The organism is Ruegeria sp. AB9 (assembly GCF_056542585.1).
This window is the reverse complement of the sequence record NZ_JBQGAA010000002.1, coordinates 1-223,284: the sequence shown is the minus strand read 5'-3', so window position 1 is coordinate 223,284 and position 223,284 is coordinate 1. Positions and strand designations below refer to the sequence as shown.

The following is a 223,284-nucleotide window of genomic DNA, read 5'->3' as shown; positions in this document are numbered from 1 at the left end:
GCAAGGATGAAAAGCCTCTTGGGCGAGCTTGATCAATCAACAGAGCTATTGAAGCGGGCATTTGACAAGTCTTCGAGAGGCACGGGAATTGGCAAGCAACTGGCCGGTAGACTCATCGAAAATGGGGACTACCCAGCGGCGTACAAAATTCTTGAAGTTGCTGCTGAACGAGATCCAACGGAGCGATCTGTCAATTTGATGTTGGCCGGCATACGCTTTTTAGAGTCAAAAGATATCTACGACACGAATGGTGTTGCGTTTCTTTCTGCATCTTACGTGAATGGTGACCGCGAACACTATTCTCGCTTAGTAGCTGCGGCTCACAAGTTTATCACAAAGAGCTTTGGTGAAGCCTACGATTTATTCGATGACATTGAGAAACGGGCACCGGGAGACTTCTACCCAAACCTGCGACGACTAGAGAAATTGTGGTTGGGACCTCATCTTTGCGGCTGGAAAGGACGAGTTATTAAAAATTTCGGAGGATACTTGTTTCTCAGCGTTCAGGACTGCCCGAAAGACATCTACGCCCCAGTATCACTTTCGCAGGATGACGAGTGGGACAGGTTGCAAGTAGGTAGTCAGGTAACGTTCAAAATTGATTTTACTCGAAAGGGGCCTATCGCGAGGGACCTAACGAGCAGTATTGGTTAAATGAATGAGGAAGCCGGGATACGTTTGCCGCTTGCTTTCAATAGCGCCGGGGGATAACCAAGTTACAGTTGCGGGTATGGTGAAAAGGTATCACACGAGCTTCCCAAGCTCTTGTTACGGGTTCGATTCCCGTTACCCGCTCCAAAAAATGTAGGTATCGCGGATCACCTGCAAAATACCTACAAACGGCACATAAGACACCGACTAACTACTTGAAATAATGCGGAGATAGTGGTGCAGCGTATAAGCTTCCCAAGCTGAACGCGCGGGTTCGATTCCCGCTACCCGCTCCAGATCCAGATCCAGTCTGCAAGATACTGTAATTTCTTCAAAAATTGAATGCGCTGCAGCTTCGCCGTCACTTTCACAGATCAGGGTGCTATTTGGATGGCGCGTCTTTCGATGGTCTTTCTCAAAAACAACTTTTTCGAACAGATGATATATCCGGTGTTACCTGTTGAATCCAAGCAGAGACTCTCTTTCGACGATATGGGTTGGTAGCTCGACGGACTTTCCCGGTAAACTGGACACGATCATCTCTATCAAAGCCTGCGCAGCCTTGCGCCCCATTTCACGATGAGGAACATGGACAGTGGTCAGGGCAGGGGCGACGATGCGCGCGAGCTCGATATCATCAAATCCGGTGATGGATACGTCCTCTGGGACCCGAAGCCCCATCTTTTGGGCTTGCCGCACCGCGCCGACTGCCAGAACGTCGTTACCGCACAAAACCGCGGTTGGCGGGGCCTCACTCGACATGAGGTGTTTGAATGCTTCGGCGCCGTTTTCGATCTCATAGGATGTTTCGCACACGGCCAGATCGTCTGGCGGCAGGCCATGTTGGGACATAGCGTCTTTTATTCCCTGAATCCTCAAGCGCGCACGATCGTTGCCTTTGCTGATACCAGAAATCGTTGCCAGACGCGTGTGGCCCAAATCGATGATCTTGCGTGCCAAAGCCTCCATGGCTTTTCTGTTGTCAAACCCAATGGACGGTATGGATTTGTCCGGCAGAAAGGACCACGCAACCAGGGCCGGCACTTTCTGCGTAACGAGATAGTCATAGATTTGAACGTCTCGGTCATGCCCGATCAGCAACAGCCCGTCGGCACCCCGGGCAACCAGTGTTCGGATCTGCTCTTCCTCCGCCTCCGGCTGGTAGGCTGAGCTGGAAACCAGCAAGGTGTAACCCTGTTTGTGAATTTCTTCCTGAAAGGCCTGCAAACCCCTTGCAAAGATCGCATTCTCCATTGTGGGGATAATAGCGCCGATTGTGAATGATCGCTTTGCGGCCATCACACGTGCTGCAAAATTCGGTGTGTATCCCAACGAATCCACAGCGGACAAAACACGCTTTCTGGTCGCCTCAACAACCTGTTGAGGGGTGTTCAGGCACCGTGACACAGTGGCTGTGGAAACACCTGCAGCTTTGGCAACGTCGTCCAGTGTCGGAGCGGACCGATGATTTGGCATTCTCGAACTCTCAATTTCAATTCCACTAAGTTAATCGCATTTTTCGAATGATGGAAGCAGTTATGTAAGCGCTTGCATTTGTGATGTAAGCGCTTACAAAGGTGTTCGAGCCGATTCTGAAGGGAGTCCCGGAAATGTATCTCGCTGCATCAGTCGTCGTTTTTGCGATTTATTTCGCGAATGTCGCTTTGGGTGCTTTGGCGAACAGCGCGTTTCTTGGTGACGTAGGAGAGATGTTGGTTCTGTTCGCGGCGTCGATTTTGTTCGTTGTCGCAATTCTGAAAAAGGAAGCTGACCGGGACGCGAAAGACGGCAGCTGAATTTTTGCTTGGGAGGGCAATTCATGAATACCGACAAGACCGAGCTGGCATCGGCCGAGCGCCGCAATTTTCTGAAGCTGAGCGCAAGCGGTGCGTTCACGGCTGCATTGGTAGCCGGGGCGGGGGGCGTTTTGTGGTCTTCTCAGGCCGCCGCGCAGACCGCAAAAGAAGAGAACGAGCGCGAGAAGGCCGCTGACCACGTGATGACAGTGGCTACAGCCTATGTATTGGGCGCGTCACGTAGTTATCCCATCATGCAGTTGGACCTGAAGGAAAACATTCAGAACGCCACAAATGGCAAGGTCTACGTCAAACTGGCCCCAGGCGGTCAGCTTGGTGCAGGGGGGGCGCTTGTGCAGAAGGTGCAGGGCGGCACCATTCAGGCCGCACAGCATTCGCTGTCGAACTTTGCGCCTTTCGCGTCGACCGTTGACCTTATCAACATGCCGTACCTGTGTGGTTCGAACCAGCGCTTCACCAACCTAGTCCATTCGGACACGTGGAAAAGCGAAGTCCACCCCAAGGTCGAGGCCGCAGGCTTCAAAGCCCTGTTCTATGTGAATATCGATCCGCGCGTCGTCGCGGTGCGCCAGGGTGGAAACGCCGTCATCACTCCGGGCGACATGAGCGGGATCAAGTTCCGTGTTCCGGGTTCAAAAATGCTGCAGCAGTACTATCGCATGGTCGGCGCCAATCCGACACCTGTGGCGTGGGGTGAGACGCCTTCGGCGATCAAACAGGGTGTTGCTGATGCACTCGACCCGTCTGTTGGGGCGCTGTATGTCTTTGGATTCAAGGACATCCTCAGCCACGTGACCTTCACGCAGGCCGTTCCGGACAGTCAGGTCTATTCCTGTAACCTGGAGTGGTTCAACTCGATGCCCTCTGACGTTCAGGACGGTATTATGTGGGGTTCGGAGATGACCAGCCATCAGAACCTGTCCAAGGTTCCGTCGGCCCGTGCCTATGCCATGGCCGAGTTGAACAAGGCCGGAGTGCAGTTCCACTCGCTCAGCGATGATCAACTGGCGGAATGGCAGGATGCAGGCGGGTATCAGAACGCCGATTGGGATCCGTTCAAGACAGAACTCGCCGGATCGATGGACAATTTCGAGAAGCTGGTCGAAGCCGCTGGCACTCAGGGCAAATACTACGTCCACGATGCCTGAGGCCCAACATGTGGACGCCAGACAGGCGTCCACGACCTTTTCTGACAGTCAACCCGACAACAACCTGCCACGGCAGGTGCGGGTCTGGCTGTTCTCTCGCCGGAGGATCAGATGACCGTTCTTCAGAACATTGACCGAAACGCAGAGCGCTGGTTGCTGCTGGTGTTTTACGTGATGCTGGTGATCACCATGGCTATCGAGGTGCTGCGGCGTGAGATTTTTGCCTATTCCTCGATCTGGGGCGAGGAAATCGTTCGATATTCGTTCATCTACCTTGCCTGGATAGGTGCAGCTGCTGCGGTAAAGGAACGGGCCCATATTCGGATCGATGTGATCATGCACTACCTCGGGCCGAAACCCAAAGCAGTACTCTACATCTTTGGTGATCTCGTGATGTTCGTCGTGGCGATCATTGCGCTCTACTGGTCGTATGAGGCTGTTCACGTCTCTGCCAAATTCGGTTCGGTCACGGACGGGCTTCGGGTGTCTAAAGTCTGGTTCCTCATGGCTGTGCCCACCGGATTTGCCCTGATGATCTGGCGGCTGATCCAATCCTTTATGCGTGACCTGAAATCGCTTCGTGACGGTACCCCCGTCTTCGAAGGCGACAAGCTGTTTGACTGAGGAGAACTGCAATGCTCTGGAACTCCCTCAATCAAACCGTTGAACTGGGCTGGGATTTTTATCTGCCGGTGATCCTGTTCGTAAGTCTGATCGCCCTGGCCGTGCCGGTTTGGGCCGCCATTGGAACGGCCGCGATCGTGATGCTGATCATGTCCGGCGACCTGCCGCTGAGCCTGGTCGGAGAAAGTCTGTTTACGGGTATCGACGCATTTGCGCTGACGGCTGTTCCTTTGTTCATTCTGACCGGGGACGTTCTGGTGCGGACTGGTTTGTCGCGGAAATTTCTGGACGTCGCCGAGGCGCTGACCTGTTTCGCCAAAGGCGGGTTCGGCTCGGCTACGGTTCTGGTCTGCGGTATGTTTGCCGCGATTTCAGGTTCAGATGCAGCCGGGGCTGCTGCGGTTGGACGGATGACCATCAACCGGCTGGTGGAAAGCGGGTATCCGCGCCCCTATGCCTGTGCTCTGGTTGCGGCTGGTGCTTGTACTGGTATCCTGATCCCACCCTCGATTGCATACATCATCATTGGCCTCGTGCTGGGTATTTCCGCCTCGACCCTGTTTCTGGCAGCGTTGATCCCCGGTTTGGCCATTCTGGTGTCGATCCTAATCACCAACATCATCATGAACCGCCTCTACGCCTATGAAGGCGGCGGCATGATGACCATAGGTGAATGGCTGGCCAATCTGGGTAAAGCGCTGAAATCCGGCTGGTACGCCTTTATCGTGCCGGGTATCATCTTCTATGGCATCTTCTCGGGACGCCTGACCCCGACCGAGGCCGGTGCCACAGCCGTTGTCGTCACCATTATTATGGGCTTCATCCTGCGCACGCTGACGCTGGCGGATTTCCCATCGATGTTGGTCAGCTCCGCCAAGGTTAACGGGGTCATCCTGCCGATTATCGCCTTTTCGGCCCCGCTGGCCGAAGCTTTGGCGATCATGGGCGTTCCGCAGGGGTTCGTGGCTTCGATAACGTCGCTGACCGATGATCCGTATCTGCTGATCCTGCTGATGATCGGCATCCTGATCGCAGCGGGCTGCGTTATGGAGACGACACCGAACATTGTGATCCTGGCGCCGATCCTGAAACCGCTGGCCGACAATATCGGCATGAACGAAATTCAGTTCTGCATCATGATGATCACTGCTCTGGGCGTGGGCTTCATCACGCCGCCGCTGGGCCTGAACCTGTTCGTCGTATCTGGCATTACCGGTGAATCCATTCTGAAGATTGCCGCCCGGGCCGTTCCTTTCGTATTGACTATGCTGATCGTGGTGATCCTGATCGCTTACGTTCCTGCTGTGTCGACCACATTGCTTCCTGAAATCTACCAATAGGACCTGTTGAACATGCCGCGTGACTATCTAAAAAAGGCAACCCTGACGGCGCAATCTCATGCGACCGAGGTACATGATACGGTCAAAACCATCCTTGCCGACATCGAAGCAGGTGGCGATGCCAAAGCGCTGGAATATGCCGTCAAATTCGACAAGTTCGACGGTAACGTCCTGATGACTCAGGACGAGATCGATGCCGCTATTGCGTTGGTGCCGGAAAAGCTGAAGGCCGATATCCGGTTCGCCCATGACAATGTGCGCCGTTTTGCCGAGACGCAGAAGGCGACTGTATCGGACGTGCAGATGGAGATCGTTCCGGGATTTGTTGCGGGGCAAAAGGCAATCCCGGTGGACGCGGCAGGATGCTACGTACCCGGCGGGCGTTACAGCCATATTGCCAGCGCGATTATGACAGTGACCACCGCGAAAGTTGCCGGATGCCGGCATATTACGGCATGTTCGCCGCCACGCCCTGGCGAAGGGGTCGCGCCCGCCATCGTCTATGCTGCGCACATTTGCGGTGCCGACAGTATTCTGGCCATGGGCGGAGTGCAGGGTGTTGCCGCCATGACCTACGGGCTGTTCGGTCTGCCGCGGGCCAATATTCTTGTGGGTCCGGGCAACCAGTTCGTGGCCGAGGCCAAGCGCATTCTTTACGGCAAAGTTGGTATCGACATGATCGCGGGTCCGACCGACAGCCTGATCCTTGCCGACAGTTCTGCAGACGCCCACGTGGTGGCAACAGATTTGGTCAGTCAGGCAGAACATGGATACAACTCGCCCGTCTGGCTGGTGACGGACGACCGCGACCTTGCGCAGAAGGTTATGGAGTTGGTTCCGGTTTTGATCAACGATCTGCCAGAGCTGAACCGGGAAAACGCCTCGGCCGCGTGGCGCGACTATGCCGAAGTCATTGTCTGTTCTGACCGCGAAGAGATGGCTGCTTGTTCCGACGAATATGCGCCAGAGCATTTGACAGTTCAGGCTGAAGATCTGGATTGGTGGCTGGATCGGTTGACCTGCTATGGCTCACTGTTCCTGGGTGAGGAAACCACCGTGTCTTACGGAGATAAGGCTACTGGGACAAACCACGTTCTGCCGACGTCGGGGGCGGCCAGTTATACTGGCGGTTTGAGCGTTCATAAATACATGAAGATCGTCACATGGCAGCGGGCTACACGTGAAGGTTCTAAATCGATCGCTGAGGCAACGGCGCGGATTTCCCGACTGGAAGGGATGGAAGGTCACGCCCGGGCGGCAGACGTGCGTCTGGCCAAGTATTTCCCGGACGAGCAGTTCGATCTGACCGCCGATGGATGACCCGCGCGGATTACTTGACCTGACAGGCCGGGTCGCTTGCATCACAGGTGCCAGCTCGGGGCTCGGGCGGCAGGTGGCGCGGACACTTGCCGCGGCGGGTGCAAGCGTTGTCGGTGTGGCACGGCGCAGCGATGCGTTGGCGCAGATGCAGGCCGAGATCGGCAATCGCTCAGAAGCGGTGGTTGCCGATGTTGCGGATCGCGACGGGATTGATGGGCTTGTACAGACCATCAATTCAAAATTTGGTGCTCCGGACATTCTGGTGCACGCGGCCGGAGTCAATACGCGCGAAGCTGCTGATGTCGTTACACCCGAGGGGTGGGATGCTACACTTGCCCTGAACCTCAGCGCGCCTTTTTTCCTCAGTCAGGCCATGGTGCCTGCGATGAAAGAGAAAGGCTGGGGACGTATCGTCAATTTCGCTTCGCTGCAGATGACCCGCGCTTTTCCGGGTGGAATTGCTTATGGCGCGACCAAGGCAGGTGTCGGTCAACTGACCCGCGCGATGGCCGAAGCATGGTCGCCTTTTGGCATTACGGCCAATGCGATCGGACCGGGGTTCTTTCCCACTGAATTGACACAGGCCGTGTTCGACGATCCTGACCGCGCAGAACGGAACGCCGCGCAAACCTGTATCGGACGCAATGGGCGTATGCAGGATATCGACGGACCGATCCTGTTTCTGTGCACACAGGCGTCAGATTACGTCACGGGACAGGTTCTTATGGTTGACGGAGGGTTCACAGCCAAATGAAGGCGCTGGTTTACCAAGGTGTGGAACAGTTGGTATTCGGTGATGTGCCGGATGCCCAACCGAGGGTGTCGGAACACCTGATCCGGGTCGAGGCGGTCGGAATCTGTGGATCAGACATGCACGCCTATCTGGGTCACGATGCGCGTCGTCCTGCACCACTGATTCTCGGGCACGAGGCAGCTGGTGTCATTGTCGACGGGGTGCGTGCCGGTGACCGTGTGACGATCAACCCGCTGGTCAGTTGCGGCCAATGTGCGGCCTGCCTGGCAGGCCGTGAAAACCTGTGCCCGGATCGCCAGATCATCTCAATGCCGCCGCGGGAGGGGGCGTTCGCGCAATACGTCTCAATGCCTGCCAGAAACCTTGTCGAAGTGCCAGAAAACGTGCCGTTTGCTAAGGCTGCGCTGGCGGAACCTCTGGCGGTTAGCTGGCATGCGGTTCGATTGGGGATCCAGGCCTTGCATCCTGCGATGGACCGTCGCGCGTTGGTGATTGGCGGAGGGGCCATTGGCCTGGCGGCAGCCTTGGCTTTGCGCGCACTGGGCGTTGATGACGTTACAATCGCGGAACCAAATGAGTTGCGCCGAACTTACCTGGCGAAAATCGAAAACTTTGCGCTTGTGGATGCGCCCAAAGGGTCTTTCCCGCTGGTCATTGATGCCGTCGGATATGCCGCGACGCGGTCAGTCGCCTCGGCCATGGCTGAACCAGGTGGCGTGATCGCGCATGTCGGATTGGGTGAAGATACCGGAGGTCTGGACGTGCGTCGCATGACCTTGCAGGAAATAACGTTCATCGGAACTTATACCTACACCGCACAGGATTTCCGCGAGACAGCCGAAGCGATCTTTGACGGGCGTCTCGGAGAGCTGAATTGGGTCGAAGAACGAACGCTGGCCAGCGGAGTTCAGGCGTTTCGCGATATCCGCGCTGGTTCTGTCGCCGCGCCTAAGATTATCCTGACACCCTGGGGATAGACCCGAAAGAAGTGGAGGCTTCCATGTACAAAAAAGTCCTTGTCCCGATGGCATTGGATCACGGCATATCGCAGCACACGCTGGAAGTCGCACGTGCCTTGTCGGAAAACGGCACCGAAATCACAGCGTTGCATGTCTACGAGATGCCTCAGGGATCGGTCAGTGCTTATCTGGACAAGTCCACGGTTGCGGAAGCTTTCGAGCGCGCGCGACGGACATTGCTTCAAAAGGTCGAAGGGCTGGACGGTGTGAAACCCGAAATCGTCAAAGGTCACACTGCACGAACCATCATTGATTATGCCGCCTCCAACGATGTGGACTGCATCGTAATCGGCTCGCACAAACCCGACCTGAGCGACTACTTCCTTGGATCGACCGCCTCGCGCGTCGTCCGCCATGCCCCTTGTGCCGTGCACGTGCACCGAAGGGCGTGATTTCGTGAAACGCGCCTCTAGCGCCCCAAACAGGACCAACAGCTGGATCATGAACATAGACAAAAAGATCACTGACGATCTGGTGGCCAACGATATTTCGTTTGTCACCACCGTTCCTTGCAAGCAATTGGCAGGTGTCATCGACGAGATCGACAAGCGTGACGAGATTTTCCATATCCCTTCGAACAAGGAAGACGAAGGAATGGGCCTGTGCGCCGGGGCATGGATGGGCGGCAAGCGACCCGCAATCATCATGCAGAACACGGCCATTGGCGTGACAATCAACACGCTGGCCACTTTGATCCAGTTCTACCGGATGCCTTTGCCCATGCTAATTTCGTATCGCGGAGAGCTGCGTGAACCGGTAGCCTGTCAGGTTGAAATGGCCGTGCATACCAAAGCGCTGTTGGCGCAGATGAACATCCCGACCTACCACTTCCACCACCAGTCGGATGTGGAAGAACTGGATGCGATCCTGAAATACACTTTCATGTGCAACAAGCCGGTCGCCATTCTGACCGACGCCAACTTCTGGGGAGGCTACGGCGACCAATGATCCGTTCTGAAATTCTCAAGGAAATCGCTCCGATCCTGCGGGATCAACTGGTTGTCTGCAATATCGGCATTCCCAGCCAGGAGTTGCATGCCATCGACGATCAGCCGACCAATTTTTACATGCTGGGTACAATGGGATTGGCCTCATCCATAGGGTTGGGTCTGGCGCTGTCGCAGCCCAAACCGGTGATCGTGATTGATGGGGACGGGTCTATCCTGACCAATCTGGGCACGTTGCCAACCATCGCCAATAACGTTGCAGACAACTACATCCTGCTGATCATCGACAATGGCTCTTATGGATCGACCGGGGATCAGCCGACCTATGCCGGGCAAAAAACTTCTTTGGCCAAAATGGCCGAGGCCGCCGGGTGCGATCGCGTTATTGAATGTCAGGCCGAAGACACGGGCCGCGAGCTTCAAGAGGCGCTGGATGCCAAACAGATGACCATCATCGTCGCCAAGTGTGAAAGCGGCAATGCCAAGATGCCGGTCATCACCATGGACCCGGTGGTAATCCGCGACCGATTCATGAAGGCCGTGCAGGCCTGATGCCATCCAGCGCTATTCACAGTGCTGAGGACGCCCGCCGCCTGGCGCGGCGGCGTCTGCCTTGGATGGTGTTCGATTACATAGACGGGTCTGCCGGGGCCGAAGTCGGTGCCAGCCGCAATCGGTCCGCTTTGGATGCGTTGACTTTGCGCCCGCGTATCTTGCGAGACGTTAGCGAAAGGTCACTCAGCTGTACCTTGTTCGACCGACCCGCCAAACGCCCATTTGGTATCGCCCCGATGGGTATGTGCAATTTGTCGGCCCCCGGCGCGGATTTGATGCTCGCCCGCCTTGCGGCGCGGTATGAGGTGCCGCTGGGTGTTTCAACTGTTGCATCGACCGCTATGGAGGAACTCGTCGAAGCAGCGCAGGGTAACGCCTGGTTTCAGCTCTATTTCAGCGGCGATGGCAGCGGCACGTTCAAGCTGGTCGATCGTGCAAAGGCTGCTGGATATCAAACGCTTGTGCTGACAGTAGATGTGCCCGAGGTCGGTCGCCGCCCGCGCGAACTGCGCCACGGGTTCAAGATGCCCTTCAAAATGGGACCGAAGCAGGTTCTGGATTTTGCTCTGCATCCCGGTTGGTCGCTTTCGACGCTGTTTCAAGGTAAGCCGGAAATGGCCAACTTTCTGACGGACGGTTACGAATTTGACCGCACCGAAAGTCGGGGGAAGGCCACATGGGACACACTGACCCAATTGCGCGATCAATGGCCGGGACATCTGGTGGTAAAGGGTGTCTTGGATGCAGAGGACGCACAACGGCTCAAGTCAGCGGGTGTCGATGCCATTCAGATATCAAGCCACGGCGCACGCCAGTTGGACAGCGCGCCTGCGCCGATCACCGTTTTGCTGGATATTCGCAAGGCGGTAGGTCCGGATTTCCCACTGTTTTACGACAGTGGGTTACGTTCGGGTGAGGATGTCCTAAAGGCCTTGGCAAACGGTGCGGATTTCGCCTTTTTCGGACGCATTCTGCAATTCGCAATTGCTGCTGAAGGGGAAGAGGGGCTGGAACAGTTATGGTCAGTACTCAGCGATGAAATGAGCATCGCCATGGCCCAGCTGGGAGTCACCTCGCTGGACGAACTGCAGAACACTAATTGACGTATTTCGTGCGAACGACCCGAGGTGTTTCCACGAGTCGTTCTGCCACCGGTTTAACCGCGACGTCTGCGGCGACGTCCGCTGCCCGCTTCGGCCTCGCCGCCGCCCGTATTGAAGCTCGGGTTGGGCAGTGTGACCACTTGCGCCAGCTCCGGGAACGGATCGGTTTTGTGCGGGATCGCGTTGGCGGCCACGAAATGATCCTGGAATTTCGGCTCAATGGCGGTTTCGATCTTGGTGATCTCGCGCACGACGCGTTCGATCTCGGCTCGCGATCCGATATTGCAGAGTGCAATCCGCGCACCGGTGCCTGCTGCGTTGCCTGCGCTTGAGACCTTCTCCAGCGGCGCATCGGGGATCATCCCCAGCACCATGGCGTGCTTGGTCGAGATATGTGCACCAAACGCACCGGCCAGAACCACGCGATCCACCTTTTCGACGTCCATTTCATCCATCAGCAGGCGCGCACCGGCGTACAAAGCGGATTTCGCAAGTTGGATGGCGCGGATATCGCCCTGGGTGACGGTGATGCGCGGGCCACCTTCGGCGCTGGCATCGTGGATCAGGTAGGCATTGGTGCGGCCTTCGGGCACACAGCGTGCGGTTCCGGTTTGCGCGGCAGACCCGATCAGACCGCCTTCGTCCAGCAGGCCAGCGATGCGCATCTCAGCCACAGCCTCGATAATGCCCGAACCGCAGATGCCGGTGATACCGGTGGTCGCGATGTCCAGATCAAAGCCGTCTTCGTCGGACCACTTCTCGGATCCGATGACACGGAAGCGAGGTTCCTTTGTGATAGGATCGATTTCGATCCGCTCGATTGCGCCGGGTGCTGCGCGTTGGCCGGAACTGATCTGAGCTCCTTCGAAAGCAGGTCCGGTGGGTGAGGAACAGGCCAGAACGCGGCTGGTATTGCCCAACAGGATTTCGGCGTTGGTGCCAACATCGACGATCAGGACCAGATCTTCGGACTTGCCGGGCTCTTCCGAAAGGGCAACCGCCGCACAGTCGGCCCCCACATGGCCTGCGATACATGGCAAAATATAGACCTGCGCGCGTGGATTCATGGTGGTCAGGTCCATCTCACGCGCGGGTAGGGACATGCTTTCTGACGTTGCCAGCGCGAACGGTGCCTGACCCAGTTCGACCGGGTCCAGACCCAGCAACAGGTGGTGCATGACCGGATTGCAGACAAACACGATTTCCACGATCAGCGCGGCGTCAATACCGGCCTCATCAGCGATTGTGGTGGTCAGATCGTTGATTGCTTCGCGCACCGCCTTTGTCATTTCCTGATCGCCGCCGGGGTTCATCATGGAATATGAGACGCGGCTCATCAGGTCTTCACCAAACCGGATCTGAGGGTTCATCAGGCCCGAAGATGCCTTGACCTCGCCGGTTTCCAGATCGGTCAGGTGCGCAGCAATGGTGGTCGAGCCGAGATCGATGGCCAGACCGTACAGCCCGCTTTCATGCAGGCCGGGCCAAACTTCGACAATGCGCGCTACGCTGTCTTTGTGGCCCTTATGTACAGCCACTGTAACTTCCCATTTCCCTTTGCGCAGAACGGGTTGCAACTTAGACAACAGCGACAGGTCTGCTGTTACTGCTTCGATTTTCCACTGTTCGCGCAACGCGCGCTCCAGCCGCTCTAGATCGCCGGTGGGCGAGTGCATGTCTGGCTCTTCCACAACAACGAAATATAGACGCGTCGCCGGATCCATGGTGATGGCGCGCGCGGCGGCTGCCTTGCGCACGACCTGCCGGTGCACCTGGCTTTCCGGCGGTACGTCGATCACGACATCCCCCTGAACCGAAGCCTGGCAGCCCAGACGACGACCCGGTTTCAGGCCACGTTTTTCGTCATAGCGCTGCTCGACCGCGTTCCATTCGCTCAGCGCGTCCTCGGACACCGTGACGCCGTGCTTGGGAAACTCGCCATAGCTGGGAGTGATCTGGCACTTGGAACAGATGCCGCGACCCCCACAGACCGAATCCAAATCCACCCCCAACTGACGGGCTGCCGTCAGAATAGGGGTGCCGACGGGGAAATGCCCACGTTTGCCGGACGGGGTAAAGACGACAAGAGGGTCGGTGGTCATCAGTGACATACCTTTTTTGTATTCGCGCGTATTCCGGGCAAGATATGGGTTTAAGCGTAAAGGGAAAGGGCTAACAGCGGCACGATTTGCATGGCGAACGTCGTTTTCTTCGGCTGCATCGGTAACGAGAGCCACAGAGTTGCCCCCAAGGGCTTTTCCTTTGGTTCAATCCATGCAATAGGGTCACCGCCAAACGGGCTTTTGCATGGGGTATTCAGATGCAGATTCGTGAGGCACTCACCTTTGACGACGTTCTCCTGGTTCCGGGCGCATCTTCTGTGCTGCCGGCAACGGCGGATACGACCACGCGTGTAACACGCGAGATCACCATGAACATCCCGCTGCTGAGTTCGGCCATGGACACCGTGACCGAGGCGCGCATGGCCATTGCCATGGCACAGGCGGGGGGGATCGGTGTCATTCACAAGAACCTGTCCGTCGAAGAACAGTCGAGAGAAGTCCGCCGGGTCAAACGGTTCGAATCCGGTATCGTGTACAACCCTGTAACACTTCGTGCCGATCAAACACTGGCGGATGCTCAGGCATTGGTCGAACGTTACAACTTCACCGGTTTCCCGGTTGTCGAAGCAGATGGCCGCGTGGTTGGCATTGTCACCAACCGGGATATGCGCTTTGCCACGTCCGATGATACGCCGATCAAAGCGATGATGACCTCGGACAATCTGGCGATGCTGAAAGAGCCCGCTGATCTGGAAGAAGCCAAAAGCCTGATGCGGGCCCGCCGGATCGAAAAACTGCTGGTTGTGGATGGTGAAGGTAAGCTGACCGGTCTGCTGACGCTGAAGGATACAGAACAGGCCGTATTGAACCCGACGGCCTGCAAGGACCGTCTTGGCCGTTTGCGGGTGGCCGCAGCAACTTCTGTCGGTGATGCCGGGTTCGAACGGTCCGAGCAACTGGTGGATTCGGGCGTCGACATCATTGTCGTTGATACCGCGCACGGTCATTCTCAGGGCGTGTTGGACGCTGTGAAGCGGGTCAAAACCCTGTCGAACGAGGTGCAGATCATTGCTGGGAACGTGGCAACCGGTGAGGCGACCAAAGCGTTGATTGATGCTGGTGCCGACGCGATCAAGGTGGGCATTGGTCCGGGTTCGATTTGTACCACGCGGATGGTAGCGGGCGTTGGGGTACCTCAGTTGACCGCGATCAGCGATTGTGCGGCAGCGGCGGGTGACGTGCCGGTAATCGCTGATGGTGGCATCAAGTTCTCGGGCGATTTTGCCAAGGCGATCGCAGCCGGAGCCTCTTGTGCCATGGTTGGGTCGATGATCGCAGGCACCGATGAAAGCCCAGGCGAGGTGATCCTGTATCAGGGCCGTTCGTTCAAATCCTACCGTGGAATGGGCAGCCTGGGCGCTATGGCGCGCGGATCAGCCGACCGCTATTTCCAGAAAGATGCAGCGAATGACAAACTGGTGCCGGAAGGCATTGAAGGGCAGGTGCCCTACAAAGGTTCGGCCAGTGCCGTGATCCACCAGCTTGTTGGCGGCTTGCGCGCCGCAATGGGTTATACCGGTTGCGCGACTGTCGAAGAGATGCGCAAGAACTGCAACTTTGTGAAGATCACGGGTGCAGGTCTGAAAGAGAGCCACGTGCATGACGTACAGATCACCCGTGAAAGCCCGAACTACCGGGTAATGTAAGTCATTGAATGCGTGATGCGGCACCTGAACACGGGTGCCGCATCGCTTTTGGGTCATCCTGTTCAGGCCCGTTTTTTGCCGAGGTATTCTAAGATGACCCCCGCTGCCCGTGTTCAGGCCTCGATTGAAATTTTGGATGATATTCTGGCCGGGTCGCCAGTTGAGAAAGCGCTGACCGGATGGGCGCGGCGCAGCCGTTTTGCGGGGTCCAAGGACCGGGCTGCCATTCGTGACCACGTGTTTGACGCGCTGCGTTGCAAACGATCGTATGCTGCACGGGGTGGTTCGGCGACCGGACGCGGTTTGATGATCGGAGCAACGCGAGCAAACGGTGCAGATCTGGCAGATTTGTTCACAGGCAACCGGCACGCCCCGATGCCTGTGCAAGAAACGGAAGCCGCGCAGGACTTCGCGTCAGACGCCGAAAGATACGATATTCCGGAATGGCTGTGGCCCCGGTTTGTTTCATCGATGAATGACGAAACGGTGTCTTCTGCGAAGGCGCTGCAAAATCGCGCGCCCGTCCATTTACGGGTCAACTTACTGAAAACGGACGTAAGCCAGGCCATCGATGCTCTGCAAACCGATGGTGTATCCGCGCGGCCAACAAGGGTGTGCGAGACGGCGCTGGAGGTGACTGAGGGGGCTCGACGTATTTCGCAAAGCCAGGCGTATGCTCAGGGTCTTGTCGAGCTTCAGGATGCGGCAAGTCAGGCGGTCGTGGCAGCCGTGGTTTTGCAGCCGGGGATGCGTGTTCTGGACTATTGCGCGGGTGGTGGGGGCAAGGCTCTGGCGCTTGCAGCATGCGACGGCGTTGAGGTTTTCGCGCACGATGTGAACAAGAACCGAATGAAAGACATCCCGGCCCGTGCGGACAGAGCTGGGGCAAAGATTACCTTGCTGGCCAGTGATGATCTGTCGCGCCATGCACCGTTTGATGTTGTATTGGCGGACGCGCCGTGTTCCGGCAGCGGGTCATGGCGGCGCGCGCCAGCCGGGAAATGGGCGCTGACCGAAGACCGTTTGCAAGAGCTTACAACCCTTCAGAGTGGTATCCTGACGGATGTCGCACCTTTGGTGCAAACGGCGGGCACATTGGTTTACGCGACCTGTTCGGTTTTGACGGATGAAAACGCTTCCGTCATCGACAACTTTTTGACTGGCCACACCGAATGGAAAGAGATCTTTCGAAATACGTGGCACGTAACACACGAGTCTGACGGGTTCTTTACGTCACACTTGACGCGTTAAGCTTACGGCAAATAACAACCTTAGGTAGATGGTCGCTTTTCCGAATACGTTAAGCGGGTATTAACCAATTATATCGTTATTGCCGATATCTTTACACCTGAGCCGTTTATGTCTGACACAGTTGACCTCATTCGAGACCCTTCACTTTCCAACATGCCATCAACATTTCGGCTTGGGTCGCTGGTATGTTTGGCCGTTCTGATCAGCCTGGCGCCGACAATAGGAATCTTGCCGCCGGATTGGGCTGTGGGTTTGACGGTGACGGGCATATCCTTGCTGATGGTCGTTTTGTGTTTCGTGATCAAGGGACAATTGGACACCAGATCAGCGCAGCAAACCACTGCCCTCATGGCCGCGTTTGCAGAACAGGACGAATCTCCTTTCCTGATCGCTAATGCGTATGGCGACATTCTGGCGTCCAACACACCGGCGCGAACACTGTTCGGGGCGGAAAAGGGCGGTTGCCTTGCTTGCTGCCTTGGTTCGACCTTCTCGACCCCTCAGGCGGTATTGTTGAGGTTGCAATCTCAGGCCCGGTCGTTCGGACGGGCTCGGGAAGACTATCCAAGCAGGGGAAAAACGAATTGCATATCCGTTTTTCAATTGGCCCCGGATATATTTTGTTGGCGGTTTCGTCAGGAGGAACAGGGAAACTGGCAGTCGCTCAGGTTGCCGGTTCTAACCATGGGATGTGCGAAAGATGCCGTGCAGGTAAACCCGGCGGCGGAAAGGTTGTTTGGATCGCGACCCGGACGGGTTTGTGACATTTTCAGTGAAAGTGATCCGCAGATCGGAGCCGCCAATATAGTCAAGTCGCGTGATGGATTGATTTCGGTCGCTGTGGCTGAGTTGTCCCGTTCCAGCAAAGAGCGAAGCTTTGGTTTGGTGCCGCTCACCCGAACGCCTGCGCCTGGGACCAGTACCTCTTTTGCGGATCTTCCTGTTCCGGTTCTTACCCTTTCTCCCAGTGGAACCATTCTGAATACCAACAGGCTGGCGAACAAGCTGCTGGGAAATGAAGACCTTGAAGGCAACAATATCACGGATATCATGCGGGGCCTGGGGCACCCCATTCTGGATTGGCTTGCGCGCACAACCTCGGAAGAGGACGCGCAACGATCTGAGTTTCTACAGCTCACCAGAAAAGACAAAGAGATCTTTGTTCAGGTTACGTTGAGCCGTGTAGTTGTCGATGGCAAGGTTTGTCTGATCGCGGTCCTGAATGATGCAACCGAGTTGAAAACGCTGGAAGCTCAATTCGTTCAAGGGCAGAAAATGCAAGCCGTGGGCCAGCTGGCAGGTGGCGTCGCGCATGATTTCAACAACCTGTTGACAGCCATTTCCGGGCATTGCGATCTACTGTTGTTGCGTCACGATCAGAATGATCCGGACTATGGGGATCTGGTGCAGATAAATCAGAATGCCAATCGGGCCGCTGCACTGGTCAGTCAGCTTCTGGCGTTCTCGCGGAAACAGACCCTCAGGCCTGAAGTTCTGGATTTGCGGGACACGATTTCGGACCTCATTCATTTGTTGAACCGATTGGTTGGCGAAAAAGTTCAACTGACCCTCAGCCACGATCCTGTGTTAAAGCCGGTACGGGCAGACAAACGACAGTTGGAACAGGTGCTGATGAATCTTGTTGTCAATGCGCGGGACGCCATGCCTGAAGGGGGCGAGATTCGTATCGAGACCGAGGTATTGAACCTGTCGCAGTCGCTCACACGTGACAGGGCAACCGTACCGCCAGGGGAATATGTTACGGTCAGGGTCGTGGACGGCGGCGTAGGGATACCTTCTGACAAGCTGCAAAAGGTTTTCGAACCGTTCTACACGACAAAGCGAACAGGCGAAGGCACAGGACTTGGGCTTTCCACGGCCTACGGCATCGTCAAGCAGACGGGCGGTTTCATCTTTGTAGACAGCGCAGTGGGTCGAGGCACCGAATTCACGGTATTTCTGCCGGTCTGCGCCGCGGTCGCTGAGACTGAACTGGAAAAACCGGCGAAGCCCGAAGCACAAACCGCCCGGCAAGGAGAGGGCGTGGTACTTCTGGTCGAAGATGAAGCCCCGGTCCGCGCCTTCGCGACCCGGGCCTTGCGGCTTAAGGGCTATACGGTGTTGGAGGCAGATTCGGCAGAAGAAGCGCTGCGGCTGCTTGAGGATTCGTCGTTGAATGTCGATGTATTTGTAACTGATGTGGTCATGCCCGGTATGGATGGGCCGACATGGGTGCGCAAAGCTCTGGAATCGCGCCCCGACGCGCGTGTGGTTTTCGTGTCGGGTTATACAGAAGGCGCATTTGGGAATTCGGAACCCGAAATCACCAACTCAACCTTCCTGCCGAAACCGTTTTCACTCAACCAGTTGACCGAGGCAGTTTTTCAGCAGCTGAATTGAATGTCTCATAAGGCAGCGCCATGGACCGCGAATTCTTCGGAATGCCTGTTTCGAAATCTTTGCAGTGTGTCCGGCGATAATGTCAGGTCACCCGGCGGTGATATGTTCTCATGCGGCAGGTCGATTTGTACATTCAGGCGCGCTTGCAGGAAGTCCAGAATCTTGTCCTGGTGTTCATACTTAAAGATGTGAGTGGCGCCGCGGCCATTGCTGCGGGTACGGAAAAACTGGCTCTGGCTGCCGACATCGGCACATTCAGGACGCGGGTTTTTCATATACGCCTGCACGAATGCGTCAAAACTCATGTTTCGGGTTGAATGGGGGTGACCGGTCAGATCTGCGCGGCCGCGAAATCGATACCAGCTCCCCAACCAATCAATGGGTTCACGCACAACGGCCATGATCTCCATCTCGGTATCGTACATCTTCAGAAACATGTTCTGAAAAAATCTGTCATACCTGCGCACCGGCGCGTGTTTCAGTTCGGGCGGGTGTGTGACGACAATATCTGCCCGATCCCGCAACGCTGTGTGATAAGCCGTACTGCCGGTTTTCGGAACGGCAAGGAAAGCAAGGCGTTCCTCATAGAAAACAAGCATTTAATTGCTCCAATTGTCATCCGGCAATGCGAGTAGATTGTCGTAAACGACTCTTTAACACAATTGCAGGAGATTAAACCTTGTAAGTTTTTATTGAAATGTTCTCTTTTTGGTCCCATAAGGAACAAGAGGCGAACAAAGCAGCGATTGCCGCCCGATCAAGGGTGTGACAAAAGGGAAGGCGACAGGACAATGGCGGATCTTCTGACAATGAGCGACAAGAAAAACGCAGACAAGCAAAAGGCGCTCGATAGTGCGCTGGCCCAGATCGAACGGCAGTTTGGTAAAGGCTCGATCATGAAGCTGGGCGAAGGTGCCAAGCAGGATATCGAAGCAAGCTCGACCGGCTCGCTGGGTTTGGACATCGCGTTGGGAATTGGCGGTCTGCCGATGGGCCGGATTGTTGAGATTTATGGCCCCGAGAGCTCGGGTAAGACGACGCTGACGCTGCATTGTATCGCTGAACAGCAGAAGCGCGGCGGTGTCTGTGCCTTTGTTGATGCCGAACACGCGCTGGACCCACAATATGCCCGCAAGCTGGGCGTTGATCTGGATGAACTTCTGATCTCGCAGCCCGATACCGGTGAGCAGGCGCTGGAGATTACCGATACGCTTGTGCGTTCTGGTGCGGTCAACATGGTCGTGGTCGATTCGGTTGCGGCGCTGACGCCGAAGTCCGAACTGGAAGGCGATATGGGGGACAGCAGTGTTGGCGTACAGGCCCGCCTGATGAGTCAGGCGATGCGGAAACTGACGGGCTCGATCAGCCGCTCGAACTGTATGGTTATTTTCATCAACCAGATCAGGATGAAAATCGGCGTGATGTTCGGCAGCCCCGAAACCACCACCGGCGGCAACGCACTGAAATTCTACAGCTCTGTTCGTCTGGATATCCGTCGCATCGGCGCGATCAAGGACCGGGACGAAGTTGTCGGCAACCAGACGCGCGTCAAGGTCGTCAAGAACAAGGTCGCACCGCCCTTCAAGCAGGTGGAATTCGACATCATGTATGGCGAAGGCATCAGCAAGATGGGCGAGCTGCTGGACCTGGGTGTCAAAGCCGGTGTGGTCGAGAAGTCAGGGTCATGGTTCAGTTACGGCGATGAGAGGATCGGGCAGGGGCGTGAGAACGCGAAACAGTACCTGCGTGACAACAGCCGTATAGCCTTGGACATCGAAGACAAGATTCGAGCGGCTCACGGGCTGGATTTTGACATGCCACCGGGGGCCGCCGAGGATGATGACATCCTCGAAGCCTAATGGCCGTTGACGGGGACTTTGGAAGCTTCCCGATCTGCGGTTGCGAGTTGAGAAGACTATGAAAGAGGCGGTCCTTCGGGCCGCCTTGTTTCGTTCCGGTGTGCCTCCACTGTGGACACTCCTTTGACGGGGAGATAAACCTGCGGAGACCAAGATTTATGCGCGCCGAGAGAGCCCTATGCCAACCCTGAACGACATCCGATCGACCTTTCTGAACTACTTTGAAAAACAGGGGCATGAGGTTGTGGCGTCAAGCCCGCTGGTGCCGCGCAACGATCCGACGCTGATGTTCGTAAACTCGGGCATGGTGCAGTTCAAGAACCTGTTCACCGGTTTGGAAACCCGTGACTACCAACGCGCAACGACAGCGCAGAAATGTGTGCGCGCCGGCGGCAAGCACAACGATCTGGACAATGTGGGCTATACCGCGCGTCACCACACTTTCTTTGAGATGTTGGGGAACTTCTCGTTTGGCGATTACTTCAAATCTGAAGCGATCCCCTTTGCCTGGAACCTGATCACCAAGGAATTCGGCATCGACAAAAGCCGACTGCTGACCACCGTTTATCACACCGATGACGAAGCGTTCGAGATCTGGAAAAAGGTCGGTGTGCCGGAAGACCGGATCATCCGTATCGCAACGAGTGACAATTTCTGGCAAATGGGGCCGACCGGGCCTTGTGGCCCATGCACTGAGATTTTTTATGACCATGGCGATCACATCTGGGGTGGCCCTCCGGGTTCGCCCGAAGAGGACGGCGACCGCTTCATTGAAATCTGGAACGTCGTTTTCATGCAGAACGAGCAGTTCGAAGACGGCTCAATGGTCGAGCTCGACATGCAGTCCATCGACACCGGCATGGGGCTGGAACGTATCGGTGCGCTGTTGCAAGGCAGCCATGACAACTATGACACCGACCTGTTCAAGACACTGATCGAGGCATCTGCGGATGCAACCGGCGTCGATCCTTATGGGGATCAGAACGTGCATCATCGCGTGATCGCGGATCACCTGCGCTCGACCTCGTTCCTGATTGCGGATGGCGTGATGCCCAGCAATGACGGGCGCGGCTATGTTCTGCGTCGTATCATGCGACGCGCCATGCGCCACGCGCACTTGTTGGGCGCTAAAGATCCGGTCATGCACCGTCTCGTCCCGTCACTCGTTCAGCAGATGGGGGGGCACTATTCCGAGCTGACACAAGCGCAGCCATTGATTGAAGAGACCTTGCTGCTGGAGGAAACCCGCTTCAAGCAGACGCTGGATCGGGGGTTGAAGCTGCTTGATGATGAGCTCTCGGGCCTTTCCGAGGGTGCGGCTCTTTCTGGTGATGCGGCCTTCAAACTCTACGACACCTATGGCTTCCCGCTGGATCTGACGCAGGATGCGCTGCGTGAGAAGGGTCGGACGGTTGATACAGACAGTTTTGACGCTGCAATGGCGGAACAGAAGGCCAAGGCGCGTGCTGCCTGGGCGGGATCGGGTGAAGCTGCTGATCAGGCGGTCTGGTTCGATGTTCTGGATACCGCCGGGGCGACCGACTTCCTGGGTTATGATACCGAGAAAGCCGAGGCTCAGGTTGCCGCGCTGGTTGTTGACGGCACTTTGGTTGACAAGATCGATGCAGGTGACAGCGGCTGGGTCGTGGTGAATCAGACTCCGTTCTATGGCGAAGCTGGCGGCCAGGTGGGGGACACTGGTGAATTGCGACGCCTTGAGGATCGCGATCACAAAAGCCGGGTGGATGACACCAGGAAATTCGCTGATGGTAAGGTTTATGCCCACAAGGTCACGGTCGTAAGCGGTTCTGTGTCAACGGGCGACGCTGTCGAACTGGAAGTTGATCATGCGCGCCGTACTTCTATCCGCGCCAATCATTCGGCGACGCACCTTCTGCATGAGGCACTGCGGGAAGCACTAGGCGACCACGTGGCGCAGCGCGGCTCGCTGAATGCGGCGGATCGTTTGCGGTTCGATTTCAGCCATTCCAAAGCGCTGAGTCTGGAGGAAATCCAGAAGGTTGAGCGCGAGGTGAACGACTTCATCCGCCAGAATTCGACCGTCGAGACACGGATCATGACACCTGATGACGCGCGCGAATTGGGCGCGCAGGCCCTGTTCGGCGAGAAATATGGTGACGAAGTGCGTGTTGTGTCGATGGGCAAAGCACCCACTGGCAAGGGTCATGATGGCGAAACGTGGTCGATTGAACTCTGTGGCGGCACCCATGTGCGCCAAACGGGCGACATAGGCACGTTTGTCGTGCTGGGTGACAGCGCAAGCAGCGCAGGCGTACGCCGTATCGAAGCGCTGACCGGGGATGAAGCTTTCCGTTACCTGTCTGCGCAGGATCATCGCCTTGCGCAGGTGGCAACGGAACTGAAGGCGCAGCCGGACGATGTGGTGTCACGCGTGAAAAGCCTGTTGGAAGAACGCAAGTCTCTGCAGAACGAAGTGGCTCAGCTGCGGCGTGATCTGGCGATGGCGGGCGGGGCCGGACAGGGCGGCGGTGCCGAGGCGCGTGATGTGAACGGGGTCAAGTTCCTGGCGCAGGCCCTGAACGGTGTGTCCGGCAAGGATCTTCCGGCACTGATCGACGAACATAAAGCGCGCCTTGGGTCGGGTGCAGTGCTTTTGATCGCTGATACCGGCGGCAAGGCGGCAGTTGCTGCCGGTGTAACTGAAGACCTGACAGGAGCGGTTTCGGCGGTGGATCTGGTCAAGGCCGCTGTGGTGGAATTGGGCGGCAAAGGCGGCGGTGGCCGCCCGGACATGGCTCAGGGCGGCGGCAAGGATGCGTCGAATGCAGATGCGGCGATCAAGGCTGCAGAACAGGTTTTGGGAGGATAATATGGCGGCACTCTGGATTGCACATGTCACGGTGACTGATACCGAGGCGTACGGAAAGTACGCCGAACTGGCCGGGCCGGCCATTGCCAAGCACGGGGGCGCGTTCATTGCCCGCGCCGCGCGCTATGTCCAACTGGAAGGCAAGGAACGTCCGCGCAATGTCGTTGCCCGGTTCCCGTCGCTGGAAGCGGCGGTCGAGTGCTACAATTCGGATGATTACCAGCAAGCACTGAGTCATGCGCGCGATGCAAGTGAACGCGAATTGGTCGTGGTTGAAATCACAGAGTGATCTTCTGGATTCACAGTTTGAAGCCTGGATTGCCTGAGAATGCAGCGCTGAATAGGCGATCTTTGGCTTATCCCGCAACCGATCAATAAAACTCAGCCCTTAAACGAGGGCTGAGTGAAATATTTCAATATTCCAATAGCGTACCTGACGGGTGTGCTGCAATTTTGAGAACTTCGCGGCCCAATTGTGGCCGCGTCACCAAAATTCTTGCGCGAAAAGGTCAGATTGACGAACGAATTTCCGCCCTTTTTCCCCTGCAGTTTTTTAGATGATAGCCTAGGAGGGGTGTTCGCAGATGTTTCCGGAAACGGAATGCGACCCTTCTTGATGTGCGATCGTGCGAAAAACACCGGATTGGGGTACAGGCATGACATACTTTAAAAATCTGGCCAAACGGCTTGGCGTCAGACTTCTGCCAATTTCAGCGCGTGTCTTGAGCGTCAGTGTTTTGGGCATCTGCACGATCGCTGTAACCCCGTCCGCGTATGCATCCGAGGGTGGGTTTATCCCAAGTGTCACGTCTTCGCCGCCGCCGTCCGGGGCCATCAACTTGTGCACTCAATACAATTGGGCCTGTGCAGGAAAACGACCCGTATCCATGTCCAGCCAGCAGGAACTGAAGGTTGTTGAACAGGTGAATCGGAGCGTGAATAACTCAACCCGCGAAGTTTCCGATCAGTCTCAGTACAAAACGCGCGAGCGGTGGGCGCTGCCAACTGCAATAGGTGGCGATTGCGAGGACTTCGCGCTGTTGAAGAAAAGAGATTTGATCCACGCAGGGGTGGACCCAAGCAAACTCCTGATCGCTACTGTTCTGGACAGGCGGCAAGTACCTCATGCAGTTCTGGTGTACCGCTCTGCCAACGGTGATTTGGTTTTGGACAACCTTACAAACCGCATAAAACCATGGACAGCAACTCGGTATCTTTTTCTTCGTATGCAAGACCCGAGCCGACCTAGTCGTTGGGTTGGTGTCTATGGGCATAGCTGAAAAAACTGCGGTGTGTTTTGGTTCGGAAAGCTGAATACCGGCGCAACAGGATGCTGCACCGGTATTTTTAATTGAGTATCAAAACGTTTCGCCGCCGCTTTCGCCTTCGCCGCCGCTTTCGCCTTCGCCGCCGCTTTCGCCTTCGCCGCCGCTTTCGCCTTCGCCGCCGCTTTCGCCTTCGCCGCCGCTTTCACCTTCGCCGCCGCTTTCGCCTCCACCGCCGCCTTCGCCTCCACCGCCGCCTAAACCGCCGAAGCCATCATTGTCTGATTCATTTGCCGGACCGTCACCAGCGCGAGTGTCTGACGATCCGACAGACGCTGTCGGAAGGTCTGTCAGCAAATCTGCGAGCGGAGAACATTCTGCACCCAACCTTGCAACGATCTCATCAAAATCTGCGCGGCGCTGAATATAACGCAACATCCCTGTTGTAACCGTATCGCAGTCACACAAGAGTGACGGCGACCCAGCGGACTGACGCGCTGTCTTTACGGTACATGCGCCACCGGCAAAGGCTTCGGTGACAGGTGAAATAATAAAAGCCGTGGCTGCGAAAAAAACTGGTAACTTTAGGGAACGAAAAACCATCATTAACTCCTCGGAACTCGGTACCTTTCACATGCATCCCTATGCACTATGACAATAGTTGTGTGAGTGAACGACGTCACACTTCAGGCACATCTACACCTTTCCTTCGACTTAATCGCAATATCTGGGTTGGGAGAGTGGTGTGGGATTAACTCAGCTTATGATAGAAAACCCTATGTTTTCAACAAAAAGGCCGGGCTTATTGCCCGGCCTTCTGAAACTCGTTTTTTGATCCAATGGAGGCAAAAATGCCAATGTTTCGCCATTGTTTCTAATTGATCCAGAAACCGGCGCAGGTTGTTCAGGCCGATTTTGCCATCCGCTTACGTTCATGGGGGTCAAGAAAACGCTTACGCAAGCGCACTGCATTCGGGGTGACTTCGACCAGTTCATCATCGTCAATATAGGCGATTGCCTCTTCCAACGAGAACTGAATGTGGGGCGTCAGGCGAACGGCATCGTCCGATCCACTGGCGCGCACGTTGGTCAGTTTCTTGCCCTTCAGCGGGTTCACTTCCAGATCATTGTCGCGAGAATGCTCGCCGATCACCATGCCTTGATAAACATCCGTTTGAGGGCCGACGAACATCCGGCCACGCTCTTCCAGGTTCCAGAGAGCGTAGGCGACGGCCTGACCTTTTTCCATCGAAATCAGAACACCCGCCCGACGGCCAGGGATCTGACCTTTGTGCGGTGCCCAGTCGTGGAACACGCGGTTCAATACACCAGTGCCTCGGGTGTCGGTCAGGAACTCACCGTGATAGCCGATCAGTCCGCGCGACGGCACATGCGCGATGATGCGTGTCTTACCTGCGCCTGCGGGTCGCATCTCGACCAACTCTCCTTTACGGGCACCCGTGATCTTTTCGATGACCGAGCCGGAATACTCGTCGTCTACGTCGATGGTGACTTCCTCGATGGGTTCCAGACGTTGGCCGTTTTCTTCGCGGAACAGAACCTGCGGACGCGAGATGCTGAGTTCAAAGCCTTCACGGCGCATGTTTTCGATCAGTACGCCCATCTGCAATTCTCCGCGGCCCGCGACTTCGAAAGCCTCGCCACCGGGGGTGTCAGTGATACGGATCGCGACATTCGATTCAGCTTCTTTCATCAGGCGATCACGGATGACGCGGGACTGAACTTTTTTGCCGTCACGCCCGGCCAGTGGTGAATCGTTGATGCCGAATGTCACCGTGATGGTCGGCGGATCGATGGGTTGAGCGGGCAGGGCTTCTTCGACTTGCGGCGCAACAAGCGAATCCGCCACGGTGGCTTTGCTCATCCCGGCAATGGTGACGATGTCACCTGCTTCTGCCACGTCGATGGGCTGCTGCGCCAGTCCGCGGAACGCCAGAATTTTCGACGCGCGGAAGTTTTCGATCACCGAACCGTCGCGGCTGAGCGCCTTGAGGTTGTCACCTGCTTTTAATGTACCGCTTTCCACACGGCCGGTCAGTATGCGGCCAATGAAGGGATCGCTGCCCAATGTGGTGGCCAGCATCCGAAACGGTTCGTCCTTTTTCCCGACCTGTTTCGGGGCAGGAACGTGATCGACGATCAGGTCAAACAGCGCACTCAGATCTTTACGTGGGCCATCCAGCTCCATGTCCGCCCAGCCCGAACGGCCCGAGGCATACATCGCTGGAAAATCCAGCTGCTCGTCATCGGCTCCGAGGTTGGCAAACAGATCGAAACATTCGTCCAGTGCGCGATCAGGCTCGGCATCCGGCTTGTCGACCTTGTTCAGCACCACAATCGGGCGCAAGCCCAGTGCCAGCGCCTTGGAGGTCACGAACTTGGTCTGCGGCATCGGGCCTTCGGCGGCGTCCACCAGAAGGACCACGCCATCGACCATGCTGAGGATACGCTCGACCTCACCACCAAAATCGGCGTGGCCGGGCGTGTCGACGATGTTGATACGCGTGTCCTTCCATTCGACAGACGTCGCCTTGGCCAGAATGGTGATACCGCGTTCGCGTTCCAGATCGTTGCTGTCCATGGCGCGTTCCGCCACAGCCTGGTTTTCCCGGAACGCACCGGATTGTTTGAGCAGCTCATCCACCAGGGTCGTCTTGCCGTGGTCCACGTGAGCGATGATTGCGATATTGCGCAGGTCCATGAGAGGTCAGCCTTTGAACGGGAAGTTGCCGCGCGCATAGCGCGGCGCGACAAAATATACCAGCCCTAACCGCAGATCAGTGACCAGCAGTCTTGGAAAACAGGTGAATGATCAGGATCCCTGCCAATATCATGGTCAGCCCAAGTACTGCCGGCCAATCCAGTCTTTGACCGAAAACGATGAAGCCGATCACCGCGATCAGAAAGATGCCCAGACCGGACCAGATCGCGTAGACAATGCCGACAGGCATGAATTTAAGTGTCAGAGCCATGAGGTAAAAAGCGAGACCATACCCCACGACAACAAGAACGGATGGCCAGAACCGCGTGAATTGCTGGCTGGCTTGCAACGCTGTGGTGCCGATGGTTTCCGCAACTACAGCCAGCATCAGATACAGATACGCTTGGGGCATTTGAAACCTCGAAACAGGGAAGATACCTCGCCTTGAGCATGAAATTGAAGGTTTGAGCAAGTTAAATTAACGTCTCAACATGCGATAAAGCCATCTAAGGTCAGGTATACCTTACTATTTTGAAATTCGAATTAGTGTAATGTTCTCAATATATTTTATGTTTTGTTAATGAGTATTGAGTGATGACGACATTTGCGAAATCCGTCATATTTGCTTCGGGTCTGATAGTGGTGATTGGGTGGCTTGCTGACGGGGGGTCCGTCGAAGTTGAAGCAGCCAACATGGTTAAACAGTTTGACGGTGGTAGTGTTTTTTAAGCGCCACGTAGAGCTAAGCAGGGAAAAAGGAGCCTTCAGGCTCCTTTTTTCTTTCCAGTTTATTGGTTGAAAACCTCGCCGCTCTGGAAATGCGCGGCCAGTTGCGGTTGCAGCCAATTCCAAAGCCGAGGGGCCCCGGCAGCGATTGCAGGCCGGACACGCGTTTCAAGCTGGGCATGTGTGACTTTATAATCGACCCATGAACCGCCACCGGTTTCCAGATTGGCGATGGGCGTCTGAAAACGGTCGACAGCTTTGGCAAACTTAGCGTCCGGAGTTTCTGCCGCTTCAAATTCCTGCCACAAAACGGTGAAGGCGTCGCATTGCGTGTCGGGCAACAGGCCAAACAACCGCTTGGCCGCCTCTTGTTCCTTGGCTGCTTGTGCTTCGTGATCGACCTGCCCATGAATCGGATTGTCGCCCGCGTCGATTTCGACAATGTCGTGCAGCAACAGCATCTGAAGGGTTCGATCAACGCTGATATCTGTTTGCGCGTATTCAGACAGGATCCAGGCGTAGAGCATGATGTGCCACGAGTGCTCCGCCGAATTCTCGAAACGATCACCCGCCATCAATCGCGAGGCGCGGACAATGGACTTCAACTGATCAGCTTCAGTCAGGAACGCCAGTCGGATCGTGAACGCGTTGGCGTGCGTGTCTGCGCCATCCAGCAGGTTGGCAGCATGCTCGTAGGCCAACGGAAACGCCTGGGCCAGATAGGACGCACGACCACCTTCGAGATTGGAACGCACGATGTCTACGTGATCCGGATTGGGGTTTGAGGCACACAGAACCTGAAACAGCGGCTGACAACGATCCAGTATCTTGGCAAACCGGGCGTCCGGGGTCCTATCTTCCTCAAACTCACGCCAGAGCGCGTGGAGCGCATCAGCCTGATCCTTTGGTAAAAGCCCAAACAACTCCAAAGCTGCGGCTTGCTCAGCTTGCGCGACCGATGTCCAATCGGTCTCAAGGTGAATTGGGTGGTCGCCTACAACGATCTCAACCAGATCATGCAGCAACAGCATACGGATGACCCGATCAATCGATACATCCGGACCGGCCAGTGGCGCCATGACCAAAGCCCACAACGCCAGATGCCAGCTGTGTTCCGCAGAGTTTTCAGGCCTTGACTGGTCAAGTAGGACATTTGCCCGCTCGACCATTTTCAGACTATCAGCCCGTTTTAGAAATGCGATCTGTGCCGACAATCGGTCGGTCATTGCTTTTCGATGGCCTTCAGCTTGGCGCGATGCGCAGAGAGGCGTTTGATCACAAATTGTCTTGCTTTCCGTTCCGCCAAACGAACGCGAATCTCGGTCAGAAATGCTTCTTCCAGCGATTGTGACGCAGCCCCGAGAACTTCGCCGACCTCAACAAAGAACCTGTCTTCGCCCGTCTCGTCCATAACCTTCATCGTATCTTCGGCCAGTTTGGCCGCAAGAGATGTGATGGTGTCGGACATCAGCGAGTATTCTCGGTCAGGCGGCGTTTCACATAGTCACTGACATCGGTGATCAGCGTGTCCATGTGGCGATCCTGGAAGAAGTGATCAGCGCCCTCAACCTCGTTATGGGTAATAGTGATCCCTTTTTGCTCGTGCAACTTGTTCACCAGTGAAGTTGTGTCCGCCGGAGGTGCCACACGGTCAGCCGATCCATTGATGATCAGGCCCGAAGACGGGCAGGGGGCAAGGAACGAAAAGTCATACATGTTCGCGGGTGGTGACACACTGATGAACCCGGTGATCTCGGGGCGGCGCATCAGCAGTTGCATACCAATCCACGCACCGAACGAGAACCCTGCAACCCAGCAGTGTTTCGAGTTGTTGTTCATGGATTGCAGGTAATCCAGTGCCGAGGCCGCATCGCTCAGCTCTCCCACGCCCTGATCATATTCGCCCTGACTGCGGCCGACGCCGCGGAAGTTAAAGCGCAACACGGTGAAGCCCATGTTGTAAAAGGCATAGTGCAGGTTATAGACCACCTTGTTGTTCATGGTCCCGCCGAATTGAGGATGCGGGTGAAGCACGATGGCGATCGGTGCGTCTTTTTCCTTTTGCGGGTGGTAACGGCCTTCCAGGCGGCCTTCGGGTCCGGGAAAAATCACCTCGGGCATGTGTGCTTTGGTCCTGTCTTTTTCGTACTGGTGCCCGGATATACTTGACGATAATCGTCGGACACCTTAGAACGGTTCTAATTATATCACATAACGCTTTAGCGCTGTCAGTCGGAGATACGCACTGGCGGCGGCGGCGTCAATGATTTCGCGCAAATCCTGCTGAGAGGGGATATAGAATGAAGCTGTCGACCAAGGGGCGTTACGCAATGGTCGCTCTGGCGGATATTGCGCTCCAGCCGACAGAACGGCTGGTGACGCTCGGTGAAATCTCCGAGAGGCAAGACATCTCGTTGCCGTATCTCGAGCAACTCTTTGTCAAGCTACGCCGCGCGGACTTGGTGGCTTCTGTTCGCGGACCCGGTGGAGGGTACCGCCTTGCGCGGGCCGCGTCCGAAATTCGCGTGGTCGAGATTCTGGCGGCCGTAGACGAAACCGTTGATGCCCTGCAAAAAGGGGCAGGAGCATCCGGTGCTTCGTCCGGCAGTCGCGCGCAATCGCTGACCAACCGGCTTTGGGAAAGCCTCAGTGCGCATGTTTATGTGTTCCTGCATCAAACCCGGTTGTCGGACGTGATCAAGAACGACCTCGCGCCGTGCCCGGCAGTTCCGAGCTTGTTTTCTGTAGTAGATGAATGACCCGACAGGCGAGGTAACAAAGTGAAATCCGTCTGCAAAAAGATGTATCCATGAAACGTGTTTATCTGGATCATAATGCGACAACGCCGCTGCGGCCCGAAGCGCGGGAAGCGATGATTGCCGCGATGGATGTCTGTGGAAACCCGTCTTCGGTTCATGCCGAAGGGCGTGCTGCCAAGGCTTTGATTGAACGCGCGCGGGCTCAGGTCGCATCGGCTTTTGGGGCGGATGGCGCGGATATCGTCTTTACATCCGGTTCAACCGAAGGTGCCGCGCTGACATTGGCGGGTCGTCCGTTGCACGGGGCGGCAATTGAGCATGACGCGGTAAGGGCTTGGACCAAAGAAGATCTTTCAGTTTCTGAAACCGGTGAAGTGCAGTTGGCGGCACCAGAGGAAATGACGCTGCAACTGGCGAACTCAGAGACCGGGATTGTTCAGACGCTACCGCCCGGGCTGGCCGTGACAGACGCAACCCAGGCTTTTGGCAAGCTGCCCATCGCGTTTAACTGGATGAACGCGCAGACGGCATTGGTGTCTGCGCATAAGCTGGGCGGCCCAAAGGGTGTTGGCGCCGTTGTGATGAAGCGTGGGACCGATCTTGCAGCGCAAATCAAGGGGGGCGGTCAGGAAATGGGCCGCAGATCCGGGACCGAAAATGTTATTGGAATCGCGGGCTTTGGAGCCGCGGCTGAAGCGGCCGCACGGGACCTGACCAATGGGGTTTGGGAGCAGATCGAAGAATTTAGAAATATTCTAGAAAACGCTCTTGAGGCCGCTGTAAAATCACCTATTTTTGTCGGGAAAGGGCGGCAACGCCTGCCGAACACCCTGTGTTTTGCTGCGCCCGGGTGGAAGGGTGAAACCCAGGTCATGCAGATGGACCTGTCGGGATTTGCGGTTAGTGCGGGCTCTGCCTGTTCCAGTGGCAAGGTTCGTGCCAGCGCGGTGCTCACCGCAATGGGATTTGACGAGGTGACAGCCAGCAGCGCAATCCGCGTATCGCTGGGACCTCGGACAACGGAAGAAGATGTGCTGCGTTTCGCCGAAACGTGGCTTGAGAAAGAGAAAAAGCATCGCGCGCGGGCCGCGTGATCTGACGGAGGGTAAGTTATGGCCGCTTTGGACCAGACCCAGGTGAAAGAGGGTGTCGATCAGGAAACCGTGGATGCGGTGCGCGAGGTCGGCACATATAAATACGGTTGGGATACCGATATCGAAATGGAATACGCGCCCAAGGGCGTGAATCCTGACATCGTCCGTCTGATTTCGGAAAAAAATGAAGAACCCGAGTGGATGACCGAATGGCGTCTTGCCGCGTTTGAACGCTGGACCAAGATGGAAGAACCGAACTGGGCCATGGTCACCTATCCCAAAATCGATTTTCAGAACCAGTATTACTATGCCCGTCCGAAATCGATGGAAGAGAAACCCAAGTCGCTGGATGAGGTCGATCCCAAGCTGTTGGCCACATACGAAAAGCTGGGTATCCCACTGAAAGAACAGATGATACTTGCGGGCGTAGAAGGCGCTGAAGATGCTCCTGCAGAGGGTCGCAAGGTTGCGGTCGACGCGGTATTCGACTCCGTATCGGTGGGCACGACTTTTCAGGCCGAACTGAAAAAGGCCGGAGTGATCTTCTGTTCAATCTCGGAAGCGATCAAAGAGCATCCTGAACTGGTCAAGAAGTATCTGGGCACTGTGGTTCCGGTGTCGGACAACTTCTATGCAACGCTGAACTCGGCCGTGTTCTCGGATGGGTCCTTTGTCTATATCCCGCCGGGCGTCCGCTGCCCAATGGAATTGAGTACCTATTTCCGTATCAACGCGGAAAACACAGGTCAGTTTGAACGCACATTGATCATTGCCGACAAAGGCTCCTACGTTTCCTATCTGGAAGGCTGCACCGCACCTCAGCGCGACACCGCGCAGCTGCATGCCGCTGTGGTCGAGATCATTCTCGAAGAAGACGCCGAGGTTAAATACTCGACCGTTCAGAACTGGTTCCCTGGGGATGAGAACGGCAAGGGCGGCATCTACAACTTCGTGACCAAGCGCGCCGATTGCCGCGGCGACCGGTCCAAGGTGATGTGGACGCAGGTGGAAACCGGCTCGGCCGTGACGTGGAAATACCCGTCCTGCATCCTGCGCGGCAATGAAAGCCAGGGTGAGTTCTATTCGATCGCGATTGCCAACAACTATCAGCAGGCTGATACCGGCACGAAGATGGTTCATCTGGGCAAAAACACCAAATCGCGCATCGTGTCCAAGGGCATCAGTGCGGGCAAGGCGCAGAACACCTATCGTGGTCTCGTCTCGATGCATCCAAAAGCCAAGGACAGCCGGAACTATACCCAGTGTGACAGCTTGCTGATTGGCGACAAATGCGGGGCACATACGGTTCCGTATATCGAGGTCAAGAACAACTCATCTCGTGTTGAGCATGAGGCGACGACGTCAAAAGTGGATGACGATCAGCTGTTCTACTGCCGTCAGCGCGGCATGGACGAGGAAGAGGCCGTCGCTTTGGTGGTTAACGGCTTCTGCAAGGACGTTTTGCAGGCGTTGCCGATGGAATTCGCCATGGAAGCGCAGCAACTGGTGGCAATCTCGCTGGAAGGCTCGGTCGGTTAATGACGCAATTACCCAGAACCCGTGTTCGTAAGGACGACGTGCTGACCTGGCTTGGGTATGCTTTGCCGGTTCTGGGCGGTCTGTTGGGTGTGGCTTACGTCAACATCAACCACATGGAATTCATCAACCCGGTTTGGGCGGTTGGCGGAGGGGCGATCATTGGTTGGATCGTCGCGCGGCTCATCCGCAAGTTTCTGGGTTAGGAAAGTTTCGGGGCCAGCGCGCCCCTTGCGATACGCAAAAGGATAAAAAATGCTGGAAATCAAGAACCTGCACGTGCAGCTCGAAGAAGAAGACAAGCAGATCCTCAAAGGTGTGGACCTGACGGTGGAAGCTGGCAAGGTGCACGCGATCATGGGGCCGAATGGCTCGGGCAAATCGACACTCAGCTATGTGCTGTCGGGACGCGATGGATATGAAGTCACCGAAGGCTCGGCCACGCTGGACGGTGAAGACCTGCTGGAGATGGAGCCGGAAGAACGCGCCGCGGCCGGTGTTTTCCTGGCGTTCCAGTATCCGGTTGAAATTCCGGGCGTTGGCAACATGACTTTCCTGCGTACCGCCGTGAATGCCCAGCGCAAGGCGCGCGGTGAGGAAGAGCTGTCCGCCGCAGATTTCCTGAAGGAAGTGCGCGCCAAAGCCAAGACGTTGAAGATTGACGCGGATATGCTCAAGCGTCCGGTCAACGTCGGCTTCTCGGGTGGTGAGAAAAAGCGCAATGAAATCCTGCAGATGGCGATGCTGGAACCGAAAATGTGCATCATGGACGAAACAGACTCGGGTCTGGACGTGGACGCGATGAAACTCGTGGCCGAAGGTGTGAATGCCTTGCGCGACGAAGGTCGCGGGTTCCTGGTCATCACGCACTATCAGCGCTTGCTGGATCACATCAAACCCGATGTTGTGCACATCATGGCCGAAGGCCGCATCGTCAAAACCGGCGGCCCGGATCTGGCGCTTGAGGTCGAAAACAACGGTTATGCCGACATTCTTGCCGAGGTGAACTGATGGCCTTGCCCGAAGTCAAACAATCCGCAACCGAGGCCCGGCTGTCTGCCCTGACCATGCCTGATGCGGGATGCACCCGCGCCGCGCGCGAGGATGCGCTGGCCCGTGTTCTGGAAACTGGCCTGCCTGGGCGTCGCGACGAGTACTGGAAATACACTCAACCGGATACGCTGGTCTCACCAGATGCGATCCCAGCTGCGGTTTTTGCAGATGACGAACCGTTGATGTTCAACGCGCTCGACCGTCTCAAAATTGTCTTTGTGGATGGTGTCTTCAGCGCCGAAGAGTCGGACGACCTGTCTTTGGAAGGCGTGACCATCGACCGGCTTGAGGACATCTGCTGCAAGGACATTCATTGGGCAAAAGACCTGTATGGTGTGCTGGAAACGCGCGGTCAGTCACCGGTGCAGCGCCCTCTAGCAGCGTTGAATACGGCCTTTGCTTCGGATGGCGTAGCCATTCATGTTACTGGTAAACCGACCAAACCGATCAACCTGATCTATCGTCATGCATCGCCGACCTCTGATGCGATCCTGCACCATGTTGTTCGTGTGGAAAGCGGTGCCGAGGCGACCATTCTGGAAACCGGCCCGGCAGCGTCACGCTTCAACAAGTGCATGGAGATCGACATTGCCGACAAGGGAATGCTGCATCACGTGCGTGCGCAGGGCAGGGATCATGAGCGTCGTGCTGCGACTCACATGTTTACCCGTCTGGGTACGGAATCGGTTTATAAATCCTTCACTTTGACCGTGAATGGTGTTCTGACCCGAAATGAGCAGGTCGTCGAACTGACTGGCGATGACGCCGTTGCGCATGTCGCAGGAGCCTGTGTTGGTGATGGCGACTTCCACCATGACGACACGGTATTCATCACCCATGACGCGGTGAATTGCGAAAGCCGTCAGGTTTTCAAGAAAGTGCTGCGCAACGGTGCCACCGGGGTGTTTCAGGGCAAGATCCTTGTGAAGGAAGGTGCCCAGAAAACCGATGGTTATCAGATCAGCCAATCGCTGCTTCTGGACGATGACAGCCAATTCCTCGCAAAGCCCGAACTTGAGATCTATGCCGACGATGTGGCCTGTTCGCATGGTTCGACCTCGGGTGCGATCGATGAAACCGCGCTGTTCTACCTGCGGTCCCGTGGGGTCCCGACAAAAGATGCGACCAATATGCTGACATTGGCCTTTCTGGCAGAAGCGGTGGACGAGGTAGAGGACAGCGCTCTGGCGGAAGAGATCGTAAGCCGTCTGGAAGGGTGGCTGGCGCGTCGTAGCTGATGGCCGTCTCGTCAGACATACTGGCTACATACCGGGGGCCGGGACGCGTGGTGCGCCGGCTTCTGGATATGGGTCAGCGGGAAGACAGGGCGCTGGTCTTCGTTATGGCATTTTGCGTCGTGGCTTTTGTTGCACAGATGCCCAGCCTTGCCCGCACAGCGCATCTGGAAGGCGTTGAGCTGAACATGCTTCTGGGCGGCGCTCTGCTGGGGTCGGTGTTCATACTGCCCCTGTTTTTCTACACACTTGCGTTGATCTCGTACTGGGCGGCGCGGTTGGTAGGCGGTCAGGGCACAGCCTATGGCGCACGTCTGGCACTGTTTTGGGCGTTGTTATCCTCGGCCCCTCTGGTTTTGTTGAACGGCCTGGTTGCCGGGTTTATCGGACCTGGGCCAACTTTGACTTTTGTTGGTATCCTCTGGGTTGCTGTTTTTGTCTGGTTCTGGTTATCCGGTCTGAGACAAGTACAAAGGTCCACTGCATGACTATCAATTCCCTTGGCGCACTGGCGGTTCTGACCATCAGAAGCCCCGCCGAAGCTGCACGCCAGTTGTTGACCCTGAAACCCGGTCGGGAAGGGTTGTGGTTGGCATTTGCGCTGGCGGTGGTTTTGAATTGCCTTGTGCAATTGGGAATCGACTTATCAGTCCCTGTGCCGCAAGGCCAATCCGCGCCGGCACCTGAAGGCATCCCCGTAGTTCTGCTGCGGTCTGCCGGGGCAATGATGCTGAGCATCATCGCGTTCTACATTGTGGGAAAGGCGATAGGTGGCAAAGCAAGCTTTGACGACCTGATGGTCCTGACAGTGTGGTTGCAGTTCTTGCAAATTGCCGCCTTGGTCATGACGCTTTTTTTGAGTCTGACACTGCCCTTTCTGATGATGATGATGCTGTTGGTAACAGCAATCCTGAGCCTCTACATCACGCTTCATTTCCTGAATGAAGCGCATCAGTTCGGATCACTTTGGAAGTCCTTTGCCGTAATTCTGCTGTCGGCCCTGATTGCGGTTCCTTTCGTTCTGTATTTAACACCAGCCGCGCCTGTCTAGGAAAACCATCCCATGTATGATGTGCAGAAAATCCGTTCTGAGTTTCCGATCCTGTCACGTGAGGTGAACGGAAAACCATTGACGTATCTGGACAACGGGGCGTCAGCTCAGAAGCCTCAGGTCGTGATCGACGCGGTGACCCGTGCCTATGCCGAGGAGTACTCGAACGTTCATCGCGGCCTGCATTATCTGTCGAATCTGTCGACCGAGAAATACGAGGCCGTCCGTGGCACCATTGCCCGGTTTCTGGGGGCATCGAACGAGGATGAGATCGTCCTGAATTCGGGTACGACCGAGGGGATTAATCTGGTTGCTTATGGCTGGGCCATGCCACGGCTCGAAGCCGGGGATGAGATTGTCCTGAGCGTGATGGAGCATCACGCCAACATCGTGCCCTGGCATTTCCTGCGCGAACGGCAGGGTGTCGTTCTGAAATGGGTCGATGTTGGCGCGGACGGAGGGTTGGACCCTCAGGCCGTGATTGATGCGATTGGGCCAAAAACCAAACTGGTCGCGGTGACGCAGTGCTCCAATGTGTTGGGAACCGTCGTGGACGTGAAAGCCGTTACTGATGGTGCCCACGCAAAAGGCGTTCCCGTTCTGGTCGACGGTAGTCAGGGTGCGGTTCATATGCCGGTGAATGTCGAAGAGATCGGTTGTGATTTCTATGCGATCACAGGCCATAAGTTATATGGCCCGTCGGGGTCAGGTGCGATTTACATCAAATCCGAACGTATGGCCGAAATGCGCCCCTTTATTGGTGGCGGTGACATGATCAAAGAGGTCAGTAAGGACCAGGTCATCTACAATGACCCGCCAATGAAATTCGAGGCTGGCACCCCGGGCATTGTGCAGACCATCGGTCTGGGCGTGGCGCTGGAATACATGATGGATCTGGGGATGGAGAACATTGCCGCCCACGAATCCGGTCTGCGCGACTATGCCATGCAACGCCTGAACGGTCTTAACTGGCTACAGGTTCAGGGCACACGGCCAGATAAGGCTGCCATCTTCAGCTTTACGTTGGACGGGGCAGGCCATGCCCATGATGTGTCCACCATTCTGGACAAAAAAGGGGTGGCTGTCCGTGCCGGTCATCACTGCGCCGGGCCACTAATGGATCACCTGGGTGTCACGGCAACCTGTCGCGCCAGCTTTGGTCTCTATAACACCACGGATGAGGTCGATACGCTGATCGAAGCGCTTGAATTGGCGCATGATCTGTTCGCCTGACTTTGAGCCGAAAGAGGGTGCAACAATCACGATTTTCAGTTGCACCCGGATTGGATCAAGGTTAGCTAACGGCCAAGGCACCTGTAGCTCAGCTGGATAGAGCGCTGCCCTCCGAAGGCAGAGGCCAGAGGTTCGAATCCTCTCAGGTGCGCCAACCCCTTACACATTGTTAACCTCATTTAGCGGAATCAAGTTCTCTTTTTTCCTATAGAGAGAGTGTGTCTGACGCTCACATTGAGACGCAAATTTCTCTGAAACTATTTTTGGTGTACACTTTCTTGATTGGGTTGGGTCTCGTCACCTGAAACGGAGGAAAGAACGTGCAAGTCATTTCTTCAAATAAGAAGTTCATACTAGTAGTCGTGATTGTAGCACTTTTGGGCAGTATTATTACGGGGTTTTCACTCTTTAACGTTTTGGGTTGGCTCTTGGTCGCGGTAATTCTCGCATTAATCCTTGGTAAGCTGACAGGTGATGAAGAACCGGACAGCGATGATAATGTAGAAGGCGAAAGTGGGTCCAGCTCGAATGTTTTCTCTGATGTCGATGATGAAATGACTCGTGAGACCAGTAGTTCCACTGCGGAACCCACACACAGTAGCGATACCGGTGGCGGAGACGTCGGCGGTGGAGGCGGCGATGCCGGGATGTAGCTGGTAGACCCAGTTAAGCCGTTATCAGATACGTCGAGATCGCTAGGTCAGCGTCTTAACCACGCCAGGTGCGAACGACACCGCAATCCATGTGCACGAAATTGGAGCCGTAGTACTGGCCAACACCGCCAGCACGGCAAGACATCGCTGCCTTGGCCATCTGTGAGACCGAACGGGAAGCCAGACGCAAATCTGCTGCTTGCCCCTGCATATGCAGCGATTTCCGGGCGACGCGTCGCGACCGGGCGCGTAGCATCGCGTTGGTTTGCGGAGAGCGATAACCCGACAGCAACATATAAGGTTCGTTGGCATCCAGCAGGTTGTGTGACGCCGCCATGATATCAATCGTGCGTAAATCGATGGATTTTACCTGATCTGTACGCCAATCGCGCATGAAGTGGTTCACTTCTTTGACAGCGTCCTTGATATACTTACCATCGACCCAATAAATCATATCCAACCGTTCGCCAGTGCGACCGGAATACATACGGATGCGACGAATATCGCCGCCTCCGCGCAAAAAGCCTGCTGCATTGGAGTAGGTGGGTGCTGCAACGACTGCCGTTGCCGCAAACGCACCCAATAGGGCACGCCGGGTCAAGCCCGAGGAACTGCTCTTGGTCATTTTGGTTCGTCCCGTACTGTTCCTGCCTGCACACGATGTTACGCGCGCTGTCTTAATTTTTTCCCATCCCAGATGCGGATTTTATGGCACAATCGGAATCAGCGGCCAAGAAGTGTTTCACAATCACCTTTTCAAGGGGGAATTTTCGGCAGTTTTTTGCGCAAATGTCACGACACTTCACAGAAATTTTGCAGTTGTGAGATTCGGGCTACGAAGACGATGCAAACGCGCATCAGGCGTCAACAGAAGCGATTTGGTAAGGAATTTGTGAATAGACAAGCCTTCGTGGTCAAATCCATAGTGGTTCGGCGCGCAAATCACCTATCCAAGCTGTTGATTATCAAGGCCATCCAATGTTTTCTGTTTTCCGGACCAGTACCAGTATCCTTCTTACCGCCTGTTTTGCGGCCACAGCCGGTATGGCGAATACCACCTCAGAGCCAGCGCCCAGCACGGCGTTTCAGATGGCCATCGCAGAACATACCCCGCGGGCATCGCAGATCGCCGAGTTTTACCGGACAAACGGATTTTCGCCGATTTGGGTGGGCGAATCTGCTGAGCATACGCAGCGCCGGGCCGCACTGATCAATGCGTTGTCTGGCGCGCACCTGCATGGATTGCCGCAGGCCGACGCAACAGTTTCATCCTTGCTTCAGAAAATGGAAGATGCGCGCTCGACACGCGACCTTGGTGCCGTTGAGGCAGAACTGAGCCGGGCTTTCGTGAAATTTGCCGACGCATTGTATACAGGTGCAATTCGGCCAGGCAGTGTCGACGATGGGCTTGTTCGGTCGGTGGATCGTCGCAGCGCAGCCGAACATCTGCAGGGATTAAACGCGCAAGGCGCCGCATATATTGCGCAATTAGCTCCTCAGACGCGTCAGTATCGGGCTTTGATGAAGCAGAAACTGACACTTCAGTCCTTGGTGGATCAGGGCGGCTGGGGGGCGACTGTGCCCGTGAGCAAACTGGAATTCGGCGATACCGGACCCAACGTCGTGAAATTGCGCAATCGGCTGGTGGTTATGGGGTATATGAAGCCCTCGGCCAGCGCATCTTTTGACGATGCGCTGCTGGAAGGGGTGCGGGCCTTTCAAACCGCGCACGGATTGGAACCCGATGGTGTGGCAGGCAAAGGTACGATTACTGAATTGAACCGCCCGGCCTCGGACCGGCTCAAGGCCGTCTATGTCGCGCTGGAACGGGAACGCTGGTTGCCTCGCGAACGCGGCGAGCGGCATATTCTAGTCAATCAGGCCGACTTCTCAGCCAAAATCGTGGATGACGGGCAAGTCACTTTTGAAACTCGTGCGGTGATCGGAAAAAACTCACATGATCGGCGCAGCCCGGAATTTTCGGATGTGATGGAGCATATGGTGATCAATCCCAGCTGGTATGTTCCACGCTCGATTGTCACCAAGGAGTATTTGCCGAAACTGAAGGCGAACCCCAATGCAGTTGGCCATATTCAGATCACCGACAGCAGGGGGCGGCAGGTCAATCGCGGGGCGGTGGATTTCAATCAGTTCACAGCGCGAAGCTTTCCTTTTGCGATGCGCCAGCCGCCCAGCAAAAGCAATGCATTGGGGTTGGTAAAGTTCATGTTCCCCAATAAGTATAACATCTATCTACATGATACACCTCAGAAAAGCCTGTTCGCGCGTGAAGTGCGAGCGTTCTCGCATGGCTGTATCCGATTGGCTCAGCCCTTCGAGTTTGCCTATGCCTTGCTGGCGAAACAGGAAGAGGATCCCAAGGCATTCTTTCACCGCGTTCTGAAGACGGGGAAAGAAACCAAGGTCAATCTGGAGCAAAAAGTTCCGGTCCACTTGATTTATCGGACAGCCTATGTCGGTCCGAAAGGCGAAGTTCAGTATCGCCGCGATGTGTACGACCGGGATCGCAAGATTTGGGAGGCCCTGCAAAAGGCGGGGGTGGCTCTGCCGGACGTTCAGGGGTAAGCACAGGGCAAATCCTGCTAAAAGGAAGCCCGACATGCAGTTTACCATTCAACAAATCGCCGACTCTCTGGGGGCAGAATGCCAGGGTGATGGTGGCCTGACGATCGTGCGGGCGGCCGAGCCCGGGGATGCTGGGCCTACCGATCTGGCAATGGCCATGTCTCCAAATTACGCCGAGGCGATTTCGAATGGTGAGGCGCGTGCTGCTGTCCTTTGGGAAGGTGCGGATTGGCAGGCCATGGGCTTGCGAGCGGCTATTTTCGTGAAACGTCCACGTATGGCGATGGCCGGGATCACCGCTATGTTGGATCGCGGCCAGGGGGTTGCGCCGGGCATTCACCCGTCGGCCATGATCGATCCAACGGCTGAAATCGGTTCAGATGTGGCGATTGGGCCGCTAACCGTCGTCGGTGCACGTGCGCGGATTGGTGCGGGTTCAGTCATCGGGGCGCATTGTGTAGTGGGAATAGACGCCGTTCTGGGTGAACAGGCGCTATTGCGCGAAATGGTCAGCATTGGTGCTCGTGCGCAAATCGGGGATCGGTTTGTCGCGCAACCCGGTGCAAGGATTGGCGGTGACGGATTCAGTTTTGTGACGCCAGAAGTTTCCGGTGCTGAAAATGCCCGTAAGACAATGGGCGATCAGGGCGACGCCAAGGCACAAAGCTGGCTGCGCATTCACTCTTTGGGCGCGGTCGAGATCGGCGACGACGTGGAGGTTGGTTCCAATTGTACCGTAGATAATGGAACCATCCGCAACACACGGATCGGTAACGGCTCCAAGCTGGATAATCTGGTCCATGTCGGGCACAACACCCGCGTCGGTCAGAATTGTTTGTTGTGCGGTCAGACAGGCGTGTCCGGCTCGGTTGAGATAGGCAACAACGTTGTTCTGGGGGGGCAGACCGGAGTGGCCGACAATATTTTTTTAGGGGACGGCGTCATTTCGGGCGGAGGCACGAAGATTCTGTCAAATGTTCCCGCGGGGCGCGTTATTATGGGATATCCAGCCATCAAAATGGAGACCCATACTGATGTCTACAAGGCGCAGCGGCGGCTGCCGCGTATGGCTCGCGACGTTGAGGCACTCAAAAAGGCTGTTTTCAAACAGACTCCAAGCGATTAAATCATCCTCAAACTGATAACCAGGGGATCGACATGAGCATCAGCGACCGCGTCATCGCAATCATTGCAGAGCAGGCCGTGCTGGAGCCATCGGATGTGACGCCCGAAAGCACGCTGGAAGATCTGGGCATTGACAGCCTTGGTCTGGTCGAGAGCATTTTCGCCATCGAGGAAGAGTTCGACATCTCGATTCCATTCAATGCCAACGAACCCGAGGCCAACGATTTCGATATCTCCAATGTCGCTGCGATCATTGCCGGGATCGAAAAGCTCGTGTCGGAAAAGGTCTGACAAACGCTCATGAAACGTGTTGTCATTACCGGCGCAGGTACGATCAATTCTCTGGGCCATTCGGTGCCTGACACGCTGGAAGCCATGCGCGAAGGCCGCTGCGGCATTTCGGATCTGGAGTTTCGGGACGTTGACCGGTTGGCCATCAAGATCGGCGGACAGGTTCGGGGCTTTGAGGCCGAAGGGCGGTTCAACCGACAGCAGATGTCGCTGTATGACCGGTTCACTCAATTCACTCTGACTGCAGCCAAAGAGGCTATTGATCAGTCAGGCATCGAGTTTCACGGAGAGCTTGCAGCGAAATCGGGTGTTGTCTTGGGGACTGCCGGTGGTGGCGTATCGACCTGGGACGACAATTACCGGTCGGTCTATGAGGACGGCAAGAACAGGGTACACCCGTTTGTTGTTCCCAAACTCATGAACAACGCCGCAGCCAGCCATGTTTCCATGGAACACAACCTCAAAGGCCCCAGCTTCACCGTGTCGACCGCCTGTGCATCGTCGAACCACGCTATGGCGCAGGCCTTTCAAATGGTTCGTAGCGGTATAGCTCCGGTCATGGTCACAGGCGGGTCCGAATCCATGTTGTGTTTCGGTGGTGTCAAAGCCTGGGAAGGCTTGCGCGTGATGTCCAAGGATGCGTGCCGACCGTTCAGTGCCAACCGCAACGGAATGGTTCAGGGAGAAGGGGCCGGAATCTTTGTATTCGAAGAATACGAACACGCCCGCGCCCGAGGCGCTGCGATAATGTGCGAAGTGGTAGGGTTTGCGATGTCGTCAGACGCGGCCGATATCGTGATGCCAAGCAAACAGGGGGCTTCGCGGGCCATGTCAGGTGCATTGGCCGATGCCAGACTGAATGCAAGCGATGTTTGCTACATCAACGCGCATGGCACGGGGACGGCTGCGAATGACAAAACCGAATGTGCCGCGGTGGCGGATGTATTTGGGCCCCATGCTGACGATCTGATGATATCATCAACCAAATCCATGCATGGCCACCTGATTGGTGGTACCGGCGCGGTGGAGTTGTTGGCATGTATCATGGCGCTACGGGACGGTGTCATTGCACCAACCATCGGATACGAAGAACCTGATCCGGAATGTGCGTTGGATGTGGTGCCGAACGAGGCCCGGGAAGCCAAAGTTGACGTCGCCCTCAGCAATGCGTTCGCCTTTGGCGGTCTGAATGCCGTTCTTGCCTTGAAACGGATTTAACCCGTGATGCGCCGCCGCAAGCAATGCGGCGGCATTTTCTGAAACGCGACTTTAGTTCACGTTGACGGTCAGGGATTCATAGCCTGACGTAAAACCGGACAACGACATTTCCATTTCCAGCACCTGATCCGGGAAGCGGGCCGGTACCAGCGAGAAGGTTGCCTTGGTGCCAGCTTTCATTGCATCGATATCACCCTGGCTCAGACCAAGTTGCGCAACGCAGCCGACCGGCACGCAATGATGATAGTTGTACAGCTTGCGCGGTGCACCATCGATGGACAGGGCGAGCTGAGCTTGCAGCAGTGTTTCCAGCGGAACAATCACATTGGCCCATGCGACGGCAGCGCCGCCTGCGGGCAGTTTGCCAATCGATACTTCAGCGATCGGCTCGCCCTGGGCTCCATTCAGAACCTGAACGATGGCGCAGGGATCTTCACCCTCCTGCGCTTTGATGCAGGATACGTCCCAGTCATCGAACTCTTCCTTGACGAACTGTTCTCCAGGCCGCGGGCCTTCCTGACCCAGGTCGAGCCCGGCACCGGGTTCGGAAGTCGATGTGTCTTGCGCATATGCTGCGCCACAAAGCAGAATTGCGGCCATAGTATTTAGCGAGAGGATTTTCTTGATCATGAATGCCTCGGTTTGATGATTGAGCTTTTTGCTTCGTTTAACATTCTTCTGAACTGGTGTCAGGCACTAACGGAACAGCTTGTCTGAACGTGAACGGATTCCTGCCGGAACAACAAAACGAGCTATCGTGTAACAGAAAAAGAGAGCTGTTTTAGCCAGCTCTCTTTCCCAAAAGGTTCTCCCCGTCGGACTGGCCGACTTATTTATGCGCAAACCCTACGAAAGGGGCGCAGACGGGTCAACAGCTATCCTCAAATTTTAATCTGCCCATCAGAACTTTAAAACCTTTCTTGGACTGACAAAAAAGCCGTGCCCGAAGGCACGGCCAGTCGACAGGGAGGAAGTCTGCCCCACGCGAAGGAAACCACCGCAGGGCAAATTGACTATCGCAGTCAAAGGTTAACTTTGTATGCTGGTCACGGATCGGTGAAATATAAGGCAATGTTAATGGGCAAGAATATCTTTATGGGCGGCGGTGGCGAGGGCTATGGCCAGCCGCAGGAACTGGCGCTGAAATACGCCAACCGCCATGGGCTGATTGCCGGTGCGACCGGGACCGGTAAAACCGTAACGTTGCAAATCCTGGCGGAAGGGTTCTCTCAGGCCGGAGTTCCGGTTTTTTTATCTGATGTTAAAGGTGATTTGTCGGGGCTGGCTTTACCCGGAAGCGATGCGCACAAACTGCATCAGGCGTTTATGGACCGTGCTGGTCGCATCGGGTTTGACGATTTCGCCTATTCTGCCTGCCCGGTCACATTCTGGGATTTATTTGGTGAACAGGGCCACCCGGTGCGCACGACGGTCACCGAAATGGGGCCTTTGCTGCTGTCCCGGTTGATGGAATTGAGCGAAGCACAGGAAGGCATTCTGAACATCGCGTTCCGCGTGGCCGATGAAGAGGGGATGCCGCTGCTGGATCTCAAAGATCTTCAGGCGCTGTTGGTCTGGATCGGAGAAAACCGGGCGCAGCTTTCATTGAGATACGGCAATGTATCGACATCTTCGATCGGCGCAATCCAACGGCGGTTGCTGGTGCTTGAAAACCAAGGCGGAACAAAGCTGTTTGGCGAGCCCGCGCTGGATCTGGCCGATCTGATGCGCACCGATGAAAACGGGCAGGGGATGGTGAATATCCTGGCTTCGGACAAACTGATGGCCTCACCACGGCTATATGCGACCTTCCTGCTATGGTTGCTGAGCGAATTGTTTGAGGAACTTCCCGAAGTCGGTGACCCTGAAAAACCCAAGCTGGTGTTCTTTTTTGACGAGGCGCATCTTCTGTTTGATGGTGCCCCAAAAGTGCTGGTGGACAAGGTTGAACAGGTTGCCCGCCTGATCCGCTCAAAGGGCGTGGGGGTCTATTTCATCACTCAGAACCCTGCCGATATACCCGAGGATATTCTGGGCCAGTTGGGCAATCGCGTTCAGCATGCTTTGCGGGCGTTCACGGCGCGTGACCGTAAGAACCTGCGTCTGGCGGCGGAAACCTACCGCGAGAATCCGGCCTTTGACACCGAAGCAGCGATTCGTGAGGTCGGCGTTGGTGAGGCTGTCACGTCGATGCTGCAGAAAAAAGGTGTCCCCGGGATTGTCGAACGCACGCTGATTCGTCCACCGGGGTCTCAGCTTGGGCCGATTTCGGATGCTGAACGTCGGGCTATTCTCGACGCGTCACCGATGGCCGGAAAATATGACAAAGGAATAGATCGAAAGTCCGCCTTTGAAATCCTTCAGGCCCGCGCGGAGGCTGCGGCTAAGGCGGCCGAACAGGCCGAAGCCGAAGAGGTGCTTGAGGCGCAGTCACCAGTTGAGCGGGAGTATTCATCGGCCCGAAGATACTCGGGCAGCCGGGTGGGCAGATCCTCTTCCCGGGTGCAACGCCGGAAAGACACGTTCGCTACGGCAATGACCGACGCCGTTATCAAGGAACTGAAAGGTACGACCGGACGCCGGATTGTGCGCGGCATTCTGGGCGGTTTGTTCCGCAACAGATGACGGAACGGCGCCCATCACGGGCGCCGTAAAGTTCACTTCAGGCGGCGCTGGCCTTCCTGACGGCAATAGGCGTCCGCTTCGGGAACAGACATTTTTGTGGCCGGGAAATCAATTGCACGATCCCAGGTCACCCGATCCTGGCGGTACAACTGACAGGTCACGACACCTTTGGGCGTCTGGACCTTGACAGGAGTCGTCTCCAGTTCTTCCGGAGAGGGGATACAGGCGGCTGTTACAACGGCAACAACCGGAAACAGAACAAGTGTTTTGAGGCGTGGTGCTTTCATTTCTTACTCTTTTCAACACGTGTGAATGATCGTTACAGATCGGCGTAGTCGGGTGTGAGTGCCAGCGACATACCGCAACAGGAAAACACTGCGATGGGGCCGTTTATTCAAAAAGCCTTTATGAATCAAGAAACCGTGCCGGTTGAAAGGCACGGTTTCGCTTATTGAAGGCGATCGTGATCTATTTCTCGGGGATCAGTCCCCTTGGACTGAATCTGAGAACAATCAACAGGATCAGGCCCATCGTAAACAGGCGCATATGTGCGGCGCTGTCCAACAGATGGGATTTTAGCGCACTTCCATCCGGCAAACCGGCGGTAATGACATTCATCAACCACAGGCCAATCGGTTCCACCTGAACCCACAGGAACCAGATCAGGAATGCGCCCAAAACGGCCCCGAAATTGTTACCCGAACCACCCACGATCACCATCACCCAGACCAAAAAGGTAAAGCGCAGCGGTTGGTAAGCGCTTGGTGTCAGCTGGCCGTCCAGTGTGGTCATCATGGCGCCCGCGATACCGCAGATAGCCGAGCCCAGCACAAAGATCTGAAGATGGCGACGGGTGACGTCCTTGCCCATGGCTTCAGCCGCCATTTCGTTGTCCCGGATGGCACGCATCATACGGCCCCATGGGCTTTTCAACGCCATCTGAGCCATCCAGAGCAGTACCAGAAGCACGATCAAGAACAGCAGCGAATAGCCTAGTTTGACCGAAAGTGTCGAGGCAGTGACCGGATCCAGCCCAAACCATTCGGCCCGGGTCAGAAAAGCAGGATCATTCTGTAAATCTACTTCATAGCCCACAACAGGGGACGGGCGCGGGATGCCGTAGACATTCTTGACCCCCCGGGCCAGCCAGTCTTCGTTCTTCATGACCGCGATGATGATTTCGGCAATACCCAGTGTGGCAATCGCCAGATAATCAGACCGCAGCCCCAGCGCCGTTTTTCCGATCAGCCACGCCGCGCCCGCCGCCAGCAGACCCCCTGCGGGCCAGGCCAGCAGAACAGGCAGGTTCAGGCCGCCAATGTTGCCAGCAATTGCCGGGTCGATGGCCTCGACCGCAGCAATGCTGGGATCGAATACAGCGCGATAGACGAAAAAGCCCACGACCAGAACAGCGATGATCGCCAGAGTTCGCACACGACCTTTTGGCATCTTCGTGGCCACCAGACCCGCTGCAACTACTGTCGCAGCTCCCAGCAGCAGAGACAGTACGATACCAAAGCCGCCAGCAGACCATGCACCTGGGGTGGGTGGCGTCGAGACCAGCACCACGGCCAGACCGCCCAGCGCAACAAAGCCCATGACACCCACATTAAACAGGCCAGCAAAGCCCCATTGCAGGTTTACTCCGATCGCCATGATGGCGGAAATTAGACCCATGTTCAGGATCAGGATCGCAGTGTTCCAGCTTTGTGTGAAACCAGTTAACAGAATCAGGCAGCCAATAACCACGAAAAGCAGCGTGTTTTTGACAGAGTCGGTCATACTGCTTTCCCCTTGAACAGACCCGTGGGCTTAAACAGAAGCACAATCAGCAGGATGACGAAACTGACGGCAAATTTGTAATCGGTGGACAGAAGTTGCACCAATCCTGACGGTGCGAGGCTTTCGGGCGCTAAATACGTCAGGACTTTCTTCCAGGCATAGGTGATCGTCACTTCGGAAAACGCGATGATGAACCCGCCCGCAATAGCGCCAAGAGGGTTCCCCAAACCACCCACGATGGCCGAGGCAAAGATCGGCAGCAGAAGCTGGAAATAGACGAAAGGCTTGAAGCTCTTGTCCAAGCCGTAAAGGACACCAGCGGTTGTCGCCAGGGCTGCCACGATAATCCATGTGATCATCACCACGCGTTCCGGGTTGATGCCCGATAACAGCGCCAGATCCTCGTTATCCGAATAGGCACGCATCGATTTGCCCGTACGCGTTTTGTTAAGGAACCAAAATAGCAGAACCACGGCACCAACGGCCACGATCACGGTAATACCCTGCGACGTCTTGATTGCCAGACCTTCACGCAGTCCGGTCATCTCCTTGAAATCGCGTGCTGAGACAATGAACCGTGCGCCGTCTGAGAACCTTTGATCGTCTGGTCCGATGATAAACCGCACAAGGCCGTTCATCATGAACATCACGCCCATTGAAACGATCACCAGTATGACCGGTTTCGCCTTTTGTTCGCGGTAGAATTTGTAGACCAGCCGGTCGGTGACCAGCACCAAAACGATACAGCCAAGGATGGCAAAGGGCAGGGCGAGCAGGGCGGTTGGCAATGGTCCAAAACTGATGCCGGCGGCCTGCAGGCCCCAGGTGACCAGAACTGCGATCATCGCGCCAAAAGCCATGGTGTCGCCATGGGCAAAGTTCGAAAATCGCAGGATGCCGTAGATCAGGGTCACGCCAAGCGCTCCCAACGCCAGCTGACTGCCATAAGCGACTGCTGGCACGATGACAAAGTTGGCCAGAGCAACCAACGCGTTCAGTAAATCCATGAATTCTTCTCACTGTCCGGGTGCGGCCTTATGGCATGCGCGCGGTTGGGACTTCAACATAACGACGCGGATTTCAGTGAGATGTTTGGGCCTTTTTTGCACGTTTTTGTTCAGGCTGAACTGCTGGCAGCGAATGCCTCGTAAGATCCTGCACCTTTACGCGCGACGGTCGCATGAACGACGGGGCAGGTGAGAGTAACCGCCTGCTTTCGGTCTCCACGGGTTTGTGAGACATACCCGGATCGCCAACTTCCTGCCGCGTGCTGCGGTCTAAGGATGTTGGCGACACCTCAGGCAGTTAGGAAATCAAGCCTGTACTTCTTGGCACATGCCGCGATCTTCGTCGGCAAGGGGTCCTTTGACGGACAGGTCGTACGACATGTCATCGAAATGCACGACAACAGTCATGACATCCTGATCTTTGATGTGCATGAAGGTTGTGCTGCCAACGCCTTTGAACACAACGGCGTCGCCTTTGATTTTCGGGGTTTCAATGCTCCCCTTGTCACCGGTCGGAGCACGGGTCAGGCGAACTTCACTGCCATCTCGGTCTGAAATACAAACAAAGTGACGTTCTTCAGCCATAGCCTGAGTTGCTGCAAACAGGCCAAACGACAGAGCGATCCATGTCTTCATTTTTTGAGGGTCCTTGATTGGTTATTATTGCGCCTTCCATGTGCGGAACCGTTTGGTCTGAGGAACCGTTTTGGGCGACGATCACGGACCGCCTAAAGTCTCATTATGTCGCAAATTTAGCCCTGCCTTGTTTTTTGGCATGACATGACAGGCTGTGTTGGCTGCGCTCCGGGTCTCCAAAAAACTTGATAAAACAGGTATTTATCAATCACGCTGTCAGATCCGGACACCTGGCTCCATTTTCCTGACATATTGCAAACAAAATGCGGCCCTGAGCCAAGTGAATCAGGTACGTCATATTGGTAATCAGATGAGCAAATCCGTGGGTCGAAGTTACCAGTTGCCCGGAGGTCTCAACTTGTGTCCACACAGTTTCACCGAGGCTCACGTTCCGGTGAAGTTCCTGACTTACCCCTTTGAAACAAATTGCCTTTTCTTAGGTTGGGTTCGTCGTCTGGCTGCGAGTGTCTTCAAAAATGATCGCAGCTGATGGCAATTCGTCAGACCGATCCCGTGGGAGAAATCACTCATTTCGAAGCGGGCCCGGAACACAAAGGAAGGAAGACCATGAAATTTGTCGCTCTTATCACTGCAGGTTTGCTGTTGCCTACACTCTCTCAGGCCGCAACCGAAGACCCTTTGAACGGTGCGGATTTTGTCGTCAATTGCGAGTCGGACAAGAGCGGCGGATCAGTGACGCTGGCGCGATCCGGCGCAACCGACAAAGGGTTTATCGTGGCCGACAAAATCAAAGGTGAAGCTCAGATCATTCCCGGCCTGAACTCATTGACTTTCCTGCATATCATGGATCAGGACGTGGTGACCTTTGTGGTGAATTTCGACAATCTGCACTATGACATGTCGATTAAAGGCCCACACGCGGCGAATGATTCCGGGTATTGCAGCAACCCGGCGGGGTGAGGGTTGGAAAGGCGGTTGTAAACGACTGCATCCGCCTTCGACGTCCATCTGATAGAAGGTTAGGAAGGCTAGTCACTTGGTCAGTAGTACGGGCGAGTGCTGGTAATTTATTGGGGTCGCGTACTTGCATTATCTAAGCGTTCCGAGGGATCAAGTTTTGGCGGGACAAACGCGGGGAAAAGGACGAAGCTGCGCAATGCCTTAAAGACCTTGAGGACGTCCCTTAGTCTTACATCTCGCAGCGGCCGAGACCGGTTAGGCTAATACCTTTGCCGGTATATACATGTGTTGTGTATGCGACGATACCGTCGGCAAATACACTGAACGTGTATGACGCAGAGAGATCTTCGTTCCAGCCAAACCCGGTCATTAGGTCGTCGGAAACCTGTACAATGTCGAATAGAGGCAATCCGCCGTCACCGAGATCGACACGAAGCTGATCGCCCGGAAGTTTCTCGAATTCGAAATCAATCCCTTCGCCAGTTTTTGTCGTTTGACAGGGATGGGCGTTCGCACAGGTAAATACGAGAGTGCATTGTGTAACTTCGTTGGCAAATAACTGGGTTGATGCCAAAGTTAGAATTGTTGAGGCGACAAATATCCTCACCCTCACCCCCCCAAGAAGCTCTTACGCACCTCTGGATCGGCCAACAATTCCTTACCGGTACCGGTATAAGCATTCCGCCCCTGAACCAGAACATAGCCTTTGTCTGCGATTTCTAGTGCTTGACGGGCATTCTGTTCGACCATCAGGATCGGCAGTCCGGTGCGTGAAACCTCGATGATCCGGTCAAACAGCTCATCCATGACGATGGGCGAAACACCTGCGGTGGGTTCGTCCAGCATCAGCACCTTGGGTTGGGTCATCAGCGCGCGACCCACGGCGACCTGCTGGCGCTGGCCGCCTGACAGCTCTCCTGCGGCCTGATGGCGTTTGTCGCGGAGGATGGGGAAGAGATCATAGACCTGCTCCATCGTCTGGCTGATGTCGTCGCGGCGGATGAAGGCACCCATTTCCAGGTTTTCTTCCACCGTCATCGACGTAAAGATATTCTGCGTTTGCGGCACAAACCCCATGCCCCTGATCACCCGGTCCTGTGGCGTAAGGCTGGTGATGTCTTCGCCATCCAGCCGCACCGAACCTGACCGAACGTTCAGCATACCAAACACGGCTTTCATCGCGGTCGATTTACCCGCGCCATTGGGGCCTACGATGACGGCAATTTCGCCCTTGTCCACGGCAATGGTGCAGTCATGCAGAATATCCGGCCCTTTGCCGTAGCCCCCGGTCATGGTGTCACCGATCAGAAAGGGGCTGCCTTCAACCGGATGGGTCTCACCGCTTTTGCGATGGGCAGGCGTCATCGTACCGATACCCTGAGTGTTGGTGATCGAGGCGTCCTTGTTGCCCTTGTCATCCTGATAGGGGTTGTCGCTCATGCCCCGGCCTCCAGCTTGTCCTTGTTCTTCAGGCCGGTGCCCAGATAGGCCTCGATCACGTGCTCGTTGGCTTTGATCTGGTCCAGAGTTCCTTCGGCCAGAACCTTACCCTCTGCCATACAGATGACCGGGTCACAGATTTTGCCGATGAAATCCATGTCGTGTTCGATGACGACGAATGTATAGCCGCGTTCCTTGTTCAGGCGCAGAATCGTGTCGGCGATGGTCATCAACAGCGTGCGGTTCACACCCGCGCCAACCTCGTCCAGGAACACGATCTTGGCATCGACCATCATGGTGCGGCCAAGTTCCAGCAATTTCTTTTGACCGCCGGACACCTGACCAGCCTTGTGGTCGGCCAGATGCTCAATGGTCAGGAATTCAAGCACTTCGTCGGCTTTTGCCTTTAGCGCCCGTTCTTCATCTGCGATGCGTTTGCGGCCAAACCACGTATTCCACAGTGTTTCACCTGTTTGGGCACCAGGCACCATCATCAGATTCTCGCGGCAGGACATGGACGAGAACTCGTGCGCGATCTGGAATGTGCGCAGAAGACCCTTGTGAAACAGCTCATGCGGGGGCAGGCCGGTAATATCCTCGCCGTCCATCACAACCTTGCCTCTGGTCGGCGGCAGAACACCTGCGATCACATTGAACAGAGTGGTTTTTCCAGCTCCGTTCGGCCCGATCAAGCCGGTGATCGACCCTTTCTGGATTTCCAGCGATGCCCCGTCCACCGCGTGAAACCCGCCGAAATGCTTGTGCACGTTTTCGACGACGATCATCTTTTCCCCTTGTCGCCGTTTTCGGCGCTGTTGTTTCTGCCCCGTTTTGTCGGGGTGCGGTCTTTTTTCATTGAAACAGCCCGGACACAAGGCCCGGGCTGCTTATTCGCGTGACTTTTAGAGTGGGATCAACGGTAGTTGACGGTCTTCATTTCTCCGTCGACCACCTCGATCTCGCGATAGGAACCAGCCGATTCACCAGGGCCGATAAGCTCAACACTCGAAGCGCCGACATAGTCGATGTCCTGTCCGGCAGCGATCAGTTCCAGACCCTTGGCCAGTTCACCCGGATAGATTTTCTCGCCGGGCGCGTTGGCCACATCGAAAATCTTGGCGCCGTAGTCGGCCGGGTTGGTGGAACCTGCCGCCTGCATTGCCAACATAAACAGCGCTGCCGCGTCATATGACTCAGGAACAAAAATGGACGATCCGTCAAAGCCTTCGGCCTCAGCCAATGCAAAGAACTTGTCGGCGGCTTCGCTTGTCGAACCGGGGGCCTGGCCGAACGAGCCGTTCAGATCAGGACCTACATTCTCTGGCAGCGAATCGCCGATCATGCCGCCGGGCAAACCAAACGTATCGAATGCACCGCTGTCCAGCGACGCCTGAATAATGCCCAGACCACCTTGGTCGAGGTATCCTGCCACGACCAGAATGTCGCCACCGGCCGAGGCCAGAGCGCCGACTTCGGCAGAATAATCAGCCTTTCCATCCTCGTGTGCGGCAACAATTGTGACCTCACCGCCGACGGCTTCGAAAGAGCTTTTGATGGCTTCGGAAATACCCTTGCCGTAGTCATTGTTCGTGTAGGTCAACGCGATGGAATTGACGCCGCGATCCTTCAGGATCTGGGCCATGATTTCACCTTCGCGCGCGTCGGAAGGCGACGTGCGGAAAAACAGGTTGTTGTCTTCCATCGTCGAAAGACCGGGCGACGTAGCCGAGGGTGAGATCATGACCATCCCATTTGGCACGGCAACATTTTGCAGGATTGCGCCGGTCACGCCAGAGCAGTCGCCGCCGATAAGCCCGTTGATTCCTTCCGCAATAATGCGCTCGGCACCCGATGTTGCCAGTGCGTTGTCAGCGCATCCCGTGTCCGCGCGGACGGCGGTGACGGATGAGCCATCCAGCAACTTGCCGGATTCGGTTACCTCTTTCATCGCCAGCTCTGCGCCGGATGCCATTGCCGGGGACAGAGTTTCAATCGGTCCGGTAAAACCGAACATAATGCCAAGCTTTACATCCTCGGCCATGGCGGTGCCGGCCAGCAACGCGGTTGCTGCAGTTGCAGTAAGCAGCTTTTTCATATGGTTACTCCCTATCGTGAAGGTGTTCATTCTGGCCACGAACCTAGGCAAGCTGCCCGGAAAAGAAAAGTCCTAACGCAAACGTGTTTTTGCCGATTGGAAATCTATCTGTTTTGTTAAGGTTTACCTGTGATTGTCACGGAAAGGGGGCCAACATGCTCAGAGCTGCCGCGATTCTGTTCGTCACCCTTTGGACTGGAAGCGTCTGGGCGCAAACAGTGTCGACCTCGGCCGGGAATATTGAACTCACAGAAATGGTCGGCGGGCTGGATACACCGTGGGCAGTGGGCATCCTGCCGGACGGAAGTTTCCTTGTCACTGAACGCGACGGAGACCTCCTGTATGTGCAGGACGGTCAGGCGAAAACCGTATCGGGTGTTCCCAAAGTCGCAGCTTCGGGGCAGGGTGGGTTGCTGGACGTCACCATCCCGCGCGATTTCAATCAAAGCCGTGAGATTTTTCTGACTTTTTCAAAACCACAACGTGGTGGGGCAGGTACAGCTGTCGCTGTCGCGCGCCTATCCGAGAACGGCAAGCGCCTGACTAATCTACTCGTGATTTTCGAGGCATCCCCCGGCGGATCAGGCGGACGGCATTTCGGCAGCCGAGTGGTCGAGGCACAGGATGGGACACTGTTTGTAACCATTGGGGATCGGGGTCAGCCGGATAATGCGCAGGACAGGTCCAACCACATGGGTTCGGTTATCCGGATCAACCGCGATGGGACGGTCCCTGCGGATAACCCATTTGTCGGGCGGTCTAACATACGGCCAGAGATCTGGTCCTATGGCCACAGAAACCCGCAGGGGGCCGGGCTGGATGCACGAGGGCGACTGTGGATTTCGGAACATGGTGCAAAAGGCGGGGACGAGGTCAACCAACCCCGCGCGGGTCGGAACTTTGGGTGGCCGGTCATTTCTTACGGTACGCACTATTCTGGCAATAAGATTGGGGAAGGCACGTCGAAAGACGGAATGGAACAACCCGTTCTTTATTGGGATCCGTCCATAGCACCTTCGGGTCTGCTGGTTTACTCCGGCAAGATGTGGCCGAAATGGAAGGGTGACATTTTCGTAGGGTCGCTAAAATTCGACTATATCGCACGTTTGGCCGGAACGCCGCTGCGCGAAGTTGAACAGATAAAAGCTTCCGAGACCGAGCGTGTCCGAGATGTCGTCGAAGCACCGGACGGATCGATCTGGTTTATCTCGGTCGGTCGGGGGGCGGTTTACAGGATGTCTGCTCCGAATTGATCGACGTGGGCAGCCAGAAGACAGTACAATTCCGTTTGCACGTTTCGATCTTCGCAGTCACTCTGTCCAACAGTTTTTGCGGATTAGGGTTTATGAATGAGTGATTTCGGAATTGAACTGTGCACAAGCATGCCGCCGAAGGCTGAGCTGAATGTGATTTTAGAGAAGTATTATGCCCTTATCACTCAAAGAATGCAGGGTATGGGGTTCGAGTTGGATCCTGCGGCGCCGAAAAGCGCGCTAGAGGAATTCTGGGCCAACCTAAATGACTACATACCTCCGTACGGATGCCTGATCCTCGCAAAAAACCGCGATGGCAAAATCGTGGGGTGTGGAATGATGAAGCGCTTTGATCACCAAACCGGCGAGTTGAAACGTGTATTTGTAACTGAAGACGCACGTGGCACCGGGACAGGACGCGCATTGATCCAAGCGCGGGAACAAGCCGCCCGAGACATGGGGCTGAAGCGGCTTGTCGCGGATACGCTAACACCAAATGTAGAAATGCGGTCTTTGTACCCAAAACTTGGGTTTGTGGAATTGGACACTCCGATCAAGACGACAACCTATGAGGAGCAGCCCATGCTCCGGCCGTACCTGCACTATTTCGAGAAAGAGTTCTGAGTACAGACCTTAAACAGACAGCCTTCCGCTTTGTGCGCCACGTTCGCGATAAGGTGTGGTGTTGTAGTGCGCGCGGTAGCATTTCGAGAAATGGCTGGGCGAGGCAAAACCACAGGCAAGCGCCACGTTGATTACGCTCATATCCGTCTGCATCAAAAGGTTCCGGGCTTTGTGCAGTCGCAGTTCCATGTAATAGCGCTTGGGTGAACGGCTGAGATACCGGCGGAACAGGCGCTCCAGCTGACGGGTCGACATGCCGACGTCCTTGGCCAGAATCGAGGGTGAGATCGGCTCTTCGATGTTCTTTTCCATCATCAGGATGACCTGACTCAACTTCGGATGCCGCACGCCAATCCGGGTCGGCGTGGACAGGCGTTGCGTATCCTGGTCGGTTCGGATCGAAGAATAGATCATCTGATCCGCCACTGCGTTGGCCAGATCCTCGCCATAGTCATCTGCAATCAGCTTGAGCATCAGGTCGATCGAGGAGGTGCCGCCGGCGGTTGTCATACGGCTGCCATCGATCTGAAAGACGGCTTTCGTCAGCTCAACTTCCTCAAATTCCTCGATAAAGCTGTCAGAGTTTTCCCAGTGAATCGTTGCCTTTTTGTTATCCAGCAACCCGGCCTTTGCCAGAGTATAAGCCGCTGTACAAAGACCTCCAATCCGTAAGCCGCGCCGCGCCTCGCGCCGCAGCCAGTTCAGCACGCGTTTGCTGGTGGCCGCCTGAACATCCACGCCACCGCAGATCAGAACGACGTCGTCGCGCTGCAGCTCTACCAGATCATTGTCCAGCCTGAATTCGGTCCCGGCTGAGCAGGTTACCGTTTCCCCGCCTTCACCCATAAGCCTCCATGTATAAAGCTGTCTGTTCGCCATGCGGTTGGCAATGCGCAGACTGTCAAGCGCCGAAGCAAAGGACAGAAGCGAGAATTTGTCCAAGAGGACAAAAACGAAATTCCGGGGTGGGGCCGCAGTGTCTTCCACCGTGACAACTTGGCGTTGCTCTTGCATGGCGAGATGTCCTTACTTCGCTGCCGGATCATAGCTCATCCAACGGCTGATTTGACAGCTACCATGATCAAAGCTTGTTTACGCAGTCAAGAGGCGCAAAAGGGATATGGTCACTCTTCTTTGCATTTTGTATAGAGACCTCCTGAAAACTTCAGCGGAGATCAAAGCTATGACCGAGTGGCAAAAATCGAACTGGCGCAACAAGCCCCGGGTTCAGATGCCAGAGTATACCGACGCGGCCGCGCTGGCCAAAGTCGAGGCTCAGCTTTCGCAGTATCCCCCGCTGGTCTTTGCCGGTGAGGCGCGGCGTCTCAAACAACATCTGGGTGCCGCCGGTCGCGGCGAGGCCTTCCTGCTGCAAGGCGGGGATTGCGCTGAAAGCTTTGAACAATTCAGCGCGGATGCGATCCGTGACACCTTTAAGGTGATGCTGCAGATGGCAATGGTTCTGACCTATGGTGCGAAAGTGCCAGTTGTCAAAGTCGGCCGCATGGCCGGTCAGTTCGCCAAACCGCGCAGTGCACCAACCGAGGTGGTGGATGGCGTGGAACTGCCCAGCTACCGCGGCGATATCATCAACGAACTGGCCTTCACACCCGAAGCCCGGATTCCGAATCCTCAGAAGATGTTGCAGGCCTACACGCAGGCGGCGGCCACTCTGAACCTGCTGCGCGCATTTTCGACAGGTGGTTTTGCGGATATGAGCCGTGTTCATGCTTGGACACTGGGTTTTGCGGATGAACAGGACGTTCAGAAGTATTCCGAGATTGCAGATCGTATTCAGGACACCATCGACTTCATGGAAGCGGCGGGAATCACGGCGGATACCACGCACGAGTTCTCGACCGTTGAGTTCTACACCAGCCACGAAGGGCTGTTGCTTGAATATGAAGAGGCGTTGACGCGTCTGGATTCGACCTCGGGCAACTGGCTGGCTGGTTCTGGTCACATGATCTGGATCGGTGACCGTACGCGTCAGCCCGATGGGGCGCACGTGGAGTTCTGCCGCGGAGTTCAAAACCCGATTGGTTTGAAATGTGGTCCGACAACGACTGCCGAAGACCTCAAGGTTCTGATGTCCAAGCTCAACCCGGACAACGAAGAGGGGCGTCTGACCCTGATCGCTCGTTTCGGCGCGGGCAAAGCAGGTGAGCATCTGCCGCGTCTGGTCAAAGCCGTGAAGGAAGAAGGGGCTAATGTCACCTGGGTCTGCGACCCAATGCACGGGAACACGATCAAATCGGCCACAGGGTACAAAACCCGCCCGTTTGATTCTGTTCTGCGCGAGGTGCGTGACTTCTTCGGCGTCCATCAGGCCGAGGGCACCATTCCTGGCGGTGTGCATTTCGAGATGACCGGTCTGGATGTAACGGAATGCACCGGTGGTGTACGCGCAGTTACCGAAGAAGACCTGTCAGATCGTTACCACACTGCCTGTGATCCGCGTTTGAACGCGTCGCAATCGCTGGAATTGGCTTTCCTGGTGGCGGAAGAACTGACCAATTTGCGTCGCAACGGTTCCAAACGCGCCGCGAGTTAAGCAGCGCTTTAGATAAATGAAAAACAGCGGGCCAAGGTCCGCTGTATTTCGTCTGGGATAATGGGTCAGTTTCAATCGTCGCGCGACACGACCAGATGCAGGTGCCCGATCGAACGTTTGAAGCCGCTTTGTTCCTCTGCAAAACCTTCGGCAGGCTGGCGCGCAGAGGGAGCGGGCGACTGAACCTCAGAAACCGGTTTGATCCGCGTATCCGAGATTGAAAACCGGCGGGGCGTTTTGCCGATTGCACCATCAGCGATCATGACTCCCAACACCCGGCTGACATCCCCCAGATCGCTTTTCAGCGGCAGAAGGATCATCCGGGCCTGCATCCGCCTGCGGCCCAATTCACCACCCGAAATCAATCCCAGTTCTGCGACAGCGGGGGCTGCAAATACCTGTTCCAATATATCCTTGGTTTGCGCTCTGGTATCCGGCTGAAAGAAAGCTGTAAGAGGCATACCCCGAACTTCCATACCCGCAAGTGCGTTCAGATGGCTGCCTGCCAGACGAAATCGGGCCAGGCCGGGCGCAATACGTTCAAGGATGAAAGTGTATTCAAGAACGTTCTCAAGACCGCGCGGGTCGATTTGAGAGCGCATTGGTACGCTGTCACCGCTTAGCAATGCGGTCCAATACGCCTCGGCCTGGCGGATCGGCGAAAGGCTGCGCCCACTGTCAAAGCGATCCATTGCGACGATCTTTCCAAATTCTGACCCGGAACCTGTCCCGAAAAAGGTTTTCATTTTCATCACCCTAACGTCAATTGGCCGCCTTTTTCATAAAATGCGACACAATGGAAGCACTTGCGGCCCGCAAGCCATTGCTAGGGGCAGTTTGACTCGGGTTAATTCAATTTTGGAGTAATTCTTTAATGAATGGTTAACTTCCGCCAAACAATTGCGTCTTCAGCAAACTCTTGCTCTGCACCTGCCAATGGCATTAGGTGCGGCACATGCTTGAAACAGCAGTGGCACAGGAAAGGGCAGTGATGATCAGATCCATGACCGGGTTTGCCTCGGGGAAGGGAACACACGGCCCGCACAGCTGGTCGTGGGAGCTGCGCAGCGTAAACGGCAAGGGGCTGGACATGCGGCTGCGCGTGCCCGACTGGCTGACGGGCCTCGAAGTCGCGCTGCGGGCAGCTTTGTCCAAATCCCTGAGCCGTGGAAACGTGACCCTGTCGATGCGCCTGAACCGCGAGGACGCGACCCCGGAACTGGCCCTTAACGAAACCGCGATGGCTGCCGCGTTGACCGCTCTTGAGCAAACACAGGCGCTGGCCGCTGTCCGTGGCATCACTCTTGCGCCGTCGCGGGCATCAGACCTTCTGGCCCTCAAAGGGATGATGGACGCAGGAGCCGAGGCTGACGATCCAGCCCCGCTGGTTGCGCATCTGACGTTCGAATTCGATGAACTCTTGGCGGCCTTCATAGATATGCGCCGGACCGAGGGCGAAGCTTTGGCTACGGTTCTGAACACGCAACTGGATCAGGTCGCGGTCCTGACGATGAAAGCCGCGGAGATCGCGGAACAACGCAAAGACAAAGTCGCTGAAGCATTGCGTGAGAATTTGGCACGTGTTCTTGAAAATGCACAGGGCGCAGACCCTGATCGCGTTGCCCAGGAACTGGCCCTGATCGCGGTCAAGGCCGACATTACCGAAGAAATCGACCGCCTGACCGCTCATGTCGGCGCCGCACGTGAACTGCTGGCGCAGGATGGGGCCGTAGGCCGTAAGCTGGATTTCCTGATGCAGGAGTTCAACCGCGAAGCCAACACACTGTGCTCCAAGGCCCAAAGCTCGGAGCTGACGTCAGTGGGGCTGGAACTGAAGGCCTTGATCGATCAGATGCGCGAGCAAGTGCAAAACGTAGAATAAGAATGGGAACGACTGACATGGCGGACCGCCGAGGCCTACTTATCATCCTGTCTTCTCCGTCCGGAGCGGGCAAATCAACTCTGGCCAAACGGCTGATGGCCTGGGACACGGAACTGGAATTCTCGATCTCGGCGACAACCCGTGCCCCGCGCCCAGGGGAAGAGCATGGGCGCGAATACTTCTTCTTGTCCGAGGACGAATTCAAACAGCAGGTCGCTGATGGCCAGATGCTGGAACATGCCCATGTGTTCGGCAATTTCTATGGCTCACCCGCTGAGCCTGTTCGCAACTCGATCAACACTGGCAAGGATGTGCTGTTCGACGTCGACTGGCAGGGCGAAGTTCAGATCAGAAACTCGGATCTGGGCAAACACGCGTTGTCGATCTTTATTCTGCCCCCGTCCATCCCCGAGCTACGCCGTCGTCTGGAAGCTCGCGGACAGGACAGTGATGACGTTATCGCCAGACGGATGCTCAAAAGCTGGGATGAGATCAGCCACTGGGGCTACTACGACTATGTCCTGATCAACGACGATCTTGGGGCAACCGAGGAAAAGCTGAAGACGATCGTCAGTGCTGAACGGATGCGCCGCATTCAGCAACCCACGCTGCAACAACATGTACGCAAGCTGCAGAATGAGTTCGAGGGACTGTCATGAGCATTTACACTTTGGGCGAGCACGCACCGCAAATTCACGAGGACACATGGGTCGCGGCGGATGCCAATGTGATCGGCCAGGTTGTACTGGAGCAGGGGGCTTCGGTGTGGTTTGGCTGTACGATACGCGCGGATCACGAAGAAATCCGCGTCGGCGAAGGCAGTAACGTTCAGGAAAACTGCGTGATGCATATCGATGCCGGGTTTCCTTTGACGATTGGTCGGAACTGCACCATCGGGCACAAAGTCATGCTGCATGGCTGCACTATTGGTGAAAACACTCTGATTGGAATGGGTGCAATCGTTCTGAACGGTGCCAAGATCGGTCGGAATTGTCTGATCGGGGCAGGGGCTTTGATCACAGAGGGCAAGGAAATCCCCGATAACTCCCTTGTCATGGGATCACCGGGTAAGGTTGTGCGCCAGTTGGACGAGGCAGCGGCGCAGCGGATCACTCTGAGCGCGCTGCATTATCAGGAAAACATGCGCAAGTTTCGTAAAACCTTAAAATCTGTTCCGTAAAGCGAGCGGGTTGATTGGGTTTTGAAGCATGACCGCAGACATTCTTGAAGAACTTGTCCTGGCGATTCCTATGCCAACGCTGATGGTGGATCAGACGGAACGGATCATCGCTGCCAACACAGATGCAAAGACTCTTCTGGGCCAGAACATTGTTGGACGCCATTTTGCGACCATCCTGCGACAGCCGCAGGTTCTGGATGCGATTGAACAAAGCTTGATGAGCAAAAGCGCAAAAAAAACACGTCATCTGTCCAATGACGGCGCGCAGGACACAACGTTCGAAGTAGAATGCAGATATATGAACGGTGTCGGCGCCGTGTCCGGAGGGGCCGTTATGGCCACGTTTCAGGATATCACCCATTTGGAACAAGCCAGCCAGATGCGACGGGATTTCGTGGCCAATGTCAGCCATGAATTGCGCACGCCGCTGACGGCATTAATGGGTTTTATTGAAACCTTGCGCGGCCCGGCACGTGATGATCCTGCCGCCCGAGATCGGTTTCTTCAGATCATGACAGATGAAGCCAACCGGATGAACCGTCTGGTCGGAGATCTGTTGTCGTTGAACCGGGTCGAAAGCGAAGAACGCGTTCGACCCAAGGAGCGGCTGGAGCTTACCGGTCTGCTGCAATCGACAATGAACTCTCTGCGCCCCCTCGCAGAAGACGCTGGCGTGGTTCTGTCGCTGGACGTGAAGGACGGCCCGCTTTCAATCACTGGTGACGGCGATCAATTGCGGCAGGTTTTTACAAATCTCATCGAGAACGGGATCAAGTATGGTGCCAGCGGCGGCTGTGTCGTTGTACGCGTCGTATCCTCGGACAGGGATACAGCAATGCGAGGACCGTCTGTCAGAATCCAGTTCATAGACAAAGGACCTGGCATAGATGTTGTTCACTTGCCCCGGCTGACAGAGCGATTCTATCGTGCGGACAGTCACAGGTCGCGCCAATTGGGTGGAACAGGATTGGGTCTTGCGATCGTCAAGCATATCGTCAATCGCCACCGAGGAAGACTGCGTGTCGAAAGCGAGCTGGGAAAAGGTTCTGTTTTTACGGTCATTTTACCACGGTAGACGTTAAAGCACGCAAATCTGTTCTCGTCCCAACTTTCTTGGCCGTTGGGATTGCGGCGGCTACATCGCGAAAAAATCTTACGTTGTCATAAAAGCGTTACACGCTTGTCACAAAAGGCTTACGCACGCCCCATAGGGGTGCCCACAGGATCATCATGGGGGTGATCAAGCATACTTTTTCAGGGAGACTGAAATGTCCTTTGTAAAACTGTCGGCATCTGCGCTGGCTATCGCCGCCGTCTCGGCGACCACTGCTGCAGCTCGTGACAACGTTCAGGTTGCCGGTTCGTCGACCGTTCTGCCTTATGCCTCGATCGTAGCCGAACTGTTCGGTGAAAATACAGACTTCCCAACCCCGGTTGTTGAATCGGGCGGTTCGTCAGCTGGTCTGAAGCGTTTCTGCGAAGGCGTTGGCGAAAACACTATCGACGTTGCGAACGCGTCGCGCGCGATCCGTGAAAAAGAAATCAAAGCCTGTGCCGAAAACGGCGTGACCGACATCATGGAAGTCCGCATCGGCTATGACGGCATCGTTTTTGCAAGCCAGCAAACCGGTCCTGCCTTCACCGCGTTCGAACCTTCCGACATCTTCAACGCTCTGGGTGCGAAAGTTCTGAAAGACGGCGAAGTTGTTGATAACCCTTACAACACCTGGGCCGAGTTCAACTCGGAACTGCCTGATGTTGAAATTGCTGGCTTCATCCCGGGAACCAAGCACGGCACCCGTGAAGTGTTCGAAGAAAAAGTTCTGCTGATCGGTTGTGAAGAAACCGGCGCCATGGAAGCCATGATCGCCGGAGGCATGAGCGAAGACGACGCAGAAGACGCATGTCTGGCTGTTCGGACCGATGGCAAGTCGGTCGACATTGACGGTGATTATACCGAGACCCTGGCGCGTATCGATACCAACCCTAACGGCATCGGCATTTTCGGTCTGGCGTTCTATGAGAACAACACTGACAAGCTGAAAGTGGCCACCATGTCGGATGTCGCACCATCGACTGAAACCATCTCGACCGGCGAATATCCGGTTTCGCGCCCGCTGTTCTTCTACGTGAAGAAAGCACATATCGGCGTGATCCCGGGCCTGAAGGAATACGCTCAGTTCTTCACTCATGACGAAATCGCAGGCGCTTCGGGACCGCTAGCCAACTATGGCCTGGTTGCCGATCCCGAGTTGGCAAAAACTCAGGACGCCATCGCCAACGAAGTCACCATGGGTTCGGGCAGCTAAGCCTGACACTGGTCAAATGCATATGGGGGCGACGGATCAGTCGCCCCTTCATTGTCTCTTTTCCTATCCGCAATCGAGAGCAAACGGGGGTTTCATGCCGATATTCTGGCTCATTCTGATCGTTTCGGCGGTCGCAGCAGTCGGCTATGTACTTGGACGTGCACGCGCCCTGAAAAGCGCAGGTGGTGACAGTCGGAACCTGCATTCGCTGCCATCATTTTATGGTGCGAACGTTACGCTGAAGACACTTGTCCCTGCCTTTGGTCTCTTGATTGTCTGGCTGTTGGCTCAGCCCTTCTTTGTCAATTCGCATGTGTCCGGCAAGATACCGGAAACTGTGATCAACGAAGGCTCTTCCCGCAGTCTGGTCATGGCCGAAATACGCCGCACGGCCGCCGGGCTGGACAACGCGGTTGCCCAAGGCAACCTGACCGAGAACGTTGCCAGTGATGCGCAAGCAGACGTCACCGAGATAACCCAGCATTTGAAAGACGCAGGGCAGGTGGTGACGTCCGACATAACTCAGCCGGTTCTTCAAGCGGCTCAGAGTTATCGGGCCATGAGTTCGACCGGGTATGCGATCATGTCCGTCGCCGTTATGGCGGTCGCCCTGATCGGAGCCGCAATAGGCTGGTTTCAAACCAACGCCGATTACCGCGCACGCAACGTTGTTGAACAGGGGGTCCGAATTCTTCTTCTGGCTGCCGCGTCGATTGCCATCCTGACAACGGTAGGCATTGTGCTGTCTCTGGTGTTCAACACCTGGGAATTCTTCAAGCTTTATCCGGCATCAGACTTCTTCTTTGGCATGACATGGGCGCCCAGCTTCTCGGGTCGCGGTGGTTTGTCCGAACTAGGCATCATACCGCTGTTGTGGGGTACGCTTTACATTTCGATCGTAGCGCTGCTGGTAGCCGTGCCGATCGGTTTGTTTGCGGCGATCTATCTAAGCGAATACGCCTCACCCCGTTTGCGGTCCGTTGCCAAACCGTTGCTTGAGGTATTGGCCGGGATTCCAACCATTGTTTACGGTCTCTTCGCGCTGTTGACCGTTGGCCCGCTGTTGTTGGACGTTTTTGGTGACAGTGGCCTGGGATGGATGAAAGCAGGTACCGCCGTGATGACTGCGGGTCTGGTGATGGGGATCATGCTGATCCCGTTTGTGTCCTCACTTTCCGATGACATTATCAACGCTGTCCCGCAGGCGATGCGTGACGGCTCCTATGGCCTTGGCGCCACGCAGTCAGAAACCATCCGTCAGGTTGTTCTGCCCGCCGCGTTGCCCGGCATCGTGGGTGCGATCCTGCTGGCCGCATCACGTGCCATCGGTGAAACCATGATCGTGGTTCTCGGGGCAGGGGCCGCGGCCCGCCTCAGCCTGAACCCGTTCGAAGCCATGACAACCGTGACCGCCAAGATTGTTAGTCAGTTGACCGGCGATGCCGACTTTGCCTCGCCCGAGGCTCTGGTCGCCTTCGCGCTTGGTATGACACTTTTCATTCTCACCTTGGGGCTCAACGTGTTTGCCCTCTACATCGTGCGTAAGTACCGGGAGCAGTACGAATGACCGACGCAAGTATGCATAGCCCCAAAACCGGTCGTCACGCGGTTTCACTCACGGCTACGGATGAACGCACGAAAAAGCGTGCCAGAGCCGAGAAACGTTTCCGCGCTTATGGTATCGCAGCAATTGTAACCGGGCTGTTCTTTCTGGTCGTATTGTTCACTTCGATCCTGTCGCAGGGTATACCTGCCTTCCAACGCGCAGTCGTCAGCGTCGATTTCACACTGACAGAACCGCAGCGGGACGAGGCCGAAGGGGCGCTGTTCAAGACCAAGGTTTACTCCAACTTGTTTATCGCTCAGTTGAATACGGAACTGGACGAACGCGGAATCAATGTTGATTTTGATGAGGCCGCGATAGAGCGTCTTCTGGGTAAAGTTGGCGGGACAATCCGGACCTTCTACGCCGAAAACCCTGAAAAGCTGGGCGACCCGATCAAATTCGATCTTGCCGCGTCGAGCCGGGTGGACGGGTATTTCAAAGGGCGCGTGTCCCGTGACACCATGCAAGACAGCCGGTTTCTGCAGAAAAGCGATCTGGATCTGGTCGATGCACTGGAAGACGCCGGCATCATCAAACAGGCGTTTAACTGGCCATTCATCACCGGTGCCGACGCAGGCGTGGATAACCCGGGCGGTGCGGGCATCGGAGCCTCGGTTGTGGGCTCGTTCTTCATGATGCTGGTGGTGCTGTGTCTGTCGTTGCCAATTGGCGTGGCTGCCTCGATCTACCTTGAAGAGTTCGCACCTCAGAACAAGTTTACCGATCTGATTGAGGTGAACATCTCGAACCTAGCGGCGGTTCCGTCGATCGTCTTCGGCATTCTGGGGCTGGCCGTGTTCATCCAGTTCATGCATCTGCCACAATCGGCACCGCTGGTCGGTGGTCTGGTTCTGACCCTGATGACGCTTCCGACAATCATCATCTCGACCCGAGCCTCGCTGAAGGCGGTTCCACCGTCGATCCGCGACGCGGCGTTGGGGGTAGGGGCCTCGAAAATGCAGGCCGTGTTCCACCACGTGCTGCCGTTGGCCGCGCCCGGCATCCTGACCGGGACCATCATCGGTCTCGCCCAGGCTTTGGGTGAAACTGCCCCGCTGCTGTTGATCGGCATGGTTGGCTTTGTTGCACGGGGATACCCCGAAGGATTCATCGCGGGTTTTACCGAGCCAAACTCGGCCATGCCTGCGCAGATCTACACATGGGCCGCACGCGCTGATGTGGGCTTCTACGAGAAAGCGTGGGGTGGGATCATCATCCTTTTGATGTTCCTGCTGACCATGAATATCATCGCAATCATCTTGCGCCGCCGCTTTGAACGCCGCTGGTAACTGGGGGCAACAATGAACGACATGACACGAGTGGAGAGAGCTGTGGACTCCAAAGACATCAAAATCAACGCCAAGAAGGTTCAGGTCTTCTATGGTGATACCCATGCCATCAAAGATGTGGATGTCGAGATCGAAGATAAAACAGTAACGGCCTTTATCGGCCCGTCGGGCTGCGGTAAGTCTACCTTTCTCCGCTGCCTGAACCGGATGAACGACACCATCGATATTTGCCGAGTGAAAGGCGATATCCTGCTGGACGGCGAAGACATCTATGACAAACGCGTAGACCCCGTGCAGCTGCGCGCCAAGGTAGGCATGGTGTTCCAGAAACCCAACCCGTTCCCCAAGTCGATCTATGACAATGTGGCCTACGGCCCGCGCATTCACGGCCTTGCCAAGAACAAGGCGGAACTGGATGAAATCGTTGAAAAATCCCTACGCCGTGGTGCGATCTGGGATGAGGTCAAAGATCGTCTGGATGCACCGGGAACAGGCCTGTCCGGCGGTCAGCAGCAACGCCTGTGCATCGCCCGTGCCGTTGCGACGGAACCTGAGGTTCTTCTTATGGACGAGCCGTGCTCGGCCCTTGACCCGATTGCGACCGCACAGGTCGAAGAACTGATCGACGAATTGCGTTCGCGGTATTCGGTGGTGATCGTCACCCACTCGATGCAGCAGGCGGCGCGTGTCAGCCAGAAGACGGCCTTTTTCCACTTGGGCAATCTGGTTGAATTCGGCGAAACCGGACAGATTTTTACGAATCCGGTCGATCCGCGCACGGAAAGCTACATTACCGGCCGCATCGGCTAAGCACAGGTATCTGAAAATGAGCGAACAACATATTGCATCTGCTTTCGACCGCGACCTCGAAGCGATCCAGGCGCATATCATGAAGATGGGCGGTCTGGTCGAAGCCGCCATCATGAGCGCGGCGCGCTCGCTTGAAAGCCGAGATGAGGAACTGGCGCAAGAGGTGCGCAAGGGCGACAAAGCCATCGATGCGCTTGAAGAGCTGATTAACGAAGAAACGGCCAGATTGATCGCTCTGCGCGCGCCAACGGCCGGTGATCTGCGTCTGATCCTGTCGGTTTTGAAAGTATCCGGTAATCTTGAGCGCATTGGCGATTACGCGAAGAATATCGCGAAACGAACCACAGTTCTGGTCAATGCGAGCGAGATCACTGGAAGCGCCGCAGCCCTGCGCCGTATGGCGCGTGAGGTCGAGCGTATGCTGCGTGATGCGCTTGATGCCTATATTCAGCGTGACGCAGAACTGGCCACTGACGTCATCAACCGCGATGAGGAGGTCGATCAGATGTACAACGGCCTGTTCCGCGAATTTCTGACTTTCATGGCCGAGGATCCGCGCAATATTTCGGCCTGCATGCATCTGCATTTCATCGCCAAGAACATTGAACGTATGGGCGATCATGTAACCTCGATTGCTGAACAGGTTGTGTATCTGGTCACCGGAGACCGCCCGACTGAAGCTCGGCCCAAGGCCGACAATACATCGCAAACCGTGTAGGAGACGAGTGAGATGTCCGCAGATCAACCTACGGTGCTGGTGGTCGAGGATGAACTGGCCCAGCGCGAAGTTCTTGCCTATAACCTTGAAGCTGAAGGTTTTCGGGTTTCCAAGGCCGCCAGCGGTGATGAGGCGATGCTGTTGGTGGACGAAGATTGTCCGGACATCATTGTCCTGGACTGGATGATGCCCAATCTGAGCGGCATCGAGGTCTGCCGTCGCCTGAAAAGCCGCCCGGATACACGATCAATCCCGATTATCATGCTGTCGGCCCGATCCGAGGAGGTGGACAAGGTTCGCGGTCTAGAAACCGGGGCGGATGATTACGTGGTCAAACCATATTCAGTGGTCGAATTGATGGCTCGTGTTCGCACACAGCTTCGCCGTGTTCGTCCTGCGACCGTAGGTTTGCGCCTTGAGTTCGATGACATCATTCTGGATTCCGAAACCCACAAGGTCAGCCGCGACAGCAAGCCATTGAAACTTGGTCCGACCGAATTCAGGCTCCTCAGCACCTTTATGGAAAAACCGGGCAGGGTCTGGAGCCGCGAGCAATTGTTGGACCGAGTATGGGGGCGCGACATTTACGTCGATACCCGAACCGTCGATGTTCACATCGGACGGCTGCGCAAAGCTTTGACGCAATATGGTGGTAATGACCCGGTGCGAACAGTCCGTGGCGCTGGATACGCGTTAGGTTAACTGCATCACTAGAGCACACGCTGAGTTAACTCTTGGATATCCAACAAGAGGTGAACGTTGGCGTGTCTTTTTTGTTTGCATATCCCGTATTCGCATAATTGGTATTATGGTAAGTAAGTGACGATCACAAGTAAAGCTGATGCTTACACCATTTTGTTAGCGCTTATTCTGGACTCTGCGCATCAAGCCTTCCTGTGCGACCGAAGCGACCAACGTTCCATCCTCAGAATAGATAGACCCACGATTGAAGTTACGTCCCCGTCCGGCCCATGGTGAATCCATTACATAGAGATGCCAATTTTGAAATTTTACAGGTGCATGAAACCACAGCGCATGATCCAGGCTGGCTCCGCTGAACTCTCCGGTAAACCAGCTTAGCCCGTGTGGTCGTAAACCGGATGACATAAGGTTCATATCAGACGCATAAGCCAACAGAAGATGTTGCGTTTTTGTGTCAGCTGATGCGGCGGCCGCCATCCGAAACCAAGTTTGATTACGGTCGTCAGAAACTTCGGGGTTGAACGGATCCAGATGATCCATTTCCCGAACTTCGATCGGGCGTTCACGCAGCAATTCACCGCGAAACCCTTCAGGCACGCGATCAATATGCGCTTTTCGAAGTTCGGAGCGCGATGGATACGTCTCGGGCGATTTCACGGTTGGCATCGGGTGCTGGTGGTCCCAACCTTCATCCTCAACATGAAATGATGCCGACATATTCAGGATCTGTTTGCCATTCTGAATAGCAACGACACGGCGGGTTGTGAACGAACCTCCATCTCGCGCTCTATCGACTTGATAAATAACGGGTTTATCAGGATCTCCGGGTCGAATGAAGTAAGCGTGCAGGGAATGGCAAAGCCGGTCTTCTACGGTCCTGTACGCCGCGGCCAAGGCCTGAGCAATAACCTGCCCTCCGAATATCCGCGTTGGTGTTTCGCCGCCGGAGCCTGTGCCACGAAAAAGATCGACCTCAAGCCGTTCGATATCCAGAAGATTCAGTAAGATGCGTTCCGCTTCGGTCATTTTCTGCTCACAGCAATATTTTTCAGGACCCGGGTATCAGCCTCGTTGAAATCATTCAATCATGGCGGCGTGCACAAGAGCTTTGAGTTCTGCTCGGGACGGATAAGAACTGGACGGTGACAGCTGTGTGAAAAACACAGCTGTCAGATCATTCTTCCAGTCGATCCAGAAGTAAGTCGAAGCCATGCCACCCCAACTGAAGTCACCGACCGACCCAGGCACCCGCACCCGACCCGGATTCAAAACGATGGAACCGGCAAGACCAAATCCCATGCCTTCCATCGGTTGTTCGGCAAAGCTTTTTGGACCCATCGACGCGATATCACCTGGCAAGTGATTTCGCATCATGAAGTCCACTGTTTTAGGGCCAAGCAATTGATGCCCGTTTCCGACCCCGCGATTACGCAGCATGTCGACGAATTTGGCATAGTCATCGATTGTGGAAACCAACCCACCGCCACCTGAAAAGGTTGTTGCGTTCTCGAATGGCGAGCTTTCGTAGGTATCGATCAACCGTAGCGTATCGCTTCCTTGGTCAGCCGAGTTCAACGCCATCGCGTCACCGGCCAGCGGCGTGTAAAGGGACGCAAACCGGTCCCCTGCCCCAGCTGGCACCGAAAATCCGGTGTCGTGCATACCCAAAGGCGTCAGTATTTCCTGCTGCAAGAACTGATCCAAAGTCTGTCCCGAGACGACCTCAATGACGCGTCCAATCACGTCGATGCCGACGGAATACTCCCACCGTGTTCCGGGTTGGAAAGCCAAAGGCAATTCTGCCAGTTCACGTACACAATCTTCCAGAAGCCCTTGATCAGGTTTGAAAATAAGCTGCTTTTCATCCATCATTTCCGGTAGAATTCCGGGGTTGAACGGATAACTGAGACCACTGGTGTGGGTCAGTAACTGATGTAGAGTTGGCGTTGCCGCATTCTCGGTTTGATCCAGCTTTATTGCGCCGGATATCAAGGCCTGCATCTGCTTGAACTCAGGCAGAAAATCGGACAGAGGCGCGTCGAGGTGAAAAAGCCCGCGTTCGGCTAGTATCATCAAGGCAACTGACGTGACGGGTTTGGTCATCGAATAAATGCGCGCCAGCGTGTCGCGTTGGAACGGCAGACCTTTTTCAAGGTTTCGCAGACCGCTGGTGTGGAAAAAGACCTCATCCCCATTGTGCTTCAGCAAAAAGGACGATCCTGCATACTTTCGTTGCTCAATATAGCGGTCCATCCAGATGCGAAGCCGGCTCAGCCGCGTTTGATCGAACATGTCTTGTTTTCGAAGCATTGGGTGAATTCCATTAGGTTTTGACTGAGATAGTGTGTGCTTGAGGCCTGAAATAACAGCAAAAACTGGACTGCATGGATGGTTTCATACACAGAGTTGAGAGGCACGCATTGTCTCTAAATGTTAGAGTGAAACCAATACAGATTCTCTTGTAAATTGTTGAGTAGGACCACGCGAGACCGATCTGGAGGAATATCATGATGCAAAGCATAGATTTCGTTTACGATTTTTGTAGTCCAAACGCGTTTCTGGCCCATAAAATGCTGCCCGATCTGGCTGCGCGGCATAATGTTAATTTTAATTATGTACCCGTCCTTCTGCCCGTGGTGTTCAAGGCGACGCATAATCAAAGCCCGTTTCAGGCCTTCTCCGAGAACCGCCAAAAAACCTCCTATCTTACCCATGACCTGCATCGGTTCGCGCGACGTCGCGGGCTGAATTTTCATATGAGTCCGCATTTTCCGATAAATACAAAATTTGCAATGCGCGGCGGGCGTTTTGCTAGCGGAAGATCGTGGGAGACCAAATACATAAACGCAGTCTTTGATGCGATCTGGGTGCATGGGCAAAAGGCGGATGAAATGGCTGTTCTCATCGACATCCTGCAGGAAAATGAACTGCCGGTTCGTAAACTGCGCGAGGCTATGACGAGCCCCGAAATCAAACAGGACTTGAAGGATCAAACCAAAGCGTTTGTGCGTCGGGGCGTTTTCGGTGTGCCCAGCCTGTTTGCCGGTACGGAAATGTTCTTTGGCAAGAACAGCTTGCCGAACCTGGAGATTGAACTGTCGCGAAACAAGGAATGAAATTAAACTAATACGTTGTGATAGGGAAAGAATGAAAATCGAAATAGCCTCTGTCCACCCATGGCTATGGGTTTTTGGGTTTGCGGGCGAAAATCCTGGGACGAGTTAGAAAGACTATTCAACGCCCTGCCCTTTAAAGGGCATCCGCAAAGATATTGCCAGATGTTACTACGTTGATACCACCCGAGACCGGGATCACCGCGCCGGTTACATAGCTGCCGCCGCGCCCACATAGGAACAGCACACACCCCGCGATGTCGTCCTCACACCCGACGCGCCCAAGAGGTACTGATTTGCCTACCTTATCTCGCGTGTCTTCGTCCGCCGTTGCAAAGGCCGTCATCCGCGATACAAATGGTCCCGGAGCAAGCGCGTTGACCGTCACATGATAAGGCGACAATTCCTTGGCCATGATTTTGGTCAGATGCAGAACCGCAGCCTTTGATGCCGAATAGCTATAGGCCCCATCCCCCATGGGCACCTCTCCCATCACGGACCCTACGTTTACGACCCTCGCCGGATCATCTGCAGTACCGGATTCCATCAACATGGGCAGAAGCCGCTGGGTCAGTTCGAATACACCGGCCACGTTGACCGACATTACCTTGTCCCATGCGCCATACGGAAATTGCCCCAGGGGCGCCCCCCAAGTCGTACCGGAGTTATTCATAAGGATATCAAGGTTTTCCGTGCATTCATGAATGTCCGAAACCAGTTTGGCGATACCTGCCTCACTGCCGATGTCTCCGGCAAAACCTTCGGCACTGCCCGGCGCGTCCAGCGCATTCAGCTCTGCGGCCGCAGCAGAACATGCGCCCCCGTTCCGAGAGGCAATCAAGACACGTGCGCCGGCCCGGACCAATGCCTCAGCTGCCATGCGTCCAATACCTGTTGCGCCGCCGGTGACCAATGCAGTTTTGCCGGGTAACGAAAAAAGGGAATCCGGGGTCATTGCCGTGCTCCTCAGTTAAATCTGGTTGCGTCCACATTCTGATCCGGACCGAAGTCCTCTGGTCGTGCCGGTAGCCAGCCGTTCGCTGCGCCGACAAGAAATCGGGTTGTACCAAAAGCTGTTCACGACAATTTACAGTCGCATCAGAGACGGTATTCAAGCATTACCCGGCGTCGAATTGCGCGGCCCAGAATTTCTGGACATACCCTCATTGGCTGACGTGAAGCCGGTCATAGGGCAACTGGTAATCAGTTTCCGCACTGAATCCAAACCGAGAAAAAGCCCAGCTAACATTTGAACGCACCCACGATGCGCTCGCGCAAATTGTGCAACGCACTGTTCGCCGGAAACTCGGTGTTGGCCTGAAGGACGTTTGAGCTTTGTTTTTTCGCCATCACGAGGTCTGTTTTCTGTGCAACTGACTGTATTCAATCCCGCAATGTCAGGTAGACAACCCGGCCTTTTCGCGTCTATGAACCAACTATGGGGATTGTGAAAACATGCATAACGTTTTGGTATTGAATGGCCCAAACCTCAATCTGCTTGGCACACGGCAGCCCGAGGTTTACGGCAGCACAACACTGCATATGATTGAAGACCGTTGCGTTGAGCACGGTGCATCCATAGGGCTGGATGTAACGCATTTGCAGTCCAATCATGAAGGTGTGTTGCTTGACGCGATTCACGCGGCCCGCGGTGTACAAAACGGTTTGATACTGAACGCAGGGGCGTTCACGCACACATCGATTGCACTTATGGATGCCATTGCGTCGGTAGAACTGCCGGTTGTCGAAGTGCATCTTTCCAACATTCATGCCCGAGAAACCTTTCGGCACAGGTCCTACATAGCCCCTGTCGCCCTTGGTCAGATCTGTGGCTTCGGTGCCCAAAGCTATATTCTCGCGCTGGACGCGCTCGCGGCTCATCTGAAAGCGGGCGGCTCGGCATGAAACTCAAGGAATATCTGCGGTTTGTCAGCTATGCAAAGACTTTGGAAGACCTGTGGGACGCCCATTGTCGCCAAATGGCAGAGTATGGGTTTACGCGCCTGATCTATGGGTACACGCAGTTCCGAACTGCGACGTCGCTGGGCGATCCCGAAGATTTTGTCATTCTGACGAACCACAACCGGGCCTATGTAGATGGCTTCCTAAAGGATGGGCTGTATTTTCACGCTCCTATGCTGAAATGGGCGTTGGACAATGAAGGTGCCGCCAGCTGGAAAATGCTGCAGGACATGAACTCGGGCGGAACGATGACCGCCAAGGAACGCGAAGTTTTTGAGTTCAATAAATCCATGGGTGTGGTCACGGGCTATACCGTCAGCTTCAACTCAGTGTCCATGCGCTCTAAAGGAGCGATTTCTCTGGCGGCCGCTGATGGATTAAGCCAGGAAGATGTGGATGCAGTCTGGAAGGAACACGGCGACGACATTCTTCTTATGAACAATGTCGCACACCTTAAAATCCTCACACTGCCTTTTCTTCCGCCGAACCGGGCACTGACCAAACGACAGCGCGAAGCTTTGCAGTGGGTTGGCGATGGGAAAACCACGCAGGATATTGCGCTGTTGATGGGACTGACATCAGCGACGGTAGAAAAACACCTGCGACTCGCGCGTGAGGCTCTTTCGGTTGAAACAACGGCGCAGGCGGTTCTCAAGGCTTCACTGCACAATCAGATGTTCATAATGGAAGCGTAACCGCAATATTTTGACGCTATCTCGCGTCAGTTTACCCTAGGTAAGGAAATCACTACTTTTCAAATCTAACCTAAAAGTTGCAAAGTGAGAGTGTTCCGTGAGTGGTGGCTTTAGCCAGGGAACATTCGATTGGATCTTTGCAATAACAAAGCTCTCCGATCACTCTGACAAGGGGGCGCCTATTTGTCCGCGTACCGGTGTCGGAAATTTGGGGGGCCTCGACCATCCCCATCATGCGGGGCCCTCCAATCCTTCTCTACACAGTTGAACTGCTCGATTTGCCGATGGCAAAAGAAAAAGGGTCACGCGATGCATAACCCTTTGAACTCGTTTGGAAAGGCTCCTGTCGGAGCCTTCCTATGTCTTTTTTAGCCCTGAGCGGCCTTGGCAACTTCTGCTGCGAAGTCTTCTTTTTCAACAACGATGCCTTCGCCAACTTCCAGACGGACAAAGCCGGTGATGGTTGCGCCTGCTTCCTTGGCCGCTGCTTCGACAGTCAGGTCAGGGTTCACAACAAACGACTGGTTCAGCAGAGTCGATTCGGCGACGAATTTCTTCATGCGACCAACGATCATCTTTTCGATCACCTGTTCCGGCTTGCCGGATTCGCGGGCGATGTCCATCTGAACCTGCTTTTCTTTCTCGACAACCGCGGGGTCCATGTCGGCTTCGGACAGAGCGGCCGGGTTCACAGCTGCGATGTGCATCGCCACCTGCTTACCAATGGCTTCATCGCCGCCCGACAGAGCAACCAGAACGCCGATTTTGCCCATGCCGTTGGTGGCTGCGTTGTGGACGTAAGACACAACGGTGTCGCCCGACAGTTTGGCCATGCGGCGCACCGACATGTTCTCGCCGATAGTGGCAATCTTGTCAGTCAGAGTGTCGGCAACGTTCTTGCCGCCCAGATCAGCTGCCAGCAGTGCTTCGACGTTGTCTACGCCTTCAGCCGCGTAAGCGATCTTGCCAACCATTTCCTGGAATTCCGCGTTTTTCGCAACGAAGTCGGTTTCCGAGTTCACTTCAACAGCAACACCGTTGCCACCGTTGACGTGGACTGCAACCAGACCTTCTGCTGCGGTACGGCCCGATTTCTTGGCCGCTTTGGCCAGACCCTTGGTACGCAGCCAGTCAACGGCTTCGTCCATATTGCCGCCGGTTTCGGTCAGCGCTTTTTTCGCGTCCATCATGCCTGCGCCGGTCGAGTCGCGCAGTTCTTTAACCATTGCTGCTGTGATTGCCATCTTTTGGCTCTCCTCAATTCAAACGGAATTGGGGCAGGTCTACCCTGCCCCATATGTCATTTACGTGACGGGCAGCTTACGCTTCGGCTTTAACTTCCGGCGCGGCTTCTTCAGCTGCGGGTGCTTCTTCCGCAACGACTTCTTCAACCGGAGCTTCTTCGAATGCGCCCAGGTCAACACCGGCTGCACCCATCTGAGCGGTCATGCCGTCCAGTGCGGCACGAGCGGCCAGGTCGCAGTACAAAGAGATCGCGCGGGCTGCGTCGTCGTTGCCGGGAATGATGTAGTCAACGCCGTCGGGCGAGCAGTTGGTGTCGACAACGGCCACAACCGGAATACCCAGTTTGTTGGCTTCGGCGATAGCCAGTGCTTCTTTTTTGACGTCGATAACGAACAGCAGATCAGGAACGCCGCCCATCTCGCGGATACCGCCCAGCGATGCCTGCAGTTTGCCCTGGTCACGTTCCATGCCCAGACGCTCTTTCTTGGTCAGGCCTTCGGCACCCGATTCCATTGCTTCGTCGATCTGGTTCAGGCGGTTGATCGACTGGGAAACGGTTTTCCAGTTGGTCAGGGTGCCGCCCAGCCAGCGGTGGTTCATGTAGTACTGAGCCGACTTTTCAGCAGCTTCTGCGATCGGGCCAGCGGCTTGACGCTTGGTACCAACGAACAGAACGCGGCCACCTTTAGCGACGGTGTCACGAACGGCCTGCAGAGCCTGGTCCAGCATCGGAACGGTCTGGGTCAGGTCCATGATGTGGATGCCATTGCGCGAGCCGTAGATGAACGGGCCCATGCGGGGATTCCAACGCTGTGTCTGGTGACCAAAGTGCACGCCAGCTTCCAGCAGCTGACGCATGGAGAACTCGGGAAGAGCCATGCTGTGTTTTCCTTTTCCGGTTTACGCCTCGGCGGGGGTGAAAGAAGCGGATGCTCCAACCGGCGGGCCAGATAGGGATGTCTCCCCTACAAAGCCCAAACCCCACCTGCGGGTTTGAATGGCGCGCGTATACGGCAGGATTAGATGTTGTGCAAGGGCCAATGCCCTTATTTTTCAAGCCGCGCCAATGCATGAGCGTGGCGCACCGCTTCCTCGCAATGGGCTGCCAGTACCTTGCGGTTGGCAAAGTCACTGACCCGGGCCGGTGAATGATAGATCAGTTCGACGGTTCCTTGTCTGCGCGCGCCCAATGTCTTGATCAGGTGCGGCGCGAAATCCATCTCGCCCCACCAGCCATAAAAGCGGTCGGGCTGACCTTTTGGCGCATGAAACACCACCGAGACCGGCTGAACATACATAAAATCACGCAGTTCATCCGTGAAGAATGCGGCAAAGAGCGTTGTTTTGAATGGCAAAACACGCAATCCGTCGGTCGAAGTGCCTTCCGGGAAAAACAACAGCTTATGCCCGGCTTTCAGACGTTCTTCGAAGATTTCTGTCTGCTCGCGTGCCTTTTTGCGATCCCGCTCGATGAATACGGTTCCAGTTGCCCGTGCCAGCCATCCAATGCCCGGCCATTTCGCAACTTCGGCCTTGGACACGAAATAGACCCGCTTGCGGGAGTTCAGGGCAAAGATATCGAGCCAGGACGTATGGTTGGCGACAACCGCGCCGCGCTCCCGCATCAACTCTCCCGAGCTGCAAAAGCCAATTCCCAGGATTCGAAAGGCATTGCGGCATACGAACTGACTGATAAACGGTGTCACGGGGCGGCGAACGCCACAAAGCGGCAATTCGATCAATCGAACAGTTAAAAGAACAATCAACCCGCCAAACACCAGAACTGCCAATGGCAGGCCGCGTAGGATCACAAGCGCCCAGCCGATGAACCCCAGCTCTATCGGATCAGGCGCATCCTCACTATTCCAAAGCGGATCGTTCACCGGATCAAGCTCCGCCATAGATACGTTTCTGCCGCTCGTTCATACGGGTCGTGTCCAGGATCAGGCACACATCGGTGGTATTGAAGGCGTGATCCAGGAACGCCCCCTCGCCCACGAAACCGCCGAGCCTCAGATAGGCCTTGATCAGTGCCGGCACCTGCACCATGGCGCTGCGACGGTCCAGATCGTCTGGAGCGACGAGATCCATGCTCTGAAACACGCTGGGTTGAGCCCGTACTCGCAGTTCCGGTGGCGCCAGATGGTTGTGATGCAGCATGGACAATGGTTGAGCCAGTTCCTGCACATCTGTGCCGTGGAAACTGGCGACACCGAACAGAACTTCGATCTCACGTTCGGCCACATATTTGGCGAGTCCGTTCCACAGATGATACATCGCTGTCCCGCCCCGGTAGTCCGGATGCAGGCACGACCGACCTAGCTCCAACAGCTTGCGGCCACTTTGCTTGAGAACAGTCAGATCGTATTCGTCTTCGGAGTAAAACTGCCCCAATGTTGCAGCACGATCACCTGGTAACAGCCTGTAAACGCCCACAACTTTGCCGGACGCATCATCATAGGCCAGCATGTGATCGAAATATGGGTCAAACTGGTCTCGTTCCAGCTCGGCCGCATGGTCGACCAGTTCACCCCCGCCGCCGAGTTCGCGCACGAAAACGTCGTAGCGCAACCTTTGAGCCGCGTGCAGTTCGTCTTCGGTTTCAGCCAGTTTGATCGTGAATGAGGGGCCAGCGTCCGGCATGTCAGGCTTATCGGTCCTATGTTGTCAACGCGGCTGATACCTCAGTTCTTCATGAGAAGGCAACAAGCGGACATCTGGCCATTTCTGTTAACTCTTCTTAAACCAGTTTCACGGATCAAAGACCGGCATCAGGGCGATGCGCGTTCCGTCGATTACCACTTTCCCCTGCTCGCGAAAGTTCACGGTGATCTTGCCTGCGATGTTGGACTGGACCTGTCCGACACCCCATTCGGGATAATCCGGGTGGCGGACAAACATGCCCGGTGCAAGAATGGCATTCATGTCTGTCATGCGAGGCTCCGGGTCTTGCGGCAGATACAGAAGGAGGTACGCATGGGCGCTTCAGACGTCAACCTGGCAGAGTTGATCGGTTCCCGGATCTGTCATGACCTGATCAGCCCGATCGGGGCGATTACCAACGGGCTGGAACTGTTGGACATGGTTGGCGCCGTTCAGGGCCCCGAGATGGAGCTGATCTCGGGGAGCGTCGGCAGCGCAGGCGCGCGTATTCGGTTTTTCCGTGTGGCGTTTGGTTCAGCCGGTGAGCAACCGCTGGGACGGGCCGAAGTGACGGAATTACTCACCGACATCCAACGCGCGGGTCGCGTGCGGGTTAACTGGAACCTGACCGAACCTGTACCACGCAATCAGGTCAAGATGGCCTTTCTGGCGCTCATGTGCTGCGAAAGCGCCATGCCGTTGGGCGGAGTTGTCGAGATAGCAAGCCAGAGTGATGCATGGGCCGTTACCGGCTCAGCGGACAAGCTGAACATAGACGGCGATCTGTGGAAACACGTTGCCACCGGTCGGTTCCCCGGAAAGATAACGCCCGCACAGGTTCAATTTGCGTTACTGCCCGAAACTGCGAATGCAATGGGGCGGCGGGTTGCGGTCGAAACTTCGGCAACCCGCGTTTCGCTACGGTTCTAGGCCCGTGTCGTTCCGTTGCCGCGCACCAGGTATTTGAAACTGGTCAATTGGGCCGCTCCAACCGGGCCGCGCGCGTGCATCTTACCCGTAGCAATGCCGATCTCGGCCCCCATACCGAACTCACCGCCGTCCGCGAATTGGGTTGATGCGTTATGCATCAGAATCGCGCTATCGAGACGCTCAAAGAAACGGTCGGCGGCGGTTTCATCTTCTGTCATGATGCAATCGGTGTGGTTGGACCCGTATTGCCGGATATGCGCTATGGCCGCGTCGATATCGGCGACAGGTTTGGCCGCGATCACACTGTCGAGAAATTCTTTCCCCCAATCTTCCGCAGTAGCGTCAATCGTGCCGTCGCCACCAAGGACTCCTTCTGCATGAACTTCTACGCCTGCTCCCACGAGCGCCGCTATCACATCGCATCCCCACGTTTCAGCGATGTCCTGATGTATCAGCAAGCACTCAGCTGCGCCGCAGATCCCGGTACGGCGCGTCTTGGCGTTCAGCACGACATCCAGCGTTTTCTGCGGATCGGCGGCTTTGTCGATATAAATGTGTACGATGCCTTCAAGATGAGCAAAGACCGGCACACGGGCCTCGCGTTGCACAAGACCCACCAAACCCTTGCCGCCACGCGGAACGATCACGTCGACGTAGTCGGTTAACGTCAGCAACTCCTGTACGGCTGCGCGGTCACGCGTGGGGACCAATTGAATGGCATCTTCGGGCAGCTTCGCTGCCTTCAGCCCTTCAACCAGACAAGCGTGGATTGCGGTCGAGGAGTGAAAACTCTCGGATCCGCCACGAAGGATGACAGCATTGCCGGATTTCAGACACAGAGCGCCCGCGTCAGCCGTTACATTGGGTCGGCTTTCATAGATCACGCCGATCACACCCAGCGGAGTACGTACACGCTGAATCCTCAGCCCAGTGGGTCGTTCCCATTCCGACAGGATCTCACCCACAGGATCGGCCTGATCAGCCACAGTACGCAGACCATCGACCATACCCTGAATACGGGCCTCATCCAGCATCAGGCGATCCATCATCGCCGGGCTCAATCCTTTTTCGCGGCCAAACTCCAGATCTTTCTGGTTGGCTTCGATGATCTGCGCACGATTGGCCCAAACCGCATCGGCTGCCGCGATCAGGGCGGCATGCTTGCGTTCGGCGCTTGCAAAAGCAAGTTCGCGGGATGCTTCCTTGGCACGTTTCCCAAGATCGGCCATCAGAGCGGGAATGCTGTCGAAATCTTTCATATCGCGTGCCTTTCAGGTCGTCTTTTTCAGTGGTTACAGGGCCAAATCATCACGGTGGATCAAGGCTGCGCGGCCGGGATAGCCCAGCGTCGCCTCGATCTCAGAAGACTTACGCCCCTTGATCGCGTCAGCCTCCTGAGCGGTGTAACGGCTGATCCCCTGTGCCAGCCGACGAGCTTTGGGATCAAGGATCGCAACGGGATCGCCGCGCCCGAAATCGCCGGTCACTTCGACAATACCTGCAGGCAGCAGGCTTTTACCATTGGCCAGCGCGTTGGCAGCCCCTTCATCAACGGTTATCTCACCGCGAGGCTTCATTGCAGAAATCCAACGCTTGCGTGCTGCGTGCGGGTCCAATGTTGCTGTAAACCACGTTGAGTTCGCACCATTCTCCAACGTTTTCAGCGGGTTCAAAACCGACCCTTCAGTGATTGCCATCGCACATCCGCCTGCGGTAGCCATCTGGGCCGCCAGAAGCTTAGTCTTCATTCCACCCTTTGACAGACCAGAGCCTGCATCGCCCGCCATAGCTTCGATTTCGGGCGTGATCCTATCGATGGTTTCGAACCGTGTAGCCGATGTATCTTCGTTTGGGTTGCCGGAATAGAACCCGTCCACATCTGACAGTAGGATCAGTTGGTCGGCCCCAACCGTCACGGCAATCTGAGCCGCCAGCCGGTCATTGTCACCATATCGGATCTCGTCCGTTGCCACTGTATCGTTTTCGTTGACTATTGGCACAACACCAAGGCTAAGCAAAGTTTCCAACGTCGCGCGCGAATTCAGATAACGCCGACGGTCTTCACTATCTTCCAAGGTCACAAGAACCTGAGCCGTAGTGATTTCATGAGGCGTTAAAGCTTCCTCATACGCCCGTGCCAAACGAATTTGTCCTACGGCAGCCGCAGCCTGCGACTTCTCCAAAGGCAAAGCCGCCGCCGGCAGGCCCAGAACACCGCGCCCTAACGCAATCGACCCAGAAGAGACCAGAATAACATCCGTCCCCTGCCCTTTGAGCCAGGCCACATCCTGTGCCAGCGAGTGCAGCCAGTCGGACCGAAGCAAACCGGTTTCCCGATCGACCAGCAGAGCCGAGCCGATTTTGACGACCAGGCGGCGTGCTGACGTCAGGGTTGCCAAGGCTGTGCCTCCTCGGCGGGTTTCTGGCGGACGCGATTGTCGTCGATCTGACCGCGCAACGCCCGCAGAACTTCGGTCACACCCTGATGCGCAACACCCGACATGGTCATGACAGGGCCGCCAACGGCCTCTTCCAATTCGGCCTTGGCCAGGTCGCGTTCCTCATCATCCAGTGCATCGACCTTGTTCAGAACGGTGATCCGAGGCTTTTCGGCCAGTTCGCCGCCATAGGCTTCAAGCTCGTGAATGATCGTACGATAGTCTTCAGCCACAGAGGCCGAGGTGCCATCGACCAGATGCAGAAGAACGGCACAGCGTTCGACATGGCCGAGGAAACGATCACCAATGCCGCGCCCTTCATGCGCACCTTCAATCAGGCCGGGGATGTCGGCCACGACAAATTCGACGTTGTCTACGCCGACTACACCCAGATTTGGGTGCAATGTGGTGAAAGGGTAATCTGCGATCTTGGGGCGCGCGTTAGATGTGGCCGCCAGGAACGTTGACTTGCCGGCGTTTGGCATGCCCAGCAATCCCACATCGGCGATCAGCTTTAGCCGCAGCCAGATGGTGCGATCAATTCCCGCCTGCCCGGGATTTGCTCGGCGCGGAGCCTGATTGGTGGCGGATTTGAAATGCAGGTTGCCAAACCCGCCATTGCCGCCCTTGGCCAACAAAACCCGTTGTCCAACCTCGGTCAGGTCGCAGATGACGGTTTCTTCGTCTTCGTCCAGAATCTCAGTGCCGACAGGCACGCGCAGGACAATGTCATTACCATCCTTGCCGGTACGTTGCTGGCCCCTGCCCGGCTGGCCGTTCTTGGCAAAGAAATGCTGCTGATAACGAAAGTCGATCAGGGTGTTCAGCCCGTCCACGACCTCGGCCCAGACAGACCCGCCCTTACCGCCGTCCCCGCCATCAGGGCCGCCGTATTCGATGTATTTTTCGCGTCGGAAGCTGACGCAGCCGCTACCGCCGGCCCCGGACCGGATGTAGACCTTTGCAAGATCGAGAAATTTCATGTGTGTCCCCTACTGCAAAGGCCCCATCGGCCACAAGTCAGAGTTTTTTGCTGTACGTCCAGGTGGGCACATTCGCATCACGTGCCACCGAATAGCTTTCTGCATCACCCAGATACTGGAACCCGCAATGCGTCAGAACCCGCGCCGAGGCCGGATTGTCCTGAAATACGCTGGCGAACATGGTCGCGTTTTCCAGCGGGTTGGCATTGACCAGGGCCTCGACAGCCATAGAGGCAATGCCCGTATTCCAATAGATCGGCGCAACCCAATAGCCGACTTCGGACTGATTACGATCCAGCCGTTTCAGCGTGATCAGACCAATCAATTCCGGCCCGCCATCTTTGATGGCGTCCATAACCCAGACATCCTCGTCCCGGTCTTCAGCCATTGAACGGGTCACAAAGGCCTCGGTCGATCCGGGGGCCAACGGATGCGCGATACTGGTCGTCATGCGCGCCACACGCTCATCACCGGCATAATGCTCGATCAGCCCCATATCCGACCGACGCAACGGGCGCAGATCGAACCGCTCGGTTTCGATGACCGGCTGATTTATTATTGTTTCAAGCTTCATTGGTGTGTTCCTCCTCCGAACAACACGAAAAGTACGGACGCGACTGTAAGGCCCGCCAACGTCCACATCAGATATTTTTCAACTGGCCGTCCTTCAACCGCATGGGCAATTCTATCGCCCGCAAAAGTCCAGATTGGATGAAGAACCACCTGACAAAACAACAAACAGAGAGCGATCGTAATCGTCGCTTCAAAACTGGGTGTTCCCGCCGCCACAAACCCGGTGAACCCGGCGATGATCATGGCCCAGGCTTTTGGGTTGAGCGGATGAACAATCAAACCGGCCAGAAAGCCAGGGGCTTTCCCGTCAGCCTGTTGCCGCGACAGCCGCGTGTTGGCAATTTTCCACGCCAACCACATGATATAGGCCGCCGATGCGTATTTCAGCACCGAAAACACCACAGGTGCCTGATCGGCGAGATGCAGCAAACCAAAGCCAACAGGCCAAATGATCAGCTGCTTCCCAAGAATAACGCCCCCGACAAAAGGTAACGCCGCCCGAAAGCCATAGCGCGCACCCGTTCCCAGCAGGACCATGTTGGCCGGTCCCGGCGTGCCGACCTGGCTGGCGGCAAAAATCAGGAAGCTGGTGGTTGCGACTGTCATCGGTTTATTCGATCACGACTGCGTTAAAACGAAAAAGGGACCGGCACTTTGTGCCGGTCCCCCATGAATTTTTCTTAAAACTTCTGGGTTTCGGCTTACTCTGCGGCCTCCGCCACTGGCAGGACCGAAATGAAGGTGCGGTTTTTAAGTCCCTTGTGGAACTTCACGGCGCCGTCGGTGGTTGCAAAGATGGTGTGATCTTTGCCCATACCTACGCCTTCGCCCGGCCAGAACTTGGTGCCGCGCTGACGCACGATGATGTTTCCTGCGATGGCGGCCTGGCCACCGTACAGTTTTACGCCAAGGCGACGACCAGCTGAGTCGCGACCGTTACGGGAGGAACCGCCAGCTTTTTTATGTGCCATTCTCTCTCTCCTTAGCCTTTCGCCAGTTCTTTGGCCTGCTCAACCCATTCGGGTTTCACTTTGACGGTGTCGATAGCAGCAATCTGCTCGTCCGACAAGGCGGCCAGAGCGGCAAAGCTCTCGATACCGGCCTCGGCCAGCTTTTTGGCAGCGGCAGGGCCGACACCGTTCAGCTGGGTCAGATCGTCAGCGGCAGCAGCGGCGGGTGCCTCCGCCTTGGCTTCAGCTTTCTTGGCGGGCTTCGCAGCAGGTGCCGCTTCGCCAGCCGGAGCCGAACCAGTTGCAGCTTTGATGCCCGACTTGTCAGCGCCCGACGCAAGAATGTCGGTGATCTTGACCAGAGTCAGTTTCTGACGGTGGCCAACGGTACGCTTCGAGCTGTGCTTACGACGGCGCTTGACGAACTTGATGACTTTGTCACCTTTGACCTGTTCGATCACTTCGGCCTGAACGCCTGCGCCTTCGACGAACGGTGCGCCAACAACCGGAGCGTCACCGCCCAGCATCAGAACATCGTTAAATTGAACTTTTTCACCTGCGTCGGCAGCCAGTTTTTCAACGCGGAGCACGTCGCCCGCCTGAACTTTGTACTGCTTGCCGCCAGTCTTGAGGACCGCAAACATGCGTCTTTCCTTTTCATATCCGCGTTCTGTGGTCCCCGATTGGGCGTTTTTGGCCTAAGCCACCTCGAACAGCGCGCCCTTTTCGGGCTGTGTGAATGACCTTTGGAAACTCCTAAGGGTCAAATAATAACGATACCCGGCGCGGAAGACCGGCCGGGATGCGCGCTTATCCATAGATTGCCGGGAAAAGTCAACACCAAAGCGATGTCAAAGATCAGACGCTCTGAGCGTCTGAGCAACCGCCCGCCCCAACCGGAACGAGATATCATTGAACATGCGGTCAAAACCAACGAACAACGCCTCATTCAGTGCGCGACCCGTCTCGGTTCTGGAAAACGCGATGTTCTCGCGCATCTGAGCCTCATCCAAGGGGCGATAGGCCATCAGTAGAAACGAATAAAGCCACGCTTCGGTTTCCGCTGTGCGGCTTTCTTTCTGAGACAGAAGCTCGGCCAGCAATTCCTGATCGTCGCTTTGTGCGTCAACGTCGAGACCCCGAAAGAAGTTGTAATCTGAACTCAGGGCGCCCTGAACGTTCTTTTCAATCAGGTCGTTGGCCTGAATATACTCATCGACCAACTCGAAACGTGTCGAGTTACGTTCCACGGAGTCGTACGCTTCAAGGGCCATGTCTTCTATGGCTTGGTCCGACATCGCCTGCCGGGCCGAGTTTTCCAGCGCCACGATCGTCTGCCCAAGATCGCTTTCGAAAAACAAGATCGCCTGGTCAAGCTGCACATGAGTCAGACCCGCCTCAAATGCATCCGTCAGATGTGTTTGCATCCAAAGCGGGTCGTAAATGTCCTTGACCTGCGCTTCAAAAAACGCGCCACCGGTATTGTCCAATAACGTATCGTCCAGCTCTTCGCGATGCCCCTGCCCTTCTTGCACAAGGATTTCCATCACCTGCGGCAAGTGCATGGCTTGCGCCAGCCGGTCGACCCTTTGATCGGCCTGCAAGGGCAATCCCCACAGAACAAGCGAAATCGCCAGAAAAACGCGCCGCATCAAATATCCTGTGCAGGATGCAACTCTGCCATTCGGGCGGCAAGAACTTCGAACCGCATCGCCATGATTTCGTACTGAATTGCGTTCAGCAATTCATACACTTCCTGCATCAAAGGTTGTTCCAGCGCTTCGACATAGGAATCGACGTCTGCATCGGAAAAATCCTGATAGGTATACGCCGCGCCTGCAAGGCTGGACAGTTGGAGCGACTGGCGCATCCCGGCTTCGTTCCGCTTCATCAAAGCACGCAACTCATCCGCATCCAGCTGCAACTCGATGACACCCGATGCACTGGCTGCCAGAAGGAAACGCAGCTGAATCTCTTGCAGGGCCCGTACTGCCGTTCCGGTAGAGTCGATGGCATTATTCATGCGTTTGAAGCTTTCGACCCGTTGCGATCCGCCCTTGATCAGGTCCGAAACGATCCTTTGGCCTTCCAATTGCTTGGCTTCATCGTCCTCATGCATATGCGAGGCGTTTTCAGCCTCTACCAGACGCTGACCCAGATCCGACGCATAGAAATCAACCGCATGCGTCAGGGCCTCCTCGCTCAGAGTTTTTTCGAGGATGGAAACTGCAGTCTCGTGCATGGCCTCAACCTCGAAAACCTCATCTGCCAGACGGGTCCAGTCCGAGCCGAATCCCTCGGGATCGAGTCCCAACATCTGTGGGGCTGACCGCGAGCTCAGCGCGATGCTTTCAAGGGCTACGTCAAACCCTGTTGTGGTCAGAAAAGCCTCAATCCGATCCCGGTTGGCGGCGGAAAGTTCCAACGGGATCAGAACAAGCGCAAAAAGCGGGGCCAGAAACCAAAAGGCAAAGCGGCGTGCATGCTGTGTCATACTTATCAGACTAGGAGTTTTACGTCTGCAGGCAACGGAAAATCCTGGCTTTCGCAAATTCCAGAATTTTCTGCTTGCACCCCTGCCCGTTCCTCACTAAATCCCCCCCTCACAGACCCCCGCGGAGAGGTGCCGGAGTGGTCGAACGGGGCGGTCTCGAAAACCGTTGTGGGTGCAAGCCCACCCAGGGTTCGAATCCCTGTCTCTCCGCCACTAACTATCAGAAAATTTGCGTAATTTAGGTTGGTGGACCCCGTGCGTGGGACATCGGGTGTATGACACCTGCATATTAAACACGCCAAACTTACAATATGCTCAAATAGTCCGGTATTCGACATGATCGCTGTTTCTGTAGCGACCAGAAGGTGCTCTTGTCTGTTATATTAAGAGAGCGACCCGCACACAGAGACTTTGCAATGATTCAAAACGACGATGGAGTACATGCGCTGATTACCTTGCATGGCGTGTCCCCGGCATTCCGAAATCTGTGCGGCAGAATACTCGAAAAATAATAGGCATCTCCCGGACCCAGCACCCGGGATTGCCCGTCAACCGTGACTTCCAGCCGCCCTTCTATCACAACGGCACATTCCTCGCCTTCGTGAGACAGCTCCGCTCGTCCCGAGTCGGCACCTACTTCATACTCCTCAATTAACATCTGCAGCTTCCTGTCTCGGCGCTCACCTGCAACCAACAAATAAGAAACCCCGGGCGACCCAAGATCGCGCATGCTGCCGTGGGGAAAATAGAAGCTGTCTTCGTTTTTGAGTTCAAAACTGAAAAAGAAACCAAGATTGATATCAACGCCCGCGAGGATTTTCTTGAGCAAAGCTACGGAGGGCTGGGTCGATCCGCTTTCGATTTGAGAAATAGTCCCGCTACCAACTCCGGCGCGCTTTGCCATCTCGCGCTGACTCAGCCCTTTCGAAGTTCGAATCAATCGCAATCGTCTTGCCGTTTCCAGATCAGATGTCGAAGAGTCACCCATCGTGATTTCCTGCTTTTGATCGAAAGCACTTTAGGAGGGCCGGGTCTGTTTTTCAATGACTTACAGAAACCCATAAAGCCGGGTGTGCGGAAGGCCTGAACTCTGCAAGGATTTGGCACCAAATGAAAATCTGCTTCACGAGGATTAGACGTGCTCGATCAACCCAACACAATGTCATCGTTTTGGATGCCGTTTTCGGCCAATCGCGATTTCCTTCGCGAGCCCCGCATGATCCAATCTGCTGAGGGGATGTATTACACCAGTTCCGATGGTCGCAAGATCATGGATGGTACCGCCGGGCTGTGGTGCGTCAACGCGGGCCACCGCGATCCACTGATCGTTGAAGCAGTGCAGAAACAGGTGCACGAGCTGGACTATGCTCCGAACTTTCAGTTCTCCCACCCTCAGGCGTTTGAGTTGTCGGCAAAGCTTACTGCGATGATGCCTGAGGGATTGAACCACGCCTTCTTTACCAACTCGGGGTCCGAATCCGTTGATACGGCTCTCAAGATTGCACTGCATTACCACCGGATGCGCGGTGATGGGGCACGGACACGCCTGATCGGGCGCGAGCGTGGGTATCATGGTACGGGCTTCGGCGGTATTTCGGTAGGCGGCATCGTGAAGAACCGCATGCATTTCGGCACGCTTCTCACCGGTGTCGATCACCTTCGCCACACCCATGATTTGGACAGAAACGCGTTCTCACGCGGCTGCCCGCAACACGGTGCTGAACTGGCGGATGATCTGGAGCGGTTGGTTGCCCTGCATGACGCTTCCACCATTGCGGCGGTGATCGTCGAGCCGATGGCCGGATCCACCGGGGTGCTTCTGCCGCCAAAAGGGTACTTGAAGCGGCTACGCGAAATCTGTGACCGCCATGGCATTTTGCTGATCTTCGATGAGGTCATTACCGCGTTCGGCCGGTTGGGCACGGCAACGGCCTCGGATTATTTCGAGGTCAAACCCGACATCATCACCACCGCCAAAGGTCTGACCAACGGCGTTATCCCGATGGGTGCGGTCATTGTATCCGATAAAATCTATGACTCGGCCATGGAAAACGCCGACGCGCCGATCGAGCTGTTCCACGGCTATACGTATTCAGCCAATCCGGTGTCCTGTGCCGCGGCGCTGGCGGCCTTGGAAAGCTACAAGCAAAATGATCTGTTCCGCCGCGCGGCACTGTTGTCGCAACCCTGGGAAGATCAGTTACACAGCCTCAAAGGTCTGCCGAATGTAATTGACATTCGAAACCTGGGCCTTGTCGGCGCAATCGAGCTTGCACCACGCGACGGAGAACCGGGCGCAAGAGGCTATGATGCAATGAAACGGGCATGGGACGCCGGAATAATGATCCGGGTCACAGGTGACATCATCGCCCTGTCGCCACCGTTGATCATCTCGGAACCTGAAATAACGAAACTGTGTCGAACACTTGGAGAGGTATTGGCTGACCTGCCATAACCCCTGACCGCGAACCCCAAAAAGGACTGACATCATGAAAGATGCTTCCCCGATCGCTTTGATCGGCCACTACATTAATGGCCAAATCACTGTAACGTCCGGCGAAAAAACTCAACCGGTCTTCAACCCGGCAACCGGTGCTCAAACCGGTGAGGTGTCGCTGGCGACTGTACAGACAGTTGACGATGCGGTTGCCGCTGCCAAAGCGGCGTTTCCCAAGTGGTCGAATACGCCACCAATCCGCCGCGCCCGCCTGATGAACAATTTCCTGGCATTGGTGCGCGAGCACAAGGACGAATTGGCCCGCGCCATCACGGTTGAGCATGGCAAGGTGTTCACCGACGCCCAAGGCGAAGTTGAGCGCGGTATTGACATCATCGAGTTTGCCTGCGGCATTCCGCAACTCCTCAAGGGCGATTATACAGAGCAAGTCTCTACGGGTATGGACAATTGGACAACGCGCCAGGCTTTGGGCGTTGTGGCTGGGATTACTCCCTTCAACTTCCCGGTCATGGTTCCGATGTGGATGTTCCCGATCGCCATCGCCGCAGGCAATACCTTTATCCTGAAGCCGTCGCCGACCGACCCGTCAGCCTCCCTGTTGTACGCGGACCTGATGCAAAAAGCCGGTTTCCCCGATGGCGTGTTCAACGTGGTTCAGGGCGACAAGGTTGCCGTGGATGCGTTGCTGGAAAATGACGACGTAAAAGCCGTGTCTTTCGTCGGTTCGACGCCGATCGCCAACTACATCTACGAGGTCGGTGCGCGTCACGGCAAGCGCGTTCAGGCCCTTGGCGGTGCAAAGAACCACATGCTGGTTATGCCGGACGCCGATATGGGCAAGGCAGCCGACGCACTGATCGGCGCAGCCTATGGATCGGCTGGTGAACGCTGCATGGCGATCTCGGTTGCCCTGCTGGTTGGTGATGCCGCCGACAAGCTGATGCCTGTCCTGAAAGAGCGCGCCGAATCCTTGAAGGTCAAGAATGGCCTTGAGCTGGACGCCGAGATGGGCCCGATCGTGACGGCCGCTGCACGGGACCGGATCACGGGCTACATCGACTCTGGTGTCGAAGAAGGGGCCGAGCTTCTGGTGGATGGCCGCGATTACATCGTCGAGGATCACGAGGAAGGTTACTTCCTCGGCGGCACTCTGTTCGACAATGTCACGCCCGATATGAAGATCTACAAAGAAGAGATCTTTGGTCCGGTCTTGTCTTGTGTTCGCGTCTCAAGCTTCGCTGAAGGTCTGCAACTGATCAACGACCACGAGTTCGGCAACGGCGTGTCGCTGTTCACTCGTGACGGAAACGTTGCTCGTGAGTTCGGCAAGCAGGTTCAGGTCGGCATGGTCGGCGTCAACGTTCCGATCCCGGTCCCGATGGCATGGCATGGCTTTGGCGGCTGGAAGAAGAGCCTGTTCGGCGACATGCACGCCTATGGCGAAGAAGGTGTTCGTTTTTACACCAAGCAGAAATCCATCATGCAGCGCTGGCCCGAAAGTATCTCGGAAGGTGCTGAGTTCGTCATGCCAACAGCGAAGTGATCATCTGACCCAAGGAGTGAAGAACATGTTCATTGGTGTTCCCAAGGAAATCAAGAACCACGAATACCGCGTTGGCCTGACACCGGAAAGCGTCGCGGAACTGGTCTCGCACGGTCACAATGTCGTTGTGGAAACCAATGCCGGTGTTGGCATTGGGGCGGACGACGATGCGTATCGTGCCGCTGGCGCCGAGATTGCAGAAACCGCTGCCGACATCTTTGCCAACGCGGAAATGATCGTGAAAGTAAAGGAACCTCAGGCCGTTGAACGCGCTATGCTGCGCGAAGGTCAGATCCTATACACCTATCTGCACCTGGCTCCCGATCCGGAGCAGACCAGGGATCTCGTCAGCTCTGGCGCGGTTTGCATCGCCTATGAAACCGTGACCGACGACAATGGCGGCTTGCCATTGCTGAAACCGATGAGCCAGGTTGCTGGTCGCATGTCGATTCAGGCCGGTGCCAGCGCATTGGAAAAAGCCAAGGGTGGTCTGGGTGTGCTGTTGGGCGGTGTGCCCGGTGTGAAGCCCGGCAAGGTCGTCGTCATCGGCGGCGGCGTGGTCGGGTTCAACGCGGCACAAATGGCTGTCGGTCTGCATGCGGACGTAACTATACTGGACCGCAACCCCGCGGTTCTTGAGAAGCTGGAGAACCATTTCGAGGCGTCGGCCAAGGTTGTCTATTCGACCAAAGCCGCCCTGGAAGAAGAAGTGACCAACGCCGATCTGGTTGTTGGCGCGGTTCTGATCCCGGGTGCTGCTGCACCCAAGCTGGTCACACGCGAACTGATTTCAAAAATGAAACCCGGTGCGGTCGTCGTGGACGTGGCGATCGATCAGGGCGGCTGCTTTGAAACGTCCAAAGCCACCACTCACGCAGAGCCCACGTATGTTGTCGATGATGTGGTTCATTACTGTGTCGCCAACATGCCGGGCGCAGTCGCCCGAACTTCGACCTACGCACTGAACAACGTCACGCTGCCCCACGCTCTGGCCATTGCCAATCACGGCTGGAAGCAGGCGCTGGCGGACAATCGTCACCTGATGAATGGCCTGAACGTGGCCCATGGCAAGGTGACATACAAGGCTGTGGCCGACGACCTCGGATACGAGTTCGTTGCCCCGGAACTTTGCTGACATCAGCAAATCAACGCCCGCTCCAGCATGCCGCTGGGCGGGCGTTACTCGTCAACAAGGAGGAGATACCCGATGAGTTTCAATAAGTTCACAAAAGGGATGGCGTTTGGCGCATTGAGCGTTTTGATGTCGACCGCTGCTATTGCGGAAGACATGACACTGCGCTTTGCCGGCGTATTCCCGATCGATCATCAGGGCACAAAAATGATGCAGCAGGTTGCAGATGATGTCGCAGCTGCAGACGTCGGCCTGAAGGTCGAAGTGTTCCCGGCGAACCAGCTTGGGTCCGGTGAGGCGCTGTTCGAAGACGTCGCACGCGGCAATATCGATCTGGCCTCGGCCTTTATCTATGCCGACACTGATCCGCGTCTTGAGTTTCTGTCCATGCCGTTCCTGCTGGGCGGTTGGGATGACATGGAAAGCACTCTGCTCAACATGGATTCCGAGTTTAACACCATCCTGCAAGAGATCACCGATGAATACGGTGTCCGCGTGATGGCGCAGAACCCTGAAGGCTTCATCGGGATTGTTGCCTCGCAGGAGCCCGACAATTGGAACACCTTTGACAACAAAGGCATGAACATTCGTGTTTGGTCGTCCAGCGTTGTGAAATCAATGGTAGAAGAGCTGGGTTACCAGGCGACGACAATGGCTTGGGGCGACATTTTCCCGGCACTTCAGGCTGGTATCGTTGACGGCGCGATCTGCTGCACCAAGACGGCCACCTATTCCATCTTCGCCAAGTCGGACGTTGGCACGCACTTTGTCGAATACAATTCGATTTCGGAACTGACAACATTCTACGCGTCGCAACGAACACTCGACAAGTTGAATGACGAACAGCGTGAAGCGCTGCAGACTGCCATGTCCAAAGCCTCTCAAGACTTCTTTGCTTACAACCGCGAGAATGACGAAGTCTTCGGTCAGAAACTGCTGGATAAGGGTTACACCATCCTGCGTCTGAGCGATGAAGAACAAGCTGCAATGGCCGCTCATGTTCAAGAAACGGTCTGGCCCGCGATGGCACAAAATGTCGGTCAGGACATCATCGACCGCCTGCTGGCAGCTAAAGAACAGCAATAATCTTAACGACAGGGCCAGCTAATAAGCTGGCCCTTTTGGTCTTTAGCTCAACAAAGGGAGGGAGAAAGATGTCTAGCACTGAAGCTGAACGTCCGTTGGTCGTTGAAATCGCGGAAAAGAAAAGTTCGCAAAAGATTACTGACGAGTTGCCGGTCGTAATTGGGTATCCCCTGAAAGCAGTGGCTTTTGTCATGAGGCAGATCGTCATGTTCGCCGGTTTCCTGATGGCATTCACGTTTGGGGCCGTCGTTGTCATCCGGTATGGATTTGGTGGCGATCTTTTCGCCTATGAAGAATGGCTTCTTGGCATCAGCATCATAGGCTTTTTTGCAGGTGCTGTTCTGGCCTCTGCGCGTAACCTGCACATCAACGCGGACATTCTTGGCATTGTGATCCAAAACCCCCGGTTGATCTGGTGGCGCGGCTTTGTCGTCCTGACCGTCGAGATCCTGGTGATCCTGTTTCTCATGTATGCCTGTTACGTTTCGCTACTTGATGACTTCTCATTCCCGCGACTGCGCGCAACGCCAGTGCTGCGCATTCCATTTGTCACCTGGCGAATTGCAATCATGATTGCCTTTGGCTTCATGGCGACGTTCACGGCGGCATATTTGTACGTGCATATCCGCAAGGGGCTCGGTCTGCCCCTGAGATCAGAAATGCAAAAAGGAGAAGCCCAATGATCATCGGAGGAAGTCTCTTTATTGTCTGCTTTATGCTGCTGCTGGGCGTTAGCGTATATGTGGCATTCGGATCGGTTTTGATCTTCATCGCCATTGTCGGAGATCAATCCATCACCGGCTATTTGCCGACCGGCTCTACAGGGATTCGCTCGCTGGTGCTTCTGGCGATTCCGCTGTTCATGATCGCTGGTGGCATCATGGAAAAAGGCAAAATTGCCGCACCGCTCGTCTCGCTGGCTGAAATGTTTATAGGTCATGTTAAAGGCGGACTGAGCGCTGCGGGCGTCTTGGCCTGCGGTGTATTTGGTTCCATTTCCGGAAGCGCGAACGCGACGCTGACCTGTATTGGCGGCATCATGATGCCTCATCTGAAAAAAGCGAACTATCCGGGCGGGCAGTCGGCTGCACTGATCGTTGCAGCAAGTCCATTGGGCCTGCTGATCCCGCCCAGTTCGTCACACATTCTATATGGCTGGGTTGCACAGCAACACGTGTTGAAATGCTTCCTGTCGACAGTCATTCCAGCGATCATTCTGATCACTTTGTTGATCATTACCAACCAGTTCATGCTGCGGAAATATGACAATATCGACCTGACAGAGCGCCCAAAGCCGTTTCTTCCGACGTTTGGCCGTCAGGCACGCTTGGCAGGTCCGGCTCTGATGATGCCGCTGATCATTCTGGGTGGTATCTACGGCGGGGTCATGACCCCAACCGAAGCAGCCGGTATCGCCGTTGTCTACTCGATCCCGATCGCGATTTACTTCTACCGTGGGCTGACCTGGAAAACGCTGGCCCAGACAATCCAGAACTCTGGCGTTACCATTGGTGTGGTCATGGTCATGATCTTCATGGTTCTGATCGTGTCGGACAACCTGATCTCGCAGGGCGCACCTCAGCTGGCCAAGGATTTGGTCTATTCCGTGTCGGACAATCCGGTTGTGATCCTTCTGATGATCAACGTCGTGATGATCCTGATCGGAATGCTGATGGACGATATTTCAGGTCTGCTACTGGCGACGCCGATCCTGCTGCCCATTGCCCAGAGCACTGGCATGGATCCGATCCATTTTGCGGCTGTGATTGGTGTGAATCTGGGTATGGCCAATATTACTCCTCCTACAGCACCCCTGCTCTATCTTGGCGCTCAGGTTTGTGACGAACCGGTGTCGCGTATGCTCTGGCCAACGTTGGTATTCATTGTATTCGCCTGGTTGCCGACACTGATGCTTACAACTTTTGTACCAGAGTTGGCTTTGTTCTTGCCGGACCTTTTGCTGGGTAGGTAACAAAGGAAAAGTGCAAAAGTACCAGGCGAAACACCAAAGAGCGCACCCCTATCTGTCGACCGGGGTGCGTGAGAGCTCTTTCAAAGACGAACTTTGAGAGACAAATTTACAGCAAAAAACGGACACCTGCAGTCAGAGGTTGGAAATGTACAATAATATCTTAGTGGCTCTATCTCTTGAGCACGGCATCAGTGAACACGCGCTTGCAGCGGCACGAGCCCTTGTATCGGAAGGTGGAAAAATCACTGCTGCGCATATTCATGAACCACCAAACAGACAAATTATGTACTATATGGATGAAGGGATTGCCGAAAAATCTCTCGAAAAAGCAAAGGCGCGCTTATCCGAACGATTGCAAGATGAACCCGAGGTGTCTTCTGTTCTGATCGAGAGCCAATCAGCTGGCCGGGCAATCACCGAATACGCCAATAAACATGGTATCGACTGTATCGTTCTCGCTTCGCACAAACCCGGAATGAAGGAGTTCTTTCTGGGATCAACTGCAGCTCTCGTCGTTCGCCACGCTCAATGTTCAGTGCATGTTCTTCGTCTTCAAAGCTGACTTTTACACTAAGTCGGTACGAATTCGATCATGAGCCCGGTCTTCAGACGCTGCGGTTATGCGATACCACTCCGACTGCGCGCACAGGCAGTCACGGACTGGATCGCCACCGTCGGCGCGAAGACTACCCACGTCAAACCAGAGCTACTGGAGCCAAACTCTTTGAAAAACGGAAGGAAACGATTTCGATAGCCGACAAGGGAGCTAGCTTATCCGGGGTTCGATTCCCTGTCTCTACTCCTCAATCACATGTTGAACTGTGGGCCAGCCAGAGATTTGCCATGGTTTGATCCAGTCGCTGCCTGTTCGCGGCGGATCGCTGCCAAGACCGGGTGTGAAACCTTTGTGCAGGCGTGTTCTTGCCGCGTTGCAAAGGCGCAATGAGCGTAGCCCGGCTTATACTCTATTCTGCTGAGAATTCTTGGGAATTCCCCTTTGTGCATGAGTTATTTTTAGCGCATCCCGGCGACACAATTTCCAAAGGAGACAAACATGTCGCGTACTCTCATTCTTGCTATCGTCATCGCCGCCATTGGTGCCGGCGGATATTATTACCTGAATCAACCCGAGCCCACACCGGCTGAACGTTTGGAATCCGCGGCAGAAGAAGCAGCTGATGCAGTGACCGACGCGGCTTCATCTGCTCAGGAAACGGCCTCTGAGGCGGTTGACGCAGCAACAGAGCAAGCCGCCGAAGCTGCATCATCATTGGCAGATCAAGCAACAGAAGCGGCCTCCTCAGTAGCAGATCAGGCAAGCGAAGCGGCTTCATCCGTTGCGGATCAGGCCACTGACGCGGCGCAACAGGCAGGCGATCAGGTGGCCGCGCTGGCCGGTCAGGGTCAGGAATTGCTGACTTCGTGGATTCAGGAAGGCAAGCTGGACCCCACCAATTTCGACTATGAAGGAATTATGACATCCCTTCAGGAAAGCACTCTTGCGACCGATCTGAAAGATCAGGCGATCAAGATTGTGAATGACATCAAGGACTCGCCCGAAACTATTGTTCAGAAAATTCAGGAACTGACCAACCTGTTGACCCAACAGTAAAAAAGGCATGAGGCCGACCCTCGGGTCGGCCTCAGCCCGAAAGCGTACTTGCGTTTCCCTGACGTTATAACCTAGTCGAATTGACCTCTTACGCGGCTTTTGATTGGCTGAGACAGACAAACAGCCAGCACCTTGTCCGATTGACGTGAAGCTTTCTCGATCCGGTGCATGCTTTGCCTTTACCATATCGAGGATGATCGTATGACCGACCTGCCCCAGACCATGTTTGCAGCTATCCTGAAACACGACGGATATTCCGGCACGTCCAGCGGCCCGATCATTGCAGATGCGGCCGACTGGTTGGATGAAGCAGAGGTCCCCACACCGCAACCCGGCCCCGGTCAGGTGCTGATCCGCTTGCGTGCAGCTTCGGTCAATCCATCAGATCTGCATTTCATCAAGGGTGAGTACGGACAGCCAAGGGTCAAGGGTTCACCCGCTGGATTCGAAGGTTGCGGAGACGTCGTAGCCGTCGGCAAAGGCGCTGAGGCGTTGCAAGGGCAACGCGTTGCATTTGTGGCAGCTGGATCAGGGGCCTGGGCAGAATATGTCGTCACGCAGATGCAGATGTGTATCCCTCTGCGCCTTGATATCTCGGACGACGATGGGGCCGCGCAGATCGTAAATCCGCTGACGGCGATGGCTATGGTGGATATGGCCAAGGCCGATGGCGAAGCCTTCGTTGTGTCTGCTGCGACCAGCCAGTTGGGCAAACTCATGTGCAGCCTCGGACGCGATCTGGGATTGAAACCGATCGCTTTGGTGCGCCGGGCCGAGACTGTAGAGGTGTTGAAAGACCTTGGCGCTGCTGAAGTGCTTGTGACGACAGACGAAGACGTGGTCGCCAAATTTGCTGATCTGAGCACACGCCTGAAACCGCGCGTATTTCTGGATGCGGTGACGGATCAATTGTCTGAACGATTGTTCTGTGCCATGCCCAACCGGGCGCGCTGGATCAGTTATGGAAAGCTGTCAACCGAAGCGCCTACGCTGACTCAGACGGGTCAGTTGATCTTCATGGGCAAACGGATCGAAGGCTTTTGGCTGACGCAGTGGATGATGTCGACCCCGCCCGCCGACCAGATGCGTGTCGTGGCCGAGGTTCAGGCCCGGTTTGCAGACGGGCGCTGGAAAACGGATGTTTCTGAACACCTTACGCTCAGAAATCTTGTACCAAACCTGGCTGATGCGCTGAAAAAGAGTGACGGAAAGGTGATTATCACGCCATAGTAGAACATACCTGCGTTACCGGAGAATACGCGCGGGGGGAACGCGACACCGGCAAACCGGTGGAGGGAGGACAGTTTGGATAACGCGCAGCTGCTGATCAGCGGACTGGCAAACGGGTGTGTCTATGGCCTGATCGCGCTTGGCTTTGTTCTGATTTACAAGGCGACCGAAGCTGTGAATTTCGCTCAAGGTGATTTCATGATGCTTGGGGCCTTTGTGACCATCGGCCTGACGAATACCGAATATATGGGCCTGCCGTTCTGGCTCGCCCTACCCATCTCATTGGGGATCATGGGGGCCTTGGGCTTTCTTCTGGATCGCCTGATCATCCGACGCCTTTTTGGGGAAAGCCAGACCGCCGTTGTCATCCTGACCATCGCCTTGGGGTTTGTAATCCGCTTTGTGGCCGGGTTGATCTGGGGGCACGAACCGCAAACGCTGCAAAACCCGCTTGCGGGTAAAGAGGTGCGCTTCGGCGGCCTTGTGCTGGGGATGGAGGACGTTGCCGTGATCATCGTCACCATCCTGCTGACATGGGGCCTTTATGTGTTTTTCAACCGAACCAAACTTGGCCTTGCGATGCAGGGGGCCTCGCAAAACCAGTTGGCGGCTTATTACATGGGTGTGCCGGTCAAGCGTGTCCAGGGCTTCATCTGGGCACTGGCCGGGGTCGTCGCAGGGATTGCCGGAATTCTGTTCGCAGCCAAGGGCGCAGTGGACCCGACCACAGGATTGCTGGGTATCAAGGCCTTTGCCGCCGCTGTCATCGGCGGGTTCGGTAGCCTGCCCGGCGCTTTGGCCGGGGGTCTTATCGTTGGGGTGATCGAGCCTTTCGCCAGCCGATACATCGCGGCAGGTTATAGTCAGGTCGCGCCCTATGCACTGTTGCTTGCCGTGCTGATCTTCCGACCCAACGGGCTGTTCAGTCAAGTGCGGGTGAAAAAGGTCTGAGCCATGCGGATCGTCTTCAAAACCAACTACATGCAGGACATCCGCCCTTGGAAAGACCGATATCAGCTCGTCCTGTATCTGATCCTTTTGATTGTCGCAGCCGCGGCTCCCTGGTGGCTGGATGAGTTCTATCTGGGCGAGCTGACCAACGTTCTCATCTGGGCGATCGCCGGGCTGGGTCTGATGATCCTGACCGGGCATACGGGGCAAGTCAGTCTCGGCCATGCCGCCTTTCTGGCCTTTGGCTGTTATGCCAATGTCGCCCTGATCGAGGCGGGTGTGCCGTTTCTGATCGCTTTCCCTCTGTCTGGCATACTGACCGGGATCGCCGGTTTGACGGTTGCGATCCCGGCCCTGAGGCTGCATGGAATCTATCTGGCCATATTCACGATGGCGCTGTCCATCCTGATGGATGACATCATCGTTCTCTCCGAACCCATCACCGGAGGCGTCGCGGGCAAATATATCGGTGGCGTCGAAATCTTCGGGCATCTGATTGACCGCTGGGGTACGTCCGATCAGTTCTTCTGGCTGGTTCTGACCGTCGCCGTTCTGGTCACATTGGGCTATATCAACCTGCTACGTGCGCCTCTGGGGCGCAGCTTTATCGCTGTGCGTGACTCCGAGGTTTCGGCGCAGGCGATGGGGATTGATATCGCCCGGACAAAGATGATTTCTTTCGCACTGTCCTGCGCTGTGACGGGCTTGGCCGGGGCGCTGATGGGGCTGTTTTCCGGAGCGTTCAACAATGAAACCTTTAGCGTTCTAATCTCGATCCAGTTGCTGATGATGATCGTCATCGGCGGGCTGGGTTCCATCCACGGAGCGTTCCTGGGCGCTATCGTGATCGGGTTTCTGCCCCAGTTTTTGTCGATTTCAAAGGAATATGTCGGAGCCCTTTTCGGCGGCAATACGGTTGCCATACCGGGGTTGGAGTTCGGCATCTTCGGCATGATTCTGATTGCCTTCATCCTGTTTGAACCCATGGGCATATATGGCCGCTGGCTGAAAATCCGCACCTGGTTCGAATTATTCCCGTTCTACCGCAGGGATATGTTCAAACGGCAGAAATCCTATCTCAAGACGGAGCGTCTGAGGTGAGCTTGCTGGAGTTTGAAAACGTGACCCTCAAGTTCGGCGGCCTGACGGCGGTGGATGACCTGTCGTTTGAAGTTCAGGAAGGCGAGGTTTTCGCCATTGTCGGTCCCAATGGCGCGGGCAAATCCACGGTTTTCAATTTGATCTCGCGGTTCTACGACCCTCATACCGGATCGATAAGATTTGATGGCCATGATCTGCTTCAGGTCAAACCATCCGGCGTTGCAGCTTATGGTGTGGCCCGCACGTTTCAGAACATCGAACTGTTCGAACACGCGACTGTCCTGCAAAACCTGTTGGTCGGACGGCACCGCCATCGCAGGACAAACCTGATATCAGAACTTCTGTTCACCCCTTCTGCCAAGCGTCAGGAATTGGAGAACCGCGAAAAAGTCGAACAGATCATCGACTTTCTCGATCTGCAGGCCCATCGCGACAAGATGATCTCGGGGCTGCCTTATGGTGTGCGCAAAGTGGTTGAAGTTGCACGGGCACTGGCCACAGATCCCAAATTACTGTTGCTGGATGAACCGGCCTCGGGCCTCTCGGTTGAAGAGACAACCGACATGCGTTGGTGGATCGGTGACATCCGGCGGCAGATGGGCATCACCGTTTTGATGGTAGAGCATGATATGGGGCTTGTCTCGGGCGTTTCTGACCGGGTTCTGGCCATGGCGGATGGTGCAAAACTGGCGCTTGGCACCCCGGTCGAGGTGCAATCGCATCCTGCAGTGATCGAAGCCTACCTGGGAAAAGCCTCATGAGCGCGCCGATCCTGAAAGTCAGCAATGTCGAGAGCTTTTACGGCCCTATCATGGCCATTCGCGGTGTGTCGCTGGAGGTTCACGAGGGGAAGATCGTCTCAATCCTTGGCGCAAATGGTGCGGGTAAGACGACGTTGATGAAAACCGTCTCGGGCGTGATGGACCCGGAAAAGGGTACGATCACCTTCGATGGCGACGACATTCAGGGGGCTGAGCCACATACAGTCGTCCAGCGCGGAATTGTGCATGTTCCCGAAGGGCGCGAGGTCTTTCCTTTGCTGACCGTTGATGAAAACCTCAGCCTCGGTGCCTATACACGGAAAGACAAAGAGCAGATCGAGCAGGATCGCAATATGGTCTTCAGCTATTTCCCTGTTCTGAAAGACCGCCGTGCGCAAGAGGCCGGGACCCTTTCAGGGGGACAGCAACAGATGCTGGCGATCGGGCGTGGGCTGATGGCCCGCCCTCGTATCATGCTGCTGGATGAACCGTCGTTAGGCCTGTCGCCGCTTTTGGTGCAAGAGATCTTTGGAATTCTCAAACGCCTGAATGAAGAACAACATATGACGATGGTGCTGGTCGAACAAAACGCCAATGCCGCGTTGGAGCTGTCGCATCATGGGTACGTGATGGAGGTCGGCCGAATTGTTATGGATGGCGCCGCGGAAGTGCTTTTGCAATCCGAAGACATCCAGAACTTCTACCTTGGCGTGCAGGAAGAAGGCTCGCGCGAGAACCGGCGCTGGAAACGTAAAAAGACGTGGAGGTAAGCCGGATGGACGCTACGCCCCTGCCCCCACAAATCAAGATCAACGGTGTTGAACTGAATGCAACACCCGGGCAGCGCCCACTGCGGGTGGATGGATGCACCACCATCAGCGCGTTATTTCAAGCTCGTTGTACAGAACTTGGCGAACGCACGGCTCATCGGGAAAAGGATCTTGGCATCTGGAAATCCTATTCTTGGGCCGACTATTGGCGACACGCAAAGTGGATCGGGCTCGCCCTACGAAAGTTAGGCTTGGAACGTGGTGACGTGGTTTCGATCCTCTCCGAAGACCGCAAGGAGTGGATGTGGTTCGATATGGGTATTCAATGCGTCGGCGGCATCGCCTCGGGCGTTTACACCACGGACTCCGCCAATCAGCTAGAATACCTGATCAATGACAGCGGCAGCAAATTCCTGATCGTCGAGGATGAAGAGCATCTGGACAAGTTTCTGGAGGTCGAAAATGAAGTCCCCGATCTGATCAAGGTGATCATTTTGGAGGACGAAGGTCTGCAGGACCTGAACCACCCACGCTGCATGATGATCGACGAGCTTTATGCTCTGGGCCAGCAGGTCGAGGATGAGGATCCCGGACGTTTCGAAGCGGAAATAGCACTGGCCAAACCACAGGACACAGCTTTGCTGGTTTACACTTCTGGCACAACAGGTCGGCCCAAAGGCGCGATGTTAAGCCATGAGAATATCCTGGCCGGCATCGAGGCCGGTGCGTGGGCATTGCCAACGCAGTCCAGTGACGAACAGCTGTGTTTCCTGCCGCTCTGCCATATTCTGGAGCGCGATGTGTCGGTTTATTTTCCTCTGGCTGCGCGCTGCACTGTGAATTTCGCCGAAAGCCCCGAAACTGTCTTTGAGAACCTGCAAGAGGTCTCGCCCTCGACCTTCACGGCTGTGCCGAGAGTCTGGGAAAAGATCTATGCCTATGTGCAAATCCTGACGCAGGACGCGACACCTTTGGGGCGGAAGGCATTTGGCCTGGCATTGAAAACCGGCGCGCGCCGGGCCGAATACGTAAGTGCCGCTAAACGCGTCCCTGCTGGAATAGCGGCCCAATTCTGGTTCTGGGACAAGCTGGTTTTGAAAAACCTGCGCCGAATGCTGGGCATGGACAAACTGCGCCGGGGCGGAACGGGCGCCGCCCCTATCTCGACCGACCTGTTGAAATGGTACTGGGCCATCGGTGTGCCGATCGTGGAAGGCTTTGGGATGACCGAAACGTCTGGCCTTGCAACGCTCAACACTGTTGAGAGCAATAAAATCGGAACGATCGGAAAGGTCGTCCAGGGGTGCGATATCCGCATCTCGGATGAGGGTGAAATCCAGCTGAAAGGCATGAATATCTTTCAGGGCTATTGGCGCGACAACACAAAGACGGCGGAAAGTTTCACTGCCGATGGCTGGCTGCGAACCGGTGATATGGGACATATCGACAAAGACGGATTTGTCACCATCACCGGAAGGATGAAAGACATCATCATCACCGCTGGCGGTAAGAACATCACCCCAGCCGAGATCGAGAGCCGGTTGAAATTCAGCCATTACATCTCGGATGCTGTCATCATCGGTGACAAGCGTAAATACCTTACGGCACTGATCATGATCGATCAGGAAAACGTCGAGAAATTCGCGCAGGACAGAAAGATTCCGTTTTCGAACTTTGCTTCACTTTGCGCCGCGTCCGAAGTCAGGAACCTGATCGGTTCCGAAATCAATACCGTCAACGCGGAATTCGCGAGGGTTGAACAGATCAAGGACTTCCGCCTGATCAACGTTCTGTTGACGGCCGAGGACGACGAACTCACCGCGACGATGAAGCTGAAACGCGGCCTGGTCGAAAAGAAACACGGACATCTGATTGAAGACATGTACACTTAGCCAAAGAATTTTCGGGAGGAGAGAGATGAAGAAGTCACTCATGCGGCTGGCCGCGGCAACGGCGCTGACCGCTTCGGCGAGCATCGGTTGGGCGCAGACACAGGGCGTCACGGATGATGAGATTGTCATTGGTTCCGTCAATGACCTGAGCGGCATCTTTGCCGCAGTGGGCGTTCCGGCAACCAAGGGCGCGAACGTGGTTTTCGACCGGGTGAACGAAGCCGGTGGCGTGCACGGGCGCAAAATTCGCTATGTGGTTGAAGACAACGGATACCAGATGCCGCGAGCAATGCAGGGCTATAACAAGTTGCTGAACCGCGACAAGGTATTCGCCATGCTGCAATCCCTTGGCACGCCGATGAACATGGCAGGGTTTAAACTGTTGGATCCCAAAGGTATTCCCAACGTTGCGCCTTTGACCGCTGCGCGTCAGATGCTGCAGGAGCCGCTGCGGAACAAGTTCACGTCCTTCTCGACCTACTACGATCAGGCGCGCGTCGGTGTGAACTATCTGGCCGGTGAGTTTGGATCAAAAACGGTTTGCACCATGTATCTGCCAACAGATTTTGGTGAGGAAATACTTGAAGGCAGCAAGGCCGGAGCTGAAGAGGCCGGGATTGGCTTCGGATCTGAGACAACTCACAAGCCGGATGAAACTGATTTCGTCGGATCGCTCAGTAAACTCAAGGAAGAAGGGTGTGATATCGTCACCATGGCGCTTGGGGTGCGGCAGGCAATTACGGTTGTTGGCACTGCCAAGAAGATGGGCCTGACAGATATGAAATTCCTTGGCACCTCAGCCAGTTTCCTGACCGTCGTGGCGCAGGTTCCCGGCGGGGTGACCGATGGGTTCTATGCGGCGGCCTCATGGCAGGACCTTTGGGCGCGGGCGGATCAGCCTGCCCCGGCGGCGTTTATCGAGGAATACAGAGCGGCCACGGGAGAAGATCCGGTCGGGTTTGCCATGCTGGGCTATTCCTCTGCCGAAATGATGGTCAAAGCACTGGAGGCGGCAGGCCCTGACCTGACACATGACAGCTTTATCGAAGCGATGGAGTCTCTGGATTATCAGGATGACCTGGTCGGCAATCACATTACTTACGGCCCGGACGATCATCAGGGGGCGGATACTGTTTTCGTCAATGTCGTTGAAAACAGGGCGTGGAAACTTGTTTACGAAGAATAAGTTCACCAGCAAAACAAAGCAAAAGGGCCCGCAATTGCGGGCCCTTTCCGTTTGGGTATTCCCAGCGAATTAACGCTTCGAAAACTGGAACGAACGGCGGGCTTTACGCTTACCGAATTTCTTACGTTCCACAACGCGGCTGTCGCGGGTCAGGAAGCCGGCGGCTTTCAGAGCGCCACGCAGGTTGGGATCGTACAGTTGCAGCGCTTTCGAGATGCCGTGCTTGACCGCACCGGCCTGACCGGTCAGGCCACCGCCTTTGACGGTTGCAACTACGTCGAACTCACCTTCGACACCGGCAACCTGGAATGGCTGGCGCAGGATCAGCTGCAGAACGGGACGCGCGAAATACTTGTCCTGGTCTTTGCCGTTCACGGTGACCTTGCCGGAACCCGGCTTGATCCAAACGCGGGCAACAGCGTCTTTACGCTTGCCAGTGGCGTAAGAGCGGCCCAGCTCGTCACGTACGGGTTCACGCACGATGACTTCTTCGGCCACGGTTTCAACGCCTGCGACGGCGCTCAGCTCTTCGAGAGTATTGATCTGATCAGCCATCGGTCATTAGCTCCGGGTGTTTTTCTTGTTCATGGACTTAACGTCCAGAACTTCGGGGGCCTGGGCTTCGTGCGGGTGCTCGGCACCGGCATAAACACGCAGGTTGGTCATCTGCTGGCGCGCCAGACGGTTGCCCGGCAGCATGCGCTTGACCGCCTGGGTCACGACGCGCTCGGGGTGTGCACCCTCGAGGATCTGCTGCTTGGTGCGCGACTTGATGCCGCCCGGGTGGCCAGTGTGCCAGTAGAAGTTCTCTTCGCGCTTCTTGCCGGTCATCTGGATTTTGTCAGCGTTGATCACGATGACATTGTCGCCCATGTCCATGTTCGGGGTGAACGACGCTTTGTGCTTGCCACGCAGGCGCATGGCGACGATCGAGGCAAGACGGCCCAGAACAACGCCCTCGGCGTCGATCAGGATCCATTTCTTGTCGATGTCTGCAGGTGTTGCAGAAAAGGTTTTCATGGCAGGATAGTCCTGTTTGATGTGAAAGACCGCCCCAGCGGAGCGGCCCGAATTCGATGGATGCGTATCTAGACACCCACGATTGCCACGTCAAGCGACCTAATACTAAATAAGAGCAGCAAAAACAATGGGTTGTAAAATAGGTATTATTTTACCCCAATCATTCAATACGGAAATCGCTCCAAATTCAGCACTCTGGTACATTGTTTTGAAATTGATCGTGTCCAACCCCGGAGAGTCGCATGCAGGATTTGATGCAAACAATTGAAAACTACGGTGCCGCTTGGCAGGAAAAATCCGCAGAAAAACGGCGGGATCTGTTACGACGGTGTTTTGCGGAAAACGGGCGGTATGTAGATCCAACAGCGGATGTTTCGGGGCGAGAGCATTTAAACACCCACATCGGAGAGATTCTTGAAAGCTCGAACGGGCGTGTTGATATTACCAGCAGCCCGGTCTCGCACCACGATGTCGTTCATTTTACGTGGCATATGGTGGCACCTGACGGAGCGGTCATGGTGGCCGGGCATGATTTCGTTCGTTTAGGTGAAGATGGTAGAATTGTTCATCTGGCCGGTTTTTTTGGAGACCCGGCCCCGCTGGCCTGAGTGCTAGACGCTGATCTGCTCTGGCGGATTGTCCAGCAAAGCGCGCAACCTCAGCATTGCGTCTTCGAAACGTTCCAATGACACATGGCCATTCATGGCGATGCGGACGGCGTTGGGCGCCCGCCCGTCTCGCAATGCAAACTCATCCGCCGATCTGATTTGAATACCTTCCCGTTCCGCCGCACGGCTAAACGCGGCGGAACGCCAGCCTGACGGCAGGTTCAGCCAGACAAAGGGCACATCCGGAGCCCAGTTCAGATCAAACCCACCCAGTGCATTGACGGCGATCCGAACATAGTCCCCCATCCGTTTACGCACATCCTGGGCAATCTGGCGGGTCCGTGGATCCGACAGCAGCAACCGTGTGAGCTCGGCCAACGGTTGGGCAAGACCAAAGTAACCGTATTCCGCCGATCGACGCAGATCGACGCTGCGGTCTTTTGGTGCGATGGCAAAACCGACACGCAATGCCGGCGTGAGGATTTTTGAAATAGACGACACGTGCCAACCCCGTTCCGGAGCAAGGGCGCGATAACTGGGTTCACGCGCCTCCCCCATGCGATAGCAATCGTCTTCTATGATTTGCAGATCGAAGCGACGGGCGACGTCCACAACCTCTTTCCGACGTTCCAGTGGCGTGTGAACTCCGGTGGGATTTTGAACCTCTGGCGAAACGCATATGGCTTGAGCATCGGTATGACGCAAAACATGTTCCATGGACGCTGGATCAATGCCCCATTTGTCCATTTTGATGCCAATGACTTCGGCGCGCATCAGTTCCCCGGCACGACGAAACCCGGCGTAAGAGAGGTCTTCGACCAACACAATCGGTTTCGGTCCGCGCAGGATGGTCTGAAACACAAGGCACAACCCGTTTTGCCCGCCATGGGTCAAGACGATGTCATCATGGGTCAGCGGGCCCAATGGCAAATCTGACAACCAGTCCACAACTGATTGTCTCATGGGTTTGTAAGCGTCCCGCGTGGGGTAATTCAGAAAAAGACCCGGATCAGCTTGCGACACCTTTTGCAGGCATTCCCGGATAAGCGCGACCTGCCCGGCATCCGGCAAGCGCGGGCTGAACAGGCTGACATTGGCGTTGTACTTGTCGTCTCTTAAATAAAGCTGTCTGGCCCAAACATCGTCCAGAATCGGTGATTTTGGCGGAGCTACAAATGTACCACGCCCAACTTCTGCTTGGAGCAGTCCTTCATCGGTCAGGATGGTATAGGCACGCGCAACTGTACCAGGTGTAATTTGTAACCGATACGCAAGTTCCCGGACCGGAGGAAGCTTAGCGCCGACCTCCAGTGACTTGTTATCAATGGCTTTTCGTATTGCATCAGCAACCAGTGTGTATTTCGGACCCTTGGATTTGGGCAGAACGTCTGGCCAAATTGTATCCATTACAATTCTTCCTTTGCGTTTGACACAATCTTGAATGTATCAAGCATATGTACCAGCTAACACTGTTTTGTGTCAATACAATGTGAAAGGATTTCTGAGATGACACGCACAATGCACACCCCCGCCCTTCTGCTGCTGAACGACAGCCCACGGCTGCCTCTGCTCGCTGCTCTGGCCGTGCGGTTTGCGGCGGCAGTCACTCAATGGGAACGCCGTCGCCGCAGCCGCATCAATCTGGGCTATCTGGATGACCGTTTGCTGCAGGATGTCGGGCTAACCCGACACGAGGCAGGCAGGGAAGTAAAACGCTATTTCTGGCGCCCTTAACTGATCCCCAGTCCCAATTATTGGGACCTCTTCCTGGGCCGGGGTCTGTCCCCGGCCTTTTTTACCCGAATTTCGCAGCAGCAGACCCTGCCGGCGGCAAGGAATATGTCATTGTTGCCCGCGCGACAGGAACATCCCCTCCGTCCGAGAATAAAAGCACATCCCCGACCGCGAGCGTTTTGCCCAGCTTCAACAAGCGGCAGGTCGCAATCATGTCTGTGCCGCCTTCCGGTTTGCGCAGGAAATCCAGGGAACTGTTGGTCGTAACGGCCAAGGATTGACGGCCCTTACGTGCCAAAATCATCGCGTACACACAGACATCAGCCAGCCCGAACATAGAAGGCCCCGACACTGTACCTCCGGGGCGCAGGTGCTGGTCTTGAACCACAAGGCGCATAGTGATCGTATTCTCAGTCAAATCCTCGACTACGAAATCCTTGTGCACCTGGGGGAACACCTCTTTGAGGTATTGTGACAGTTCGTCCCGGTTCATTGCCAATGCCATACTTCCCCTCCTGATCATACCGACCTAGAGTTGGCCCAACTTGGGATCGGAGGGCAAGATGGCAATTCTGGAACGTAACGACACTGGCGCTGTTGCACGACTGACAATGAACGCCCCGGACCGGCTGAACGCGTTAAGTGACGAGATGCTGGCAGCACTGCAGTCGCAGTTTGACGCGCTTTGTGAGGACAATACGATCCGGGCGGTGGTCCTGTCTGGGGCCGGAAAGGCGTTTTGCGCCGGGCATGATCTGAAGCAAATGACTGCCGGACGTCAGTCTGAAGATGGCGGCAAGGCATACTTCCAAGATCTTTTTTCCCGCTGCGCCCGTATGATGATGTCCATCCAGTCCCTCCCCCAACCGGTCATTGCACAAGTCCGTGGCATTGCCACAGCCGCCGGGTGTCAATTGGTTGCGACCTGCGACATGGCCGTTGCTGCGGAAGGCACTCGGTTTGGCGTCAACGGGGTCAACATCGGTCTGTTTTGTTCCACGCCCATGGTGGCGCTCAGCCGAAATATCCCCAGAAAGCAAGCATTTGAGATGCTGACCACCGGTGAATTCATATCAGCTGAACGCGCCGCCGAATTGGGGCTGGTAAATCGCGTCGTTCCCGAGATGCTGCTGGAGCATGAAACCAACGGGCTGGCGGAACTGGTCGCATCCAAGCTTGGCGTGGCTGTAAAGATCGGTAAGGAAGCGTTCTATCAACAGCTGCAAATGCCTTTGGATCAGGCCTATGCCTATACCGGGGACGCAATGGCACAGAATATGTTGTACCGGGATACGGAAGAAGGCATTTCCGCCTTCATTGAAAAACGCCCCCCGAATTGGACCCAATGACGCAATTGTTTTGCACATTTTTTGCCACTGTTTTCATTTTTGCACTTTTCAAAAGGGCAACTCTGTGGCAAAGCTGGGACGAGGCTGAGGCCTCAACACACTTTTGGGTCGCCGTGGGCGGAAGGTCCCTCCAGCTGGTCTCTCTCACCAGCGCTGACATTCCCGCAGCGGCGACCCCAAGACCCTTCCACTAAAGCAGTAGCGTGAAACACAGCAGTTGCGCACGTGTGCGCTGTGTCCTATGTGGCTGCGCATGACACAAGTTTTGCATATCGTTGGCGGTGGTATGGCCGGGTCCGAAGCTGCCTGGCAAGCCGCTGAAATGGGCGTCGACGTGGTGATTCACGAAATGCGTCCCACCGTGGCAACCTTTGCGCATCAAACCGGCAACCTGGCTGAAATGGTGTGTTCGAACTCGTTCCGATCCGATGACGATGAGCAAAACGCAGTGGGCTTGCTGCATTGGGAAATGCGGGCCGCCAATGGGTTGATCATGACCACTGCCGATGCGCATCGCCTGCCGGCCGGTGGTGCGCTAGCCGTAGACCGCGATCCCTTTGCCGAAGATGTCACCGCAAAACTCCGTGCGCATCCCCGCGTAACTGTAACCGACGAAGAAGTGACCACCCTTCCCGATGATGGACAGTGGATCTTTGCCACCGGTCCATTGACTTCACCTGCACTGGGAGAAGCAATCCGATCCGAGACGGGTTCAGACGCACTGGCCTTTTTCGATGCAATCGCGCCCATCGTCTACGCCGAGAGCATCGACATGAGCAAGGCGTGGATGCAGTCTCGGTATGACAAAGGTGAGACCGAGGAAGAACGCACGGCATATCTGAACTGCCCGATGGACCGCGATCAATACGAAGCGTTCATCGACGCGCTTTTGGCTGCGGACAAGACCGAGTTCCACGAAGGTGAGACCGCAGGCTATTTTGATGGCTGTCTTCCTATTGAGGTCATGGCGGAACGGGGGCGCGAGACTCTGCGTTTCGGTCCAATGAAACCAGTTGGGCTGACCAACCCCCATGCGCCTGACGTTAAGCCTTATGCCGTGGTTCAGCTTCGGCGCGATAACGCATTGGGCACATTGTTCAATATCGTGGGGTTCCAGACCAAGATGAAGTACGGCGCCCAAACTGACGTGTTCCGTATGATCCCCGGCCTGGAGAACGCCAGCTTTGCCCGTCTGGGCGGCATTCACCGCAACACATTCATTAACTCACCCACTCTGCTTGATGCGCAGATGCGGTTGAAATCCAAGCCCAACATACGATTTGCAGGGCAGATCACGGGCGTCGAAGGCTATGTTGAAAGTGCCGCGATGGGGTTGCTGGCCGGTCGTCTGGCGGCTGCTGAACTACTGGGGCGCGAATTGCCGGAAATACCGCAGGACAGCGCAATGGGCGCTCTTATCCATCACATTACCGGCGGGGCCGAGGCCAAGACTTTTCAGCCGATGAATGTGAACTTCGGCCTGTTCCGCCCTGTAGACGGCTTAAAGGGCGGACGGCGGGGTCGGAAAGACCGCTACAAGGCTTATACCGACCGTGCCAAGGCAGAATGGAACACATGGTTAGAGCATTGCTGACTGGACGTGAGATATATCCTCGGCCTAGCATATTGGGATGAGCGACAAGTTTCTGAACAGCACCTACACCCTCGACACACCCCAAGACACTGAATCGCACTATCAGAACTGGGCCGCATCCTACGACGAAGAGGTCGCGGAACATGGATATGTCACGCCCGGTCGGGTGGCGGCAGCTTTGTGGCAAATCCATCCTCAACCCCAAACGCCGATACTGGATTACGGATGCGGAACCGGACTTTCCGGGCTGGCCCTGCGCGCAGCGGGATTTGAGATCATCGATGGCATGGATCCAACCCCCAAAATGCTGGAAGAGGCAGAGGCCAAGGGTGTTTATCGAACCCTGATCGGATTTGACATTACCCAGCCGGCCCCGCTCAAGCGTGGCGCGTATTCGGTGATCACGGCAATCGGTGTCATCGGTCAGGGCGCGGCGCCGCCCGAGACATTCGACGTATTGATGCACGCCTTGCCCAAGGGTGGGCTTCTGGCGTTTTCCTTGAATGATCACGCGTTGGCAGATCACAAATTTACCTGCCGCCTGACGGATTGGGTCGACATGGGGGCGGCACGTTTGCTATTTCGCGAACACGGGCCGCACCTGCCCGGCATCAACCTTAACTCTGACGTGTATGTAATAGAAAAAGCGTGACTTTTAAAACGCGCTTCGCGCCATCCCCAACCGGTCCACTTCACATCGGGCATGCATATTCAGCAATAATCGCCAGCGACATGGCCCGTTTCGAAGATGGTCAGTTCTTACTTCGGATCGAAGATATCGATCAGTCCCGCTCGCGTCAGGTATGGGAGGATCAGATCTATGATGATCTCAATTGGTTGGGATTGGTTTGGCCGGAACCGGTGATGCGTCAATCGGACCGTATGAGTGTTTATGAACAGGTGTTGGATCGGTTGTGGATCCGGGGCTTGTTATACCCCTGCACCTGTAATCGCAAAGACATCGCTGCCGCCGCAAGCGCGCCTCAAGAAGGCGCGCCATTGCTTGGGCCAGATGGAATAATCTATCCCGGAACATGTCGTAAATCATTTGACTCCAATGATTTAATTCAACAACCTCGCCCACGAAACGAGGCGTTGAGATTGGACATTGCCAAGGCGTGCCAGGCCATCCGCGATCCGGCCAGATTTCAATTCTCTGAACTTGGTTCAGGTCCCGGCGGCGAAACAGGCACTATCACTTTCACACCAACCGAGATGGAAGCAACAATCGGCGATGTTGTTCTGGCCCGCCGCGACATGGGTACGTCCTACCATTTGTCCGTTGTACTAGACGACGCAGCGCAAGGGATCACTCGGGTGATCCGTGGTCGGGATCTTTTCGAAGCCACCTGCATTCATGTTCTGCTTCAGGCGCTGTTGGACCTGCCTACGCCCGAGTACCTCCACCACGATCTGATCCGTGATGACACGGGCAAACGACTGGCTAAACGCGACGACGCACGTGCGATCTCAAAATATCGGGCCGAAGGCGCCAGCCCGACAGACATTCGGCGGATGGTTGGGCTTTGACTTTGTGCCCTTAGCCGATCGGGGCCATCAGTTCGGTCTCGTCCCCGTCCCGTACCGCCGTATAAAAACACGTCCGGCGGTTGGTGTGACAGGCCGCACCGGTTTGACGCACCAGTACCAACAGGCAATCGCGGTCACAATCGATCCGAAAATCCACCAGTTCCTGCACGTGACCCGAAGTCTCGCCCTTGATCCAGAAGGACTGACGCGAGCGCGACCAATAGGTCACCCTGCCCGTTTCCAGTGTCTTTTCAATGGCCTGGACATTCATCCAGGCCATCATCAGAACCTCGCCTGATGTATCATCCTGCGCGATCGCCGGAATCAACCCAGCGTCGTTATACTTCAAAGTCAATGGGTCAAACGCGGCGGGATCAGACATGACAAAAACCTTTTGCATCCGGTGGGCTGGCCACTATGTATGAGGAACACACGACGAGGGAAAGCCATGAGCGGCGAGAACGACCTGATTAAGCTGTATTCCGGGCGCATTCTGGCGCTGGCGGCAGACATTCCGCACCTGGACCGGCTGGAAGATCCCGATGCAACTGTCAAGAAACGTTCGCCGCTGTGCGGCTCGACCGTAACGGTTGATGTGAAGGTTCAGGACGGCCGGGTCATTGCCTTTGGGCAGGACGTGAAAGCCTGTGCGCTGGGTCAGGCGTCCGCTTCGGTGGTAGGAGACGCCATCATTGGCGCCACGCGTGCGCAGGTCGAAGCCGCGCGCGATCAACTGGCTGCCATGTTGAAAAAGGATGGCCCAGCCCCTGATGCACCGTTCGACGGCCTCGAAGTCCTCATACCCGCGCGGGACTATAAAAACCGGCACGCTTCAATCCTGCTGGCGCTGGATGCCACCGCCGAAGCCATGGCACAGGCGGAACAGGCGCATTGTGCCTGATCTTGGCAATTTGACATAAACCCGTTTACCCTCTGCTCAGATTTTTGGAGGGATGGGTTTGAATAATCTTCTTGAGCACTTTGTGACTCTTTGGGTCGTCATTGACCCGATTGGCACTATTCCTGTTTTCATAGCCGTCACTGCGGGACTTGAGGCCGCCGCCCGTCGCAAAACAGCTTTGTTGGCTTCGATAATAAGCGCTGGTGTCCTTTTGTTCTTCCTCGTGTTTGGGCAATTGCTGATCGAGGCGCTGGATATCGGTCTGAATTCATTTCAGGTCGCAGGCGGCATCATCCTGTTTCTGTTTGCGCTGACGATGATCTTTGGCGAAAGCAAACAGGATATCGAACAACGTCAGGCCGAAGAGGATCAGGAAGACAAGTATCATAAGCAGAACCCCGCGATATTTCCTCTCGCCGTACCTTCTTTGGCGTCACCCGGCGCGATGCTGGCGGTCGTGATCCTGACGGATAACCATCGATACAGTGCAGCAGATCAGGGGATCACCGCCTTGGTCATGCTGTCGGTGCTGATGGTTGCCTTTGTTCTTATGCTGCTGGCGGAACCGATCATTCGTCTGATTGGGCACTCGGGGGCGGCGATCATCAGCCGTATCATGGGGATGATCCTGGCCTCGGTCGCAGTCAATTCTGTTCTGTCTGCGATGCTTGAGATTTTCAAAACCGGACAGTTGTAAAAAAACCGCCGCACCTTCCGGGCGAAAGGGCGGCGGCAGGTATTGCGTGTCTCGCGTGGGGTCCGGATTACCGCACAGGGCCGAGGCGTGGCCCTTCAAGGGGTTTGGGACAGGTAGGTCACCCTTGACTGAAATGGGGATGACAGCGCGGTATTTTCGGCACGAGATCGCAGGCAGAAAGGCTTAGAATCCAACCGGAAGGTGAAGGGCGACCATCAGCATCACGACCAGAGACATCACACCCACCGCATCCTGCAGGATGGTCGATTGCGAACGGCTGAATACGGTCTTGATCTGGGTCAGCATAGGGTCACCTCCGGGCAGAGTTTTAATCCTTTGTTGACCTTTTGTTCTCATATTTACCCGAGTCGGTAAAGAACTTTTTGAGAACATTTGTGAACTTTTTGGAACTGCCCGTCTAACCCACTGAAATCAAACGGATCGCCTGATCCTGTTTCATCAACCACAAAAGAACGCGCACTGCGCGACCCCGGTCTGAGATCAGCTTGGGGTCCGCATTCAATAACGTCCGGGCATCAGACTGGGCCACAGCCATCAATCCTGCCTGACGCTCCAGATCGGCAATATGGAACTTTGGCAGGCCAGACTGCGCGGTTCCGATCAGATCCCCCGCCCCCCGCATTTCAAGGTCGGTTTCGGAGATGCGGAAGCCATCCTCCGTTTCGCGCAGAACCTCCAACCGCTTACGGCCCCCTTCGCTGAGCGGCGATTGGTACATCAGCAAACACGTCGATTCCGCGTCACCGCGCCCCACACGACCGCGCAATTGATGCAATTGCGCCAACCCAAAAATCTCGGCCCGTTCAATGACCATGATCGTAGCGTTGGGCACATTTACCCCAACTTCAATGACAGTCGTGGCGACCAGAACCTTGGTGTCACCGTTCTGAAATGCGGACATGGCCGCGTCTTTGTCGGCGGGCGGCATCTGTCCATGAACAAGCCCGACGACACCTTCGCCCAAAATGGCACGCAAGCGTTTGAAACGTTCTTCAGCAGCCGTCAGATCCGAGACCTCGGATTCGTCAACCAGAGGGCAGACCCAATAGCACTGCCGTCCCTCTCCAATCGCGCGACGCAGATGCGACACGACCTCATCCATGCGCTGCGTGCTGACAATTGCTGTCTTGATCGGTTTGCGCCCCGGCGGCTTTTCGTCCAGCACTGAAACATCCATATCGCCATATTGCGCCAGCGCCAGACTGCGTGGAATCGGTGTGGCGGTCATCACCAACACATCCGCACCCTGCCCTTTTTCCGACAGCTCCATCCGTTGCCGAACACCAAACCGGTGCTGTTCGTCGACGATGGCTAATCGCAACGCCTTAAATTCAACATCACTTTGAAACACCGCATGGGTGCCGACCAGAATATGAATATTACCCTGTTTCAGAGCCTCAAGCTTGGCGCGGCGTTCTGCACCCTTGTCGCGCCCAGTGAGCAGTTCCAGAACAACCCCGGCCTCTTCCGCTAACGGACGCAGCCCCTCAAGATGTTGGCGCGCGAGTATCTCAGTCGGGGCCATCATCACACCCTGCCCGCCGGCCTCAACCGCGACCAGCAATGCCATGAAGGCCACCAAGGTTTTACCCGCCCCCACATCGCCCTGCAGCAGCCGATTCATGCGGGATTCGGACGCCATATCGGCCGAGATTTCCTCGATTGCTCGGCTTTGAGCTCCGGTCGGGCGGTAAGGAAGGCTGGCTAGCACTTTCGATTGCAGCGCTCCTGTTCCAACGCTGACGACACCACGAGATTTCCGTTCCCGCTGCCGTGCCAGTGCCAGCGTCACCTGATGTGCGAAAAGCTCGTCATAAGCCAAACGCTGTCGCGCAGGCGAAAACGGCGCGACGTCATCTGCGCCTTGAGGATTGTGACCGGCACGGATGGCCGTGGCCCAATCCGGCCAGTTTTGCTGCACCACCTGCGCGGGGTCGATCCATTCCTCAAGCTGCGGTGCCCGGGTCAATGCGCTGCGGCTGGCCTTGAATGCCGTTTTCTGGGTCAACCCTTGTGTCAGATGGTAGACAGGTTCGAATTCCGGGATCTCACTGGCCTGTTCGACCGGTAGCATATGATCCGGATGCACCATCTGAGCCATACCGTCGAACAGTTCCAGCTTGCCCGAAACCACCCGGCGTGATCCCTGAGGCAACATTTTCTTCAGGTAGTCCCCGCGCGCATGAAAGAAAACCAGCTGGAAATCGGTCTGATTGTCTTCGACATGCACGCGGTAGGCCCCACCTTTGTTGCGCGGCGGCCTGTGTGCGCCAACAGTCACTTCAACGGTCAATGTGGCGGGCAGATCAGCGCCTTGAATCGTGTCGCGCCTACGCCGATCAACCACTGCGTATGGCAAACTAAACAATACGTCACGTGGACTTTCCACGCCAGTTTGCGCCATGACCTGCGCAGTTTTTGGGCCAACACCGTCCAGTGTCTCCAGACCCGCAAAAAGAGGGAAGAGCTGCTCGGGCCTCCCGCTCATGCGCCTTCGATCAGCTGCAGCCAGCCATCCTCATCCAGAGTTTCGATGCCCAGCTCTGCCGCCTTTTTTGCTTTCGATCCGGCTCCGGGGCCAGCGACCAGAATATCGGTTTTCTTGCTGACTGAGCCCGACACTTTCGCGCCCAACGCCTCTGCCCGTGCCTTGGCCTCGGCGCGGGTCATCTTTTCCAAGGTCCCGGTAAACACGACCGTCTTGCCCGCCACGGGGCTGTCTGATGCGGGCGCATCTGGCGCGATGATTGTCAATTCGTTTCGCAATGTGTCGAAGGCGCGTCTCTCTTCAACATTCGAAAACGCGTCTGACAGAGAAAGGCCAAGCGTTGCGCCGATCCCGTCGATTCCGATCAGTTCAGCCCAGGCTGCATTGGCATCGACCGCAACAAGAGCCGCGGAGATGGCCGCATCCCGAACTTCCTTGACACGTGCTCGGCGGCCTTCGGTCAGCGCGGCCGCCCGTTCGGCATCTTCCGCTTCATCCGCTTGCCGCTGAGCCAAAGCTGCGGGGCGTGCAGTGTCCAGTGCCTGCGCCATGGCATCCCAATCGCGGTAATACAGCGCGAGATCACGCGCACCGACCTCCCCCACATGTCGAATGCCCAAGGCAAACAACAGGCGCGCAAACGGAATGGTTCGCTTTTCGTCTATTGCGGCAAACAGGTTTCCGGCCGAGGTCTCCCCCCACCCATCCCGGTTCTTCAATCGCGCCAGATTTCCTTTGTCACGCTGTTCCAATGTGAAGATATCCGCAGGAGTATTAATCGGCAGGACCGGATCATCATAGAACATCTCGATCTGCTTTGCGCCCAGACCTTCTATGTCAAACGCCTTGCGAGAGACGAAATGTTTCAATTTTTCGACAGCCTGCGCCGGACAAATCAACCCGCCGGTGCAACGACGCACAGCGTCCCCTTCTTCGCGGATTGCTTCACTCTGGCATTCCGGACATTGGGTTGGAAAGACATAAGGCCCGGCATCAGCCGAGCGTTTTGCCAGATCGACATCCGCAACTTTCGGGATCACGTCACCTGCGCGATAAACCTGAACCCAGTCGCCGACACGAATGTCTTTGCCTTCGCGGATCGTGCCGCCTTTGGCATCGCGCCCGGCGATATAATCTTCGTTATGCAATGTGGCATTGGACACCACAACGCCGCCCACTGTCACCGGGTGCAAACGCGCTACGGGGCTGAGTGCGCCGGTGCGACCGACCTGAATGTCGATCGCCTCTAACCTCGTCCAGGCCAACTCTGCTGGAAATTTATGTGCAATCGCCCATCGCGGTGTTGTTGACCGGAACCCCAAACGCGCCTGAAGCGACAGATCATTCACCTTATAGACAACCCCATCGATGTCATATCCCAAGGTGGAACGTTGGGCTTCAATTTCCCGGTAATGCTCCAGCAAATCTCGGGTCGTTTCGCACAGACGGGTCAGAGAATTGGTTGAAAACCCAAGCGAATTCAGCCGCTTAATCGCCGCCATCTGCGAGTCGGCCAATGGGTTTGAAACCTCTCCCCAGGCGTAAGCGAAAAAGCGCAACGGGCGGGAGCGCGTGATTTCTGAATCCAATTGCCGCAAGGATCCAGCCGCGGCGTTGCGCGGGTTGGCAAAGGCCTTGCCACCTCGCTCGGCTTGCCGCGCATTCAATGCCTCGAAATCGGCGTGAGACATGTAAACCTCACCCCTGACCTCCAAGATGTCGGGCGCGTTCTTCAGCTGTTGCGGAATATCGGACACCGTGCGGGCATTGGCCGTTACATTCTCACCGACTTCACCATCTCCACGCGTCGCAGCCTGAACAAGGTGGCCGTTTTCATACCGCAAAGACAGGGACAGGCCGTCAATCTTGGGTTCGGCTGTAAAGGCAAGCTTTTCTCCGGCGTCAAGGCCCAGATATTTCCGGATCGATCTGTCGAAATCTACCACGTCCTCATCGTCGAAGGCATTGCCTAACGACATCATGCGCACGGCGTGCGTGATTTTCGTAAAACCGTCAGCAGGCTTCGCACCCACTTGATCCGACGGGCTGTCCATTCGTTTCAGATGTGGGAAGCGGGCTTCTATTTCAGCATTGCGGCGTTTGAGAGAATCATAGTCCGCATCCGACATGTCCGGCGCGTCTGCCGCGTGATACAGCTCATTTGCTTTCGACAACTCTTCGGCCAGACGCGCCAGCTCGGCACGCGCCTCATTTTCTGTCAGCTCTGATATAGAAATGGAGTTGCTCATGGCCTCGCCCTGTCACGCGTTCTTGGACCTCAGTGATAGGGCGAGGCCATGGCCAGGTCCAGACGTGCTGAGCCGTGAGTGCAAAGTGCCGCCCTGGACCACCGGCGGCACGGGAGGTTCAAATCAGAGCCCGACAGCCATCCGTGTTTCGTCCAGAGTGTTGCTTTGCGGGTCGCGCAGCACATAGCCGCGCCCCCAGACGGTTTCGATATAATTCTCACCGCCTGTCGCGTTGCTAAGCTTTTTGCGCAGTTTGCAGATGAACACGTCTATGATCTTCAGTTCGGGTTCGTCCATGCCGCCGTAAAGGTGATTCAGGAACATCTCTTTTGTGAGGGTCGTACCCTTACGCAAGCTGAGTAATTCCAGCATCTGATATTCCTTGCCGGTCAGATGCACCGTCTTGCCATCCACTTCCACGGTTTTCGCATCCAGATTCACCGCCACGCGCCCGGTGTGAATGATAGATTGTGAATGCCCTTTGGAACGGCGGATAATGGCGTGAATACGCGCCACCAATTCTTCGCGGTGGAAGGGCTTGGTCAGATAATCATCCGCACCGAATCCGAAGCCCTTGATCTTGCTGTCCGTATCATCGGCACCAGACAGGATAAGGATTGGCGTTTCCACCCTGGCGATCCGCAACTGGCGCAGCACCTCATGACCGTTCATGTCCGGCAGGTTCAGATCCAGCAAGATAAGATCGTAATCATAGAGTTTCGCCAGATCGATTCCTTCTTCGCCAAGATCCGTTGCATAGACGTTCAGGTTCGCATGCGTCAGCATCAGTTCGATGCTTTTGGACGTGGTCGGATCATCCTCGACAAGAAGTATGCGCATTTTTCACTGCTCCAATTCGGGTCAATAATTCCAATTAAAATTAAACCTGACCAAGATTGGTTAATCTGACGTTACCGTTGAATTATTTATTCACACTCTCCCTTAGGTTGTCGATACTTTTTTAGCGCCGTCGCTTTTAATGCCTCGACACCGTGTTCCGCGACCAGAGACACCCACCCGTTGAACTCTTCGTCGCTGATGCCGTATTTCTTTTTTGCATCGGACAGACTGATCAATCCGTAAAGCACTCCACGCACGACCAGAATCTTGCGTGAAACCACCCATCGCCGCGTGTTCGCGGGTGGCAAATCGGCGTGCGTCAAAATTGATCCATCCGGCAGTGCGACAGACCTTGGCCCTTCAACTTTGTGCAAATACATCGCTTTACCCTTCTTGCTGCACCAAAGCTGACACCAGCCTACTTAAGGTCGCGTGAAACCGCCCCTTGAGAGTGTGTAGAATTTTCCTATATTCTGCCGGTCTTTCTTAACCCGCACTGGAATCGTCATGGCCTTCGATACCGAGACACCGCTGAACTCGCTTGGCTTTGCCAAACCGCCCTCGGAAACGCGGGTCGTCGTGGCGATGTCGGGTGGCGTCGACAGTTCCGTTGTCGCGGCTTATCTGGCTGATCAGGGTTATGACGTGGTGGGGGTAACCCTGCAGCTTTACGATCATGGCGCGGCGCTGGCCAAGAAAGGTGCCTGTTGTGCCGGGATCGACATTCATGACGCGCGTCGCGTGGCTGAAGAGCGTGGTTTTCCACACTACGTTCTGGACTACGAGAACATCTTCAAGGACGCCGTGATTGACGAATTCGCGGATAGCTATCTGGCGGGCGCAACGCCCGTCCCCTGCATTCGGTGCAATGAGCGTGTGAAATTCAAGGACCTTCTGGAAACCGCCAAGGATCTTGAGGCAGACTGTATGGCCACCGGCCATTACATACAGCGTAAGATGGGTTCCAACGGCCCGGAGTTGCACAGCGCTGAGGACGTCAATCGCGATCAGTCCTATTTCCTGTTTTCGACCACTCCCGAGCAACTGGAGTTCCTGCGCTTTCCACTGGGCCATCTGCCGTCGAAAGATGCAACCCGTGAAATGGCGGCGCAATACGGTTTGGCGGTTGCGGACAAACCTGACAGTCAGGACATCTGTTTCGTTCCAGATGGCAACTACGCGAGCGTGATTGAAAAACTGCGCCCCGGAGCGGCCGAACCGGGCGAGATCGTGCACGCCGATGGTCGTGTCCTGGCCCAGCACGAAGGCGTTATCCATTACACGATAGGTCAGCGTCGGGGTCTGGGCATTGGCGGCCTGAGCGAGCCTCTTTACGTCGTGAAACTGGATGTTGATAAGAAGCAGGTCGTTGTCGGCCCAAAAGAGATGCTTGCAACACGCGTCGTTCCGGTGCGTGAGATCAACTGGCTGGGCGATGAACCGTTTACCTCGCGCGACGAATGGCATCTGTCAGTCAAAGTCCGTTCGACCCGCCCCCCGCGTGAGGCAATCGTTCGGCCGCTGTCGGATACCACTGCCGAGGTTGAGCTGCTGACACCCGAGGAAGGCATCTCTCCGGGTCAGGCCTGCGTGTTCTACGCGGGTGAAGGCAGCCGCATTTTTGGTGGCGGCTGGATCTGGCGTGGATATTAAGCCGAAACCGGCTCAACCTCGGATTCAATCTGAATCTGCAACGCATCGTTGAACCGGTTGAACGCACCGCACAAGGCGATGCGCCAGGTCAGTTCGACGATCTGAGCATCTGTGAACCACTCCCGCAGGTCCGCCACTTCGGCGTCACGCATGCGGCCCGACCGGGTCGTCACGGCTTCGGCATAGCGCACGACAGCCTTGTCACAGGCGTCCAGTTCCGGGTGACCTTCGACATCTGGCAGGCGCGCGGCTCCTTCCGCGCTCAGGCCGGCCACCGTCAGCAGCGGTGTGTGATGCGAGACGCAATAGTCACAGGCATTCAGTTTCGATACGGTCACCATGGCCAACTCCAGCGCACGGCGCGGCAGGTTCCCCTGTTCTCGCAGGGTTGTCAGCATTCCCGTGACATGATCCAGAACCGGCGGGCAATAAGCTGCCACGCGGGCCCAGTTGTCAAACGGACCATAGGCACCCAATGCCGCATGGGATGCGCGCGCGTCGACTGTCATTTCCTGATCCGACAAAGGAGGAATACGGGTCATGATGAAAGCTCCTTTTTTGGTTCAAGATACCTCGAACCCGTATCGCTGCAACAGCTGTGTAGAGATCACATATGCGAGACACAGTGCTTCCACTGCCTGTCAAATGATATCGGTGGGTGAGTTGAAGAGAATATAGAGCCCGACGCAGACCATGATGTATGGGGCAATCCGATCCAACCGGGCGACGCGCGGGCCAAGGCTTTTGGCACGTGGCGCACCCCATGCTGCGACCGCAACCAGACCGGCGGCCGCAATGACAGCGCCAACCAACGCTGCAACCCGATAAGACGGAGCCGAATCCGCAAGCAGAGGCGTCATAACGGCGAAGCTATCGATCGAGAGGCTCAGGAAAAGAGTCACAACAGAGGTCACGGCGCCTTTTGCCTCTGCGTCTTCGGATTCCGTCTTGCGAAATTGCTGCCAGATACCGCGCAAGCCAAACACCAGTGGGACAATTCCAAGATAGCCGATCCAAAACGGAAGACCACTTTGATTCAGGCCCACTGCCACGGTCATGGCTAAGGACAGAACGATTGCCTGAGCGACCGCAAAGCCCAGGATAGCGCGACGCTGCTCCATCACCAGGATCAAGCCCAACAAGACGGCCAGATTGTCAAGATTGGTCGAGACCATCGCGATCCCGGAAGAAACTGCAAACAGCGCGTGATCAAGCATTGCCTGACTGCATTCTGTTCAACACGGCCCGAGCCGCGCGCAAGCCAGGTGCTTCGCCACCCCGCCCTAACCGGTCCATGGTCAGGGTCATGGCTTGCTGCTGTGCGTCAGGTGCGTGGGCCACACTTCGTAAGGCACCGGCGATCTTTTGAGGCTGACAATCATCTAGCAGGCATTCCGGCACGGCGCGTGTTTCCGAGACCAGATTGACCAGTGTAACGGTGTCCAGCTTGACCATCCGTTCCGCCATTATCTGTGTCAGCCAGTTGAGTTTGTACGCAATGACCATTGGCGTGTTTTGCGCCGCAAGTTCCAGCGAAACCGTGCCCGAAGCCGCCAGCGCAAGATCTGCCGCTCCGAAGGCTGCGCGTTTATCGGCTGCGGCCTGCTCTGCCCCCATTTTGCGAGGGTCCAGCACCACGGGGTCGCCGGGCCATTTCGGCACCAAGTCATTTATCAGATCGGTTGTCGCACCTACGGTCGGGATCACCACGCGGTAGTTCGGGTGGTCATCGATAAACAACTGCAATGCGCCTTTGAATGAGGCCGCGAGACGTTCAATCTCACCACGCCGCGACCCGGGCAAAGCCAACAGGATCGGAGCGTCCCCCAGATCGAAGCGGTTCCGAAGGGCTGCGATCTCATCCGGCGAGGCAATCGGTTCGCCGACCACAGGATGACCGACAAAGTCGCACTCCATCCCTGCCCGCTCCATATATGGCGGCTCAAAGGGAAGAAGCGCCAGCACATGGTCGATGACCTTTGCCATCTTGTCGGCACGCCCCGGTCGCCAGGCCCAGACGCTGGGGGCGACATAATGCACGGTTCGGATCTTGCTGCCAGCCTTTACGATCTTGGCCACACGTAAGCTGAAATCAGGGCTGTCTATAGTGATCAGCACATCCGGTTTCGTATCCAGAACTGCCTGCGCGGTCTCAGATATCCGCCGTTTGAGATGGAAAAACTTTGGCAGAACTTCAACGAGCCCCATGACCGAAAGCTCCGACATGGGAAACCGGCTGACCAGACCCTGTGCCTCCATCAGCGGGCCGCCAATCCCGTCGAATTCAACATCGGGTATGAGGGTTTTCAACCCCTCCATCAGCGCGCTGCCCAACCGGTCGCCCGAAGGTTCACCGGCGACCAGAAAGACACGCATCAGACCGCCCGCTCGCGGATGTAAAGGAACAATCCCAGACGATTGCACTCTGCGATGACACGCTCTTTTTCCAGAACAAGAACACCGCCTTTTTCAAGAACGATCCCGGACAAGCCTGCCGCGACCGCATCGGTTACGGTTTCGGGCCCTATGGCGGGCAAATCAGCGCGTCTGTCCTGATCGGGTTTGGGGCCTTTGAACAGAATGCCTCCGCCTGCGTCAGGGCGTTGGGTCAGGGATTGCAACATCCACGCAGTGCCAAAAATCCCCTCGATGGCCAGCGCCTGCCTTTTGGACACGGCGCAAGCCTGTCCCGTATCTGCAGCCCCCATTGCCCGAAGAATACCTGCGGCGCGATCGGCGTCGGCCATGTCGGCCTCGGACGGTTGCGCTTCGGTCAGACAGCCCACAGGCGGTAACAAACCGGGTGCGATCTCATGCGCGGCCCGCACGTGTAGACCAGCATCCTCAAGAATACCGATCACGGCGCGTAAAGCACCGTCGTCTCCGGACATTATGGCCTTTTGGATTATCGGAACCAACGGCAATGTCGCTGCATCAATGCGGGATGGGTCGATGGGCGGACGTTGAACGGCACCCGCCAGACAAATCTCAGTCACGCCCCGCGTCTTGAGATCGGCGATGAAACTGCCCAATTGTTCCAGCGGAAACACGACATCCGCGGTCAGATTGTCGGGCAGAAACCCCTCCATTGCACAGACCAGAGGTCGGCCCGTCAACTGGGCGACCACTTCTGTCGGCAAAGCCCCGGTGCCCGCAATCAACGCAAGCATGATCCTATTTCCTCGGGGTCAGGAAGGATCGATCACTGTGGCCAGTGACAAAATCAACGATGCGCTGAACATAGTCGCTTTCGTTACCCTCACCAATCCGGCTGGCGCGATCCATAAAGGTACCGTCGCCGTCAGAGAGTTCCTTGAACGCAGCTCTCAGCGCCGAAATATCTTCTCGCGATACACCTTTGCGCTTGAGACCCACAAGGTTCAGGCCGTCCAGCTCACCCCTCGACGCTTGTACGAGGCCATAGGGAATAACATCCTTGGGTACCATCGTCAGCGCGCCAATGATCGCACCGCGCCCGACGCGCACCCACTGGTGCAGCCCCGAGATGCCGCCGACAATCACATCGTCTTCGACAATACAGTGACCTGCCGCACCTGCATGGTTGACCATGATCACGCGGTTGCCGATCTGAACGTCATGGGCCACGTGAACACCAGCCATCAGCAGGCAATCGTCGCCGATCCGCGTGACGCCTCCGCCGCCGTCGGTTCCGGTATTGATCGTCACATGTTCCCGAATGCGGTTGCGCTTGCCGATCTCGAGACGGGTGTTTTCGCCGCCGAATTTCAGATCCTGCGGGATTTCACCAATCACTGAAAAATTGAAGATTACGGAATCTTCGTCAATCGACGTGTCACCCGTCACAACCACATGCGACTTCAACTCGACCCGATCAGCCAGCTTCACCTGTGCGCCGACAAAGCAGAATGGACCGATGATGCAGTCCTCTCCGATCTGTGCGCCGTCTTCGACAATTGCACTGGGATGGACACCGCTCATGTTGTTTTTTCCATATCCCAGTCGACATAGGCCGAGAATTCCGCCTCGGCGGCCACTTCGCCTTCAACAGTGGCGCGGCCGCTGAATTTGAACAGCTTACCACCTTTTTTCCCGCGTACGGTTTCAACGTGCATTTCCAACACATCACCCGGCACAACCTTGCGGCGGAATTTGCACTTGTCGATGCTCATGAAGTAAATCAGCAGCTCGGTGTCGATGACATCCATCCCAACGCCCAGCATCACGCCGGCGGTCTGTGCCATTGCCTCAACAATCGTGACGCCCGGCATGATCGGTGTTCCTGGGAAATGCCCCTGAAAATGCGGCTCGTTCATGGTGACATTCTTGATACCGCGCGCCGACTGATAGCCCGAGATATCCACCACCTTGTCGACCAGCAAAAACGGATATCGGTGCGGCAGGATCCTCTGGATCAGCTGAATGTCGGCGCTTTTGGTTTCAGAGCTCATGATGCGGATATCCCGTTTTGGATGTTTCTTTTTTTGCGTGGTTAGCAATACAGCACCCCAAGAGCAAGCGAACCTATTCGCCCTGGCCCTCTTGCAACCCGCTTCCGTCACCAATCGCCGCGTTTATGCGGATGATTGCGGCCTCGGTGATGTCAGATGTGCTGACAACCACATTGGATCGTTCGATCATCACGCTGGCACCGAACTCTCGCAACAGATCGACAAGCACCGGGCGCACGATCTCGAAAAAGGTTTGTTGCGCTTCTTCGCTGCGCCGCGCCAGAACATCCAGCTTTGCCCTTTGCCCCTCACGATGGGACTGAACCTTGAGATCAAACGCCTCGGCCAGAGGGCGAAACTCGTCGGCCGGCAGAGTGGCACGCTGTTCCGTGAGTTCCTTTTCCTCGCGGCTCAGTTCCGCCACGATCCGTTCATTTTCTTCGGCCAGTAAAGCACTTTCCTTTTCGATCTCGCGCAAAACACGCTGTCCGAACGCCGACTTGGTAAACAGCTCTTCACTGGACAGGGTGACCACACTGGCTTGTGGCACACCAAGCTGCTGAGCACTCACCAAAGGGGCTGAGACGGTCGCCAAAAACGCACACAGGGCCCAAAGCGGGCCCCGTGTTCTGATAAGTAATCCGTTCAGCATCGCGGATCAGAACCGAGCCTGGATGGTCAGGTCAAAGTTCTGTTCCTTGTCGAAGTCTTCTTTTTTCAAGGCTTTCGAGAAATTGAACTGCAAAGGTCCGAACGGTGTTTCCCACAGAACCGACACACCAACAACGTGGCGAACGGATCCATCGGCACCAACGATGTTCGCACCGGCCGTGTTCACATCGTTGATGTTGTAGAGGTTGCCAACATCGTAGAACAGTCCGCCCCGCAGCCCCAGTTCTTCGGGCAATCCCAACGGGAAGTCGGTTTCGAACCGGGCAACCCAGTAGTAGTTTCCGCCGATGGCATCATCCTGGCCGTTGGACAAATCACGCGGGCCAAGACCAGCAGGTTCAAAACCGCGGAAAGTGTTGGGACCCAACACAAACCGGTCAATAGCCCGGCTGAAATCATTGCCTGTCCAGTTCAGGGCACCCAATTCCAGGGTTGCGCGCAAGACAACCTCTTCGTTCCAGACCCGGGTTTGCGCGATACCACGCGCTGTGGTCTTGAAGTACTTGTTGTCACCACCCAGACCCGCAGCATCGACACCAACTTCAAACAATACGCCGGAATTCGGGTCCAGACCGCCGCGACGGCTGTCATAGATGTAGGACAGACCCAATGAGCTGGTCGACCGTTCACCTTGTGCGATTTCAGAAGCAATCACAGCACCGTTGGCCTCGTTGTTCTGCTGGGTCATCTCGCTGCGATCCCAGTTATAGCGGACCCGAAGAGACGACAGTTCACCGACCGCGTAGGTCAGTTGCGGCGTAAAGAACAACCTGCTGGTGTCGTAACTTGCGAACCCGGAATTGGTAGCCGCCAAACCCAAACCAAGGTCAAAGCGCAGCTTGCGGCCCAGAAGATAGGGTTCGGTGAAATTAATTGTGTACTGTTCCGAATCCTGCGCGGTAGAGATCGCCACACCGAGGTTCTGACCACGACCCAGGAAGTTGGCTTCGTTCAAACCAATAGCAATTCCGAAACCGTCCGTGACCGAGTAGCTGCCGCCTAGGCTCAGCGAGCCGGTCGGCTGTTCTTCGACGTCCACATCCAGAATGACCTGGCTGGGCGACGACCCTTCGCGTGGTTCAACTTCTGCGACGGCGAAGAATCCCAGGGCATTGATCCGTTCCGCAGCCTGGCGGATTTCACGTGGGTTGAATGGGTCACCTTCGACAGTGTCAAACTGACGGCGGATCACGCGGTCCAGAGTGGTTGTATTGCCTTCGATATCGATCCGCTCAACAAAGATGCGCGGGCCTTTTGTCAGGACAAATTCGACATCCAAAGTCAGATCACGGTCGTTGCGCGTGACGCGCGGTTCGACCCGCAGGAAATCCACGCCTTGCTTCAGACCCAGACGTTCCTGCCGGGCAATCGAGTTTTCAACCAGCGTTGGCGTATAGGTCACGCCGGGTTTGATCTTCAGCGCGTCCTGATAAGGCGCAGCATCCACGCCCGGGATTTCGCTGACTGTCGTGATCTTCCCGAACGAGAATTTCTGACCTTCCGTTACATTCATCACCAGGAAAAACGCATCCCGTTCGCGGGTAAACTCGACGTTGGCGCTGTTCACGCGGAAGTCGACATAGCCTCGCGACAGGTAGAAATCGCGAATGACCTGTTTATCGAACTCGATGCGGTCGCCGATAAACGTGTCGTTTCGGAAAAATGTCCGCAGGAATGTCGCCTGCTTGGTTTCCAGAACCCGGCGCAAACGACGATCCGAATATGCGCGGTTACCGACAAAGCTGACACGTTCCACTTCAATGGTTGTGCCTTCAGCCACTTCAAAAACCAGATCGACCCGGTTGTCGCTGCGGCGAATGATCCGCGGGATCACAGTCGCGGCAACACGGCCCTGAGCCGAATACACTTCAGCGATCATATCAGCGTCAGCCTCGGCCACCTGCGGGGTAAAGACGCGGCGCGGCTGAGATTCGATAACGTCCAGTAGAACGTCGTCTTTGACACGGGCGTTGCCCTCGATGCTGATCTGGTTGATCGTCGGGTATTCCTGAACTTCGATGACCAGCGTAGAGCCGCGTGGCGTCAGTTCGACTGTTTCAAATACACCACTGTCAAGCAAACGCTGATAGGCATCGTTGAGCTGACCTGCCGTTACAGTCTGGCCCGGTTCGATTCCTGTCCGAGCGATGATTGTACCGGTTTCGATCCGGCGATTGCCCTCAACGTCAAACGAATTGATCGTAAAGTTCTGCGCCTGTGCCGCATGCGGAAAAGTCATTAAGCTCGCTGCAACAAAAAGGAAAAAAACCGTTAGCGCCTGCCACAAAATATTGTTTGTCGGCATTTGCTCCCCGCAGGATGTGCCCGCCCCTCGCCTGTCAGTCATTTTGTGCTCTACCCAGAATTTTTAGACTTTAATGCTGAGTAGCGGGATTGAATGAGCTTGTCAAAAGGCGAAATCAAAGCAATCAGGCAGACTGCTTTGCTATTCTTGGATGTCGATTTCAGTTAGAATCACATAGTCGCCAAATAGGCGGCGCCTGCCATCGCCAATGCCGTGACCGCAAAGCTCAGCAGAACATCCCAATTCAACACGAACAGGAAGCTAAAGCTCTGGTACGATTTTTTCAGCGTAGTGGTCATGACTATTCCCTCGGACGCAACAAAGAGTAACGCCAGATTGAGGCAATATTGCGGCTCAAATTAGCGTTACGCGCCACAATCAACAGAACAGGTCGTTACTCACTGAGAACAGCATAAGGGTCAGGATAAGGGTGATCCCTACCCCCATAAGCACTCGCAGGGCTCCGTCGCTGGGTGGTTTTCCGGCGATGGCTTCATAGGCATAGAACACAAGATGCCCGCCATCCAGTGCCGGGATCGGAAACAGGTTCAACAATCCGACCGCTGTCGACAGCACCGCGATGAAGAAGATGAAGTTCTGCGCCCCCTGGCTGGCCATTGCACCCGAGGTTTCGGCAATTCCGATCGGCCCCGAGATGTTGCAGGTACTGATCGCACCCGTCACCATGTGCCACATGCCTGACAGGGAGCCTTCGATGATGCGACCCGTCTGTCTGACACCACCCGTCAGTGAATCCAGAATACCAGCCGGTTCGGTTGCCGGTTCCAGCATCATACCCCCGATGATTCCAATCCGCCAATGCGTGACAAACCCCCCTTCCGGCTGCGGTTCATCCGTGCGCCGTGGTGCCAATGCGAATTCCAGTTCAGTTCCGTCCCGCCAGACTTCCAGCAGCAGGACCCGGCCGTCAGACCCTTCGACAAAGTCCTTTAACTGGTCGAACGCAAAGATCGGCTCACCATTCACCGAGGTGATGACATCCCCTTGTTTAAGATCAATATCCATGGCCGCACTGCGTGGGGCCACCTGACGGATCAGTGGCGGGAACATCCAGGGTGCCTGAACATCCAGGGTTTTACCGTCCCGGATCACCGTATAGTCCAGAACCGGCTCGACCGGCAGAGCAGCAATGAAGTCCTGCCAGTCCCCTTCTTCATCATAGTCCGGCGTTGGAATGCCAGCGATGGCCGTGATCACATCGCCTTCCCTCAACTCCTGCTGAGTGCCCGGCAATGGCTGCAACGAGCCTACTGTCAGCGGCTCTCTCGATACCCCTTGTGACCAGAAGATCAGGCCAAAGACCACAATAGACATGGCAAAATTGAAGATTGGCCCAGCCGCGACCGTTGCGGCCCGCGCCCACAAAGGAGCGCCGTGCATGGTTCGGCGCAGCTGTTCCGGGCTTTGTGTTGCGATGCCTTCCATCGCTTCTTCGTCCTTGCCCGATGCGGCGTTGGCGTCGCCAAGGAACTTTACGTACCCCCCAAACGGCAGCAACGCGATCTGCCACCTGGTTCCACGCTTGTCCAAACGGCTCCAGAGAACCGGACCGAAACCGATCGAAAAGACCTCGGCATGGATACCGGACCAGCGTCCCACAATGTAGTGGCCATATTCGTGCACCGCGACGATAACCGACAACGCGATGACAAACGCAACAATCGTCCAGAGAAGATTGCCAAATTGCGGGATTAGGGAAAGTACGTCCAAAATTTTATCCTGCTCGTTCCACCACAGTGTTATCGACCCATTGACGTGCCAGATGGTCGGTTTGCTGTACGTTATCAAGGGTCATCGGGGCATCTATAAGGTTGTCTGACGCGTCAAACCTGTCCAGAACAGCGGCGACAGCGTCAGCCATATCCAGAAACCCGATCCGGCGTGCAATAAAATGGTCGAGCGCGCGTTCTTTGGCGGCGTTGAAGACAGCCCCCGCAAGACCACCACGTTCCATCACGTCCCAAGCAAGCTTTAGTGCGGGATAGCGCGCCAAATCTGGTTCATTGAAACGCAATTGCCCCAGTTTCGCCAGATCAAGCCTTTGAATCGGCAGTTCGCGTCTTTCAGGCCAATGCAGCGCATATCCAATTGCGTGGCGCATATCCGGTGACCCCATATGGGCCATAACAGCGCCATCCCGGTAACCGACCAAAGCATGCACAATGGATTCCGGGTGAACCAGAACTTCGATCTGATCCAAGGTAACACCAAAGTACTCTTTTGTTTCTATGACTTCCAGTGCCTTGTTGAACATAGATGCGCTGTCGATTGTGATACGCTGCCCCATATCCCAATTCGGGTGGCTCGAGGCTTGTTCAACAGTCGCGTTAGCCAGGTCACGCAGAGGCCAATCACGGAACGCGCCACCGCTGGCCGTGATAATCACACGCTCGACCGTTTCGATGTCCTCACCGACCAAAGCCTGAAACACCGCCGAATGCTCGCTGTCGACAGGCAGCAACCGCGCGCCATGCCGTTTGGCCGTTTCCAGAACCAATGATCCGGCGCAAACCAGCGTCTCTTTGTTGGCCAGAGCCAGCGTCGCCCCCTGCCGCAAGGCTTCGATGCCCGGAGCCAGCCCCGCTGACCCGACAATGGCCGACATGACCCAATCCACGGGCCGTGCAGCAGCTTCTTCAATAGCTTTAGCGCCAGCGGCGGCCTCAACGCCACTGCCCGCCAAGGCAGATCTCAGATCGTCCAGTCGGTTTTCATGAGCCGTGACAGCCAGATCAGCGCCCAGCCGGCGCGCATCATCCGCAAGCTTTTGAATATTGGCGCCACCTGTCAGCGCCACAACGTCATACTCAGACGGCGCGCGTGCAATCAGATCGATCGTATTCTGCCCAATCGATCCTGTGGCCCCAAAAATAGAAACCCTTCGCATTACATTTCACCCGGCGAATAAATCAGCCCTGCGATCAGAACAAACAGCGCGGCGCCCATCATGCCATCAAACCGGTCAAGAAAGCCTCCATGCCCCGGGATCAGGTTCGAACTGTCCTTGACCCCAAACTTACGTTTGACCGCGCTTTCGACAATATCACCAGCCTGACTGGCCATTGAAGCCAAAACCGAAACAGCGACGAAAGCGAATCCGAACCCGGCCTGGCTTGCAAACACAGCGCCTACACACGCAGCGGCAGCCCATCCACCGGCCGTTCCCGACCATGTCTTTTTCGGACTGACTTTGGGCCAGAACTTCGGTCCGCCAACCGCTTTGCCCACGAAATAGCCCGCAACATCCGTGGCAACCACGACTGCGATCAGCCAAACCATCCAGCCAAACCCGGAATTTTCCCGGATCGAGATAAAGCCAAGACCAGCCCCGACAATCCAGACGGCAAACAGGCCAAACAGAACCTTCGAACGACTGACCTGCCCCACCCCTACGAGCGCCGGTGCAAGCACGACCGGTAAAGTGTAAACCGGTGGTAGATGATAGCTGAGAACAACAGCGGCGCTTGTCAGAATCCCCAACTGCACGGCCACGCCCCGGCTCTGCGGGTCGATCATCCGAACCAGTTCCCACGTCATCAGGCCACAGGCTGCAGCAATGAAAGTTTCGAACCACAAACCGCCAAGCCAGACTTCGATTGATCCGATTACGACCAGAACTGCAGCAGAAAGGACCCGTGTTGTCAGGTCAGACCATCGGCCTTCACTCATGCCAGAACCGCTCCGAACCGCCGGTCTCTTGAGCCGTAATTCTGGCACAAGCGGGCCAGTTCAGCAGCAGTGAAATCCGGCCAGAGTGTATCGATGAATTCATATTCCGAGTAAGCCGATTGCCACAGAAGAAAGTTTGAAATCCGCGCCTCTCCGCTGGTCCGGATCACCAGATCCGGATCTGGAAGAACACGTGTATCCAAATACTTAGGCAAGGTTTCTTCATCCACCTCTTCGGGTTTCAGCCTTCCCTCAGCCACATCCCGCGCTAAACGTTTGGTGGCACGCGCAACCTCATCGCGCCCCCCGTAGTTCAGCGCGACCGTCAAATGAACAAGATCGTTGTTTTTGGTTTCTTCTTCCAGCGAATCCATCAACTCGGTCAGCTTCGAATCCAACCGGACCCGGTCACCGATAAACCGGACCCGGATACCATTATCCGCAAGTGTCCGGGTTTCCTTGATGATATAGCGCCGGAACAGGTTCATCAGACCTGCCACTTCGACCTGGGTCCGCTTCCAGTTCTCGGTCGAAAAAGCAAACACTGTCAGATACTTGATCCCTAGACCCGGGCAGGCTTCGACAACCTCCCGAACACGCCGCGCACCGGCATGATGTCCGAACAGCCTGGGACGACCACGCGCCTGCGCCCAACGGCCATTACCATCCATGATAATAGCCACGTGGCGCGGGCCGGAAACCGGTTCGGATTGGGGATCTTTTGGCATCAGCCCTGCTCAGACCTGCATGATTTCGGCTTGCTTGGTTTCGAGCGCCGTATCGACGGTCTTGATCATCTCATCTGTCAGATCCTGAACTTCACTTTCCCACAGCTTCTGGTCATCTTCCGACATTCCGTCCGCCTTGGCCTTCTTGATCTGGTCCATGCCGTCGCGGCGCACATTTCGGATCGCAATACGCGCGCTTTCCGCATATTGACCGGCTACTTTGGTCAGTTCACGGCGACGTTCTTCGTTCAACTCTGGGATCGGCAGCATGATGATTGTGCCATTGAGCTGCGGATTGATTCCCAAGCCACTTTCCCGAATCGCCTTTTCCACCTTTCCAACCAGTGACTTATCCCAGACATTTACAGTGACCATACGCGGCTCGGGCACGTTCACTGTACCTACCTGGTTGATTGGCGTCATAGAGCCGTACGCATCAACCATGACAGGCTCAAGCATCGAAGCCGAGGCGCGCCCCGTTCTCAGCGACGCAAATTCAGTTTTCAGATTGGCCATGGCGCCATCCATGCGGCGCTGCAGATCATCGGTGTCCAGTTCGAAGTCGTCAGACATGCTGCTCACTCCCCGTATTCAGGTACTCTTTGGATGGGTCTTACGCCATCGTTATTGGGATGTATAGCAATCATGGTCGGGAATTGTGTCAATGGCCAGAGGTGTTGCGACCATTTTGTGCCAACTTCGCCGTCCCAAACCTGGCCGAGTGCGTCCGGCCAGGTTCGGATCAAGGTTCAGCCTCAGGCGTTCACATCGACAACGACGCGACCCTTGACCTGCCCTTTCAGAATATCTGCGCCCAGTCGCGGCAGATCTGACAGTGCCGCCGGTTTTACCATTGCCTCCAGCTTGTCCATCGGCAGATCCGTGGCGATGCGCTTCCACGCACGCACCCTGTTGTCAAAGGGCTGCATAACACTGTCGATGCCCAACAGATTCACACCGCGCAGCAGGAACGGAATCACCGTCGCAGGCAATGCGGCACCACCGGCAAGGCCAACTGCGGCAACGGAACACCCGTATTTCATCTGACCCAGAACACGCGCCAACATATCGCCGCCCACTGCGTCCACACAGCCGGCCCAGGTTTCGCTTTCCAGTGGGCGTTTGGTGGTTTCATTCAACTCTTCACGTGGCACAATCGTCGTCGCACCCAGGGATTTCAGGTATTCACCGGTTTCGGGACGCCCGGTTACTGCGGCAACCTCATACCCCAAATTGCCGAGAATGGCCGTGGCCACCGACCCGACGCCGCCCGCGGCTCCGGTCACCAATACCGGGCCTCGATCCGGGGTCAGCCCGTGATCCTCCAGCGCCATGACCGCCAGCATAGCGGTAAGCCCTGCTGTGCCCACGGCCATGGCCTGACGCGCGTCCAGCCCTTCGGGCAGCGGCACCAGCCAATCGGCCCGCGCGTTGGCTTTTTGCGAGTAGCCACCCCAATGCGCCTCACCCACACGCCAACCGGTTAGAACGACGTTGTCACCGGGTTTATAGCGATCATCCGAAGAGGCTTCGACTGTGCCCGCGTAGTCAATGCCGGGCACATGCGGATAGGCCCGCACCAACCCGCCACCTTTAGGAGACAGGCACAGCCCGTCCTTGTAGTTCACGGTTGAATATTCAACCGCCACAGTCACTTCCCCCTGCGGAAGATCATCCAGCGAAAGCGGCCTGACCGACGCGCTCGCCAGCCCGCTCTCTTCGTCCTTGTCCATCACCAGAGCATTGAACATTCATCGAATCCTTTCGTGTTTCTGCGACTGGTCCAGTCTTTCATCTGGCCCAAAAAATACCTCGGGGGAGCCGCACAGCGACGGTGGCAGCTTCCCCAAGCCCCTTTAAATCCAGAAATGCGATTGCACGGTTGCACGACGCATCCCATCTGGTGTTTCTACGTCCAGTTCCGTGCCAGCATCCCAATGGCTCAAGCGCACCATACCGATGGCGACGTTGGTTTCAAAATCCGGAGACCAGGCCGCCGAAGTCACCTGCCCTACACGCTTTCCGTCCGCAAACAGCCCCCAGGGTCGATCGCAACCGGGCACCGGATCACCGGCAATGGCAATCGGTCGAACTTGCTGCACGGGGCCCTCTTTGGCGACGCGCAACAGTGCATCCCGACCGATGCAGCCGATCGCGGTATGGGTGTTGCAGAACTTACCCAACCCGCATTCATGCGGTGTGTTGTCGTCGGTCATATCATTGCCATACGACAACAGACCGCCCTCGATACGTTCAATCAGGTTTGGACAACCCGCCCGCACCTGCAAGTCTTCTCCCGCTGCAAACAGAGCGTTCCACAAAGGCATACCGATGTCGCTGCCTTCCACATAGATCTCGAACCCGCCCTGTTTGGAATAGCCCGACCGCGCTACGGCAAGATCCCGCCCTTCAAACTCGAACATATCGAATCTAAAGAAACGGATGTCCCGCACCCGATCCCCAAAGACACGCGCCATAAGCTCGTCTGCCTTGGGTCCCTGAACAGCAAGCGGAGACACATCCGGTTCATCCACCAGCACATCTAAACGATACCCGACTGCGATCCCTTTGACCCAAAGCAGCAGATCACTGTCAGCAATCGAAATCCACCAACGGTCTTCCGACAATTTCACCGCCACCGGATCGTTCAGCATACCTCCGGTTTCATCCACGATAGGCACATAGAAACACTGCCCCGGCAACATTCCCCGCAAATCACGCGGAGTCAGCATCTGCATCAGGCGCGCTGCATCGGGGCCGCGCAATTCGACCTGCCTTTCACACGCGACGTCCCAGACTTGAACATGAGTCTTCAGATGCCGGTAATCGGCTTCGACGCTTTCGAAAACAGTGGGCAACAACATACGGTTATACACAGTATAACCTTTTACCCCAGCGACTTCGACTCCTTCAGAAAACGGAGTGCGCCGCAGACGGCGAGAGGGGGAAATCAGCGGCACTCAAACCTCCTCCGGCATAAATACTAGATCACTGACGGGCGCTTCAGACCCTGCCTCGGTCAGCATCTTGTGCAATTGTCCCCTGTGATGGGTCTGATGATTGAAAAAGTGGATCACGCAACGCGCGTAAGGAAGGGTGATATCCGCCTCTTTCGCGGCCGAGTACCACGTGAACGGCCTTGTCAGCGGCTCATCCCCCAAACTGTCAGCCCACTGGAGGATTCGCGCGTCAATCTTTTCCCTCAGTGGCAGCCAACTGGACAGGTCCGGGCACAGGTACACGCTTTCATGAATACCGCCGCCCGACTTGTGAATGTTGCTTTCCGGACCGTCGCGCTTTTCAAAACGAGACATCCAGATCCAATCACCCCACAGCAAATGGTTGGCCGTGCCCAAGATCGAGCTGAAGAATGCCCCGCGTTCAAGGATCAGCTCCTTGTGGGTCATCGCTTGCAGAAACTCCGCCAACTGTTTGTTTTGCCAGTGATTGTAGTGCGCCATTTCACGCGCGTATGCGCCGGTTATCATCACTTGGGCCCATGCCAGTCGATGGGGCAGATTTCGGCCGACTTGCCGCCAAAGTCCCAAACACGGCCATAATCGCGAACTTTGGATTTAGTGCCTCGCGCCACGATTATGTCGGGCCCCATCCAGTACTTCGAGTTGGAAACCATCACGGGATGTTCAGGGTCTTTGCCGCCCAGCATCTCGATTTCGCCCTGAATCTTGCGACCGATCATTATACGGCGTTTAGTGCCGTCGCGCTCAATCTGGACCGGAGCACGTTCCGCGCCGATGATCTCGCTGACCAACATGGTAAACAGCCCGGTAGTTCCACCCGCCTGCCCGCTGAAGATCTGCAGCAACCCGTTATAGGCTTTGCCACTGGCGCGCTCATCAACGTAAGCGGCCACCTTCCATTGGCCCTCACCCATGCGGCCCGGAATATCGACCAGCAGACCGACATTCAGCCCCGAAAGGTCCTCGCCTTCATAATGGCCTTCATCAACGATTATACCCATCCACGCATGACAATGGCCTTCAGTCGGAGGGTGCGCACCCAGCGACACGACACACGGGCAGAAAACATCGCACGAGCAGTTCAGGATCAACTCACCTTTGATAGCCCACTCTGTCGGGCTCATCTCACGGCGCTTGGGATTGGGCATCCGGCTGTCGATCCGTTGGCTGATAGGCAGCCGGTCGGCTTCTGGTTTTCTGTTTTTAGCCATTGGTTTATCCTCCATAGCTTATTGGATAGACGAGCAGGACCAGACCGCCCGTAATCAATGCAAACCCCATTGGTCGAGTCACAGCATGCCCGATCTGGGGGAGTTTTTCTAAAACCATGAACAGGGTTGCGAGACCCATCCACAACAGGCTCATGACACCCCCGACAAAGCCAAGCGCCATGAAGCCCCAGCAACACCCGACGCAAAAGGCACCAAGGCCTAGCCCCATACGCAAACCGCCTACAAAGCCCGTTCTCCAATGCCCCAGGAAATATGTCATCGGAGCATGGCAGACGCCGTGGCAGACCTCTTTCGCACGGGAAAATTGGAAAGCACCCACGGCAATCATCAAGCCGCCAGCGAACCAACCGGACTTGGCAATGCCCAGCATATCGACCACGCCGCCAAACAGCAAAACCAGCTGAATCCCCGTGATCAGAGCCGCAAATCCAACCCAAACTACAAAATACCCGGACAAAACGCCCAGCCACCCGGCACGGGTGCCATTAGCGCTGCGGATCAGATCGTCATAGCTGCGCAGGGTTGGTACAAGCGTCGGCAGCATCATAGCCGCCATCATGATCGCCCACATCCAGAACAGCGGGCCGAATTCGGCCATAGGCATGTACATATCCATGCGCGGATCCATGGCGGCCATTGCCTGCCCCATGGGCCCGGGGCGGCCGATCAAATCAAGGTCCATGTTCCGGCTCATCGAGAACATGACCCACCACGCCCACAGGATCAGGACATAAAAGCCCAGCCACATTCCGCTGCGCAGCCACGTACGACTCACCTAAGCCTCCCGACTCAACTCCCTTGCTTTTCAAATGTCAGACTTTTAAATGTCAGACAAATAAAAATTTGCCCAAGGTCCTCTCAAGATGAAAGCCGCACCCCGGAAAACCGCTGACCTGTCTGCCCAGATCGCCCAAGCCATTCGGGATGCGATAGTGTCTGGTGAGTTGATCGTGGACTCGCGCTTGCCGTCTGAGGCTGAGCTATCCGATCAATTCCAGGTCTCTCGCCCAACCGTGCGTGAAGCGTTGAAGCGACTGGCCGCGCAATCCCTGATCCGCACACAGCGCGGCGCTTCGGGTGGCGCGTTTGTGAACCGCTTGAGCTTTGAGGATGCCTATTCCCAGCAAGTCACGACATCGACCTTGTTGCTATCGATGAATGCGGTCAGCTTCGATATCGCTTGCGAAGCGCGTTATGCTCTGGAAAGGGCCTGTGCGCCTTTGTCCGCACAGCGACGCACCGCAGATCAGCTGGCGACCATGCGTGCGGAAATTTTCCGCCAGTCCCAACCGGGCCTGACCGATGAAGCGTTTTGTGCATCAGACGTGACCTTTCACCGCGCGTTGGTGGACGGGGCTGGAAACCCGGTCCTTTCTTACCAATTGGCGGGCGCGGTGGAAGCGATGCAACCACTGATGAACATGATCACTTTCACCGCGCGGTCCCGCGAGGAGATCATCGGACTGCATGGCCGAATAGTGGACGCACTTGAGGCGCAAAATGCGAATACCGTGGACGCAGCGTTGGTTGATCTGGAGCGTTACACACGACAGCTGGCCCAGGACGTGGCCGAGCGCAAACGCAAACCGGCCTGATGGCCGCATTTGAAGCAGGAATAGAACGAAAGGCAAACGAGCAGGCAGAATGTCATCCGGCACCAAGACCGGAACTCTCAATACGAATTGACGATCAATGACTTACGGGAGGACGTTATGAACAAAAGACCGGATCCTAGTTTTTATCCATCCGCAAAACTGGCGATGGAGGGCCCTGCTGAAACGCTTGCGTTCACGCTGATGCTCAGCCCTGATTTCTCACAACCGGACGGGCTGGCGGTTGTGAATGTCGATCCTACTTCGGACGATTTCGGAAAGATCGTGCATCAGGTGATCATGCCCGAAAAAGGCGATGAGTTTCACCATTTCGGATGGAACGCCTGTTCTTCGGCCCTGTCGCCGCTCAGCGGTCATGCGTTCCTGGAAAGGCGCTATCTGATCATCCCCGGCATTCGATCAAGCCGAATTTACATTGTTGATGTGAAGAACCCACTTGAGGCGAAAATCCACAAGATCATCGAGCCTGAAGAAGTCTTTGCAAAGACTGGATATTCCCGGCCTCATACGATCCATTGCGGGCCTGAAGGCATCTATGTCAGCACCCTTGGTGGCGGCGGAGAGGACGGCACCGATGGCCCTCCGGGTATTTTCATCATGGATTGCGAAACGTTTGACATCATCGGGCGCTATGAAATCGAACGCGGCGTGCAAGACAAGCATTATGATTTCTGGTGGAATTTGCCCCGGGATTACATGGTCAGTTCTGAATGGGGTTTGCCGCCCCAGTTCGAAAACGGAATCGTGGCCGAAGATCTGTTGTCCAACAAGTATGGACACAGCATCCACTTCTGGAATCTGCGCAACCGGACCAACATCCAGACCATAGATCTGGGCGAAAACCACCAGATGGCTCTGGAAATCCGCCCGGCCCACGACCCTGTCAAACAATATGGGTTCTGCGGTGTGGTCGTGGACACGACCAACCTGCAGGGTGCCATTTTCACCTGGTGGCGCAATGACGACGGTACGTTCGAAGCCAAAAAGACCATTACTATCGACCCGCAACCCGCTGATCCTAATGATCTTCCTGACCTTTTGAAGGGATTTTCTGCCGTTCCGCCACTGGTCACCGATATCGACCTGAGCCTCGACGACAAATATCTGTACGTGGCCTGCTGGGGAACTGGCGAGATGCATCAATACGATGTATCTGATCCCATGAATCCCACCTTGGCCGGTAAGGTTGAGATTGGAGGGATCGTCAAAAAAACCAAACACCCAAATGGTCAGACCTTTGGTTATGGCCCCCAGATGGTTGAGATCAGCCGCGATGGAAAACGCGTCTATTGGACCAATTCGCTCTATTCCACGTGGGACGATCAGTTCTATCCCGAGGAAGGCGGTGCGGCCATGGTCAAGGCGGATGTTGGCGAAAACGGAGGGCTGACGCTGGACCCGAAATTCTGGGTCGACTTCCCAAGGGGGTATCGTAGCCACCAAATCCGGTTAGAGGGCGGAGATTGTTCAACCGACAGTTTCTGTTACCCGTCGGTCTGAGTTGGAATTTCTGATGACATCAACGGCTGGCCTCTGGCTGGCCGTTGTTCTGAGCGGTGCCTATCACGGGCTCAACCCCGGGATGGGCTGGCCACTGGCGGTATCCTCGGCATTAATGGAACAACGTCAGTCTGCGCTGTGGCGTGCGCTGGCGGCTTTGGCCGGTGGGCATTTTGTAGCTATGCTGGGCGTTCTTCTGCCCTTTGCGCTCATGACGGTTCTGGTCGATTTTCAGAAGGAAATCCGCATTGGTGCTGCGCTGATTGTCATCGGAATGGGGCTATTTATCGCAATCACGCGCCGCCATCCCCGCTTTCTGTCTCGTATTCCCCCAAGCAAGCTGGCTCTATGGTCTTTCCTCGTGGCACTCGCTCATGGGGCCGCCCTGATGCTGGTTCCGATCTATCTGGGCCTTTGTGCTGTGGACGAATTGGATATGGGGCATCAAGCAATTTCTCAGATCATGTCGACAAACGCACTACTTGTTCTTGGCGTCGCGGCATTGCACACGGCGGCCATGATCCTTGGAGGGGGCCTTCTGGCATTTGCGGTCTATCGCTGGCTGGGTTTGCAATTTCTGTCGCGCAGCTGGTTCAATCTGGAACTCATCTGGGCGCTCAGCCTCATTCTGGTCGGCGCTCTTGGTCTTTGGTCGGCGCTTGGCTGACCTTGTACTTTGTTATGAAACGCGCTTTGTCTGCAGCAAGACAAATACGGAGCTTCCGAATGCAGGACCATACCCGCCCAACCGATGTGCTGCGTCTGGGTAAAATCGACGATTGGCAGGCCGCCACAACGCATGCTTTCACGCGTGAACTGGCAGACGGCACCCTGCCCGAGGACAAAATGCGCTGGTACCTGCAGCAGGATTATCAATTCGTGGACGGATTCGTGCGCCTTTTGGCCAGTGCCATCGCGCATGCACCGACCCTCGCTGACAGCGTTCCAGCTGCGCAGTTTCTGGCGGTGATCACTGGCCCCGAGAACACCTATTTCCTGCGCGCGATGGAGGCTTTGGGCACAGAACCAAGCACCGTGCCCGCGCCTGCTACACGGGCGTTTCAGGGCCTGATGGCCGAAGCTGTGGCCTCTGGCCGTTATCAGGACATGCTGGCGGTGCTCGTCGTGGCCGAATGGGTCTATCTGACTTGGGCCAGCCCGGAAAACCCTCCCAAGGACGATCTGCCCTTCTGGTTCGCCGAATGGATCACGCTGCATGCGGGCGAAGGATTTGAAAGCGTGGTCGAATATCTGCGGGGTCAATTGGATAAGGTCTGGCCGACATTGAGTAACTCGGAACAGGCCGAGGTCACACGGCTGTTCCATCGCGCGGTCGAACTGGAACGCGATTTCTTTGACGCCGCCTATGCGGCCTGAGCCAGGGGGGCCGGTATGGTCGCAACTTTGAACGTCATCGCCGCATTGCTAACCATCGGTTTCGGGGCATTCGGATTTCTGGCGCCTGCTCATACGGCCCAGGCATTGGATCTGGCGCCCACCAACAGCACCATGGGCTTCTCCGAGATACGCGCATCAGTTGGTGGATTGTTCGTTGTAACCGGCATAGTGGTTCTGTGGCTGAACAACCCAATGGCCTACGTCATGCTAGGCGTTGTCTATTCCGGAGCGGCTGTGGGCCGGTTTGTCTCGGTTGCATTGGACAATCCGCCTTTGACCAAGGCGCTTATTTTCGGGGGAATCGAATTGGTTCTGGCCATCTGGTTGATCGCTGCCAACTTCAACAAAGCGACTTAACATTCTGTAATCATTAAGTGTGACGCAACCCATTCTGAGTTTGCATCCGCCCATCACCTCACCTATATAAGAAGTGTCCTTCGGGACTATGGACATAAACGCGCTCGTAATAAGCGGATCGGACCCGGGGGCGGTACCCGGCGGCTCCACCAACCATCCTTCGTTTGGGGATTTTGGGGCCGAAACAGGATCGACGAACGTCTAAAGGGGTTAGCTTTGTCTCGGCTGTCTGCCACCGTTATCGGCGAAAATAGTACAATTGCAAACGACAATCGTGCTCCGGTTGCAGTTGCTGCGTAAGCAGTAGCAAGACCGAAACTTAAGTCCTTGCGCCTAGCCGCGTAAGGCGGGGTTCGCAGGTACCTGGCAACAGAAACCTGCATTAATCCCTAACATGTCTGATTTTATTCACCTGCCGCTGTGCGGATTCAGAGTTTGTTCACTCGTTTTTGCCATCCTGCCAGCACTTGGACAGGAGAGCTGGGATGACAAATTCAGAAATACTCAGAACATGGTATTCCGAAGTTTGGGAAAATGGGAACACCGAAGCAATTGATCACCTCTTCGCGCCCAAAACGATGGCTGAAGGGTTGATTCCAGAAATGCAGGTCGGTGCAGAGGATTTCCGCGATCTGGTCACGGCATTCCGCCATATCCTTGGGGACATCAAAGTGGAGTTGCCCAAGATCATCGAAAACGGCGACTGGGTGTCGGCCATTCTGCACGTGCGCACTTTTCGGGCCGACAATGGTGCGCCTTTGCAAGTAACTGGCCAGGTCATGGCTCGATTCAAAGATGATAAGATGGTTGAGGCTTATAATCACTTTGATTTCATCTCCTTTTTTGAGGAACTGGGCCAGTTTCCATCGGACACCCTGCCCGTGTGCATGACAGGACAGCGTCTGGACTGGGCCTGATTTCAAAGCAATCTTGACCCCAATTGCGCTTGCACGGTAGCAAGCACTATAGGGGTCGGATTGCGAACACCCCCAAGGCGGTGCCATAAGTTTCGCATCTATCCGAAACCCCTGGAAACCACGCCATGACACCGCTGCCTGAACCCCTTCGGCCACTAATGCCGCTCAATTGCATGGACCGGTTGTCTGTCCCAGTTCCTGTCTCCAGAAATCGCCGGATAACTGCGTGTATTGGGTTATGACCCCTTCGTTGTCTGAAATGTTCCGCGTGTTTGCCAGAATCGGACTGTTGTCCTTTGGCGGGCCCGCGGCACAGATTTCTCTGATGCACCAGGAATTGGTCGAGCGTCGTCCTTGGTTGGATGAACAAACCTACCTGCGCGCCCTGTCTCTGTGCATGTTGCTGCCGGGCCCTGAGGCGATGCAGCTGGCAACCTATGCAGGTTGGCGTCTGCGCGGCGTCGCTGGAGGGCTGATTGCCGGCAGCTTGTTCGTGTTACCCGGCGCGTTGGTGATCGCGGTTCTGGTTGCACTCTATTCAGCGTTTGGCGATGTTCCTCTGGTTCAGTCGGCCTTTGTAGGTGTCAAGGCGACTGTCATCGTGATCGTCTTACAGGCGCTGCGCAATCTCTCGCGTAAGGCGTTGACGGATCGCGAACATCGGACAATCGCGGTTCTGTCCTTCCTGTCCATTTTCCTGCTCAACCTGCCCTTTCCGGCGATTATTTTCGTCGCCGCTTTCTGGGGGTATGTGACGTTCAAGGGACCCGTCGAAACGCCCACACCCGACAGCACATCGCACCTGGCACGTTCTCTTCGAACGGTTGCTGTCTGGCTGCCGTTATGGCTGGGTCCGCTTTTCGCTTTGAGCCTCACTGACCAACAGCTGCTGAGCGATCTGGGGTGGTTCTTTGCCCGGCTCGCTGTTGTGACCTTTGGCGGCGCATATGCCGTGTTGGCTTATATGACCCAAACGGTTGTTGACCAGTACCAGTGGATCAGCACGGACCAGATGATTGACGGGCTCGGTCTGGCTGAAACGACACCGGGGCCGCTGATACTTGTTACACAGTTTGTCGCCATGCTGTCCGGGCAACTGACCGGTGGGTTTACATTGGCGCTTGCCGCTGGCGCGGTAGCATTGTGGGCAACTTTTGTTCCCTGCTTCCTGTGGATTTTTCTGGCAGCCCCCTATCTTGACCGCCTGGCCACGCGTCCCCGCCTGTCAGCGGCCCTGCATGGTATCACCGCAGCCGTCGTCGGAGTGATTCTCAACCTTTCCGTGTGGTTCGCCTTGAATGTTCTTTTCGAATCAGTGTCTGAAAAATCATGGGGGCCTGTGGCAATCCCCACGCCACAGATGTCGGCATTGAATTTCACCGCATTAGGCCTAACATTCCTTGCCGGGGTCTTGATTTTTCGACTGAAATTAGGGATGGGAACCGTGCTGGTTCTGATGTCTTTCGCCGGGCTGGCTGCACACAATTTATAATCAATCCGGCTATACCCGCCCTTTCGTTTCCGAACAAAACCCCTATGCTGAGCATAACCACTTTTGAGGATCACACATGTCGCAAGGCATCGACTATGGAAACCTGATGCACACCGCCATGCGCGGGTTGATCAAAACCGTGCTTACGGATGTTTCGGAAACCGGTCTACCCGGGGCGCATCACTTCTTTATCACCTTCGACACACGCGAAGATGGTGTGGAAATCGCCGACTGGCTGCGTGAACGCTATCCCGAAGAAATGACGATCGTCATGCAGCACTGGTTCGAGAACCTGGAGGTCGGAGAGGTCGGCTTTGCCATCACTCTGAATTTTGGGGACGCACCAGAACCGCTGTATGTCCCCTATGCAGCGATCAAGACTTTTGTGGATCCGTCAGTGGAATTTGGCCTTCGCTTCGAAAGCCCGGAAGATGAAGTCGAAGAAGATCACATCATCGATGACGTGATCGAAGTCGAAGAAGATGAAGTACATCACGATGCGGATGTCGTTTCACTGGACAGTTTCCGGAAATAGTACTCACCCCCCCCGCCCGGCGCGGGGTTTACTTTTTCGTCAAAAAAGTCTCGACCGACCGTGATTTTTTGCCGTCAATGAACCGTGAAAAGGCAAGATTCAGGCCTCCTTCGGCCAATGTACGATCAAATTGCTGTAACTCGTAGCCGCCATCCGTATCGATAAACAACGAAAAGACGGTCAACGTGTCGCCGACGATGCGACCCCATACAAACGGCTCACCTTTCATCGGGTCTAATGGGACTTCGTGTCCGAATACATTGCGTTTCATCGCCGCCGAAAATACATCCGGACGGTCTGAAGGAACAAAATCAATCGAAAACTTCTGTTCCTTTACACGTCCGTCCAACTTGTACGTCGTCGTCCGCCAACTGACGTTGAAGCCGTTGCTGGTTTCGAAAATCGAAACGCTCATGTCACGTGGCGTCGCAGTGCCGTCCACATCCACCACATCTGCGGAACCGATATAGTCACCTAAGAAAGGAGTTATGTCCGCTGCGCGAGCTTCAAAACTCAGAACCGACAGCCACAGAAAGCAAACTGCAAATATCGCGGCTACTTTTTCAAGCGTAAGGCGATGGAAATTTAGCATTTTGTCCTCCAAGGCGGTTATTCTTCTATTGTAGCCCAGAGGTATCCGCACACAATGCACATTCCCCCCGATTACGATTAAAGTGACACACCCTGCGCCTATACCTTTGACGCCCTTAAGTTTAAGGTGCGCGCAACTGGCCGATTGCGTCACGGCGTTGCTGTGGCTAAACGGCATACAACTGCATACCAGACGGAGTGACCGATGTCTCAAACCCGCACAGAATCCGACAGCTTTGGCCCGCTCGAGGTTCCTGCCGACAAGTATTGGGGGGCGCAAACGCAGCGCTCGATCATGAACTTCCCCATCGGTTGGGAGAAGCAGCCCGTCGCTATCGTGCGCGCGCTCGGCGTGATCAAGAAAGCCTGCGCGATTGAGAACAAGGCGACCGGCAAGCTGGACGCCAAAATCGCGGACGCAGTCATTCAGGCCGCAGGTGAAGTGATCGAGGGCAAACTCGACGACAACTTCCCGCTGGTCGTCTGGCAGACGGGTTCGGGCACCCAGTCGAACATGAACTCGAACGAGGTCATCGCCAACCGCGCCATCGAGATATTGGGTGGTGTAATCGGCTCGAAAGACCCGGTGCACCCCAACGATCACTGCAACATGGGTCAGTCGTCGAACGACACATTCCCAACCGCCATGCATATCGCCACCGCGATGAGTGTCCGTGACGTGTTGCTGCCCGGACTTGAGAAACTTGCTTCGGGACTGGAACAGAAGGCCGAAGAATTCAAGGACATCATCAAGATCGGCCGAACGCACACACAGGACGCGACGCCTTTGACATTGGGTCAGGAATTCAGCGGCTATGCCCACCAGATTCGCCAGGGGGTTGCGCGCGTGCACGCTGCGATGCCGGGGATTTATGAACTGGCCCAGGGCGGTACTGCCGTTGGCACCGGGCTGAACACCCAGCACGGTTGGGATGAAGCTGTCGCGGGTCATATGGCACAAATCACCGACCTGCCCTTCGTGACGGCCCCGAACAAATTCGAAGCACTGGCCGCCCATGATGCCATGGTTTTCCTGTCCGGCGCTTTGGCAACGATAGCTGGCAGCTGTTACAAGATCGCCAACGACATCCGCCTTTTGGGCTCTGGCCCCCGCTCGGGTCTGGGTGAGTTGATCCTGCCCGAGAATGAGCCCGGCTCGTCAATCATGCCCGGCAAGGTGAACCCAACGCAGGCCGAGGCTCTGACACAGGTCGCCGCGCATGTGATGGGCAACAATGCGGCAATGACCTTTGCCGGGTCTCAGGGTCATTTCGAGTTGAACGTCTACAACCCGATGATGTCCTACAACCTTCTGCAATCGATCCAGTTGCTGGGTGATGCCGCTGACAGCTTTACCGAGCGGATGCTGCTGGGCATCAAGGCCAATGAGCCGCGCATCGAGAAGCTGATGAAGGAATCGCTGATGCTGGTCACCGCACTGGCCCCGACCATCGGTTATGACAACGCGACCACCGTCGCGAAAACCGCTCACAAGAACGGCACCACCCTCAAGGAAGAAGCCATCGCGCTGGGCTTTGTGGATGAAGCAACATTTGATGCCGTCGTTCGTCCCGAACAGATGATCGGCCCGAAAGACTGATGGGAAAGCCGGTCAATCTGAACCGGTATCGAAAAGAAAAAGCGCGGGCCCAAAAAAAGGCCCGCGCCGACCAGAATGCTATCGCATTTGGACGAAGCAAACCTGAAAAAGAAAGTGTGAAGCTTCAACAGGAAAAGCATAAACGGGATCTGGACAATCATGAGCTGGATGAATGAGCGGTCGTCCTGTCAAACGCTCTCTGACCCTCAAAGGCCATCGAACTTCCGTATCACTTGAGGATGAGTTCTGGCGGGCCTTTCGCGACATTGCAAATGAACAAGACAAACCAATCAATGTCTTGGCTGCTGAAATTGATGTGAACCGTGACCCGGAAACCGGCCTTGCCTCGGCCATACGCGTTTTTGTGCTGAACTGGTATCAGGGCCGCGTTTAAAACTTGTCAGCCCCCGAACCCGAAGTGTAACCTGCATTGGAACAAAAGGGGTACAATTCATGAGCAACACCATTACCGGACCCGATGGCCAGCAAAGATGTGCATGGTGCCAGACCGCGCCGGAATTCATTGATTACCACGACAATGAATGGGGTTACCCGGTTGCAGATAATCAACGGTTGTTTGAAAAACTGTGCCTTGAGAGCTTTCAGTCAGGCCTCAGTTGGCGAACAATTCTCAACAAACGCGAGAACTTCAGAAAAGCATTTTGCGGATTTGATTTCAACAAGATGGCTAAGTTTTCTGAAGTAGATGTTGAGTGCCTGTTGCAGGATGCCGGGATCATCCGTCATCGCGGCAAGATCGAAGCGGTGATCAACAACGCGCGTTGCGCACAGGAACTGGTGGCGGCGGAAGGGTCTCTGGCTGCTTATGTCTGGCGATACGAGGCTGAAACACCGCCGCCTCCGCAAACGGCGTCCACATCACCCGAGTCTGTGGCCATGTCAAAGGATCTCAAGAAACGGGGGTGGAAGTTTGTAGGTCCCACAACCGTGTTTGCGTTCATGCAGGCCATGGGGCTGGTCAATGACCATGCCGAGGACTGTATTGGCAGAAAAAAAGCGGCGCAGTTGCGCCGCTCTTTCGTCAAACCTGTCTGAAGGATCAGACCGAAGCTTTGAAAATCTTGTCGATGTTGCCGCCCAGGGCAGCATTGAACTCGGCATCTGACTGCTGCTTCGACAGACCTTCGGTCAATGCGCGCGAGAAAGACGCGATCATCTTGCCGTTCTGACCCAGCAGATCACAGGCTTGTTCGGTCGAATAACCGCCCGACAAAGCCACAACACGCAGTACCCGCGGGTGGTCAGCCAGTGCATCATACAGGTTTGCCTTCGTCGGGATCGTCAACTTCAGCATCACGTCCTGCCCCTCGGCCAGTTGATCGAGGTTCTTCAGGATTTCGGCTTTCAGGATATTTTCCGCCTCAGCTTTGGTTTCCGAATTGATGTTCACTTCGGGTTCAACAATCGGAACCATCCCGGCATCGGTGACCTCGCGGGCAACGTCGAATTGTTGGGCAACCACGGCCGCGATGCCATCCGCATTGGCTTCATGAATAACCGAGCGTTCCTTTGTGCCGAATACACCATTGGCCTTAGCCAGTGTCTCGGCCAGACCCGGGATCGGTTTCATCATCTGGACGCCGTTGGCCTGCTCTTCGAGGCCTTTGTCGATCTTCAGGAAAGGCACGATACCTTTGACTGACCACAGATAATCAGCAACCTTCTGGCCATTGATTTCTTCGCCAAGGGTACGTTCAAACAGGATCGCGCCGATCACTTTCTCCTTGGTGAAATCATTCGCCAGAATAATGCGCGCGCGCATTTTCTGGATTTCACCGAACATCTCTGCGTCAGAGGTGTAATCCGATGCCTCAACGCCATACAGCGCCAGTGCTTTCGGGGTCGAACCGCCGCTTTGATCCAGTGCTGCGATAAAGCCTGCGCCGTTGATCATCTGCGCGCGCTGTTCTGCTTTGGCCATAATGTTTTCCCGTTCAATGATGATTCCGATGTCTTCCCCCGCATACAACAGGGCGTGAAGCGATGGTAGGTTGTTAGCGCTCAAACAGGCGTAACCATATCCCATCTTTGGATCGAACCGTCAGATGTGCGACCGGAACAGGTGTTTTCCCCGGGATTGTTTCAAACCGGTAATGACGCAGAAGCATTGACAGGATCAGCGGCCCTTCGACCATTGCAAATCCAGCCCCCGTACAAACACGTGGACCAGCAGAGAACGGGATATAAGCCTCGCGTTGACAGCGCTTGCCGTTTTCCGTGCCCCAACGCGTTGGGTCAAAACCGTCCGGGTTGTCCCACAACCGTTCCTGCCGGTGCAAATGCCACGGGCTGACCACGACTTGCGCACCAACAGGCACATCCCTGTTTCGGAACCGTTCAGGGCACGCGGCCTCGCGAACCATCATGGGCACGGGAGGATAAAGGCGCAGCGCTTCCCGAAACACATCCCGGCTGATCCGGAGTTTTGAAACACAGGCAAATGAAGGGTCATTCAGAACAGCGGCTTCATCTGCAACCTTCTGTTGCCATTCCGGGTAGAGCGCCATCAAATACAGCGTCCAGGCTAGGGCGGACGCACTGGTTTCATGTCCCGCAAGAAAAAAGATCGCGACCTGATCGACCATTTCCCCGGGGTCGAAAAACTTTCCGGTTTCTGGATCTTCCGTGGTCATGATCTTGGTCGCTAGATCATCAGGTGCCGTTCCGTCTTTGATGGCGGCTGCGCGCGCTTTGGTCAGCTCTGCAATCAACCCTCTGATATCGCGTGCGTTTTGTTTGGTCGCCCTGGAATGGAACCGAGGCAGCCACTTTGGCAGTGGAACAAAGGCTGCGAGATTCAGCAAAGGCTGCTCGCGTTGATAAGCTCGGAACTTATCAAACACCTGGCTGGCAATAACGTGATCGATAGGTACGGAAAACAAGGTGCGAAATATAACGTCAGCCGCCACGTGGCTTGTCTGTTCTTCCCATTCGACTTGCTCACCGACATGAGACTGTAACCGTTCCACACACGCCTCGGCCGCGGCCAACATGGCAGGAAATGTGTCTTTCAGCCGTCCGCCTTCGAACGCCGGATCGATGATCCGCCGCTGACGTTTCCATGTCTCACCATTGGTCAGAAATACCGAATTGCCAAGAAGCGGGCGCAAGCCTTCGCTGATCCTTCCGGATTTGGGGAAATCGTCGGGACGTTTCTTGAGGACTGTTTGAACCAGGTCCGGTTGATTGATCATGAACGACCGGAAGAACGGGGTTTTGAGTTCTGCCATCCACGCGCGATAAAGCCGGGCTGGCTGCGCCGACAGAAGGTCCTGCCGGAACAGTTTCAGATAGCGCAGCAGTGAAACCTTATCAGGACGCGGTTCTGGCTTGGGTGGGATCATGGGCGTACCGACGTAAACTTAGACACAGGCGCCTCAATGCGGCTGCCTGAGGCCGCACGATCCCTGAAGCGGTGTTTCAGTGTCAAAGGGCCAGCCGTTATACGGAAATAGTCATAGCTTTCTGGCTTATCGAACGCGCAAAGGTACTGGAAATGAAGTCGAAAAAACCGCCACCGCAAAGCCTTCCAACGCTTTGGCGACAATGTCTGCGTAAAAGCCGCCGACAGGACCAGCGGCCAACGTTTGTCGGCGCCGGCCACTCCAGTGACCGCAACCGGATCACAAAGCGCAAAGGCACAGCCATCCCCGGGGGCCGAAATATCGACCCATGTCAGTTCAGATCGCGTGGACAGGAATTGCAGATCGGACCGCAACTCATGCGCCTGAGGGAGAAAGGAGACCATAGGAACGACCTGTCCCAAGCTGAGGAAGGACAATACTGCGCGTCGCTCCAGCACGTTCGTTTTTCGGATCAGCTCGGCCAGAACAGACACCCCTAGATGCGCGCCCGAACTGTGGCCTACGACCAGCACCTCATCCACATCGGACATCAGCGCAGCTTCGATCGCGTCACGAAACGAGACCAACCTGTCCCGCAGTTTGGCCGGTGTTTTCCCCTTCAACTGTGCCGAATAGGCGTAATCGTGCATCAGGTAATACGCAAATAGCCGGTTATCGACCTTGCGAAACCACAATAACAGCGCGACGGCTGCAGCCACTCCGGGGAACAGCCCCCACCAACCCGCCACAGCTATGCACGCCCAGGCTGCCGCAATCGCCAACAGCAACTGGGACACCAACATACCTACCGGATACAACGCCGCGATCACCGGTCCCTTACGTAACCGCATCAGACGCCACAACGTACCGGTTGAAGTATAAATCCACGCTGTTCGCGCCAATTGCACATAGGTCGCTGGGATCGAAGCCGACATGCTGTCGCGCACGATATCGGACCACACCAGAACCTCGAATTCGGTTTCGACGGTCAGGCCATCTTGCGTCGAGGTCACACTCCACCCGAAACCACCATCCCCGGGCTTTGGGGACATTGCGATCTCATATCCCGAGACCCGGGCCTGTTCCTGCGACTCAGTGCGATACAGCTCACGATACCGCCGAGGCGGTATCGGGTCGTAGCCAGGTATATAGAACACCCGGCGTTTTCGCACCTGCGGCTGATTTTTGTGACTGCTCATGCCTTTACCTTCTGCCGCGAAGGTTAACGCAGGCTTGAGGTCAAGGTAAGGGGTCAGGTGCTCAACCGAAATTTGCCAGCGCGGGGAAAGTTTCCAACAACCACCAACTGAACCGTGTAAACAGGCCCGTGATCAGCATGATCCCCACAAACAACAGCAGGCCGCCCATAACCTTCTCGATCGTGCCCATATACGGCTTGATCCGGTTCATCACGGTCATGGAGCGGTTCAGGAACATGGCCGCCAACAAGAACGGGATACCCAAACCCGCGGCATAAACACCCAGCAAAAGCGTGCCACGTGCGACCGATGCTTCGTTCGCCGCCAGCGACAGGATCGCGCCCAGTTGCGGTCCAATGCAGGGGGTCCAGCCGAAAGCAAACGCAAGGCCAAGGATATAGGCACCAAAGACCGAACCGCCAGAATCACCGGTTTCGATTCGCGCTTCACGATCCAGAAAAGGAATGCGGAAGACATTCAGAAAGTGCAGACCAAAGACAATAACCACCGCGCCAGACAGCTTGGCGAATAGCACCTGATTTTGCAGCACAAACGCGCCAAAAGCCGACGCGGTAAAGCCAAGCAGCAGAAAGACGGTCGACAGGCCCATGACAAAGAACAGGGCCGACATGGTGGCCTTGCGTCGCGCGCGGGCCTCGTCCTGCATCTCATGAATGGTGACGCCACTCATATAGGCCAGATAAGGCGGCACAATGGGCAGCACGCAAGGCGACAGAAAGCTGATCAATCCACCCAGCAGGGCGACGAACATGGCGGGCAGAAGTCCCGCGTCGATGATTTCAATTCCGAACATGTTTCAGCACATATGTGAAGAAGGGCGATCCGTCACGGGGCCAAACAGTCACATCCTCGTGGGTGAAATCTGGACAATATTTCATCTTCGCCCTATCCCGAAAATCATGTCAGAGATTACAGATACGCTGGACGCTTTGGGCCTGTTGTGCCCATTACCCGTCCTGAAAGCCCGCAAACGACTAAAATCCATGCCAGAGGGTGCGGTACTTCAGGTGCTGGCCGATGATCCCGCTGCCATCGTGGATGTTCCACATTTCTGTGCCGAGGCTGGACACATTCTGCTTTCGCAGGAAACTGATGGCGCTCATCAGATCTATCTGATCCAAAAATCCAGCTGACCTATCATGAGATCAAAGAAAAAAGCGGGCCAATCAGCCCGCCTTTTTTGTTTAGTTACCCAGCGACCACCACCCGCGCCTCTTGGGTTTGGCAGGCGAAGGTTCAGGCTCTTCCGCTACGGTTTCCAGCACCGGTTCGGGTGTTTCTTCTGCTGGTGCGTCCGCAACAGATTCCGCCGCGTCTTGCGTCTCGGGTTCTTCTGCGACTTCTACTGACGGCTCTTCCGCCACGTTGGTTTCTTCAACAAATTCCGCATCATCCGCACCTATTGCAGATCGCTCGGCATCAGCCGTTTCCGGCGCTGTCTCGACAGTTTCAGCCGCCACCTCAACTTGCTCTGCTACAACCTCAGCGGTTTCAACCTCGGTGTTTCCCTCAGCTTCTTCAGCCGCAGGCGCTTCCGCCGCCACAGCTTCGGCTTCCGTGGACGTCGCTTCAGCCGACTCCGCAACCTCTTCTGCCACCACGTCTTTCTTGCGACGACGCGGGGCGCGCTTGCGCTTGGGCTTGGCAGGTTTGTCTTCCTCCGACGCTTCAGCATCAGTTGATTCAGCAGCGTCCTCCCCGACAGGGGCGTCACTCTCTGCATCTTCTTGTGCCGGTGCTTCGTCCTCTTCCGAGCTCGGCTCCTGCGCGTCGCCATTGCCAGAGCCTTTCTTACGGCGGCGACGGCGGCGTTTGCGCTTGGGCTTTGCCTCTTCTTCGGTCTGAGCGATATCCTCTTCGACCTCTTCCTCGTCGGACGAATCCACCAGATCCATCAGCGACGCATCAACGGACACGACGGGCGCCGTGGCCTCGGGAACGATCCGGCTGGCCGTCTTGAACTTTTCCATCGAGAAGTCCGGGCTGACCAGATGGATATCTCCTTCGATCCTCACCGAAAGCCCATACCGCGCCTCGATCTGCGCAATATGTTCCCGCTTCTGGTTCATCAGGAAGTTGGCGATGCTGACAGGGCAGCGCACCAGGACTTCGCGCGAACGGCGGCGGGTACCTTCTTCTTCGATCTGACGCAGGATCGACAAGGCCATGTTGTCGTCCGATCGGATTAGACCGGTGCCGTGACAGGCCGGGCACGGCTGTGTCGTTGCCTCGATCATGCCGGGGCGCAGTCGCTGGCGGCTCATCTCCAACAGGCCAAAGCCCGAGATGCGTCCGACCTGAATGCGGGCACGGTCGGTCTTCAACTTGTCTTTCAGGCGCTTTTCAACGGCGGTGTTGTTCTTACGCTCGTCCATATCGATGAAATCAATGACGATCAGACCGGCCAGGTCACGCAAACGCAACTGGCGCGCCACCTCCTCAGCGGCCTCCAGATTGGTCTTCAGAGCGGTTTCCTCGATCGAGCCTTCCTTGGTTGCCCTGCCCGAGTTCACGTCAATGGCTACCAGCGCTTCGGTCACACCGATCACGATATAGCCACCGGATTTCAGCTGAACGGTCGGATTGAACATTCCGGCAAGATAGCTTTCCACCTGATAGCGTGCGAACAGCGGCAGCGCATCTTCGTACCGTTTCACGTTCTTGGCGTGAGACGGCATGATCATCTTCATGAAATCTTTGGCGATGCGGTACCCACCTTCGCCTTCAACCAGAACCTCGTCGATGTCGCGATTGTAAAGATCGCGGATCGACCGTTTGATCAGGTCGCCCTCTTCATAGATCTTTGCCGGCGCGATGGACTCCAGAGTCAGCGCGCGGATCTGCTCCCACAGACGCTGCAGGTATTCATAGTCGCGTTTGATTTCGGACTTGGTGCGCTTGGCTCCGGCGGTCCTGATGATCAATCCTGCCCCGGTCGGCACATCAATGTCCGAGGCGATCTCTTTCAGTTTCTTCCGGTCTGCCGCATTGGTAATCTTGCGGCTGATGCCACCGCCACGTGCGGTATTGGGCATCAGAACGCAGTACCGGCCTGCCAGCGACAGATAGGTTGTCAGCGCAGCGCCCTTATTGCCGCGCTCTTCCTTTACGACCTGTACCAGCAGGACCTGACGTACTTTGATGACTTCCTGAATCTTATACCGGCGCGGGCGCGGTTTGCGCGGGGGACGGATGTCGTCGCTGTCATCCTCATCGGCAACAGATTCAATCGATGCGTCTTTTGACGCGGCGTCAGCGTTTTGATTGTCGTTGCCGTCCTCATCAGAGTCCTGTCCGTCCTCCGACCCTTCAGCAGGCTCCTCCGCTTCCGACTCAGACTGGGTTTCAACCCCTTCCGTTGCTGCTTCTTCGACGGCTTCCGCAACCTCTTCGGTTTTTTCCTCTGCGTTGTCTTCCGACGCCTCGACTGCCCCTTCAGTAACGTCCGATGCGACTTCTTCCGGTGCTGTTTCGGGTGTTTCTTCTACAGCCTCAACAGCCAGTGCATTGTCGTCGTTCGGCTCCTCTACCGGAGTTTCAGCGACGACTTCCATTGGCGAGGTACCCTCGGGTACGTCCACATTGGATTCATCACTTTCGTCCAGATCGATGGTTTCCATGCCGGATGGTTCGGTCGAAACCTCCATCGTTTCAACCGGATCGTCCGATTTCACGTCTGCAGCCTTCGAGCGAGACCGGGACCGGCGCTTCTTGGGTTTGGCCTCTTCAGCCTCATCGCGCGCCTTCATTGCCTCGGCATAGGCGCGCTCTTCCTCCATCAACGCCTCACGGTCGGCAACGGGAATCTGGTAATAATCAGGGTGAATCTCGGAAAACGCCAGGAATCCGTGCCGGTTCCCGCCATAATCCACAAATGCCGCCTGCAATGACGGCTCAACCCGTGTTACTTTTGCTAGATATATATTGCCAGCAAGCTGGCGTTTGTTTTCGGATTCAAAATCGAACTCCTCGACCTTGTTTCCGTCAACCACCACGACGCGGGTTTCCTCCGCGTGGGTGGCATCGATAAGCATTTTCTTAGCCATGTGTCCTTGGTGCACCGCGCCAAACGCGTTGTCCTGACCTGTCCAGGCGGACAGGCGCATTTGGGGAGGTGTCTTGTACGGGCGATATCAGACGGCGCACGGCAGGGTCTGGCGCTGTGGCCCCCTGCCCGTTCTCTCAATCGTTGCGCGCGCGTCATCGCGGTTCTTCTCCGACAGGCGCGTTGATCGCTGCCCGCCCATTTATTCCTTTCGCCCAGGGTTTCCGGGCTCAGGTACTCCACTGCCCCTGTCGGGGCACAATCGGTCTGCTGAACCGCGAGGTCTTGATCCTCAGCAACGGATCAGCAGCGAAACTCAAAGATGCGGGACTTGTGGGCGTCAAAATCGCCCGGCCCGTCCGGACACAATAAAAGCAACCCTGTGGAAAAGACAATGGGCAAACTGCATTCCGCCTTTTTCGGCGCGCAGGATCCGCTTCATCTGGCCTCAAATATCTAGTGGGAGTCACCAGAGGCGATGGGGGCAGAGCCCCCAATCGCAAAGCCTACAGATAATCCGAACGCTGGAGACCATACTTGGCCATCTTTTCGTTCAGCGTTCTGCGCGGGAGGCAAAGCTCATCCATGACTGACGCAATTGAGCCCTTGTGCCTGCGCATCGTGTTGTCGATCAGCATTCGTTCGAACGCTTCGACATACTCCTTCAACGGCTTGCCTTCGGTCGTCATTACCGGCTGCATTTCTTCATGATCCGACATCAAAAGCGACGCGATAGTGCCTGATCCGCGACGCGACTGCAGCACCGCCCGCTCGGCAATATTGATCAACTGCCGCACGTTGCCCGGCCAGGGAGCCTGCAACAGCTGCGCAGCCTCCTGCGCGCTCACCTGGGGCGCGTCGCAGCCGTATTCCTCGGCAAATTGCTCGCTGAGGCGGGTAAACAGGGTCAGGATATCTTCACCGCGCTGGCGCAACGGCGGCATGGTGATGCGTAAAGCTGCGAGGCGATAGAACAGGTCCGGGCGCAGAACGTCTTCTGAAGTCTTGCCTGCTTCCTGCAAGTTTGAAATCGCAACAATCCGTGTTTCCGCAGGAGTGCCCTGTTCGTTCATCACGCTCAGCAGCTTGGCCTGCAACGTGTCGCTCAGCGCTTCTACATCTTCCAGGACCAGCGTTCCGCCGCGCGCCTCTTCAATGGCGGGAAGTTGCGCATCTTCGGGCATCATCGGTCCAAACAGACGTTTGGCCAGCGCGTCTTCTTCCAACGCAGCGCAGGACACCAACACAAATTTTTTGCCTGCACGGCTGCCCACAGCATGAAGCGCATGTGCCACAAGGGTTTTCCCGGTTCCGGTCTCCCCGTCGATCAACACATGCCCGTCGGCCTGACCGAGATCCAGAATATCCTCACGCAACCGCTCCATGACTGGGCTGGCCCCGATCAGCTTGTTCATGATCTGGGTGCCACCGGACAACTCGCGCCGCAGCGCCCGGTTGTCCAATGTCAGACGGCGTGCATTGCTGGCGCGTTTGGCCAGTTCGGACATGCGATCCGGATTGAAAGGTTTTTCAAGAAAATCGAACGCACCGACCCGCATTGCCTCAACCGCCATCGGAACATCGCCGTGCCCTGTGATCATGATTACCGGCAAGGTGCTGTCGGCGCCCATCAGCTTTTTCAATAGCTGAATACCATCCATACCCGGCATCTTGATGTCCGAGATTACGATTCCCGGATAATCCGGACCCAGAACTTTTAGCGCATCCTCCGCGCTGGCAAAGGTTTCGGTGTCATATCCGGACAAAGCAAGCCATTGGCTGATCGATTGGCGCATGTCCTGTTCGTCATCCACAATGGCAATTTTCATGGCCTGTGCCATAGTCATTCCTCGTTATTCCGCGGCCTCAAGGCCGTCGCTTCCCAGTGCTGGCAACTGCATTTCAAACACCGCGCCGCCGTATTGGCCGTTGCGCGCAGTCAGCCGTCCCCCATGGTCGTTCACGATCCCTGACGAGATGGCAAGCCCCAGCCCAACCCCATCTCCAGGCTGTTTGGTGGTATAGAACGGCTCAAACAGGTTCTCGATATCCTCGATACCGTGCCCGTTGTCGCGCACGGTCAGGACCGCCATGTCACCCGCCGCCAGGATGATTTCCACATCCGGCTCTGCAACTGATTTGGTGGCGTCCAGCGCGTTTCTCAAGAGGTTGACCATGACCTGTTCGATCCGCATCCGGTCCCCCATCACCACAACCGGTTCTTCGGGCAGGATCTGAGTGATCTTCACATGGCGCTGGCGCAACTGTGGTTCCATCATCGACAAGGCCGAAGCCAGCGCTTCCCCAAGGTTTACGGGCGAAAACGCATCTGCACCCTTGCGGGCGTATGACTTGAGCTGCCGCGTGATCGCCCCCATCCGTTCGATCAGACCATCGATGCGACCAAAGCTGGCAAGCGCCTCTTCGGGGCGATTCCGACGCAATAGCAAACGGGCTCCGGCCAGATAGGTTTTCATTGCAGCCAGCGGTTGATTCAACTCATGACTGACCGCTGCCGACATCTCACCCAGAGCCGCCAGTTTCGAACTTTGGGCAAGGGTTTGCTCGGCCAAATCCAACGTCTTTTCAACCCGTTCGCGTTCAGCGATTTCCCGCTGCAGCCTTGCGTTCAATGCGCGAAGCTCTGCCGACTCGCGCTGAAACAAGGCCATGCGTAACGTGGCCCGTCGGCTCAGCGCGTAGAAGGCCAGCGCCAGAAGAATCGCAAAACCCATGATTTCCAGCGCCAGCACGCTGTTCACTTTTTCGCGGATCGACGCATAGGTCGTGAACGACGTCATTTGCCACCCGCGGAATGGAATACGTGTTTGTAGCCGCATCACGGCCTCACCTTGCAGGTAGGCGTCGGGTGGCAAAGCCGTCCAATCGGTCGTCGCGCGAATGGCCCGCTGGATTGCCCCTTGCGGCGGTTGACGCAGCAGGGCCGAGCCTTCATCCAGGCCCCGCCAGCGCGGCTCGGTGGACAAAATGATGGTTCCGGTGCTGTCGGCCACCATCACCGCATCCGAAATACCCGCCCAGGCTTGTTCAAACTTTTGCAGATCGACTTCGACGACGATGACGCCCAGGATCTCCGCGCTGTTTTCAAGCCGCCGAGAATAGACAAAGCTGTAACCGCCGGATTCCTTGGGAATGACGGAAAAGATCGTCGCATTTGACCGGATCGCGTCCACGAAATAAGACGTATTCCTGTGCGCCTCGCCGAGTTTGTTCCGATCTGTCGCGGCAACCGTTCGCCCGTCACCATCCAGCAACATCAGCGACGCCGCACCGATTTCTTCTACAAAAGAGATCAAACGCTGCGTTGACAGGGAATAGTCGCTGGATTGCAGCGCCGAAATCAGTGTCGGGTCCCGTGCCAGCAATTGCGGCACGATAGAATTTCGGCGCAATTCGCTCAGCAAGTTGCCCGAGTATAGCGCGAGGCGTAGTTCGGCTCGGTTGCGTGTGGATTCAGTAAACCTGTCTGTCAGCAACCGGTTGGTGACCCAGACCGTTGCAATCGTCGCAACCATCAAAACAAGAACAGCCAGCCGCAACCGCCACCCCAGAGGGGCGCCGCGAAACGGCTTCAGCAGTTTTGACCAGCCTGATCGCACGTCGGAGTTCATGGCCAGACGTTACGCTTGGGCGGGCATGACCTCAAGTCACGCCGCTTCAAACACACCTGATAATGCGCGGAACAGCGCCACCCCGTCGGTGCCGCCATGCCCTTGGTCGGCAGCACGCTCGGGGTGCGGCATCATACCCAGCACACGACGGTTTTCAGAAAGAATCCCCGCGATATCACCGACCGAGCCGTTGGGGTTCTCGGCATAGGTGAATGCGATCCGGTCCTGATCTTTCAACGCCGCCAGCGTCGCGTCATCTGCGAAGTAGTTGCCATCATGGTGCGCAATCGGAATACCGATCACGTCGCCTGCGTTGTAGCCACCGGTAAACACGCTGTCGCTGGTTGCGACTTTCAGGCCCACAGTTTTGCAGATGTATTTCAGCCCTGCATTGCGCAGCAACGCCCCCGGCAGAATGCCCGTTTCTGTGAGAACCTGAAATCCGTTGCAAATCCCAACGGCGTAACCGCCGCGTTCAGTGTGGTTTACCACAGCCTTGCAGATCGGCGACTGCGCGGCAATTGCACCGCAGCGCAGATAGTCACCGTAGGAAAAACCACCTGGAACGCCCACGATATCAATGCCTTCCGGCAGCGCTGCATCTTTGTGCCAGACCATATCGACCTGAAAACCGGCCTGCTCAAAGGCGACCGCGAGGTCTCGGTCACAGTTGGATCCGGGGAATACGATTACGGCTGCGCGCATGGCGGGCCCTCCTACGAGACAAAATCAGTAACCACGGCAACGCCCGGAGGGGTTGGGTGGTCAAAGGCGGCAAGCTCTGCGCTTACCTGGTTCAGTGATATTTTACGCGTGACCAATGGGCTCAGGTCGATCCCCCCGCCCGCGATCAGCGACAACAGCGACGGATAGCGCCAGCTTGGCATTCCACGCGTTCCAAAGACAGAGAGTTGACCAGAATAGAGCACATCCATCGGTAGAGACATTTGCGTGTGGTCCCCTGCAGGCATCCCAATCTGCACCATGCGCCCCATTTTGCGCAGGGACCGCATCGCCGATACGGTCGTTACTTCTACACCAAGCGCCTCAATCGCAACATGGGCACCACCACCGGTGATATCCCTTACCGCCTGCGGAGCGTCACAGGTTGCCGCATTGACCACCGCGTCAGCACCAAGCACTTTGGCATAGTTCAATTTGTCATCAGCGATGTCGACAACCACGACACGTGCGCCAAGCGCCTTGCCCAAAAGCAGCGTGGATATTCCTACTCCGCCGCCCCCGAAAACAGCGATCCATTCACCACCCTGAACCTGCGCGCGACCAACCAGAGCCTGCCAGGCGGTCGTCACCCGGCACCCCAATGCGGCTGCAATCTCAGGCGCGATGCTGTCCGGCAAAGACGTCAGGTTCGCATCGGCATGTGCTACCGCGACATATTCCGCAAATGCTCCGTCACAGGTGAAACCCGGTACAACCTGATCGGGGCAGATCGTCTGATGGCCCTGCGCGCAGTCCGGGCAATGGCCACAAGCCAGAATGAACGGTGCCATCACCCGATCCCCGATGCGCCATCGCGTGACACGTGCGCCGACCGAGACCACCTCACCACAATACTCATGGCCGGGCGTCATGGGTAAGTCGACGTCCGGATCCGAACCGGACCACGCGTGCCAGTCCGACCGGCACACGCCACAGGCCAGCACCCGCACCACAACACCGTCTTCGGCAGGTTCGGGATCAGGAATCGTCGTCACCTCAAGCGGCTGACGATAGGTGATCAGACGCGCGGCCCGCATTCGGTCAGACCAGTTCGATCTCGTAGCGTTCGATAACCGTGTTCGCCAACAACTTTTCGCACATCTCGGTCACATCCGCTTCGGTCGCACCCTCGGCCAGTTCAAGATCGATCACCTTGCCCTGACGAACACCTTCGACCTGATCAAAACCCATTGCGCCCAAAGCGTGCCGAACTGCTTCGCCCTGCGGGTCCAGCACCCCGGTCTTGAGCATCACGTGAACCCGTGCTTTCATTTTGACAACTCCACCTGCGGGCCTCAATCCGGGGCCCATTTCTTTGCGCGGGGGATAGCGCGCCAAATGGCTTTCGACAACCCTGTTTCCAAAGCAGTTTGCCGAAGTATTCCAACTATCCGCCTGCTTTGACCAATCCCGGATAATGCGCATCGATTGCGTGGAACGTGCCGGTCAGAACCATCTCGACCGCGACGGCGACAAGCAGGATTGCCATGATACGGGTCAGAACATTGATCATTGTCTCGCCCAACAGGCGCGAGATCTGGTCTGCAAACAACAACCCCAGCCCCACGATTGCGCAGGCAATCAGGATCGCCGAACCTAAAGTTACGATTTCGACCCCGTCCGACAATTGATGCGAGAAGACTATTGTTATGGCTATCGTGCCCGGCCCGATGGTCAGAGGAATGGCCAGCGGTACAACTGCGAAATTCAGTTTGCGCTCATGCCCATCGGCCATTGCCGCCCGATCACCCTGAGGGCGGTCTTCGGCTTTCAACATCGACATGCCGATGCCAAAAATGATGATACCGCCGGCTATTCGAAAAGACGGTACATCTATGCCAAAAACCCCAAGTACTTCTTCTCCGATCACGACGGCAATCAAAGCGATGGCGGTAACTGAAATCATCACGACGATCGCAACGTGGCGACGTTCGGCGGCCGAGCAGTTCTTGGTCATGCTCAGAAAGATCGGGATGTTGTAAAGCGGATTGAAGATTGCCAGCACGGCAGCCAGAAACTTCAGAAACACCGTCTGATCAAACAGTTCAGCCATTCGAAAACCACCCTGATCGCGCCCTTCAAGGCTGCACGAGGCAAACATGCTCAGGAAACGCGAAGCTGTCAATTTTAACCAGAACGAAAAAGCGCCGCTACAACATGAGCGGCGCTTTTTAGAAACTCGAACCTGGAACCGTTTAGTTGATTAGCGTCGGTTTGGTGACATTGTTGCTGGGAAGGACACCCAGCCGGCGCGCAACTTCGGAATAGGCATCGGTCAGACTGCCCAAATCGCGGCGGAACACGTCCTTGTCCAGTTTCTGGCCGGTTTCGATATCCCACAGGCGGCAGCTGTCAGGGCTGATTTCGTCAGCAACGATCAGGCGCTGATAATCACCTTCGAACACGCGCCCGATCTCGATTTTGAAGTCCACCAGTCGAATGCCCACTGCCAGCATCACACCGCTCATGAAGTCGTTCACCCGCAGGGCAAGGCTGAGGATATCGTCCATGTCCTGCTGGCTGGCCCAACCGAAGGCGGCGATATGCTCTTCGGTCACCAGCGGGTCGCCCAGAGCGTCATCCTTGTAGCAGTATTCGACAATCGGGCGCGGCAGTTGCGTACCCTCTGCGATGCCCAGCCGTTTCGACATCGATCCGGCGGCATAGTTGCGCACAATCACTTCCAGCGGAACGATTTCGCAATTGCGAACAAGTTGCTCTCGCATGTTCAGGCGGCGGATAAAATGGTTTGGGATACCGATCTGGGTCAAGCCGGTCATGAAGAATTCGGACAGGCGATTGTTGAGCACGCCCTTACCGTCGATCACGTCCTTCTTTTCCGCATTGAAAGCGGTGGCGTCATCCTTGAAATACTGAACGATAGTGCCCGGTTCAGGGCCTTCGTACAGAATCTTGGCCTTGCCTTCGTAGATTTTCTTGCGACGCGCCATAAGCGACCTTTCCACTCTGCACAGAGGGATTGAGTCCCCTCACGTTGGCGTTCTCATAGTCCAAGCACCCATTTCCCGCAAGTTCATGAACCCGAGAGGCTTTGACGCAGCGCAAATCCCTTGCGCATGGGACGTCGTATAGTCATATCATCAGGAAAGAAGATGTAACCCAAGAGGTCCTCACCCTATGACCACGTTCGACGAACGCGAAAACGCCTTTGAAGCCAAGTTTGCCCATGATGAAGAGATGCAGTTCAAGGCCCGGGCCCGCTGCAACAAGCTTTTGGGCCTGTGGGCTGCGGAAAAGCTGGGTAAATCCGGCGCTGATGCGGAAGACTATGCAAAGACGGTTGTAGTTTCCGATTTCGAAGAAGCCGGTCACGAAGACGTGGTGCGCAAGGTTTCCGGCGACCTCGGCAGCTTGTCTACGAATGATGAAATACGCGCTAAAATGGCCGAGCTTCTGCCGGAGGCCAAAGCGCAGGTCCTGAGCGAGACAGACTGAGCCTCTGGCACCTGACTCATGATCTTCATGAGTTTTATGAATTTGATTTGACGCCCTGGTCATGAGACACGGGGCGTCTATTTTTTAACGGCGTTTTGCGCCTTTTCCTGGAACAACCCTATGACAAACGTTCTGAGCAAGCTTCTGGAAACCAATGACGCACTTCTGGCCGATGGTGCGACAGGGACCAATCTGTTCAACATGGGCCTGCAGTCTGGTGACGCGCCCGAGCTTTGGAACGTGGATGCCCCGGACAAAATCAGGGCTTTGTATCAGGGTTCGGTCGATGCAGGCAGCGACCTGTTTCTGACCAACACATTCGGCGGCACATCGGCACGGCTGAAATTGCATGACGCGCATAACCGCGTGGGCGAGTTGAACCGCATCGGAGCAGAGCTGGGACGTGAAGTCGCTGACAAGGCCGGGCGCCCTGTCATTGTCGCGGGATCGGTCGGCCCGACCGGTGAAATCATGGAACCGGTCGGCAGCCTATCCCATGCCGACGCAGTGGAAATGTTCCACGAACAGGCCGAAGCGCTGAAAGAAGGTGGTGTGGATGTGCTGTGGGTCGAGACCATCAGCGCACCCGAAGAATTCCGTGCCGCCGCCGAAGCCTTTGCCCTGATCGACATGCCCTGGTGCGGCACGATGAGCTTTGACACTGCTGGTCGCACGATGATGGGTGTGACATCAGCCGACCTGGCCCAATTGGTCGAAACTTTGCCGAACCCTCCTATTGCCTTTGGTGCCAACTGCGGTACCGGAGCGTCGGACATTTTGCGCACGGTTCTGGGCTTTGCTGCGCAAGGTACCGAGCGTCCACTGATCTCGAAGGGCAACGCAGGCATTCCGAAATATGTGGATGGACACATCCACTATGACGGCACACCCGAATTGATGGGGCAGTATGCCGCCATGGCGCGGGATGCCGGTGCGACGATCATTGGAGGGTGCTGCGGAACCATGCCCGATCACCTGCGCAAGATGCGTGAGGCGCTGGATACCACGTCACGTGGCGAACGCCCGACTCTCGATCAGATCACAAGCGCATTGGGACCGTTTTCCTCGACCTCAGACGGGACGGGCGACGATGCGGCACCGGAACGCCGCACGCGCCGCCGCCGCCGCGCCTAATACCAAACTGATCAGCGCCCTTCGAATTTCGGAGGGCGTTTTCCCATGAAGGCAACCACGCCTTCAGCAAAGTCCCTTGATCGGCCACATTCGCCTTGCAGGTGCGCCTCGGTCGCGAGCTGCTGTTGCAGGGTGTTTTCATAGGTTCCGCGAATGGCCTGCTTGATCGCGCCATACGCGGCTGTGGGACCGTTCGCCAGATATTCTGCCCTTTTGCGCCAATGTCCGGCAAAGGCGTCATCCGGCACAGCTTCCCAGATCATACCCCATTCATCTGCTTGCCGTGCAGTGATTTTGTCTGAAAATAAGGCTGCGCCCATCGCTTTGGCCAGCCCCATCTGGCGCGGCATGAACCATGTCCCCCCGGCATCGGGTATCAAACCGATACGGGCAAAGGCCTGCAGGAAATAGGCGCTTTCCGATGCAATCACCACGTCGGCACACAGAGCGAGGTTCGCCCCTGCCCCCGCAGCTGGTCCGTTCACCGCTGCAATTGTGGGCACCGGGCAGCTGTGAATTGCTTCGAGCATCGGCTCATACTCATCGCGCAAAGACCGTTCCAGATCGATCTTTCCGGTCGACGATGCGTCACCCAGATCCTGACCGGAACAAAACGCCGGCCCCGCCCCCGTGATGACGACACAGCGGGACTTGGCTGCGGCGTCCCTCATTGCATGGGTGATCTCGGCCCGCATCTGAGTGGTCAGCGCGTTCATCTTGTCCGGCCTGTTCAGCGTCAGAACCGCCAGACCGTCTGCAATATCCAGAGCAACCGTTTCGTAATTCATGAAAACCCTCCCGTCGCGCCACGTGTTTTCGCACACTTACTGGCCCGGGCGGAACGGGAAAAGCAGAACCACGCGTCAGTCTTCAAGAATTTGTCGTAGACGTTCTTTTTCGTCCTCACTCAACGCCTTGGATTCAACCGAAGCATGAGCCTTTGCTCGGGTACGGAGAAAGTTCAAACCAACGGCAGCAGCGATCAACAGCATGATCGGTCCGGCAAGCCAGAGCATCAGGTTCGATCCGCTGGTGGTGGGTTTCAGAAGGACGTATTCGCCATACCGATCAACGATGAACGCGATAGCTTCTTCGTCGGTATCACCTGCAACCAGACGTTCCCGCAACAACAGACGCAGATCACGCGCCAGATCTGCGTTGCTCTCGTCGATGCTTTCGTTGCGGCACACGAGACAGCGCAATCCGGTACTGAGATCACGCGCTCGTTGCTCCAAAACCGGATCCTCCAGAACTTCGTCAGGCTGAACCGCCAACACGGGTGTGGCCAGCATCATCAGAATAAGGACTAGGCGTTTCATTCCGCAGGTACTCCACCAACTGGGGATTTTCTGGCACCTGCGGCCACGCGGAACCGCCTGTCACACAGGCTCAGAACTCCTCCCAGTGACATCAGGATACACCCGGCCCAGATCCAGTTCGCCAGCGGCTTGATATAGGTTCGCATGACCCAGCCACCATCCGCCTGTTGATCGCCGATTACGACATAAAGGTCTCCGAGGAACCGATAGTCAATCGCGGCTTCGGTCGTGGGCATCCGCGCAACCGGGTAATCCCGTTTTTCCGGATGCAATATGCCGATTGGGCGCCCATTCTTTTCAACCAGAACATCCGCCATTGTCGAGAAATAGTTCGGTCCCTCAACACGCCGGACATCTTGCAACGTCAGAGTGAACTGTCCGACTTCGAAAGGTTGGTTGCGTTGGGCAACACGGATATCTTCGTCCTCCCACGCGGTCAGACCAGCAACGGCAAAAATGGTAACGCCGAGCCCGGTATGAGCAACGGCCTTACCCCAATCCGCGCCCGGCAGGCGGAACAGGCGTTTCAGGCTGCCTTTGCGACCTGTACGGCTCCACAGGTCAACGATGGCGCCAAACGTAATCCATGCCCCAAGGAACAGGCCCACCGGCCCCAGCGCGCTGCGTCCGGTCTGCATCGCCCAAACCAGCAGAGAAATCGCCAACGCCAGACCAAATGCATAGCGCAGAGACCACGCTGTTTTACCAATCCGTCCACGTTTCCACGGCAGCATTGACCCGATTGGCAGAATCAATCCCAGCAGCACCATGAACGGAGAGAATGCTGAATTGAAAAACGGTGCTCCGACCGAGAGTTTCCGATCGAACATCATCTCGGCCACCATCGGCCACATGGTGCCGACAAAGACCACGAAACAGCTGACCGCCAGCAGGACATTATTTACGACCAGCGCGCTTTCACGGCTGACCATACCAAAGACCCCCTTGGCCTCCATCGCCTGCGCGCGTGCTGCAAACAAGGTGAGCGCACCGCCGATGAAAATCACCAGAATGAACAGGATGAACACCCCGCGTTCCGGGTCATTGGCAAAGGCGTGAACCGACGTTAGCAACCCCGAACGAACGATGAATGTCCCGATCAGTGAAAACCCGAAGGCAATGATCGCAAGCAGGATGGTCCAGCTTTTCAGCGCCTCTCGCTTCTCGACAACGATTGCCGAATGCAGCAGCGCCGCCGCCAAAAGCCAAGGCATGAACGAAGCGTTCTCGACCGGGTCCCAGAACCAGAAACCGCCCCAGCCTAGCTCGTAATAGGCCCACCAGGAACCCAGCGCGATGCCGATGGTTAAGAAAACCCAGGCCGCCAATGTCCATGGGCGCACCCACCGTCCCCAAGCTGCATCGATACGACCCTCGATCAACGCGGCGATGGCAAAACTGAACGCCATGCTCAGACCCACGTAACCGAGATACAGAAACGGCGGATGGAAGGCCAAACCGGGGTCCTGCAGCAGTGGGTTCAGATCCCGCCCGTCAAACGGCGCGATCGCCAGCCGGTCAAACGGGTTCGACGTAAACAGAATGAAAGCGAAAAACGCGACTGCAATAGCGGACTGAACCGCCAATACACGCGCCTTCAGAGACGGAGGCAACCCTCCCCCAAAAAACGCCGCCATGGCTCCAAACAGAGTGACAATCAGCACCCACAACAACATCGACCCTTCGTGGTTCCCCCACGTCCCGCTGATCTTGTAGATCATCGGCTTTGCCGAATGGCTGTTTTCGACCACGATCCGCAGCGAAAAGTCCGACACGATGAACGCCCAGATCAAGGCGCCAAAAGAAAATGCCGTCAACAGGAACTGGACGATGGCAGCAGGTTCGGCAAATGCCATCCAGCCGGTCCAGTGTTTTGAGGCGCCGATCAGAGGCACCACGCTTTGCACGATGGCGACGAAAAAGGCGAGGATAAGGGCGAAGTGGCCGAGCTCTGTAATCATGCCCCGGAATATACTCCGAGGCCGAACCGGGGGCCATTAACTTTCGCCTGATCCGGGGGCACATAGTGTCGCGGGTCAGCCCCGCCGAAGTCTGCGCCAATCGTTAAGTGCCGCGTTTGCATCGGGATGCGAGGCGTTCAGTATCAGGTTGGCATCGGGGCCTGGATCAGCGACCCCCGGGCTGTCGCTGCGCATCGCGCGTACCTTTTCAATATTGCTCATGACCGTCGGCAAGCGGTGCATAGATGCGCCTATATCCCGCTGAAAGTCCTGCATTTTACTCTGATGACGCGCACCGAAATAGAAAGACACAATCACGCCCAGCAACCACCAAAGGGGTTCCGGCACCAGAGCAATGCCCTGCATTCGTTCGGCGAACCACAGCGGATCCACCATTGCAGCAACGAACAATCCCAACGTTCCCAACGCCAATGCCGGTCGCGGCAGTCGGTTCACACCATCCATGAAACGGTCGAACAGGCCTTTTTGAGGACCCTGAAACTCTTTGCCAAACTGCATCATGGCCTGGCTTTGCAACTCTGTAGTTCGCTGAGCGCGCGACTCAGTATTTTCCCTAAAAACTTCAACCGTTTCGCGCACAGCGTTACGACCGTTCCCGAACAACAGCGCCAGAACCCCTGAGATCAACCCCATGCCGCAACCCTTTCTTTGAATTCACCTTCTGACAAATGGTAACGCGGCGACAGAAACTCTTCGGCCCGCTTGATCCAGCCGCCTTTGCCACCTGATCGGGTACGCGCGTATTTTCTGGATGCCGTACGCCTGTCGGCGAGGCGAAAATAGTAATTCCGTCGCGCCACGCCGTATGCATCGCGCAACGCGTTGGGATCGGGCTGTGCCGCATCTTCACACGCCTGCGTCGTTTGCGCGCCGATCACACCATCGACAACGACATCCAACCCCATATCACGCAAAAGCCGTTGCAGGATTTTGACTGCCTGAACGCCGGCATTCACGTACATGTCGAAGACCGAAGCATGCAGAACCTCTGGCAGCAGGGCGATGCGCGGTTTTTCAAAGTAGTGCTGAACAAAGATATCTACCGCATCGCGCCGAGTTAGCGCCCGGACGTCAGTCACATTGACCTGCCCATCCCCGGTCAAATCCATTCCAAGCCTGCGCATAGTGTGGATTGTAACACCGAACTTGGTCGCTTCGCCCGGATCGTCGGGGTCGTTAACGAACCCGCCTTCTCGATTCACAATCTCTTTTGCAATCTGCCGAACCGTTTGCATACCACCCCCATGTACGTTGAATGGAGGTGACGATCCTGAAAAAGGGTTAACAGGCCTGAAGGATAAAGGGCGCTGCCCGCAACCTGCACGCAACGCCTTCAAATAAAGAATTCTGCTAGATCAGCTGTCTTCAGCCTCTTGGTAAACGCCCTGTTCTTTCAACGCGTCCACGACTTCTTTCGGCATATAGGTTTCGTCATGTTTGGCAAGAATTTCAGTGGCTTCAAACACACCATTGACGTAACTTCCGGTGCCAACCATACCCTGGTTTTCCGTAAAAAGATCAGGCAGAACACCAGTGAATGAAACCTTAACGCTTTCTCCGCCATCGGTGACGACAAAATGCACGGTTTCACCTTGCCCACGAATGATCGAGCCCTCTTCGACCAACCCGCCAATCCTGAAAACTTCGGTTGGTTTTGGCGGTTCCGCAATGACCTGACTGGGCGAGCGGAAAAAGTTGATCCCGTCACGCATGGCATAGCCAATCAACGCCGTAGATGCCACCAAGGCAACAACGGCCACCAGAATGACTTGTACTCGACGACGTTTCTTGAGTGTTTTCATACCGTCCTCACGGGAAAAGCGGGGCCATCATCAGGCCCTGAGTTTCATCCTCACCTAACATCAGGTTGGCGTTCTGCAAGGCTTGGCCACTGCTACCTTTTGTCAGGTTATCCAGCGCCGCGACCACAATCGCGCGCCGTTCGATCCGATCTTCGACCACACCGATATGGCAATAATTCGATCCGCGTACATGGTGGGTCGAGGGGGTCTCGCCCATCGGCAGCATCTGGATGAAGGGCTCATCCGCGTACGCCTTTGCGAGGGTCTCGTAGACGCTCAGCGGGTCACCTTTCACATAGGTCGTGGCCAGAATGCCCCGATTGGCAGGGATAAGATGCGGCGTGAACTGCACATGAACCGTACGCCCGGCCAGCTTTGAAAACTCCTGATCGAATTCGCCCAGATGTCGATGTGTCCCGCCGACCGCATAGGCATTGGTGCCTTCGCTCAGTTCGGCGTGCAGCAGGTTCTCTTTCAAGGACCGCCCTGCCCCGGATACTGCGCATTTCAGGTCCAGCACGATATCGTCGAGATCAATAACCCCGGCAGAAATCAGCGGCCTCAGAACGTATTGCCCCGTCGCAGCATTGCATCCTGTGCCAGCCACCAAACGCGCGCCCCGGATTTCGTCGCGATAGAACTCGGTCAGACCATAAACAGCCTCTTGCTGCTGCTCGAGCGCGGTATGCGGATTGCCGTACCACTTTTCATACTCGTCAGGGTCAGTCAGCCGGAAATCGGCGGACAGGTCGATGATCTTCAAATCTTTGGGTAGCGCGCTGATCACTTCCTGACTGGTCTTGTGCGGAAGCGCGCAAAAACACAGATCGACCCGGGAAAAGTCGATCTCCGAGATTTTGCACAGATCCGGCAGGTCCATGTGGCGCAGATGCGGGAAAACCTGCGCCATGGTCATTCCCGCCTTACGTTCGGCAGCCAGCGCAACGATGTCCATATTCGGGTGCTCGGCGATCAGCCGCACCAGTTCCGCGCCAGTATAGCCCGAAGCGCCCAGAATTGCGATTTTATGGGTCATGTCAGACCTCTTTTTTACGTGTGTCACATGTCACGACCGCCGATGCGACGGCCTTGAAATAAGGGAAGCAGAGCGGCTGAGTCCTTGACCTAAGTCAGGCAGCCTCGAACGTGATTTGTCGTCGGAGGAACTGCGTCGCCCGATCGCTTACCACATTTGGTTTTCCTGTCGTCAGGAAACCTCCGAGGCCGTCACCCTGCATGTTAGGGTGACGCTGCAGGTAGTCCGCCAGACTTTCGGCAACAAGCGCTCCCTGACTATAGACCTGCACGTCAGAACCCAAAGCCGCCTGAAATGCTTCTGCCATCAGCGGGTAGTGCGTACAGCCCAGAATGGCTGCCTGCGGTTCCGGCATCTTGCGTTTGAGAGCATCCACATGACTGCGCACCAGCGCCTCGGCCAGGATCATGTCGCCCTCTTCTATGGCATCCACGACGCCACCACAGGCCTGCGCCTCGACATCCACACCGATGGCTCGGAAAGCCAGCTCACGCTGAAAGGCCCTGCTGGATACGGTCGCAGGGGTCGCAAACAGCGCAACGTGCTGCACCTCAACCTCACGTGGCGGCGAGTTATCGCCCCATTGCCGCTCAGTCAGCGCCTCGATCAAAGGGACGAAGACGCCGAGAACCCGCTTGCCTTCCGGCACGCCCTCTTCCTGCATCCGACGCAGGGCCGCCGCGCTGGCGGTGTTGCAGGCCAGAATCACCAGATTACAGCCGCGATCCCAAAGATCGTGCACGGCTTTGCGGGTCAGCTGGTAAATATCCTCGGCATCGCGCACACCATATGGCGCATGCGCACTGTCCGCGAAATACAGAAAATCAACGTCCGGCAGCCGGTGCTGCGCGGCGTTCAGAACGGTCAAACCGCCCAAACCGGAATCAAAGATACCTACTGCCATTTGCCCCTTCAGGCGCGATGCCGTTCCTCAAATTCATAGCCGTAGTCATAAGACTTCAGCGGTGTTGGAGACAGCTCATACGTGGCTTTGCGCAGGAAATCCATCATCTTGCGCGTATCCTTGCCCAAAGGGTCCAGAATGTCGCGCCCGATAGGCTCGCCAATCACCACTTTCACAGGCGTATCAACACGCTTTTTGAACTCTTTGATCAGCAATCCCATACGCAGGGTGTTGTGAAGATGGCTTGCAATCTGAAACAGGCGCGACGTGTGACCGTCGAAGAAAACCGGCACAACCGTGGCGTTGGATTTCGCCACCATCCGTGCGGTAAAGCCGCGCCAGCCCGGATCCATGGGATGGGCAAACGGCTTAACCCCTGTGCTGACCGTGCCACCGGGGAAAATGCCGATCGCTCCACTCTGTCCCAGATAGTTGAGCGCAGTCTTGCGAGTCTCAAGGTTCAGCTTCATCGCTTCTTTCGTTTCATCAAACGAAATGGGCAGAATGATGCGATTCAGATCTTCGGCCTTGCGGAACACCCGATGGGCCAAAATGCGGAAATCATCGCGCGTCTCGGACAGCATATGCCCCATCATCAAGCCATCCAGGATGCCATAAGGATGATTGGCAATCAGGATCAGAGGACCATCTTTCGGGATATTCGAAAGCGATCCCCCAACCACGTCCAGTGTCAGCCCATAACGTTCGACCATTACGGCCCAAAAGTCGCCCCCTTCGGCAACGTCTTTCTCATATCCGTCCGCGCGTTTGATCAGGCGCAAACGGCCCGTCGTATTCTCCATCAATTTGATAACCATCCTCCCGCCCTTGGTTTCGGCAGAATGGGCGTATGAGATGTCACGAACGGCATGACGGCGAGAAGGCATTTAGGTCTCCGTTTTACTGCCTGCAAAATAAGTGCAAGTAGCAATTTTGCCTAGCTATCGTGACACCCTTGTGACGAATTACTCCGCTGCAGCCCGCAATTCAGGCCCGCCGCTGCGGATGGATGCCAGCAATTCCTCGCGCCGTTTGGCAGCTTTGGCCTCATTTTCCCGCAAAACCGGGCCAAATCCGCGAATATCCAGCGGCAAACGGGCCAGGGCAGATATTGCGTCTCGCGTGTCCGGCGACATTAAGGGCAACACGTCGCGCATGTCCTTTTCGTACTGACGGATCAGAGCACGCTCCATCCTGCGTTCAGATGAGTATCCGAAGATATCCAGCGGCGTACCTCGCAGCGCCTTCAGCTTGGTCAGCAGTTTCAACGGGCCCATAACAGACTCGCTGAACGCGCGCTTTTTCGGCCTGCCGTCGCTGCCTGATCCACCGAAAATCGGAGGGGCGAGGTGGAAGGTCATCTTGAAGTCGCCATCAAACTCGGCTGCCGCCTTTTCCCGGCTGGTCAGCAAAAGGCGCGCCACCTCGTATTCATCCTTGTATGACAACAGTTTATGATAGCCTTTTGCCACCGCTTCGCGCACCTCCGCGTCCTCAACACTGTCCACCAGCTTGCGATACCGTTTGGCCAGCCGGGCGCTTTGGTATTCGGTCAGGTGCCGGGCACGGAATTCTATGATCTGGTCCAGCGTTTTGGGCATTTCAGCCACGGTTGGCGAAAGGATGGATTGAACTTCGTCCGGATGCAGAACCGCCCAGCGACCGATATCGAATGCGCGTTTGTTTCGTTCGACGGCAGTACCGTTCAGCTCGATGGCCTCAAAGATCGCCTGATGGCTGACCGGCAACAACCCACGCTGCCAGGTTGCACCAAAGATCATCATGTTGGAATAGATCGAATCTCCCATCACGGCGCGTGCCAGATCAGTTGCGTCAAACAGTGAGACGCGTTCTTTCAGCCGCGCCTGCAGGGCCAGTTCCAACTGATCGGCAGGAATGCGGAATTCGGTATTGCGCGTGAAGTCACCGGTCACCGTTTCATGGCTGTTTACAACCGCACCGGTACGATCAATACGCGTCAGTCCCATCGTCTTCGCTCCGGCCGAGACCACCAGATCCCCGCCGATCAGCGCATGGGCTTCGCCTGTGGCGACACGGATAGCGCTGATATCGTCGGGGCTGTTGGCCAGACGACAATGGATGTGTACCGCACCGCCCTTCTGCGCCAGGCCCGCCATTTCCATCATGCCCGCACCTTTTCCGTCGATCTGCGCCGCTTGAGCAAGGATGGCGCCCAACGTGACAACGCCCGTGCCCCCGACACCTGTGATCACGACGTTATGGGTTCCACGGATCTCAGGCAGCTCCGGCATCGGAAGATCCGGCAGATCAATCTCGGTCGTTGCCTCTTTACGGATCTTTGCACCCTCAAGTGTGACGAAGGACGGGCAGAACCCATTCAGGCACGAGAAGTCCTTGTTACAGCTAGACTGATCAATGGCTCGTTTGCGGCCCAACTCGGTTTGTTTCGGAACGATCGATACGCAGTTGGACTGCACCCCGCAATCGCCGCAGCCTTCACAGACATCGGTATTGATGAACACGCGCTTGTCCGGATCTGGGAATGTACCCCGCTTACGGCGGCGACGCTTTTCGGCCGCGCAGGTCTGAACATAAACGATGACCGAGGCGCCCTCGATCTCGCGGAATTTCTCCTGCACCTGCATGAGGTCCGCGCGCTCATATGCCTGAACGCTCGCGGGAAGTGCTGTGAAATTCACGTCTTCCTTTTCGTCAAAAACCACGGCGACCTCTCGGACCCCCATGGCCTTGACCTCGGCAACGATCCGTTCAGCGGTCAAGTCGCCTTCATTGCCCTGCCCGCCGGTCATGGCGACCGCGTCGTTGAACAGGATCTTGAAGGTGATATTCGTTCCTGCGGACAACGCCGCCCGGATCGCCTGAACGCCCGAATGGTTATAGGTGCCGTCGCCAAGGTTCTGGAACACGTGCTTTGTGGTGGAAAACGGCGCTTCACCGATCCAGTTTGCGCCTTCCCCGCCCATTTGAGTGAAACCGGTGGTCTCGCGATCCATCCACTGAACCATGTAGTGACAACCGATACCGGCATAGGCGCGGCTACCTTCGGGCACCTTGGTTGAGCTGTTATGCGGGCAACCAGAACAAAAATACGGAAGCCGCGTCGCAATTTCCTGTGCGTTGTCGGCCCTGCGCGCTTCGGACAAAGACGCCAGCCCGGCCCGAATACCATCGGTTTCGCGCCCTTCTTCAATCAGGATATCGCCCAGCTTTTCGGCGATCATGATCGGATCCAGCGCCCCTCGCGTCGGAAAAAGTTCTTCCCGGTGCAACGTCCCGGCCCCGCCTTTGTACCAGCCATAGACGCGGCGTCCGCGACGGTCGTCAAAGATGGCTTCCTTTACCTGAACCTCGATCAGCTTGCGCTTTTCTTCGACGATCACGATCAGATCCAGCCCCTTGGCCCAGTCTTGGAACCCTGTCATATCCAATGGGAAGGTCTGCCCCACTTTATATGTGGTAATCCCAAGACGTTCAGCTTCTGCCTCGTCGATGTTCAGAAGCGACAAAGCATGTGTCAGGTCCAGCCAGTTCTTGCCCGCCGCGACAAAACCGATCCTGGCGCCGGGTTTGCCCCACATCCGCTTATCGAGTTTATTGGCATGAGAAAATGTCTCGGCCGCGAACCTCTTGTAGTCAATGACACGTGATTCCTGCAGATGTGGTGTATCGGCCAATCGAATGTTCAAGCCGCCTTCCGGCATATCAAATTCAGGCACAACAACCTGCATCCGGTCCGGGCTGCCATCCACGACCGAGGTGACCTCGATCGTGTCTTTCATCGTCTTCAGGCCGACCCAGACACCTGCAAAACGACTGAGTGCAAAGCCATAGATGCCGTAATCGAGGATTTCCTGAATACCAGCGGGGCTGACAATCGGCATATACATGTCGACCAGCGACCATTCGGACTGATGCAGAACGGTCGAACTTTCTCCGGTATGGTCATCACCCATCGCCATGAGCACGCCGCCATGCTGCGCTGTACCCGCCATGTTTGCGTGCCGCATGACGTCACCGGATCGATCAACGCCCGGACCTTTGCCATACCATAGCCCGAATACCCCGTCGAACTTGCCGTCGCCGCGCAGACCCGCCTGCTGGCTGCCCCAAAGTGCGGTGGCTGCCAGATCTTCGTTCAACCCAAACTGAAACGTGACATCGTTTTCGGCCAGCGGCTTTTGGGCTCTCATCATCTGCTGGTCAACTGCACCCAGGGGTGAACCTCGGTATCCCGTAACCAGTCCTGCGGTGTTAAGATCTGCTTGCCGGTCCCTGGCCTTTTGCATCAGCATCAAACGCACAAGCGCCTGGGTTCCGTTCAGAAGAACGGGGTTTTTCTCAAGATCGAACCGGTCGTTCAGCGTTATCTGTGGCTGGCTCATCAGACGTCTCCCCTCGTCAGATCAGTGTGCTTTATTCAGATGTATTTTAGGTCATAATTACTGACCTGTATATAATTTATCCACTGATATGTAAGGATTTCGTCCTTTGAATGTAGAAGTTGTTACCTATTTCATATAGGGCTTCTGAAAGAGAACGAAAGTTGCAGCGATGGATTGGGACAAGCTTAGAATATTTCACGCGGTGGCCGATGCGGGCAGCCTCACGCATGCCGGGGACAAGCTCAACTTGTCTCAATCCGCCGTGAGTCGTCAGATCCGCGCGCTGGAAGAGTCTCTGGATGCCACCCTTTTCCACCGTCATGCTCGTGGGCTGATTCTCACTGAACAAGGTGAATTGCTGTTCGACGCCACATCCGCCATGTCGAAACGGCTTGACGCCGCAGCTGCGCGCATTCGGGACAGCGAAGAAGAGGTCTTTGGCGTCCTGAGGGTCACGACAACCTTCGGGTTCGGCACACTCTGGCTGGCTCCGCGTCTCCCCAAGCTGTACGAACAATATCCTGATCTGAACATCGACCTGATGCTGGAAGAACGCGTTCTGGACCTGCCAATGCGCGAGGCGGACGTCGCCATCCGCATGAAAGAGCCAAGCCAGGCCGATCTGGTGCGCAAACGCCTGATGACGGTTCAGATGATGCTGTATGCGACCCAGGACTATATCGAGACCCATGGCGGCATGTTGGAATCGCTGGACGAGATCAAGGACCATCGTCTGATCTGCCAGACCCCTGCGGCACCGCAGGTCGGGGCAAGTGCATCCATGGTGCGCCACTTGATGACCTATAATCCCGGGTCCTTGCTGACCGTGAACAACTATTTTGGCGTGCTTCAGGGCGTTTTGCACAATCTGGGCATCGGTGTCCTGCCCGACTATGTCACGCAAGATTTTCCGCACCTTGTGCCAATCCTGTCAGATATAGAAACCGCCGATGTACCCGTCTATTTAGCCTATCCCGAAGAATTACGGCATTCAAAGCGCGTCGGCGCGTTCCGTGACTTCGTGCAGGATGAGATCATTGCTCAACGTAAGCAGCTGAAACAGATGGGAAAACTATAGCTATGCGCAGATGGCATATCGGGCATGAACAGAATACAGGGTGAATTTTCTTGAACGTTCACGAACTGACCCCTAAATGAGCACTCGAAGGCGGTGATGCTGAAACGCTCATCATCTTCATACCTCCCTGTTGGACTACGGCCGAGCTTATAGCTCGGCCTTTTTTTTGCCCGTTATATTGCATTAAGTCAGCGAAAGCTCTGGGAAAAATACACGTATAAGCATATGATCCCCCAAAAAACCGAAACAATTTCGTGTTCGAGGGAAAATCCATGTTCCATCCACTCCGCCTCGTGTTGGCGATCGTCTCCGCATTATTTCTGGCGGTGCCGTTACATGCGCAAGATACCGGCACAGCTTCTACTGTGACCATTCCGGAAGACCTGACACCCGAACAGGTCGACGATCTGGTTGCACGTATGTCCGATGACCAGGTGCGCGCGATTCTGTTAGACCGCCTTGATGCAGTGGCAGAGAAACAAGCTGCCGAGAAAGCGGACGTAGAAGACCCGCTGACCGAAATAAGCGAAATCTGGGCCGAGATGGTCTCCTCCTGGACACATGTTCTGACTACGCTTCCAAACATTGTCACGGCGCAGATTACCGCGTTCAGCAATTTTGGTGACACGTTTGGCACAACTGGTGTCTTCACGCTGTTCGGGCTAATCCTCTCAGTTCTTGTCGTCGGTTTCATAGCTGAAAAACTGTTCATTTTCCTGACCCGTCGTTGGCATGAAACGGCTGAAGTCGCGGACAAGGCCGATCTATGGGGCGCTGTAAGCTATTTGTTTCGCCGGTTTTGCCGCGAAATCGCGGGGCTGATCGTTTTCTATGTCGTCATAAGGGCGATTGGTCGTGGCTTGCTGACACCTGAACAAATCACCTATGCCGCTCCGTTTGTTTTCTACCTCATCTGGGTGCCGCGTCTGGGCGCTGCGGCGTCACGCTTTGTGCTGGCACCGTCAAAACCGCAGTTCCGGCTGGTCAACATTGACGACCACTGGGCGAAATACCTGCATCGCAACCTGATCGGTCTGCTGATCCTGATCGGGTTCACGCTGTTCGTCGTCCGGTTCAACGCTCTCAATGGTGTCACGGGTGACGATACCCGCATTGGCTTCTGGCTGAACGCAGCAATCCACATCTACATCGCAGTTATCGCCTGGACCGCACGCGAAGGGCTGTCTCAGATGATGCTGGGTACAGACCCGGATCATACGAAATTCGATAAGGAGGTCGCGCACTATTACCCCTATTTTGCCATCGGCGTTTCGGTGGCAATCTGGCTGCTGGTTGAGTTTCTGGTTGCACAGCGCGATCCATCAACATTGAGGTTGCTAACCAGCGGTGCGCATTTCACTACCATGTTCTGGTTGCTGATCGCTCCCGCGCTGGACACGCTGATCCGTGGGTTGGTGCGCCACCTGCAGCCGCCGATGTCCGGCGAAGGGCCTCTGGCCGAACGCGCCTATCGTTCTGCCAAACGCAGCTATATCCGGATTGGCCGGGTGATCGCAGGCTTGTTCGTAGTCTTCATGATCGCTCGAACCTGGCACCTTGATCTGCGCCACGTTGCCTCGGCCGGGGTCAGCGCCGAAGTCGGCGGCGCTGTCATTGAGTTCCTTCTGATCGTCGCCGTCGGCTATATTCTGAACGAGGTCGTCTCGTTGTGGATCAACCGCCGATTGGCCAAGGAACAAACTGCAGCCGAGGCCCTGGACGAAGAAGCGGGCGGTGAAGGTGGCGGTGTCGGCGGCTCTCGTTTGGCGACCGTTCTGCCGCTGATGCGGATCACGGCTCAGATCACAATCGGCGTGATTTTCGGTCTGCTGGCACTGGGTGCTTTGGGTATCAATATCACGCCTCTGCTGGCCGGTGCCGGTGTTCTGGGTCTGGCTATCGGCTTTGGTGCACAAAAGCTGGTGGCGGACATCGTGGGCGGGGTGTTCTTCCTGATCGACGATGCCTTCCGCGTTGGCGAATATGTCGATGTCGGCGGCACGATGGGAACCGTCGAGAAAATCTCGGTTCGCTCGATGCAACTCCGCCATCACCGGGGTCCCGTACACACGATCCCCTACGGTGAGATTCAGAAGCTGACGAACTTCAGCCGCGACTGGGTGATCATGAAGCTGAAATTCACCGTGCCTTTCGACACCGACCCCAACAAGGTCAAGAAGATCTTCAAGAAGATCGGTGCCGAGATGATGGCGGACGAGGTGCACAAGGATGGTTTCCTGCAGCCTTTCAAATCGCAGGGTGTGTTCGACTTTGACGATGTCGGCATGATCATCCGCGGTAAGTTCATGGCCAAACCCGGCAAGCAGTTCACCCTACGCAAGGAAATCTTCAACCGGGTCAAGGCAGCCTTCAAGGAAAACGGAATCGACTTTGCCCGCCGCGAGGTGCGCGTTGCGATCCCGGGGCTGGACGAGACCGAGAACCTGAGCCCAGAACAGAAGGCCGCTGCTGGTGCCGCGGCCGCGGCCCAGCTCAACAAAGACCAGGGATCGGCATAACCTTCACGGTTTAGGTCTGCGATTTGCACCAATACTGCGGTGCGTTCATTCGGAACCGGCCGTGATGCCGGTTCCGTTTTTCTTTGAAAGACGCAGCCTGCGCCGTCTTGACCCTTTCCACACGCGCGCGCTTGCCCTAAAAGGCGCGCAATCTCGGCCCATTTGGACACAGGACAGAAGATGCAAGAGCCCGCCATCACACCCGATCTGATTGCTGCACATGGGCTCAAGCCCGAGGAATACGACATGATCCTCGAGATCATTGGGCGTGAACCGACCTTTACCGAGCTTGGAATTTTCTCGGCCATGTGGAACGAGCACTGTTCCTACAAATCGTCGAAGAAGTGGCTGCGCACCCTGCCCACCTCTGGGCCTCAGGTGATTTGCGGCCCGGGTGAGAACGCAGGCGTGGTCGATATCGGCGATGGTCAGGCCGTGGTCTTCAAAATGGAAAGCCACAACCACCCGTCTTACATTGAGCCCTATCAAGGCGCGGCAACCGGCGTAGGCGGCATCCTTCGCGATGTTTTCACCATGGGCGCACGCCCAATCGCGTCCATGAACGCGCTGTCTTTCGGTGAACCCGGCCATCACAAAACCCGCCAACTGGTGAACGGTGTGGTCGAAGGCATCGGCGGTTACGGCAATTGTTTTGGCGTGCCGTGCGTTGGCGGCGAAGTCCGCTTCCACCCCGCATACAACGGCAACTGTCTTGTGAACGCTTTTGCTGCAGGCTTGGCTGACAGCGACAAGATTTTCTATTCGGCGGCGTCGGGCGTCGGCATGCCTGTGGTCTATCTGGGCGCAAAAACCGGTCGTGACGGCGTGGGCGGTGCTACCATGGCATCCGCTGAATTCGACGACACTATCGAAGAAAAACGCCCCACCGTACAGGTTGGTGATCCCTTCACCGAAAAACGCCTGATGGAAGCCACACTTGAGCTGATGCAGACCGGTGCCGTGATCTCGATCCAGGATATGGGTGCGGCAGGCCTGACCTGCTCCGCCGTTGAAATGGGCGACAAGGGTGGTCTGGGCGTGCGCCTCGATCTGGAAAATGTCCCCCAGCGCGAAGAAAACATGACAGCCTATGAAATGATGCTGTCGGAATCTCAGGAACGCATGCTGATGGTGTTGAAGCCCGAGCTTGAAGCCGAAGCTCGGGCCGTCTTCGAAAAATGGGATCTGGATTTCGCAATCGTAGGTGAAACAATTGCCGAAGACCGTTTCCTGATCATGCATAACGGCGAAGTCAAAGCCGATCTGGTTCTGTCCAAACTCTCGTCGACCGCGCCGGAATACGACCGCCCATGGGAGCCTACGCCAGAGGCAGAAGAACTGACCGAAGTGCCTCAGATCGACCCGATTGACGGGCTGCGCGCCCTGCTCGCGTCACCCAACTACGCGGGCAAGCAGTGGGTCTATGAACAGTACGACACCATGGTGATGGCGGACTCATCGCGCACCCCCGGCTTGGGCGCGGGTATGGTTCGAGTGCATGGCACCGACAAGGTGCTGGCGTTCACATCCGACGTGACACCTCGCTATGTACGCGCCAACCCTGTTGAAGGCGGCAAGCAGGCGGTGGCCGAAGCCTATCGCAACCTGACCGCTGTTGGGGCCAAACCGCTGGCCACCACCGATAATCTCAACTTCGGAAACCCCGAAAAGCCCGAAATCATGGGCCAGTTCGTCGGCGCAATTCAGGGCATTGGTGCTGCGGTCGGCGCGCTGGATATGCCGATCGTGTCGGGTAACGTCTCGCTTTACAATGAGACCGACGGACAGGCGATCCTGCCAACCCCCACCATCGGCGCAGTTGGCCTGTTGCAGCATTCGGATGAGGTCATTGGTAACGAAGTCCGCGAAGGTCATGTTGCATTGGTGATCGGCGAAACCAAGGGTCATCTGGGTCAATCCGCCCTGTTGGCCGAGGTTTTCAATCGCGAAGACGGCGATGCACCTCATGTCGATCTGGATGCCGAAAAGCGCAACGGGGATTTCATCCGCACCAACCGCGAGATGATCAAGGCCTGCACCGACCTCAGTGATGGCGGCATTGCACTGGCAGCATTTGAGTTGGCCGAAACCGCTGGCGTTGGCGTGTGTCTGGACGATGCCCCGACCGAATTCCTGTTTGGCGAAGACCAGGCACGCTATCTGGTTGCGTGCAACTTCGATCAGGCCGAAGCTTTGATGATCGCAGCCGGTCAGGCAGGCGTTCCGCTGACTTCGGTTGGCCGCTTTACCGGAGAAAGCGTCAAGATCGGTAACTCGGAAGCCCCGCTTGACGAATTGGCCGCGGTTTACCGCAACAGCTTTGCTGAGGCCGTTGCCTGACAAATCAGCGCTGAGTGCACTGGGAACCCGCGCCCCGACCGGGCGCAGGTTTCAGAATTCGAGCCTTTTCGAGCGCCCTTGCACGCCCGGTTCATGCGCTCTACATCTTGGGAAAGACTTTCTGGAGTTACCTACATGCCGATGAGCACCCACGAAATAGAACACCTGCTGCGCGAAGCCTTTCCTGACGCCGAGATTCAGGTTGGTGGAAACGACGGTGTTCATATGTCCGCCATGGTGGTGGACGAAAGCTTTCGCGGCAAAAACCGGGTTCAGCAACAGCGCGCTGTTTACGCGGCTCTGAAAGGCAAGATGGACGGCCCTGACGGAGAATTGCACGCGCTGGCGCTCACCACCAAAGCCCCGGAATGATCAAGTTTATCTGGGAAGTGCTAAAGTCAATGGGTGGCTGGAATCCCCCGAACCCCAATGAAAAACCTCTGTTGGGAATGGAAGCGACTGACCTGGATCTCGTTAATAAAACGAACAACGATAACGCCTGGCGGCAAGGAATAAATGATAGCCACAGGCGTGATATGTAAAGGAAACGCAAAATGACCGATGTGAAAACCCAGATCGACGAAACCGTCAAAGCCAATGACGTGGTGCTATACATGAAAGGCACCAAAGAAATGCCGCAATGCGGGTTTTCCTCGCGCGTGGCGGGCGTGCTGAACTATATGGGCGTCGAATACACCGACGTGAACGTTCTGGCTGATGAAGATGTGCGTCAGGGGATCAAGGACTATTCCGACTGGCCGACAGTGCCACAGCTGTATGTCAAAGGCGAGTTCGTTGGTGGCTGTGACATCATCACCGAAATGACTTTGTCCGGTGAACTGGACACGCTGTTTGACGAAAACGAAGTTGGCTACAACAAGGAAGCAGCCGACAAAATTCGCGAAGCAAACGCGTAAACCGGCCTATCGGCTGGAACAATCCTGATAAATCACCTGCTCATTGGCGGCGCCTGCCGCCAAAAAGCTAATCGATGCGTTCCAGCCTTTTGAGCGCAGTATGTAGGTTCCTCCATCTCCGATGGACTCATAGCGGATGCCCGACCCGCTTTGAACCTGGCGCATTGCAACCAGAGAATTGTCCACCATCGTCGCAGCGGCACCTGAACCGTCGGGTGCGTTGAAATAGGTCACCGGCAATGGCACCCCGTTCTCACAGGTGAATGTGACGGATAGAATGTCGATTTCGGCCAATACAGCCGTCGCCGGGAAAACAAGCAAAGCGCCGCAGAAAAGATTGCGCAGGTACGTCATTGTGCCTTTTTCTCCTCGACGACCGAAGCCAACGCTTCTGCACGTGCCGCCAGTTCTGCCAGCGTATCTGTAACGGATGGCGGGACGACCGCGACTTCAATACGTTCGGGTTCCGGCGCGGGAGCATTGCGCAGCGATTGAAGTTCGGCCTCGGTCTCGGTCAACTTTGCCTCCAGCGACTTCACCTTGTCTTCCGTTGCCGCAGTCTTGTCGGCCAGCAGCAACCCCGCCATCAGCAACATGCGGGCTTCCGGCATCCGCCCGATCTGATCGGACAGAACCTGCGCTTCATCATCCAGCATTTTGGCAGCAGCGTGCAGAAAGGTCTCTTCCCCGTCCCGGCAGGATACGTCAAAACCGCGCCCGCCAATATGAATGGTTACTTCGGGCATTACTCTACCTCACCTTCTACAAGTTTCGCCTGCGACAACAGAGGCTCCAACCGTGCCAGAACGGCCTGCGCTTCGGCCGCATCCGAAGCCTGCGCGGCACGTGTCGCTTCCAGCTCGGCAACGGTGGCCCGGTTCAGCAACTCGGCATCCGTCAACCCTTCTGTGGCCGCAGAGCGCAGTTCCTCGACCGAGTTTCGCAATTGCTCGTTCGCCTTGCGCATACGTTGCAGATCGTCATCAAGCCGGGACATCGCGGCCCCATGGCTGGCCCTTTCGGCCCTCAACATCTCGAGCTCTGCGCTCAGATCATTGACCCGTTCCGTATCTTCAAGCTCAGCCTTGAGGCGGCTGTTTTCCGCCTCTATTTCTTTCGCCTGAGCAAGCAATACTTGCATTTGCTCCAACTCCGCTTTCAGCGGGGCCGGATCTTCGCGACCTGCGAGATCCGCGCGCATTACTTCGTTTTCGGCTTTCAATGCGTCCAATTCGGAACTGTTGTCCAAGGCTGCCTTGGCTTCGGCCAACTCGGCGCGGGCGGCTTCAACCGAGGCGATCCTGGCTCTGGCTTCTTCCAACTCAACACGCAACGCATCTGCCTCACCCGTGTCCGAAGGCGCGATCCGCAATTGCTCCAAATCGGCACGCAGCCCATCGACTTGCTGTTCATGCTGCTCCTTCAGGGATTTCAGGCGTTCCTGAAGCTGCGCATTGGCAACTCTTTCGTCTTCAAGTTCGGCCTGAAGCCCTTCATCCATCCCGGTATTCCGGGACGCACCACCCAGTCCTTCGACGCCTGCACCGATACGGTCCATCGCGGCAAGAATGCGGTGCTGTAATTCCTCTATCTGGCTCATGCCTCTGTCACCTCTTTATCAAGGTTCGTTCTGTTGCGAAGTGATCCGAATCAAAACCGAATCCCGCCTGCTGACAGTCTAACGGAATGCGGCGGAAAATACCCACTGTTTGGTTTCAACAACTTGGGCCACGCTCTTCACCTATCCCTAACGGTTAAAGCCCGGTTCCGCTTGCACTTTGGGTGCTGAGTGGTATTGAGCCCGCAATCTGCTTTTTATCCAAAGGAACAACGCCCGTGGACCTGACTGCGCTGCGCAATGCCAACCCCGAACATTGGGACAAAGCTGCGGCCATCCGCACCCTGACCCTTGACGCCGTCGCCGCCGCAAATTCCGGCCATTCCGGCATGCCCATGGGCATGGCCGATGTTGCGACCGTTCTGTTCGAAAAGCATCTGAAATTCGACGCGTCTGCACCATACTGGGCTGACCGCGATCGGTTCATCCTGTCGGCTGGCCACGGTTCGATGCTAGTGTATTCGCTGCTCTATCTCACCGGTCACGCGGATGTAACGCTGGAAGAGATCAAGAACTTCCGCCAATTGGGCGCCAAGACCGCAGGTCACCCTGAAAACTTTCTGATCGACGGTGTGGAAACCACCACCGGCCCGCTAGGTCAGGGTATTTCGAACGCTGTGGGTTTCGCCATGGCCGAGGAAATCCAGCGCGCTCATTACGGCAAGAAGGTCGTAGATCACTACACTTACGTGATCGCGGGCGACGGCTGCCTGATGGAAGGCGTCAGCCAGGAAGCGATCACGTTGGCCGGCCGTCATGAGTTGGGCAAGCTTATCGTTTTCTGGGACAACAACAACATTACCATCGACGGCACCGTCGATATCGCTGATCGCACCGATCAGGTCCGCCGTTTCGCGGCCTCGGGCTGGCATGTGATTGAAATCGACGGCCACGACCCGAAGGCTATCGATGCGGCCATCGTTCAGGCGAAAAAATCGAAAAAGCCGACCATGATCGCATGTGAAAGCCACATTGCTCTGGGTCACGCAGCGCAGGATACCTCGAAAGGTCACGGTGCTCTGACAGATCAGGATCAGCTGAAAGCCGCGAAAGAGGCCTATGACTGGCCACATGACGCGTTCAACGTTCCAGCCAACGTCAAATCCGCATGGGAAGCCATTGGTGCACGTGGCGCAGCCGAACGCGCCGCTTGGGAAGAGCGTTTCGCGCAGCTGTCCGAGCGCAAGCAGGCCGAGTTCAACCGCGCCTATGCATTTGAGGCACCCAAGCGTCTGGCCGGTGCCATTCGCGCGTTCAAGAAACAAATGTCCGAAGACCAGCCGAAACTGGCCACCCGCGCCTCTTCGGAAAAAGTTCTGAACGTCGTAAACCCGATCATGACCGAGACGGTTGGCGGTTCGGCCGACCTGACCGGATCAAACAACACCAAATCGGCCGATATGGGCGTGTTCCTGCCGGAAAACCGTAAGGGCCGCTATATTCACTATGGTATCCGCGAGCACGGCATGGCCGCCGCGATGAACGGTATGGCTTTGCATGGCGGCATCCGTCCCTATGGCGGTACGTTCATGGCGTTCACCGATTATGCCCGCCCGTCGATGCGTCTGGCGGCACTGATGAAGATTCCAACGGTCTTCGTGATGACCCATGACTCGATCGGTCTGGGCGAAGATGGCCCGACCCACCAGCCGGTCGAGCATCTTGCGATCTCGCGTGCGACGCCCAACACCTATGTATTCCGCCCCGCCGACACGATTGAAACCGCCGAGGCTTGGGAACTGGCACTGACCTTCAAGGATAGCCCCTCGGTCCTGTCGCTGACCCGCCAGGGCGTCCCGACCGTACGCAAGGATCACAAAACCAAGAACCTGACCTCTCAGGGTGCCTATGTTCTGGCCGAGGCCGAAGGTAAACGTCAGGCGATCCTGATTGCAACTGGTTCAGAAGTTTCGCTGGCTATGGAAGCCAAAGCGATGCTCGAAGCCGAAGGTATCGGCACTCGCGTCGTCTCGATGCCCTGTATGGAACTGTTTGCGCAGCAGGACGAAGCATACCGCAAGCGCGTCCTGCCCGCAGGCCCCGTTCGTGTGGGTATCGAGGCAGCTGTCCGTGCCGGAGGCTGGGATCGCTGGCTTTTGGGTGAGCGTGGTCGTGAGGCCAAGGCTGGCTTCATCGGCATGTCGAGCTTTGGAGCTTCGGCCCCTGCGGGCGAGCTGTACCAGCATTTCGGTATTACCGCCGAGGCCACCGTTGCCAAGGTCAAGGAACTGCTGGGGCTGTGAGCCTAAATAAAAACAATCAAGCAAAGGGCGGCATCAGCCGCCCTTTGCTTTTTCATATCAGTGCGCTTTGGAATTACTGAACAAAGGTATAATCACCTTGGTGGCCAGTGGGATCAAAACCAGCCCCCAGGCCAGACCAAGAACACCATCCATCGCCGCCTTGGCCAACCATTTCACCGCAGCGGCCCAGTCTTCAGGTGCTGAATATGCAATCGCCTTTGCCCAGTCGTAGATCAGATGCTGCAACCAGCCAAAGCCAAGCACTTCAAGCCCGTGGATGACGATTGAACCGCCAACCCACAGCATCGCCGCAGTTCCAACAATGGACAGTGTTTTCATCACCCCGGGCATTGCCTTGACCAACCCTCGGCCCAGACCGCGACCGATAGGTGTCGGCGCGTTATTCGCCAGAAACAGCCCCACATCATCCATCTTCACGATCAACGCAACGGACCCATAAACGGCGACCGTCACCCCTATTCCCACGACGGCCAGCGTCGCGGCCTGCATCCACAGGTTCGGGGCTTCGATCGCCGCCAATGCAATAGTCATTATCTCGGCAGACAGAATGAAATCGGTCTTGATCGCGCCCTTGACCTTTTGCTCCTCCAGATGGCCCGGATCGCGGTTTTTCATATCGTCCTCAATGACATGGCTGCCATGAGGAAACAGAACATGAAAAATCTTCTCGGCACCTTCAAAACATAAATAAGACCCACCCAGCATCAAAAGGGGGGTGATCAGCCACGGGGCAAAATTGGCCAGCAACAAAGCTACGGGCAACAAGAGTATGATTTTGTTGAAAACCGAACCGCGCGCAATGCGCCAGATGATCGGCAATTCGCGCGCCGGGGCAAAGCCCTGCACATATTTAGGGGTCACCGCTGCGTCATCAATAATCACACCAGCGGTCTTGGCCCCCGCTTTGCCTGCCGCGGCAACCACATCGTCCACTGATGCTGCCGCAACTTTGGCAATTCCTGCTACATCGTCCAACAGGGCCAAAAGACCACTCATTGCGTTTCCTTTCACTTCTGCTGCCGCAACCCGGACCCTACCTGATCCGTCGGCTAGCGCAAGCGTTAGCGCAACCGGCGCAGGTTTGCGCTAACACCTTAAAAATATGCCGTTTTTGCCCTTTTGAGATTCCCTTTTCGCCGCTATATGGCCCTCAAAGCAAGCGCATCTGGAGACGTCATATGACCATCAAGGTCGGTATCAATGGTTTTGGCCGTATTGGCCGCTGCACCCTGTCGCACATCGCCGCTTCTGGGCGCAACGACATCGAAGTGATCAAAGTCAACGCCACTGGCCCCTTGGAAACCTCGGCGCACCTGCTGAAATATGACAGCGTTCACGGGCGGTTTCCGCGCGACGTCACCATTGACGGCAACACCATGGATCTGGGTCGCGGCCCGATGCAGATGTTCTCGACCTACGACATGAACGAGTTGGACTGGGAAGGCTGTGACGTTGTTCTCGAATGCACCGGCAAGTTCAACGATGGCCTGAAGGCCAAAACGCATATGGAACGTGGCGCAGGCAAGGTTCTGCTGTCGGCTCCGGGCAAGAACGTGGACAAGACGATTGTTTTCGGCGTCAATCACAACACGCTGGCCGCCAATGACAACATGGTATCAAACGGATCGTGCACCACCAACTGCCTGGCCCCGCTGGCCAAAGTTCTGGACGAAGGTGTCGGCATCGAACACGGCATCATGACCACCATCCACGCCTATACCGGCGACCAGCCAACGCTGGACCGTCGCCATAGCGATCTGTACCGCGCCCGCGCTGCTGCAATGTCGATGATCCCGACCTCGACCGGGGCTGCCAAGGCTCTGGGTGAAGTTCTGCCGAACCTGAAAGGCCGCTTGGACGGTTCCGCCATCCGCGTCCCTACCCCAAATGTCTCGGCCGTCGATCTGACCTTCCGCGCCTCGCGCGACACTACGACGGCCGAAATCAACGCGATCGTCGAAGAAGCCGCCAAAGGCCCGATGCAGCGCGTTCTGGGATATGAACCTGCTCCGCTAGTGTCGACCGATTTCAACCATACCGAGGAAAGCTCGATCTTCGCGCCGGATCAGACCCGTGTCGTCGACGACCGCATGGTTCGCGTTCTGGCCTGGTATGACAATGAATGGGGCTTCTCGGTCCGCATGGCAGATGTGGCTGTCGCGATGGGCCGTCTTAACTGACCCTTCGGACTTCGCTTGTACCTTGATGCCCGCTCAGGTTATCTGAGCGGGCATTTTTTGTTCGGAACGGCCATGACCAACCAAATCGCTATCTGGCTCGGCATACTTCTGCTCGGTGGCATGATGCTGGATGTGGCGATGTACGGCACCGAACATCTGCTTTTCCTTGGAAAGAAGCTTTACGACTTTCTGGACTGGCTCGCATTCTGGCGGTGACCGAGGTTTCTCTTGACATTTTAGTTGATCTGGCTTTGTTAGCGCTAACTCAACTAACTGAGACATTAGGACGGAGCAGACCATGACCTTGAAACTTGCGATCAACGGATTTGGACGGATCGGGCGCGGGGTGCTGCGCGCGGTGATGGAAAGTGGACGTACCGATGTCGAGATTGTCGCAATCAACGATCTTGGCAAACCGGAGATGAACGCGCATCTGTTCGAATTTGACAGCGTTCACGGTCGTTACCCCAACCCGGTTACACTCAGCGAGGCAGGTCTGGATGTGGGTCGAGGTCCAATTCGCCTGAGCAGCGAGCGCAACCCGGAAGACCTGCCCTGGTCTGATATTGACGTCGTTCTGGAATGCACCGGGGTGTTTCGTACGCGCGAAGCGGCTGAACGTCACTTCAAGAACGGATCCCGGAAAGTCCTGATCTCTGCCCCGGCCAGAGGTGACGGCGGTGTGAAAACCATCGTCTTCGGTGTAAACGACGACGAACTGACCGCCGAAGATCTGGTGGTGTCAAACGCGTCCTGCACCACCAACTGCCTGTCTCCCGTTGCTGCCGCTCTGGATGCCGGCCTTGGCATCAAGCACGGCAACATGACCACCGTCCACGCCTATACGGCCAGCCAGCCCGTGCATGATCTGGTTGGCAAAGACCCCTATCTGTCGCGCGCTGCAGCTTTGTCTATGATCCCGACGACAACCGGTGCTGCTGCTGCCGTAGGATTGGTGCTGCCGCAGTTGAAAGGGAAACTGACCGGTCAGGCGATCCGCGTTCCGACCCCGAATGTCTCGGTTGTTGATCTTGTGGCCGAGGTTTCACGCCCTACGACCGAAGAAGAGGTCAACCAACTGTTCACCGATGCAGCTTCCAAGATCCCCGGCGTGCTGGCCGCGGAAAGCCGCCCCCTGGTTTCCGTTGATTTCAACCACGACCCGCACAGTTCGACAGTGTCACTGGCCGAAACCAAAGTCACCGATGGCACATTAGTCCGCGTGCTGGCGTGGTATGACAACGAATGGGGTTTTTCGAACCGGATGCTGGATACAGCCGCCGCAATGGGTGCCCTAACCTAACCGCTCTTTTAGTGCTGCGTTGACGCGGGGCGTGACGAATTTCGACACGTCCCCGTTCAAACGGGCGATTTCCTTCACCAGTTTGGACGCAATCGCCTGATGCCGTGCCTCGGCCATCAGAAAGACGGTCTCAATCGAATCGTCCAATGCGCGGTTCATACCGACCATCTGAAACTCATATTCGAAATCAGCAACCGCGCGCAGACCACGCACGATGATTTGCGCCCCAACATCCCGTGCGCAGTCAATCAGCAGATTTTCGAAGGGATGCGCAACAATCTCGGTACCGGTCTGTTCCGATAGCTGGGCGCATTCCGCTTCGATCATGGCCACGCGCTCTTCCAACGAGAACAGAGGTCCCTTGTCCCGGTTGATGGCAACGCCGATAACCAGTTTGTCCACCAAAGCTGCCGCCCGACGGATGATATCAACGTGCCCCATAGTGATGGGATCAAAGGTTCCAGGATATAATCCAACCCGCATCGCGCCCTCCTGCGCAACAATATTTCTGCGCAAGCAAACACAACTTTGCTGCAGGTGCAAGTGGTTGCCTTGGCAACCCTTGCCGTTAATGCCCCATAATCATGCCTTCCAGGGCATCTTTTTCCATTGCCAGTTCTGACAGCTGTGCCTTCACCACATCGCCAAGGGTCACAATACCGATCAGCTTGCCGTCTTCGACCACCGGCATGTGGCGAAAGCGCCCTTCGGTCATACGGGACATGATGTCTTCCACTGTGGCCTGACGGGTCGTCGTGATCAGATCTTGCGTCATGTAAGTCTGCACCGGCTGGTCCAGGCAACCGCTGCCACTGGCCGCCAATTCCCGGACGATGTCGCGCTCGGACAATATTCCCGACGCGGTTTGGCCGCCGTCTTCAGAGACGATAACCGTCCCGATCCGCTTGTCCGCAAGAATCTTCGAGGCCTCCGAGATCGTTGCCGTTGGCGCAACGGTCACAACGCCGTCTGTCGCTTTGGACTTCAGGATGGCCTGTACTAGCATGAAGAATACCTCCGGAATAATAACACTTATTCCAAAGCGTTGCGCGATTGCTGCGGCCTGTCAAGCGTCGGCACCTGCTTCCAAACGAAGCACTTCCTCGCGAATACCGCGCGTCAGAGCATCTGCGAAGCGGTTCAACCGCTCGTTGCGCTGGTCACCCTGATGTCGGACCAGATAGAAACTGCGCGTCAAACTCACTTGATCCGTCAGGATTTTCCGAAGACCCGGGTGGAACGGCAACGTGAAATCATGCGCCACACAAACGCCGGTCCCCAGACAAACTTGCCGCAACTGGACCGAGACAGAGTTCGATGCAAGCGCGACACGGTCAATACCAATATCGTTCAGGTAATCCAGTTCCCGGTCGAAGATCATATCAGGGATGTAACCAATCAACCTGTGCCCGTTCAGGTCTGCGACTGTCTGGATCGGGTAATGTCGCTTCAGATAGTCTTCGGTCGCAACCATGTGCAATTTGTAGTCACTGATTTTCTTCACCAGCAATTGCCCGGCAGTCGGCGCACTGACCGTCACCGCCATATCCGCCTCACGACGGGACAGGTTGATCACACGTGGAAGGGCAAGGATCTGAATATCCAGATCGGGGTTGGCATCACTGATTTTGGCGCAGACCTGGGGCAGCAGATAGTTGGCACTGCCGTCCGGCGCGCCGATCCTGATCTGCCCGCTCAGCGATTTCGTGGACCCGGCCACCGCACCGGCAGCCGCACGCATTGCTTCTTCGGCGTGCACGCCGTGTTCCAACAGGCGTTGCCCTGCCGGGGTCAGAACATAGCCCTGCTGCGATTTGGTGAATAATGTGGAATCAAGCGTTGCCTCTAAACGCGCAACGCGCCGACCCACGGTGGCAGGATCAATCTTCAGGATACGACCTGCGGAAGACAGGCTTTCTTCTCGTGCCACGGCCAGAAAAATCCGCATATCGTCCCAGTTTGGGGTCATTCTTCGCCCTTTTGCATTTTTGCAAAACTCTTTTGAGACATTGCCTCTGTTCGTTGGATTTCTGCAAGTCTATTCTGCGCGCAAATCTATCGGAGGAGCTATTGATGCAAGATCTGACCCATTTCCTGAACGGCGAAATGACCGCCGGAACGTCTGGTCGTTTCGACGACGTCTACAACCCGGCGACGGGCGAAGTTCAATACAAGTGCCCCATGGCCAGCGCAGCGGAAACCACTGCGGCGATTGAGGCTGCGGCTGCAGCCCAGCCAGCATGGGGCGCAACCAACCCGCAGAAGCGTGCGCGTGTCATGATGGCAATGGTCGGCCTGATGAACCGTGACATGGATAAACTGGCCGAAGCGCTGAGCCGCGAGCACGGCAAAACCATCCCCGATGCCAAGGGCGATTTGCAGCGCGGCCTGGAAGTGATCGAGTATTGCATCGGTGCGCCGCAGATGCTGAAAGGCGAGTTCACCGACAGTGCGGGCCCCGGCATCGATATGTATTCTATGCGTCAGCCTTTGGGCGTTGTCGGCTCGATCATGCCGTTCAACTTCCCGGCAATGATGCCCCTTTGGCACGTCGGTCCGGCACTGGCCTGCGGTAACGCCGTGGTTCTGAAACCGTCCGAGCGTGACCCCTCGGTTCCGCTGATGCTGGCCGAACTGTTCGTCGAAGCCGGCCTGCCCAAGGGCGTGTTCCAGGTCGTGAACGGCGACAAGGAAGCGGTAGACACCATTCTTGACAGCGAGATCATTCAGGGCGTCAGCTTTGTGGGTTCAACCCCGATCGCGCAGTATATCTACAGCCGCGCAACGGCGAATGGTAAACGCGCGCAGTGTTTTGGCGGTGCCAAGAACCACATGATCGTCATGCCCGACGCTGACTTGGATCAGGCTGCCGACGCGCTGGTTGGTGCCGGATTTGGGGCGGCAGGCGAACGTTGCATGGCGATCTCTGTTGCGGTTCCCGTTGGTGAAGAAACCGCAGACAAGCTGATCGAAAAACTGATCCCGCGCGTCGAAAAGCTGAAAGTCGGCCCCTATACTGCCGGTGACGACGTCGATATGGGCCCGGTTGTGACCGCCGCCGCGAAGGAGCGCATTCTTGGCCTGATCAACTCGGGCGTTGAGCAAGGCGCGAAGCTGGTCGTTGATAACCGCGATTTCAGCTTGCAGGGCTATGAGGACGGTTTCTTTGTCGGACCGCACCTGTTCGACAACGTGACCCCCGATATGGATATCTACAAGCAAGAGATCTTTGGCCCGGTTCTGTCGACTGTCCGTGCAGGTTCATACGAAGAGGCGATCAGCCTGGCGATGGATCACGAGTATGGCAACGGCACCGCAATCTTCACCCGTGACGGTGACACCGCGCGTGATTTTGCCAGCCGTATCAATATCGGCATGGTGGGCATCAATGTTCCGATCCCGGTTCCGCTGGCCTATCACACCTTCGGCGGCTGGAAGAAATCCATGTTCGGCGATCTGAACCAGCACGGTCCGGACAGCTTCAAGTTCTATACCCGCACCAAAACAGTGACCGCACGCTGGCCGTCGGGCATCAAGGAAGGTGGCGAGTTCAACTTTAAGGCTATGGACTGATCCCTAAACTCCCAAGATTTTGAAGCCCGGCCCTTTCAAGGGCCGGGTTTTTTGCATGTTTCCGCCGAAACCTGTCTTCGGGCGCACGCTCACAAGAAATTCAGGTACGCCACTCTGGAAAAATGCGGCCAACGTAAATATTTTAGCGCGGACTACATAACGAGCAGTGATTTTACCGGAGGCAACCTTGTCCCAATACCGTATGACCCGTCGTTCCGCCCTGTTGGGCGTTGCCTCATTGATGGCGACCCCTGCCCTTGTTCGGGCACAAAGCACAGATGCCTTCCCGGAAACGGAAGACGCTATCAGCACACAGTTGCCGGTACGTCGAAACGTCTCGTCCTTCTCGCAGCAGAACTGGCAGGACCATTTCGATGAGTTGGGCGTTGGTTGCCTTTTGGCCGATATCACCAGCCGCGCCGTTCATTACTGGGGCCCAGATGGCACCTACAAACTGTACCCAAGCTCAGTTCCCATGAGCGAAGAGCTTACCAAACGCGGGTACACCAAAGTTGTACGTAAAACAGAATTCCCAAGCTGGACCCCCACGGCATCAATGCGCGAACGTGACCCTTCGCTGCCGCTCCGCATGGAAGGTGGCGATCCCGGCAACCCGCTGGGAACCCGCGCGATGTATCTGGACTGGCCTGCTTACCTCGTCCACGGCACGCATGACACGCGCAAGATCGGCCGGCAGAGTTCGTCAGGATGCATCGGCTTGTACAACCAGCATGTCGAAGAGCTGTATCCCCTGGTGCAGGTCGGCACACAGGTTCGTTTGGTCTGATCATCTGGCGATGAATAGCAAAAGCCCCGGTCAAACGCCGGGGCTTTGTTGTTTCCGGGAATAGAAAGTTATTCCGGAAGAATCACTGCGTCGACCACGTGGATCACACCATTACTGGCTTCAATATCGGCCTGTACGACTTTGGCATCGTTCACTTTCACACCGTTTTTGGCATTGACGCTCAACCGATCACCCTGAACCGTCAGAACCTTAGCACGCTTGCCTGCGATATCACCCGACATCACTTTGGCCGGGACAACGTGGTAGGTCAGGATCGAAACAAGCTGATCCTTGTTCTCTGGTAGCAACAGCGATTCCACCGTGCCTTCGGGAAGAGCGGCAAAGGCTTCATCCGTAGGCGCGAAAACGGTGAAAGGACCATCACCCTTCAGCGTATCCACCAAACCAGCGGCCTGAACGGCAGCAACAAGGGTGTTGAACGACCCGGCCGCAACGGCGGTGTCGACGATGTCGGCGGCCTGCGCCTTGAGTGGCATGGCGAATGCAAGTGCGGCGGCTGCGCCCATGAATGTGCGACGGAACATGGCTGTCTTCTCCTCTCCAGCGTGTTATGGAAAGGGGTACGGACCTTTTGCCGCAGCGGATCACTCTGGGATCAATTTTCTTTGAGCTGCACCCAGATGCTCTGCGCGCGTCCTTCAGCCAAAAATGGCAAAGCGGCGACAGCATCGGGCCGATCCTGTTGCAAGTAATATCCCGGCCAAAGCATTGAATACGCGCCAGATTGCAGCAAAGCGTGCAGCATGTACTGCTCGCCCCAGCCCGGGCAGTCATAGAAGAACCGCTTGGGGTATTCATAGGGCAGAAAAACATCGTGCACATGGATCACCACCCCGGGTTTCAGCGTCGGAATGATGCGGCAAAACAGATGGGCCACGTCGTTGCTCATCCGCACAACATGGCTGGAATCGATGAACAGAACGTCTCCGGCTTCCAACTCGGCAAACAGTTCCGGGTCTGTTTCTTCGAGGCGTTTCTGCTCAAACCTGTCGACCACATGCGCGATGTCGGCCCGAGGGTACGGATCGATTGCGGTAATTGTTGTGTCCAACTCACCATCGATGATCGCTTGCCGGGTCACACGGGTTGAATTGCCACACCCAACTTCGATCACGCGTTTGGGCTGAAAACGGCGGATCATCAGATACAATGCGTCCGCGTCCGGGCTGTCATAGTAACCGTTATCTGTACGATAGCCGGTCTGGTTGCGCCCGGGGTCTTTCAAAGCCTGTAAGGCTGCCTTGTGAAATTCGAATTCCGCCACAAGCTGAGAGAGGTCGAACCCCTCCATCCCCGGCGACAAAGCGTAAGCTGGGCGCGTCAGACCTCCGGCCGCTTCGAAGGCTTCCAGACGAGCGCGCTCATCCTGCTCGGTCACCTTGTCGACCAGTTTCACCCCCAGCTCATCCAGGGCGGCGTTGATCTGCGGGAATTTTCTGGGTTTCAAGGCGCTGGCTCCGTGGTCTATGCTGTGATGTCCATACCGTTGCTGACCGTTCCTCTGCAAGGACAAGCCGGGCAAACCCTTGGCAAAAAGCAAATTTCCGTATTCACTGATTGAAATAACAATCGTGAGGGCCGCCATGCAGCAGGAATTTACACTCGGGATCGAAGAAGAATATCTTTTGGTGGATCGCGACAGCCTGCAATTGTCCGAAGCTCCCGAGGCGTTGATGGAAGCCTGCCAAAGTGATTTTGAAGGTCAGGTCAGTCCCGAGTTCCTGCAATGCCAGATCGAGGTTGGTACCCGTCCGCACACCACCGTTGCTTCGGCCCGCGAAGACCTGAAACGTCTACGCTCCTGCGTTTCGAAACGCGCCGCCGAATACAACCTGTCCCCTATCGCTGTCTCGTGCCACCCATTCGCCAACTGGAAAGACCAGCATCATACACGCAAAGAACGGTATGACGCGCTGCAACATGCATTGGGCGGTGTTGCCCGACGCATGTTGATCTGCGGAATGCATGTGCATGTTGGGGTCGCTGACCCTGCTCTGCGGGCCGATCTGATGCCGCAGTTGTCTTATTTCTTGCCCCATCTTCTGGCATTGTCTACCTCCTCGCCCTACTGGAACGGCGAGGATACGGGCCTGTCTTCCTACCGCCTGACGGTGTTCGATAACCTGCCCCGTACCGGGCTACCTCCTGTATTTGCCAGTTGGGGCGAATATGAGCGAACCACTGGCATTCTGGTCGAGCTCGGGGTCATCGAAGATACCACGAAGATTTGGTGGGATCTGCGCCCCTCTCATCGTTTCCCCACGCTGGAAACGCGGATCATGGATGTCCAGCCACGGCTGGAGCACACTTTATCGTTGGCGGCGCTGGTGCAAGCCCTGACCCGGATGCTGTGCCGCCTGAAAGACCGCAACCTGCGCTGGCGGCAATATGATCGCTTTCTGATCGGCGAAAACCGCTGGCGTGCGCAGCGTTATGGCGTGGGCGAAGGGCTGATTGATTTCGGCGACCGGTCGGTTAAGCCCATGTCCGAGCTGATCGGCGACCTGATGGGAATGCTGGCCGAAGATGCCGAAGCTCTGGGCACCATGACAGAATTGGCCCGCTTGCGGCAGATAGCCGAAAATGGCACCTCAGCCACACGTCAGCGTCAGGTGCACGCCGAAACTGTGGCCCGCGGAGACGATCCGGGACAAGCCGTGGTGCGCCATCTGATCGAAGAATTTCACGCTGATCTTTGATCAGTAGCAGCAAATTATTCCAACGACGCTGCCCCATTGTTGAGCTTGCAAAACTTCTGTAAGAATTCGGAAATAAACAACCGTTCAATTCATCACCTACGGGAGGGAGCGCCATGGATTTCGCACTCAGCGAGGAACAAACAGCCATTTTCGACATGGCACACGCGTTTGGGCAGGAAAACATCGCACCCTTTGCGCGGCAGTGGGAATCCGACGGCACCATTCCCAAATCTTTATGGCCACAGATCGGCGAGCTTGGTTTTGGCGCGCTTTACGTATCCGAGGACAGTGGCGGCTCGAACCTGACCCGCCTGGACGCGACGCTGGTTTTTGAGGCCCTGTCGATGGCCTGTCCTTCGGTCGCGGCCTTCCTGTCGATCCACAACATGTGCGCAAAGATGTTGGACAATTTCGCTGATGACGATCTCAAAGCGCGCATCATGCCCGATGTTCTGAACCTGAATACGGTTCTGAGCTATTGCCTGACCGAACCCGGTTCAGGTTCGGACGCCGCGGCGCTGAAAACCCGCGCTGAACGTACCAACGAAGGATATACGTTGAACGGTACCAAGGCGTTCATCTCCGGCGGTGGCTATTCCGATGCTTATGTCTGTATGGTGCGCACCGGTCAGGATGGCCCAAAGGGTATCTCGACCGTTTATGTCGAAGACGGGACACCGGGGCTGAGCTTTGGGGCGCTGGAACAGAAAATGGGCTGGAAAAGCCAACCTACCGCGCAGGTCCAGTTTGACGACTGCAAAATTCCGGCTGGGAACTTAGTAGGCACCGAGGGTGACGGGTTCAAATATGCCATGATGGGGCTGGACGGCGGGCGACTCAACATTTCGGCCTGTTCGCTCGGGGCTGCTCAGGCCGGGCTGGACATGACATTGCAATACATGTCCGAGCGCAAGGCATTTGGCCAATCCATTGATCAGTTTCAGGCCCTGCAGTTCCGTCTGGCAGACATGGAAATCGAATTGCAGGCCGCGCGCACATTCTTGCGTCAGGCGGCGTGGAAACTGGATCAAGGCGCGCCGGATGCCACGAAATTCTGTGCCATGGCAAAAAAATTCGTAACCGAAACCGGTTCGAAAGTGGTTGATCAATGTCTGCAGCTGCATGGGGGGTATGGCTATCTTGCGGATTACGGCATCGAAAAGCTTGTACGCGATCTTCGCGTGCATCAGATACTGGAAGGCACCAATGAGATCATGCGCGTGATCGTTTCGCGCCAGTTGCTCGCCAACCGCTGAGGCCCCAATGTCAGACATCGAAATCCGCACCACAGGCCGTGCCGGGCGCATCACCCTGACTCGCCCCCACGCGTTGAACGCGTTGAGCTATGACATGTGCATGGCTATCGACACGGCGATGCGCAACTGGCGCGAAGACGATGCCGTCGACTTGATCATTCTCGACGCCGAGGGAGACAAAGCCTTCTGCGCAGGCGGTGACATCGCCGAACTCTATGAAACAGGCACCAAAGGCAACTACGCGTATGGTCAGAAATTCTGGCGCGACGAATATCGCCTGAATGCCTTGATCTTCGAATACCCCAAACCGGTCATCAGTTTTCTTCAGGGCTTTACCATGGGCGGCGGTGTCGGCATCGGATGCCACGGCAGCCACCGCGTCGTTGGAGAAAGCTCACAGATTTCCATGCCCGAGTGCTCTATCGGTCTGGTGCCGGATGTTGGCGGTACGCTGATGCTGGCGCTTGCGCCGGGAAGATTGGGTGAATTCCTGGGGACTACGGGATTCAGAATGGGGCCTGCGGACGCCATCCTTGCGGGATTTGCAGACCATTTCATCCCGCAATCACAATGGTCCGATCTGATTGAAATGCTGGAAGCGTCTGGAAATGCAGAACTGGTAGCCGAACATGCCGAAACCCCACCCGATGGTGAATTGGCAGAGTTGCATACCGAAATCGATCAGCATTTTTCAGGTGAAACACTGGGCGACATCCTGACCAGCCTACGCGGCAGCGATCAGGGGTTTTCCGCGAAAACTCTGGGAAAAATAGCGAAGAACGCACCTCTTTCCGTGGCCTGCACGATCGAGATGTTACACCGTCTGCGCGGTCCCTCTCTGACCATGCGGCGCGCTTTGGATATGGAATACCGCTTCACACACAGATCGATGGAGCATGGTGATTTTCTGGAAGGCATCCGCGCGCAGATCATCGACAAAGACCGCAACCCGAACTGGCAGTTTCCCGATATGGACGTCCCGCTGGTGGCCGTCTCGAAAATGCTGCAGCCAATGGGTGCGCACACCCTGACTTTTGAGGAGGACTAATAGATGCAGATCGGTTTCATAGGGCTGGGAAACATGGGCGCCCCCATGGCGGCAAACCTGGCAAAGGCCGGGCATCAGGTTCTCGGATTTGACACGGCTGACGTCACCGTGGAAGGCGTTGCAAAGGCCGAAACGGCGGCTGACGCTGTAGCAGGGGCTGATGCTGTCATCACAATGCTGCCGAATGGCGCCATCCTACGGGCTGTTGCAGATCAGATCCTTCCCGCCATGGCGAAGGGTGCCGTTCTGATTGATTGCTCGACAGTCGACGTGGACAGCGCGCGCGCAGTCGCAGAACAAGCCACCAGCGCAGATCTGCTATCCGTTGACGCGCCGGTATCAGGGGGTATCGGCGGTGCGGCCGGCGGCACACTGACCTTTATGGCCGGCGGATCAGAAGCCGCCTTTGCCAAGGCCGCGCCTCTGTTCGACATCATGGGACAGAAAGCGGTTCACTGCGGCGAGGCCGGGGCCGGTCAAGCCGCCAAGATCTGCAACAACATGATCCTGGGCGTCACCATGATCGCCACCTGCGAAGCTTTTGCATTGGCCGACAAGCTGGGTCTGGACCGCCAGAAAATGTTCGACGTCGTCAGCACCTCTTCCGGGTACAGCTGGACGATGAACGCCTATTGCCCTGCGCCCGGCGTGGGTCCGCAAAGCCCCGCCGACAATGATTACACGCCCGGATTTGCGGCAGAGTTGATGCTGAAAGACCTTCGTCTCAGCCAACAAGCTGCAGACAGTGCTGATGCGGATACACCAATGGGACAGGTCGCGACCGCGCTCTACGAACAATTCGTCGAAAATGAAGACGGATTGGGCCGCGATTTCAGCGCCATGCTTCCCCGTTTTGAAAAGCGCGGACGCAAATAATCGGCATTTAAGCGACATCTTGCCCAGTGGTTTGACTCTCACTGGGCAAGCAGCCATCTGAACAATCATGTTCGCAGGCTTTGACAGCATGTTCAAAATGGAAAATGGCATGACGAAACTCTTGATGACAACGGCAACTCTTACGGCTTTGGCGATTGTGCCCGTTTCCGCGATAGCCAAGAACAAGGCCGGACATTGCCCGCCGGGTCTGGCAAAAAAAGCCGTCCCTTGCGTTCCACCTGGACAGGCCAAAAAGATCTATGGAAATGGTGACTTTATCCGCAATGATTACCGCTGGATAGATAACCCAAATCGCTATGGGTTAAACCGAAACTACTCCTATATCCGCGCAGGCGATTACGTGTATCGGGTTGATCCCGACACGCGCAAAGTTCTGAACCTGATTGGTGCGGTTGCTGACATTCTGAACTGAAACAAGGGTTTGGATCCGCTATTCAGCCGCTACGCGCGCACCATCCAGCATTGATTTCAGATATCGGCCAGTATGGCTGCGCGCTACGGAGGCTATGTCCTCAGGCGTTCCGGTTGCAACAACTTCACCGCCCCCGTCGCCACCTTCCGGGCCGATATCAATAATATGGTCAGCGGTTTTAACGACATCCAGATTGTGCTCGATCACCACAACTGTATTACCTTGATCAACCAATTCGTGCAGCACTTCCAACAGCTTGCGCACATCCTCAAAATGGAGCCCGGTGGTCGGCTCGTCCAGAATATAGAGCGTCCGACCGGTTGAGCGTTTCGACAGTTCCTTGGACAATTTCACACGTTGCGCTTCACCACCGGACAGCGTGGTCGCCTGTTGACCCACCTTGATATATCCAAGACCTACGCGGGCCAGCGCATCCATCTTGTCGCGGATTGACGGCACCGCTTTGAAGAACTCCTGCGCGTCCTCCACAGTCATATCAAGCACATCGGCGATGGATTTGCCCTTGAACTTGATCTCCAGCGTTTCGCGGTTATAGCGGGCACCTTTGCAGGTTTCGCAGGTGACATAGACATCGGGTAGAAAGTGCATCTCGATCTTTATGACCCCGTCACCCTGACAGGCCTCACACCGACCACCCTTTACGTTAAAGCTGAACCGGCCGGGCTTGTAACCGCGCGCTTTCGCCTCGGGCAGCCCGGCAAACCAGTCTCGGATCGGGGTGAAAGCCCCTGTGTAAGTCGCCGGATTCGAACGCGGAGTCCGCCCGATCGGGCGTTGGTCGATATCAATGACCTTGTCCAGATGCTCCAAACCCTTAATCGTCTCACAAGGCGCAGGAGTTTGACGCGCGCCATTCAAGCGCATCGAGGCGGTCTTGAACAACGTCTCGATCGTCAGTGTCGATTTACCGCCACCTGAAACACCGGTCACACAGACAAACTTGCCCAGCGGGAACTCAGCCGTGACGTTCTTGAGGTTGTTTCCAGTGGCCTTAACCACAGTCACCTTCTGCTTCTTGCCCTTGCGCCGCTCAGCCGGAACCGCAATTTCACGCGTTCCCGCCAAATATTGCCCAGTGATCGAGGCTGCATCTGCGGTGATATCCGCCGGAGTCCCATGGCTTACGACCTGCCCCCCATGCACGCCCGCTCCGGGGCCAATATCGAATACATAGTCGGCTTCACGGATGGCTTCCTCGTCATGTTCGACAACAATCACCGTGTTGCCCTGATCCCGCAGATTCTTGAGTGTACCGAGCAACCGGTCATTGTCGCGCTGGTGCAAGCCGATCGAGGGTTCATCCAGTACATAAAGAACACCGGTCAGACCCGATCCGATCTGGCTTGCCAATCGGATGCGCTGACTTTCACCGCCTGACAATGTTCCACTTGAACGAGACAGCGTAAGGTATTCCAAACCCACATTATTCAGGAATCCAAGCCGTTCGCGGATTTCCTTGAGAATCGCGCGGGCAATCTCATTTTTCTGGTCGCTCAGGTGGTTCGGGGCATCTTCGATCCAGGCCAAAGCTTCTCGAATCGACATTTGCACCACTTGCCCGACGTGCAGCCCGGCAATCTTCACTGCCAACGCTTCGGCCCGCAGACGGTACCCTTCGCAGGTGCCGCATGGGCGGTTGTTCTGGTACCGCTCAAATTCCTCGCGTATCCACGCGCTATCAGTTTCGCGATACCGCCGTTCCATATTCGGGATCACGCCTTCGAAACTGCGGGTCACCTGGTATACCCGTCCGCCTTCATCATAGCGGAACTGGATTTCCTCATCGCCCGAGCCCCGCAGGAACACCTGCTGCACTTTGCTGGGCAGGTCTTTCCAAGGCGTGTTCTTGTCAAACTCATAATGACGCGCGATGGCTTCGATGGTCTGAAGGAAATACGGCGACTTGCCTTTCCTCCATGGTGCCAGGGCCCCGTCATACAGTTTCAGCGACTGATCCGGTACCACGAGACGCTCATCAAAGAACAACTCAACACCCAAACCATCACAATCCGGGCAAGCTCCAAATGGCGCGTTGAACGAAAACAGGCGCGGTTCAATCTCGGGGATGGTGAATCCGCTGACAGGGCATGCAAAATTCTCGCTGAACGTGATCCGTTCCGGGTCACCCTCACGTGGTGCCGTTTCCAGAATTGCGATTCCGTCCGCCAGATCCAGAGCGGTGCGCAGGCTATCTGCCAAACGCGTTTCCATCCCTTCACGAACGACCAGACGGTCAACCACAACATCGATATCGTGTCGGAACTTCTTGTCCAACGTGGGTGGCTCGTCCAGTTCATAGAACTCACCGTCCACCTTCACACGCTGGAAACCCTGTTTGCGAAGTTCCAGGAATTCCTTGCGGTATTCACCCTTCCGATCACGCACGATCGGGGCCAGCAGATAACCTCGCGTGCCCTCCTCCATCGTCATGATCCGATCAACCATGTCCTGCACCTGTTGCGCTTCGATAGGTTGCCCGGTTGCCGGACTGTACGGCGTACCAGCGCGGGCGAAGAGCAAACGCAGATAGTCGTAGATTTCTGTCACAGTCCCCACTGTCGACCGTGGGTTTTTGGAGGTCGTCTTCTGTTCAATCGAAATCGCCGGTGACAAGCCGCTGATGTGATCGACATCGGGCTTCTCCATCATGTCGAGGAACTGCCGCGCATAAGCCGAAAGACTTTCGACATAACGGCGCTGACCTTCAGCGTAAATCGTGTCAAACGCCAGCGACGACTTGCCCGAACCCGACAGACCGGTGATCACAACCAGCTGATCCCGAGGGATATCGACGTCGATGCCCTTGAGGTTATGCTCTCGCGCGCCGCGCACCTCGATATTCTTCAGCTCAGCCATTTCCGGCCCCCAACAAACAAGTGGTTTAGAGATAGGCGAGCTTGCCTGAGTCTCCAACAGAAAAGTTAGAACATTTAGTGAACGTACAGGTTTTTGCCGACCAAATCAAACTCAGGACATGGTGCCGGGAATTCCGACGCAGCGCCTTTTTGGCCGATTGACGAATTTAAGAAGGAAATGGCGCGGTTGACGGGGCTCGAACCCGCGACCCCCGGCGTGACAGGCCGGTACTCTAACCAACTGAGCTACAACCGCGCATCTATTTCATGGCCTTTATCCTGGACCAAGGTTGGCAGCGGTGGCGCGGTTGACGGGGCTCGAACCCGCGACCCCCGGCGTGACAGGCCGGTACTCTAACCAACTGAGCTACAACCGCCCACTGCATGTTCATTGCTGAACGTTTGGGTGTATTATGGCTACGGTCGGGCAGCGTCAAGCGGCGTTTTGAAGTTTTTTAACAGAATCCAGATTTTTGTTCGCGAGCGGTTTTTCACCCATGCGAACAGGTCAATTTCGCTTGCAGCAAACTCCACGGAAAGATATGACCGCGTGTCATGGGTGATTAGCTCAGTGGTAGAGCGCTTCGTTCACATCGAAGATGTCAGGAGTTCAAATCTCTTATCACCCACCATATTTTTCAATGGGTTAAGAGTGTTTTGCGAAGTGTTCCAAAGTCATTTGAACTTAGGCGAACCTAATATCTGACCGAATCCACCTCAGGCCACCCTGGCAATTTTTCCGGCGCCGGGACGTCATTGCGCTCTAACCATTCCTTGATCGCCGCCCAGTGATCCTGTGGTTTCGCGGTGTATCGACGTGAGTGCAGATCGGCAATTGTGCGCTGCAATCTCGGATACCACTGAATCTTAAGCTTCAGGCCGTGCTCTTTCGCCCACACGCGTAACGCAATCTCCCAATCTGGAAGCGGGCGAGATTCAAGTTCTTTGTGAAGGTCGAACGGGATTCGGTTGGGCCATGTCATGGCCCAGATATGAGGTGGGTAAGCCGATGCCGCAAGCGCCATATTGGTCAGCCTGCCACCGACGATGCTAAGCTATTGTTTTGGAAAGAGTGGTTTGAAGTCGCCGTTTTCTTTAATGTATATTTCGTTACCGTCAATTACGTCGATTTCTCCACCGGCGATCGCCTCAATGAGAGCTTCATTGATTATACTTTGGACACTTCCATCGTCACTCCTGGCAAACCCGAACTTCATTCCTTTGAAATCATCAACAGGCACAAGGCCAGGGGGCGGATAGTGGGATACAAGTGTGCCCTCGATCCATTCGGCACCACGTAGGTTGGATTTCAGGCTGGCTTCCAATTGACCAAGACCCTGCGTAACCACCAAATCAATTTGCCGTTCAAGCGCGGCTGTCTGTGCGTCGATCTTTTTGTCCACCTGGTTTATGAGCCATCCTGCAAAACCAGCAGCCACCAGAACGGCGAACCCAAGTGCCCCAAAGGCATGTTTTACGGTGAAGTAGTTCTCGGGATTGGGCGATTGATCCGCGAGCCTTGAAGCCTCCAGCCTGTCGAGTTTTTCTAGAACAGACTTCTCAAAATCAGTGTTGGCATTGCTCATTGCAAATTCCTGAAATCAAAATGATTTACGGGAACAATATCCACAAGAGTGCCACAATTGCAACGACGCCAGTTAGAGCCAAGTAAAAGTGCTTTACAGTCAGACCCTTATCATAGGTCCTGTCAAGCCGATCCAGACGCTCTAGAATCTGAAGCTGGGCTTCGGAAAGTGGCGCGTCATTCATCAAATTTTGCTTCATGCCGATCACCTCTTAATCGAATATAGCACGCGAACGCGGCATTTATTAGGTAATTGCAGTCAAATCAAAGTAGCAAAAACGTTAATGTAATCTTATCAACACGTGATGATTGTTACTCGGGTTGATAATACCACATATGATCTAATTCACAAAAAGAGCCTCCCTGGACCTCATAGGAAGCCCGGATCGATAGCTTCGTGGCCGCACTTCATTGTGAACTTCCGCGCGGGACGAAAAACAAAACAGCAGCACCCACGAAGCACATCATACTCGTAACTCGAATGGTGTCTTCGGAAGGTGTGGCGCGATCAAAGAAGGCCCCATTCCAACCCGGGAACAGGATCTCCCCCATTCCCAACGCGAATAATAGTATCGCTCCAACGTTTGGATTTCCCAATGTCCGCTCCCTATAGATGACGCCGTAGTTCTTGGTTACGGCAAAGTTCGATTGTTGTCTCTAGGTTCCGAAGCATTGCCTTTAAGCCGCCGGAAGCAGGCGCAGACCGGTTACCATGATTGAGCCAAATTGAAGTCTTAAGAGCTTCATCAAAATGGCGCATGAAATTAAAATGGGGACGATCCATAAGGTCGCAATTCTCTAAACAAAGGCGCTTTACTCGCTCGGCAACTTCATCGCTGGTCACCTAACCATGCTCCTATTTGTGTATCTACAGGTTCTTCACGAGTCCGACGCGGTTACCTTGATCTCTGTCGTGCGGAAGAACCACTTCGATCGAGAACGCAAGGCGAGACACGCAAACCAATGCAACTTTGATTTTTTACACCGACTTCCTATTGTGCACTGGTGCTTTCAACTGGGTGGTAGGTGAATGGGTCAGTAGGCCCACCCTTCCCCCTGCGTTCAACAGCGCCACTGTCTGCAAGCATTCGGCAATCTTGGTTCACCTTCTGCTGATAGGCAGCGTCTGTGTTTCCAAAAATCGCCTTTGCCAACGCGGACTCTGTTCGACCTGGGCATTTTTCAATTAAGAACTCCAAGACGTCTTTTTGAGCCAGTTTCATTCAGGGCTACTCCTTATTTTGATCTTCAAAATGGGGGGCGGTAGGTCCAACTCCGCCTTGCAGCCTGTCGGTTTTGGTGGAATGATCGGCGGCCAATCCCCGCACTGGTATTCCTTTTATCGCCAGCGTCGCCCCCCACTTATTCTCTATCTCTTCCAATAGTCCGGAGCTTTTGCCTCAAGAGCAACTTCAGCAACTACAATTCTCGTCCCGGTCATCGTCGATTGGGCTGCCCAACCTTTTGCAATGCTCTCTGCGTCCTCACGATTTGCGTAATGACCGTCCATCCTAACAGGTGCAGGTTTCTCGTTATCCAACAGGGATGGTGCGTACTCGATCACCAAGTAGCATAAGCTGCTCATTTGTTTCTCCTTGTTGTGTACTTCAGTCAGCCCCAATGACGGAACAAACCTCCATTCGCCATTGGGATTTCTCCGCTCCCAATGGGTGTCTGTCTTTGTATTCCAGAGCATATCTAAGTCGGCAGACGTCTTGCTTCCCCAACCATCACCAGGGAAATGACCCGTTGCGCGCAATTTCTCACAATCCTCAAAAATCTTGGTCAAATCGTGTTGGTTCATGGGAATCTCCTTATTATGAACCTTCTTCGACAACATGTGCCGCATTGGCAGTGGTCACATCAAACTTTGCACCGTCTTTTGTGATCCATTCTGACCGGTAAGAATCAAACTTGGCTGTCACCATATTTTCTCTATCGCCGTCGCCCACATAGAAAATCACTTGCGACCCATCTCTCGGCGCGTCATTCGGGTCTATAGGTCTTGTCAAATCAATCTCCTTTATGCTGGTCTTCATCGTCCATAAATCCGCAGCATTGGCAAATCTCTTGCCCAACCGCTCTTTGATAGTGCATTCCGCCAAAGCAACCACACGACGGGCAACATTCATTAGGCTCCAAGTCTAACCAACAAGCGCCCCGTACAAATTCAGGGAAACCATTGCGGTCATTCCCTGCGAACTCATAAATCGCATCATCGGCTGGAACATAACCCCTCACCCCTGCGTCTTTCAGTATCGGCAGCAGTTCTAATACATCAACATAGTACCATTCACCTCGCTTTAGGGCGTTAGCGAACTGATCATGCAGCGCCCTCTCCAAAGCCACGTCGTCGTCAGAATGTATGTACCCCAGAAGCCTGAGTGTTTCAGGATTGCCTGTCTGCAAATCTCGAATACGCCGTTTTATGTTGGCCGCTCGGCCAATTTTAATTGGCCCGAATTCTCCCCCTTCATGCGAGACAAAGTAAATTGGCATCTGTTACCTATTTCAATCTACACGCCCGATCCGGTCATCTTGACAACCTGATCGCGCATCCAAAAACAAAAAAGCCCGACCACTCGGGCCGGGCAAGTAAAAAACCAAAAAGATTGAGCTGTTAACGCAGGACGTTCTCCTTTCGCTCTATGCGCCGCACCCCGGCGCCGGGATCATTTATCCAACACGTGGATTTCCATCTTGCGACTGTCCTGTCGACCTCCTGCCGTAATGATGTGGCAGTCTATCTCGTAGCTCTGACCGATAGTTCCACCAGAAAGCCAAGCCGTGACAGTTGTGGTTGTCTTGGAATGCGATGCGAGGGTGAGCCCGGTTGGAACCGCAACGGTGTAACTTGCGATGGTGTCCCCATCACCTGCCAACCAGGCAGCCCAGTCGAACAGATAATCAAGAACCGCTACCGGGTCTTTTACTTTTGCCACCATCACGAAACCCTCAATGTTCTGTCTTCTGCAGGAATGGCCAAAGCGCGATCTTCAGCGGCAATCACCACTATCCGCTCCGGCGGTGTGACCGGACTAACCAAAGCGCCGCCGTAAGCCGTGCCTGATCCAAAGGTGTCCGGATCAACGAACAGGTTGCCCGCCAGAACGACCGGCCCAGATTGAACACCGCCGCTGCCAAAGGCGTCTGAATCCGAAAATCTCAGGCCGGTGATCTGTATTCCGCCGGCGGAAATCAGCCCCGCGCCGAACGTATCGAGGTCAACGTGTTGACCCCCACCGATCGACACCGGCCCCGGCTGGATGTCCCCCGCCCCAAACACGTCGGCATCCGCAAAGGATGTCCCGCCGAGGTTCTGGGGCGGCGGCCCGCCCTGACTGACGATACCCGTCCCGATCTGGTCCGGATCGACGTAGATTGTGCCCGTCAGGGTCACGCTACCGGGTTGTATGGAACCAGATCCAAAACCATCGGGATCACTGTGCAGCGTCCCTGCGATGACAACCGCGCCAAGCGAAACCGCGCCAGCGCCAAAGCTGTCCGGATCGTTATGCTCGGAACTTGTAATACCTTGTGCGGGCGCTCCGCCTTGAGACACAGAGCCAGCTCCGAAGGCGTCCGGATCGTCATGAGCAGCCCCGGCAATCGCCACAGGCCCTGCACTGATCGCCCCACCAAAGAAGCCGTCCGGGTCAGCGTGCAGTGCGCCCGTGATTGTCACGGGGCCAGGTGCAACCGCCCCTGCCCCGAAGGTGTCCCCGTCGGTGAAGATCGTCCCAGTGATTGCCACCGGCCCAACTGATACGCTGCCCGAACCAAAGGACTCTCCGTCATCGTGATCAGTGCCGGTGATTGTCTGCGGGCCACTTCCAGCACCGGGGGTTTCAACCCGGAAAATATAAACCCCGTTACCGCCGTCACCGCCGCCCGCCGCACCGGTTGAGCCACCACCGCCGCCACCAGTACCATCTGTGCCGTTTGTACCCGCCCCAGACGAACCAGTACCACCGTCACCAGCACCGGTGCCGCCTAGGTTATTTCCAAGTGACTGACGGTCGCCACTACCGCCGCCGCTACCGAACGTTTGCGTCGTGCCGTCAATATCATCGGTGATGCCCTGACCACCACGGCCTTCATTGCCCGTATCGTCAAATGCAAAACCTGCCTGACTAGCACCGCCACCGCCGCCGCCACGACGTGTTGACGAAATCCCCGGTGTGCCCCCCGCACCGCCATCATTGCCGACACCCGGCGAAACAGCCGTTGATGTACCGCCGTCAGACGTACCACCGCCATCGGAATCACCACCGCCGCCGGAACCACCGTCATTACCGGTGCCGTTGGCACCACCACCGCCACCACCGCCACCGCGCGCTGTCGTAAGCGTTGAACCGCCTTGTTCAGCAAACGTGGTGTCACCACCGTTTGTACCCTCACCGTTGCCTGGATTACCGGCACCGCCCAGACCCGGACGAATTTCGTAGGTTATACCGGTGGATACCGCAAGTGTGGCACGACTAACGACTTCTCCACCGCCGCCACCGCCGCCACCGCGAAGCGTACGACCGCCGCCACCGCCGCCACCGCCAGTAGCATTCTCGCGAATGTCACCGCCGGTACTGAACGTTACGCTTGTGAAACCTGAGCATTGATAGACGTCGTAATCCGTTCCACCGATATCGACAGTGGTCTTGGAATACGCGCCGGAGATGGAACCGACGACGGCCGATGGCATTAGACGGCTCCTACTGCCTCAAATGCCGAGATCAGTTCAGCAAGCGCTTGACTGGAACGCAGCGGGTCAGCCTTTGCCGCCGGGATGAAGTGTTTGTGCTCGATCATTTTGTAAGACAGCGAATCTGCGCCATGCTGTTCAAGGCCGATCAGCTCGTCTGCGGTCAGGCTGGACAGAACACCGGCAAGCGCGGCGTTCCAGGTCGCCGCTTTCGCCTCTGCATCCTTCGCGGCCGTCTGATAGTCGATCAACGTGGCAGGCCCGCCGATGGACACCATGAACGCCTCCGCCGCTGCGGGCTGTTTTGACCCTTCTGCGAGGGCCTGAGCGGTAGTCAGTTTCGCATTGGCCAAACCCCGTTGAACTCTGTCCAGATCCCGATACGTGAGATCACCGGTTGCGTCCCGGACATGCCGCAGCGCGTCGGCAACCTCGATCGATGCTTCTGCCGCCATCGGCATGACAGTTGGAAAACGAGAAAGCGTCATTCTTAGGCCCCCGAGTAATCGAAAAATGGCAGGCGCGCGCGCGCCATTGCCCGCACGGCAGATTCATCACCTTCATCGCGAACGTTGCCGTTCGTGCCGTGAATACTCACGCCGTTGTAGTAGATTTCAGGCGCTCGGCAGTTCTCAATCAGGATGTCACCGTCAACCCGGATTTTCGGTTGCCACAGACCGCGAAGACTATCCCCGCCCAAACCGTTCGGTTCATGCGCTTCGGCAAAATCGTTCTTGGCGCGAACCATGATTTCACCCCGGATCACGCTCTGTTCCCAATTGCCGCCAGTGTGGCCATTGGTGTGCGCAAGGATGAAAATGTTATCGATGGCTTCGACGGCGCGTTTCACCGTCTGGGTTTTGTTGTGCCAACCCTGCGTATAGAGGCCACCGGCCTTGTCGCAGAAGTTCCGCAGATACTTGACCCGCTGCTGTTCGCCGAAACCCTGCATCTTGTCACCATGCGCGCCGGGCTTCTGATCAACGCAATGATGAATGTAGTTTTCCTCAATCAGCGAATCCCAGATATCGGAATGGCTGATGCCATCTGACCCAAAGAACCCGATATCATTTCTGATGATCTCAAGATTCGCGGCCCGGTTTGGCTGGATTGCTTTCGAGAAGCCACGGAACTTGCTCTGACCGATGTAGAATCCGTTGCAACCCCACATCTGGATGCCTTCGCCCCAGTTGTATTGGGTTTGGCTCGGGTCGCCCACGTCGTTCCACAATCCACCGACCACCAAGGCGTTGATGTAATCGATGTTGGTGCAATTGTAGTGGTTCAGGTGCGGATGCGAAGTCTGATGCCCGGGCTGCGGATCGTACCGGAAGATCAGGCCATCGAAGGTCAGGTTTTGCTTGTCGTCCAAGCGGTGACTGCCAAAGACCGGCTGGGCGTTCTTGCCATGAGCGATCAAACGGACACCACTGCTCATCGCATTTGATAGCGAATACTTCTTTTCACTGCCGTCAGTCTCGAACATCGGCGCAACGGTGTAGTCGCCGGGGTTCTGGATCGCCGCATCGAGCTCAGACTGATTGTTGATGTCAGCGGTTTTCGGCTTGGCAGGCGTCCCGTCATTTGGCGGCGTAGTGTCATCCCCACCGGATGAACTGCCCTGATCCGAGCCAGTGTCACCGCCGCCTGTATCCTGCCCCGTGTCAGAACCGGCATCACCGCCGCTTGTGTCCTGATCGGTGCCTCGGTCGGCGTCATCACCCCCATCAGTCGGCGGGTCTACCGGAACCGCCACAATCTCCGAAAAGTCCGTTCCATCCGTATGAACGGAAACTTTCTTTGATCCGTCTGGGTTTGTTTCGACAAGGATTGTATCTATGCCGTCAGCGATTTCCGCGCCATTCGACGCGTGGCGGAATGTGAAATTCGACATTTCAGCCTCCGAATTGTGAGGGGGAACAGGGTTGGGCGCTGGCCCACGCGTCAGAGCGTGAACCAGCCAGCGGCATCGACCGTGTAATTGATGTCGCCGCCGTTCGGGGTGACCGGCAATCCTGTCTGCCCCGTATCCAGGAACAGGATCAGGCGCGACGTGGCGGGCGTTCCTGTATCGATGTACAGAACAACCGCTTCGGCCGTGCTGCCGGACACCGATGGCCACGTGACATTCCCACTGTCGAACTTCCCGTCGGTGAAGGTCTTTGATGTCAGGGTGACTGCGGTCCCAACAGTTCCTGAAAGATCAGACAGGAATTCATGGGTTCCGGAATAGGTATAGGTGCCGGTATCAACCAGAACCGCCTTGACGGTCCCGCCCGACATATCCGTGTTTGCCGATCCGTTCAGCAACGCCTCTTTGTATTTCGGATAGATGGCGTTTGCCGCATCCGCAGGAGCCGCAGCCAAAAACAGCATGGCGCAGCCGAAAACAACCGCCAGAGCGGCAGAGAAGAACTTCTTCATAGGTATCTCCATTTCAGGGGTTTGCGCCGCACCCCGGCGCCTGGGTTACAGAGGGTTTCCCGCAGGCTCCTGCGCTGGGACCGCCTCAAAGAAATCAGTGCCAACCGCCATGATGCAGCTGATACCGTTGGGGTGTGTCATCAGAACGGTAAAGGAGTCGGTTTCAGCCGACACCCAGACCTCCAAGACAGTCTGTGTTCCGCGCGCTTTCTGCAGTCCACCGAAGCGCAGAGACTCGCCGTGGACCTCCGTGAGTTTGGCGGTGATGTCCGTGCGCGGTGCGCAGTTCTGAGCGAATGCAGGACCGGCGAACAGCAGGAAAGCCAGCAGAAGCGCGGAGAGCGGTTTCACGGCCCAGAACCGACGGAAAGGCCCTGCTTCGCGCGGATACGACCGATGAAGGCAATAATGCCGCCAATCGCGGTAATGGCTGTCTGAACGTGCCCATCGGCCTCAGCCGCGTCGGCAGCCGTGAAATCGAAGCCGAACAACAAAGCGAGCTGCGGAGCTGCCATGATCAGAATCCCCCAGACAGTCATGGACTTCATGAAGAACTTGTTGCCGGTCATTTCGCGGCCTCCATGGCTACAGAGCAGAACTCAGCGACATCAACGGCGCGCTCGGGATAAACCACCGGAATCAGCGCACAGCCTGAGGCCAGCAACGCCAGTTCTTCAGCGTCCATGCGTACCGGATCAATGCCCTGAGCGTTCAGCAGTTGGATTTGAACAAGCGCAGCATCGGCCAGCGCAGCTTTGCGTTCGTCAGTCCAGCCACATGCAGACACGAAAAGAGCCGCCAGAACGGCGGAGATCATCAGTTTCATAGGATTTTCCTTTCATCCAAAGAGGGGTTTGAAGAACCTGCGAAAACCAGCGAAGAAACGTTTTCTTGGTGGCTCTTGCTTTTGGGACCTGATCCAGATCGGCACATTGAAGCCGGGACAGGCCTTGGGGGCGTATTGGTTATGCCCCGAGACTTTTGTGATCGAGTGTTTGTTCTTCAGGTCTTCAAGGAATGAGCGCAGCGCCTTTTCCTGATAGATCGTGAAGTTCTCGCTGAACTCATCATCAGCAGACGAACCATGCCCACCAATCAGGCAAACGCCAATTGTGCCGGCGTTGTGCCCTCTGACATGTGCCCCTGTGCGCTCAATCGGGCGGCCAGACATGATCTTTCCGTCTCGATCAATGAGGTAGTGATACCCAATGTCGGACCATCTGCGCGCCTTGTGCCACCGACGGATCTCGTCAACCTTGGCCTTGAGTGATCTGTCGTGCATCCAATTGGGCTGTGTGGCCGAGCAGTGCAGTATGATTTCGTTGACGTGCCTCATGTCCTCGCTCCAATGCCTAAGACCCCGCAGGCGGGGCGAAATGGCTCATTTGTTGGGCTGCGTTAGGGGTTGTTCACTCGAAGCGGGAACCAAGGCGTGGAACGTTCTATGGGTTCACCACGGCCGGGACAGTCTTCATAGATGATCTTGGCTTGCCAGCTATAATCACCTTCACTCAGGTAGGCAGGAATTTCCAACCAGACCAGGAACCCATGCGGCTGCCTGGTCAAGTGAACCGGGGTCATCTCTTCCTCATCAAAGGAGATCTGCGTGCTGTTCCCGGTTGGCGATCTGAGAAAAGGGATAATCGATTTCGGGGCTCCGCAACTTTCGCCGTACTGTGTGCGTGCGCCAGTCAGGGTGTAGATACAGCGGTCGGCTGTACATGTGCCCCTTTGGCGAGCCATGCTTTCGTTCCACTCGACAACCGCGGGCGGCGGCACATACCGCTCCAGATCGTCAAGCCTGAGAGACAATTCAGTTATGCCCAAGAAATCCTGTGTGACGGACTTTACACCCGGCCCAAGAAACTGAGCCCATAGGGTCACCAGAATGCCAAAGAACAAAATGGCGGCGCTGCCAATTTTGCGCCAGTAGTCGACAAGATCGCCAAACCTTTGCGCGTGGCTTTTCAGCTGCTGCTTCGTCATCCCTCGTCCCTTTCTGCCCAAGCCACATTTGCACGCGACCGCTCCAGCTCTCGGTCCCAAGCCCACCGGCAATGATCAGCCTGCCAGAAGAAAATCCAGTTGATGACATGCGCAGTCCACAGGCCGCTCTGGTGCGACCGGGCGGAAAACGTCAGGTCAGCACCGCCACCGGTCAGGATGTTGATCAGGCGCGACGGCAATGACGCCAGTTCGAGAAGAAAATCGATCATGGCGACACAGTCAGACCCAAGCTTTTAGCCAGCGCCATCGCCTGCGCCTTTGCGTTCACGAGAATGGTTTCATACTCACTTGGGTCCGTCGCAGCTTCCAAGGCCAGATCAGTCGCTACTCGCAGACCAGCAGAATGAGCAATTACTTCCTGATATTGGTCAGCACGCGCAACGATGATGCTGGCAACTTCAGCCTCCGTGCGCCCTGATGTTGCGGCTTCGTTGGTAATCATAGCGGTCTGATCAGCCCGCGGCGTGCCCGCTTCATATGCTCTGGCCGCTTCCGCTTTGGAAGGCCAGCTTGCTCGCTCGTATTCCGGTATTGGCCCGGTAACTTGCGACATGAAGTCGTCGACAAAGGCGACCATGGCAACCCGAGCAGATGCCAAGTCCGGGTATTTCGGAGGCACAGCGCCTTCTGCCCACACATCCTTCTTATCATCCCAATCCCAATGGGCGGCGGGGCGTTGCGGAACCGGAATCCGACCATCATCCCAATTCTTCAGATCCGTGGTGGTCTCGACGTAGTTTCCGTTCAGTATGAAAAACCGGCTCATGCTCTGCGCTCCGACCAGGTGTAACTGTTCACTGCACCATCGACCCGGTAGTAATGGCCGTCAGGCACAGTGAACGTATTGGGGGTTGAAACCGACGTTGCGGGAAGCCATCCGACAAGAACCGAGTCAGAGGCAAAATTGTCGGTTGAAACAAGGATAGCCCGGTCCGTTGCGGTGAAGGCGGTAACCATCACCTCGATGTCATAGCCGCTCGTGTTCTGGTAGGTGGTCCCGGGCGAACGACTGCCCCCCACGTTCTGCCAATAGCTGTCCTTTTCGAAAACACCTGCGATTGGAGAAAGCTTGAGGCCATCCGCCGAAGTCCAGATGGCAATCGTGTGATCCACGCTGCCATCAAACAGCTTTATGTGGATGTCACCACTGACATCTTCCGCCCAAATCAGACCTTTCGCGGCGTCCTGAGGTTTGGAGGCATCGAAGTGCCCGGATACCACAGCCGAAACCAGTTTCTGGAAATACTGGATCATGAACGTCGTGTCCGGGATATCCGGGCCCAGCGGTGGAGCCTGAATTGTCCCCTGATCATATCTTGCCATGTTTATCAGTCCTTTTGGGGTTTATGCTTCCCGGCCATACCCGACAGCCCCATAGTCGAAGGATGCCGCGATGGGTGTGTCGCTATCGTCGTAAAAACGCTGGGTGAAACCCGAACGGCTGACGTTTGTGCGTTCAGATCTGGCGCCCGCAGGCAGTCCCTGCCCGTTTACGAGAATGGTGGGCGTGGCCTTGAATGGTGGATTGAAAGTCACCGTCACGCCTGTCGCAGGACATTGGATGTCATCGCCCCGTGCAATCCTGTCCGGCATGTCGACGGTAACGGTCAGACCCTCCAGCACCACCCCGACCACGGGATCATCACTCAACAGCCTCACCCGGAACTTGAAGCCCCGGGCAGAATAGTCGCCCACCATCAAGGGTTGCCACACAGACCAAACGGCCGACGGTGAAGCCGGGTCATCGTCCGTTACCGAAACCTCCACCCGGACGCCCCAGGAACTGCCGATGTTCCCCCAGATACTCGCGCCGGTGAACATGCTGTTGCCGCTGAACATCGAGTCGGTAGTCTTGAAGGCAAAAGCGCGCACGTCAGCGGACAGGCGCGAAGTATAAACCTCTGAGAGGTCCAGGAACCCGGCCAGTTCGTAGATCCCTTCCGGTTCGACTGAACTGCCCGAGAACATACTGCGACCACTGAACATGCTGTTGCCGTCGAACATCGAAGTGGCGCCGAGCAAGATGATTTCATCAGGCCCGCGAACAAGCCCGTTCGATAGCGTTCCTGCGAAACCGGGCTCAGCTGCGACGGCCTCCACAACATTGAAGTGCGCCAGATTCAGGGTATTGGACGTCACAACCGACGCATTCAGGCTTTCGAACCCAAATACGGAAATGGCCTTGATCAGATACGCGCCGGCAAGAGGCGGAACGCCACTGGTATTGCCAGAAACATTTGCCTGCACATCAATGGCAGTGTCCCATCCCCCGGATGGATCAGCACTGTATCTGATCCGATACCCCTGAACGATCGGCGCCCCCTGATCCCAGGACAGCGTGGCCTGGTTTCCAAGAACCCGGATATCAAACCCTGTGACATCATCCGGATAAAGGACGCTCTGATCGACACTGAACTGAACATTGGCAAATTCGGACCAGATATTCAGTACGTTCTTCGCTCTCACATGAACCGAGTAAGATCCGATTTCTGCCCCCTCAAGGGGGATATCGATGCTTTGAACCCGTTGTTCCGGGAACTGCGTTCGGACACCATAGTTGTCCGTGAACTCAACCTGAAACGCCGAGACATTTTCCCCGGGAAGGACCTGCCAACTGATAGACGCCACCAACCCGGCCGGAGCAGCCCTGTAGTAAACCCTGACCTGCAGGTTCTGCACCTGCTTTGGCTGTTGGGCATTTGGCAGAATGTAGGGCGAGGCAGAATCGACCCGTATGCCCTGCTCGACTCGCGCATATTTGTTCGGGTCATCCTCCAGCGCGATAATGTTGAACAAGTGGCCGTCCGGAGTGTTTGACAGAACCCGGAATTGCCTTGCCGCAAGATTGCTCGCCGTCATCATGAACACCGCGCCGGGAAGCACATTTGCGGGCAGTGCGGCGGACAGGTTTACGGTCGAGAGATCGCCGGATTGCCCCGCCACAAGGGGTGCCGTAACAAAATCGCCCACGTCATCAGCCAGCAGCAGCGTGTACGTTTCCGACGCCTGAAGAGTAACCGGAGCATCCAGATCGACAGACATCCGGTCCCCGGCAATGCCGAGCAGCCGCCCGCCCATCCGGAACCCCACGCGATGACGATCCGAGACCAGAATGCGGTCGCCTGGCCGAAGCCCTGCGTGATCAAATCCGGCCTGATATGTGACCGTCTCTCGCTGTGTCGTGTCAGTATCGACAAGCCATTTCAGCGCCCGTAGCGCCTCCCCGCCTACTGTGGTGAATGGCAGGCTGATGTCGGACGGACGCCGCCCGTATCGCTGAATTGCGGCATGATCTTCGTAAACAGCCCGTGGCTTGATGCGATAATGGTCAAAGGGATCACGAAAACTGGCGACACCCGCGGTCTTGCGGGAACTGAGCGCTGTACCGGAATAACTGAACTGCCCATCGACCACGTTTGCATTCGTTACGAGCTTGATCGGATCCGACGGCGCATCCTGAACCGGAACAATTGCGCCCGCCCCCCAATACGTGACACCCCGAAACGCTGCCGAAAGCTGCGTGACAACCTGATAGGCGGCCTCGCGCGTGTTCATTACGCCGTTCATGGTGAACCGCGGCTCAACACCACCGAGCCCGTTTGGAACAGCTTCGTCGCAGTATTTACCAATCTGGTAGATACGCCACTTATCGACCAGCGTGGGATCGATGCGCTCTCCAAGCCCCCAGCGATCCTCTATGAATACGGTATATGTGAAAAAGGCGGGGTTGCTGGTGAAGGCCAGTTTGAACGTCCCGTCCCAAATGGTTGTTTCGTCATAAGTGCGGGCAACCGGGTCATAGTTCGACGGCACCCAGCACTTCATTCCCTTGAGGCGATAGGATCGGCGCGGAATGCGGCCACCAAATGCCTGGGCCGGGACGGCAAGCGCGACATAGGCCGTGTCGGGATAGCGCAGCTTGGCGTCGATGATCTCGGTGTAGGACACGAAATACAGATCATCGGAGATATTGCTTGTCGTCTGATCCGGGGTGCGCCGCCGTACCCGGATTGATACCGGTCGCGTGTTTGGCAGATCTACCCGGTAGGCTCTCTGATAGCCCGAGGTTGTTTTTCCGCTGATACGCAGATCGGAATGGGTGTACCAGGGGCCGGCACCGACCTGCAGATCAATCGAAAAATCGACCGCGGCGCCGGTCAGATCGCCCGTGTCTTTGTTCAGGGTCGTTAACTGGTTGACGCCAACCTTGACCCGCACCGCATCAACATCATCAGCCGTGATCGTGCGAACAATCGGAAGGCTTGCCTTGACCTCCGCGCTGACCGCCACTTCACTTTCGACCGCCGAGAACCCCGGAACCGGTTCCTGATCGGGCGTTCCGGTGCGCAGATGGAACTCAACCCCCGGGAAGTTATAGCTCCCATCCGGGTTCTGGAGCGGGGTATCGTCGAAGAAGATGCAGGTTGCCGGATGGTTGGGCCGTGCCCATCCCTCGATCTCACCCTCGGACACGACATCGATGATGTAAGCCGTGGAATCCGCCAGAAGATTATCGGGAGCCTCGTATGGCGTACCACTTGACCCCCCGCCGCCCTTGCCACCCCCTTTGCGGCCACGGACCTGTTGGGCTTGTGTTTCAGGAAAATCTCTCATCCGCCGAATATCCCGATGCCAGCGGGGAAATTAGGGAAGTATGGGCCCGGAGGCGAAGACGGCGCGGCCGGAACAAAGGCACGATCCTCGACATGAATGGCCGCCGAGACAACGACTGACCCTACTTCACATTCGCCGACCAGCACAGGAACAGCCACACCCGGCGTGGAAACGTTCAGCGAATTGCCGAAGAGCTCCGACCGGGGCTGTTCCCGCTCATCGTAGTCAGGGGTTGTGTGCGTGGGCGCGAGAAGCTGGGCGGCACCCCCCAATGCCAGCGCCGCGCCAGCTTTGAACGCAAATCCCGAAACCGAAATCGCTCTACCTGCAATCGCAACAGTAGCAGGAAGAACGAAGGACGCCGCGATCAACAGACCGCCGACAAGTATTTTTCCCAACCCACCGCGCTTGGCACCGGCCGCACAGGGGACGATGTGCATCTCGATTTCATCGTCGGCGAAAACAACGCGCAGCTCCTGTGGGTCTTGATCGCGCCCATCAACCTCCGCGCCGCGAAAGACCTGGTAATAACCGTCGTGAACATGCTCCTGAAACCCTTTGACCATCGAGCAAAGCGCCCGCACGGCCTCGGCCGGGCTTTCAACAGCCAAACGAATTTCCCGGCCAAAGGCATCGCCCAGGGCCCCATGAAGATAAACGGTGCGGATCATGTCAGCCCTTCGGTCTCAGCCAATGCGTGATGTGTTTCAGTTTGCGGGCGATGGGCTCGCGGTGCGACAGGTTGCCGTGCATATGTTCCAGCAACTGGCCATTCCCGATATAGATGCCGGCATGGTTGGGAACTTTGGACCTGACCGGCATGAGATACGCATCATGCGGTTTAGCGATCGAGGCGTATTCCATCGGGTTGGTCGAAACCACTTCGAAACCCTGTTCCTCGAAGTTGTCCAGATACATGCCCTTCGGCGTTTCCGGATTCACCCACCATTCCCAGTCGCGCGGAAATTCCGATAGCTGAAGGCCAGCCATTTCTGCGTAGTAGTCCCGAACCATCGAATAGCAGTCACTGACGCCGTGCAGAAAGCTGCGGGGAACGTGCAGCCCGTCATGAAAGACAGGAGGGCGCACACCGCCCCAATGACATGCAAGCTCTGCCTCAGCTTCCCCCGCGACGATGATTGCCCAGGGAACGCCCGTTTCAATCTGGGCCGCCATATCGGCCTTGGATGGCCACCACGGGGCCATCGGGTGTGAATGAATGATGCCCTCAAGGTCTCCGGCCCTGAACGCCTTTCCCATTGTGATCGGCGATACTTTGAACGCCTCTGTCGGTTCTGGCGACACGTTTTTACATGGGACGTAGCGACCTGACCGAACGATGCCGCATGACTCCTGCGGAAAGCACGCGATTGCATGTGCCTTTGCTGCGGCGATCACTACGGGAGTGAAAACCTCGTTCGGCTTCCTGTAGAACTCGGGTTCGAACATGCTTCAGACCCCAAGCTTTCCAGCGCCCGGGAAGCCCCCGAACGGCAGTTTCGCATTATTCCCAAACCGACGCTTGCAACCGGTCGTGAGTAAGTAGCTACATTTGTCCTGCTGCGGCGAACTGACGGCATTCCCGTTCTCATCAAAATACGCCGCACCGACATAGGGGCATGTGACATTGGTGTAATCAAAGGAATCGTCGGGTTGCACGCGCCGATAGGACAACTGGCAATAGTTCAATACCTGCCTGCGTGGCAGAACCACGTCCTCCAAATCCAGCGAGCTTTTCAACTGGAATTCAATCATATCCGGCGTCTGGTTTGTCTTCTGGGACACCGTATAGACCTCGATGCCCTTATGCGCCTGCGGGTTGGGCTCCGATCCGTCATCCAGGTATTTCCGCAGGGTTTGAACGCGGGTCACCGTGGCGCCAAGAAAATCGTCATAAACCTCTACCAGCGCCATGAGAGCAGACACGGCCGAGCTTTGATCGCCATCTTCCCGCGCAGTCAGAAAGCGGATCGTGGGTGTCGGTAACGGCCCGCCAGCGGACCACTCCCACCCCTCGGATTCGAACGGCACGACGACAAATGTCTGGCCACCAAAAACCGGTTCAACCTGCACTCCGCCGGAATCGACAACCGGGCTCGGCGCAAACCAATACACCGCGCCACCTATCGATGTCGCATCGACTGTTATCAGGTCGATTTCTTCGCCTACCTCGAACTGCTCCAGTTCTCGGCGAACGGTGTCTTCAAACTGCTGCATCAGGGAATATCGAACTCTTGCCGGAAGGTTGCGTTAATGTATTTAGGGTTGATCAACAAACGGCGATTGTGGCCGATCAATCAGTCCATGTTGGGTTAGATATCAGAAAGCAGCCTCAGAACTTCAGTAGCCCCTTTCTGTTCCTCCTTCGGAAATATTTTTCCCGTTTTGGGAAATATATATCTTGAACTTTCCCATTTTGGGAATAAATTGAGAGCAGTTCAAAGAGGCCGAATTGCCAGATGCGTATCATCGCCAGAAACACACTGACCGACTTTTACAAGAAGCATCCGGCAACCAAGACACCTCTTGAGCATTGGTATCAAGTTGCGAAGGCCGCCCAATGGGAAACTCCGTTGGAAGTTACGGGGTCCTTTTCAAAGGCCAAAGTGGTTAGTGAGGATCGCGTTCGCTTCGAGGTACAAGGCGGAAATTTCCGCATGATTGTTGCCTTCGACTTCGTGCGAGGCATCGCCTTCATAAAGTTCATCGGCACTCACGCCGAATACGACAAGATCGACGCGACTACAGTAACCCTATTCTAAGACAGTTATGCAGTGAGGAATCCAAAATGGACCTCTTTCCAATCAGAAATGAATCTGACCATAAGGCCGCACTCAAGGAAATCGAACTCCTCTGGGGCTCAGAGCCTGGGACCGAAGATGGCAACAAACTCGACATCCTCGTGGACCTTGTTGAGCACTACGAAGATCAGAACTTCGCGATCTCGGCGCCCGACCCTATCGAAATGTTGTTTCTCTACATGGAAGAAATGGGCCTAACCCAGACCGATTTCGGCAACGTCATAGGATCGCAACCTCGAGCATCCGAAGTGCTGAAAAAGAAACGAGCCCTCAATCTCGCTATGATCAGAAAGGTCACTTCCGAGTGGAAGATTCCGGCTGAACCTCTGATTGCTCCTTATCATTTGGAGGGGTGAGCAAAGTGGACTCTTCCACAACAGCACTCCCAATCCTCGCATCAAACGCCGCAGCTGTGATGTCCGGCAACGGCGGCTTTTCTTTGGTTCCACTCAGCCAAACGGCATCCATGGCCATGATCGCGCGGACGTGGCGCGGTTCCAGAGGGACACGCATCAGGCGGCAATAGGCCT

General features: G+C 56.0%; 233 protein-coding genes, 6 tRNA genes and 1 other RNA gene (1 of these 240 only partly in view). 114 read left to right on the top strand and 126 right to left on the bottom strand.

Translation table 11 applies throughout. The features are described from left to right. Together ACR0K5_RS06950 and ACR0K5_RS06945 are read left to right on the top strand one after the other, a co-directional pair. Positions 1 to 654 carry the final stretch of a P-loop NTPase gene (locus tag ACR0K5_RS06950; RefSeq protein WP_480628980.1) on the top strand. The gene continues 2,469 nt to the left of window position 1, outside the view, so the window shows 654 of its 3,123 coding nt (coding positions 2,470–3,123); its start codon lies beyond the left edge, outside the window; its stop codon occupies positions 652 to 654. A gap of 70 nt (positions 655 to 724) precedes the next feature. Next, positions 725 to 798 (top strand) — tRNA-Gly (locus tag ACR0K5_RS06945). A 306-nt stretch (positions 799 to 1,104) separates the two neighbouring features. On the opposite strand, the gene ACR0K5_RS06940 is transcribed toward ACR0K5_RS06945, so the two are convergent. Further along, on the bottom strand, positions 1,105 to 2,127 hold the full coding sequence (locus ACR0K5_RS06940) for a LacI family DNA-binding transcriptional regulator (protein ID WP_480628979.1): 1,023 nt from the start codon (positions 2,125 to 2,127) through the stop codon (positions 1,105 to 1,107). Positions 2,128 to 2,261: 134 nt separating this feature from the next. Here ACR0K5_RS06940 and ACR0K5_RS06935 point away from each other — a divergent pair, with 134 nt between their 5' ends. From ACR0K5_RS06935 to ACR0K5_RS06885, 11 genes are all read left to right on the top strand, one after another. Next, positions 2,262 to 2,447 (top strand): hypothetical protein, encoded by a 186-nt coding sequence (locus ACR0K5_RS06935; RefSeq protein ID WP_480628978.1) that lies wholly within the window; start codon positions 2,262 to 2,264, stop codon positions 2,445 to 2,447. A gap of 23 nt (positions 2,448 to 2,470) precedes the next feature. Next, on the top strand, positions 2,471 to 3,616 hold the full coding sequence (locus ACR0K5_RS06930; protein ID WP_480628977.1) for a TRAP transporter substrate-binding protein: 1,146 nt from the start codon (positions 2,471 to 2,473) through the stop codon (positions 3,614 to 3,616). A gap of 111 nt (positions 3,617 to 3,727) precedes the next feature. Further along, a complete protein-coding gene (locus ACR0K5_RS06925) occupies positions 3,728 to 4,240 on the top strand; it encodes a TRAP transporter small permease (RefSeq protein ID WP_480628976.1) in 513 nt (170 codons plus the stop codon). 11 nt (positions 4,241 to 4,251) lie between these two features. Beyond that, positions 4,252 to 5,580 carry a TRAP transporter large permease gene (locus ACR0K5_RS06920; protein WP_480628975.1) on the top strand — a complete coding sequence of 443 codons (1,329 nt, stop codon included), beginning with the start codon at positions 4,252 to 4,254 and terminating at the stop codon, positions 5,578 to 5,580. A gap of 12 nt (positions 5,581 to 5,592) precedes the next feature. After that, positions 5,593 to 6,900 carry a histidinol dehydrogenase gene (hisD, locus tag ACR0K5_RS06915; protein ID WP_480628974.1) on the top strand — a complete coding sequence of 436 codons (1,308 nt, stop codon included), beginning with the start codon at positions 5,593 to 5,595 and terminating at the stop codon, positions 6,898 to 6,900. Beyond that, entirely contained in the window at positions 6,893 to 7,654 is a 762-nt protein-coding gene (locus ACR0K5_RS06910) for an SDR family NAD(P)-dependent oxidoreductase (protein WP_480628973.1), read from the top strand. The genes hisD and ACR0K5_RS06910 overlap by 8 nt, the downstream gene beginning before the upstream one ends. Next, on the top strand, positions 7,651 to 8,631 hold the full coding sequence (locus tag ACR0K5_RS06905) for an alcohol dehydrogenase catalytic domain-containing protein (RefSeq protein WP_480628972.1): 981 nt from the start codon (positions 7,651 to 7,653) through the stop codon (positions 8,629 to 8,631). The genes ACR0K5_RS06910 and ACR0K5_RS06905 overlap by 4 nt, the downstream gene beginning before the upstream one ends. 23 nt (positions 8,632 to 8,654) lie before the next feature. Further along, complete coding sequence (locus ACR0K5_RS06900; protein ID WP_480628971.1) at positions 8,655 to 9,065, top strand: universal stress protein; 411 nt, start codon at positions 8,655 to 8,657, stop codon at positions 9,063 to 9,065. Between the two features lie 49 nt (positions 9,066 to 9,114). Continuing rightward, positions 9,115 to 9,621, top strand: a complete 507-nt coding sequence (gene comD, locus ACR0K5_RS06895; RefSeq protein ID WP_480628970.1) for a sulfopyruvate decarboxylase subunit alpha — start codon at positions 9,115 to 9,117, stop codon at positions 9,619 to 9,621. After that, on the top strand, positions 9,618 to 10,172 hold the full coding sequence (comE, locus tag ACR0K5_RS06890) for a sulfopyruvate decarboxylase subunit beta (RefSeq protein ID WP_480628969.1): 555 nt from the start codon (positions 9,618 to 9,620) through the stop codon (positions 10,170 to 10,172). Before comD ends, comE begins: the two co-directional genes overlap by 4 nt. Next, a complete protein-coding gene (locus tag ACR0K5_RS06885; RefSeq protein ID WP_480628968.1) occupies positions 10,172 to 11,278 on the top strand; it encodes an alpha-hydroxy acid oxidase in 1,107 nt (368 codons plus the stop codon). Before comE ends, ACR0K5_RS06885 begins: the two co-directional genes overlap by 1 nt. 53 nt (positions 11,279 to 11,331) lie before the next feature. Here ACR0K5_RS06885 and ACR0K5_RS06880 read toward each other — a convergent pair whose 3' ends face one another. Further along, positions 11,332 to 13,380, bottom strand: coding sequence for an ASKHA domain-containing protein (locus ACR0K5_RS06880; RefSeq protein ID WP_480629357.1), 2,049 nt, complete (start codon positions 13,378 to 13,380; stop codon positions 11,332 to 11,334). Positions 13,381 to 13,598: 218 nt separating this feature from the next. On the opposite strand from ACR0K5_RS06880, the gene guaB reads away from it, so the two are divergent. Together guaB and ACR0K5_RS06870 are read left to right on the top strand one after the other, a co-directional pair. Further along, positions 13,599 to 15,047, top strand: coding sequence for an IMP dehydrogenase (gene guaB, locus ACR0K5_RS06875; protein WP_480628967.1), 1,449 nt, complete (start codon positions 13,599 to 13,601; stop codon positions 15,045 to 15,047). Positions 15,048 to 15,140: 93 nt separating this feature from the next. Then, positions 15,141 to 16,298, top strand: a complete 1,158-nt coding sequence (locus ACR0K5_RS06870; RefSeq protein WP_480628966.1) for an RsmB/NOP family class I SAM-dependent RNA methyltransferase — start codon at positions 15,141 to 15,143, stop codon at positions 16,296 to 16,298. Between the two features lie 635 nt (positions 16,299 to 16,933). Here the strand turns inward: ACR0K5_RS06870 and ACR0K5_RS06865 are convergent. Next, positions 16,934 to 17,275 carry a hypothetical protein gene (locus ACR0K5_RS06865; protein WP_480628965.1) on the bottom strand — a complete coding sequence of 114 codons (342 nt, stop codon included), beginning with the start codon at positions 17,273 to 17,275 and terminating at the stop codon, positions 16,934 to 16,936. Here ACR0K5_RS06865 and ACR0K5_RS06860 point away from each other — a divergent pair. Then, positions 17,184 to 18,698 (top strand): ATP-binding protein, encoded by a 1,515-nt coding sequence (locus ACR0K5_RS06860; protein WP_480628964.1) that lies wholly within the window; start codon positions 17,184 to 17,186, stop codon positions 18,696 to 18,698. The genes ACR0K5_RS06865 and ACR0K5_RS06860 overlap by 92 nt on opposite strands. A gap of 5 nt (positions 18,699 to 18,703) precedes the next feature. Here ACR0K5_RS06860 and ACR0K5_RS06855 read toward each other — a convergent pair whose 3' ends face one another. Next, entirely contained in the window at positions 18,704 to 19,297 is a 594-nt protein-coding gene (locus ACR0K5_RS06855) for a sulfotransferase family 2 domain-containing protein (RefSeq protein WP_480628963.1), read from the bottom strand. A 192-nt stretch (positions 19,298 to 19,489) separates the two neighbouring features. Here ACR0K5_RS06855 and recA point away from each other — a divergent pair, with 192 nt between their 5' ends. The 4 genes from recA (at position 19,490) to ACR0K5_RS06835 (ending at position 24,688) form a co-directional block, all read left to right on the top strand. After that, positions 19,490 to 20,557, top strand: a complete 1,068-nt coding sequence (gene recA, locus ACR0K5_RS06850) for a recombinase RecA (RefSeq protein WP_480628962.1) — start codon at positions 19,490 to 19,492, stop codon at positions 20,555 to 20,557. Positions 20,558 to 20,735: 178 nt separating this feature from the next. Further along, positions 20,736 to 23,408, top strand: coding sequence for an alanine--tRNA ligase (alaS, locus tag ACR0K5_RS06845; protein ID WP_480628961.1), 2,673 nt, complete (start codon positions 20,736 to 20,738; stop codon positions 23,406 to 23,408). Between the two features lies 1 nt (position 23,409). Next, complete coding sequence (locus tag ACR0K5_RS06840) at positions 23,410 to 23,697, top strand: DUF1330 domain-containing protein (protein ID WP_480628960.1); 288 nt, start codon at positions 23,410 to 23,412, stop codon at positions 23,695 to 23,697. Positions 23,698 to 24,064: 367 nt separating this feature from the next. Continuing rightward, positions 24,065 to 24,688, top strand: a complete 624-nt coding sequence (locus ACR0K5_RS06835) for a transglutaminase-like cysteine peptidase (RefSeq protein ID WP_480628959.1) — start codon at positions 24,065 to 24,067, stop codon at positions 24,686 to 24,688. A gap of 78 nt (positions 24,689 to 24,766) precedes the next feature. On the opposite strand, the gene ACR0K5_RS06830 is transcribed toward ACR0K5_RS06835, so the two are convergent. From ACR0K5_RS06830 to ACR0K5_RS06805, 6 genes are all read right to left on the bottom strand, one after another. After that, complete coding sequence (locus ACR0K5_RS06830; protein ID WP_480628958.1) at positions 24,767 to 25,276, bottom strand: hypothetical protein; 510 nt, start codon at positions 25,274 to 25,276, stop codon at positions 24,767 to 24,769. Positions 25,277 to 25,577: 301 nt separating this feature from the next. Then, positions 25,578 to 27,395: a translational GTPase TypA gene (gene typA / locus ACR0K5_RS06825; protein ID WP_480628957.1), complete on the bottom strand. Its 1,818-nt coding sequence runs from the start codon at positions 27,393 to 27,395 to the stop codon at positions 25,578 to 25,580. A gap of 76 nt (positions 27,396 to 27,471) precedes the next feature. Further along, positions 27,472 to 27,807: a DMT family transporter gene (locus tag ACR0K5_RS06820; RefSeq protein WP_480628956.1), complete on the bottom strand. Its 336-nt coding sequence runs from the start codon at positions 27,805 to 27,807 to the stop codon at positions 27,472 to 27,474. Between the two features lie 376 nt (positions 27,808 to 28,183). Beyond that, a complete protein-coding gene (locus ACR0K5_RS06815) occupies positions 28,184 to 29,347 on the bottom strand; it encodes an HD domain-containing protein (protein ID WP_480628955.1) in 1,164 nt (387 codons plus the stop codon). Next, complete coding sequence (locus ACR0K5_RS06810) at positions 29,344 to 29,589, bottom strand: hypothetical protein (RefSeq protein ID WP_117868922.1); 246 nt, start codon at positions 29,587 to 29,589, stop codon at positions 29,344 to 29,346. Before ACR0K5_RS06810 ends, ACR0K5_RS06815 begins: the two co-directional genes overlap by 4 nt. Beyond that, positions 29,589 to 30,242, bottom strand: coding sequence for an alpha/beta hydrolase (locus ACR0K5_RS06805; RefSeq protein WP_170324952.1), 654 nt, complete (start codon positions 30,240 to 30,242; stop codon positions 29,589 to 29,591). The genes ACR0K5_RS06810 and ACR0K5_RS06805 overlap by 1 nt, the downstream gene beginning before the upstream one ends. A gap of 179 nt (positions 30,243 to 30,421) precedes the next feature. Between ACR0K5_RS06805 and iscR the strand changes: the two genes are divergently transcribed. The 11 genes from iscR to ACR0K5_RS06750 all read left to right on the top strand — a co-directional run bounded on the left by iscR (position 30,422) and on the right by ACR0K5_RS06750 (position 38,735). Further along, on the top strand, positions 30,422 to 30,880 hold the full coding sequence (gene iscR, locus ACR0K5_RS06800) for a Fe-S cluster assembly transcriptional regulator IscR (protein WP_480628954.1): 459 nt from the start codon (positions 30,422 to 30,424) through the stop codon (positions 30,878 to 30,880). Between the two features lie 50 nt (positions 30,881 to 30,930). Further along, positions 30,931 to 31,974, top strand: a complete 1,044-nt coding sequence (locus ACR0K5_RS06795) for a cysteine desulfurase family protein (RefSeq protein ID WP_480628953.1) — start codon at positions 30,931 to 30,933, stop codon at positions 31,972 to 31,974. Positions 31,975 to 31,992: 18 nt separating this feature from the next. Next, the gene (gene sufB / locus ACR0K5_RS06790) at positions 31,993 to 33,513 is read left to right on the top strand and encodes a Fe-S cluster assembly protein SufB (RefSeq protein WP_480628952.1); all 1,521 of its coding nucleotides are present in this window, start codon (positions 31,993 to 31,995) and stop codon (positions 33,511 to 33,513) included. Further along, positions 33,513 to 33,716 (top strand): hypothetical protein, encoded by a 204-nt coding sequence (locus ACR0K5_RS06785; protein WP_480628951.1) that lies wholly within the window; start codon positions 33,513 to 33,515, stop codon positions 33,714 to 33,716. The genes sufB and ACR0K5_RS06785 overlap by 1 nt, the downstream gene beginning before the upstream one ends. A 49-nt stretch (positions 33,717 to 33,765) precedes the next feature. Continuing rightward, positions 33,766 to 34,521, top strand: a complete 756-nt coding sequence (gene sufC, locus ACR0K5_RS06780) for a Fe-S cluster assembly ATPase SufC (protein WP_480628950.1) — start codon at positions 33,766 to 33,768, stop codon at positions 34,519 to 34,521. Continuing rightward, complete coding sequence (locus ACR0K5_RS06775; RefSeq protein WP_480628949.1) at positions 34,521 to 35,801, top strand: SufB/SufD family protein; 1,281 nt, start codon at positions 34,521 to 34,523, stop codon at positions 35,799 to 35,801. The genes sufC and ACR0K5_RS06775 overlap by 1 nt, the downstream gene beginning before the upstream one ends. After that, a complete protein-coding gene (locus ACR0K5_RS06770) occupies positions 35,801 to 36,286 on the top strand; it encodes a YIP1 family protein (protein WP_480628948.1) in 486 nt (161 codons plus the stop codon). The genes ACR0K5_RS06775 and ACR0K5_RS06770 overlap by 1 nt, the downstream gene beginning before the upstream one ends. Next, positions 36,283 to 36,849 carry a YIP1 family protein gene (locus tag ACR0K5_RS06765; protein ID WP_480628947.1) on the top strand — a complete coding sequence of 189 codons (567 nt, stop codon included), beginning with the start codon at positions 36,283 to 36,285 and terminating at the stop codon, positions 36,847 to 36,849. The genes ACR0K5_RS06770 and ACR0K5_RS06765 overlap by 4 nt, the downstream gene beginning before the upstream one ends. A gap of 12 nt (positions 36,850 to 36,861) precedes the next feature. Then, positions 36,862 to 38,082, top strand: a complete 1,221-nt coding sequence (locus tag ACR0K5_RS06760; RefSeq protein WP_480628946.1) for a cysteine desulfurase — start codon at positions 36,862 to 36,864, stop codon at positions 38,080 to 38,082. Positions 38,083 to 38,159: 77 nt separating this feature from the next. After that, positions 38,160 to 38,236: transfer RNA gene (locus ACR0K5_RS06755), tRNA-Arg, on the top strand. Positions 38,237 to 38,402: 166 nt separating this feature from the next. Continuing rightward, a complete protein-coding gene (locus tag ACR0K5_RS06750) occupies positions 38,403 to 38,735 on the top strand; it encodes a hypothetical protein (RefSeq protein WP_480628945.1) in 333 nt (110 codons plus the stop codon). A 55-nt stretch (positions 38,736 to 38,790) separates the two neighbouring features. On the opposite strand, the gene mepK is transcribed toward ACR0K5_RS06750, so the two are convergent. After that, positions 38,791 to 39,360, bottom strand: a complete 570-nt coding sequence (gene mepK, locus ACR0K5_RS06745; RefSeq protein WP_480628944.1) for a peptidoglycan L,D-endopeptidase MepK — start codon at positions 39,358 to 39,360, stop codon at positions 38,791 to 38,793. A gap of 353 nt (positions 39,361 to 39,713) precedes the next feature. Between mepK and ACR0K5_RS06740 the strand changes: the two genes are divergently transcribed. The 4 genes from ACR0K5_RS06740 to ACR0K5_RS06725 are packed head-to-tail and all read left to right on the top strand — an operon-like array spanning position 39,714 to position 43,955. Beyond that, positions 39,714 to 41,321 (top strand): L,D-transpeptidase family protein, encoded by a 1,608-nt coding sequence (locus ACR0K5_RS06740; protein WP_480628943.1) that lies wholly within the window; start codon positions 39,714 to 39,716, stop codon positions 41,319 to 41,321. Positions 41,322 to 41,355: 34 nt separating this feature from the next. Beyond that, complete coding sequence (gene lpxD / locus ACR0K5_RS06735) at positions 41,356 to 42,447, top strand: UDP-3-O-(3-hydroxymyristoyl)glucosamine N-acyltransferase (RefSeq protein ID WP_480628942.1); 1,092 nt, start codon at positions 41,356 to 41,358, stop codon at positions 42,445 to 42,447. A 32-nt stretch (positions 42,448 to 42,479) separates the two neighbouring features. Next, complete coding sequence (locus ACR0K5_RS06730; protein WP_152458003.1) at positions 42,480 to 42,737, top strand: acyl carrier protein; 258 nt, start codon at positions 42,480 to 42,482, stop codon at positions 42,735 to 42,737. A 9-nt stretch (positions 42,738 to 42,746) separates the two neighbouring features. Then, positions 42,747 to 43,955, top strand: coding sequence for a beta-ketoacyl-[acyl-carrier-protein] synthase family protein (locus tag ACR0K5_RS06725; protein WP_480628941.1), 1,209 nt, complete (start codon positions 42,747 to 42,749; stop codon positions 43,953 to 43,955). Positions 43,956 to 44,006: 51 nt separating this feature from the next. Here ACR0K5_RS06725 and ACR0K5_RS06720 read toward each other — a convergent pair whose 3' ends face one another. After that, complete coding sequence (locus tag ACR0K5_RS06720) at positions 44,007 to 44,585, bottom strand: invasion associated locus B family protein (RefSeq protein ID WP_480628940.1); 579 nt, start codon at positions 44,583 to 44,585, stop codon at positions 44,007 to 44,009. Positions 44,586 to 45,032: 447 nt separating this feature from the next. On the opposite strand from ACR0K5_RS06720, the gene ACR0K5_RS06715 reads away from it, so the two are divergent. Then, positions 45,033 to 46,580 carry a helicase HerA-like domain-containing protein gene (locus ACR0K5_RS06715; RefSeq protein WP_480628939.1) on the top strand — a complete coding sequence of 516 codons (1,548 nt, stop codon included), beginning with the start codon at positions 45,033 to 45,035 and terminating at the stop codon, positions 46,578 to 46,580. Positions 46,581 to 46,612: 32 nt separating this feature from the next. Here ACR0K5_RS06715 and ACR0K5_RS06710 read toward each other — a convergent pair whose 3' ends face one another. The 4 genes from ACR0K5_RS06710 to ACR0K5_RS06695 all read right to left on the bottom strand — a co-directional run bounded on the left by ACR0K5_RS06710 (position 46,613) and on the right by ACR0K5_RS06695 (position 50,005). Beyond that, positions 46,613 to 46,867 carry a hypothetical protein gene (locus ACR0K5_RS06710; RefSeq protein ID WP_480628938.1) on the bottom strand — a complete coding sequence of 85 codons (255 nt, stop codon included), beginning with the start codon at positions 46,865 to 46,867 and terminating at the stop codon, positions 46,613 to 46,615. 181 nt (positions 46,868 to 47,048) lie between these two features. Further along, on the bottom strand, positions 47,049 to 48,362 hold the full coding sequence (locus ACR0K5_RS06705; RefSeq protein ID WP_480628937.1) for a branched-chain amino acid ABC transporter permease: 1,314 nt from the start codon (positions 48,360 to 48,362) through the stop codon (positions 47,049 to 47,051). Beyond that, complete coding sequence (locus ACR0K5_RS06700) at positions 48,359 to 49,369, bottom strand: branched-chain amino acid ABC transporter permease (RefSeq protein ID WP_480628936.1); 1,011 nt, start codon at positions 49,367 to 49,369, stop codon at positions 48,359 to 48,361. The genes ACR0K5_RS06705 and ACR0K5_RS06700 overlap by 4 nt, the downstream gene beginning before the upstream one ends. 306 nt (positions 49,370 to 49,675) lie before the next feature. Further along, on the bottom strand, positions 49,676 to 50,005 hold the full coding sequence (locus ACR0K5_RS06695) for a hypothetical protein (RefSeq protein ID WP_480628935.1): 330 nt from the start codon (positions 50,003 to 50,005) through the stop codon (positions 49,676 to 49,678). A 567-nt stretch (positions 50,006 to 50,572) separates the two neighbouring features. Between ACR0K5_RS06695 and ACR0K5_RS06690 the strand changes: the two genes are divergently transcribed. Further along, positions 50,573 to 50,926 carry a hypothetical protein gene (locus ACR0K5_RS06690; protein WP_480628934.1) on the top strand — a complete coding sequence of 118 codons (354 nt, stop codon included), beginning with the start codon at positions 50,573 to 50,575 and terminating at the stop codon, positions 50,924 to 50,926. A gap of 229 nt (positions 50,927 to 51,155) precedes the next feature. Here ACR0K5_RS06690 and ACR0K5_RS06685 read toward each other — a convergent pair whose 3' ends face one another. From ACR0K5_RS06685 to ACR0K5_RS06670, 4 genes are all read right to left on the bottom strand, one after another. Beyond that, positions 51,156 to 51,533, bottom strand: coding sequence for a hypothetical protein (locus ACR0K5_RS06685; RefSeq protein WP_480628933.1), 378 nt, complete (start codon positions 51,531 to 51,533; stop codon positions 51,156 to 51,158). Between the two features lie 2 nt (positions 51,534 to 51,535). Continuing rightward, complete coding sequence (locus ACR0K5_RS06680; protein ID WP_480628932.1) at positions 51,536 to 52,366, bottom strand: ABC transporter ATP-binding protein; 831 nt, start codon at positions 52,364 to 52,366, stop codon at positions 51,536 to 51,538. Beyond that, complete coding sequence (locus ACR0K5_RS06675; protein ID WP_480628931.1) at positions 52,363 to 53,151, bottom strand: ABC transporter ATP-binding protein; 789 nt, start codon at positions 53,149 to 53,151, stop codon at positions 52,363 to 52,365. The genes ACR0K5_RS06680 and ACR0K5_RS06675 overlap by 4 nt, the downstream gene beginning before the upstream one ends. Positions 53,152 to 53,279: 128 nt before the next feature. Next, positions 53,280 to 54,461 carry an ABC transporter substrate-binding protein gene (locus ACR0K5_RS06670; protein WP_480628930.1) on the bottom strand — a complete coding sequence of 394 codons (1,182 nt, stop codon included), beginning with the start codon at positions 54,459 to 54,461 and terminating at the stop codon, positions 53,280 to 53,282. 155 nt (positions 54,462 to 54,616) lie between these two features. Between ACR0K5_RS06670 and ACR0K5_RS06665 the strand changes: the two genes are divergently transcribed. Both ACR0K5_RS06665 and ACR0K5_RS06660 read left to right on the top strand, forming a co-directional pair. Further along, positions 54,617 to 55,714: a PQQ-dependent sugar dehydrogenase gene (locus tag ACR0K5_RS06665; RefSeq protein WP_480628929.1), complete on the top strand. Its 1,098-nt coding sequence runs from the start codon at positions 54,617 to 54,619 to the stop codon at positions 55,712 to 55,714. 96 nt (positions 55,715 to 55,810) lie between these two features. Then, positions 55,811 to 56,338, top strand: coding sequence for a GNAT family N-acetyltransferase (locus ACR0K5_RS06660; protein ID WP_480628928.1), 528 nt, complete (start codon positions 55,811 to 55,813; stop codon positions 56,336 to 56,338). Between the two features lie 9 nt (positions 56,339 to 56,347). Here ACR0K5_RS06660 and ACR0K5_RS06655 read toward each other — a convergent pair whose 3' ends face one another. Next, entirely contained in the window at positions 56,348 to 57,352 is a 1,005-nt protein-coding gene (locus ACR0K5_RS06655; protein WP_480628927.1) for a GlxA family transcriptional regulator, read from the bottom strand. Positions 57,353 to 57,521: 169 nt separating this feature from the next. Here ACR0K5_RS06655 and ACR0K5_RS06650 point away from each other — a divergent pair, with 169 nt between their 5' ends. Beyond that, positions 57,522 to 58,892: a class II 3-deoxy-7-phosphoheptulonate synthase gene (locus tag ACR0K5_RS06650; protein ID WP_480628926.1), complete on the top strand. Its 1,371-nt coding sequence runs from the start codon at positions 57,522 to 57,524 to the stop codon at positions 58,890 to 58,892. A 71-nt stretch (positions 58,893 to 58,963) separates the two neighbouring features. Here the strand turns inward: ACR0K5_RS06650 and ACR0K5_RS06645 are convergent, their stop codons facing one another. Continuing rightward, positions 58,964 to 59,638, bottom strand: coding sequence for a PAS domain-containing protein (locus tag ACR0K5_RS06645; protein ID WP_480628925.1), 675 nt, complete (start codon positions 59,636 to 59,638; stop codon positions 58,964 to 58,966). A gap of 245 nt (positions 59,639 to 59,883) precedes the next feature. Here ACR0K5_RS06645 and ACR0K5_RS06640 point away from each other — a divergent pair, with 245 nt between their 5' ends. The 10 genes from ACR0K5_RS06640 (at position 59,884) to phoB (ending at position 69,388) form a co-directional block, all read left to right on the top strand. Beyond that, positions 59,884 to 60,774, top strand: a complete 891-nt coding sequence (locus ACR0K5_RS06640; protein WP_480629356.1) for a YicC/YloC family endoribonuclease — start codon at positions 59,884 to 59,886, stop codon at positions 60,772 to 60,774. A 17-nt stretch (positions 60,775 to 60,791) separates the two neighbouring features. Then, positions 60,792 to 61,433 carry a guanylate kinase gene (gene gmk, locus ACR0K5_RS06635; RefSeq protein WP_480628924.1) on the top strand — a complete coding sequence of 214 codons (642 nt, stop codon included), beginning with the start codon at positions 60,792 to 60,794 and terminating at the stop codon, positions 61,431 to 61,433. After that, on the top strand, positions 61,430 to 61,954 hold the full coding sequence (locus ACR0K5_RS06630; RefSeq protein WP_480628923.1) for a gamma carbonic anhydrase family protein: 525 nt from the start codon (positions 61,430 to 61,432) through the stop codon (positions 61,952 to 61,954). The genes gmk and ACR0K5_RS06630 overlap by 4 nt, the downstream gene beginning before the upstream one ends. Before the next feature lie 28 nt (positions 61,955 to 61,982). Continuing rightward, positions 61,983 to 63,029 (top strand): sensor histidine kinase, encoded by a 1,047-nt coding sequence (locus ACR0K5_RS06625; protein WP_480628922.1) that lies wholly within the window; start codon positions 61,983 to 61,985, stop codon positions 63,027 to 63,029. Positions 63,030 to 63,222: 193 nt separating this feature from the next. Then, the gene (locus tag ACR0K5_RS06620; RefSeq protein WP_480628921.1) at positions 63,223 to 64,263 is read left to right on the top strand and encodes a substrate-binding domain-containing protein; all 1,041 of its coding nucleotides are present in this window, start codon (positions 63,223 to 63,225) and stop codon (positions 64,261 to 64,263) included. 94 nt (positions 64,264 to 64,357) lie between these two features. Then, a complete protein-coding gene (gene pstC / locus ACR0K5_RS06615) occupies positions 64,358 to 65,830 on the top strand; it encodes a phosphate ABC transporter permease subunit PstC (protein ID WP_480628920.1) in 1,473 nt (490 codons plus the stop codon). Then, the gene (pstA, locus tag ACR0K5_RS06610) at positions 65,827 to 67,158 is read left to right on the top strand and encodes a phosphate ABC transporter permease PstA (protein WP_480628919.1); all 1,332 of its coding nucleotides are present in this window, start codon (positions 65,827 to 65,829) and stop codon (positions 67,156 to 67,158) included. Before pstC ends, pstA begins: the two co-directional genes overlap by 4 nt. Positions 67,159 to 67,170: 12 nt before the next feature. Beyond that, the gene (pstB, locus tag ACR0K5_RS06605) at positions 67,171 to 67,968 is read left to right on the top strand and encodes a phosphate ABC transporter ATP-binding protein PstB (RefSeq protein ID WP_480628918.1); all 798 of its coding nucleotides are present in this window, start codon (positions 67,171 to 67,173) and stop codon (positions 67,966 to 67,968) included. A gap of 16 nt (positions 67,969 to 67,984) precedes the next feature. After that, on the top strand, positions 67,985 to 68,686 hold the full coding sequence (gene phoU / locus ACR0K5_RS06600) for a phosphate signaling complex protein PhoU (protein ID WP_480628917.1): 702 nt from the start codon (positions 67,985 to 67,987) through the stop codon (positions 68,684 to 68,686). 12 nt (positions 68,687 to 68,698) lie between these two features. After that, the gene (phoB, locus tag ACR0K5_RS06595; RefSeq protein ID WP_480628916.1) at positions 68,699 to 69,388 is read left to right on the top strand and encodes a phosphate regulon transcriptional regulator PhoB; all 690 of its coding nucleotides are present in this window, start codon (positions 68,699 to 68,701) and stop codon (positions 69,386 to 69,388) included. 156 nt (positions 69,389 to 69,544) lie between these two features. Here phoB and ACR0K5_RS06590 read toward each other — a convergent pair whose 3' ends face one another. Further along, the gene (locus tag ACR0K5_RS06590) at positions 69,545 to 70,414 is read right to left on the bottom strand and encodes an acyl-CoA thioesterase (RefSeq protein WP_480628915.1); all 870 of its coding nucleotides are present in this window, start codon (positions 70,412 to 70,414) and stop codon (positions 69,545 to 69,547) included. A 51-nt stretch (positions 70,415 to 70,465) separates the two neighbouring features. Next, the gene (locus ACR0K5_RS06585; RefSeq protein ID WP_480628914.1) at positions 70,466 to 71,680 is read right to left on the bottom strand and encodes a serine hydrolase domain-containing protein; all 1,215 of its coding nucleotides are present in this window, start codon (positions 71,678 to 71,680) and stop codon (positions 70,466 to 70,468) included. A gap of 215 nt (positions 71,681 to 71,895) precedes the next feature. On the opposite strand from ACR0K5_RS06585, the gene ACR0K5_RS06580 reads away from it, so the two are divergent. After that, positions 71,896 to 72,504, top strand: coding sequence for a DsbA family protein (locus ACR0K5_RS06580; RefSeq protein ID WP_480628913.1), 609 nt, complete (start codon positions 71,896 to 71,898; stop codon positions 72,502 to 72,504). Positions 72,505 to 72,637: 133 nt separating this feature from the next. Here ACR0K5_RS06580 and ACR0K5_RS06575 read toward each other — a convergent pair whose 3' ends face one another. Next, positions 72,638 to 73,456, bottom strand: coding sequence for an SDR family oxidoreductase (locus ACR0K5_RS06575; protein ID WP_480628912.1), 819 nt, complete (start codon positions 73,454 to 73,456; stop codon positions 72,638 to 72,640). A gap of 500 nt (positions 73,457 to 73,956) precedes the next feature. On the opposite strand from ACR0K5_RS06575, the gene aroQ reads away from it, so the two are divergent. Then, the gene (gene aroQ / locus ACR0K5_RS06570; RefSeq protein ID WP_480628911.1) at positions 73,957 to 74,406 is read left to right on the top strand and encodes a type II 3-dehydroquinate dehydratase; all 450 of its coding nucleotides are present in this window, start codon (positions 73,957 to 73,959) and stop codon (positions 74,404 to 74,406) included. Beyond that, complete coding sequence (locus ACR0K5_RS06565) at positions 74,403 to 75,158, top strand: autoinducer binding domain-containing protein (protein WP_480628910.1); 756 nt, start codon at positions 74,403 to 74,405, stop codon at positions 75,156 to 75,158. Before aroQ ends, ACR0K5_RS06565 begins: the two co-directional genes overlap by 4 nt. Before the next feature lie 368 nt (positions 75,159 to 75,526). Here ACR0K5_RS06565 and tsf read toward each other — a convergent pair whose 3' ends face one another. The 5 genes from tsf to ACR0K5_RS06540 all read right to left on the bottom strand — a co-directional run bounded on the left by tsf (position 75,527) and on the right by ACR0K5_RS06540 (position 79,337). Next, positions 75,527 to 76,402, bottom strand: a complete 876-nt coding sequence (tsf, locus tag ACR0K5_RS06560; protein WP_480628909.1) for a translation elongation factor Ts — start codon at positions 76,400 to 76,402, stop codon at positions 75,527 to 75,529. Positions 76,403 to 76,478: 76 nt separating this feature from the next. Beyond that, entirely contained in the window at positions 76,479 to 77,282 is an 804-nt protein-coding gene (gene rpsB, locus ACR0K5_RS06555) for a 30S ribosomal protein S2 (protein WP_480628908.1), read from the bottom strand. Positions 77,283 to 77,449: 167 nt separating this feature from the next. Continuing rightward, positions 77,450 to 78,304: a lyso-ornithine lipid O-acyltransferase gene (gene olsA / locus ACR0K5_RS06550; RefSeq protein WP_480628907.1), complete on the bottom strand. Its 855-nt coding sequence runs from the start codon at positions 78,302 to 78,304 to the stop codon at positions 77,450 to 77,452. After that, the gene (gene olsB / locus ACR0K5_RS06545; protein ID WP_480628906.1) at positions 78,291 to 79,046 is read right to left on the bottom strand and encodes an L-ornithine N(alpha)-acyltransferase; all 756 of its coding nucleotides are present in this window, start codon (positions 79,044 to 79,046) and stop codon (positions 78,291 to 78,293) included. Before olsB ends, olsA begins: the two co-directional genes overlap by 14 nt. A gap of 108 nt (positions 79,047 to 79,154) precedes the next feature. Next, entirely contained in the window at positions 79,155 to 79,337 is a 183-nt protein-coding gene (locus ACR0K5_RS06540) for a DUF3553 domain-containing protein (RefSeq protein WP_480628905.1), read from the bottom strand. A gap of 42 nt (positions 79,338 to 79,379) precedes the next feature. Between ACR0K5_RS06540 and ACR0K5_RS06535 the strand changes: the two genes are divergently transcribed. After that, positions 79,380 to 79,976, top strand: a complete 597-nt coding sequence (locus ACR0K5_RS06535) for a histidine phosphotransferase family protein (protein ID WP_480628904.1) — start codon at positions 79,380 to 79,382, stop codon at positions 79,974 to 79,976. On the opposite strand, the gene ACR0K5_RS06530 is transcribed toward ACR0K5_RS06535, so the two are convergent. From ACR0K5_RS06530 to ACR0K5_RS06490, 9 genes are all read right to left on the bottom strand, one after another. Further along, positions 79,973 to 81,235: a glutamate-5-semialdehyde dehydrogenase gene (locus ACR0K5_RS06530; protein WP_480628903.1), complete on the bottom strand. Its 1,263-nt coding sequence runs from the start codon at positions 81,233 to 81,235 to the stop codon at positions 79,973 to 79,975. The two genes, ACR0K5_RS06535 and ACR0K5_RS06530, sit on opposite strands and share 4 nt — an antisense overlap. A 33-nt stretch (positions 81,236 to 81,268) precedes the next feature. Next, entirely contained in the window at positions 81,269 to 82,375 is a 1,107-nt protein-coding gene (gene proB / locus ACR0K5_RS06525) for a glutamate 5-kinase (protein ID WP_480628902.1), read from the bottom strand. Beyond that, the gene (gene obgE, locus ACR0K5_RS06520) at positions 82,363 to 83,397 is read right to left on the bottom strand and encodes a GTPase ObgE (RefSeq protein ID WP_480628901.1); all 1,035 of its coding nucleotides are present in this window, start codon (positions 83,395 to 83,397) and stop codon (positions 82,363 to 82,365) included. Before obgE ends, proB begins: the two co-directional genes overlap by 13 nt. Positions 83,398 to 83,434: 37 nt before the next feature. Beyond that, positions 83,435 to 83,971 carry a GNAT family N-acetyltransferase gene (locus tag ACR0K5_RS06515; RefSeq protein WP_480628900.1) on the bottom strand — a complete coding sequence of 179 codons (537 nt, stop codon included), beginning with the start codon at positions 83,969 to 83,971 and terminating at the stop codon, positions 83,435 to 83,437. Continuing rightward, a complete protein-coding gene (locus ACR0K5_RS06510; protein WP_480628899.1) occupies positions 83,968 to 84,576 on the bottom strand; it encodes a LysE family translocator in 609 nt (202 codons plus the stop codon). The genes ACR0K5_RS06515 and ACR0K5_RS06510 overlap by 4 nt, the downstream gene beginning before the upstream one ends. 95 nt (positions 84,577 to 84,671) lie before the next feature. Then, a complete protein-coding gene (gene rpmA, locus ACR0K5_RS06505; protein WP_039535512.1) occupies positions 84,672 to 84,941 on the bottom strand; it encodes a 50S ribosomal protein L27 in 270 nt (89 codons plus the stop codon). Positions 84,942 to 84,952: 11 nt separating this feature from the next. After that, positions 84,953 to 85,564: a 50S ribosomal protein L21 gene (locus tag ACR0K5_RS06500; protein WP_480628898.1), complete on the bottom strand. Its 612-nt coding sequence runs from the start codon at positions 85,562 to 85,564 to the stop codon at positions 84,953 to 84,955. Positions 85,565 to 85,771: 207 nt separating this feature from the next. Beyond that, the gene (locus ACR0K5_RS06495) at positions 85,772 to 86,572 is read right to left on the bottom strand and encodes a DUF2059 domain-containing protein (RefSeq protein WP_480628897.1); all 801 of its coding nucleotides are present in this window, start codon (positions 86,570 to 86,572) and stop codon (positions 85,772 to 85,774) included. Continuing rightward, on the bottom strand, positions 86,572 to 87,414 hold the full coding sequence (locus ACR0K5_RS06490) for a DUF2059 domain-containing protein (RefSeq protein WP_480628896.1): 843 nt from the start codon (positions 87,412 to 87,414) through the stop codon (positions 86,572 to 86,574). Before ACR0K5_RS06490 ends, ACR0K5_RS06495 begins: the two co-directional genes overlap by 1 nt. A gap of 123 nt (positions 87,415 to 87,537) precedes the next feature. Here ACR0K5_RS06490 and ACR0K5_RS06485 point away from each other — a divergent pair. Continuing rightward, positions 87,538 to 87,627: transfer RNA gene (locus tag ACR0K5_RS06485), tRNA-Ser, on the top strand. Between the two features lie 208 nt (positions 87,628 to 87,835). On the opposite strand, the gene ACR0K5_RS06480 is transcribed toward ACR0K5_RS06485, so the two are convergent. Continuing rightward, positions 87,836 to 88,402, bottom strand: a complete 567-nt coding sequence (locus ACR0K5_RS06480; protein WP_480628895.1) for a cupin domain-containing protein — start codon at positions 88,400 to 88,402, stop codon at positions 87,836 to 87,838. Between the two features lie 171 nt (positions 88,403 to 88,573). On the opposite strand from ACR0K5_RS06480, the gene aptA reads away from it, so the two are divergent. The 15 genes from aptA to ACR0K5_RS06405 all read left to right on the top strand — a co-directional run bounded on the left by aptA (position 88,574) and on the right by ACR0K5_RS06405 (position 105,108). Next, entirely contained in the window at positions 88,574 to 89,869 is a 1,296-nt protein-coding gene (gene aptA / locus ACR0K5_RS06475) for an omega-aminotransferase AptA (RefSeq protein WP_480628894.1), read from the top strand. Between the two features lie 34 nt (positions 89,870 to 89,903). Continuing rightward, positions 89,904 to 91,415, top strand: coding sequence for a CoA-acylating methylmalonate-semialdehyde dehydrogenase (locus tag ACR0K5_RS06470; protein WP_480628893.1), 1,512 nt, complete (start codon positions 89,904 to 89,906; stop codon positions 91,413 to 91,415). Positions 91,416 to 91,440: 25 nt separating this feature from the next. Further along, positions 91,441 to 92,550 carry an alanine dehydrogenase gene (gene ald / locus ACR0K5_RS06465; RefSeq protein ID WP_480628892.1) on the top strand — a complete coding sequence of 370 codons (1,110 nt, stop codon included), beginning with the start codon at positions 91,441 to 91,443 and terminating at the stop codon, positions 92,548 to 92,550. 72 nt (positions 92,551 to 92,622) lie between these two features. Then, positions 92,623 to 93,633 carry a TRAP transporter substrate-binding protein DctP gene (gene dctP, locus ACR0K5_RS06460; protein WP_480628891.1) on the top strand — a complete coding sequence of 337 codons (1,011 nt, stop codon included), beginning with the start codon at positions 92,623 to 92,625 and terminating at the stop codon, positions 93,631 to 93,633. A 68-nt stretch (positions 93,634 to 93,701) separates the two neighbouring features. Continuing rightward, entirely contained in the window at positions 93,702 to 94,316 is a 615-nt protein-coding gene (locus ACR0K5_RS06455) for a TRAP transporter small permease (protein ID WP_480628890.1), read from the top strand. After that, a complete protein-coding gene (locus ACR0K5_RS06450; RefSeq protein WP_480628889.1) occupies positions 94,313 to 95,605 on the top strand; it encodes a TRAP transporter large permease in 1,293 nt (430 codons plus the stop codon). Before ACR0K5_RS06455 ends, ACR0K5_RS06450 begins: the two co-directional genes overlap by 4 nt. 145 nt (positions 95,606 to 95,750) lie before the next feature. Continuing rightward, entirely contained in the window at positions 95,751 to 96,167 is a 417-nt protein-coding gene (locus tag ACR0K5_RS06445; RefSeq protein ID WP_480628888.1) for a universal stress protein, read from the top strand. A gap of 492 nt (positions 96,168 to 96,659) precedes the next feature. Continuing rightward, complete coding sequence (locus ACR0K5_RS06440) at positions 96,660 to 97,217, top strand: hypothetical protein (RefSeq protein ID WP_480628887.1); 558 nt, start codon at positions 96,660 to 96,662, stop codon at positions 97,215 to 97,217. 201 nt (positions 97,218 to 97,418) lie between these two features. Next, entirely contained in the window at positions 97,419 to 98,447 is a 1,029-nt protein-coding gene (locus ACR0K5_RS06435; RefSeq protein ID WP_480628886.1) for an alcohol dehydrogenase catalytic domain-containing protein, read from the top strand. A gap of 75 nt (positions 98,448 to 98,522) precedes the next feature. Further along, complete coding sequence (locus tag ACR0K5_RS06430; RefSeq protein ID WP_480628885.1) at positions 98,523 to 99,398, top strand: branched-chain amino acid ABC transporter permease; 876 nt, start codon at positions 98,523 to 98,525, stop codon at positions 99,396 to 99,398. 3 nt (positions 99,399 to 99,401) lie between these two features. Beyond that, positions 99,402 to 100,499, top strand: a complete 1,098-nt coding sequence (locus ACR0K5_RS06425; protein WP_480628884.1) for a branched-chain amino acid ABC transporter permease — start codon at positions 99,402 to 99,404, stop codon at positions 100,497 to 100,499. Further along, positions 100,496 to 101,260 (top strand): ABC transporter ATP-binding protein, encoded by a 765-nt coding sequence (locus ACR0K5_RS06420; RefSeq protein WP_480628883.1) that lies wholly within the window; start codon positions 100,496 to 100,498, stop codon positions 101,258 to 101,260. Before ACR0K5_RS06425 ends, ACR0K5_RS06420 begins: the two co-directional genes overlap by 4 nt. After that, positions 101,257 to 102,030 carry an ABC transporter ATP-binding protein gene (locus ACR0K5_RS06415; protein ID WP_480628882.1) on the top strand — a complete coding sequence of 258 codons (774 nt, stop codon included), beginning with the start codon at positions 101,257 to 101,259 and terminating at the stop codon, positions 102,028 to 102,030. Before ACR0K5_RS06420 ends, ACR0K5_RS06415 begins: the two co-directional genes overlap by 4 nt. A 5-nt stretch (positions 102,031 to 102,035) precedes the next feature. Beyond that, positions 102,036 to 103,922, top strand: coding sequence for an AMP-dependent synthetase/ligase (locus ACR0K5_RS06410; protein ID WP_480628881.1), 1,887 nt, complete (start codon positions 102,036 to 102,038; stop codon positions 103,920 to 103,922). A 25-nt stretch (positions 103,923 to 103,947) separates the two neighbouring features. After that, a complete protein-coding gene (locus tag ACR0K5_RS06405; protein ID WP_480628880.1) occupies positions 103,948 to 105,108 on the top strand; it encodes an ABC transporter substrate-binding protein in 1,161 nt (386 codons plus the stop codon). Positions 105,109 to 105,177: 69 nt separating this feature from the next. Here the strand turns inward: ACR0K5_RS06405 and rpsI are convergent, their stop codons facing one another. After that, positions 105,178 to 105,663 carry a 30S ribosomal protein S9 gene (rpsI, locus tag ACR0K5_RS06400; protein ID WP_171090107.1) on the bottom strand — a complete coding sequence of 162 codons (486 nt, stop codon included), beginning with the start codon at positions 105,661 to 105,663 and terminating at the stop codon, positions 105,178 to 105,180. A gap of 6 nt (positions 105,664 to 105,669) precedes the next feature. Beyond that, entirely contained in the window at positions 105,670 to 106,128 is a 459-nt protein-coding gene (gene rplM / locus ACR0K5_RS06395; protein ID WP_039536983.1) for a 50S ribosomal protein L13, read from the bottom strand. 242 nt (positions 106,129 to 106,370) lie between these two features. On the opposite strand from rplM, the gene ACR0K5_RS06390 reads away from it, so the two are divergent. Continuing rightward, a complete protein-coding gene (locus ACR0K5_RS06390) occupies positions 106,371 to 106,736 on the top strand; it encodes a nuclear transport factor 2 family protein (protein WP_480628879.1) in 366 nt (121 codons plus the stop codon). Positions 106,737 to 106,739: 3 nt separating this feature from the next. Here ACR0K5_RS06390 and ACR0K5_RS06385 read toward each other — a convergent pair whose 3' ends face one another. Continuing rightward, on the bottom strand, positions 106,740 to 108,143 hold the full coding sequence (locus ACR0K5_RS06385; protein ID WP_480628878.1) for an aminotransferase-like domain-containing protein: 1,404 nt from the start codon (positions 108,141 to 108,143) through the stop codon (positions 106,740 to 106,742). A 99-nt stretch (positions 108,144 to 108,242) separates the two neighbouring features. Here ACR0K5_RS06385 and ACR0K5_RS06380 point away from each other — a divergent pair, with 99 nt between their 5' ends. Next, positions 108,243 to 108,470 (top strand): DUF1127 domain-containing protein, encoded by a 228-nt coding sequence (locus ACR0K5_RS06380; protein WP_480628877.1) that lies wholly within the window; start codon positions 108,243 to 108,245, stop codon positions 108,468 to 108,470. A gap of 61 nt (positions 108,471 to 108,531) precedes the next feature. On the opposite strand, the gene ACR0K5_RS06375 is transcribed toward ACR0K5_RS06380, so the two are convergent. Beyond that, entirely contained in the window at positions 108,532 to 108,975 is a 444-nt protein-coding gene (locus ACR0K5_RS06375; RefSeq protein WP_480628876.1) for a PaaI family thioesterase, read from the bottom strand. A gap of 58 nt (positions 108,976 to 109,033) precedes the next feature. On the opposite strand from ACR0K5_RS06375, the gene ACR0K5_RS06370 reads away from it, so the two are divergent. From ACR0K5_RS06370 to gluQRS, 4 genes are all read left to right on the top strand, one after another. Next, entirely contained in the window at positions 109,034 to 109,819 is a 786-nt protein-coding gene (locus ACR0K5_RS06370) for an enoyl-CoA hydratase (RefSeq protein WP_480628875.1), read from the top strand. A 253-nt stretch (positions 109,820 to 110,072) separates the two neighbouring features. Continuing rightward, positions 110,073 to 111,413: a methylenetetrahydrofolate--tRNA-(uracil(54)-C(5))-methyltransferase (FADH(2)-oxidizing) TrmFO gene (gene trmFO / locus ACR0K5_RS06365; protein WP_480628874.1), complete on the top strand. Its 1,341-nt coding sequence runs from the start codon at positions 110,073 to 110,075 to the stop codon at positions 111,411 to 111,413. Between the two features lie 37 nt (positions 111,414 to 111,450). Further along, positions 111,451 to 112,065 (top strand): class I SAM-dependent DNA methyltransferase, encoded by a 615-nt coding sequence (locus ACR0K5_RS06360; protein WP_480628873.1) that lies wholly within the window; start codon positions 111,451 to 111,453, stop codon positions 112,063 to 112,065. Then, a complete protein-coding gene (gene gluQRS / locus ACR0K5_RS06355; protein ID WP_480628872.1) occupies positions 112,062 to 112,943 on the top strand; it encodes a tRNA glutamyl-Q(34) synthetase GluQRS in 882 nt (293 codons plus the stop codon). The genes ACR0K5_RS06360 and gluQRS overlap by 4 nt, the downstream gene beginning before the upstream one ends. Positions 112,944 to 112,953: 10 nt before the next feature. On the opposite strand, the gene hisI is transcribed toward gluQRS, so the two are convergent. After that, on the bottom strand, positions 112,954 to 113,343 hold the full coding sequence (hisI, locus tag ACR0K5_RS06350; RefSeq protein WP_480628871.1) for a phosphoribosyl-AMP cyclohydrolase: 390 nt from the start codon (positions 113,341 to 113,343) through the stop codon (positions 112,954 to 112,956). 48 nt (positions 113,344 to 113,391) lie between these two features. Between hisI and ACR0K5_RS06345 the strand changes: the two genes are divergently transcribed. Together ACR0K5_RS06345 and ACR0K5_RS06340 are read left to right on the top strand one after the other, a co-directional pair. Next, entirely contained in the window at positions 113,392 to 113,844 is a 453-nt protein-coding gene (locus ACR0K5_RS06345) for an iron-sulfur cluster assembly scaffold protein (protein ID WP_480628870.1), read from the top strand. 58 nt (positions 113,845 to 113,902) lie between these two features. Next, complete coding sequence (locus ACR0K5_RS06340) at positions 113,903 to 114,541, top strand: MarC family protein (protein ID WP_480628869.1); 639 nt, start codon at positions 113,903 to 113,905, stop codon at positions 114,539 to 114,541. A 183-nt stretch (positions 114,542 to 114,724) separates the two neighbouring features. On the opposite strand, the gene ACR0K5_RS06335 is transcribed toward ACR0K5_RS06340, so the two are convergent. The 5 genes from ACR0K5_RS06335 to sciP form a co-directional block, all read right to left on the bottom strand. Beyond that, positions 114,725 to 114,847, bottom strand: coding sequence for a hypothetical protein (locus ACR0K5_RS06335; protein ID WP_280922462.1), 123 nt, complete (start codon positions 114,845 to 114,847; stop codon positions 114,725 to 114,727). A gap of 112 nt (positions 114,848 to 114,959) precedes the next feature. Then, positions 114,960 to 117,050 carry an ATP-dependent DNA helicase RecG gene (gene recG, locus ACR0K5_RS06330; protein ID WP_480628868.1) on the bottom strand — a complete coding sequence of 697 codons (2,091 nt, stop codon included), beginning with the start codon at positions 117,048 to 117,050 and terminating at the stop codon, positions 114,960 to 114,962. Then, positions 117,047 to 119,299, bottom strand: a complete 2,253-nt coding sequence (ligA, locus tag ACR0K5_RS06325; RefSeq protein WP_480628867.1) for an NAD-dependent DNA ligase LigA — start codon at positions 119,297 to 119,299, stop codon at positions 117,047 to 117,049. The genes recG and ligA overlap by 4 nt, the downstream gene beginning before the upstream one ends. A gap of 123 nt (positions 119,300 to 119,422) precedes the next feature. Continuing rightward, on the bottom strand, positions 119,423 to 120,139 hold the full coding sequence (gene ctrA, locus ACR0K5_RS06320) for a response regulator transcription factor CtrA (RefSeq protein ID WP_267364745.1): 717 nt from the start codon (positions 120,137 to 120,139) through the stop codon (positions 119,423 to 119,425). Positions 120,140 to 120,225: 86 nt separating this feature from the next. After that, positions 120,226 to 120,519 carry a CtrA inhibitor SciP gene (gene sciP / locus ACR0K5_RS06315; RefSeq protein WP_480628866.1) on the bottom strand — a complete coding sequence of 98 codons (294 nt, stop codon included), beginning with the start codon at positions 120,517 to 120,519 and terminating at the stop codon, positions 120,226 to 120,228. Between the two features lie 127 nt (positions 120,520 to 120,646). On the opposite strand from sciP, the gene mnmA reads away from it, so the two are divergent. Then, the gene (gene mnmA, locus ACR0K5_RS06310; protein ID WP_480628865.1) at positions 120,647 to 121,792 is read left to right on the top strand and encodes a tRNA 2-thiouridine(34) synthase MnmA; all 1,146 of its coding nucleotides are present in this window, start codon (positions 120,647 to 120,649) and stop codon (positions 121,790 to 121,792) included. Here the strand turns inward: mnmA and ACR0K5_RS06305 are convergent. The 19 genes from ACR0K5_RS06305 to ACR0K5_RS06215 all read right to left on the bottom strand — a co-directional run bounded on the left by ACR0K5_RS06305 (position 121,789) and on the right by ACR0K5_RS06215 (position 138,578). Further along, the gene (locus tag ACR0K5_RS06305) at positions 121,789 to 122,334 is read right to left on the bottom strand and encodes a carboxymuconolactone decarboxylase family protein (RefSeq protein ID WP_480628864.1); all 546 of its coding nucleotides are present in this window, start codon (positions 122,332 to 122,334) and stop codon (positions 121,789 to 121,791) included. The genes mnmA and ACR0K5_RS06305 overlap by 4 nt on opposite strands. Positions 122,335 to 122,433: 99 nt before the next feature. Next, on the bottom strand, positions 122,434 to 123,009 hold the full coding sequence (locus tag ACR0K5_RS06300; protein ID WP_480628863.1) for a hypothetical protein: 576 nt from the start codon (positions 123,007 to 123,009) through the stop codon (positions 122,434 to 122,436). Beyond that, complete coding sequence (gene lpxB / locus ACR0K5_RS06295) at positions 123,002 to 124,168, bottom strand: lipid-A-disaccharide synthase (protein ID WP_480628862.1); 1,167 nt, start codon at positions 124,166 to 124,168, stop codon at positions 123,002 to 123,004. The genes ACR0K5_RS06300 and lpxB overlap by 8 nt, the downstream gene beginning before the upstream one ends. Next, positions 124,168 to 124,962, bottom strand: coding sequence for an LpxI family protein (locus ACR0K5_RS06290; RefSeq protein WP_480628861.1), 795 nt, complete (start codon positions 124,960 to 124,962; stop codon positions 124,168 to 124,170). The genes lpxB and ACR0K5_RS06290 overlap by 1 nt, the downstream gene beginning before the upstream one ends. Positions 124,963 to 124,966: 4 nt before the next feature. Next, positions 124,967 to 125,752 carry an acyl-ACP--UDP-N-acetylglucosamine O-acyltransferase gene (gene lpxA, locus ACR0K5_RS06285; protein WP_480628860.1) on the bottom strand — a complete coding sequence of 262 codons (786 nt, stop codon included), beginning with the start codon at positions 125,750 to 125,752 and terminating at the stop codon, positions 124,967 to 124,969. After that, positions 125,749 to 126,222 carry a 3-hydroxyacyl-ACP dehydratase FabZ gene (fabZ, locus tag ACR0K5_RS06280; RefSeq protein WP_480628859.1) on the bottom strand — a complete coding sequence of 158 codons (474 nt, stop codon included), beginning with the start codon at positions 126,220 to 126,222 and terminating at the stop codon, positions 125,749 to 125,751. The genes lpxA and fabZ overlap by 4 nt, the downstream gene beginning before the upstream one ends. A 73-nt stretch (positions 126,223 to 126,295) precedes the next feature. Further along, positions 126,296 to 126,793 (bottom strand): OmpH family outer membrane protein, encoded by a 498-nt coding sequence (locus ACR0K5_RS06275; protein ID WP_480628858.1) that lies wholly within the window; start codon positions 126,791 to 126,793, stop codon positions 126,296 to 126,298. 87 nt (positions 126,794 to 126,880) lie between these two features. Continuing rightward, the gene (gene bamA, locus ACR0K5_RS06270; RefSeq protein ID WP_480628857.1) at positions 126,881 to 129,241 is read right to left on the bottom strand and encodes an outer membrane protein assembly factor BamA; all 2,361 of its coding nucleotides are present in this window, start codon (positions 129,239 to 129,241) and stop codon (positions 126,881 to 126,883) included. Between the two features lie 128 nt (positions 129,242 to 129,369). Beyond that, entirely contained in the window at positions 129,370 to 129,498 is a 129-nt protein-coding gene (locus ACR0K5_RS06265; protein ID WP_480628856.1) for a hypothetical protein, read from the bottom strand. Positions 129,499 to 129,577: 79 nt separating this feature from the next. Further along, on the bottom strand, positions 129,578 to 130,930 hold the full coding sequence (rseP, locus tag ACR0K5_RS06260) for an RIP metalloprotease RseP (protein WP_480628855.1): 1,353 nt from the start codon (positions 130,928 to 130,930) through the stop codon (positions 129,578 to 129,580). Positions 130,931 to 130,934: 4 nt separating this feature from the next. Continuing rightward, entirely contained in the window at positions 130,935 to 132,107 is a 1,173-nt protein-coding gene (gene dxr / locus ACR0K5_RS06255; RefSeq protein WP_480628854.1) for a 1-deoxy-D-xylulose-5-phosphate reductoisomerase, read from the bottom strand. Further along, positions 132,107 to 132,889, bottom strand: coding sequence for a phosphatidate cytidylyltransferase (locus ACR0K5_RS06250; protein ID WP_480628853.1), 783 nt, complete (start codon positions 132,887 to 132,889; stop codon positions 132,107 to 132,109). Before ACR0K5_RS06250 ends, dxr begins: the two co-directional genes overlap by 1 nt. Next, positions 132,886 to 133,617, bottom strand: a complete 732-nt coding sequence (locus tag ACR0K5_RS06245; RefSeq protein ID WP_480628852.1) for an isoprenyl transferase — start codon at positions 133,615 to 133,617, stop codon at positions 132,886 to 132,888. Before ACR0K5_RS06245 ends, ACR0K5_RS06250 begins: the two co-directional genes overlap by 4 nt. A gap of 9 nt (positions 133,618 to 133,626) precedes the next feature. Continuing rightward, positions 133,627 to 134,190, bottom strand: coding sequence for a ribosome recycling factor (gene frr, locus ACR0K5_RS06240; protein WP_480628851.1), 564 nt, complete (start codon positions 134,188 to 134,190; stop codon positions 133,627 to 133,629). A 182-nt stretch (positions 134,191 to 134,372) separates the two neighbouring features. Next, the gene (acuI, locus tag ACR0K5_RS06235) at positions 134,373 to 135,368 is read right to left on the bottom strand and encodes an acryloyl-CoA reductase (RefSeq protein WP_480628850.1); all 996 of its coding nucleotides are present in this window, start codon (positions 135,366 to 135,368) and stop codon (positions 134,373 to 134,375) included. 105 nt (positions 135,369 to 135,473) lie between these two features. Continuing rightward, a complete protein-coding gene (locus tag ACR0K5_RS06230; RefSeq protein WP_480628849.1) occupies positions 135,474 to 136,577 on the bottom strand; it encodes a dimethylsulfoniopropionate demethylase in 1,104 nt (367 codons plus the stop codon). Then, on the bottom strand, positions 136,578 to 137,105 hold the full coding sequence (locus ACR0K5_RS06225) for a DinB family protein (protein ID WP_480628848.1): 528 nt from the start codon (positions 137,103 to 137,105) through the stop codon (positions 136,578 to 136,580). It lies immediately after the preceding gene. Next, positions 137,105 to 137,809, bottom strand: a complete 705-nt coding sequence (locus ACR0K5_RS06220; protein ID WP_480628847.1) for a DUF1326 domain-containing protein — start codon at positions 137,807 to 137,809, stop codon at positions 137,105 to 137,107. Before ACR0K5_RS06220 ends, ACR0K5_RS06225 begins: the two co-directional genes overlap by 1 nt. Before the next feature lie 4 nt (positions 137,810 to 137,813). Then, positions 137,814 to 138,578: a DUF2182 domain-containing protein gene (locus ACR0K5_RS06215; protein ID WP_480629355.1), complete on the bottom strand. Its 765-nt coding sequence runs from the start codon at positions 138,576 to 138,578 to the stop codon at positions 137,814 to 137,816. 115 nt (positions 138,579 to 138,693) lie between these two features. On the opposite strand from ACR0K5_RS06215, the gene ACR0K5_RS06210 reads away from it, so the two are divergent. The 9 genes from ACR0K5_RS06210 to ACR0K5_RS06170 all read left to right on the top strand — a co-directional run bounded on the left by ACR0K5_RS06210 (position 138,694) and on the right by ACR0K5_RS06170 (position 145,642). Beyond that, positions 138,694 to 139,425: a FadR/GntR family transcriptional regulator gene (locus ACR0K5_RS06210; protein WP_480628846.1), complete on the top strand. Its 732-nt coding sequence runs from the start codon at positions 138,694 to 138,696 to the stop codon at positions 139,423 to 139,425. Between the two features lie 117 nt (positions 139,426 to 139,542). Next, on the top strand, positions 139,543 to 140,943 hold the full coding sequence (locus ACR0K5_RS06205; protein WP_480628845.1) for a selenium-binding protein SBP56-related protein: 1,401 nt from the start codon (positions 139,543 to 139,545) through the stop codon (positions 140,941 to 140,943). A gap of 13 nt (positions 140,944 to 140,956) precedes the next feature. After that, positions 140,957 to 141,610 carry a hypothetical protein gene (locus ACR0K5_RS06200; protein WP_480628844.1) on the top strand — a complete coding sequence of 218 codons (654 nt, stop codon included), beginning with the start codon at positions 140,957 to 140,959 and terminating at the stop codon, positions 141,608 to 141,610. A 59-nt stretch (positions 141,611 to 141,669) separates the two neighbouring features. Beyond that, positions 141,670 to 142,320, top strand: a complete 651-nt coding sequence (locus ACR0K5_RS06195; protein WP_480628843.1) for a TenA family protein — start codon at positions 141,670 to 141,672, stop codon at positions 142,318 to 142,320. A gap of 15 nt (positions 142,321 to 142,335) precedes the next feature. Continuing rightward, complete coding sequence (locus ACR0K5_RS06190; protein ID WP_480628842.1) at positions 142,336 to 142,698, top strand: DUF4345 family protein; 363 nt, start codon at positions 142,336 to 142,338, stop codon at positions 142,696 to 142,698. A 36-nt stretch (positions 142,699 to 142,734) separates the two neighbouring features. Next, positions 142,735 to 143,082: a transfer-messenger RNA gene (gene ssrA, locus ACR0K5_RS06185) on the top strand. A gap of 101 nt (positions 143,083 to 143,183) precedes the next feature. Next, on the top strand, positions 143,184 to 143,615 hold the full coding sequence (locus ACR0K5_RS06180; RefSeq protein ID WP_480628841.1) for an ester cyclase: 432 nt from the start codon (positions 143,184 to 143,186) through the stop codon (positions 143,613 to 143,615). Between the two features lie 238 nt (positions 143,616 to 143,853). After that, entirely contained in the window at positions 143,854 to 145,107 is a 1,254-nt protein-coding gene (gene chrA / locus ACR0K5_RS06175) for a chromate efflux transporter (protein WP_480628840.1), read from the top strand. A gap of 76 nt (positions 145,108 to 145,183) precedes the next feature. Next, a complete protein-coding gene (locus tag ACR0K5_RS06170) occupies positions 145,184 to 145,642 on the top strand; it encodes an SspB family protein (RefSeq protein ID WP_480628839.1) in 459 nt (152 codons plus the stop codon). Positions 145,643 to 145,670: 28 nt separating this feature from the next. Here ACR0K5_RS06170 and ACR0K5_RS06165 read toward each other — a convergent pair whose 3' ends face one another. Continuing rightward, complete coding sequence (locus tag ACR0K5_RS06165; RefSeq protein WP_480628838.1) at positions 145,671 to 146,246, bottom strand: hypothetical protein; 576 nt, start codon at positions 146,244 to 146,246, stop codon at positions 145,671 to 145,673. A gap of 192 nt (positions 146,247 to 146,438) precedes the next feature. Between ACR0K5_RS06165 and fumC the strand changes: the two genes are divergently transcribed. Genes fumC through ACR0K5_RS06145 form a run of 4 tightly spaced genes read left to right on the top strand, consistent with a single transcriptional unit; the run spans position 146,439 to position 148,889 of the window. Then, positions 146,439 to 147,833 (top strand): class II fumarate hydratase, encoded by a 1,395-nt coding sequence (fumC, locus tag ACR0K5_RS06160; protein WP_480628837.1) that lies wholly within the window; start codon positions 146,439 to 146,441, stop codon positions 147,831 to 147,833. Further along, complete coding sequence (locus ACR0K5_RS06155; protein ID WP_480628836.1) at positions 147,833 to 148,009, top strand: DUF4169 family protein; 177 nt, start codon at positions 147,833 to 147,835, stop codon at positions 148,007 to 148,009. Before fumC ends, ACR0K5_RS06155 begins: the two co-directional genes overlap by 1 nt. Continuing rightward, a complete protein-coding gene (locus ACR0K5_RS06150) occupies positions 148,006 to 148,227 on the top strand; it encodes a ribbon-helix-helix domain-containing protein (RefSeq protein WP_480628835.1) in 222 nt (73 codons plus the stop codon). Before ACR0K5_RS06155 ends, ACR0K5_RS06150 begins: the two co-directional genes overlap by 4 nt. 59 nt (positions 148,228 to 148,286) lie before the next feature. Beyond that, the gene (locus ACR0K5_RS06145) at positions 148,287 to 148,889 is read left to right on the top strand and encodes a DNA-3-methyladenine glycosylase I (protein WP_480628834.1); all 603 of its coding nucleotides are present in this window, start codon (positions 148,287 to 148,289) and stop codon (positions 148,887 to 148,889) included. Positions 148,890 to 148,893: 4 nt separating this feature from the next. On the opposite strand, the gene ACR0K5_RS06140 is transcribed toward ACR0K5_RS06145, so the two are convergent. The 4 genes from ACR0K5_RS06140 to ACR0K5_RS06125 form a co-directional block, all read right to left on the bottom strand. Continuing rightward, positions 148,894 to 149,775: a fructose bisphosphate aldolase gene (locus ACR0K5_RS06140; protein ID WP_480628833.1), complete on the bottom strand. Its 882-nt coding sequence runs from the start codon at positions 149,773 to 149,775 to the stop codon at positions 148,894 to 148,896. A 73-nt stretch (positions 149,776 to 149,848) separates the two neighbouring features. Continuing rightward, positions 149,849 to 151,198, bottom strand: a complete 1,350-nt coding sequence (locus ACR0K5_RS06135) for a cytochrome P450 (RefSeq protein ID WP_480628832.1) — start codon at positions 151,196 to 151,198, stop codon at positions 149,849 to 149,851. Further along, positions 151,195 to 152,397, bottom strand: coding sequence for a hypothetical protein (locus ACR0K5_RS06130; protein WP_480628831.1), 1,203 nt, complete (start codon positions 152,395 to 152,397; stop codon positions 151,195 to 151,197). Before ACR0K5_RS06130 ends, ACR0K5_RS06135 begins: the two co-directional genes overlap by 4 nt. 61 nt (positions 152,398 to 152,458) lie before the next feature. Then, positions 152,459 to 153,211: a cytochrome c biogenesis CcdA family protein gene (locus ACR0K5_RS06125; RefSeq protein WP_117869038.1), complete on the bottom strand. Its 753-nt coding sequence runs from the start codon at positions 153,209 to 153,211 to the stop codon at positions 152,459 to 152,461. A 106-nt stretch (positions 153,212 to 153,317) separates the two neighbouring features. On the opposite strand from ACR0K5_RS06125, the gene ACR0K5_RS06120 reads away from it, so the two are divergent. Further along, positions 153,318 to 153,551 carry a sulfurtransferase TusA family protein gene (locus ACR0K5_RS06120; protein ID WP_480628830.1) on the top strand — a complete coding sequence of 78 codons (234 nt, stop codon included), beginning with the start codon at positions 153,318 to 153,320 and terminating at the stop codon, positions 153,549 to 153,551. 51 nt (positions 153,552 to 153,602) lie between these two features. Here ACR0K5_RS06120 and ACR0K5_RS06115 read toward each other — a convergent pair whose 3' ends face one another. From ACR0K5_RS06115 to purC, 8 genes are all read right to left on the bottom strand, one after another. Beyond that, complete coding sequence (locus ACR0K5_RS06115; protein ID WP_480628829.1) at positions 153,603 to 156,464, bottom strand: ribonuclease E/G; 2,862 nt, start codon at positions 156,462 to 156,464, stop codon at positions 153,603 to 153,605. A gap of 505 nt (positions 156,465 to 156,969) precedes the next feature. Then, positions 156,970 to 158,304: a sigma-54-dependent transcriptional regulator gene (locus tag ACR0K5_RS06110; RefSeq protein ID WP_050603452.1), complete on the bottom strand. Its 1,335-nt coding sequence runs from the start codon at positions 158,302 to 158,304 to the stop codon at positions 156,970 to 156,972. 12 nt (positions 158,305 to 158,316) lie between these two features. Then, positions 158,317 to 159,999: a sensor histidine kinase gene (locus tag ACR0K5_RS06105; RefSeq protein ID WP_480629354.1), complete on the bottom strand. Its 1,683-nt coding sequence runs from the start codon at positions 159,997 to 159,999 to the stop codon at positions 158,317 to 158,319. Positions 160,000 to 160,131: 132 nt separating this feature from the next. Further along, on the bottom strand, positions 160,132 to 160,800 hold the full coding sequence (purQ, locus tag ACR0K5_RS06100; RefSeq protein WP_480628828.1) for a phosphoribosylformylglycinamidine synthase subunit PurQ: 669 nt from the start codon (positions 160,798 to 160,800) through the stop codon (positions 160,132 to 160,134). Positions 160,801 to 160,811: 11 nt separating this feature from the next. Next, positions 160,812 to 161,855 carry a zinc-dependent alcohol dehydrogenase family protein gene (locus ACR0K5_RS06095; RefSeq protein ID WP_480628827.1) on the bottom strand — a complete coding sequence of 348 codons (1,044 nt, stop codon included), beginning with the start codon at positions 161,853 to 161,855 and terminating at the stop codon, positions 160,812 to 160,814. Positions 161,856 to 161,859: 4 nt separating this feature from the next. Beyond that, a complete protein-coding gene (purS, locus tag ACR0K5_RS06090; protein WP_480628826.1) occupies positions 161,860 to 162,090 on the bottom strand; it encodes a phosphoribosylformylglycinamidine synthase subunit PurS in 231 nt (76 codons plus the stop codon). Between the two features lie 115 nt (positions 162,091 to 162,205). Next, on the bottom strand, positions 162,206 to 162,871 hold the full coding sequence (locus tag ACR0K5_RS06085) for a MarC family protein (RefSeq protein WP_480628825.1): 666 nt from the start codon (positions 162,869 to 162,871) through the stop codon (positions 162,206 to 162,208). A gap of 142 nt (positions 162,872 to 163,013) precedes the next feature. Further along, a complete protein-coding gene (purC, locus tag ACR0K5_RS06080) occupies positions 163,014 to 163,769 on the bottom strand; it encodes a phosphoribosylaminoimidazolesuccinocarboxamide synthase (protein ID WP_480628824.1) in 756 nt (251 codons plus the stop codon). Positions 163,770 to 163,956: 187 nt separating this feature from the next. Between purC and ACR0K5_RS06075 the strand changes: the two genes are divergently transcribed. Continuing rightward, positions 163,957 to 164,274: a DUF1476 domain-containing protein gene (locus ACR0K5_RS06075; protein ID WP_480628823.1), complete on the top strand. Its 318-nt coding sequence runs from the start codon at positions 163,957 to 163,959 to the stop codon at positions 164,272 to 164,274. A 120-nt stretch (positions 164,275 to 164,394) separates the two neighbouring features. Beyond that, on the top strand, positions 164,395 to 165,408 hold the full coding sequence (gene bmt, locus ACR0K5_RS06070) for a betaine--homocysteine S-methyltransferase (RefSeq protein WP_480628822.1): 1,014 nt from the start codon (positions 164,395 to 164,397) through the stop codon (positions 165,406 to 165,408). An 11-nt stretch (positions 165,409 to 165,419) separates the two neighbouring features. Here the strand turns inward: bmt and ACR0K5_RS06065 are convergent, their stop codons facing one another. The 10 genes from ACR0K5_RS06065 to ACR0K5_RS06020 form a co-directional block, all read right to left on the bottom strand. Continuing rightward, complete coding sequence (locus ACR0K5_RS06065) at positions 165,420 to 166,196, bottom strand: enoyl-CoA hydratase-related protein (RefSeq protein WP_480628821.1); 777 nt, start codon at positions 166,194 to 166,196, stop codon at positions 165,420 to 165,422. A gap of 75 nt (positions 166,197 to 166,271) precedes the next feature. Then, a complete protein-coding gene (locus ACR0K5_RS06060; protein WP_480628820.1) occupies positions 166,272 to 166,727 on the bottom strand; it encodes a cytochrome c-type biogenesis protein in 456 nt (151 codons plus the stop codon). Continuing rightward, on the bottom strand, positions 166,724 to 168,688 hold the full coding sequence (locus ACR0K5_RS06055; RefSeq protein ID WP_480628819.1) for a heme lyase CcmF/NrfE family subunit: 1,965 nt from the start codon (positions 168,686 to 168,688) through the stop codon (positions 166,724 to 166,726). The genes ACR0K5_RS06060 and ACR0K5_RS06055 overlap by 4 nt, the downstream gene beginning before the upstream one ends. A 75-nt stretch (positions 168,689 to 168,763) precedes the next feature. Next, positions 168,764 to 169,342 (bottom strand): holin family protein, encoded by a 579-nt coding sequence (locus ACR0K5_RS06050; protein ID WP_480628818.1) that lies wholly within the window; start codon positions 169,340 to 169,342, stop codon positions 168,764 to 168,766. Continuing rightward, positions 169,333 to 169,944, bottom strand: a complete 612-nt coding sequence (locus ACR0K5_RS06045; RefSeq protein ID WP_480628817.1) for a holin-associated N-acetylmuramidase — start codon at positions 169,942 to 169,944, stop codon at positions 169,333 to 169,335. The genes ACR0K5_RS06050 and ACR0K5_RS06045 overlap by 10 nt, the downstream gene beginning before the upstream one ends. Before the next feature lie 120 nt (positions 169,945 to 170,064). Next, a complete protein-coding gene (ccmE, locus tag ACR0K5_RS06040) occupies positions 170,065 to 170,511 on the bottom strand; it encodes a cytochrome c maturation protein CcmE (RefSeq protein ID WP_480628816.1) in 447 nt (148 codons plus the stop codon). Between the two features lie 7 nt (positions 170,512 to 170,518). After that, positions 170,519 to 171,547 (bottom strand): N-acetyl-gamma-glutamyl-phosphate reductase, encoded by a 1,029-nt coding sequence (gene argC / locus ACR0K5_RS06035; protein ID WP_480628815.1) that lies wholly within the window; start codon positions 171,545 to 171,547, stop codon positions 170,519 to 170,521. 94 nt (positions 171,548 to 171,641) lie between these two features. Further along, positions 171,642 to 172,451: a glutamate racemase gene (gene murI, locus ACR0K5_RS06030; RefSeq protein ID WP_480628814.1), complete on the bottom strand. Its 810-nt coding sequence runs from the start codon at positions 172,449 to 172,451 to the stop codon at positions 171,642 to 171,644. 8 nt (positions 172,452 to 172,459) lie between these two features. Continuing rightward, positions 172,460 to 173,338, bottom strand: coding sequence for a lysophospholipid acyltransferase family protein (locus ACR0K5_RS06025; protein ID WP_480628813.1), 879 nt, complete (start codon positions 173,336 to 173,338; stop codon positions 172,460 to 172,462). A 78-nt stretch (positions 173,339 to 173,416) separates the two neighbouring features. Next, positions 173,417 to 176,836 carry an indolepyruvate ferredoxin oxidoreductase family protein gene (locus tag ACR0K5_RS06020; RefSeq protein ID WP_480628812.1) on the bottom strand — a complete coding sequence of 1,140 codons (3,420 nt, stop codon included), beginning with the start codon at positions 176,834 to 176,836 and terminating at the stop codon, positions 173,417 to 173,419. 169 nt (positions 176,837 to 177,005) lie between these two features. On the opposite strand from ACR0K5_RS06020, the gene ACR0K5_RS06015 reads away from it, so the two are divergent. From ACR0K5_RS06015 to grxD, 5 genes are all read left to right on the top strand, one after another. Then, positions 177,006 to 177,914: a LysR family transcriptional regulator gene (locus tag ACR0K5_RS06015; protein WP_480628811.1), complete on the top strand. Its 909-nt coding sequence runs from the start codon at positions 177,006 to 177,008 to the stop codon at positions 177,912 to 177,914. 272 nt (positions 177,915 to 178,186) lie between these two features. Then, a complete protein-coding gene (locus ACR0K5_RS06010; protein WP_480628810.1) occupies positions 178,187 to 180,433 on the top strand; it encodes a mechanosensitive ion channel domain-containing protein in 2,247 nt (748 codons plus the stop codon). Between the two features lie 180 nt (positions 180,434 to 180,613). After that, complete coding sequence (purL, locus tag ACR0K5_RS06005; RefSeq protein WP_480628809.1) at positions 180,614 to 182,773, top strand: phosphoribosylformylglycinamidine synthase subunit PurL; 2,160 nt, start codon at positions 180,614 to 180,616, stop codon at positions 182,771 to 182,773. A 135-nt stretch (positions 182,774 to 182,908) separates the two neighbouring features. Beyond that, positions 182,909 to 183,145 (top strand): BolA/IbaG family iron-sulfur metabolism protein, encoded by a 237-nt coding sequence (locus ACR0K5_RS06000; RefSeq protein WP_480628808.1) that lies wholly within the window; start codon positions 182,909 to 182,911, stop codon positions 183,143 to 183,145. A gap of 182 nt (positions 183,146 to 183,327) precedes the next feature. Next, on the top strand, positions 183,328 to 183,690 hold the full coding sequence (grxD, locus tag ACR0K5_RS05995; RefSeq protein ID WP_480574826.1) for a Grx4 family monothiol glutaredoxin: 363 nt from the start codon (positions 183,328 to 183,330) through the stop codon (positions 183,688 to 183,690). A gap of 6 nt (positions 183,691 to 183,696) precedes the next feature. Here the strand turns inward: grxD and ACR0K5_RS05990 are convergent, their stop codons facing one another. Genes ACR0K5_RS05990 through ACR0K5_RS05980 form a run of 3 tightly spaced genes read right to left on the bottom strand, consistent with a single transcriptional unit; the run spans position 183,697 to position 185,290 of the window. Further along, a complete protein-coding gene (locus ACR0K5_RS05990) occupies positions 183,697 to 184,044 on the bottom strand; it encodes an MliC family protein (protein ID WP_480628807.1) in 348 nt (115 codons plus the stop codon). Beyond that, the gene (locus ACR0K5_RS05985; protein ID WP_480628806.1) at positions 184,041 to 184,436 is read right to left on the bottom strand and encodes a cell division protein ZapA; all 396 of its coding nucleotides are present in this window, start codon (positions 184,434 to 184,436) and stop codon (positions 184,041 to 184,043) included. The genes ACR0K5_RS05990 and ACR0K5_RS05985 overlap by 4 nt, the downstream gene beginning before the upstream one ends. After that, positions 184,436 to 185,290, bottom strand: coding sequence for a hypothetical protein (locus ACR0K5_RS05980; RefSeq protein WP_480628805.1), 855 nt, complete (start codon positions 185,288 to 185,290; stop codon positions 184,436 to 184,438). The genes ACR0K5_RS05985 and ACR0K5_RS05980 overlap by 1 nt, the downstream gene beginning before the upstream one ends. A 236-nt stretch (positions 185,291 to 185,526) precedes the next feature. Here ACR0K5_RS05980 and tkt point away from each other — a divergent pair, with 236 nt between their 5' ends. Next, positions 185,527 to 187,551, top strand: a complete 2,025-nt coding sequence (gene tkt / locus ACR0K5_RS05975) for a transketolase (protein WP_480628804.1) — start codon at positions 185,527 to 185,529, stop codon at positions 187,549 to 187,551. A gap of 57 nt (positions 187,552 to 187,608) precedes the next feature. Here the strand turns inward: tkt and ACR0K5_RS05970 are convergent, their stop codons facing one another. Then, on the bottom strand, positions 187,609 to 188,568 hold the full coding sequence (locus tag ACR0K5_RS05970; protein ID WP_480628803.1) for a DUF808 domain-containing protein: 960 nt from the start codon (positions 188,566 to 188,568) through the stop codon (positions 187,609 to 187,611). Between the two features lie 182 nt (positions 188,569 to 188,750). On the opposite strand from ACR0K5_RS05970, the gene gap (ACR0K5_RS05965) reads away from it, so the two are divergent. The 3 genes from gap (ACR0K5_RS05965) to gap (ACR0K5_RS05955) all read left to right on the top strand — a co-directional run bounded on the left by gap (ACR0K5_RS05965) (position 188,751) and on the right by gap (ACR0K5_RS05955) (position 191,055). Then, the gene (gene gap / locus ACR0K5_RS05965; RefSeq protein ID WP_480628802.1) at positions 188,751 to 189,752 is read left to right on the top strand and encodes a type I glyceraldehyde-3-phosphate dehydrogenase; all 1,002 of its coding nucleotides are present in this window, start codon (positions 188,751 to 188,753) and stop codon (positions 189,750 to 189,752) included. Positions 189,753 to 189,824: 72 nt separating this feature from the next. Further along, on the top strand, positions 189,825 to 189,968 hold the full coding sequence (locus ACR0K5_RS05960) for a hypothetical protein (RefSeq protein ID WP_480628801.1): 144 nt from the start codon (positions 189,825 to 189,827) through the stop codon (positions 189,966 to 189,968). A gap of 82 nt (positions 189,969 to 190,050) precedes the next feature. Continuing rightward, positions 190,051 to 191,055 (top strand): type I glyceraldehyde-3-phosphate dehydrogenase, encoded by a 1,005-nt coding sequence (gap, locus tag ACR0K5_RS05955; protein WP_480628800.1) that lies wholly within the window; start codon positions 190,051 to 190,053, stop codon positions 191,053 to 191,055. On the opposite strand, the gene coaD is transcribed toward gap (ACR0K5_RS05955), so the two are convergent. The 3 genes from coaD to ACR0K5_RS05940 all read right to left on the bottom strand — a co-directional run bounded on the left by coaD (position 191,047) and on the right by ACR0K5_RS05940 (position 193,024). Continuing rightward, positions 191,047 to 191,538, bottom strand: a complete 492-nt coding sequence (gene coaD / locus ACR0K5_RS05950) for a pantetheine-phosphate adenylyltransferase (RefSeq protein WP_480628799.1) — start codon at positions 191,536 to 191,538, stop codon at positions 191,047 to 191,049. The two genes, gap (ACR0K5_RS05955) and coaD, sit on opposite strands and share 9 nt — an antisense overlap. An 85-nt stretch (positions 191,539 to 191,623) precedes the next feature. After that, complete coding sequence (locus ACR0K5_RS05945) at positions 191,624 to 192,061, bottom strand: CBS domain-containing protein (protein ID WP_480628798.1); 438 nt, start codon at positions 192,059 to 192,061, stop codon at positions 191,624 to 191,626. A 60-nt stretch (positions 192,062 to 192,121) separates the two neighbouring features. Next, complete coding sequence (locus tag ACR0K5_RS05940) at positions 192,122 to 193,024, bottom strand: LysR family transcriptional regulator (protein WP_480628797.1); 903 nt, start codon at positions 193,022 to 193,024, stop codon at positions 192,122 to 192,124. Between the two features lie 104 nt (positions 193,025 to 193,128). Between ACR0K5_RS05940 and ACR0K5_RS05935 the strand changes: the two genes are divergently transcribed. Then, positions 193,129 to 194,628, top strand: coding sequence for a CoA-acylating methylmalonate-semialdehyde dehydrogenase (locus ACR0K5_RS05935; protein ID WP_480628796.1), 1,500 nt, complete (start codon positions 193,129 to 193,131; stop codon positions 194,626 to 194,628). Positions 194,629 to 194,830: 202 nt separating this feature from the next. Continuing rightward, complete coding sequence (locus ACR0K5_RS05930) at positions 194,831 to 195,415, top strand: L,D-transpeptidase (protein ID WP_480628795.1); 585 nt, start codon at positions 194,831 to 194,833, stop codon at positions 195,413 to 195,415. Positions 195,416 to 195,483: 68 nt separating this feature from the next. On the opposite strand, the gene ACR0K5_RS05925 is transcribed toward ACR0K5_RS05930, so the two are convergent. Together ACR0K5_RS05925 and ACR0K5_RS05920 are read right to left on the bottom strand one after the other, a co-directional pair. Beyond that, on the bottom strand, positions 195,484 to 195,960 hold the full coding sequence (locus ACR0K5_RS05925; protein WP_171105223.1) for a fasciclin domain-containing protein: 477 nt from the start codon (positions 195,958 to 195,960) through the stop codon (positions 195,484 to 195,486). 71 nt (positions 195,961 to 196,031) lie between these two features. Beyond that, a complete protein-coding gene (locus ACR0K5_RS05920) occupies positions 196,032 to 196,883 on the bottom strand; it encodes a class I SAM-dependent methyltransferase (RefSeq protein ID WP_480628794.1) in 852 nt (283 codons plus the stop codon). 136 nt (positions 196,884 to 197,019) lie between these two features. Here ACR0K5_RS05920 and ACR0K5_RS05915 point away from each other — a divergent pair, with 136 nt between their 5' ends. The 5 genes from ACR0K5_RS05915 (at position 197,020) to ACR0K5_RS05895 (ending at position 201,748) form a co-directional block, all read left to right on the top strand. After that, positions 197,020 to 198,135, top strand: coding sequence for a carboxylate-amine ligase (locus ACR0K5_RS05915; protein ID WP_480628793.1), 1,116 nt, complete (start codon positions 197,020 to 197,022; stop codon positions 198,133 to 198,135). Between the two features lie 113 nt (positions 198,136 to 198,248). Beyond that, positions 198,249 to 199,391: an acyl-CoA dehydrogenase family protein gene (locus ACR0K5_RS05910; RefSeq protein WP_480628792.1), complete on the top strand. Its 1,143-nt coding sequence runs from the start codon at positions 198,249 to 198,251 to the stop codon at positions 199,389 to 199,391. Between the two features lie 7 nt (positions 199,392 to 199,398). Next, a complete protein-coding gene (locus ACR0K5_RS05905; protein ID WP_480628791.1) occupies positions 199,399 to 200,439 on the top strand; it encodes an enoyl-CoA hydratase/isomerase family protein in 1,041 nt (346 codons plus the stop codon). 3 nt (positions 200,440 to 200,442) lie between these two features. Beyond that, positions 200,443 to 201,315, top strand: coding sequence for a 3-hydroxyisobutyrate dehydrogenase (gene mmsB, locus ACR0K5_RS05900; RefSeq protein ID WP_480628790.1), 873 nt, complete (start codon positions 200,443 to 200,445; stop codon positions 201,313 to 201,315). 109 nt (positions 201,316 to 201,424) lie between these two features. Beyond that, on the top strand, positions 201,425 to 201,748 hold the full coding sequence (locus tag ACR0K5_RS05895) for a hypothetical protein (RefSeq protein WP_480628789.1): 324 nt from the start codon (positions 201,425 to 201,427) through the stop codon (positions 201,746 to 201,748). Positions 201,749 to 201,766: 18 nt separating this feature from the next. On the opposite strand, the gene uvrA is transcribed toward ACR0K5_RS05895, so the two are convergent. From uvrA to ACR0K5_RS05880, 3 genes are all read right to left on the bottom strand, one after another. Continuing rightward, positions 201,767 to 204,625, bottom strand: a complete 2,859-nt coding sequence (uvrA, locus tag ACR0K5_RS05890) for an excinuclease ABC subunit UvrA (protein ID WP_480628788.1) — start codon at positions 204,623 to 204,625, stop codon at positions 201,767 to 201,769. 178 nt (positions 204,626 to 204,803) lie between these two features. Then, positions 204,804 to 204,880, bottom strand: a tRNA-Asp gene (locus tag ACR0K5_RS05885). 44 nt (positions 204,881 to 204,924) lie between these two features. Further along, positions 204,925 to 205,001: transfer RNA gene (locus ACR0K5_RS05880), tRNA-Asp, on the bottom strand. 180 nt (positions 205,002 to 205,181) lie between these two features. On the opposite strand from ACR0K5_RS05880, the gene ACR0K5_RS05875 reads away from it, so the two are divergent. Continuing rightward, positions 205,182 to 205,256 (top strand) — tRNA-Val (locus ACR0K5_RS05875). A 423-nt stretch (positions 205,257 to 205,679) separates the two neighbouring features. Here the strand turns inward: ACR0K5_RS05875 and ACR0K5_RS05870 are convergent. The 22 genes from ACR0K5_RS05870 to ACR0K5_RS05765 form a co-directional block, all read right to left on the bottom strand. After that, on the bottom strand, positions 205,680 to 206,210 hold the full coding sequence (locus tag ACR0K5_RS05870; protein ID WP_480628787.1) for a hypothetical protein: 531 nt from the start codon (positions 206,208 to 206,210) through the stop codon (positions 205,680 to 205,682). Positions 206,211 to 206,235: 25 nt separating this feature from the next. Next, positions 206,236 to 206,409 carry a hypothetical protein gene (locus ACR0K5_RS05865; RefSeq protein WP_480628786.1) on the bottom strand — a complete coding sequence of 58 codons (174 nt, stop codon included), beginning with the start codon at positions 206,407 to 206,409 and terminating at the stop codon, positions 206,236 to 206,238. A gap of 1,169 nt (positions 206,410 to 207,578) precedes the next feature. After that, complete coding sequence (locus tag ACR0K5_RS05860; RefSeq protein ID WP_480628785.1) at positions 207,579 to 208,013, bottom strand: hypothetical protein; 435 nt, start codon at positions 208,011 to 208,013, stop codon at positions 207,579 to 207,581. 13 nt (positions 208,014 to 208,026) lie between these two features. Further along, entirely contained in the window at positions 208,027 to 208,341 is a 315-nt protein-coding gene (locus ACR0K5_RS05855) for a hypothetical protein (RefSeq protein WP_480629377.1), read from the bottom strand. Beyond that, positions 208,223 to 208,708, bottom strand: a complete 486-nt coding sequence (locus tag ACR0K5_RS05850) for a GIY-YIG nuclease family protein (protein WP_480628784.1) — start codon at positions 208,706 to 208,708, stop codon at positions 208,223 to 208,225. Before ACR0K5_RS05850 ends, ACR0K5_RS05855 begins: the two co-directional genes overlap by 119 nt. A 173-nt stretch (positions 208,709 to 208,881) precedes the next feature. Next, positions 208,882 to 209,154, bottom strand: coding sequence for a phage fiber-tail adaptor protein (locus ACR0K5_RS05845; RefSeq protein ID WP_480628783.1), 273 nt, complete (start codon positions 209,152 to 209,154; stop codon positions 208,882 to 208,884). Then, positions 209,154 to 210,908 carry a glycine-rich domain-containing protein gene (locus ACR0K5_RS05840; RefSeq protein ID WP_480628782.1) on the bottom strand — a complete coding sequence of 585 codons (1,755 nt, stop codon included), beginning with the start codon at positions 210,906 to 210,908 and terminating at the stop codon, positions 209,154 to 209,156. The genes ACR0K5_RS05845 and ACR0K5_RS05840 overlap by 1 nt, the downstream gene beginning before the upstream one ends. Next, a complete protein-coding gene (locus tag ACR0K5_RS05835; RefSeq protein WP_480628781.1) occupies positions 210,908 to 211,396 on the bottom strand; it encodes a hypothetical protein in 489 nt (162 codons plus the stop codon). Before ACR0K5_RS05835 ends, ACR0K5_RS05840 begins: the two co-directional genes overlap by 1 nt. 2 nt (positions 211,397 to 211,398) lie before the next feature. After that, positions 211,399 to 212,802: a hypothetical protein gene (locus tag ACR0K5_RS05830; RefSeq protein ID WP_480628780.1), complete on the bottom strand. Its 1,404-nt coding sequence runs from the start codon at positions 212,800 to 212,802 to the stop codon at positions 211,399 to 211,401. Between the two features lie 50 nt (positions 212,803 to 212,852). Then, positions 212,853 to 213,332, bottom strand: coding sequence for a hypothetical protein (locus tag ACR0K5_RS05825; protein WP_480628779.1), 480 nt, complete (start codon positions 213,330 to 213,332; stop codon positions 212,853 to 212,855). A gap of 45 nt (positions 213,333 to 213,377) precedes the next feature. Then, on the bottom strand, positions 213,378 to 213,683 hold the full coding sequence (locus ACR0K5_RS05820; RefSeq protein ID WP_480628778.1) for a hypothetical protein: 306 nt from the start codon (positions 213,681 to 213,683) through the stop codon (positions 213,378 to 213,380). Next, entirely contained in the window at positions 213,680 to 213,901 is a 222-nt protein-coding gene (locus tag ACR0K5_RS05815; RefSeq protein WP_480628777.1) for a hypothetical protein, read from the bottom strand. Before ACR0K5_RS05815 ends, ACR0K5_RS05820 begins: the two co-directional genes overlap by 4 nt. Next, positions 213,898 to 214,158, bottom strand: a complete 261-nt coding sequence (locus ACR0K5_RS05810) for a hypothetical protein (RefSeq protein ID WP_480628776.1) — start codon at positions 214,156 to 214,158, stop codon at positions 213,898 to 213,900. Before ACR0K5_RS05810 ends, ACR0K5_RS05815 begins: the two co-directional genes overlap by 4 nt. 12 nt (positions 214,159 to 214,170) lie before the next feature. Then, positions 214,171 to 214,668, bottom strand: a complete 498-nt coding sequence (locus tag ACR0K5_RS05805) for an N-acetylmuramoyl-L-alanine amidase (RefSeq protein ID WP_480628775.1) — start codon at positions 214,666 to 214,668, stop codon at positions 214,171 to 214,173. Between the two features lie 62 nt (positions 214,669 to 214,730). Further along, positions 214,731 to 215,318, bottom strand: a complete 588-nt coding sequence (locus ACR0K5_RS05800) for a hypothetical protein (RefSeq protein WP_480628774.1) — start codon at positions 215,316 to 215,318, stop codon at positions 214,731 to 214,733. Next, positions 215,315 to 215,548, bottom strand: a complete 234-nt coding sequence (locus tag ACR0K5_RS05795; RefSeq protein WP_480628773.1) for a hypothetical protein — start codon at positions 215,546 to 215,548, stop codon at positions 215,315 to 215,317. Before ACR0K5_RS05795 ends, ACR0K5_RS05800 begins: the two co-directional genes overlap by 4 nt. Beyond that, a complete protein-coding gene (locus ACR0K5_RS05790) occupies positions 215,545 to 216,105 on the bottom strand; it encodes a hypothetical protein (protein WP_480628772.1) in 561 nt (186 codons plus the stop codon). Before ACR0K5_RS05790 ends, ACR0K5_RS05795 begins: the two co-directional genes overlap by 4 nt. Then, a complete protein-coding gene (locus ACR0K5_RS05785; RefSeq protein WP_480628771.1) occupies positions 216,102 to 216,662 on the bottom strand; it encodes a hypothetical protein in 561 nt (186 codons plus the stop codon). Before ACR0K5_RS05785 ends, ACR0K5_RS05790 begins: the two co-directional genes overlap by 4 nt. 21 nt (positions 216,663 to 216,683) lie before the next feature. Further along, positions 216,684 to 219,953, bottom strand: a complete 3,270-nt coding sequence (locus ACR0K5_RS05780) for a TipJ family phage tail tip protein (RefSeq protein WP_480628770.1) — start codon at positions 219,951 to 219,953, stop codon at positions 216,684 to 216,686. Next, complete coding sequence (locus ACR0K5_RS05775) at positions 219,950 to 220,624, bottom strand: tail assembly protein (protein WP_480628769.1); 675 nt, start codon at positions 220,622 to 220,624, stop codon at positions 219,950 to 219,952. Before ACR0K5_RS05775 ends, ACR0K5_RS05780 begins: the two co-directional genes overlap by 4 nt. A gap of 1 nt (position 220,625) precedes the next feature. Further along, on the bottom strand, positions 220,626 to 221,402 hold the full coding sequence (locus ACR0K5_RS05770; RefSeq protein ID WP_480628768.1) for a Mov34/MPN/PAD-1 family protein: 777 nt from the start codon (positions 221,400 to 221,402) through the stop codon (positions 220,626 to 220,628). Positions 221,403 to 221,405: 3 nt separating this feature from the next. Further along, positions 221,406 to 222,170: a phage minor tail protein L gene (locus ACR0K5_RS05765; RefSeq protein ID WP_480628767.1), complete on the bottom strand. Its 765-nt coding sequence runs from the start codon at positions 222,168 to 222,170 to the stop codon at positions 221,406 to 221,408. 242 nt (positions 222,171 to 222,412) lie between these two features. Between ACR0K5_RS05765 and ACR0K5_RS05760 the strand changes: the two genes are divergently transcribed. Beyond that, positions 222,413 to 222,715, top strand: coding sequence for a type II toxin-antitoxin system HigB family toxin (locus ACR0K5_RS05760; protein WP_480628766.1), 303 nt, complete (start codon positions 222,413 to 222,415; stop codon positions 222,713 to 222,715). 26 nt (positions 222,716 to 222,741) lie between these two features. After that, entirely contained in the window at positions 222,742 to 223,110 is a 369-nt protein-coding gene (locus tag ACR0K5_RS05755; RefSeq protein WP_480628765.1) for a helix-turn-helix domain-containing protein, read from the top strand. Positions 223,111 to 223,284 lie beyond the last annotated feature (174 nt).

Bases quoted from the DNA above. Each gene is read 5' to 3' on its own strand.
- ACR0K5_RS06095 (WP_480628827.1), bottom strand. From the start codon at position 161,855: ATGCGGGCCGCGCGTCTGATCACCTATCGTCAGCCGCTTGAGGTGACG.
- ACR0K5_RS06245 (WP_480628852.1), bottom strand. From the start codon at position 133,617: ATGCCAAAAGATCCCCAATCCGAACCGGTTTCCGGCCCGCGCCACGTG.
- ACR0K5_RS06910 (WP_480628973.1), top strand. From the start codon at position 6,893: ATGGATGACCCGCGCGGATTACTTGACCTGACAGGCCGGGTCGCTTGC.
- ctrA (WP_267364745.1), bottom strand. From the start codon at position 120,139: ATGCGCATACTTCTTGTCGAGGATGATCCGACCACGTCCAAAAGCATC.
- ACR0K5_RS06680 (WP_480628932.1), bottom strand. From the start codon at position 52,366: ATGAGCGACAACCCCTATCAGGATGACAAGGGCAACAAGGACGCCTCG.
- ccmE (WP_480628816.1), bottom strand. From the start codon at position 170,511: ATGAAAACACTCAAGAAACGTCGTCGAGTACAAGTCATTCTGGTGGCC.
- ACR0K5_RS06375 (WP_480628876.1), bottom strand. From the start codon at position 108,975: ATGGCATTGGCAATGAACCGGGACGAACTGTCACAATACCTCAAAGAG.
- iscR (WP_480628954.1), top strand. From the start codon at position 30,422: ATGAAGCTGTCGACCAAGGGGCGTTACGCAATGGTCGCTCTGGCGGAT.
- ACR0K5_RS05850 (WP_480628784.1), bottom strand. From the start codon at position 208,708: ATGCCAATTTACTTTGTCTCGCATGAAGGGGGAGAATTCGGGCCAATT.
- alaS (WP_480628961.1), top strand. From the start codon at position 20,736: ATGCCAACCCTGAACGACATCCGATCGACCTTTCTGAACTACTTTGAA.
- ACR0K5_RS05760 (WP_480628766.1), top strand. From the start codon at position 222,413: ATGCGTATCATCGCCAGAAACACACTGACCGACTTTTACAAGAAGCAT.
- ACR0K5_RS05755 (WP_480628765.1), top strand. From the start codon at position 222,742: ATGGACCTCTTTCCAATCAGAAATGAATCTGACCATAAGGCCGCACTC.
- bmt (WP_480628822.1), top strand. From the start codon at position 164,395: ATGACAAACGTTCTGAGCAAGCTTCTGGAAACCAATGACGCACTTCTG.
- ACR0K5_RS06085 (WP_480628825.1), bottom strand. From the start codon at position 162,871: ATGGCTGAACTGTTTGATCAGACGGTGTTTCTGAAGTTTCTGGCTGCC.
- ACR0K5_RS06290 (WP_480628861.1), bottom strand. From the start codon at position 124,962: ATGCTTGCGTTGATTGCGGGCACCGGGGCTTTGCCGACAGAAGTGGTC.
- chrA (WP_480628840.1), top strand. From the start codon at position 143,854: ATGACCCCTTCGTTGTCTGAAATGTTCCGCGTGTTTGCCAGAATCGGA.
- ACR0K5_RS06855 (WP_480628963.1), bottom strand. From the start codon at position 19,297: ATGCTTGTTTTCTATGAGGAACGCCTTGCTTTCCTTGCCGTTCCGAAA.
- ACR0K5_RS06380 (WP_480628877.1), top strand. From the start codon at position 108,243: ATGACACGCACAATGCACACCCCCGCCCTTCTGCTGCTGAACGACAGC.
- ACR0K5_RS06865 (WP_480628965.1), bottom strand. From the start codon at position 17,275: ATGGTTCCACTGGGAGAAAGGGTAAGAACCGGAACAGGAAGATCCGCA.
- ACR0K5_RS06045 (WP_480628817.1), bottom strand. From the start codon at position 169,944: ATGCAAACGGTTCGGCAGATTGCAAAAGAGATTGTGAATCGAGAAGGC.
- ACR0K5_RS06730 (WP_152458003.1), top strand. From the start codon at position 42,480: ATGAGCATCAGCGACCGCGTCATCGCAATCATTGCAGAGCAGGCCGTG.
- ACR0K5_RS05805 (WP_480628775.1), bottom strand. From the start codon at position 214,668: ATGAGGCACGTCAACGAAATCATACTGCACTGCTCGGCCACACAGCCC.
- dxr (WP_480628854.1), bottom strand. From the start codon at position 132,107: ATGCGAAGGGTTTCTATTTTTGGGGCCACAGGATCGATTGGGCAGAAT.
- ACR0K5_RS05855 (WP_480629377.1), bottom strand. From the start codon at position 208,341: ATGAATGTTGCCCGTCGTGTGGTTGCTTTGGCGGAATGCACTATCAAA.
- bamA (WP_480628857.1), bottom strand. From the start codon at position 129,241: ATGACTGACAGGCGAGGGGCGGGCACATCCTGCGGGGAGCAAATGCCG.
- aptA (WP_480628894.1), top strand. From the start codon at position 88,574: ATGTCATCGTTTTGGATGCCGTTTTCGGCCAATCGCGATTTCCTTCGC.
- ACR0K5_RS06675 (WP_480628931.1), bottom strand. From the start codon at position 53,151: ATGATCGTCGTCGAAAACGTGCACAAGCATTTCGGCGGGTTTCACGCG.
- ACR0K5_RS06645 (WP_480628925.1), bottom strand. From the start codon at position 59,638: ATGAAAACCTTTTTCGGGACAGGTTCCGGGTCAGAATTTGGAAAGATC.
- rpsI (WP_171090107.1), bottom strand. From the start codon at position 105,663: ATGGCTGATCAGATCAATACTCTCGAAGAGCTGAGCGCCGTCGCAGGC.
- ACR0K5_RS06305 (WP_480628864.1), bottom strand. From the start codon at position 122,334: ATGACCCGTATTCCTCCTTTGTCGGATCAGGAAATGACAGTCGACGCG.
- ACR0K5_RS06535 (WP_480628904.1), top strand. From the start codon at position 79,380: ATGGGCGCTTCAGACGTCAACCTGGCAGAGTTGATCGGTTCCCGGATC.
- mmsB (WP_480628790.1), top strand. From the start codon at position 200,443: ATGCAGATCGGTTTCATAGGGCTGGGAAACATGGGCGCCCCCATGGCG.
- ACR0K5_RS06195 (WP_480628843.1), top strand. From the start codon at position 141,670: ATGCAGGACCATACCCGCCCAACCGATGTGCTGCGTCTGGGTAAAATC.
- purQ (WP_480628828.1), bottom strand. From the start codon at position 160,800: ATGCGCGCAGCCGTAATCGTATTCCCCGGATCCAACTGTGACCGAGAC.
- ACR0K5_RS06050 (WP_480628818.1), bottom strand. From the start codon at position 169,342: ATGGGGTTGATCTCAGGGGTTCTGGCGCTGTTGTTCGGGAACGGTCGT.
- ACR0K5_RS06385 (WP_480628878.1), bottom strand. From the start codon at position 108,143: ATGGATACAATTTGGCCAGACGTTCTGCCCAAATCCAAGGGTCCGAAA.
- pstA (WP_480628919.1), top strand. From the start codon at position 65,827: ATGACCGACGCAAGTATGCATAGCCCCAAAACCGGTCGTCACGCGGTT.
- ACR0K5_RS06810 (WP_117868922.1), bottom strand. From the start codon at position 29,589: ATGTCCGACACCATCACATCTCTTGCGGCCAAACTGGCCGAAGATACG.
- ACR0K5_RS06250 (WP_480628853.1), bottom strand. From the start codon at position 132,889: ATGAGTGAAGGCCGATGGTCTGACCTGACAACACGGGTCCTTTCTGCT.
- ACR0K5_RS05795 (WP_480628773.1), bottom strand. From the start codon at position 215,548: ATGATCGATTTTCTTCTCGAACTGGCGTCATTGCCGTCGCGCCTGATC.
- ACR0K5_RS06480 (WP_480628895.1), bottom strand. From the start codon at position 88,402: ATGGGTGACTCTTCGACATCTGATCTGGAAACGGCAAGACGATTGCGA.
- mnmA (WP_480628865.1), top strand. From the start codon at position 120,647: ATGGCCTTCGATACCGAGACACCGCTGAACTCGCTTGGCTTTGCCAAA.
- murI (WP_480628814.1), bottom strand. From the start codon at position 172,451: ATGGCAGTAGGTATCTTTGATTCCGGTTTGGGCGGTTTGACCGTTCTG.
- ACR0K5_RS06655 (WP_480628927.1), bottom strand. From the start codon at position 57,352: ATGCAAGAGCAACGCCAAGTTGTCACGGTGGAAGACACTGCGGCCCCA.
- tsf (WP_480628909.1), bottom strand. From the start codon at position 76,402: ATGGCAATCACAGCAGCAATGGTTAAAGAACTGCGCGACTCGACCGGC.
- ACR0K5_RS05990 (WP_480628807.1), bottom strand. From the start codon at position 184,044: ATGACGTACCTGCGCAATCTTTTCTGCGGCGCTTTGCTTGTTTTCCCG.
- ACR0K5_RS05960 (WP_480628801.1), top strand. From the start codon at position 189,825: ATGACCAACCAAATCGCTATCTGGCTCGGCATACTTCTGCTCGGTGGC.
- ACR0K5_RS06150 (WP_480628835.1), top strand. From the start codon at position 148,006: ATGAGCGGTCGTCCTGTCAAACGCTCTCTGACCCTCAAAGGCCATCGA.
- ACR0K5_RS06370 (WP_480628875.1), top strand. From the start codon at position 109,034: ATGGCAATTCTGGAACGTAACGACACTGGCGCTGTTGCACGACTGACA.
- ACR0K5_RS06490 (WP_480628896.1), bottom strand. From the start codon at position 87,414: ATGACACAGCATGCACGCCGCTTTGCCTTTTGGTTTCTGGCCCCGCTT.
- ACR0K5_RS06000 (WP_480628808.1), top strand. From the start codon at position 182,909: ATGCCGATGAGCACCCACGAAATAGAACACCTGCTGCGCGAAGCCTTT.
- ACR0K5_RS06660 (WP_480628928.1), top strand. From the start codon at position 55,811: ATGAGTGATTTCGGAATTGAACTGTGCACAAGCATGCCGCCGAAGGCT.
- ACR0K5_RS06300 (WP_480628863.1), bottom strand. From the start codon at position 123,009: ATGCTTGATCACGCGCTGTTTGCAGTTTCTTCCGGGATCGCGATGGTC.
- obgE (WP_480628901.1), bottom strand. From the start codon at position 83,397: ATGAAATTTCTCGATCTTGCAAAGGTCTACATCCGGTCCGGGGCCGGC.
- ald (WP_480628892.1), top strand. From the start codon at position 91,441: ATGTTCATTGGTGTTCCCAAGGAAATCAAGAACCACGAATACCGCGTT.
- ACR0K5_RS06020 (WP_480628812.1), bottom strand. From the start codon at position 176,836: ATGAGCCAGCCACAGATAACGCTGAACGACCGGTTCGATCTTGAGAAA.
- purL (WP_480628809.1), top strand. From the start codon at position 180,614: ATGCAAGAGCCCGCCATCACACCCGATCTGATTGCTGCACATGGGCTC.
- ACR0K5_RS06130 (WP_480628831.1), bottom strand. From the start codon at position 152,397: ATGAGCAGTCACAAAAATCAGCCGCAGGTGCGAAAACGCCGGGTGTTC.
- pstC (WP_480628920.1), top strand. From the start codon at position 64,358: ATGCCGATATTCTGGCTCATTCTGATCGTTTCGGCGGTCGCAGCAGTC.
- ACR0K5_RS05870 (WP_480628787.1), bottom strand. From the start codon at position 206,210: ATGAGCAATGCCAACACTGATTTTGAGAAGTCTGTTCTAGAAAAACTC.
- ACR0K5_RS06770 (WP_480628948.1), top strand. From the start codon at position 35,801: ATGGCCGTCTCGTCAGACATACTGGCTACATACCGGGGGCCGGGACGC.
- ACR0K5_RS06025 (WP_480628813.1), bottom strand. From the start codon at position 173,338: ATGCCTTCTCGCCGTCATGCCGTTCGTGACATCTCATACGCCCATTCT.
- ACR0K5_RS06900 (WP_480628971.1), top strand. From the start codon at position 8,655: ATGTACAAAAAAGTCCTTGTCCCGATGGCATTGGATCACGGCATATCG.
- ACR0K5_RS06065 (WP_480628821.1), bottom strand. From the start codon at position 166,196: ATGAATTACGAAACGGTTGCTCTGGATATTGCAGACGGTCTGGCGGTT.
- pstB (WP_480628918.1), top strand. From the start codon at position 67,171: ATGAACGACATGACACGAGTGGAGAGAGCTGTGGACTCCAAAGACATC.
- lpxB (WP_480628862.1), bottom strand. From the start codon at position 124,168: ATGCGTGTCTTTCTGGTCGCCGGTGAACCTTCGGGCGACCGGTTGGGC.
- ACR0K5_RS05840 (WP_480628782.1), bottom strand. From the start codon at position 210,908: ATGCCATCGGCCGTCGTCGGTTCCATCTCCGGCGCGTATTCCAAGACC.
- ACR0K5_RS06360 (WP_480628873.1), top strand. From the start codon at position 111,451: ATGAGCGACAAGTTTCTGAACAGCACCTACACCCTCGACACACCCCAA.
- ACR0K5_RS06425 (WP_480628884.1), top strand. From the start codon at position 99,402: ATGCGGATCGTCTTCAAAACCAACTACATGCAGGACATCCGCCCTTGG.
- ACR0K5_RS05985 (WP_480628806.1), bottom strand. From the start codon at position 184,436: ATGCCCGAAGTAACCATTCATATTGGCGGGCGCGGTTTTGACGTATCC.
- ACR0K5_RS06925 (WP_480628976.1), top strand. From the start codon at position 3,728: ATGACCGTTCTTCAGAACATTGACCGAAACGCAGAGCGCTGGTTGCTG.
- trmFO (WP_480628874.1), top strand. From the start codon at position 110,073: ATGACACAAGTTTTGCATATCGTTGGCGGTGGTATGGCCGGGTCCGAA.
- purS (WP_480628826.1), bottom strand. From the start codon at position 162,090: ATGAAAGCACGGGTTCACGTGATGCTCAAGACCGGGGTGCTGGACCCG.
- rplM (WP_039536983.1), bottom strand. From the start codon at position 106,128: ATGAAAACCTTTTCTGCAACACCTGCAGACATCGACAAGAAATGGATC.
- ACR0K5_RS06720 (WP_480628940.1), bottom strand. From the start codon at position 44,585: ATGATCAAGAAAATCCTCTCGCTAAATACTATGGCCGCAATTCTGCTT.
- ACR0K5_RS06565 (WP_480628910.1), top strand. From the start codon at position 74,403: ATGAAACTCAAGGAATATCTGCGGTTTGTCAGCTATGCAAAGACTTTG.
- ACR0K5_RS06170 (WP_480628839.1), top strand. From the start codon at position 145,184: ATGTCGCAAGGCATCGACTATGGAAACCTGATGCACACCGCCATGCGC.
- olsB (WP_480628906.1), bottom strand. From the start codon at position 79,046: ATGCCGGACGCTGGCCCCTCATTCACGATCAAACTGGCTGAAACCGAA.
- dctP (WP_480628891.1), top strand. From the start codon at position 92,623: ATGAGTTTCAATAAGTTCACAAAAGGGATGGCGTTTGGCGCATTGAGC.
- ACR0K5_RS06215 (WP_480629355.1), bottom strand. From the start codon at position 138,578: ATGTGGCTGGGCTTTTATGTCCTGATCCTGTGGGCGTGGTGGGTCATG.
- ACR0K5_RS06220 (WP_480628847.1), bottom strand. From the start codon at position 137,809: ATGGCTAAAAACAGAAAACCAGAAGCCGACCGGCTGCCTATCAGCCAA.
- ACR0K5_RS06155 (WP_480628836.1), top strand. From the start codon at position 147,833: ATGGGAAAGCCGGTCAATCTGAACCGGTATCGAAAAGAAAAAGCGCGG.
- ACR0K5_RS06625 (WP_480628922.1), top strand. From the start codon at position 61,983: ATGACCGCAGACATTCTTGAAGAACTTGTCCTGGCGATTCCTATGCCA.
- olsA (WP_480628907.1), bottom strand. From the start codon at position 78,304: ATGGCGGAGCTTGATCCGGTGAACGATCCGCTTTGGAATAGTGAGGAT.
- ACR0K5_RS05940 (WP_480628797.1), bottom strand. From the start codon at position 193,024: ATGACCCCAAACTGGGACGATATGCGGATTTTTCTGGCCGTGGCACGA.
- ACR0K5_RS05980 (WP_480628805.1), bottom strand. From the start codon at position 185,290: ATGAGCCAGATAGAGGAATTACAGCACCGCATTCTTGCCGCGATGGAC.
- ACR0K5_RS06695 (WP_480628935.1), bottom strand. From the start codon at position 50,005: ATGAAGACATGGATCGCTCTGTCGTTTGGCCTGTTTGCAGCAACTCAG.
- ACR0K5_RS05830 (WP_480628780.1), bottom strand. From the start codon at position 212,802: ATGTCGAATTTCACATTCCGCCACGCGTCGAATGGCGCGGAAATCGCT.
- ACR0K5_RS06450 (WP_480628889.1), top strand. From the start codon at position 94,313: ATGATCATCGGAGGAAGTCTCTTTATTGTCTGCTTTATGCTGCTGCTG.
- phoU (WP_480628917.1), top strand. From the start codon at position 67,985: ATGAGCGAACAACATATTGCATCTGCTTTCGACCGCGACCTCGAAGCG.
- rpmA (WP_039535512.1), bottom strand. From the start codon at position 84,941: ATGGCACATAAAAAAGCTGGCGGTTCCTCCCGTAACGGTCGCGACTCA.
- ACR0K5_RS06710 (WP_480628938.1), bottom strand. From the start codon at position 46,867: ATGAAAGCACCACGCCTCAAAACACTTGTTCTGTTTCCGGTTGTTGCC.
- ACR0K5_RS05970 (WP_480628803.1), bottom strand. From the start codon at position 188,568: ATGAGTGGTCTTTTGGCCCTGTTGGACGATGTAGCAGGAATTGCCAAA.
- ACR0K5_RS06585 (WP_480628914.1), bottom strand. From the start codon at position 71,680: ATGTTCGATCAAACGCGGCTGAGCCGGCTTCGCATCTGGATGGACCGC.
- ACR0K5_RS05770 (WP_480628768.1), bottom strand. From the start codon at position 221,402: ATGTTCGAACCCGAGTTCTACAGGAAGCCGAACGAGGTTTTCACTCCC.
- ACR0K5_RS06880 (WP_480629357.1), bottom strand. From the start codon at position 13,380: ATGACCACCGACCCTCTTGTCGTCTTTACCCCGTCCGGCAAACGTGGG.
- ACR0K5_RS06920 (WP_480628975.1), top strand. From the start codon at position 4,252: ATGCTCTGGAACTCCCTCAATCAAACCGTTGAACTGGGCTGGGATTTT.
- ACR0K5_RS05915 (WP_480628793.1), top strand. From the start codon at position 197,020: ATGCAGCAGGAATTTACACTCGGGATCGAAGAAGAATATCTTTTGGTG.
- ACR0K5_RS06015 (WP_480628811.1), top strand. From the start codon at position 177,006: ATGGATTGGGACAAGCTTAGAATATTTCACGCGGTGGCCGATGCGGGC.
- ACR0K5_RS06835 (WP_480628959.1), top strand. From the start codon at position 24,065: ATGACATACTTTAAAAATCTGGCCAAACGGCTTGGCGTCAGACTTCTG.
- purC (WP_480628824.1), bottom strand. From the start codon at position 163,769: ATGGCGCGTCGCAAGAAAATCTACGAAGGCAAGGCCAAGATTCTGTAC.
- ACR0K5_RS06840 (WP_480628960.1), top strand. From the start codon at position 23,410: ATGGCGGCACTCTGGATTGCACATGTCACGGTGACTGATACCGAGGCG.
- fabZ (WP_480628859.1), bottom strand. From the start codon at position 126,222: ATGAGCTCTGAAACCAAAAGCGCCGACATTCAGCTGATCCAGAGGATC.
- uvrA (WP_480628788.1), bottom strand. From the start codon at position 204,625: ATGGCTGAGCTGAAGAATATCGAGGTGCGCGGCGCGCGAGAGCATAAC.
- ACR0K5_RS05775 (WP_480628769.1), bottom strand. From the start codon at position 220,624: ATGATCCGCACCGTTTATCTTCATGGGGCCCTGGGCGATGCCTTTGGC.
- ACR0K5_RS06075 (WP_480628823.1), top strand. From the start codon at position 163,957: ATGACCACGTTCGACGAACGCGAAAACGCCTTTGAAGCCAAGTTTGCC.
- ACR0K5_RS06265 (WP_480628856.1), bottom strand. From the start codon at position 129,498: ATGACCACTACGCTGAAAAAATCGTACCAGAGCTTTAGCTTCCTGTTC.
- ACR0K5_RS06690 (WP_480628934.1), top strand. From the start codon at position 50,573: ATGAAATTTGTCGCTCTTATCACTGCAGGTTTGCTGTTGCCTACACTC.
- ACR0K5_RS06125 (WP_117869038.1), bottom strand. From the start codon at position 153,211: ATGTTCGGAATTGAAATCATCGACGCGGGACTTCTGCCCGCCATGTTC.
- ACR0K5_RS05785 (WP_480628771.1), bottom strand. From the start codon at position 216,662: ATGGCAAGATATGATCAGGGGACAATTCAGGCTCCACCGCTGGGCCCG.
- ACR0K5_RS06905 (WP_480628972.1), top strand. From the start codon at position 7,651: ATGAAGGCGCTGGTTTACCAAGGTGTGGAACAGTTGGTATTCGGTGAT.
- lpxA (WP_480628860.1), bottom strand. From the start codon at position 125,752: ATGAGCGGTGTCCATCCCAGTGCAATTGTCGAAGACGGCGCACAGATC.
- ACR0K5_RS06530 (WP_480628903.1), bottom strand. From the start codon at position 81,235: ATGAAAGATTTCGACAGCATTCCCGCTCTGATGGCCGATCTTGGGAAA.
- ACR0K5_RS06145 (WP_480628834.1), top strand. From the start codon at position 148,287: ATGAGCAACACCATTACCGGACCCGATGGCCAGCAAAGATGTGCATGG.
- acuI (WP_480628850.1), bottom strand. From the start codon at position 135,368: ATGTTCAATGCTCTGGTGATGGACAAGGACGAAGAGAGCGGGCTGGCG.
- ACR0K5_RS06110 (WP_050603452.1), bottom strand. From the start codon at position 158,304: ATGGCACAGGCCATGAAAATTGCCATTGTGGATGACGAACAGGACATG.
- ACR0K5_RS06140 (WP_480628833.1), bottom strand. From the start codon at position 149,775: ATGGCCAAAGCAGAACAGCGCGCGCAGATGATCAACGGCGCAGGCTTT.
- ACR0K5_RS06445 (WP_480628888.1), top strand. From the start codon at position 95,751: ATGTACAATAATATCTTAGTGGCTCTATCTCTTGAGCACGGCATCAGT.
- ACR0K5_RS06795 (WP_480628953.1), top strand. From the start codon at position 30,931: ATGAAACGTGTTTATCTGGATCATAATGCGACAACGCCGCTGCGGCCC.
- rpsB (WP_480628908.1), bottom strand. From the start codon at position 77,282: ATGGCTCTTCCCGAGTTCTCCATGCGTCAGCTGCTGGAAGCTGGCGTG.
- ACR0K5_RS06705 (WP_480628937.1), bottom strand. From the start codon at position 48,362: ATGACCGACTCTGTCAAAAACACGCTGCTTTTCGTGGTTATTGGCTGC.
- sufC (WP_480628950.1), top strand. From the start codon at position 33,766: ATGCTGGAAATCAAGAACCTGCACGTGCAGCTCGAAGAAGAAGACAAG.
- ACR0K5_RS05935 (WP_480628796.1), top strand. From the start codon at position 193,129: ATGCAAGATCTGACCCATTTCCTGAACGGCGAAATGACCGCCGGAACG.
- mepK (WP_480628944.1), bottom strand. From the start codon at position 39,360: ATGACCAAGAGCAGTTCCTCGGGCTTGACCCGGCGTGCCCTATTGGGT.
- ACR0K5_RS06930 (WP_480628977.1), top strand. From the start codon at position 2,471: ATGAATACCGACAAGACCGAGCTGGCATCGGCCGAGCGCCGCAATTTT.
- ACR0K5_RS06415 (WP_480628882.1), top strand. From the start codon at position 101,257: ATGAGCGCGCCGATCCTGAAAGTCAGCAATGTCGAGAGCTTTTACGGC.
- coaD (WP_480628799.1), bottom strand. From the start codon at position 191,538: ATGCGGGTTGGATTATATCCTGGAACCTTTGATCCCATCACTATGGGG.
- ACR0K5_RS06405 (WP_480628880.1), top strand. From the start codon at position 103,948: ATGAAGAAGTCACTCATGCGGCTGGCCGCGGCAACGGCGCTGACCGCT.
- ACR0K5_RS06590 (WP_480628915.1), bottom strand. From the start codon at position 70,414: ATGACCGAAGCGGAACGCATCTTACTGAATCTTCTGGATATCGAACGG.
- ACR0K5_RS06580 (WP_480628913.1), top strand. From the start codon at position 71,896: ATGATGCAAAGCATAGATTTCGTTTACGATTTTTGTAGTCCAAACGCG.
- ACR0K5_RS06820 (WP_480628956.1), bottom strand. From the start codon at position 27,807: ATGCCCCAAGCGTATCTGTATCTGATGCTGGCTGTAGTTGCGGAAACC.
- ACR0K5_RS06715 (WP_480628939.1), top strand. From the start codon at position 45,033: ATGGGCAAGAATATCTTTATGGGCGGCGGTGGCGAGGGCTATGGCCAG.
- ACR0K5_RS06055 (WP_480628819.1), bottom strand. From the start codon at position 168,688: ATGATTACAGAGCTCGGCCACTTCGCCCTTATCCTCGCCTTTTTCGTC.
- argC (WP_480628815.1), bottom strand. From the start codon at position 171,547: ATGACCCATAAAATCGCAATTCTGGGCGCTTCGGGCTATACTGGCGCG.
- grxD (WP_480574826.1), top strand. From the start codon at position 183,328: ATGACCGATGTGAAAACCCAGATCGACGAAACCGTCAAAGCCAATGAC.
- ACR0K5_RS05910 (WP_480628792.1), top strand. From the start codon at position 198,249: ATGGATTTCGCACTCAGCGAGGAACAAACAGCCATTTTCGACATGGCA.
- ACR0K5_RS06510 (WP_480628899.1), bottom strand. From the start codon at position 84,576: ATGACAGTCGCAACCACCAGCTTCCTGATTTTTGCCGCCAGCCAGGTC.
- ACR0K5_RS06670 (WP_480628930.1), bottom strand. From the start codon at position 54,461: ATGAAAAAGCTGCTTACTGCAACTGCAGCAACCGCGTTGCTGGCCGGC.
- ACR0K5_RS06010 (WP_480628810.1), top strand. From the start codon at position 178,187: ATGTTCCATCCACTCCGCCTCGTGTTGGCGATCGTCTCCGCATTATTT.
- hisI (WP_480628871.1), bottom strand. From the start codon at position 113,343: ATGCAAAAGGTTTTTGTCATGTCTGATCCCGCCGCGTTTGACCCATTG.
- ACR0K5_RS05860 (WP_480628785.1), bottom strand. From the start codon at position 208,013: ATGAACCAACACGATTTGACCAAGATTTTTGAGGATTGTGAGAAATTG.
- ACR0K5_RS06725 (WP_480628941.1), top strand. From the start codon at position 42,747: ATGAAACGTGTTGTCATTACCGGCGCAGGTACGATCAATTCTCTGGGC.
- ACR0K5_RS06760 (WP_480628946.1), top strand. From the start codon at position 36,862: ATGTATGATGTGCAGAAAATCCGTTCTGAGTTTCCGATCCTGTCACGT.
- ACR0K5_RS06940 (WP_480628979.1), bottom strand. From the start codon at position 2,127: ATGCCAAATCATCGGTCCGCTCCGACACTGGACGACGTTGCCAAAGCT.
- gmk (WP_480628924.1), top strand. From the start codon at position 60,792: ATGGCGGACCGCCGAGGCCTACTTATCATCCTGTCTTCTCCGTCCGGA.
- ACR0K5_RS05925 (WP_171105223.1), bottom strand. From the start codon at position 195,960: ATGTTCCGTCGCACATTCATGGGCGCAGCCGCCGCACTTGCATTCGCC.
- aroQ (WP_480628911.1), top strand. From the start codon at position 73,957: ATGCATAACGTTTTGGTATTGAATGGCCCAAACCTCAATCTGCTTGGC.
- ACR0K5_RS06640 (WP_480629356.1), top strand. From the start codon at position 59,884: ATGATCAGATCCATGACCGGGTTTGCCTCGGGGAAGGGAACACACGGC.
- guaB (WP_480628967.1), top strand. From the start codon at position 13,599: ATGCAGATTCGTGAGGCACTCACCTTTGACGACGTTCTCCTGGTTCCG.
- ACR0K5_RS06190 (WP_480628842.1), top strand. From the start codon at position 142,336: ATGGTCGCAACTTTGAACGTCATCGCCGCATTGCTAACCATCGGTTTC.
- ACR0K5_RS06390 (WP_480628879.1), top strand. From the start codon at position 106,371: ATGCAGGATTTGATGCAAACAATTGAAAACTACGGTGCCGCTTGGCAG.
- ACR0K5_RS06410 (WP_480628881.1), top strand. From the start codon at position 102,036: ATGGACGCTACGCCCCTGCCCCCACAAATCAAGATCAACGGTGTTGAA.
- gap (WP_480628800.1), top strand. From the start codon at position 190,051: ATGACCTTGAAACTTGCGATCAACGGATTTGGACGGATCGGGCGCGGG.
- ACR0K5_RS06630 (WP_480628923.1), top strand. From the start codon at position 61,430: ATGAGCATTTACACTTTGGGCGAGCACGCACCGCAAATTCACGAGGAC.
- ACR0K5_RS05765 (WP_480628767.1), bottom strand. From the start codon at position 222,170: ATGCAGCAGTTTGAAGACACCGTTCGCCGAGAACTGGAGCAGTTCGAG.
- ACR0K5_RS06115 (WP_480628829.1), bottom strand. From the start codon at position 156,464: ATGGCTAAGAAAATGCTTATCGATGCCACCCACGCGGAGGAAACCCGC.
- ACR0K5_RS06785 (WP_480628951.1), top strand. From the start codon at position 33,513: ATGACGCAATTACCCAGAACCCGTGTTCGTAAGGACGACGTGCTGACC.
- ACR0K5_RS05865 (WP_480628786.1), bottom strand. From the start codon at position 206,409: ATGAAGCAAAATTTGATGAATGACGCGCCACTTTCCGAAGCCCAGCTT.
- ACR0K5_RS06345 (WP_480628870.1), top strand. From the start codon at position 113,392: ATGAGCGGCGAGAACGACCTGATTAAGCTGTATTCCGGGCGCATTCTG.
- ACR0K5_RS06210 (WP_480628846.1), top strand. From the start codon at position 138,694: ATGAAAGCCGCACCCCGGAAAACCGCTGACCTGTCTGCCCAGATCGCC.
- ACR0K5_RS05835 (WP_480628781.1), bottom strand. From the start codon at position 211,396: ATGACGCTTTCTCGTTTTCCAACTGTCATGCCGATGGCGGCAGAAGCA.
- ligA (WP_480628867.1), bottom strand. From the start codon at position 119,299: ATGAGCAACTCCATTTCTATATCAGAGCTGACAGAAAATGAGGCGCGT.
- ACR0K5_RS06455 (WP_480628890.1), top strand. From the start codon at position 93,702: ATGTCTAGCACTGAAGCTGAACGTCCGTTGGTCGTTGAAATCGCGGAA.
- ACR0K5_RS06870 (WP_480628966.1), top strand. From the start codon at position 15,141: ATGACCCCCGCTGCCCGTGTTCAGGCCTCGATTGAAATTTTGGATGAT.
- phoB (WP_480628916.1), top strand. From the start codon at position 68,699: ATGTCCGCAGATCAACCTACGGTGCTGGTGGTCGAGGATGAACTGGCC.
- ACR0K5_RS06885 (WP_480628968.1), top strand. From the start codon at position 10,172: ATGCCATCCAGCGCTATTCACAGTGCTGAGGACGCCCGCCGCCTGGCG.
- ACR0K5_RS06765 (WP_480628947.1), top strand. From the start codon at position 36,283: ATGACTATCAATTCCCTTGGCGCACTGGCGGTTCTGACCATCAGAAGC.
- ACR0K5_RS06440 (WP_480628887.1), top strand. From the start codon at position 96,660: ATGTCGCGTACTCTCATTCTTGCTATCGTCATCGCCGCCATTGGTGCC.
- ACR0K5_RS05825 (WP_480628779.1), bottom strand. From the start codon at position 213,332: ATGAAGAAGTTCTTCTCTGCCGCTCTGGCGGTTGTTTTCGGCTGCGCC.
- ACR0K5_RS06575 (WP_480628912.1), bottom strand. From the start codon at position 73,456: ATGACCCCGGATTCCCTTTTTTCGTTACCCGGCAAAACTGCATTGGTC.
- ACR0K5_RS05815 (WP_480628777.1), bottom strand. From the start codon at position 213,901: ATGACCGGCAACAAGTTCTTCATGAAGTCCATGACTGTCTGGGGGATT.
- ACR0K5_RS06500 (WP_480628898.1), bottom strand. From the start codon at position 85,564: ATGTTTGCGGTCCTCAAGACTGGCGGCAAGCAGTACAAAGTTCAGGCG.
- frr (WP_480628851.1), bottom strand. From the start codon at position 134,190: ATGTCTGACGACTTCGAACTGGACACCGATGATCTGCAGCGCCGCATG.
- ACR0K5_RS06060 (WP_480628820.1), bottom strand. From the start codon at position 166,727: ATGAAACGCCTAGTCCTTATTCTGATGATGCTGGCCACACCCGTGTTG.
- ACR0K5_RS05930 (WP_480628795.1), top strand. From the start codon at position 194,831: ATGACCCGTCGTTCCGCCCTGTTGGGCGTTGCCTCATTGATGGCGACC.
- ACR0K5_RS05905 (WP_480628791.1), top strand. From the start codon at position 199,399: ATGTCAGACATCGAAATCCGCACCACAGGCCGTGCCGGGCGCATCACC.
- ACR0K5_RS06335 (WP_280922462.1), bottom strand. From the start codon at position 114,847: ATGCTGACCCAGATCAAGACCGTATTCAGCCGTTCGCAATCGACCATC.
- ACR0K5_RS06620 (WP_480628921.1), top strand. From the start codon at position 63,223: ATGTCCTTTGTAAAACTGTCGGCATCTGCGCTGGCTATCGCCGCCGTC.
- ACR0K5_RS06205 (WP_480628845.1), top strand. From the start codon at position 139,543: ATGAACAAAAGACCGGATCCTAGTTTTTATCCATCCGCAAAACTGGCG.
- ACR0K5_RS05895 (WP_480628789.1), top strand. From the start codon at position 201,425: ATGACGAAACTCTTGATGACAACGGCAACTCTTACGGCTTTGGCGATT.
- ACR0K5_RS06200 (WP_480628844.1), top strand. From the start codon at position 140,957: ATGACATCAACGGCTGGCCTCTGGCTGGCCGTTGTTCTGAGCGGTGCC.
- ACR0K5_RS06805 (WP_170324952.1), bottom strand. From the start codon at position 30,242: ATGCCCGAGGTGATTTTTCCCGGACCCGAAGGCCGCCTGGAAGGCCGT.
- ACR0K5_RS06650 (WP_480628926.1), top strand. From the start codon at position 57,522: ATGACCGAGTGGCAAAAATCGAACTGGCGCAACAAGCCCCGGGTTCAG.
- ACR0K5_RS06935 (WP_480628978.1), top strand. From the start codon at position 2,262: ATGTATCTCGCTGCATCAGTCGTCGTTTTTGCGATTTATTTCGCGAAT.
- ACR0K5_RS06135 (WP_480628832.1), bottom strand. From the start codon at position 151,198: ATGATCCCACCCAAGCCAGAACCGCGTCCTGATAAGGTTTCACTGCTG.
- ACR0K5_RS05780 (WP_480628770.1), bottom strand. From the start codon at position 219,953: ATGAGAGATTTTCCTGAAACACAAGCCCAACAGGTCCGTGGCCGCAAA.
- ACR0K5_RS06700 (WP_480628936.1), bottom strand. From the start codon at position 49,369: ATGGATTTACTGAACGCGTTGGTTGCTCTGGCCAACTTTGTCATCGTG.
- ACR0K5_RS06470 (WP_480628893.1), top strand. From the start codon at position 89,904: ATGAAAGATGCTTCCCCGATCGCTTTGATCGGCCACTACATTAATGGC.
- ACR0K5_RS06830 (WP_480628958.1), bottom strand. From the start codon at position 25,276: ATGGTTTTTCGTTCCCTAAAGTTACCAGTTTTTTTCGCAGCCACGGCT.
- ACR0K5_RS06815 (WP_480628955.1), bottom strand. From the start codon at position 29,347: ATGACCGACCGATTGTCGGCACAGATCGCATTTCTAAAACGGGCTGAT.
- ACR0K5_RS06225 (WP_480628848.1), bottom strand. From the start codon at position 137,105: ATGATAACCGGCGCATACGCGCGTGAAATGGCGCACTACAATCACTGG.
- ACR0K5_RS06515 (WP_480628900.1), bottom strand. From the start codon at position 83,971: ATGAAGCTTGAAACAATAATAAATCAGCCGGTCATCGAAACCGAGCGG.
- sufB (WP_480628952.1), top strand. From the start codon at position 31,993: ATGGCCGCTTTGGACCAGACCCAGGTGAAAGAGGGTGTCGATCAGGAA.
- recA (WP_480628962.1), top strand. From the start codon at position 19,490: ATGGCGGATCTTCTGACAATGAGCGACAAGAAAAACGCAGACAAGCAA.
- ACR0K5_RS05810 (WP_480628776.1), bottom strand. From the start codon at position 214,158: ATGAAACTGATGATCTCCGCCGTTCTGGCGGCTCTTTTCGTGTCTGCA.
- fumC (WP_480628837.1), top strand. From the start codon at position 146,439: ATGTCTCAAACCCGCACAGAATCCGACAGCTTTGGCCCGCTCGAGGTT.
- lpxD (WP_480628942.1), top strand. From the start codon at position 41,356: ATGCAGTTTACCATTCAACAAATCGCCGACTCTCTGGGGGCAGAATGC.
- ACR0K5_RS05800 (WP_480628774.1), bottom strand. From the start codon at position 215,318: ATGACGAAGCAGCAGCTGAAAAGCCACGCGCAAAGGTTTGGCGATCTT.
- comE (WP_480628969.1), top strand. From the start codon at position 9,618: ATGATCCGTTCTGAAATTCTCAAGGAAATCGCTCCGATCCTGCGGGAT.
- ACR0K5_RS05845 (WP_480628783.1), bottom strand. From the start codon at position 209,154: ATGGTGGCAAAAGTAAAAGACCCGGTAGCGGTTCTTGATTATCTGTTC.
- ACR0K5_RS06495 (WP_480628897.1), bottom strand. From the start codon at position 86,572: ATGCGGCGCGTTTTTCTGGCGATTTCGCTTGTTCTGTGGGGATTGCCC.
- typA (WP_480628957.1), bottom strand. From the start codon at position 27,395: ATGGACCTGCGCAATATCGCAATCATCGCTCACGTGGACCACGGCAAG.
- ACR0K5_RS06665 (WP_480628929.1), top strand. From the start codon at position 54,617: ATGCTCAGAGCTGCCGCGATTCTGTTCGTCACCCTTTGGACTGGAAGC.
- ACR0K5_RS05790 (WP_480628772.1), bottom strand. From the start codon at position 216,105: ATGAGCCGGTTTTTCATACTGAACGGAAACTACGTCGAGACCACCACG.
- ACR0K5_RS06120 (WP_480628830.1), top strand. From the start codon at position 153,318: ATGTCAGAGATTACAGATACGCTGGACGCTTTGGGCCTGTTGTGCCCA.
- ACR0K5_RS06435 (WP_480628886.1), top strand. From the start codon at position 97,419: ATGACCGACCTGCCCCAGACCATGTTTGCAGCTATCCTGAAACACGAC.
- ACR0K5_RS05945 (WP_480628798.1), bottom strand. From the start codon at position 192,061: ATGCTAGTACAGGCCATCCTGAAGTCCAAAGCGACAGACGGCGTTGTG.
- comD (WP_480628970.1), top strand. From the start codon at position 9,115: ATGAACATAGACAAAAAGATCACTGACGATCTGGTGGCCAACGATATT.
- gap (WP_480628802.1), top strand. From the start codon at position 188,751: ATGACCATCAAGGTCGGTATCAATGGTTTTGGCCGTATTGGCCGCTGC.
- ACR0K5_RS06540 (WP_480628905.1), bottom strand. From the start codon at position 79,337: ATGACAGACATGAATGCCATTCTTGCACCGGGCATGTTTGTCCGCCAC.
- sciP (WP_480628866.1), bottom strand. From the start codon at position 120,519: ATGTATTTGCACAAAGTTGAAGGGCCAAGGTCTGTCGCACTGCCGGAT.
- recG (WP_480628868.1), bottom strand. From the start codon at position 117,050: ATGAGCGGGAGGCCCGAGCAGCTCTTCCCTCTTTTTGCGGGTCTGGAG.
- hisD (WP_480628974.1), top strand. From the start codon at position 5,593: ATGCCGCGTGACTATCTAAAAAAGGCAACCCTGACGGCGCAATCTCAT.
- ACR0K5_RS06180 (WP_480628841.1), top strand. From the start codon at position 143,184: ATGACAAATTCAGAAATACTCAGAACATGGTATTCCGAAGTTTGGGAA.
- ACR0K5_RS06775 (WP_480628949.1), top strand. From the start codon at position 34,521: ATGGCCTTGCCCGAAGTCAAACAATCCGCAACCGAGGCCCGGCTGTCT.
- ACR0K5_RS06740 (WP_480628943.1), top strand. From the start codon at position 39,714: ATGTTTTCTGTTTTCCGGACCAGTACCAGTATCCTTCTTACCGCCTGT.
- ACR0K5_RS06105 (WP_480629354.1), bottom strand. From the start codon at position 159,999: ATGGTTGCGACGATTGCAACGGTCTGGGTCACCAACCGGTTGCTGACA.